Origin of the sequence: Cellulomonas sp. FA1 (genome assembly GCF_000986825.1) — a bacterium.
GTDB classification, from domain to species: Bacteria; Actinomycetota; Actinomycetes; order Actinomycetales; family Cellulomonadaceae; genus Cellulomonas; species Cellulomonas iranensis.
Map to the genome: position 1 here is coordinate 230,686 of NZ_LBMY01000001.1, position 227,884 is coordinate 458,569.

General features: G+C 75.3%; 212 protein-coding genes, 4 tRNA genes, 1 other RNA gene and 1 pseudogene (2 of these 218 running past the window's edge). 122 read left to right on the forward strand and 96 right to left on the reverse strand.

Annotation, left to right across the window (positions count from 1 at the left end; genetic code table 11):
• Nucleotides 1-365 carry the 3' portion of a YccF domain-containing protein gene (locus GY42_RS00940; RefSeq protein ID WP_046527891.1) on the forward strand. Its footprint begins 34 nt before the window's first position, so 365 of the gene's 399 nt are visible here — the last part of the coding sequence; the start codon falls outside the window, past its left edge; its stop codon occupies nt 363-365.
• Here GY42_RS00940 and ybaK read toward each other — a convergent pair.
• From ybaK to mgtE, 5 genes are all read right to left on the reverse strand, one after another.
• Nucleotides 362-862 (reverse strand): Cys-tRNA(Pro) deacylase, encoded by a 501-nt coding sequence (gene ybaK / locus GY42_RS00945; protein ID WP_046527892.1) that lies wholly within the window; start codon nt 860-862, stop codon nt 362-364. The genes GY42_RS00940 and ybaK overlap by 4 nt on opposite strands.
• 27 nt (nt 863-889) lie before the next feature.
• Nucleotides 890-1,510, reverse strand: coding sequence for a VIT1/CCC1 transporter family protein (locus GY42_RS00950; RefSeq protein WP_052748149.1), 621 nt, complete (start codon nt 1,508-1,510; stop codon nt 890-892).
• Between the two features lie 117 nt (nt 1,511-1,627).
• On the reverse strand, nt 1,628-4,216 hold the full coding sequence (locus tag GY42_RS00955; protein WP_046527893.1) for a DEAD/DEAH box helicase: 2,589 nt from the start codon (nt 4,214-4,216) through the stop codon (nt 1,628-1,630).
• Nucleotides 4,217-4,244: 28 nt separating this feature from the next.
• A complete protein-coding gene (locus GY42_RS00960) occupies nt 4,245-5,063 on the reverse strand; it encodes an aminoglycoside 3'-phosphotransferase (RefSeq protein ID WP_046527894.1) in 819 nt (272 codons plus the stop codon).
• Between the two features lie 20 nt (nt 5,064-5,083).
• Nucleotides 5,084-6,421, reverse strand: coding sequence for a magnesium transporter (mgtE, locus tag GY42_RS00965; RefSeq protein ID WP_046527895.1), 1,338 nt, complete (start codon nt 6,419-6,421; stop codon nt 5,084-5,086).
• A 171-nt stretch (nt 6,422-6,592) separates the two neighbouring features.
• Between mgtE and GY42_RS00970 the strand changes: the two genes are divergently transcribed.
• The 3 genes from GY42_RS00970 to GY42_RS00980 all read left to right on the forward strand — a co-directional run bounded on the left by GY42_RS00970 (nt 6,593) and on the right by GY42_RS00980 (nt 11,171).
• Nucleotides 6,593-8,299, forward strand: coding sequence for an AMP-binding protein (locus GY42_RS00970; RefSeq protein WP_046527896.1), 1,707 nt, complete (start codon nt 6,593-6,595; stop codon nt 8,297-8,299).
• 69 nt (nt 8,300-8,368) lie between these two features.
• Nucleotides 8,369-8,800, forward strand: coding sequence for a ribonuclease HI (gene rnhA, locus GY42_RS00975; RefSeq protein WP_046530382.1), 432 nt, complete (start codon nt 8,369-8,371; stop codon nt 8,798-8,800).
• A 73-nt stretch (nt 8,801-8,873) separates the two neighbouring features.
• Entirely contained in the window at nt 8,874-11,171 is a 2,298-nt protein-coding gene (locus tag GY42_RS00980; RefSeq protein WP_046527897.1) for a beta-L-arabinofuranosidase domain-containing protein, read from the forward strand.
• A gap of 253 nt (nt 11,172-11,424) precedes the next feature.
• Here GY42_RS00980 and GY42_RS00985 read toward each other — a convergent pair whose 3' ends face one another.
• Nucleotides 11,425-12,354, reverse strand: coding sequence for a hypothetical protein (locus GY42_RS00985; protein WP_046527898.1), 930 nt, complete (start codon nt 12,352-12,354; stop codon nt 11,425-11,427).
• 51 nt (nt 12,355-12,405) lie between these two features.
• Between GY42_RS00985 and GY42_RS00990 the strand changes: the two genes are divergently transcribed.
• From GY42_RS00990 to GY42_RS01005, 4 genes are all read left to right on the forward strand, one after another.
• The gene (locus GY42_RS00990; RefSeq protein WP_046527899.1) at nt 12,406-13,059 is read left to right on the forward strand and encodes a pyridoxine/pyridoxamine 5'-phosphate oxidase; all 654 of its coding nucleotides are present in this window, start codon (nt 12,406-12,408) and stop codon (nt 13,057-13,059) included.
• Nucleotides 13,060-13,354: 295 nt separating this feature from the next.
• Nucleotides 13,355-14,143: an amino acid ABC transporter substrate-binding protein gene (locus GY42_RS00995; protein WP_046530383.1), complete on the forward strand. Its 789-nt coding sequence runs from the start codon at nt 13,355-13,357 to the stop codon at nt 14,141-14,143.
• Between the two features lie 43 nt (nt 14,144-14,186).
• Entirely contained in the window at nt 14,187-14,855 is a 669-nt protein-coding gene (locus GY42_RS01000; protein ID WP_046527900.1) for an amino acid ABC transporter permease, read from the forward strand.
• The gene (locus GY42_RS01005; protein WP_082131301.1) at nt 14,852-15,661 is read left to right on the forward strand and encodes an amino acid ABC transporter ATP-binding protein; all 810 of its coding nucleotides are present in this window, start codon (nt 14,852-14,854) and stop codon (nt 15,659-15,661) included. Before GY42_RS01000 ends, GY42_RS01005 begins: the two co-directional genes overlap by 4 nt.
• A gap of 3 nt (nt 15,662-15,664) precedes the next feature.
• Here the strand turns inward: GY42_RS01005 and GY42_RS01010 are convergent, their stop codons facing one another.
• On the reverse strand, nt 15,665-16,732 hold the full coding sequence (locus tag GY42_RS01010; protein WP_046527901.1) for a heparan-alpha-glucosaminide N-acetyltransferase domain-containing protein: 1,068 nt from the start codon (nt 16,730-16,732) through the stop codon (nt 15,665-15,667).
• Between the two features lie 144 nt (nt 16,733-16,876).
• Between GY42_RS01010 and GY42_RS01015 the strand changes: the two genes are divergently transcribed.
• Together GY42_RS01015 and GY42_RS01020 are read left to right on the forward strand one after the other, a co-directional pair.
• Nucleotides 16,877-17,695 carry a methyltransferase domain-containing protein gene (locus tag GY42_RS01015; RefSeq protein ID WP_046527902.1) on the forward strand — a complete coding sequence of 273 codons (819 nt, stop codon included), beginning with the start codon at nt 16,877-16,879 and terminating at the stop codon, nt 17,693-17,695.
• A 14-nt stretch (nt 17,696-17,709) separates the two neighbouring features.
• On the forward strand, nt 17,710-18,498 hold the full coding sequence (locus GY42_RS01020) for a fumarylacetoacetate hydrolase family protein (protein ID WP_046527903.1): 789 nt from the start codon (nt 17,710-17,712) through the stop codon (nt 18,496-18,498).
• A gap of 28 nt (nt 18,499-18,526) precedes the next feature.
• Here the strand turns inward: GY42_RS01020 and GY42_RS01025 are convergent, their stop codons facing one another.
• Nucleotides 18,527-19,309 carry a GTP pyrophosphokinase gene (locus tag GY42_RS01025; protein ID WP_082131302.1) on the reverse strand — a complete coding sequence of 261 codons (783 nt, stop codon included), beginning with the start codon at nt 19,307-19,309 and terminating at the stop codon, nt 18,527-18,529.
• Between the two features lie 86 nt (nt 19,310-19,395).
• On the opposite strand from GY42_RS01025, the gene gltX reads away from it, so the two are divergent.
• Nucleotides 19,396-20,907 carry a glutamate--tRNA ligase gene (gene gltX / locus GY42_RS01030; RefSeq protein ID WP_152667192.1) on the forward strand — a complete coding sequence of 504 codons (1,512 nt, stop codon included), beginning with the start codon at nt 19,396-19,398 and terminating at the stop codon, nt 20,905-20,907.
• Nucleotides 20,904-21,659, forward strand: a complete 756-nt coding sequence (locus tag GY42_RS01035; RefSeq protein ID WP_046527904.1) for an HAD family hydrolase — start codon at nt 20,904-20,906, stop codon at nt 21,657-21,659. The genes gltX and GY42_RS01035 overlap by 4 nt, the downstream gene beginning before the upstream one ends.
• A 337-nt stretch (nt 21,660-21,996) precedes the next feature.
• On the opposite strand, the gene GY42_RS01040 is transcribed toward GY42_RS01035, so the two are convergent.
• The 5 genes from GY42_RS01040 to GY42_RS01060 all read right to left on the reverse strand — a co-directional run bounded on the left by GY42_RS01040 (nt 21,997) and on the right by GY42_RS01060 (nt 26,692).
• A complete protein-coding gene (locus GY42_RS01040; RefSeq protein ID WP_046527905.1) occupies nt 21,997-22,749 on the reverse strand; it encodes a class I SAM-dependent methyltransferase in 753 nt (250 codons plus the stop codon).
• Nucleotides 22,750-22,803: 54 nt separating this feature from the next.
• On the reverse strand, nt 22,804-23,583 hold the full coding sequence (hisN, locus tag GY42_RS01045; protein WP_046527906.1) for a histidinol-phosphatase: 780 nt from the start codon (nt 23,581-23,583) through the stop codon (nt 22,804-22,806).
• 118 nt (nt 23,584-23,701) lie between these two features.
• Complete coding sequence (gene rsgA / locus GY42_RS01050) at nt 23,702-24,775, reverse strand: ribosome small subunit-dependent GTPase A (RefSeq protein ID WP_046530387.1); 1,074 nt, start codon at nt 24,773-24,775, stop codon at nt 23,702-23,704.
• Complete coding sequence (aroA, locus tag GY42_RS01055) at nt 24,775-26,091, reverse strand: 3-phosphoshikimate 1-carboxyvinyltransferase (RefSeq protein ID WP_052748150.1); 1,317 nt, start codon at nt 26,089-26,091, stop codon at nt 24,775-24,777. The genes rsgA and aroA overlap by 1 nt, the downstream gene beginning before the upstream one ends.
• Before the next feature lie 49 nt (nt 26,092-26,140).
• The gene (locus tag GY42_RS01060) at nt 26,141-26,692 is read right to left on the reverse strand and encodes a DoxX family membrane protein (protein ID WP_046527908.1); all 552 of its coding nucleotides are present in this window, start codon (nt 26,690-26,692) and stop codon (nt 26,141-26,143) included.
• A 151-nt stretch (nt 26,693-26,843) separates the two neighbouring features.
• Between GY42_RS01060 and GY42_RS01065 the strand changes: the two genes are divergently transcribed.
• Both GY42_RS01065 and rsrA read left to right on the forward strand, forming a co-directional pair.
• Nucleotides 26,844-27,623, forward strand: a complete 780-nt coding sequence (locus GY42_RS01065; protein ID WP_046527909.1) for a sigma-70 family RNA polymerase sigma factor — start codon at nt 26,844-26,846, stop codon at nt 27,621-27,623.
• Nucleotides 27,620-27,949, forward strand: coding sequence for a mycothiol system anti-sigma-R factor (gene rsrA / locus GY42_RS01070; protein ID WP_082131303.1), 330 nt, complete (start codon nt 27,620-27,622; stop codon nt 27,947-27,949). The genes GY42_RS01065 and rsrA overlap by 4 nt, the downstream gene beginning before the upstream one ends.
• Before the next feature lie 103 nt (nt 27,950-28,052).
• On the opposite strand, the gene GY42_RS20170 is transcribed toward rsrA, so the two are convergent.
• On the reverse strand, nt 28,053-28,127 hold the full coding sequence (locus GY42_RS20170; RefSeq protein ID WP_099052597.1) for a 50S ribosomal protein bL37: 75 nt from the start codon (nt 28,125-28,127) through the stop codon (nt 28,053-28,055).
• Nucleotides 28,128-28,256: 129 nt separating this feature from the next.
• Here GY42_RS20170 and GY42_RS01075 point away from each other — a divergent pair, with 129 nt between their 5' ends.
• The 3 genes from GY42_RS01075 (at nt 28,257) to GY42_RS01085 (ending at nt 30,899) form a co-directional block, all read left to right on the forward strand.
• On the forward strand, nt 28,257-29,345 hold the full coding sequence (locus GY42_RS01075; protein ID WP_046527910.1) for a type IV pilus twitching motility protein PilT: 1,089 nt from the start codon (nt 28,257-28,259) through the stop codon (nt 29,343-29,345).
• 88 nt (nt 29,346-29,433) lie between these two features.
• Nucleotides 29,434-30,294 carry a DUF4097 family beta strand repeat-containing protein gene (locus GY42_RS01080; protein WP_046527911.1) on the forward strand — a complete coding sequence of 287 codons (861 nt, stop codon included), beginning with the start codon at nt 29,434-29,436 and terminating at the stop codon, nt 30,292-30,294.
• Nucleotides 30,294-30,899, forward strand: a complete 606-nt coding sequence (locus GY42_RS01085; protein WP_046527912.1) for a PadR family transcriptional regulator — start codon at nt 30,294-30,296, stop codon at nt 30,897-30,899. The genes GY42_RS01080 and GY42_RS01085 overlap by 1 nt, the downstream gene beginning before the upstream one ends.
• Before the next feature lie 19 nt (nt 30,900-30,918).
• On the opposite strand, the gene GY42_RS01090 is transcribed toward GY42_RS01085, so the two are convergent.
• From GY42_RS01090 to GY42_RS19270, 3 genes are all read right to left on the reverse strand, one after another.
• Nucleotides 30,919-31,371, reverse strand: a complete 453-nt coding sequence (locus GY42_RS01090; protein WP_046527913.1) for a hypothetical protein — start codon at nt 31,369-31,371, stop codon at nt 30,919-30,921.
• A 91-nt stretch (nt 31,372-31,462) separates the two neighbouring features.
• Nucleotides 31,463-32,056 (reverse strand): GDSL-type esterase/lipase family protein, encoded by a 594-nt coding sequence (locus tag GY42_RS01095; RefSeq protein WP_046527914.1) that lies wholly within the window; start codon nt 32,054-32,056, stop codon nt 31,463-31,465.
• A gap of 133 nt (nt 32,057-32,189) precedes the next feature.
• Nucleotides 32,190-32,360: a hypothetical protein gene (locus GY42_RS19270; protein WP_160309383.1), complete on the reverse strand. Its 171-nt coding sequence runs from the start codon at nt 32,358-32,360 to the stop codon at nt 32,190-32,192.
• 93 nt (nt 32,361-32,453) lie between these two features.
• On the opposite strand from GY42_RS19270, the gene GY42_RS01100 reads away from it, so the two are divergent.
• Entirely contained in the window at nt 32,454-33,443 is a 990-nt protein-coding gene (locus GY42_RS01100) for a GlxA family transcriptional regulator (RefSeq protein WP_046527915.1), read from the forward strand.
• A 158-nt stretch (nt 33,444-33,601) separates the two neighbouring features.
• On the opposite strand, the gene GY42_RS01105 is transcribed toward GY42_RS01100, so the two are convergent.
• Nucleotides 33,602-34,279 carry a fasciclin domain-containing protein gene (locus tag GY42_RS01105; protein ID WP_046527916.1) on the reverse strand — a complete coding sequence of 226 codons (678 nt, stop codon included), beginning with the start codon at nt 34,277-34,279 and terminating at the stop codon, nt 33,602-33,604.
• Between the two features lie 185 nt (nt 34,280-34,464).
• On the opposite strand from GY42_RS01105, the gene GY42_RS01110 reads away from it, so the two are divergent.
• On the forward strand, nt 34,465-36,306 hold the full coding sequence (locus GY42_RS01110; protein ID WP_046527917.1) for a cytochrome c biogenesis protein DipZ: 1,842 nt from the start codon (nt 34,465-34,467) through the stop codon (nt 36,304-36,306).
• Between the two features lie 84 nt (nt 36,307-36,390).
• Here GY42_RS01110 and GY42_RS01115 read toward each other — a convergent pair.
• The 3 genes and pseudogenes from GY42_RS01115 to GY42_RS01125 all read right to left on the reverse strand — a co-directional run bounded on the left by GY42_RS01115 (nt 36,391) and on the right by GY42_RS01125 (nt 42,252).
• Nucleotides 36,391-40,220: pseudogene (locus GY42_RS01115) on the reverse strand (multifunctional oxoglutarate decarboxylase/oxoglutarate dehydrogenase thiamine pyrophosphate-binding subunit/dihydrolipoyllysine-residue succinyltransferase subunit).
• Nucleotides 40,221-40,417: 197 nt separating this feature from the next.
• The gene (locus tag GY42_RS01120; protein ID WP_046527918.1) at nt 40,418-41,506 is read right to left on the reverse strand and encodes a HAMP domain-containing sensor histidine kinase; all 1,089 of its coding nucleotides are present in this window, start codon (nt 41,504-41,506) and stop codon (nt 40,418-40,420) included.
• Nucleotides 41,503-42,252: a response regulator transcription factor gene (locus GY42_RS01125; protein ID WP_046527919.1), complete on the reverse strand. Its 750-nt coding sequence runs from the start codon at nt 42,250-42,252 to the stop codon at nt 41,503-41,505. The genes GY42_RS01120 and GY42_RS01125 overlap by 4 nt, the downstream gene beginning before the upstream one ends.
• Nucleotides 42,253-42,549: 297 nt before the next feature.
• Here GY42_RS01125 and GY42_RS01130 point away from each other — a divergent pair, with 297 nt between their 5' ends.
• The 3 genes from GY42_RS01130 to GY42_RS01140 all read left to right on the forward strand — a co-directional run bounded on the left by GY42_RS01130 (nt 42,550) and on the right by GY42_RS01140 (nt 45,989).
• Complete coding sequence (locus GY42_RS01130; protein ID WP_201775248.1) at nt 42,550-43,869, forward strand: hemolysin family protein; 1,320 nt, start codon at nt 42,550-42,552, stop codon at nt 43,867-43,869.
• Nucleotides 43,869-44,912, forward strand: a complete 1,044-nt coding sequence (locus GY42_RS01135; protein ID WP_046527920.1) for a hemolysin family protein — start codon at nt 43,869-43,871, stop codon at nt 44,910-44,912. The genes GY42_RS01130 and GY42_RS01135 overlap by 1 nt, the downstream gene beginning before the upstream one ends.
• Before the next feature lie 276 nt (nt 44,913-45,188).
• A complete protein-coding gene (locus GY42_RS01140; protein WP_046527921.1) occupies nt 45,189-45,989 on the forward strand; it encodes a M15 family metallopeptidase in 801 nt (266 codons plus the stop codon).
• A gap of 210 nt (nt 45,990-46,199) precedes the next feature.
• Here the strand turns inward: GY42_RS01140 and GY42_RS01145 are convergent, their stop codons facing one another.
• On the reverse strand, nt 46,200-47,108 hold the full coding sequence (locus tag GY42_RS01145) for an aldose 1-epimerase family protein (RefSeq protein WP_046527922.1): 909 nt from the start codon (nt 47,106-47,108) through the stop codon (nt 46,200-46,202).
• Between the two features lie 265 nt (nt 47,109-47,373).
• Here GY42_RS01145 and GY42_RS01150 point away from each other — a divergent pair, with 265 nt between their 5' ends.
• From GY42_RS01150 to GY42_RS01180, 7 genes are all read left to right on the forward strand, one after another.
• Nucleotides 47,374-48,597, forward strand: coding sequence for a CpaF family protein (locus GY42_RS01150; RefSeq protein WP_046527923.1), 1,224 nt, complete (start codon nt 47,374-47,376; stop codon nt 48,595-48,597).
• A gap of 2 nt (nt 48,598-48,599) precedes the next feature.
• The gene (locus GY42_RS01155) at nt 48,600-49,460 is read left to right on the forward strand and encodes a type II secretion system F family protein (protein WP_046527924.1); all 861 of its coding nucleotides are present in this window, start codon (nt 48,600-48,602) and stop codon (nt 49,458-49,460) included.
• Nucleotides 49,457-50,386: a type II secretion system F family protein gene (locus tag GY42_RS01160; RefSeq protein ID WP_046527925.1), complete on the forward strand. Its 930-nt coding sequence runs from the start codon at nt 49,457-49,459 to the stop codon at nt 50,384-50,386. Before GY42_RS01155 ends, GY42_RS01160 begins: the two co-directional genes overlap by 4 nt.
• 63 nt (nt 50,387-50,449) lie before the next feature.
• Complete coding sequence (locus GY42_RS01165; protein WP_236686682.1) at nt 50,450-50,662, forward strand: hypothetical protein; 213 nt, start codon at nt 50,450-50,452, stop codon at nt 50,660-50,662.
• Nucleotides 50,663-50,694: 32 nt separating this feature from the next.
• Entirely contained in the window at nt 50,695-51,045 is a 351-nt protein-coding gene (locus GY42_RS01170; RefSeq protein ID WP_236686683.1) for a TadE/TadG family type IV pilus assembly protein, read from the forward strand.
• Complete coding sequence (locus tag GY42_RS01175; RefSeq protein ID WP_082131304.1) at nt 51,042-51,536, forward strand: pilus assembly protein TadE; 495 nt, start codon at nt 51,042-51,044, stop codon at nt 51,534-51,536. The genes GY42_RS01170 and GY42_RS01175 overlap by 4 nt, the downstream gene beginning before the upstream one ends.
• A gap of 59 nt (nt 51,537-51,595) precedes the next feature.
• Nucleotides 51,596-52,012, forward strand: a complete 417-nt coding sequence (locus GY42_RS01180) for a pilus assembly protein TadG-related protein (protein WP_046530393.1) — start codon at nt 51,596-51,598, stop codon at nt 52,010-52,012.
• A gap of 14 nt (nt 52,013-52,026) precedes the next feature.
• Here the strand turns inward: GY42_RS01180 and GY42_RS01185 are convergent, their stop codons facing one another.
• Nucleotides 52,027-52,614, reverse strand: coding sequence for a TetR/AcrR family transcriptional regulator (locus GY42_RS01185; protein ID WP_046527926.1), 588 nt, complete (start codon nt 52,612-52,614; stop codon nt 52,027-52,029).
• 173 nt (nt 52,615-52,787) lie between these two features.
• Here GY42_RS01185 and GY42_RS01190 point away from each other — a divergent pair, with 173 nt between their 5' ends.
• The 9 genes from GY42_RS01190 (at nt 52,788) to GY42_RS01235 (ending at nt 61,768) form a co-directional block, all read left to right on the forward strand.
• Nucleotides 52,788-53,585, forward strand: coding sequence for an SDR family NAD(P)-dependent oxidoreductase (locus tag GY42_RS01190; RefSeq protein WP_046527927.1), 798 nt, complete (start codon nt 52,788-52,790; stop codon nt 53,583-53,585).
• A 36-nt stretch (nt 53,586-53,621) separates the two neighbouring features.
• On the forward strand, nt 53,622-54,509 hold the full coding sequence (locus tag GY42_RS17985; protein ID WP_052748151.1) for a hypothetical protein: 888 nt from the start codon (nt 53,622-53,624) through the stop codon (nt 54,507-54,509).
• Nucleotides 54,506-56,119, forward strand: coding sequence for an FAD-binding oxidoreductase (locus GY42_RS01205; protein WP_046527928.1), 1,614 nt, complete (start codon nt 54,506-54,508; stop codon nt 56,117-56,119). Before GY42_RS17985 ends, GY42_RS01205 begins: the two co-directional genes overlap by 4 nt.
• A 13-nt stretch (nt 56,120-56,132) precedes the next feature.
• Nucleotides 56,133-57,317: an acyltransferase family protein gene (locus GY42_RS01210; RefSeq protein WP_052748152.1), complete on the forward strand. Its 1,185-nt coding sequence runs from the start codon at nt 56,133-56,135 to the stop codon at nt 57,315-57,317.
• Nucleotides 57,318-57,319: 2 nt separating this feature from the next.
• Entirely contained in the window at nt 57,320-58,459 is a 1,140-nt protein-coding gene (locus GY42_RS01215; protein WP_046527930.1) for a sedoheptulose 7-phosphate cyclase, read from the forward strand.
• 41 nt (nt 58,460-58,500) lie between these two features.
• A complete protein-coding gene (locus GY42_RS17990) occupies nt 58,501-59,193 on the forward strand; it encodes a cupin domain-containing protein (protein ID WP_160309384.1) in 693 nt (230 codons plus the stop codon).
• On the forward strand, nt 59,190-59,543 hold the full coding sequence (locus GY42_RS01225) for a hypothetical protein (protein ID WP_046527931.1): 354 nt from the start codon (nt 59,190-59,192) through the stop codon (nt 59,541-59,543). The genes GY42_RS17990 and GY42_RS01225 overlap by 4 nt, the downstream gene beginning before the upstream one ends.
• Nucleotides 59,533-60,774 carry an MFS transporter gene (locus GY42_RS01230; protein WP_046527932.1) on the forward strand — a complete coding sequence of 414 codons (1,242 nt, stop codon included), beginning with the start codon at nt 59,533-59,535 and terminating at the stop codon, nt 60,772-60,774. The genes GY42_RS01225 and GY42_RS01230 overlap by 11 nt, the downstream gene beginning before the upstream one ends.
• 103 nt (nt 60,775-60,877) lie before the next feature.
• Nucleotides 60,878-61,768 (forward strand): universal stress protein, encoded by an 891-nt coding sequence (locus GY42_RS01235; protein WP_046527933.1) that lies wholly within the window; start codon nt 60,878-60,880, stop codon nt 61,766-61,768.
• Nucleotides 61,769-61,781: 13 nt separating this feature from the next.
• On the opposite strand, the gene GY42_RS19275 is transcribed toward GY42_RS01235, so the two are convergent.
• Complete coding sequence (locus tag GY42_RS19275; RefSeq protein ID WP_160309385.1) at nt 61,782-61,949, reverse strand: hypothetical protein; 168 nt, start codon at nt 61,947-61,949, stop codon at nt 61,782-61,784.
• Nucleotides 61,950-62,030: 81 nt separating this feature from the next.
• On the opposite strand from GY42_RS19275, the gene prfB reads away from it, so the two are divergent.
• The 6 genes from prfB to GY42_RS01265 all read left to right on the forward strand — a co-directional run bounded on the left by prfB (nt 62,031) and on the right by GY42_RS01265 (nt 68,889).
• The gene (gene prfB / locus GY42_RS01240) at nt 62,031-63,146 is read left to right on the forward strand and encodes a peptide chain release factor 2 (protein WP_046527934.1); all 1,116 of its coding nucleotides are present in this window, start codon (nt 62,031-62,033) and stop codon (nt 63,144-63,146) included.
• A gap of 187 nt (nt 63,147-63,333) precedes the next feature.
• On the forward strand, nt 63,334-64,023 hold the full coding sequence (gene ftsE / locus GY42_RS01245; protein WP_046527935.1) for a cell division ATP-binding protein FtsE: 690 nt from the start codon (nt 63,334-63,336) through the stop codon (nt 64,021-64,023).
• Between the two features lie 12 nt (nt 64,024-64,035).
• Nucleotides 64,036-64,950, forward strand: coding sequence for a permease-like cell division protein FtsX (gene ftsX / locus GY42_RS01250; RefSeq protein WP_046527936.1), 915 nt, complete (start codon nt 64,036-64,038; stop codon nt 64,948-64,950).
• Between the two features lie 2 nt (nt 64,951-64,952).
• Nucleotides 64,953-66,359: a M23 family metallopeptidase gene (locus tag GY42_RS01255; protein WP_046527937.1), complete on the forward strand. Its 1,407-nt coding sequence runs from the start codon at nt 64,953-64,955 to the stop codon at nt 66,357-66,359.
• A 137-nt stretch (nt 66,360-66,496) separates the two neighbouring features.
• On the forward strand, nt 66,497-66,973 hold the full coding sequence (gene smpB / locus GY42_RS01260; protein ID WP_082131306.1) for an SsrA-binding protein SmpB: 477 nt from the start codon (nt 66,497-66,499) through the stop codon (nt 66,971-66,973).
• Entirely contained in the window at nt 66,970-68,889 is a 1,920-nt protein-coding gene (locus GY42_RS01265) for a DUF2207 domain-containing protein (protein WP_052748154.1), read from the forward strand. The genes smpB and GY42_RS01265 overlap by 4 nt, the downstream gene beginning before the upstream one ends.
• 44 nt (nt 68,890-68,933) lie before the next feature.
• Here the strand turns inward: GY42_RS01265 and GY42_RS01270 are convergent, their stop codons facing one another.
• Nucleotides 68,934-70,283 (reverse strand): NAD(P)/FAD-dependent oxidoreductase, encoded by a 1,350-nt coding sequence (locus GY42_RS01270; RefSeq protein ID WP_046527938.1) that lies wholly within the window; start codon nt 70,281-70,283, stop codon nt 68,934-68,936.
• Between the two features lie 204 nt (nt 70,284-70,487).
• Here GY42_RS01270 and GY42_RS01275 point away from each other — a divergent pair, with 204 nt between their 5' ends.
• Together GY42_RS01275 and GY42_RS01280 are read left to right on the forward strand one after the other, a co-directional pair.
• Entirely contained in the window at nt 70,488-70,721 is a 234-nt protein-coding gene (locus GY42_RS01275) for a DUF6480 family protein (RefSeq protein ID WP_046527939.1), read from the forward strand.
• Nucleotides 70,722-71,022: 301 nt separating this feature from the next.
• Nucleotides 71,023-71,805 (forward strand): YwiC-like family protein, encoded by a 783-nt coding sequence (locus GY42_RS01280; protein WP_046527940.1) that lies wholly within the window; start codon nt 71,023-71,025, stop codon nt 71,803-71,805.
• On the opposite strand, the gene GY42_RS01285 is transcribed toward GY42_RS01280, so the two are convergent.
• Together GY42_RS01285 and GY42_RS01290 are read right to left on the reverse strand one after the other, a co-directional pair.
• Nucleotides 71,777-72,547: a hypothetical protein gene (locus GY42_RS01285; protein ID WP_152667193.1), complete on the reverse strand. Its 771-nt coding sequence runs from the start codon at nt 72,545-72,547 to the stop codon at nt 71,777-71,779. The two genes, GY42_RS01280 and GY42_RS01285, sit on opposite strands and share 29 nt — an antisense overlap.
• Nucleotides 72,548-72,644: 97 nt before the next feature.
• A complete protein-coding gene (locus GY42_RS01290; protein WP_046527942.1) occupies nt 72,645-73,706 on the reverse strand; it encodes an ATP-dependent DNA ligase in 1,062 nt (353 codons plus the stop codon).
• Nucleotides 73,707-74,085: 379 nt separating this feature from the next.
• Between GY42_RS01290 and GY42_RS01295 the strand changes: the two genes are divergently transcribed.
• Nucleotides 74,086-74,436: a hypothetical protein gene (locus GY42_RS01295; RefSeq protein WP_160309386.1), complete on the forward strand. Its 351-nt coding sequence runs from the start codon at nt 74,086-74,088 to the stop codon at nt 74,434-74,436.
• A 100-nt stretch (nt 74,437-74,536) separates the two neighbouring features.
• Here the strand turns inward: GY42_RS01295 and GY42_RS01300 are convergent, their stop codons facing one another.
• On the reverse strand, nt 74,537-75,220 hold the full coding sequence (locus GY42_RS01300; RefSeq protein ID WP_046527944.1) for a hypothetical protein: 684 nt from the start codon (nt 75,218-75,220) through the stop codon (nt 74,537-74,539).
• 203 nt (nt 75,221-75,423) lie between these two features.
• On the opposite strand from GY42_RS01300, the gene ssrA reads away from it, so the two are divergent.
• From ssrA to GY42_RS01320, 4 genes are all read left to right on the forward strand, one after another.
• Nucleotides 75,424-75,790, forward strand: a transfer-messenger RNA (tmRNA) gene (gene ssrA, locus GY42_RS18525).
• A gap of 239 nt (nt 75,791-76,029) precedes the next feature.
• A protein-coding gene (locus GY42_RS18530) for an IS5 family transposase (RefSeq protein WP_152667195.1) occupies nt 76,030-76,928 on the forward strand; the annotation gives its coding sequence in 2 pieces (ribosomal slippage) (nt 76,030-76,383 and nt 76,386-76,928; 897 coding nt in all).
• 38 nt (nt 76,929-76,966) lie between these two features.
• Nucleotides 76,967-77,260, forward strand: coding sequence for a hypothetical protein (locus GY42_RS01315; protein ID WP_046527947.1), 294 nt, complete (start codon nt 76,967-76,969; stop codon nt 77,258-77,260).
• Between the two features lie 28 nt (nt 77,261-77,288).
• On the forward strand, nt 77,289-77,591 hold the full coding sequence (locus GY42_RS01320; RefSeq protein ID WP_046527948.1) for a transposase: 303 nt from the start codon (nt 77,289-77,291) through the stop codon (nt 77,589-77,591).
• Between the two features lie 97 nt (nt 77,592-77,688).
• Here the strand turns inward: GY42_RS01320 and GY42_RS01325 are convergent, their stop codons facing one another.
• From GY42_RS01325 to GY42_RS01335, 3 genes are all read right to left on the reverse strand, one after another.
• On the reverse strand, nt 77,689-80,064 hold the full coding sequence (locus tag GY42_RS01325; RefSeq protein WP_052748155.1) for an AAA family ATPase: 2,376 nt from the start codon (nt 80,062-80,064) through the stop codon (nt 77,689-77,691).
• Between the two features lie 624 nt (nt 80,065-80,688).
• Nucleotides 80,689-81,750: a hypothetical protein gene (locus GY42_RS01330; RefSeq protein WP_046527949.1), complete on the reverse strand. Its 1,062-nt coding sequence runs from the start codon at nt 81,748-81,750 to the stop codon at nt 80,689-80,691.
• A 188-nt stretch (nt 81,751-81,938) separates the two neighbouring features.
• Nucleotides 81,939-83,045 (reverse strand): hypothetical protein, encoded by a 1,107-nt coding sequence (locus GY42_RS01335; protein WP_046527950.1) that lies wholly within the window; start codon nt 83,043-83,045, stop codon nt 81,939-81,941.
• A gap of 915 nt (nt 83,046-83,960) precedes the next feature.
• Here GY42_RS01335 and GY42_RS01340 point away from each other — a divergent pair.
• From GY42_RS01340 to GY42_RS01350, 3 genes are all read left to right on the forward strand, one after another.
• Nucleotides 83,961-85,949, forward strand: coding sequence for a hypothetical protein (locus tag GY42_RS01340; protein WP_152667196.1), 1,989 nt, complete (start codon nt 83,961-83,963; stop codon nt 85,947-85,949).
• A complete protein-coding gene (locus GY42_RS01345; RefSeq protein WP_152667197.1) occupies nt 85,946-86,362 on the forward strand; it encodes a hypothetical protein in 417 nt (138 codons plus the stop codon). The genes GY42_RS01340 and GY42_RS01345 overlap by 4 nt, the downstream gene beginning before the upstream one ends.
• A gap of 134 nt (nt 86,363-86,496) precedes the next feature.
• Nucleotides 86,497-87,711 (forward strand): amidohydrolase family protein, encoded by a 1,215-nt coding sequence (locus GY42_RS01350; RefSeq protein ID WP_046527953.1) that lies wholly within the window; start codon nt 86,497-86,499, stop codon nt 87,709-87,711.
• A 25-nt stretch (nt 87,712-87,736) separates the two neighbouring features.
• Here GY42_RS01350 and GY42_RS17995 read toward each other — a convergent pair whose 3' ends face one another.
• From GY42_RS17995 to GY42_RS18535, 4 genes are all read right to left on the reverse strand, one after another.
• The gene (locus GY42_RS17995) at nt 87,737-88,702 is read right to left on the reverse strand and encodes a GGDEF domain-containing protein (RefSeq protein WP_052748156.1); all 966 of its coding nucleotides are present in this window, start codon (nt 88,700-88,702) and stop codon (nt 87,737-87,739) included.
• A gap of 193 nt (nt 88,703-88,895) precedes the next feature.
• The gene (locus tag GY42_RS01360) at nt 88,896-89,906 is read right to left on the reverse strand and encodes an NADP-dependent oxidoreductase (protein ID WP_046530401.1); all 1,011 of its coding nucleotides are present in this window, start codon (nt 89,904-89,906) and stop codon (nt 88,896-88,898) included.
• Between the two features lie 158 nt (nt 89,907-90,064).
• Nucleotides 90,065-90,790, reverse strand: coding sequence for a hypothetical protein (locus GY42_RS18000; RefSeq protein WP_052748157.1), 726 nt, complete (start codon nt 90,788-90,790; stop codon nt 90,065-90,067).
• Complete coding sequence (locus GY42_RS18535) at nt 90,787-90,954, reverse strand: CopG family transcriptional regulator (RefSeq protein ID WP_082131308.1); 168 nt, start codon at nt 90,952-90,954, stop codon at nt 90,787-90,789. The genes GY42_RS18000 and GY42_RS18535 overlap by 4 nt, the downstream gene beginning before the upstream one ends.
• A gap of 55 nt (nt 90,955-91,009) precedes the next feature.
• Here GY42_RS18535 and GY42_RS01370 point away from each other — a divergent pair, with 55 nt between their 5' ends.
• The 11 genes from GY42_RS01370 to GY42_RS01410 all read left to right on the forward strand — a co-directional run bounded on the left by GY42_RS01370 (nt 91,010) and on the right by GY42_RS01410 (nt 104,377).
• Entirely contained in the window at nt 91,010-92,380 is a 1,371-nt protein-coding gene (locus tag GY42_RS01370; RefSeq protein ID WP_046527954.1) for an MFS transporter, read from the forward strand.
• Between the two features lie 162 nt (nt 92,381-92,542).
• Nucleotides 92,543-93,637, forward strand: coding sequence for a response regulator (locus GY42_RS01375; RefSeq protein ID WP_046527955.1), 1,095 nt, complete (start codon nt 92,543-92,545; stop codon nt 93,635-93,637).
• The gene (locus tag GY42_RS01380) at nt 93,634-94,611 is read left to right on the forward strand and encodes an ATP-grasp domain-containing protein (RefSeq protein WP_046527956.1); all 978 of its coding nucleotides are present in this window, start codon (nt 93,634-93,636) and stop codon (nt 94,609-94,611) included. The genes GY42_RS01375 and GY42_RS01380 overlap by 4 nt, the downstream gene beginning before the upstream one ends.
• Nucleotides 94,608-95,336, forward strand: a complete 729-nt coding sequence (locus GY42_RS01385; RefSeq protein ID WP_046527957.1) for a PHP domain-containing protein — start codon at nt 94,608-94,610, stop codon at nt 95,334-95,336. The genes GY42_RS01380 and GY42_RS01385 overlap by 4 nt, the downstream gene beginning before the upstream one ends.
• Nucleotides 95,333-96,823 carry a glycosyltransferase gene (locus tag GY42_RS01390; RefSeq protein WP_046527958.1) on the forward strand — a complete coding sequence of 497 codons (1,491 nt, stop codon included), beginning with the start codon at nt 95,333-95,335 and terminating at the stop codon, nt 96,821-96,823. The genes GY42_RS01385 and GY42_RS01390 overlap by 4 nt, the downstream gene beginning before the upstream one ends.
• On the forward strand, nt 96,820-96,993 hold the full coding sequence (locus GY42_RS19280; RefSeq protein WP_156441926.1) for a hypothetical protein: 174 nt from the start codon (nt 96,820-96,822) through the stop codon (nt 96,991-96,993). Before GY42_RS01390 ends, GY42_RS19280 begins: the two co-directional genes overlap by 4 nt.
• Nucleotides 96,990-98,051: a PAS domain-containing protein gene (locus GY42_RS18890; protein WP_152667198.1), complete on the forward strand. Its 1,062-nt coding sequence runs from the start codon at nt 96,990-96,992 to the stop codon at nt 98,049-98,051. The genes GY42_RS19280 and GY42_RS18890 overlap by 4 nt, the downstream gene beginning before the upstream one ends.
• Nucleotides 98,048-98,836: a sensor histidine kinase gene (locus GY42_RS18895; protein WP_160309387.1), complete on the forward strand. Its 789-nt coding sequence runs from the start codon at nt 98,048-98,050 to the stop codon at nt 98,834-98,836. The genes GY42_RS18890 and GY42_RS18895 overlap by 4 nt, the downstream gene beginning before the upstream one ends.
• A gap of 68 nt (nt 98,837-98,904) precedes the next feature.
• Nucleotides 98,905-100,482 (forward strand): glycoside hydrolase family 43 protein, encoded by a 1,578-nt coding sequence (locus tag GY42_RS01400; protein WP_236686684.1) that lies wholly within the window; start codon nt 98,905-98,907, stop codon nt 100,480-100,482.
• 184 nt (nt 100,483-100,666) lie between these two features.
• The gene (locus tag GY42_RS01405; RefSeq protein WP_046530404.1) at nt 100,667-102,778 is read left to right on the forward strand and encodes a family 43 glycosylhydrolase; all 2,112 of its coding nucleotides are present in this window, start codon (nt 100,667-100,669) and stop codon (nt 102,776-102,778) included.
• Nucleotides 102,779-102,895: 117 nt separating this feature from the next.
• Nucleotides 102,896-104,377, forward strand: a complete 1,482-nt coding sequence (locus GY42_RS01410) for an endo-1,4-beta-xylanase (protein WP_046527959.1) — start codon at nt 102,896-102,898, stop codon at nt 104,375-104,377.
• A gap of 100 nt (nt 104,378-104,477) precedes the next feature.
• On the opposite strand, the gene GY42_RS01415 is transcribed toward GY42_RS01410, so the two are convergent.
• From GY42_RS01415 to GY42_RS01440, 6 genes are all read right to left on the reverse strand, one after another.
• Nucleotides 104,478-105,458, reverse strand: coding sequence for a DUF2891 family protein (locus GY42_RS01415; protein ID WP_046530405.1), 981 nt, complete (start codon nt 105,456-105,458; stop codon nt 104,478-104,480).
• 20 nt (nt 105,459-105,478) lie between these two features.
• Entirely contained in the window at nt 105,479-105,919 is a 441-nt protein-coding gene (locus GY42_RS01420) for a DoxX family protein (RefSeq protein WP_046527960.1), read from the reverse strand.
• A gap of 149 nt (nt 105,920-106,068) precedes the next feature.
• On the reverse strand, nt 106,069-107,991 hold the full coding sequence (locus GY42_RS01425) for a glycoside hydrolase family 127 protein (protein WP_082131310.1): 1,923 nt from the start codon (nt 107,989-107,991) through the stop codon (nt 106,069-106,071).
• A 64-nt stretch (nt 107,992-108,055) separates the two neighbouring features.
• Complete coding sequence (locus GY42_RS01430) at nt 108,056-108,874, reverse strand: carbohydrate ABC transporter permease (RefSeq protein WP_046527961.1); 819 nt, start codon at nt 108,872-108,874, stop codon at nt 108,056-108,058.
• A complete protein-coding gene (locus GY42_RS01435) occupies nt 108,871-109,812 on the reverse strand; it encodes a carbohydrate ABC transporter permease (protein ID WP_046527962.1) in 942 nt (313 codons plus the stop codon). Before GY42_RS01435 ends, GY42_RS01430 begins: the two co-directional genes overlap by 4 nt.
• A gap of 69 nt (nt 109,813-109,881) precedes the next feature.
• The gene (locus GY42_RS01440; RefSeq protein WP_046527963.1) at nt 109,882-111,177 is read right to left on the reverse strand and encodes a sugar ABC transporter substrate-binding protein; all 1,296 of its coding nucleotides are present in this window, start codon (nt 111,175-111,177) and stop codon (nt 109,882-109,884) included.
• Nucleotides 111,178-111,480: 303 nt separating this feature from the next.
• Between GY42_RS01440 and GY42_RS01445 the strand changes: the two genes are divergently transcribed.
• The 4 genes from GY42_RS01445 to GY42_RS01460 all read left to right on the forward strand — a co-directional run bounded on the left by GY42_RS01445 (nt 111,481) and on the right by GY42_RS01460 (nt 117,969).
• Nucleotides 111,481-112,500 (forward strand): LacI family DNA-binding transcriptional regulator, encoded by a 1,020-nt coding sequence (locus tag GY42_RS01445; RefSeq protein WP_046527964.1) that lies wholly within the window; start codon nt 111,481-111,483, stop codon nt 112,498-112,500.
• Between the two features lie 50 nt (nt 112,501-112,550).
• Nucleotides 112,551-113,675 (forward strand): 23S rRNA (uracil(747)-C(5))-methyltransferase RlmC, encoded by a 1,125-nt coding sequence (gene rlmC / locus GY42_RS01450; protein WP_046527965.1) that lies wholly within the window; start codon nt 112,551-112,553, stop codon nt 113,673-113,675.
• Nucleotides 113,676-113,833: 158 nt separating this feature from the next.
• The gene (locus GY42_RS01455) at nt 113,834-115,351 is read left to right on the forward strand and encodes a 3' terminal RNA ribose 2'-O-methyltransferase Hen1 (protein ID WP_046527966.1); all 1,518 of its coding nucleotides are present in this window, start codon (nt 113,834-113,836) and stop codon (nt 115,349-115,351) included.
• Nucleotides 115,348-117,969 (forward strand): polynucleotide kinase-phosphatase, encoded by a 2,622-nt coding sequence (locus tag GY42_RS01460; protein ID WP_046527967.1) that lies wholly within the window; start codon nt 115,348-115,350, stop codon nt 117,967-117,969. The genes GY42_RS01455 and GY42_RS01460 overlap by 4 nt, the downstream gene beginning before the upstream one ends.
• A 93-nt stretch (nt 117,970-118,062) precedes the next feature.
• On the opposite strand, the gene GY42_RS01465 is transcribed toward GY42_RS01460, so the two are convergent.
• Entirely contained in the window at nt 118,063-119,097 is a 1,035-nt protein-coding gene (locus tag GY42_RS01465) for an LLM class flavin-dependent oxidoreductase (protein WP_046527968.1), read from the reverse strand.
• A 118-nt stretch (nt 119,098-119,215) separates the two neighbouring features.
• Here GY42_RS01465 and GY42_RS18540 point away from each other — a divergent pair, with 118 nt between their 5' ends.
• Entirely contained in the window at nt 119,216-119,956 is a 741-nt protein-coding gene (locus GY42_RS18540) for an alpha/beta fold hydrolase (protein WP_052748159.1), read from the forward strand.
• Nucleotides 119,957-119,981: 25 nt separating this feature from the next.
• Here GY42_RS18540 and GY42_RS01475 read toward each other — a convergent pair whose 3' ends face one another.
• On the reverse strand, nt 119,982-121,412 hold the full coding sequence (locus GY42_RS01475; RefSeq protein ID WP_052748160.1) for an NYN domain-containing protein: 1,431 nt from the start codon (nt 121,410-121,412) through the stop codon (nt 119,982-119,984).
• 75 nt (nt 121,413-121,487) lie between these two features.
• On the opposite strand from GY42_RS01475, the gene GY42_RS01480 reads away from it, so the two are divergent.
• On the forward strand, nt 121,488-123,083 hold the full coding sequence (locus GY42_RS01480; RefSeq protein ID WP_046527970.1) for a PP2C family protein-serine/threonine phosphatase: 1,596 nt from the start codon (nt 121,488-121,490) through the stop codon (nt 123,081-123,083).
• Nucleotides 123,080-124,987 (forward strand): threonine/serine ThrE exporter family protein, encoded by a 1,908-nt coding sequence (locus GY42_RS01485; RefSeq protein WP_052748161.1) that lies wholly within the window; start codon nt 123,080-123,082, stop codon nt 124,985-124,987. Before GY42_RS01480 ends, GY42_RS01485 begins: the two co-directional genes overlap by 4 nt.
• A 6-nt stretch (nt 124,988-124,993) precedes the next feature.
• On the opposite strand, the gene GY42_RS01490 is transcribed toward GY42_RS01485, so the two are convergent.
• The 4 genes from GY42_RS01490 to GY42_RS01505 are packed head-to-tail and all read right to left on the reverse strand — an operon-like array spanning nt 124,994 to nt 128,873.
• Entirely contained in the window at nt 124,994-125,662 is a 669-nt protein-coding gene (locus tag GY42_RS01490) for a hypothetical protein (RefSeq protein ID WP_046527971.1), read from the reverse strand.
• 40 nt (nt 125,663-125,702) lie between these two features.
• Entirely contained in the window at nt 125,703-126,611 is a 909-nt protein-coding gene (locus GY42_RS01495; protein WP_082131311.1) for an ABC transporter permease, read from the reverse strand.
• A complete protein-coding gene (locus GY42_RS01500) occupies nt 126,598-127,566 on the reverse strand; it encodes an ABC transporter ATP-binding protein (protein ID WP_201775249.1) in 969 nt (322 codons plus the stop codon). The genes GY42_RS01495 and GY42_RS01500 overlap by 14 nt, the downstream gene beginning before the upstream one ends.
• Nucleotides 127,567-127,613: 47 nt before the next feature.
• Complete coding sequence (locus GY42_RS01505; RefSeq protein WP_046527972.1) at nt 127,614-128,873, reverse strand: LolA family protein; 1,260 nt, start codon at nt 128,871-128,873, stop codon at nt 127,614-127,616.
• Nucleotides 128,874-128,956: 83 nt separating this feature from the next.
• On the opposite strand from GY42_RS01505, the gene GY42_RS01510 reads away from it, so the two are divergent.
• The 4 genes from GY42_RS01510 (at nt 128,957) to GY42_RS01525 (ending at nt 132,657) form a co-directional block, all read left to right on the forward strand.
• Entirely contained in the window at nt 128,957-129,616 is a 660-nt protein-coding gene (locus GY42_RS01510) for a response regulator transcription factor (protein WP_046527973.1), read from the forward strand.
• The gene (locus GY42_RS01515) at nt 129,613-131,013 is read left to right on the forward strand and encodes an ATP-binding protein (RefSeq protein ID WP_046527974.1); all 1,401 of its coding nucleotides are present in this window, start codon (nt 129,613-129,615) and stop codon (nt 131,011-131,013) included. The genes GY42_RS01510 and GY42_RS01515 overlap by 4 nt, the downstream gene beginning before the upstream one ends.
• Nucleotides 131,014-131,080: 67 nt before the next feature.
• On the forward strand, nt 131,081-131,884 hold the full coding sequence (locus tag GY42_RS01520; RefSeq protein WP_143320409.1) for an alpha/beta fold hydrolase: 804 nt from the start codon (nt 131,081-131,083) through the stop codon (nt 131,882-131,884).
• Nucleotides 131,881-132,657 (forward strand): hypothetical protein, encoded by a 777-nt coding sequence (locus GY42_RS01525; protein WP_046527975.1) that lies wholly within the window; start codon nt 131,881-131,883, stop codon nt 132,655-132,657. Before GY42_RS01520 ends, GY42_RS01525 begins: the two co-directional genes overlap by 4 nt.
• Before the next feature lie 12 nt (nt 132,658-132,669).
• Here the strand turns inward: GY42_RS01525 and GY42_RS01530 are convergent, their stop codons facing one another.
• From GY42_RS01530 to GY42_RS01560, 7 genes are all read right to left on the reverse strand, one after another.
• Nucleotides 132,670-134,172 carry a DHA2 family efflux MFS transporter permease subunit gene (locus GY42_RS01530; RefSeq protein WP_046527976.1) on the reverse strand — a complete coding sequence of 501 codons (1,503 nt, stop codon included), beginning with the start codon at nt 134,170-134,172 and terminating at the stop codon, nt 132,670-132,672.
• Between the two features lie 295 nt (nt 134,173-134,467).
• Entirely contained in the window at nt 134,468-135,202 is a 735-nt protein-coding gene (mtnN, locus tag GY42_RS01535; RefSeq protein ID WP_046530412.1) for a 5'-methylthioadenosine/S-adenosylhomocysteine nucleosidase, read from the reverse strand.
• Complete coding sequence (locus tag GY42_RS01540) at nt 135,199-135,651, reverse strand: S-ribosylhomocysteine lyase (RefSeq protein ID WP_046527977.1); 453 nt, start codon at nt 135,649-135,651, stop codon at nt 135,199-135,201. The genes mtnN and GY42_RS01540 overlap by 4 nt, the downstream gene beginning before the upstream one ends.
• Nucleotides 135,652-135,728: 77 nt before the next feature.
• Nucleotides 135,729-136,619, reverse strand: a complete 891-nt coding sequence (locus GY42_RS01545; RefSeq protein ID WP_046527978.1) for an NAD(P)H-hydrate dehydratase — start codon at nt 136,617-136,619, stop codon at nt 135,729-135,731.
• On the reverse strand, nt 136,612-137,349 hold the full coding sequence (locus tag GY42_RS01550) for a histidine phosphatase family protein (protein ID WP_046527979.1): 738 nt from the start codon (nt 137,347-137,349) through the stop codon (nt 136,612-136,614). Before GY42_RS01550 ends, GY42_RS01545 begins: the two co-directional genes overlap by 8 nt.
• Nucleotides 137,346-137,588, reverse strand: a complete 243-nt coding sequence (locus GY42_RS01555) for a hypothetical protein (RefSeq protein WP_046527980.1) — start codon at nt 137,586-137,588, stop codon at nt 137,346-137,348. The genes GY42_RS01550 and GY42_RS01555 overlap by 4 nt, the downstream gene beginning before the upstream one ends.
• 122 nt (nt 137,589-137,710) lie before the next feature.
• Complete coding sequence (locus tag GY42_RS01560; protein WP_236686685.1) at nt 137,711-138,661, reverse strand: DNA-3-methyladenine glycosylase family protein; 951 nt, start codon at nt 138,659-138,661, stop codon at nt 137,711-137,713.
• A gap of 75 nt (nt 138,662-138,736) precedes the next feature.
• On the opposite strand from GY42_RS01560, the gene GY42_RS18005 reads away from it, so the two are divergent.
• Nucleotides 138,737-139,105 (forward strand): STAS domain-containing protein, encoded by a 369-nt coding sequence (locus GY42_RS18005; protein ID WP_201775250.1) that lies wholly within the window; start codon nt 138,737-138,739, stop codon nt 139,103-139,105.
• Between the two features lie 4 nt (nt 139,106-139,109).
• Here GY42_RS18005 and GY42_RS01570 read toward each other — a convergent pair whose 3' ends face one another.
• Complete coding sequence (locus tag GY42_RS01570) at nt 139,110-139,484, reverse strand: RNA-binding S4 domain-containing protein (protein WP_046527981.1); 375 nt, start codon at nt 139,482-139,484, stop codon at nt 139,110-139,112.
• A gap of 240 nt (nt 139,485-139,724) precedes the next feature.
• Between GY42_RS01570 and GY42_RS01575 the strand changes: the two genes are divergently transcribed.
• Entirely contained in the window at nt 139,725-140,921 is a 1,197-nt protein-coding gene (locus tag GY42_RS01575) for a cellulose binding domain-containing protein (RefSeq protein ID WP_046527982.1), read from the forward strand.
• Nucleotides 140,922-141,087: 166 nt separating this feature from the next.
• Here GY42_RS01575 and pgi read toward each other — a convergent pair whose 3' ends face one another.
• On the reverse strand, nt 141,088-142,770 hold the full coding sequence (pgi, locus tag GY42_RS01580; RefSeq protein ID WP_046527983.1) for a glucose-6-phosphate isomerase: 1,683 nt from the start codon (nt 142,768-142,770) through the stop codon (nt 141,088-141,090).
• A gap of 116 nt (nt 142,771-142,886) precedes the next feature.
• On the opposite strand from pgi, the gene GY42_RS01585 reads away from it, so the two are divergent.
• A complete protein-coding gene (locus GY42_RS01585; protein WP_046530415.1) occupies nt 142,887-143,231 on the forward strand; it encodes a hypothetical protein in 345 nt (114 codons plus the stop codon).
• On the opposite strand, the gene GY42_RS01590 is transcribed toward GY42_RS01585, so the two are convergent.
• Nucleotides 143,218-144,501: a pectate lyase gene (locus GY42_RS01590; RefSeq protein ID WP_046527984.1), complete on the reverse strand. Its 1,284-nt coding sequence runs from the start codon at nt 144,499-144,501 to the stop codon at nt 143,218-143,220. The genes GY42_RS01585 and GY42_RS01590 overlap by 14 nt on opposite strands.
• Nucleotides 144,502-144,681: 180 nt before the next feature.
• Here GY42_RS01590 and GY42_RS01595 point away from each other — a divergent pair, with 180 nt between their 5' ends.
• From GY42_RS01595 to nagB, 7 genes are all read left to right on the forward strand, one after another.
• Nucleotides 144,682-145,635: a PfkB family carbohydrate kinase gene (locus GY42_RS01595; RefSeq protein WP_046530416.1), complete on the forward strand. Its 954-nt coding sequence runs from the start codon at nt 144,682-144,684 to the stop codon at nt 145,633-145,635.
• A gap of 219 nt (nt 145,636-145,854) precedes the next feature.
• Nucleotides 145,855-147,033, forward strand: a complete 1,179-nt coding sequence (locus tag GY42_RS01600; protein WP_046527985.1) for an ROK family transcriptional regulator — start codon at nt 145,855-145,857, stop codon at nt 147,031-147,033.
• 133 nt (nt 147,034-147,166) lie between these two features.
• Nucleotides 147,167-148,453, forward strand: coding sequence for an extracellular solute-binding protein (locus GY42_RS01605; RefSeq protein ID WP_046527986.1), 1,287 nt, complete (start codon nt 147,167-147,169; stop codon nt 148,451-148,453).
• Nucleotides 148,454-148,549: 96 nt separating this feature from the next.
• The gene (locus GY42_RS01610; RefSeq protein WP_046527987.1) at nt 148,550-149,503 is read left to right on the forward strand and encodes a carbohydrate ABC transporter permease; all 954 of its coding nucleotides are present in this window, start codon (nt 148,550-148,552) and stop codon (nt 149,501-149,503) included.
• Between the two features lie 37 nt (nt 149,504-149,540).
• A complete protein-coding gene (locus GY42_RS01615; RefSeq protein ID WP_046527988.1) occupies nt 149,541-150,443 on the forward strand; it encodes a carbohydrate ABC transporter permease in 903 nt (300 codons plus the stop codon).
• Between the two features lie 3 nt (nt 150,444-150,446).
• Nucleotides 150,447-151,442, forward strand: coding sequence for an ROK family protein (locus GY42_RS01620; protein ID WP_082131315.1), 996 nt, complete (start codon nt 150,447-150,449; stop codon nt 151,440-151,442).
• A complete protein-coding gene (gene nagB / locus GY42_RS01625; protein ID WP_046527989.1) occupies nt 151,442-152,224 on the forward strand; it encodes a glucosamine-6-phosphate deaminase in 783 nt (260 codons plus the stop codon). The genes GY42_RS01620 and nagB overlap by 1 nt, the downstream gene beginning before the upstream one ends.
• A gap of 9 nt (nt 152,225-152,233) precedes the next feature.
• Here the strand turns inward: nagB and GY42_RS01630 are convergent, their stop codons facing one another.
• Both GY42_RS01630 and GY42_RS01635 read right to left on the reverse strand, forming a co-directional pair.
• Nucleotides 152,234-152,617, reverse strand: coding sequence for a GntR family transcriptional regulator (locus tag GY42_RS01630; protein ID WP_046527990.1), 384 nt, complete (start codon nt 152,615-152,617; stop codon nt 152,234-152,236).
• Nucleotides 152,614-152,979 carry a hypothetical protein gene (locus GY42_RS01635; RefSeq protein ID WP_046527991.1) on the reverse strand — a complete coding sequence of 122 codons (366 nt, stop codon included), beginning with the start codon at nt 152,977-152,979 and terminating at the stop codon, nt 152,614-152,616. The genes GY42_RS01630 and GY42_RS01635 overlap by 4 nt, the downstream gene beginning before the upstream one ends.
• A 682-nt stretch (nt 152,980-153,661) precedes the next feature.
• Here GY42_RS01635 and GY42_RS01645 point away from each other — a divergent pair.
• The 3 genes from GY42_RS01645 to GY42_RS19285 all read left to right on the forward strand — a co-directional run bounded on the left by GY42_RS01645 (nt 153,662) and on the right by GY42_RS19285 (nt 156,247).
• Nucleotides 153,662-154,033 (forward strand): DUF3039 domain-containing protein, encoded by a 372-nt coding sequence (locus GY42_RS01645; RefSeq protein ID WP_046527993.1) that lies wholly within the window; start codon nt 153,662-153,664, stop codon nt 154,031-154,033.
• Nucleotides 154,030-155,841 (forward strand): DEAD/DEAH box helicase, encoded by a 1,812-nt coding sequence (locus GY42_RS01650; RefSeq protein WP_046527994.1) that lies wholly within the window; start codon nt 154,030-154,032, stop codon nt 155,839-155,841. Before GY42_RS01645 ends, GY42_RS01650 begins: the two co-directional genes overlap by 4 nt.
• Nucleotides 155,842-156,091: 250 nt before the next feature.
• The gene (locus GY42_RS19285) at nt 156,092-156,247 is read left to right on the forward strand and encodes a hypothetical protein (protein WP_156442182.1); all 156 of its coding nucleotides are present in this window, start codon (nt 156,092-156,094) and stop codon (nt 156,245-156,247) included.
• 133 nt (nt 156,248-156,380) lie between these two features.
• Here the strand turns inward: GY42_RS19285 and GY42_RS01655 are convergent, their stop codons facing one another.
• Complete coding sequence (locus GY42_RS01655) at nt 156,381-157,781, reverse strand: nicotinate phosphoribosyltransferase (RefSeq protein WP_046527995.1); 1,401 nt, start codon at nt 157,779-157,781, stop codon at nt 156,381-156,383.
• 72 nt (nt 157,782-157,853) lie between these two features.
• On the opposite strand from GY42_RS01655, the gene clpS reads away from it, so the two are divergent.
• From clpS to GY42_RS01695, 8 genes are all read left to right on the forward strand, one after another.
• Nucleotides 157,854-158,147: an ATP-dependent Clp protease adapter ClpS gene (gene clpS / locus GY42_RS01660; RefSeq protein WP_046530418.1), complete on the forward strand. Its 294-nt coding sequence runs from the start codon at nt 157,854-157,856 to the stop codon at nt 158,145-158,147.
• Nucleotides 158,147-158,809, forward strand: a complete 663-nt coding sequence (locus tag GY42_RS01665; RefSeq protein ID WP_046530419.1) for a DUF2017 domain-containing protein — start codon at nt 158,147-158,149, stop codon at nt 158,807-158,809. The genes clpS and GY42_RS01665 overlap by 1 nt, the downstream gene beginning before the upstream one ends.
• A gap of 10 nt (nt 158,810-158,819) precedes the next feature.
• Nucleotides 158,820-159,632 carry a glutamate racemase gene (murI, locus tag GY42_RS01670; RefSeq protein ID WP_046527996.1) on the forward strand — a complete coding sequence of 271 codons (813 nt, stop codon included), beginning with the start codon at nt 158,820-158,822 and terminating at the stop codon, nt 159,630-159,632.
• The gene (locus GY42_RS01675; protein ID WP_046527997.1) at nt 159,629-160,417 is read left to right on the forward strand and encodes an MBL fold metallo-hydrolase; all 789 of its coding nucleotides are present in this window, start codon (nt 159,629-159,631) and stop codon (nt 160,415-160,417) included. The genes murI and GY42_RS01675 overlap by 4 nt, the downstream gene beginning before the upstream one ends.
• Nucleotides 160,418-160,427: 10 nt before the next feature.
• Nucleotides 160,428-161,501 (forward strand): hypothetical protein, encoded by a 1,074-nt coding sequence (locus GY42_RS01680; RefSeq protein WP_152667201.1) that lies wholly within the window; start codon nt 160,428-160,430, stop codon nt 161,499-161,501.
• Between the two features lie 136 nt (nt 161,502-161,637).
• Nucleotides 161,638-162,453, forward strand: a complete 816-nt coding sequence (gene rph / locus GY42_RS01685) for a ribonuclease PH (RefSeq protein WP_046530421.1) — start codon at nt 161,638-161,640, stop codon at nt 162,451-162,453.
• Nucleotides 162,450-163,091 carry an RdgB/HAM1 family non-canonical purine NTP pyrophosphatase gene (gene rdgB / locus GY42_RS01690; RefSeq protein WP_226236133.1) on the forward strand — a complete coding sequence of 214 codons (642 nt, stop codon included), beginning with the start codon at nt 162,450-162,452 and terminating at the stop codon, nt 163,089-163,091. Before rph ends, rdgB begins: the two co-directional genes overlap by 4 nt.
• Nucleotides 163,092-163,120: 29 nt before the next feature.
• The gene (locus GY42_RS01695) at nt 163,121-164,749 is read left to right on the forward strand and encodes an ABC-F family ATP-binding cassette domain-containing protein (protein WP_046530423.1); all 1,629 of its coding nucleotides are present in this window, start codon (nt 163,121-163,123) and stop codon (nt 164,747-164,749) included.
• A 54-nt stretch (nt 164,750-164,803) separates the two neighbouring features.
• Here GY42_RS01695 and GY42_RS01700 read toward each other — a convergent pair whose 3' ends face one another.
• Both GY42_RS01700 and GY42_RS01705 read right to left on the reverse strand, forming a co-directional pair.
• On the reverse strand, nt 164,804-165,448 hold the full coding sequence (locus GY42_RS01700; RefSeq protein WP_046527998.1) for a Pr6Pr family membrane protein: 645 nt from the start codon (nt 165,446-165,448) through the stop codon (nt 164,804-164,806).
• Nucleotides 165,445-165,999 (reverse strand): NUDIX hydrolase family protein, encoded by a 555-nt coding sequence (locus tag GY42_RS01705; protein WP_046527999.1) that lies wholly within the window; start codon nt 165,997-165,999, stop codon nt 165,445-165,447. Before GY42_RS01705 ends, GY42_RS01700 begins: the two co-directional genes overlap by 4 nt.
• Before the next feature lie 110 nt (nt 166,000-166,109).
• Between GY42_RS01705 and trxA the strand changes: the two genes are divergently transcribed.
• Nucleotides 166,110-166,478, forward strand: coding sequence for a thioredoxin (trxA, locus tag GY42_RS01710; RefSeq protein WP_046528000.1), 369 nt, complete (start codon nt 166,110-166,112; stop codon nt 166,476-166,478).
• Nucleotides 166,479-166,583: 105 nt separating this feature from the next.
• On the opposite strand, the gene GY42_RS01715 is transcribed toward trxA, so the two are convergent.
• From GY42_RS01715 to bcp, 3 genes are all read right to left on the reverse strand, one after another.
• Entirely contained in the window at nt 166,584-167,198 is a 615-nt protein-coding gene (locus tag GY42_RS01715; protein ID WP_046528001.1) for a hypothetical protein, read from the reverse strand.
• Between the two features lie 53 nt (nt 167,199-167,251).
• Nucleotides 167,252-167,337 (reverse strand) — tRNA-Leu (locus tag GY42_RS01720).
• 39 nt (nt 167,338-167,376) lie between these two features.
• The gene (gene bcp / locus GY42_RS01725; protein ID WP_046528002.1) at nt 167,377-167,850 is read right to left on the reverse strand and encodes a thioredoxin-dependent thiol peroxidase; all 474 of its coding nucleotides are present in this window, start codon (nt 167,848-167,850) and stop codon (nt 167,377-167,379) included.
• Between the two features lie 126 nt (nt 167,851-167,976).
• Here bcp and GY42_RS01730 point away from each other — a divergent pair, with 126 nt between their 5' ends.
• From GY42_RS01730 to GY42_RS01740, 3 genes are all read left to right on the forward strand, one after another.
• On the forward strand, nt 167,977-168,273 hold the full coding sequence (locus GY42_RS01730; RefSeq protein ID WP_046530424.1) for a GroES family chaperonin: 297 nt from the start codon (nt 167,977-167,979) through the stop codon (nt 168,271-168,273).
• Nucleotides 168,274-168,455: 182 nt separating this feature from the next.
• The gene (locus GY42_RS01735; protein WP_046528003.1) at nt 168,456-168,710 is read left to right on the forward strand and encodes a hypothetical protein; all 255 of its coding nucleotides are present in this window, start codon (nt 168,456-168,458) and stop codon (nt 168,708-168,710) included.
• A 78-nt stretch (nt 168,711-168,788) separates the two neighbouring features.
• Nucleotides 168,789-168,864 (forward strand) — tRNA-Lys (locus GY42_RS01740).
• 107 nt (nt 168,865-168,971) lie between these two features.
• On the opposite strand, the gene GY42_RS01745 is transcribed toward GY42_RS01740, so the two are convergent.
• Nucleotides 168,972-169,463 (reverse strand): DinB family protein, encoded by a 492-nt coding sequence (locus GY42_RS01745; RefSeq protein ID WP_046528004.1) that lies wholly within the window; start codon nt 169,461-169,463, stop codon nt 168,972-168,974.
• A 91-nt stretch (nt 169,464-169,554) separates the two neighbouring features.
• Between GY42_RS01745 and GY42_RS01750 the strand changes: the two genes are divergently transcribed.
• Complete coding sequence (locus GY42_RS01750; RefSeq protein WP_046530425.1) at nt 169,555-171,099, forward strand: dihydrolipoyl dehydrogenase family protein; 1,545 nt, start codon at nt 169,555-169,557, stop codon at nt 171,097-171,099.
• Nucleotides 171,100-171,195: 96 nt separating this feature from the next.
• On the opposite strand, the gene GY42_RS01755 is transcribed toward GY42_RS01750, so the two are convergent.
• The 3 genes from GY42_RS01755 to GY42_RS01765 form a co-directional block, all read right to left on the reverse strand.
• A complete protein-coding gene (locus GY42_RS01755; RefSeq protein ID WP_046528005.1) occupies nt 171,196-172,206 on the reverse strand; it encodes a glycine betaine ABC transporter substrate-binding protein in 1,011 nt (336 codons plus the stop codon).
• 86 nt (nt 172,207-172,292) lie between these two features.
• Nucleotides 172,293-173,090, reverse strand: a complete 798-nt coding sequence (locus GY42_RS01760; protein WP_046528006.1) for an ABC transporter permease — start codon at nt 173,088-173,090, stop codon at nt 172,293-172,295.
• Nucleotides 173,078-173,833, reverse strand: coding sequence for an ABC transporter permease (locus GY42_RS01765; RefSeq protein WP_046528007.1), 756 nt, complete (start codon nt 173,831-173,833; stop codon nt 173,078-173,080). The genes GY42_RS01760 and GY42_RS01765 overlap by 13 nt, the downstream gene beginning before the upstream one ends.
• 147 nt (nt 173,834-173,980) lie before the next feature.
• On the opposite strand from GY42_RS01765, the gene GY42_RS01770 reads away from it, so the two are divergent.
• The 3 genes from GY42_RS01770 to GY42_RS01780 all read left to right on the forward strand — a co-directional run bounded on the left by GY42_RS01770 (nt 173,981) and on the right by GY42_RS01780 (nt 176,239).
• A complete protein-coding gene (locus GY42_RS01770) occupies nt 173,981-174,994 on the forward strand; it encodes an ABC transporter ATP-binding protein (protein ID WP_046528008.1) in 1,014 nt (337 codons plus the stop codon).
• Between the two features lie 95 nt (nt 174,995-175,089).
• Nucleotides 175,090-176,013 (forward strand): ATP-grasp domain-containing protein, encoded by a 924-nt coding sequence (locus GY42_RS01775; protein WP_046528009.1) that lies wholly within the window; start codon nt 175,090-175,092, stop codon nt 176,011-176,013.
• Between the two features lie 150 nt (nt 176,014-176,163).
• Nucleotides 176,164-176,239 (forward strand) — tRNA-His (locus tag GY42_RS01780).
• Between the two features lie 61 nt (nt 176,240-176,300).
• Here the strand turns inward: GY42_RS01780 and orn are convergent.
• Genes orn through GY42_RS01795 form a run of 3 tightly spaced genes read right to left on the reverse strand, consistent with a single transcriptional unit; the run spans nt 176,301 to nt 177,586 of the window.
• Nucleotides 176,301-176,978 (reverse strand): oligoribonuclease, encoded by a 678-nt coding sequence (gene orn, locus GY42_RS01785; protein WP_255430542.1) that lies wholly within the window; start codon nt 176,976-176,978, stop codon nt 176,301-176,303.
• A gap of 47 nt (nt 176,979-177,025) precedes the next feature.
• Entirely contained in the window at nt 177,026-177,325 is a 300-nt protein-coding gene (locus GY42_RS01790; RefSeq protein WP_152667202.1) for a hypothetical protein, read from the reverse strand.
• Nucleotides 177,326-177,379: 54 nt separating this feature from the next.
• Entirely contained in the window at nt 177,380-177,586 is a 207-nt protein-coding gene (locus GY42_RS01795) for a hypothetical protein (RefSeq protein WP_046528012.1), read from the reverse strand.
• Nucleotides 177,587-177,774: 188 nt separating this feature from the next.
• Between GY42_RS01795 and GY42_RS01800 the strand changes: the two genes are divergently transcribed.
• Nucleotides 177,775-179,256, forward strand: a complete 1,482-nt coding sequence (locus tag GY42_RS01800) for a DUF2079 domain-containing protein (protein WP_052748166.1) — start codon at nt 177,775-177,777, stop codon at nt 179,254-179,256.
• 19 nt (nt 179,257-179,275) lie between these two features.
• Here the strand turns inward: GY42_RS01800 and GY42_RS01805 are convergent.
• Nucleotides 179,276-179,348: transfer RNA gene (locus tag GY42_RS01805), tRNA-Arg, on the reverse strand.
• Nucleotides 179,349-179,495: 147 nt separating this feature from the next.
• Here GY42_RS01805 and GY42_RS01810 point away from each other — a divergent pair.
• From GY42_RS01810 to GY42_RS01835, 6 genes are all read left to right on the forward strand, one after another.
• Nucleotides 179,496-181,217 (forward strand): dynamin family protein, encoded by a 1,722-nt coding sequence (locus tag GY42_RS01810; RefSeq protein ID WP_052748167.1) that lies wholly within the window; start codon nt 179,496-179,498, stop codon nt 181,215-181,217.
• A complete protein-coding gene (locus GY42_RS01815) occupies nt 181,214-182,803 on the forward strand; it encodes a GTPase (protein ID WP_046528013.1) in 1,590 nt (529 codons plus the stop codon). Before GY42_RS01810 ends, GY42_RS01815 begins: the two co-directional genes overlap by 4 nt.
• Nucleotides 182,804-182,991: 188 nt before the next feature.
• Nucleotides 182,992-183,585, forward strand: coding sequence for a single-stranded DNA-binding protein (locus tag GY42_RS18010; protein WP_052748168.1), 594 nt, complete (start codon nt 182,992-182,994; stop codon nt 183,583-183,585).
• 141 nt (nt 183,586-183,726) lie between these two features.
• Nucleotides 183,727-185,409 (forward strand): energy-dependent translational throttle protein EttA, encoded by a 1,683-nt coding sequence (gene ettA, locus GY42_RS01825; RefSeq protein ID WP_046528014.1) that lies wholly within the window; start codon nt 183,727-183,729, stop codon nt 185,407-185,409.
• A 143-nt stretch (nt 185,410-185,552) separates the two neighbouring features.
• Nucleotides 185,553-187,625, forward strand: coding sequence for a dynamin family protein (locus GY42_RS01830; RefSeq protein ID WP_082131321.1), 2,073 nt, complete (start codon nt 185,553-185,555; stop codon nt 187,623-187,625).
• Complete coding sequence (locus tag GY42_RS01835; protein WP_046528015.1) at nt 187,622-189,214, forward strand: GTPase family protein; 1,593 nt, start codon at nt 187,622-187,624, stop codon at nt 189,212-189,214. Before GY42_RS01830 ends, GY42_RS01835 begins: the two co-directional genes overlap by 4 nt.
• A gap of 21 nt (nt 189,215-189,235) precedes the next feature.
• Here GY42_RS01835 and GY42_RS01840 read toward each other — a convergent pair whose 3' ends face one another.
• The gene (locus GY42_RS01840; protein WP_046528016.1) at nt 189,236-190,357 is read right to left on the reverse strand and encodes a GNAT family N-acetyltransferase; all 1,122 of its coding nucleotides are present in this window, start codon (nt 190,355-190,357) and stop codon (nt 189,236-189,238) included.
• Nucleotides 190,358-190,482: 125 nt separating this feature from the next.
• On the opposite strand from GY42_RS01840, the gene GY42_RS01845 reads away from it, so the two are divergent.
• A complete protein-coding gene (locus GY42_RS01845) occupies nt 190,483-190,977 on the forward strand; it encodes an acyl-CoA thioesterase (protein WP_046528017.1) in 495 nt (164 codons plus the stop codon).
• Here GY42_RS01845 and GY42_RS01850 read toward each other — a convergent pair.
• The 5 genes from GY42_RS01850 to ptsP all read right to left on the reverse strand — a co-directional run bounded on the left by GY42_RS01850 (nt 190,958) and on the right by ptsP (nt 196,865).
• Complete coding sequence (locus tag GY42_RS01850) at nt 190,958-192,658, reverse strand: SDR family oxidoreductase (protein WP_046528018.1); 1,701 nt, start codon at nt 192,656-192,658, stop codon at nt 190,958-190,960. The two genes, GY42_RS01845 and GY42_RS01850, sit on opposite strands and share 20 nt — an antisense overlap.
• Nucleotides 192,659-192,722: 64 nt before the next feature.
• Entirely contained in the window at nt 192,723-193,715 is a 993-nt protein-coding gene (locus GY42_RS01855) for a DNA topoisomerase IB (RefSeq protein WP_046528019.1), read from the reverse strand.
• 79 nt (nt 193,716-193,794) lie between these two features.
• The gene (locus tag GY42_RS01860) at nt 193,795-194,694 is read right to left on the reverse strand and encodes an acyl-CoA thioesterase (protein WP_046528020.1); all 900 of its coding nucleotides are present in this window, start codon (nt 194,692-194,694) and stop codon (nt 193,795-193,797) included.
• Nucleotide 194,695: 1 nt separating this feature from the next.
• Entirely contained in the window at nt 194,696-195,079 is a 384-nt protein-coding gene (locus tag GY42_RS01865) for a globin (protein ID WP_046530430.1), read from the reverse strand.
• A gap of 100 nt (nt 195,080-195,179) precedes the next feature.
• Nucleotides 195,180-196,865 carry a phosphoenolpyruvate--protein phosphotransferase gene (gene ptsP, locus GY42_RS01870; RefSeq protein ID WP_046528021.1) on the reverse strand — a complete coding sequence of 562 codons (1,686 nt, stop codon included), beginning with the start codon at nt 196,863-196,865 and terminating at the stop codon, nt 195,180-195,182.
• Between the two features lie 305 nt (nt 196,866-197,170).
• Between ptsP and GY42_RS01875 the strand changes: the two genes are divergently transcribed.
• Both GY42_RS01875 and GY42_RS01880 read left to right on the forward strand, forming a co-directional pair.
• Nucleotides 197,171-197,401: a glucose PTS transporter subunit EIIB gene (locus GY42_RS01875; protein WP_046528022.1), complete on the forward strand. Its 231-nt coding sequence runs from the start codon at nt 197,171-197,173 to the stop codon at nt 197,399-197,401.
• Nucleotides 197,402-197,414: 13 nt separating this feature from the next.
• Nucleotides 197,415-197,882 (forward strand): PTS sugar transporter subunit IIA, encoded by a 468-nt coding sequence (locus GY42_RS01880; protein WP_046528023.1) that lies wholly within the window; start codon nt 197,415-197,417, stop codon nt 197,880-197,882.
• Between the two features lie 51 nt (nt 197,883-197,933).
• Here the strand turns inward: GY42_RS01880 and GY42_RS01885 are convergent, their stop codons facing one another.
• Together GY42_RS01885 and GY42_RS01890 are read right to left on the reverse strand one after the other, a co-directional pair.
• The gene (locus GY42_RS01885) at nt 197,934-199,112 is read right to left on the reverse strand and encodes a mechanosensitive ion channel family protein (RefSeq protein WP_236686688.1); all 1,179 of its coding nucleotides are present in this window, start codon (nt 199,110-199,112) and stop codon (nt 197,934-197,936) included.
• Entirely contained in the window at nt 199,109-201,289 is a 2,181-nt protein-coding gene (locus GY42_RS01890) for a prolyl oligopeptidase family serine peptidase (protein ID WP_046530432.1), read from the reverse strand. Before GY42_RS01890 ends, GY42_RS01885 begins: the two co-directional genes overlap by 4 nt.
• Before the next feature lie 247 nt (nt 201,290-201,536).
• On the opposite strand from GY42_RS01890, the gene malQ reads away from it, so the two are divergent.
• Entirely contained in the window at nt 201,537-203,663 is a 2,127-nt protein-coding gene (gene malQ / locus GY42_RS01895) for a 4-alpha-glucanotransferase (RefSeq protein WP_046528024.1), read from the forward strand.
• On the forward strand, nt 203,660-204,211 hold the full coding sequence (locus tag GY42_RS01900; protein ID WP_052748169.1) for a toxin: 552 nt from the start codon (nt 203,660-203,662) through the stop codon (nt 204,209-204,211). Before malQ ends, GY42_RS01900 begins: the two co-directional genes overlap by 4 nt.
• Nucleotides 204,212-204,263: 52 nt before the next feature.
• Here the strand turns inward: GY42_RS01900 and pepN are convergent, their stop codons facing one another.
• Complete coding sequence (pepN, locus tag GY42_RS01905) at nt 204,264-206,870, reverse strand: aminopeptidase N (protein ID WP_046528025.1); 2,607 nt, start codon at nt 206,868-206,870, stop codon at nt 204,264-204,266.
• A gap of 272 nt (nt 206,871-207,142) precedes the next feature.
• On the opposite strand from pepN, the gene GY42_RS01910 reads away from it, so the two are divergent.
• A complete protein-coding gene (locus GY42_RS01910) occupies nt 207,143-207,757 on the forward strand; it encodes a mycothiol-dependent nitroreductase Rv2466c family protein (protein WP_046528026.1) in 615 nt (204 codons plus the stop codon).
• Between the two features lie 35 nt (nt 207,758-207,792).
• Nucleotides 207,793-208,287 (forward strand): DUF6636 domain-containing protein, encoded by a 495-nt coding sequence (locus GY42_RS01915; protein ID WP_046528027.1) that lies wholly within the window; start codon nt 207,793-207,795, stop codon nt 208,285-208,287.
• A gap of 28 nt (nt 208,288-208,315) precedes the next feature.
• On the opposite strand, the gene GY42_RS01920 is transcribed toward GY42_RS01915, so the two are convergent.
• Both GY42_RS01920 and GY42_RS01925 read right to left on the reverse strand, forming a co-directional pair.
• The gene (locus GY42_RS01920; RefSeq protein ID WP_152667204.1) at nt 208,316-209,956 is read right to left on the reverse strand and encodes a diguanylate cyclase; all 1,641 of its coding nucleotides are present in this window, start codon (nt 209,954-209,956) and stop codon (nt 208,316-208,318) included.
• A gap of 162 nt (nt 209,957-210,118) precedes the next feature.
• A complete protein-coding gene (locus GY42_RS01925) occupies nt 210,119-212,113 on the reverse strand; it encodes a M13 family metallopeptidase (protein ID WP_046528029.1) in 1,995 nt (664 codons plus the stop codon).
• Nucleotides 212,114-212,173: 60 nt separating this feature from the next.
• Between GY42_RS01925 and GY42_RS01930 the strand changes: the two genes are divergently transcribed.
• Nucleotides 212,174-212,626 carry a ribose-5-phosphate isomerase gene (locus GY42_RS01930; protein WP_046528030.1) on the forward strand — a complete coding sequence of 151 codons (453 nt, stop codon included), beginning with the start codon at nt 212,174-212,176 and terminating at the stop codon, nt 212,624-212,626.
• Between the two features lie 108 nt (nt 212,627-212,734).
• Here the strand turns inward: GY42_RS01930 and GY42_RS01935 are convergent, their stop codons facing one another.
• A complete protein-coding gene (locus GY42_RS01935; RefSeq protein ID WP_046528031.1) occupies nt 212,735-213,979 on the reverse strand; it encodes a GNAT family N-acetyltransferase in 1,245 nt (414 codons plus the stop codon).
• A 79-nt stretch (nt 213,980-214,058) separates the two neighbouring features.
• Here GY42_RS01935 and GY42_RS01940 point away from each other — a divergent pair, with 79 nt between their 5' ends.
• Nucleotides 214,059-215,207, forward strand: a complete 1,149-nt coding sequence (locus tag GY42_RS01940; RefSeq protein ID WP_052748170.1) for a PP2C family protein-serine/threonine phosphatase — start codon at nt 214,059-214,061, stop codon at nt 215,205-215,207.
• On the forward strand, nt 215,204-215,587 hold the full coding sequence (locus GY42_RS01945) for an MGMT family protein (RefSeq protein WP_046528032.1): 384 nt from the start codon (nt 215,204-215,206) through the stop codon (nt 215,585-215,587). Before GY42_RS01940 ends, GY42_RS01945 begins: the two co-directional genes overlap by 4 nt.
• A 39-nt stretch (nt 215,588-215,626) precedes the next feature.
• On the opposite strand, the gene GY42_RS01950 is transcribed toward GY42_RS01945, so the two are convergent.
• From GY42_RS01950 to epsC, 11 genes are all read right to left on the reverse strand, one after another.
• A complete protein-coding gene (locus GY42_RS01950) occupies nt 215,627-216,112 on the reverse strand; it encodes a CoA-binding protein (protein ID WP_046528033.1) in 486 nt (161 codons plus the stop codon).
• Complete coding sequence (locus tag GY42_RS01955; RefSeq protein WP_046528034.1) at nt 216,109-217,452, reverse strand: O-acetylhomoserine aminocarboxypropyltransferase/cysteine synthase family protein; 1,344 nt, start codon at nt 217,450-217,452, stop codon at nt 216,109-216,111. The genes GY42_RS01950 and GY42_RS01955 overlap by 4 nt, the downstream gene beginning before the upstream one ends.
• A 61-nt stretch (nt 217,453-217,513) precedes the next feature.
• Complete coding sequence (gene acs, locus GY42_RS01960; protein ID WP_046528035.1) at nt 217,514-219,547, reverse strand: acetate--CoA ligase; 2,034 nt, start codon at nt 219,545-219,547, stop codon at nt 217,514-217,516.
• Nucleotides 219,544-220,446: an ABC transporter permease gene (locus tag GY42_RS01965; protein WP_082131322.1), complete on the reverse strand. Its 903-nt coding sequence runs from the start codon at nt 220,444-220,446 to the stop codon at nt 219,544-219,546. The genes acs and GY42_RS01965 overlap by 4 nt, the downstream gene beginning before the upstream one ends.
• A gap of 77 nt (nt 220,447-220,523) precedes the next feature.
• The gene (locus tag GY42_RS01970) at nt 220,524-221,564 is read right to left on the reverse strand and encodes an aliphatic sulfonate ABC transporter substrate-binding protein (protein WP_046528036.1); all 1,041 of its coding nucleotides are present in this window, start codon (nt 221,562-221,564) and stop codon (nt 220,524-220,526) included.
• A 69-nt stretch (nt 221,565-221,633) separates the two neighbouring features.
• A complete protein-coding gene (locus GY42_RS01975) occupies nt 221,634-222,482 on the reverse strand; it encodes an ABC transporter ATP-binding protein (RefSeq protein WP_046528037.1) in 849 nt (282 codons plus the stop codon).
• 311 nt (nt 222,483-222,793) lie between these two features.
• A complete protein-coding gene (locus tag GY42_RS01985) occupies nt 222,794-224,719 on the reverse strand; it encodes an acyltransferase family protein (protein WP_052748171.1) in 1,926 nt (641 codons plus the stop codon).
• A 66-nt stretch (nt 224,720-224,785) separates the two neighbouring features.
• The gene (locus GY42_RS01990; protein WP_046528039.1) at nt 224,786-225,871 is read right to left on the reverse strand and encodes an LLM class F420-dependent oxidoreductase; all 1,086 of its coding nucleotides are present in this window, start codon (nt 225,869-225,871) and stop codon (nt 224,786-224,788) included.
• A 77-nt stretch (nt 225,872-225,948) separates the two neighbouring features.
• On the reverse strand, nt 225,949-226,941 hold the full coding sequence (locus tag GY42_RS01995; protein ID WP_046528040.1) for a DUF1648 domain-containing protein: 993 nt from the start codon (nt 226,939-226,941) through the stop codon (nt 225,949-225,951).
• Nucleotides 226,938-227,291, reverse strand: coding sequence for a GntR family transcriptional regulator (locus GY42_RS02000; RefSeq protein WP_046528041.1), 354 nt, complete (start codon nt 227,289-227,291; stop codon nt 226,938-226,940). Before GY42_RS02000 ends, GY42_RS01995 begins: the two co-directional genes overlap by 4 nt.
• 95 nt (nt 227,292-227,386) lie before the next feature.
• Nucleotides 227,387-227,884: the 3' portion of a serine O-acetyltransferase EpsC gene (gene epsC, locus GY42_RS02005; protein ID WP_046528042.1), read on the reverse strand. It continues 87 nt past the right edge of the window; 498 of the gene's 585 nt are visible here — the last part of the coding sequence; the start codon falls outside the window, past its right edge; the stop codon is at nt 227,387-227,389.

A 227,884-nucleotide genomic window follows, 5' to 3' on the forward strand; every position in this document is an offset into this window, starting at 1 on the left:
TCGCCGGTGCGTGGCTCGCGCTCGGCTACGTCGCCGCGGGCATCGTGTGCTGCGTGCTGGTCGTGACCATCCCGTTCGGCATCGCGTCGTTCCGCATCGCGAGCTACGTGCTGTGGCCGTTCGGGCGCACGATCGTCGACAAGCCGACCGCGGGTGCGCTGTCGACCATCGGCAACGTGATCTGGTTCTTCGTCGCGGGCATCTGGCTCGCGATCGGGCACGTGGTCACGGCCGTGCCGCTGTTCGTGTCGATCATCGGCATCCCGATGGGGATCGCGAACCTCAAGCTGATCCCCGTGTCGCTCGTGCCGCTCGGCAAGCAGATCGTGCCGACGGACCGCGCGTTCGCGGCGTACGGGCGCTAGTCGCGCGCGACGTCCGCGACGACCGCGTCGGTGAGCCGCACGAGGTCGTCGGGCGCGAGCTCGACGTCCAGGCCGCGGCGACCGCCCGAGACGAGCACGGTGTCGAAGAGCCACACGGTCTCGTCGACGACCGTGCGCAGGCGGGTGCGCTGGCCGAGCGGCGAGATGCCGCCCACCACGTAGCCGGTCGCGCGCTCGGCCGCGTGCGGCTCGGCCATGGTGGCGCGCTTGCCGGCCACGGCGGTCGCGAGCGCCTTGAGGTCCAGCCGCCCCGTGACGGGCACGACCGCGACGGTCAGGGCGCCGTCGACGTCGGCGACGAGGGTCTTGAAGACCTGCTCGGGCGGCACCCCCAGCAGGTGCGCGGCCTCGAGGCCGTACCCGAGGTCGCTCGCGGGGTCGTGCTCGTAGGTGCGCGCGACGTGGGGCACGCCCGCCGCGGCGAGCGCGACGAGCGCGGGGGTCCCGGCGTGCGCGCGGGCGTCCTTCCTGGCCACGGCGTCAGGGTAGACCCCGCGGGACGGTCAGAGCGCGACGCCCACCAGCGCGCCGACGCCGTACGTCACCGCCATCGCGAGCGAGCCGCCCACGACGTTGCGCAGCACCGAGCGCGCGGGCGACGCGCCCGTGAACCGCGACGACGCCCACCCCGTGAGGACCAGCGCGAGCACGACCGCGCCGAACGTGACGGGCACGCGCGCGGCCACCGACCACGGCGCCAGCACCATGAGCAGGGGGATCAGCGCGCCGACCGTGAACGCGAGCATCGACGCGAGCGCCGCGTGCCACGGGTTGGTGAAGTCCTCGTCGACGCCGTTGACCGGGGTGCCCTGCGCGGCGGCGACGCGCTCGGCGTCGCGCTGCGAGCTCACCGACACGTACTCGCCCGACGCCATCGACAGCGCACCCGCGACGAGCGCGGCGCCGCCGGCCAGCGCGATGGTCGACGTGGACGCCGCGGCGCCCGCGACGCCGACGACCGTGGCGGCGACCGACACGATGCCGTCGTTCGCCCCCAGTACGCCTGCACGCAGCCAGTTCAGGCCAGCGTTCGAGGCGGCCGGCGCGGACGAGCCGCGCGAGCCGTGCAGCAGCCCGGTGAGGCCCGGGACCCGGGTGGGGACGCGCTCGGAGGTCGTGGTCATAGCTCCACGGTAGGTCGGTCGCGCGCGGTTGTCACCGCAGGAAAGGCTGGCCTGACCTGCGCAAACGTAGGTCAGCCAACCCTTCGTCGGGGTTCTCGCAGGTCACGGCGTCGGGCCTCAGAGCGGCCCGACCTCGAGCACGGTCAGCCGCACCTCGCCGGCCTCGTCGGACGCCGCGAGGTCGACCAGCGCGTCGATCCGCCAGTCGTGGTCGCCCGCCGGGTCGTCGAGCACCTGCCGCACGAACCACGTGCCCGCGGCCGGGCCGTGCGGGTCGTGCGAGCCCGGCGTCACCTGGAACAGCGCCGGCCCGCGCGCCGCGGGGCCCGTGCCGATCTCGTCGTGGTCGTCGAAGTACGGCTCGACCGCGTCGGCCCAGCGGTCGGCGTCCCACGTGTCGCCCTCGGCGTCCCGGTCGCCCAGCGCCGCGAGCGCGTCCCACGCCTCGCGCGCCGCGAGCTCGACGCGGCGGAACAGCGCGCCGCGCACGAGCGCGCGGAACACGCGCGGGTCGGTCGTGACGGGCGGCGGGGGTGCGTCGTCGGCGTCCTCGACGGCCGCGTCGTCCTCGAGCTCGGGGTTCGCCAGGCGCTCCCACTCGTCGAGCAGCGACGAGTCGGTGCGGCGCACGAGGTCGCCGAGCCACGCGATCAGCTCCTCGAGCTCCTCGGTGCGGCGGTCCTCGGGGACCGTGCGACGCAGCGCGCGGTACGCGTCGGCGAGGTAGCGCAGCAGCACGCCCTCGGTGCGGTCCAGCGAGTACAGCTGCACGTACTCGGCGAACGTCGCGGCGCGCTCGTGCATCTCGCGGACCACCGACTTGGGGGACAGGGCGAGGTCCGCGACCCACGGGTTGGTGCGCCGGTACGTCGTGAAGGCGGCCTCGAGCAGCTCGGCGAGCGGACGCGGGTACGTCACGTCCTCGAGCAGCGCCATGCGCTCGTCGTAGTCGAGGCCCTCGGCCTTCATGGCCGCGACGGCCTCGCCGCGGGCCTTGTTCTCCTGCGCCGCGAGCACCTGACGCGGGTCGTCGAGCGTCGCCTCGATGATGGACACGACGTCGTGCGCGTACCCGGGGTCCTCCGGGTCGAGCAGGTCGAGCGCGGCGTACGCGAACGGCGACAGCGCCTGGTCGAGCGCGAACGTCGGCGCGAGGTCGGCCACGAGCCGCACCGTGCGGCGGCGGCCGTGCGGCGCCGTCGGGTCGTCGACCCACGGGCGCTCGACGACGCCCGCCGCGCGCAACGACCGGTACACGTCGACCGCGCGGCGCACGTGGCGCGCCCGCGCGCCCTCGGGCTCGTGGTTGTCGGTCAGCAGGTGCGTCATGACGGCGACCGGGTCCCCGAGGCCGTCGCGCCCGCGCTGCAGCACGTGCAGCACCATGGCGTGCGACACCGCGAACGACGACGTCAGCGGCTCGGGCGGGGCGTCGCGCAGGCGCTCGAACGTCTTGTCGGTCCAGTTCACGTGCCCGGCCGGCGCCTGCTTGCGGACGATCTTCTTCTGCTTCCGCGGGTCGTCGCCCGCCTTGGCCAGCGCCTTGCGGTTCTCGATCACGTGCTCGGGCGCCTGCACGACGACCTCGCCGACCGTGTCGTACCCGGCGCGCCCGGCGCGTCCCGCGATCTGGTGGAACTCGCGCGCCGACAGGTGCCGCATGCGCACGCCGTCGTACTTGACGAGGCTCGTGAGCACGACCGTGCGGATCGGCACGTTGATGCCGACGCCGAGCGTGTCGGTGCCGCACACGACGGGCAGCAGGCCCTTCTGCGTGAGCCGCTCCACGACGCGCCGGTACTTGGGCAGCATGCCCGCGTGGTGCACGCCGACGCCGTGCCGCAGCAGCCGGGACAGGGTCCTGCCGAACCCGGGGCCGAACCGGAACCCGCCCAGCTCGGCGGCGATCGCGTCGCGCTTCTCGCGGCTCGCGAGCGGCGTCGAGAGCAGCGACTGCGCGCGCTCGACGGCCTCCTTCTGCGTGAAGTGCACGACGTACACGGGTGCGCGCTGCGTGCGCACGAGCTCGTCGAGCAGCTCGTGGAGCGGCTCGACCGAGTACGAGAACGTGAGCGGCACGGGCCGCTCGGCGTTCGCGACGACGGACACGTCGCGCCCGGTGCGGCGCGCGAGGTCGTCGACGAAGAACGACACGTCGCCGAGCGTCGCCGACATCAGCAGGAACTGCGTGCGCGTCAGCTCGAGCAGCGGCACCTGCCACGCCCAGCCGCGCTGCGGGTCGGCGTAGTAGTGGAACTCGTCCATGACGACCAGGCCGACGTCGGCGTCGGGGCCGTCGCGCAGCGCCTGGTTGGCGAGGATCTCGGCCGTGCAGCACACGATGGGCGCGCTCGCGTTGACCGCCGAGTCGCCGGTCATCATGCCGACGTTCGCGGACCCGAAGATCTCGACCAGCGCGAAGAACTTCTCGCTGACCAGCGCCTTGATCGGTGCGGTGTAGTACGAGCGCCGCCCCTGGGCCAGGGCCACGGCGTGCGCCGCGACGCCCGCGAGCGACTTGCCCGACCCCGTGGGCGTCGACAGGATCACGTGGCTGCCCGTGACCAGCTCGAGCAGCGCCTCCTCCTGGTGCGGGTACAGCGTCAGGCCCTGCTCGCGGGCCCACGTGGTGAACGCCTCGTAGAGCGCGTCGGGGTCCTGCGCGGCGTCCCCGGTGGGCAGGCGGTCGGCGAGCGTCTCGGGCATCCCGCGATCCTCGCACGGCCGGCAGACGTCAGGTCGCGTCCCACAGCAGCCGGTGGAACGCGACCCGGTCGGGGTCGGGCGCGAGCCCGTACGCGTCGTACACCGTGCCGGCGTACCCGGGGCCGTAGTTCCACTCGGTGCTCCACGCGGCGACCGCGAGGTCCGCCCAGCGGTCGCCGACGCCCAGGCGGCCGAGGTCCACGTGCGCGGCCCACCGGCCGTCGTCGCCGATCAGCGTGTTCGGTGCGCACGCGTCGCCGTGGCACACCACGAGCAGGTCGACGTCGGGGACGTCGCGCAGCCAGGCCCGCGCCTCGGCGACGGTGAGGTCGCGGTGCTCGGGCGACCACCCGGCCGGTGTGTCGCCCGCGTCGAGGTGCTCGAGGGCCCGGGCGACGCGCTCGGCGGTCGACCAGGAGAACGGGCAGTCGCCCACGGGCAGCGCGTCGTGCAGCGCGCGCAGGCCCTCGCCGATCGCCGCGGCCGCCACGGCGGGCCGGTCGGTCCACGGCGCCTCGACGGCGGACCGTCCCCGCAGCGCCGCGGTGACGAGCCACGCGCCCTCGTCGTCGGCGCCCTGCTCGAGCACCTCCGGCACGCTCGTCCACCGCGCCGCCCACGCGAGCCGCGCCGCCTCGGCAGCCAGGTCCAGCCCGGCGACGCCCGCGGGCGCCCACTTGACGTAGCGCTCGGCGCCGACGCGGAACGTCAGGCCGCCGAGCTGGTTCTCCCAGACCGGCTCGAGCCGGGCGCCGCCCGCGACCCGCTCGACGGCCGCGGGCACGGCGACGGGGCCGGTGGGTGCGCCGGCGAGGGCGCGCGGGGTCGTGTCGTCGGCAGGGGCCACGACGTCGATCGTGCCACCCGTCAGATGCCGAGCACGGCCTTCGCGATCGTGAAGTACACGACGAGCCCCGTGGTGTCGACGAACGTCGAGATGAACGGTGCCGACACGATCGCGGGGTCGATGCCGACGCGCTTGGCGAGCAGCGGCACGCTCGACCCGACGGTCGTCGCGAGCGTGCACACCGCGACCACGGTCAGCGCGAGCACGAGCCCGATCTGCGGTCCCGCGACGAGGATCGCGGGTCCCACGCCGACGGTCGCGAGCGTGACGCCCAGCAGCAGGCCGGTGAGCATCTCGCGGCCCACGACGCGCAGCGTGTCGGACGGGCGGACGTCGCCGACCGCGCTCGCGCGCACGACCGTCGTCGCGGCCTGCGAGCCGGCGTTGCCGCCCGTGCCGATGAGCAGCGGCACGAACAGCGCGAGCGCGACGACCTGCGACAGCTCGGCCTCGTAGAACGACTGCACGCCGACCGTGAGCGTGGCGGCCACGATGAGCAGCAGCAGCCACACCACGCGCGAGCGCACCAGCCCCAGCACCGACACCGACAGGTAGGGGCGGCGCAGCGGCTCGGACCCGCCGGTGCGCGCCGAGTCCTCGTCGTCCTCGGCCTCGAGCACGCGCATCGCGTCGTCGACCGTGAGGACGCCCACGAGGCGGTCCTCGGCGTCGACCACGGGCACGCCGACGAACCCGCCGTCGCGCACGACGTTGGCGGCGCGCTCGGCCGGGTCGGTCACGCGCACGGTCGTGGCGGGGGACGTCATGACGTCGTCGACGAGCGCGGAGGGGTCGCTGAGCACGAGGCGGCGCAGCGACACGACGCCCACGACGCGCCGACCGGCCGCGACGACGGGGACGACGTACACGGTCTCGGCGTCCTCGCCCGCGGCGCGGACGCGCGCGATGGTGTCGGCCACGGTCGTGCCGAGGGGGACCGAGACGACCTCGGGGGACATGCGACGGCCGGCGCTCTCCTCGGGGTGCCCGAGCAGCGCGGTCGTCGCGGCGCGCTCGGCGGCCGACAGCCCGGAGAGCAGGCGCCGGGCGACGCCCGCGGGCAGCTCGTCGAGCAGCGCGGCGCGGTCGTCGGGGTCGAGCGCGTCGAAGATCGCCGCGGCCTCGCCGGCGAGCGCGTCGACGAGCTCGACCTGCAGCGCCGGGTCGAGGTCCTCGAAGACCTCGACGGCGCGGTCCTTGCGCAGCAGCCGGAACGCCACGGCGCGCCGCGTGGGCCCCAGGCGGCCGAGCTCGTGGACGACGTCCGGCACGTCGAGCCGTTCGAGGTGCGCGCGCAGGTCGCGGAGCGCCGGCGTGTCGGTGTGCTCCGGCGTCATGGCGGTGCGGTCGTCGGTCATGCCGCGCTCCTCCCGTGCGTCCGGTGGGTGGGGTCGGCCCGCAGGCCCGGGCCCTCTCGGGCGGGGGCTCGCGTGGCGCGGGCCCCTGGCAGGGTACGGGGCATGCGCGGACGCCGCCCGGGCGGGACCTACGCACCAGTAACTTACGGTTGCGTAGGTTAAGATCGTGCCGTGACGCAGCACCGCTCCGCACCCGTCGACCTCCCCGCCGCGTGGCCCGTCGGCGTCCCGCGCGACGTCGAGATCCCCGACGAGCCGCTCACCGCGACGCTCGACCGCGCCGTGCGCGAGCACCCCGACCGTGTCGCGGTCGACTTCCTCGGCGCGACCACCACCTACCGCGAGCTCGGCGAGCGCGTCGAGCTCGGCGCGCGCGTGCTGCACGGCCTCGGCGTGCGCGCGGGCGACCGCGTCGCGCTCGTGCTGCCCAACTGCACGTCGCACCTCGTCGCGTTCTGGTCCGTGCTGCGCCTCGGCGCCGTCGTCGTCGAGCACAACCCCACCTACACCGCCGACGAGCTCGCGCACCAGCTCGCCGACTCCGGCGCGACCGTCGCGCTCGTCTGGGAGCAGGCCGTGCCGCGCGTCCTGGAGGCGCAGGACCGCACCGCGCTGCGGCGCGTCGTCGCGGTCGACCTGTCCGCCGACCTGCCGCGTGCCGCGCGCGCCGCGCTGCGCCTGCCGCTGCCCGCCGCGCGCCGCACGCGCGACGCCATGCGCGGTCCCGTGCCGGCGGGCGTCCCGCACTGGCACCGCCTGCTGCGCACCGTGCCCGCGTGGATCGCGGCCGAGGGCCACGACGAGCCGCGCCCCGAGGACGTCGCGCTGCTGCAGTACACCGGCGGCACCACCGGCACGCCCAAGGCCGCCGTGCTGACGCACCGCAACCTGCTCGCCAACACGATCCAGGGCCAGGCGTGGACGCAGGCCGAGAACGGCACCGAGGTCGTCTACGGCGTCCTGCCGTTCTTCCACGCCTTCGGTCTCACGCTCTGCCTCACGTACTCGGTGCGCATCGCGGCCACGCTCGTCGTGCTCCCGAACTTCGACCCCGCGCGCGTGCTGGCCGCGCAGCGCCGCCGGCCCGGCACGTTCCTGCCCGCGGTGCCGCCCATGCTCGACCGGCTCGCGGCCGCCGCCGAGGAGTCCGGCGCCGACCTCACGTCGTTCCGGTACGCGATCAGCGGCGCCATGGCGCTGCCGCGCGAGACCGCCGAGCGCTGGGAGCGCGTCACGGGCGGCCTCGTCGTCGAGGGCTACGGCATGACCGAGACCTCGCCCGTCGCGCTCGGCAGCCCCCTGACGCAGGACCGCCGCCCCGGTGCGCTCGGCCTGCCGTTCCCCTCGACGCGCATCCGCGTGGTCGACCAGGAGGACCCGACGCGCGAGGTCGCGCCCGGCGAGCAGGGCGAGCTGCTCATCTCCGGCCCGCAGGTGTTCGCCGGCTACTGGCAGCGCCCCGAGGAGACGGCCGAGCAGCTGCTGCCCGACGGCTGGCTGCGCACCGGTGACGTCGTGCGCGTCGACGACGACGGCATGGTCGTCCTCGTCGACCGCATGAAGGAGATGATCGTCACCGGCGGGTTCAAGGTGTACCCGTCGCAGGTCGAGGACCACCTGCGCGGCATGCCCGGCATCCTCGACGTCGCGGTCGTCGGCGAGCCCGCGGGCGACCTCGGCGAGCGCGTCGTCGCCGCGATCGTGCTCGACGGCGACGTGCCCGGCGTCGACCTCGCGGCCGTGCGCGCGTGGTGCGAGACGCGCCTGGCCCGGTACGCGCTGCCGCGCCGGCTCGTCGTGCTGCCCGACCTGCCGCGCTCGCAGGTCGGCAAGGTGCTGCGCCGCGTCGTGCGGGACAACCTCCACACCCACGCCTGACACGGGCGGGCCCGCCCGACGCCGTACCGTGTGCGCGTGAGCGTGAACGACGAGCAGCCCCTGGTGGAGATGTGGACCGACGGCGCCTGCAAGGGCAACCCCGGCGTCGGGGGCTGGGGCGCCTGGATGCGGTTCGGCGACCAGGAGAAGGAGCTCTTCGGCGGTGAGGCCGCCACGACCAACAACCGCATGGAGCTCACGGCCGTGATCGAGGGGCTGCGTGCGCTGCGCCGGCCCTGCCGGGTGACGCTGCACGTCGACTCGACGTACGTGATGAACGGCCTCACCAAGTGGCTGCCGGGCTGGAAGCGCAACGGCTGGCTCACGGGGGAGAAGAAGCCCGTCAAGAACAAGGAGCTGTGGCAGGCCCTCGACGAGGAGGTCGCGCGGCACCACGTCACGTGGGTCTGGGTGAAGGGGCACGCGGGCGACCCCGGCAACGAGCGTGCCGACGCGCTCGCGAACCAGGGCGTCGCGCAGGTGCGCGCGGGCGTCGTCTGACGGCTCCGGGGCGGCCTCGCGCGCGTCGCCACGCGCCTGGAAGTTGATCGTTACACGTGCCAGGCTGGGCGCCGTGAGCACCGCCGCCACCACCGCGCCCGTGACCCTGTTCCCGCTGCACGCCGTCCGCCTGGCCGACGGCCCGTTCGCCGCCGCGCAGCGCACCGACCTCGCGTACGTCCTGGGCCTCGACCCGGACCGGCTGCTCGCGCCGTTCCGTCGCGAGGCGGGACTGCCGCCGGTCGCCGAGCCGTACGGCAGCTGGGAGTCCATCGGGCTCGACGGGCACATCGGCGGGCACGCGCTGTCCGCGGCGTCGCTGCTGTGGGCCGCGACGGGTGACGCGCGCGCCGCGGACCTGGCCCGTGCGCTCGTCGACGGGTTCGCGGCCTGCCAGGACGCGCTCGGCACGGGGTACGTCGGGGGAGTGCCCGGCGGGGTCGCGCTGTGGGAGTCGGTCGCGTCGGGCGGCGCCGAGGCGGGCACGTTCGACCTCGGCGGCGCGTGGGTGCCCTGGTACAACGTGCACAAGACGTACGCGGGCCTGGTCGACGCCGCCCGGCACGCACCCGCTGACGTCGCGGTCCGCGCGCTCGCCGTCGCCGTGCGCCTCGCCGACTGGGGCGTCGCGCTGTCCGACCGCCTCGACGACGCCGCGTTCGCCCGCATGCTGCGCACCGAGTTCGGCGGCATGTGCGAGGCGTACGCCGACCTCGCCGAGCTCACGGGCGACGCGCGCTACGCGGCCCTCGCACGGCGGTTCGCCGACGAGGAGCTGCTCGCACCGCTGCGCGCGGGGCGCGACGCGCTCGACGGGCTGCACGCCAACACGCAGATCGCCAAGGTCGTCGGCTGGCCCGCGATCGGCGAGGCCGACGCCGCCGCCGCGTTCGTGCGGACCGTGCTCGACCGCCGGACGCTCGTGTTCGGCGGCAACTCGGTGTCCGAGCACTTCACGCCCGACGCGGCCGCGCACGTCACGCACCGCGAGGGCCCCGAGTCGTGCAACACCGCGAACCTGCTCGAGGTCGAGCGGCGGCTCTACGCGCTCACGGGCGACACGACCCTGCTCGACGCGGCCGAGCGCCAGCTCGTCAACCACGTGCTGTCCGCGCAGCACCCCGACGGCGGGTTCGTGTACTTCACGTCCGCGCGCCCGGGCCACTACCGCGTGTACTCGACGCGCGACGACTGCATGTGGTGCTGCGTCGGCACCGCGATGGAGACGTACGCGCGGCTCGGCGAGCTCGCGTACGCGCACGCGGGCGACGACCTGCTGGTCAACCTGCCCGTGCCCTCGACGCTCGACTGGGCCGAGCGCGGCGTGCGTGTGCGCCTCGCGTCGACCTACCCCACGCCCGCACCCGTCACGGACGTCGCGCTCACGGTCGACGTCGACGCCCCCACCGACCTCGCGGTGCACGTGCGCCGGCCCGCGTGGGCGCGCGACGACGTGGTGCTCACGCTCGACGGCGCGCCCGTCGGCGGCCCCGGCGAGCGCACCGGCTACGTCACGGTGCGCCGCACGTGGCACGGCGGCGAGACGCTCGCGTGGCGGCTGGTCGCCGGCGCGGCGGCCGAGCGGCTGCCGGGCGACGACGCGTGGGTCGCGCTGCGCTGGGGCCCGCACGCGCTCGCGGTCCGCGGCGACGGCGACGACCTCGTGGGTCTGCGCGCCGACGACGCGCGCATGGGGCACGTCGCCCACGGGCCGCTGCGCCCGCTGTCCGCGGCGCCGCTGCTCGTCGGCTCCGACGCCGACCTCGCGGCCGCGCTGCACCCCGCCGGCGACGGCACGTTCGTGCTCGACCGCGGCGCCGACGACCCGCTCGTGCTCGAGCCGTTCGCGACCCTGCACGACGCGCGCTACACGCTTTACCTGCCGGTCGTGCCGACCGCCGCCGACGTGCCCGCGCGCCGCGCCGCGCTCGCGGCCGCCGACGACGCGCAGCTCGGCCTCGCGGCCCGCACGGTCGACGCGGTCGCGTGCGGCGAGCAGCAGCCCGAGACCGACCACCGGTACGCCGGCACCGGCACGTGGACCGGCGCGACCGACGACGGACGGCACTGGCGCGCGACGCGCGAGCGGTTCTCCTACCGGCTGGCCGACCCCGAGGGCCGCGGCGCGGTGCTGCGCGTGACGTACCTCGCGCAGCCCGGCGTCGCGCGCGTGCTCGTCGACGGCGCCGAGGTCGGCACGCTCGAGGTCGCGGACTCCGCCGCGGGCACGCGCACGGCGGACCTCGTGCTCGGCCCGTTCGCCGGCGGGGACGCGGCCGCGCCGGGCGGTCGTGCGGTCGCGTTCGAGGCGGACGCATCGGGCCCGACGCCGCCGGTCGTCGCCGTCCACCTGCTGACCGGAGCGGCCTGACCCGTCGACCACCCGACCGGACGCCCCCGACTCGGCCCGTCCGCCCACCGGCCGTCGAAGGCCCTGAACGCGGGGTTCCGCCGGTTTCGCGGGCCCAGAAGCAGCAGAACCCCGCGTTCGACCGCCAGCGGTGCCGTCCACGACCCCACCCACGACCCACCCGTCGAACGCGGGGTCCGGCCGGTTTCGCGGGCTCTGGAACGGCAGGACCCCGCACCCGGCGGTGGTGGGTGGCGTCAGAGGAGGAGCGGCGTCAGGGGAGGTCGGTGGTCGGTGACGGGTGGGACGGCGTCGGTGCGACCGGTGAGGCGGCCGCCAGGAGCCGTGCACGCAGCGCGTTGCCACGTGCGGCGTAGTCGCGCTGCCGACGCACGTACTCGGCCTTGCCGTCGGGGGTCTCGATCGCGACGGGCTCGAGCCCGTACGTCGTCACGTCGTACGGGCTGGCCTGCATGTCGGTCGTGCGGACCTCGCGCGCGAGGTCGAAGCAGTCGAGCAGCAGGTCACCCGGCACGAGCGGCCCGAGCTTGAGGGCCCACTTGTAGAGGTCCATCGCGGCGTGCAGGCACCCGGGCTGCTCCATGGCGGTCTGGGTCTCGCGCGTCGGGGTCAGCGTGTTGCGGCCGACGGCCTCGGGCGTGAAGAACCGGAACGCGTCGAAGTGCGTGCACCGGATGCGGTGCGCCTCGACCACCGCGTCGGTGCCGGACTCGCCGAGGCGCAGCGGCAGCGCGTGCCGGTGCGCGCCCGCGTGCTCGCGGTAGACCATCGCCCACTCGTGCAGCCCGAAGCACCCGGTCGCGGCCGGCCGTGCCGCGGTGGCCGCCAGCAGCGTGGTGACGAACCGCACGGTGTCGCCGCGCGCCGCGGCGAACGCGTCGACGTCGAGCGCGACCGTGCCGTCGTCGGCCGTGCGGTACCAGCGCCACGCGGCGTGCGGCGCCGGGCCGTCCGCCCCCGGTGCGAGCGCGACACCCGCCCCGGGGTGCCAGCGCCGCAGCTGCCCCGGCGTGGCCGGGTAGTACTCGAACAGGAAGTCCTCGACCGCGTGCTTCTCGTGGCGCGAGCGGCGCGCGCGGTGCCCGGCCGTCGCGGCGTCCGCGCGCGCGGCGTGCGCGTCGGAGCGCGACGACCACGTGGCCGCGTCGAGCACGGCCGGCACGGGAGGGGCGGGGGAGGGCACGGCACCAGGGTAGGTCGCGAGCCGTTGCCGACCGTCGCCCGGCCCGGGACGATGGCGTGCGTGCGCGAGCTGCTGCGGTCCCTGCCCGCCCTGGCGGGCACGCCCCTGCCGTTCGACCCGGACGCGGCGCCCGACGACCCGCTCGACCTCTTCACGGACTGGTTCGCCGCCGCGGTCGACGCGGGCGCGCCCGAGCCGCACGCCGCGACCCTCGCGACCGCAGACGCCGCCGGCCGCCCGTCCGCGCGCGTGCTGATCCTCAAGGACGTCGGCCCCGACGGGTTCGCGTTCGCGACCGACGCACGCAGCGCCAAGGCCGCCGACCTCGCGGCCAACCCGCGGGCCGCGCTGGGGTTCTGGTGGCCCGCGGTCGTGCGGCAGGTGCGCGTCACGGGTGCCGCCCGGCACCTCGGCGCCGACGCGTCGGCGGCCGACTACCTCGCGCGGTCGCCCGCGTCGCGCGCCGCCGCGGCCGGCGTGCGCCCCGGCGGGCCGCTGGGCTCGCTCGACGAGCTGCGCGACGCCATGACCGCCGCCCGTGCGCGGGTCGACTCCGACCCGGGGTTCGTCCTGCCGTCGTGGCAGGCGTGGCTCGTGGTGCCCGAGGAGGTCGAGTTCTGGCAGGGCAGCGCCGACCGCGCGCACGTGCGGCTCGTCTACCGCCGCGACGACGCGGGCTGGACGCACCGCCTCGTCTGGCCGTGATCCGACTCCCGCGGCACCGCCCGGCGCCCGGTGGTGACCCCGGTCACGCGCCCCGCGGTGCTAGCCTCGGCCGCATGACGACGACCCCCGGTGAGCTGCTCACCGCCGCGTGTCGTCCCTGTCGTCGCTGTCGCTGAGGGCTCTCCTCACCGACCGGACCGCTCCGGTCCCGCGCGCCGTTCTCCCGGCCGCGCCGCGCTCGTTCGTCGAGCGCCGCACCCCGCCCCGGGGCACGCTGGTCCCGGGCCCCCGCCCCGGCGTCGACCACCGGCGCCGCCCCTCGAAAGGTCCCCTCATGTCCCGCACGCCCCGTCGCCTCCTCGCCGCCTCCGTCCTGCTCGCCGTGGGGGCGCTCGCGGCCTGCTCGTCCGGCGACGCCCCGGGCGGCGGCGCGTCCGCGTCCGCCGGCGGTGACGTGCTGCGCGTCGGCACCGAGGGCACCTACTCGCCGTTCACGTTCCACGACGCGGACGGCGAGCTCACGGGGTACGACGTCGAGGTCATCACGGCGGTCGCCGACGAGCTCGGCATGCCGGTCGAGTTCTCCGAGACCACGTGGGACTCGATCTTCGCGGGCCTCGAGGCGAAGCGCTACGACGTGGTCGCCAACCAGGTCACGGTGACCGACGAGCGCCAGGGCAAGTACGACCTGTCCGCGCCGTACACGGTGTCGACGGGCGTCGCCGTGGTGGCCGCCGACGACACGAGCATCACGTCCCTCGCGGACGTCAGCGGCAAGACCGCCGCGCAGTCGGCGACGTCGAACTGGTCGCAGGTCGCGCGTGACGCCGGCGCGCAGGTCGAGTCCGTCGAGGGCCTCACGCAGGCCATGGCGCTGCTGAAGCAGGGGCGCATCGACGTCACGTTCAACGACGACCTCGCGGTGCTCGACTACCTCAAGTCCTCGGGGGACACGTCGGTGAAGATCGCGTTCGAGACCGGCGACACCGTCGAGCAGGCGTTCGCGCTGCGCAAGGGCTCGGACCTCACCCCGAAGATCGACGAGGCGCTCGCGACGCTCCGTGCCGACGGCACGCTCGCCACGATCTCCGAGAAGTGGTTCGGCCAGGACGTCTCGCAGTGACGCCGCACCGGCCGGCGGACGAGCGGGAGGGGGAGCGGGCGCGGTGACCTCGGACACCTGGGACCTCGTGCTGTCGTCGATCGGGCCGCTGCTGTCGGGTGCGGTCCGCGGCACGATCCCGCTCACGCTGATCTCGTTCGCGCTCGGCCTCGTGCTGGCGCTGCTGGTCGCGCTCGCGCGGCTGTCGCGGCGGCGCGTCGTGTCGGGCCTGGCGCGCGCGTACGTGTCGGTGATCCGCGGCACGCCGCTGCTCGTGCAGCTGTTCCTCATCTTCTACGCGCTGCCGTCGCTGGGCATCGTCATCGACCCGTTCCCGTCGGCGGTCGTCGCGTTCTCGCTCAACGTCGGCGGGTACGCCGCCGAGATCATCCGCGCGGCGATCCTCTCGGTGCCGAAGGGCCAGTGGGAGGCGGCCGCGACCATCGGCCTGGACCACACGCTGACGCTGCGGCGCGTCGTGCTGCCGCAGGCCGTGCGCGTGGCCGTCCCGCCGCTGTCCAACACGTTCATCTCGCTGGTCAAGGACACGTCGCTGGCCTCGACGATCATGGTGACCGAGCTGCTGCGCAAGGCGCAGGAGATCGCGGCGCCGACGTACGAGTTCATGGCGCTGTACTCGCTGGCCGCGGTGATCTACTGGCTCATCTGCCTGGTGCTGTCGAGCGCGCAGGCCCGCCTCGAGCGCCGGCTCGACCGGTTCGTGGCCCGATGAGCGGCGCGAGGGAGGAGGACGCCGTGACGGACGGCACCGGTACGACGGGCGACGCCCGCCCCCTGGTCGAGGTGCGGGGGCTCACCAAGTCGTTCGGGGACCTGCACGTGCTGCGTGGCATCGACCTCACGGTGGCGCGCGGCAGCGTGACGGTGCTCATCGGCCCCTCGGGGTCCGGCAAGACGACGCTGCTGCGCTGCCTCAACTCGCTCGAGGTGCCCGAGGCCGGCACGGTCCGGGTCGACGACGTCGAGGTCGACATGGCCGCGCGTCCCTCGCCCGCGCTGCTGCGCCGCCTGCGCGCGACGTCCGGCATGGTGTTCCAGTCGCACCAGCTGTTCCCGCACCGCACCGCCCTGCAGAACGTCACCGAGGGCCCGGTCTACGCCCAGCGTCGACCGCGCGCGCAGGCCGAGGCGGAGGCGACCGCGCTGCTCGCGAAGGTGGGGCTCGCCGACAAGGCGGGCGCCTACCCGCACGAGCTGTCGGGCGGTCAGCAGCAGCGCGTGGGGATCGCCCGCGCGCTCGCGCTGCGTCCGCGCCTCCTGCTGTTCGACGAGCCGACGTCGGCCCTCGACCCCGAGACCGTCGGCGAGGTGCTGTCGGTCATGCGCGACCTCGCGGCGGAGGGCTGGACGATGGTCGTCGTCACGCACGAGATCCGGTTCGCGCGGCAGGTCGCCGATCACGTCATGTTCATGGACGGCGGGGTCGTCGTGGAGGAGGGGCGGCCCGGCGACGTGCTGGGCGACCCGCGCCAGGAGCGCACGCGCCGGTTCCTGCAGCGGATCCTCGACCCGCTCTGACCCTCAGGGCGTCGTGTCGGCCGCGGCCGGGGCGGTGTCCCGGCGCGGCGGCAGCGCGTCGGGTGCGACGTCGGCCGCGCGGGTCGACACGACGTGCAGCAGGCGCTCGAGCGGCCCGCGGCCCAGCGTCGCGTGCCACAGCCAGCACGCGCCGACGGTGACCAGCAGGAACGCGCACCACCCGGCCGTCGTCGGCTGCCACACCACGTCGTCGCCCAGCAGCGTGATCGCGACCAGCTGGCCCGTGTAGGCCGTGAGCGCGAGCGCCCCGGTCGCGCTCAGCGGCGCGAGCGCGCGCGGCCACCGCAGCCCGACCGCGAGGCACGCGGCGAGCGCGAGCAGCCCGACGCCGGTGTTGCCCGCGACCTCGAAGGACGTCGACGCGTGCGGCTCCGCCGTCGTGAGCTCGGTGACGCGACCCAGCGCGAGGCGCGCCGCCCACGCACCGCCGTGCCCGACGACGACGAGGCCCGTACCCCACGCCGCGAGCCACGCGTGCGTGCGCGCCGACCGCAGGTCGCTGCGCCCCACGGCGAGCCCGACCAGCACGTACGCGACCCACACGACGGCGGGGTAGTAGTGGCCGAGCAGCACCGTCAGCAGGTCGAGCGGACGCTCGTCGACGATCGTGACGTGCCGGACGAGCAGCAGCCGCAGCACCGGCCCGACGACCGCGACGGCGACCGCGGCCGCGACGAGCGCCCACCGTGGCCAGCGCAGCACCACGGCCCCGGCCACGAACAGCGCGCCGTAGACGACGAGGATCACGACGACCGGCGTCTCCAGCAGCACGAGGACCGTGCCGAGCACCACGAGCAGCGCCGCGCGCACCAGGACCCGCAGCCGCGCCTGCACCAGGCGCGTGCCGTCCACGGGCCGGTCGCCGCCGGACAGCAGCGCGAGCCCGACGCCCGCGAGCAGCACGAACAGCGCCGACGGGCGCCCGTCGGCGAGCTGCGACCAGCCGCCCGGCGGCGTCGTGCGCCACGCGTCGTCGGGGCCCACGTGCGCCGTGACCATGCCCAGCACCGCGAGCCCCCTGGCGGTGTCCACCCCGACGATGCGTCGCACCCGCGCAGCCTATGCGGACGGTGCCGGGGCGTCCGCGAGCGGCGCCGTCGACGGCGCCCACGACCGGGTGAGGCGTTCTCAGCATGTGAGTCGATCGGTCCCGCGTTGTGGTTACCGCCCGGAAGGCGCGCCTACAGTGCCCTGGTGACCACCCGCACTCCCGACGTCTACACGCACGGCCACCACGAGAGCGTGCTGCGCTCCCACCGCTGGCGCACGGCCGAGAACTCGGCCGGCTACCTGCTGCCCGCGCTCGCCCCGGGCCAGCGCGTGCTCGACGTGGGCTGCGGCCCGGGCACCGTCACGGTGGACCTCGCGTCGCGCGTCGCGCCCGGCGAGGTGATCGGCGTCGACCGCTCGGCGAAGGTCCTCGAGGCGGCCGTCGAGCACGCGCAGGAGGCGGGCGCCGACAACGTCACGTTCCAGGTGGGCGACGCGTACGCGCTCGACTTCCCGGACGACTCCTTCGACGTCGTGCACGCGCACCAGGTGCTCCAGCACCTCACCGACCCCGTCGCCGCGCTGCGCGAGATGCGCCGCGTCACGCGCCCGGGCGGCGTGGTCGCGGTGCGCGACGCCGACTACGCGGCCATGACCTGGTACCCCGAGCACCACGGGCTCGACGAGTGGCAGGCCCTCTACCACGAGGTCACCGAGGCGAACGGCGCCGAGGCCGACGCGGGCCGCCGCCTGCTGTCGTGGGTGCGCGACGCGGGCTTCGACCCCGCCGGCATCGCGCCCGGCGCGGGCATCTGGTGCTACGCGACGCCCGAGGACCGTGCCTGGTGGGCCGGGCTGTGGGCCGACCGCTGCGTCGCGTCGAACTTCGCGGTGCAGGCCATGGCGCACAAGCTCGCCGACGAGGTCGGCCTCGAGCTGCTCGCCGACGCGTGGCGCGAGTGGGGCCAGTCCCTCGACGGCTGGTTCGCGGTGCCGCACGGCGAGGTGCTCGCGCGCGTCTGACCTAGGGTGGGCCCGTGCGCATCGCCAGGTTCACCACCGGTTCCGACCCCCGCTACGCGCTCGTCGAGGGCGAGCCCGGCCGTGAGGAGCTCGTCGTCATCACGGGCGACCCGATCTACACGCCCGTGCAGCCCACGGGCGAGCGGGTCCGCCTCGACGACGACGGCGTGCGGCTGCTCGCCCCCGTGATCCCGCGGTCCAAGATCGTCGGCGTCGGGCGCAACTACGCCGACCACGCGGCCGAGCACGGCAACGACGTGCCGACGCAGCCGCTGCTGTTCCTCAAGCCCAACACGTCGGTGATCGGCCCCGACGACCCGATCGTCCTGCCCGACTGGACCGAGCACGTCGAGCACGAGGCCGAGCTCGCGGTCGTCATCGGCAAGGTCACCAAGGACGTCCCGCCGGAGCGCGCGCTGCAGCACGTCTTCGGCTACACGGTCGCCAACGACGTCACGGCACGCGACGTGCAGCGCTCCGACGCGCAGTGGACGCGCGGCAAGGGCTTCGACTCGTCGTGCCCGCTCGGCCCGTGGGTCGTGCCGGGGCTCGAGGTCGACGACCTCGCGGTGACCGCGCGCGTCAACGGCGAGACGCGCCAGGACGGCCGCACGTCGCAGATGGTGTTCGACGTCGCGTACCTCGTGTCCTACGCGTCCGAGGTGTTCACGCTGCTGCCGGGCGACGTCATCCTCACCGGCACGCCCGCGGGCGTCGGCCGCATCGACCACCGCGACGTCGTCGAGGTCGAGGTCGAGGAGATCGGCGTGCTGCGCAACCCGGTGCTGCGCCGCACGCCCTGACGGCGGCGACCCGACGGCCCCGCCGGGGTCAGGCCGGACGCGTGTCGGTCCCCGGCGGGGTGCCCGTCGCGCCTTCCGCGCCCAGGTCCCGGACCTCGGCGCGCAGCCGCCCCATGCGCGCGTCGAGCTCGGCGCCCGTCACCGCGGCGTCGAGCAGCTCGGTGCGCAGGTCCTCGGGCAGCGCGCCGTGGTATTTGTACGACAGCTTGTGCTCGACGCTCGCCCAGAAGTCCATCGCGATGGTGCGGATCTGCACCTCCACGGGCACGTGCTCGGTGCGGTCCGACAGGAACACCGGGATCCGCACGATGAGGTGCAGCGACCGGTAGCCGTTGGGCTTCGGCTCCGCGATGTAGTCCTTGCGCCGCACGACCTCGACGTCGGGCTGCGACGCGAGCATGTCCGCGACCCAGTACGCGTCGGACACGAAGCTGCACGTGATGCGGATGCCCGCGATGTCGAGGATGCGCTCGCGGATCGTCTCCGGGTCGGCCGCGCAGCCGTAGCGCGTCGTCTTCTCCAGGATCGAGTCGATCGACTTCAGGCGTGACGTCACGTGCTCGATCGGGTTGTGGTCGTGCGTCTGGCGGAACTCCGAGCGCAGGATCCGGATCTTGGTGAGCATCTCCTCGATGCCGAACTCGTAGCCCATGCGGAACCGGGCGAGCTCGCGCTGCGCGTCGCGCACCGTCGTGATGACCCCGGTGCCGAGCCCCGGCTCGAGGTGGGTCGCCACCTGGTCCCGCACGGTCTGGACCAGACCTCCCGGCGTCGCGTCGGTCTGCTGCGTGGAGGTCGTCCCCGGTGCCATGCCCAGCCCAACGTCCGTGCACGTCGTCGCGTTCCGCGCTCGGTAGGCTGACGTCGATCCCACCGCCGCCAGACCCGAGGTGTCCCGTGCCCGCCAGCACCCCCGTGCGCGTCCGTTTCTGCCCGTCCCCGACCGGCACGCCCCACGTCGGTCTCATCCGGACGGCGCTGTTCAACTGGGCGTACGCCCGCCACGTGGGCGGCACGTTCGTGTTCCGCATCGAGGACACCGACCCGGCGCGCGACTCGCAGGAGTCGTACGAGCAGCTGCTCGACGCGCTGCGCTGGCTCGGCATGGACTGGGACGAGGGCGTCGAGGTCGGCGGCCCGCACGAGCCGTACCGGCAGTCGCAGCGGTACGACCTGTACCGCGACGTCGTGCGCCGCCTGCTCGAGGGCGGGTACGCGTACGAGTCGTTCTCGACCCCCGAGGAGGTCGAGGCCCGGCACCGTGCCGCGGGCCGGGACCCCAAGCTCGGGTACGACGGCTTCGACCGCGACCTCACCGACGAGCAGAAGGCCGCGTACCGCGCCGAGGGCCGCGAGGCCGTCCTCCGGATGCGCATGCCCGACGAGGACGTGACGTTCACCGACCTCGTGCGCGGCGACGTCACGTTCAAGGCCGGCTCCGTGCCGGACTACGTGATCGTCCGCGGCAACGGGCACCCGCTGTACACGCTGGTCAACCCGGTCGACGACGCGCTCATGGGCATCACGCACGTGCTGCGCGGCGAGGACCTGCTGTCGTCGACCCCGCGGCAGGTCGTGCTGTACCGCGCGCTGCTCGAGCTGGGCGTCGCGACGGTGATGCCGCAGTTCGGCCACCTGCCGTACGTCATGGGCGAGGGCAACAAGAAGCTCTCGAAGCGCGACCCCGAGTCCAACCTCTTCCTGCACCGCGAGCGCGGCTTCACGCCCGAGGGCCTGCTCAACTACCTCGCGCTGCTCGGCTGGTCCATCGCCCCCGACCGCGACATCTTCTCGGTCGCCGAGATGGTCGAGAAGTTCGACGTCGCCGACGTCAACCCGAACCCGGCGCGGTTCGACCTCAAGAAGGCCGAGGCGATCAACGCCGCGCACGTGCGCCTGCTCGCGCCCGAGGACTTCCGCGACCGGCTCGTGCCGTACCTGCACGCCGCCGGCCTGGTGCCCGCCGACTCGTACGCGGACCTCGCGCCCGAGCACCGCGCGCTGCTCGACGCGGGCGCGCCGCTCGTGCAGGAGCGCATGACGCTGCTGGGCGAGGCCGTCGGCATGCTCGGCTTCCTGTTCGTGGCGGACGACGCGGTCGAGGTCGTCGAGGACGCGCGCGCGGCGCTGCGCCCCGAGGCCGCCGACGTGATCGACACCGCCGCGCGCGTGCTGGGCGACCTGCCCGCCGACGGGTTCACCACCGAGGCGACGCAGACCGCGCTGGCAGCGGCGCTCGTGGCACCCACCGAGGAGGGCGGGCTCGGCATCAAGGCACGGTTCGCCTACACGCCGCTGCGCGTCGCCCTGACGGGCCGTCGCGTGTCGCCGCCGCTGTTCGAGTCGATGGATATCCTCGGCAAGGACGCGACGCTCGCGCGCCTCGCACGCCTGCGCGCGGGCCTGTGACGCGGGAGGCGGCGGGGGCGTCGGGGATCGACGGGGTCCTGCTCGACGTCGACGACACGCTCGTCGCGACGCGGGACGCGTTCCGCGGCGCGCTCGCGGCCGTGCTCGACCGGTACGCGCCGGGGGCCGACCTCGACGCCGCTCTCGCGCTGTGGCGCGCCGACCCGGGTGGTCACTACCGCGCGTACACGCGCGGCGAGCAGACGTTCCGGCAGCAGCGCATGACTCGTGCGAACGAGCTGCACGCGGCCGTGGGCGGCCCGGTGCTCGACGACGCGGCCTACGACGCGTGGGACGCGGTGTTCGACGCCGCGTTCGCCGACGGCTGGGCCGCGCACGACGACGCCGTCCCCGCGCTCGACGCGCTGCTGGCCGCCGGGGTGCGCGTGGGCGCGCTGACCAACGCGCGCGTCGGCTACCAGACCGACAAGCTCACGCGCGCCGGGCTGGCGGACCGCGTCGAGGTGCTCGTGGGCGTCGACACGCTCGGCGTCGGCAAGCCAAACCCGCGCGTCTTCCTCGAGGGCTGCGCGCGGCTGGGTACTGACCCGGCCCGCACGGCGTACGTGGGCGACGAGCTCGACGTCGACGCCGCCGCCGCGCGCGCCGCGGGGCTCGTCGGGGTGTGGCTCGACCGGCCCGGACCGCGCCGCGTGCCGGTCACCGAGGCCGACGTCGCCGCCGCGGGCGTCCACGTGATCCACGACCTCGCCGAGCTGCCGACCGTCCTCGGGGTGACGTCGCACCCCTGACGTCGGCGCGACGGCCACTGCCCGACCACTGGTCACCTCGGCGCGTTCGGGGGGACCACTGGTCGATTCGTCGACACGTCCGACGGCCACTGGTCACGATGTGGCCACTGCTCGGGTGGTCGTGCGTCCGAGGTGACCAGTGGTCGGTCGGGTGGCTCACAGGGCGACCACTGGTCACGTCGGAGTGCTGCTCCGGGTGGTCGTGCGTCCGAGGTGACCAGTGGTCGGTCGGGGTGGCGCGGTCGGCGACCGCTCGTCGTCGCGGTGTTCGGGTCCAGGGCCGGGCGCGCCGGGCTCGACGCGTCGTTGCCCGCGTGGGGCTCGCCGGGCGTCGAGGTCAGCGGCGGCGGGTCGTGTAGACGCGGGTCACGTAGGGGACCGGGACGCGCGGGCGGCCGGCCAGGTCGGGGTGGGTCGTGACGAGCGTGCGCACGCGGTCGAGCAGGGCCGCGCGCTCGTCGGGCGGCAGCACGATCGCGTACGAGCGCGTGCCGGCGAGGCGCACGAGCTCGTCGGGCGTCAGCACGTGGTCCCAGCGCACGTCGGTGCGCAGGACGTCCGTGAACGCGTCGCCGGGCTCGGGGTGCGTGTCGCGCGCGAGCTGCGGGCCCGCGGCCTCGTGCAGCAGCGCGCCGTACGCGCCGACCCACGGCACGTCCTCGTCGCGGTCGTTCCACACGATCCCGAGGGTCCCGCCCGGGCGCAGCACGCGCGCGACCTCGGCGGCCGCGGCGGGCTCGTCGAACCAGTGCCACGCCTGCGCGACGGTCACGACGTCGACCGACGCGTCCGGCAGCGGGATCGCCTCGGCGCTGCCGTCGTGCAGCTCGACGCCGGGCAGCGCGGCCGCGAGCTGCTCGCGCATGCCCGCGGCGGGCTCGACGGCGACCACGCGCAGCCCGCGCCCGACGAGCGCCGCCGTGAGCTTGCCGGTGCCGGCCGCGAGGTCCAGCACGTCGCGTGCCCCCGGCGGCACGAGCAGGTCGACGGCCGCGGGCGGGTAGCCCGGGCGGACCGCCGCGTACTCGTCGGCTTGGTGCGTGAACGACGCCGCGTGCGCGGCGTGCCGGTCGTCCGTGCTGCCGGTCACGGCACCTCCTCGGGGTCGACGTGTCGGGGGTCCCGTCAGATCGGGCCCGACGGCTCAGGGCGTGAGCGCCGCCAGCGCGTCGTCGTGCAGCAGGCCGTTGGTCACCAGCGCGTCGCCGCCGTGCGGGCCGTCGACGCCGCGCAGCGACGTGAACCGCCCGCCCGCCTCGGTGACGACCGGCACGAGCGCGGCCATGTCGTACAGCTCGAGCTCGGGCTCCGCGGCGACGTCGACCGCGCCCTCGGCGACCAGCACGTACGACCAGAAGTCGCCGTACGCGCGCGTGCGCCACACGCGTCGCTGCAGGTCCATGAACTGCGGGAGGCGGCCGTGCTCCTCCCAGCCGGTGAGGCTCGAGTACGAGAACGACGCGTCCTCGAGCGACGCGACCTTCGACACGTGCAGGCGCGTGGCCGCCGCGAGCGACCGCCCCGTCCACGCGCCCGTGCCCTGCGCGGCCCACCAGCGCCGCCCCAGCGCCGGGGCGGACACCACGCCGACGACGACCTCGTCGCCGTCCATGAGGGCCAGCAGCGTCGCCCACACCGGCACGCCGCGCACGAAGTTCTTGGTCCCGTCGATCGGGTCGACCACCCACCGGCGCGGGCCGTGGCCCGTGTCGTGGCGCTCCTCGCCGTGCACCGCGTCGCGCGGGCGCGCGCGCGACAGCTGGGCGCGCACGAGGTCCTCGGCGGCGCGGTCGGCGTCCGAGACGGGCGTGAGGTCCGGCTTCGTCTCGACCTGCAGGTCCATGGCCTTGAACCGCGACATCGTCAGCGCGTCGACCTGGTCGGCGATCACGTGCGCGAGCCGCAGGTCGTCGTCGTACGCCATCGTCGCTCCCTCGTCGGTCCCCGGGCCGGTCACGGCGCGGCCGGTCCGCGCGTCAACCTACCCAAGCGCGACGTCCGCGTGGGGGAGGGTCCGCCCGTGCGGACGCGCGCCGCCGCCGTCAGGCGCGCGTGTCGTCCGCGTCCGCGGTGCCGAGGCGGCTCACGAGCAGGCGACGGAACGAGTCCAGCCGCGCGGCCCGCGCCGCACGCGTCGCGTCGTCGCCGGCGGCGGCCACCCACTCGTCGAGCGCGCAGTCCGGTGCGTCGGCCAGGTGCGTGCAGCCGCGCGGGCACTCGCGCGCGACCTCGTCGAGGTCCGCGAACGCGTGCAGCAGGTGCGCGGGGTCCACGTGCGCGAGCCCGAACGACCGCACGCCCGGCGTGTCGATCACCCAGGTCGGTGCGCCCGCGTCCGGGACCTCGAGCGCGACCGCCGACGTCGACGTGTGACGACCGCGGCCGGTCACGTCGTTGACCACGCCCGTCGCGCGCCGCGCGTCGGGGACGAGCGCGTTGACGAGCGTCGACTTGCCGACCCCCGAGTGCCCGACCAGCACCGAGATCTCGCCGCGCAGCGCGTCGCGCAGCTCGTCCAGGCCCTCGATCGTCGACGCGCCCGTGACCGGGTCGGTCACGCGCCGCGTCGCGACCACCTCCACGCCGATCGGCGCGTACAGCGCCGTGAGCTCGGCGGGGTCCGCGAGGTCGGCCTTGGTGAGCGCGAGCAGCACCTCCATGCCGGCGTCGTACGCCGCGGCGACGCAGCGGTCGATCATGCGCGTGCGCGGCTCCGGGTCGGCCAGCGCGGTGACGACGACGAGCCGGTCGGCGTTGGCGACGATCACGCGCTCGACGGGGTCGGTGTCGTCGGCCGTGCGCCGCAGCACCGTGCGCCGCTCGCCGATCCGCACGATGCGCGCGAGCGTGCCGTCCTCGCCGGTCGTGTCGCCGACGACGTCGACGCGGTCGCCCGGGACCACGCGCTCGCGGCCCAGCTCGCGGGCCTTCATCGCCAGCACGCGCGTCTCGTCCGGGCCGCCGGGGTCGACGAGCACGGTGTAGCGCCCGCGGTCGACCGCGACGACCATCGCGGTCAGCGCGTCGGCGTGCTCGGGGCGCTGCTTGGTGCGGGGGCGCGAGCCGCGGCCGGGACGGATCCGCACGTCCCGCTCGTCGTAGCGCCGCTGCGCCATCAGGCCGTCGGCCCCGTCGCACCGGCCGGCGTCGTGCCCGCGAGCATGCCCGCCCACAGGTCGACGAACCCGGGCAGCGTCTTGGCGGTCGTGGCGACGTCCTCGACCGCGACGCCCGGCACGCGCAGGCCCACGAGCGCACCCGCGGTCGCCATGCGGTGGTCGGCGTACGTGCGCCACGTGCCGCCGTGCAGCGGCCGCGGCGTGATCACCAGGCCGTCGGACGTCTGCTCGGCCTGGCCGCCCAGCCGCGTGATCTCGGCCGCGAGGGCCGCGAGCCGGTCGGTCTCGTGACCCCGCAGGTGCGCGATGCCGCGCAGCCGCGTGGGGGAGCCCGCGAGGGCCGCGAGCGCCGCGATCGTGGGTGCGAGCTCGCCGGCCGCGCGCAGGTCGAGGTCCACGCCGCGCACCTCGCCCGTGCCGGTGACGGTCAGCACGTCGCCGTCGAGCGTGGCGGTCGCGCCCATGCGCGTGAGGATCCCGGGCAGCAGGCCGCCGGGCTGCGTCGTGCGCGCGGGCCACCCCGGGACGCGCACCGAGCCCCCCGCGACCATCGCGGCGCACAGGAACGGCGCGGCGTTCGACAGGTCGGGCTCGACCTGCACGTCGCGCCCCGCGACCGTGCCGGGCTCGACGTGCCAGATCTCGGGGCGCGAGTCGTCGACGACGACGCCCGCGGCGCGCATCACGTCGACCGTCATCTCGATGTGCGGCAGGCTCGGCAGCGTCGGCCCGGTGTGGCGCAGCGTCAGGCCCTGGTCGAACCGCGCCGCGGCGAGTAGCAGGCCAGAGACGAATTGGCTCGAGCCCGACGCATCGACGTCGACGCTGCCGCCGCGGACCGCACCGCGGCCGTGCACCGTGAACGGCAGGTGGCCCGGCTCGCCGTCGTCGTCGACGCGCACGTCGAGCGCGCGCAGGCCCTGCAGCAGCGGACCCATGGGACGGACGAGCGCCTCGGCGTCGCCCGTGAACCGGACCGGGCCGTCGGCGAGCGCCGCGACGGGCGGCAGGAAGCGCATGACGGTGCCCGCGAGGCCGCAGTCGACGGTGACGGCCCCGCGCAGCTCACCGGGCGTCACGCGGACGGCGTCGTCATCGAGCTCGACGCCGACCCCGAGCGCCCGCAGCGCGTCCGCCATGAGCCGCGTGTCCCGCGACACGAGCAGCGAGCGCAGCGTGCTCGGGCCGTCGGCGAGCGCCGCGAGCACGAGGTAGCGGTTGCTCAGCGACTTCGAGCCCGGCACCGCGACGGTCGCGTCGATCGGCCCGTCGGCGACGGGGGCGGACCACGGGTCGGCGTGCAGGCTCGTCATGCCGTTCAGGCTAGCGGCGACCGGTGTCGCGGCCCTGCGGCGTCCACCCTCAGTCGGTCGTGTGCCGGGCGGCCTCGGCCGCGCGCGCCGCCTTCAGCGCCGCGCGGTCGGTGCGCGCGTGCTGCACGCGCCACGCGACGCCCGGGCGCCCCTCGAGGTCGATGCCCGCGAGCACCGCACCCCCTGTGAACGACAGCGCGCGCACGAGCCGCTCGGAGCGCTCGCGGCGCTCGTCCTTCGTCAGCGTGCCGGAGCGGCCCACCGGCAGGTTGACCGCGACGACCGGCAGCGTCAGCCCGGCGAGCGCCAGCGCGGCGGCGCGCGGTGCGCGCCCGACCGCGAGCATCGCACCGGCGACGACCATCGCGGCGCCGTGCGCCTGCGCGAGCGTCGCGAGCTCCTTGTCGGAGATCTCGCCCGCCAGCGCGCGGCCGAGGGGGCCGGGGGCGCGTCGCCGCGCGGACGCGGGCACGCGTCCGCGCAGGCCGTCGACGCCGTCGCGCACGACCTGCGCGTGCGCCGCGGGGTGCCGCAGCGCGTCCACCCCCTGGCTGACGAACCACGAGGCGAACAGGGGTCGGGCGATGCGGCGCAGCAGCACGGGCTCCTCCTCCGGGACTTCCACCGCGGACGCGCGGTGCCTCCCACGCTAGTGCCGGACCCGGGAGGCGGCGCGCCCACGCGCGTGCGCCGTGCGCACCGTGCGACACCGTACGGGAATGCGCACGCCGCGCGTCGCTGTTGGGGGTGGCATGAGCTGTGCAGTCGCCACCCCCGAGGCCCCCGCGGTCGCCGCCGTCCCGACGGGCGGGACCGTGCCGGTCGTCACACCGTGGGGTCTCACCGTCTCCTCAGGTGACGTCCAGGTCGGAGCACTAGGCTCGTGGGCGATGAGCGAGCACCCTGAGAGCCCTGCGGGCCTCGACGACGAGGGCACGACGCGTGCCCCGGTCGGCGAGGACGACGCCGCCCGCAGCGACCGGTTCGAGGCGGAGGCGCTGGTCCACCTGGACCAGCTCTACGGCGCGGCGCTGCGCATGACGCGCAACCCCGCGGACGCCGAGGACCTGGTCCAGGAGACCTTCACCAAGGCGTTCGCCGCGTTCCACCAGTACCGCCCGGGCACGAACCTCAAGGCGTGGCTGTACCGCATCCTCACCAACACGTACATCAACTCCTACCGCAAGAAGCAGCGCGAGCCGCAGCAGTCGCGGTCGGAGGAGGTGGAGGACTGGCAGCTCGCGCGCGCCGAGTCGCACACGTCGCGCGGGCTGCGCTCGGCCGAGGCCGAGGCGCTCGACCACCTGCCCGACTCCGACGTCAAGGACGCGCTGCAGCAGATCCCCGAGGACTTCCGCATCGCGGTGTACCTCGCGGACGTGGAGGGCTTCGCGTACAAGGAGATCGCCGAGATCATGGGGACGCCGATCGGGACGGTGATGTCCCGGCTGCACCGTGGCCGCGCGCAGCTGCGCGACCTGCTGTCGGACTACGCGCGCGGACGTGGGCTCACCGCGGGCGGTGCGCGATGAGCGCGGTCGGCGACGGCCCGGCGGACGGCGTCCGGCCGGGTGCGGACCTGCGCCGCGCGGCGCCCGGCTCGCCGTGCGGGTGCGACGAGGCCGTGGACCGGCTGTGGGAGTACGTCGACTCCGAGCTCGGCGTGCTCGACCGCGACCGCGTCGAGGCGCACCTGCACGAGTGCTCCGACTGCTTCGAGGAGGAGCAGGTCGAGCTCGTCATGAAGCAGCTCGTGAAGCGCTGCTGCCAGGAGGAGGCGCCCGCCGAGCTGCGCGTGCGCATCCGCGAGCAGATCACGGTGCTGCGGCTGCGTGCCGCGACCGGTCAGGACTCCTGACCACCGACCCGTGACCGTGGCGGCCCCGCGGCCGCCGGGCGGGACGCACGAGGGCCCCGGAGCCGATGCTCCGGGGCCCTCGTGACGTCACGGCGTCGAACGCTCAGGCGTTGGGACGCTTGCCGTGGTTGGCGGCGTTCCCCTTGCGGGAGCGACGCTTGCGGCCACGCTTGCTCATCGCTGCTTCTCCTCGGGTCGCGGCGCGCGCGTACGGGGGCACGCGCCGGGGATGTCGCACCATGGTCCCACACACCGCGCGCGCCGCGCGCCGCTCAAGTGCGGGAGCCGCGCTCCCGATATCCCCCGGGTGAGCCAGCAGCCCCAGTCCGTCGTCCCCTTCCTGCACGCCCTCGCCTCGACCGGGGGCTCCGACCTGCACTGCAAGGTCGGCTCGGCGCCGCGCGTGCGGGTGGACGGCCGGCTGCGCAAGCTGCAGGCCGCGGAGCTGCGCCCGGTCGACACCGAGCGCATGCTCGAGGAGGTGCTGCCGGACGACCTCGTGGAGGAGTTCCGGCGCACCAAGGAGGCGGACTTCGCGTACTCGCTGTCGGGCGTGGGGCGCTTCCGCGTCAACGCCTACCAGGCGCGCGGCACGTTCGGGCTGGTGTTCCGGCGGGTCGCGATCGGCGCGCAGGCGCTGGGCGAGCTGGGCCTGCCGGAGGTGGTGGGGGAGCTCGCGCTGGAGCCCCGGGGGCTGGTGCTCGTGACGGGGCCGACGGGTGCGGGCAAGACGACGACGCTCGCGGCGATGGTCGACCTCGTGAACTCGTACCGCGAGGTCAACATCGTCACGATCGAGGACCCGATCGAGGTGCTGCACTCCGACAAGAAGGCGATCGTGTCGCAGCGCGAGGTGCGGCAGGACACGGCCGACTTCACGGTCGCGCTGCGCGCCGCGATGCGGCAGGACCCGGACGTGATCCTCGTGGGGGAGATGCGCGACGTCGAGACCGTGCGCGCGGTGCTGTCCGCGGCCGAGACCGGGCACCTCGTGCTCTCGACGCTGCACACGATCGACGCGGCCGAGTCCGTGAACCGCATCGTCGACTTCTTCCCGCCGCACGAGCAGAAGCAGGTGCGGATCGCGCTCGCGCAGACGCTGCGCGGGATCGTGTCGCAGCGCCTCGTGCGGCGCGCCGACGGCGCGGGCCGCTGCGCGGTCATCGAGGTCATGGTGAACACGGGCCGCACGGCCGAGGCGATCGTCGAGCCGCAGGAGAACCCGCCGCTGACCGACCTCATCAAGGACGGCGACTTCTACAAGATGCAGACGTTCGACCAGCACCTGTTCGCGCTCGTGCGCGACGCGGTCGTGACGTACGAGGAGGCGCTGTCGGTGGCGTCGAACCCGCACGACCTGACGGTCGAGCTGCGCGCCGCCGGCGTCGTCGCCTGACGGCACGCGTGTCGCAGCAGGGGGTTGCCGGCGCCAAGAACGCGATATAGCGTGTTTCTTGCACACGACATATCGCGTTGGAGGAACCATGTCGACGGAGTCCTGGGTCGTCGCCGGCCCGCAGGTGATCGAGGTCGAGGACCTGCGCGCGCTGCGCGTGGGGCTGGTCGGCGGGCGCGTCGACGTGGTCGCGCACGACGACCCCGACGCGCGCGGTGCGCGCCTCGAGGTGCACCGCGTGGACGGCCGGCCGCTCGAGGTCACGCTGTCCGACGGCGAGCTGCGCATCGGGTACAGCTTCACGCTCGGCGGCTGGGAGGGCTTCGTCGAGAAGTTCCGCAACTTCCAGGACAAGGACCGCGCGGACGTGCACGTCGCCGTGCCGCGCGACGTGCTCGCCAAGGTCGGCACCGTGAGCGCCGACGGGCTGGTCGCGGGGCTGCGGCAGGACGCCTCGGTGTCGACCGTCTCGGGCTCGATCGTCGTCGACGACCTGCACGGGCGGCTCTCGACCCACAGCGTCTCGGGCGAGGTCGTGGCGCGCGGCCTCGACGGCGACCTGCGCTTCAACACGGTCTCGGGCGAGCTGTCCGCGTCGGGTCAGCTCACGCTCGTGCAGGGCAACTCGGTCTCGGGCGCCGTCTCGCTCGACGTCGGCAGCGGCACGTCCTCGCTCACCGTCACGACCGTCTCGGGCGACCTCACGGTGCGCATCCCGGCCGGCGCCGGGCTGCGGGCGCGCGCGCAGTCGGTCTCGGGCCGGCTCGTCGTGGACGGGCAGGAGCACAAGGGCTCGTCGCCCGGCCAGCGCACGGTCGAGGTCGACGCGGGCGACGGCGGGACGTTCCTGTCGGCCACGACCGTCACCGGTCACGTCACGGTGCTGCGCGCCGGGCCGGTCCAGGACGCGCCGGTGCAGGACGCACCGGTGCAGGACGAGGCCGTCTGATGGTGAAGGTCTTCGCGCACGGCCAGCTCCGCCTGTACCTGCTCGCCCTGCTCGAGGACGGGCCGCGGCACGGCTACGAGCTCATCACGGCCCTCACGGACCGGTTCGGCGGCACGTACCGCCCGAGCGCCGGCACGGTCTACCCGCGGCTCGCGCGGCTCGAGGAGGAGGGTCTCGTCGAGCGGTCCGACGAGGGGCGCAAGGCGACGTACACGCTGACGGCCGCGGGTCGCGCGGAGCTCGACGAACGTCGCGGCGAGCTCGCGCACCTCGAGGCGGAGATCGCCGAGACCGTGCGGGAGCACGCCACGCAGGTGCGTGACGACGTCCGTGCGGCCATGCGCGGGCTGCGCGCCGACCTCGCGTCGGCGGCCCAGCGCGCCCGGGACGCGGCGGTGCCGCAGCCTGGCGCGCCCGACCGTGAGCGCGCCGCGTCGCACGGACGGCGCGTCGAGGCGGAGGCGATGGTCCGCCGGTTCGGCGACGAGGTCCGTGCGGACCTGCGCCGCGCGGACGCCGCGGGCGGGGTGGACGCGCTCACCGTCGAGACGTTGCGCACCGTGCTCGACACGGCGCTGCGCACGATGCGCGCGACGCTGCGCTGAGGCCCGCCGGACCGCGCCGTCAGGGCGACGGCACCGACGGCACCGGCGGCGACGCGCGACGTCGCCGCCGGTGCGCCCGGCCGGCCCAGGCGCGGGCGGCGGCCGCGACCGCCGCGCCGACCGGGCAGTAGACCACCGCGAGCACCAGCGCGATCCCGAGCGCCAGGGTCACCGAGGAGCGTTCGACCAGCGCCGCCAGCAGCAGGGGTGTGAGCACGCCCAGGGCCGCGCCGCAGGCGGCGAACGCCAGCACGTGCGCGGTCTCGGAGGTGCGGTGGCGCACCAGGTGCGCGGTGAGCGTGCCCGCCGGCCAGCCGAGCGCGAACGTCGCGGCGATGTGCACCGCGTACGCCAGGGCGACGATGCGGACGCCCGTGCCCAGCCCGACGCGGTCCTCCGGTGCCGGGGTGTTCGCCGCGAACCACGCGAGCGCGAGCGCGGCGGGCACCAGCAGGATGACCGCGGTCCGCACGCACACGTCGAGGGTCGCACCCCACCCCGTGACGGGGTGAGGTGCGGACGGGTCGGGGTCGACCGGTGCGCGGGCGGGTTCGGGTGGTGCGTCAGGCCGCGTCATCCGGCAGGCCCAGCCACTGGTGCCAGCCGGTGTGCAGCACGAGCCACGCCATGAGGCCGTAGCCGGCCTGCCCGGGCAGGTGCCGCGGCGAGACCGCCATGTCGGCGAGCCACTGGTCGTGCGCGGCGAGGGGCGAGTACATGTCGACGTAGGGCACGCGGCGCCGTGCCGCGACGTCGCCCAGCGCGACCGACAGCTCGGCGAGCTTGTCGCCGTCGGCGGGGTCGCCCGGGGGCGGTCCGACCACGAACGCCGGCATGCGGCGCTGCTCGGCGACGTCGAGCACGTTGGCGAGGTTGAGCCGGCTGCGTGCGAGCGAGAGGCCCGCGGCCACGTCGGCACGGCCGAGCGCGACGACCAGGCGGTTGTCGGCCTCGGGCGCGAGCCGGCGCGAGACCTCGGCGTCCCAGCGGCCGCCCAGGTCGGTGCTGGTCTCGCCGGGCACGGCGAGCGTCATGACCGTCGGAGGGTCGGGCAGCGGCGTGCGGGCGGCGACGCGGCCCACCCAGCCCAGGCCCTTGGGGTCTCCTGCGCCGGCGACCAGCTCGTCGCCGACGACCGCGAGCCGCAGCTCACCCACGCCATCACTCCTGCCCGTGCCGCCGCGCCGGCCGGTCCGGCGCTGCCGACAGTCTCGCAGGCCGTCGGGGCCTCGGCGTGGTCATCGTCGCGGGGCGGCGGACGTGTCGTGCGGCACGCGGGCGACGCGGCGCTCAGCGAGCTCCGACGCGGGTGTGCGGCGCCGAGGCGCTCGCGTCGTCCCAGGCGTGGTGGGAGTGCGGCGGCTCGCGGTCGCCGAGGCCGTCGCGGCGCACGAGCACGACGAGCCACGCGATCCAGGCGACGAAGGCGACGAGGGCGAGCAGGAGGAGGACGAGGTTCATGGCAGAAACTCTGCGCCCAACGGGAAGCCGCCACGAGTGGCAGAAGTGCCGTCGCCCATTGAGATCCTGCCACGAGCGTGCGACCGTGGTGGCGTGCTCCGCTCCGTCGCCGTCCTCGCGCTCCCGAACGCCGCCGCCTTCGAGCTCGGCACCGCGTGCGAGGTCTTCGGCATCGACCGCTCCGACACCGGCGGGCCGGTGTTCGACTTCCGGGTCTGCGGCCCGCGCGCCGGCGCGACCCTGCCGACCAAGTCGGGGTTCTCGATCGTCGTCGAGCACGGCCTCGAGGCCACGCGTGACGTCGACCTCGTCGTCGTGCCCGCCTACGGCGTGCCGCCCGCCGACCTGCCCGACGACGTCCTCGACGCGCTGCGCGCCGCGCACGCGCGCGGGGCCTGGATCCTGAGCATCTGCAGCGGCGCGTTCGCCCTGGGGGAGGCCGGCCTGCTCGACGGCCGCCGCTGCACCACCCACTGGATGCACGCCGCCGCGCTCGCCGCGCGCTTCCCCGCGACGACCGTCGACCCCGACGTGCTGTACGTCGAGGACGGCCGCGTCATCACGGGCGCGGGCACGGCCGCCGGCATCGACGCGTGCCTGCACCTCGTGCGGCGCGAGCTCGGCGCCGCCGCCGCCGCGAGCGTCGCGCGGCGCATGGTCGTGCCGCCGCAGCGCGACGGCGGCCAGGCCCAGTACGTCGAGACCCCGCTGCCGCCGCAGGCCGACACCCTCGCGCCGCTGCTCGCGTGGATGGTCGAGCACCTCGACGAGGACCTGTCGGTACCCGCGCTCGCCGCCCGCGCCTTCACCTCCGAGCGTACGTTCGCGCGCCGGTTCCGCGCCGAGACCGGCGCGACGCCCGCCGCGTGGGTCGCCCGGCAGCGGGTGGCCCGCGCGCAGGAGCTCCTCGAGCGCACGGACGCCCCCGTCGACGAGGTCGCGCGGCGCAGCGGCTTCGGCACCGGGGCGCTGCTGCGCCACCACTTCGCGCGCACGCTGGGCACCACGCCGCTGAGCTACCGGCGCCAGTTCACCTGCGCCGCCGACGACCCCACGGACGACGCGGCGTCCCTCACCGCCTGAGCCGGCGCGTCCGACGTCGCGACGAGCGGCCCGGACGCGGCGACGCCCCCGTCCTCGGCGGAGGACGGGGGCGCCCGGCCCGCACGGCGCTCGGAGGTCGCCGGGGCCGCGGTGCGGTGCGGGCCCTGGCATCCGCCCCGCACCGGGTCAGGGGTGCGTCACATCGTCGGCATCAGCACGCCGTCGATGAGGTACACCGTGGCGTTCGCGGTCTGCACGCCGCCGCAGACGACGTTCGCGTCGTTGACCTTGAGCATGTCGCCCGAGCCGGTCACGTCGACCGTGCCGCCCTGGACGGTCGTGTGCTCACCGGCGATCTGGTCGGGCGAGAGCCGGCCCTCGACCACGTGGTAGGTGAGGATCGAGGACAGCGTCGCGGCGTCGGTCTTGAGCGACTCGATCGTGGCCGGGTCGATCTTCGCGAACGCCTCGTCGACCGGCGCGAACACCGTGAACTCGCCGCCGTTGAGCGTGTCGACCAGGTTCACGTCGGGGTTGAGCTGGCCCGAGACCGCGGCCGTGAGCGTGGTCAGCAGCGGGTTGTTCGACGCGGCCGTCGCGACCGGGTCGGTCGACATGCCCTCGATCGAGCCGGCGCCGTCCGGCACCGTCGCCGCGTAGTCGGCGCAGCCCGGGCCGACCAGACCGGACGCCATCATGTCGCCGCCCTCGGTCGCCATGTCGTCGGGCGTGGCCGACGGCGTCGGCGCCATCGAGGTCATCGCGTCGGGCGTCGTCTCCGCGCCCGTGTCGTCGCCCGAGCTGCAGGCGGTGAGTGCCAGGCCGGTCGTCAGCAGCAGCGCGGCGGACAGGCGCGTGCGGGTCGAGATCTGCATGGTCGTCTCCTCCAGGGTGCTGCGGAGGACCTCTCGTCCTCCGCCGTCGCCCGTGGTTCGGAGCCGTCCCCCGGGGCGGATGGGTCGGATCGACGACGAGTTCCCACCGGCCTGGCAAGCCCCGGCCCGGGGCGTCGCCGCCGAGCCGCACCCATCCGCGGGACCGCCCGCACCGAACCCCCGGCATGGACCTCGTGGTGGTGGCGCTCGTCGGACTCGTCGGCGGCCTGGTGACCGGGATCTCGCCCTGCATCCTCCCGGTGCTCCCGGTCGTGCTCCTCAGCGCGGGCGCGCAGGGCGCCCGCACGGGACCGAGCCGCGCGGCGCCCGTCCGGGCGACCACGGCCGCACCCGTGCGCGGCGCCGCCGCGGGCGTCGGCGTGCTCGAGCAGCCCGCGCTGCTCACGCGCGGCGGTGCACCCGCCGAGCCGCCCCGCGCCAACGGTGCGCGCCCCTACCTCGTCGTCGCCGGGCTCGTCACGGCCTTCTCGCTCGCGACGCTCACCGGCACGGTCGTGCTCAACGCGCTCGGCCTGCCGGGCGACACGCTGCGCTGGGCGGGCATCGCCGTCCTCGTCGTCATGGGCCTGGGGCTGCTCGTCCCGCGGCTCGAGCAGGTCATCGAGCGACCGTTCGCGCGGCTCGCGCCCCGGCGCGCGCCCGGCAAGGACCGCGGCGCGTTCGTGCTCGGGCTCGGCCTCGGCGCCGTGTACGTGCCGTGCGCCGGCCCCGTGCTCGCGGCCGTGACCGTCGCCGGCGCCACGGGCCGCGTCGACGCGTCGACCGTCGTCCTCACGCTCGGGTTCGCGATCGGCGCCGCGCTGCCCCTGCTCGTGCTCGCGCTCGCGGGCCGCCGCGCCACCGAGCGGCTCGCGTTCCTGCGCACGCACCAGCGCCGCGTGCGCGCCGTCGGCGGGGTGGTCATGCTCGCGCTCGCGACCGCCCTCACGTTCAACCTCACCGACGGGCTGCAGCGCGCGCTGCCCGGCTGGGCCGACAGCCTGCAGCAGCGCCTCGCGGCCGACGAGCGCGTCACGCAGCAGCTCGACCTCGGCGGCGTCGTCACGGCCGAGAACGAGGGCCTGTCCCGCTGCACGCAGGGCGCGACGACGCTCGAGGACTGCGGCCCCGCACCCGAGCTGCGCGGCATCGACACGTGGCTGCAGACGCCCGACGGCGCGGACCTCACGATCGCGGACCTGCGCGGCAAGGTCGTCCTGCTCGACTTCTGGGCCTACTCCTGCATCAACTGCCAGCGGTCGGTGCCGCACGTCGAGGCGTGGTGGCAGGCGTACCGCGACGCCGGGCTCGTCGTGGTCGGCGTCCACACGCCCGAGTACGCGTTCGAGCGCGAGACCGACAACGTGGTCGACGGCGCGCGGCGCCTCGGCATCACGTACCCGGTCGCGCAGGACAACTCCTACGCGACCTGGAGCGCGTACCGGAACCGGTACTGGCCCGCGTCGTACCTGGTCGACGCCGACGGCCAGGTGCGTCACGTGCACCAGGGCGAGGGGGGCTACGACGTGACGGAGGACCTCGTGCGCGAGCTCCTGCAGGACGCGGACCCGGGCGTCGCGCTGCCGCCGCGCACGCAGGTCGACGACCGCACGCCCGACGGCGCGCAGATCACGCCCGAGACGTTCCTGTCGGTCGGCAAGCGCAGCAACGTCGCCGGGGAGTACGTCGAGGGCGAGCACACCTACGCAGCGCCCGCCGACCAGCCGGCCGACACCGTCGCGCTCGACGGCACGTGGACCACCGACTACCAGGGTGCGACCGCGGGCGGGGACGCCGCGCTGCGGCTGCGGTTCTCGGCGAGCGAGGTCCGCACGGTCGTCGGCGGCGAGGGCACGGTCACCGCGGTCGTGCGCGACGCGTCCGGGACGGTCGTCGACGAGGTCGAGCACCAGGTGTCGGGGCCGCCGCGCTCGTACCGGCTGCTCGCCCGGCCCGACCTCACGACCGGGACCGTCGAGGTGCGCGCGACGCCCGGCGTGCAGGTGTTCTCGTTCACCTTCGGGTGAGCCGCGGGCCGCGCCCGCACGTGCGGACGCCCCGGCACCGGAGGGGGTGCCGGGGCGTCCGTGCGTGAGGTGGGACGGCGGGCGTCAGCGGCGGAAGGCCGCCTCGACGAGCTCCTTCTGCTCCACCGCGTGCTTCTTGGCCGAGCCCGCGGCCGGCGACGCCGACTCGGGCCGCGACACGACGCTCACCGGACGCTCGACGACCTGCGGCAGGTGCGTCGACACGAACGTCCACGGACCCTGGTTGCGTGGCTCGTCCTGCACCCAGACCAGCTCGGCGCCGTCGAACGGCGCGAGCGCGTCGCGCAGCGCGTCGGGCTCGAGCGGGTACAGCTGCTCGAGGCGCACGATCGCGGTCTGCTGGTCGCCCGACTGCACGCGGTGCGCCAGCAGGTCCCAGTAGACCTTGCCCGAGCACAGCAGCACACGGGTCACCTGGTCGGCCTTGGCCGACGCGAGGTCGTCGCCGATCACGGTGCGGAACGTGCCGGACGTGAAGTCCTCGACCGACGACGTCGCTGCCTTGAGCCGCAGCATCGACTTCGGCGTGAACACCACGAGCGGGCGGCGCGGGCGCTGGTACGCCTGACGGCGCAGCAGGTGGAAGTGCGACGCGGGCGTCGACGGCTGCGCGATCGTCATGTTGTCCTCGGCCGCGAGCTGCAGGAACCGCTCGATGCGCGCCGACGAGTGGTCGGGGCCCTGGCCCTCGTAGCCGTGGGGGAGCAGCAGCACGACCGACGAGCGCTGCGCCCACTTCTGCTCGGCCGACGAGATGAACTCGTCGATGACCGTCTGCGCGCCGTTGACGAAGTCGCCGAACTGCGCCTCCCACAGCACGAGCGCGTCGGGGCGCTCGACCGAGTAGCCGTACTCGAACCCGAGGGCGGCGTACTCCGAGAGCGACGAGTCGTACACCCAGAACTTCGCCTGGTCGGCCGACAGGTACAGCAGCGGCGTCCACTCGGCGCCCGTCTCGCGGTCGTGCAGCACGGCGTGCCGCTGCACGAAGGTCCCGCGGCGCGAGTCCTGCCCGGCCAGCCGCACGGGGGTGCCCTCGACGAGCAGCGAGCCGAACGCGAGGATCTCGCCGTAGCCCCAGTCGATGGCGCCCTCGCGGCTCATCTGCTCGCGCTTGGCGAGCAGCTGCGCCAGCTTCGGGTGCACCGTGAAGCCCTCGGGCGGGCTCACGTGCGCCTGGCCGATGCGCTGCAGCACCGACGCCGGCACGGCGGTCTGCCAGCCGACCATGACGCCCGCGTCCTCGTGCTGCGACTCGGGCCGCTCGAGGCCGGCGACGGTCTCGCTGTCCGCCGCGGGCGGCGTCCAGCCGTCCTCGCGGGTCTCGGTGAACACCCGCTCGAGCTGCGACTGGTAGTCGCGCAGCGCCTGCTCGGCCTCCTCGAGCGTGATGTCGCCGCGGGCCACGAGCGTCTCGGTGTACGCCTTGCGCACCGAGCGCTTGGCCTCGATGAGGTTGTACATCAGCGGCTGCGTCATCGACGGGTCGTCGCCCTCGTTGTGACCGCGGCGGCGGTAGCAGACGAGGTCGATGATGACGTCGCGGTCGAACTGCTCGCGGTACTCGAACGCGAGCTCGGCGACCCGGACGACGGCCTCGGGGTCGTCGCCGTTCACGTGGAAGATCGGGACCTGCAGGCCCTTGGCCACGTCGGTCGCGTACTGCGAGGACCGCGACGACGACGGGCCGGTGGTGAACCCGACCTGGTTGTTGACGATGACGTGGATCGTGCCGCCCGTGCGGTACCCGCGCAGCTGCGCGAGGTTGAGCGTCTCGAACACCACGCCCTGGCCCGCGAAGGCCGCGTCGCCGTGGATGAGGATCGGCAGCACCGAGAAGCCGTCGCCGCCGAGGTCGATGCGGTCCTGCTTGGCGCGCACGATGCCCTCGAGCACCGGGTCGACGGCCTCGAGGTGCGACGGGTTGGCCGCGAGGTACACCGCGGTCGTCGCGCCCGACTCGGCCGTGAACACGCCCTCGGTGCCGAGGTGGTACTTCACGTCGCCCGAGCCCTGCACCGACTTCGGGTCCTGGTTGCCCTCGAACTCGCTGAAGATCTGCCCGTACGACTTGCCGGCGATGTTCGCGAGCACGTTGAGCCGGCCGCGGTGCGCCATGCCGATGCCGACCTCGTCGAGCCCGCCGTTCGCGGCGCGCGACAGGATCGCGTCGAGCAGCGGGATGAGCGACTCGCCGCCCTCGAGCGAGAACCGCTTCTGCCCGACGTACTTGGTCTGCAGGAACGTCTCGAACGCCTCGGCGGCGTTGAGGCGGCGCAGGATGCGCAGCTGGTCCTCGCGCGGCGTGCGCGCGTACCCGGACTCCAGGCGCTCCTGCAGCCAGCGGCGCTGCCGCGGGTCCTGCAGGTGCATGTACTCGGCACCGACGGTGCGGCAGTACGAGTCGCGCAGCAGGCCGAGCACGTCGCGCAGCGTCGCGCGCGTCTTGCCGGTGAACCCGCCCGTGGGGAACGTGCGGTCCAGGTCCCACAGCGTCAGGCCGTGGTTCTGCACGTCCAGGTCGGGGTGCTTGCGCTGGCGGTACGCGAGCGGGTCGGTGTCCGCCATGAGGTGCCCGCGCGAGCGGTAGGCGTGGATGAGCTCGGCGATGCGGGCCGGCTTGATCGCCTCGGCGTCCGGGTCGTGGTTCGCGTCCCGCACCCAGCGCACGGGCTCGTACGGCACGCGCAGCGCCGCGAACACGCGGTCGTAGAACCCGTCCTCGCCCAGCAGCTTGCGCCCGAGGATCCGCAGGAAGTCGCCGGACTGCGCGCCCTGGATGATGCGGTGGTCGTACGTCGACGTGATCGTCAGGACCTTCGAGACGCCCATGCGGTTGAGCTGCTCGTCCGACGTGCCCGCGAACTCGGCGGGGTAGTCCATCGCGCCGACGCCGACGATCGTGCCCTGGCCCTGCATGAGGCGCGGCACCGAGTGCACGGTGCCGATCGTGCCGGGGTTGGTCAGCGAGATCGTCGTGCCGGCGAAGTCGTCGACCGTGAGCTTCGCGTTGCGCGCGCGCCGCACGACGTCCTCGTAGGCCGTCCAGAACTGCGCGAAGTCGAGCGTCTCGGCCTTCTTGATCGACGGCACGAGGAGCTGGCGCGTGCCGTCCGGCTTGGCCAGGTCGATCGCGAGGCCCAGGTTGACGTGCGCGGGCTGCAGCACGCCCGGCTTGCCGTCGACGAGCGTGTAGGCCGCGTTCATGGCGGGCATCTCGCCGACGGCCTCGACGAGCGCGAAGCCGATGAGGTGCGTGAACGAGACCTTGCCGCCGCGGCCGCGCGCGAGGTGGTTGTTGATGACGATGCGGTTGTCGACCATGAGCTTGGCCGGCACGGCGCGCACCGAGGTCGCGGTCGGGACCTCGAGCGACGCCTCCATGTTGGTGACCACGCGGGCCGCGGGGCCGCGCAGCTTCTGCACGTCGTCGACGGGCTGCACGCCGTCGCCGGCGGAGCGGCGGGTCGCGACCTCGGCGTAGGGCGCGGTCGCGGGCTGCGCGGTCGCGACGGGCGAGGGACCCGTGGGCACCTCGGGCCGGGCGGGCGCCGCGGGGCGCTCGCCGCCGCGGCCGGAGCGGGTGCGGCGGGAGCGGGTGCGGCGGTCGCCGGGTCGGACCCGCCCGTGGCGGCGTCCCCCGGCGGGGTGGCGGCCCCCTGACCCGGCGGCGTCGTCGCCGCGTCGGTCGTCCCGCCCGTCGTCGGGGCGGTGCTCGCGTCGCCGTTCGAGCCGGTGGACGACGTCTCGGGCTTGTAGCCCTCGAAGAAGTCCCACCAGGCCGGATCCACCGCGTTGCGGTCCTTCCGGTACTGCTCGTACAGCTCGTCGACGAGCCACTCGTTCGCGCCGAAGTCGGCACGGGGGGAGTCGGACTGCGCGTTCTGCGTCACGCTGGGATCGCCCACTTCCGGTGCGCGGTACCGGACCGCGCCGTCGCCAGTTCTGTTGATGACAACACTACGTGGTCACCTGGGTCCCAGGCCCCTTGCGGACCGTGCGTGGCGGTATCTGCGCAGCCTCTTCACCCCGACGCCGCGCGTGCGTCAACGCCGGGGAAATCCCGGGGCAAGCGGGCGTGCTGACCGGCTCAAGCGCGGGTCGCGGGCGTGGCCGGCAGACGGACGCGCATGGTGCACCCCGACGCGGAGTCGGCGACCTCGACCGAGCCGCCGTGCAGCTCGACCGCCCACCGCACGATCGCGAGCCCCAGGCCCGTCCCGCCCGTCGAGCCCTGGCCCGTGAGCGCCGGCGTGTTGCCCCGCACGAACCGTTCGAACACGTGCGCGCGCTGCTCGCGCGCGATGCCCGGGCCGTGGTCGACCACGTCGATCTGCACGTCCTCGCCGACGCGGCGCGCGACGACCTGCACCTCGTCGTCCTCGGGCGAGTGACGCGCCGCGTTCTGCAGCAGGTTCGCCACCACCTGGTGCAGCCGCTCGGGGTCCGCCGGGACGGTCAGGTCGGCCGGCTCGACGTCCACGCCGAACCGCAGCCGCTTGGCCGCGCCGACCAGCGACGCCTCGTCGGCGGCCTCGCCGAGCAGGTCCGCGAGCGGGACGTCCTGCGTGCGCAGCTCCATCGCGCCCGCCTCGACCCGCGACAGGTCGAGCAGCGACGACACCAGGCGCGAGAGCCGCTCGGTCTGCGCCAGCGCGGTCGCGAGGGTCGCCGGGTCGGGCTCGCTCACGCCGTCGACCATGTTCTCGAGCTGGGCCTGCAGCGCCGTCACGGGCGTGCGCAGCTCGTGCGACACGTTCGCGACGAGCTCGCGCCGGAACGTGTCGAGCTGCTGCAGGTCGTCCGCCATGGTGTTGAACGCCTCGGCGAGCTGCCCGACCTCGTCACGGCTGGTCGAGCGCACGCGTCGGCTGTAGTCGCCCGCCGCCATGGCGCGCGCGGCCACCGTCATCTCGCGCAGCGGCGAGGTCATGCCGCGCGCGAGCAGCTGCGTGAGGATCAGCGACAGCACGATCGCCAGCGGCAGCGTCCTGCTGGGCCCGAGCGAGCGCCCGTAGCCCCACCAGATGACGAACGCGGCGATCGTCACGGTCGACGCGACGAGCACGCCCAGCTTGATCTTGATGCTGCGCAACGGGTCCAGCGGGCGCACGTCGGGCAGGTGCCAGCGGTCGTCGCCGCGGACGTGCCGGGCGGGGGGCGACGACGGCGAGGTCACGACGCGTCGTCCGCCGGGGTGCCGTCGTCCGCGGGCTCGAACGCGTAGCCCACGCCGTGCACGGTGCGGATCAGGTCCGGCCCGAGCTTGCGGCGCAGCGCCTTGACGTGGGAGTCGACCGTGCGCGTGCCGCTCGCGTCGACCCAGTCCCACACGTCGGCGAGCAGCCGCTCGCGGGTCAGCACGGTGCGCGGCGACGACGCGAGCGTGAGCAGCAGGTCGAACTCCGTCGGGGTGAGGTGCACCTCGCTGGTGCCGCGCAGGACGCGGCGCTGCGCGCTGTCGATCGTCACGTCGCCGACGACGAGCGGCGGGTCGGGCTGCTGCACGGTCGCGAGCTCGGCGGCGCGCGCCGCGCGCTCGGTGCGCCGCAGCAGCACCTTCGTGCGCGCCACGAGCTCGCGCATCGAGAACGGCTTCGTCATGTAGTCGTCCGCGCCGACGCCGAGCCCCACGAGCATGTCGGTCTCGTCGTCGCGGGCCGTGAGCATGAGCACCGGCACGGGCCGCTCGGCCTGGATCTGCCGGCACACCTCGAGCCCGTCGATGCCGGGCAGCATGACGTCGAGCACGACGACGTCGGGCTGCAGCCGCGCGGCCGCCGCGACGCCGGCGTGGCCGTCGCCGACCGACTCGACCGTCCACCCCTCGGCGGCGAGGCGGTGCACGATCGCCTGCGCGATGGCGGGCTCGTCCTCCACGACGAGCACCGTGGTGGTGCCCGGGCGCGACACGGTGGTGACCATGGGGCCAGAGTGGCACACGGACCCGTGCGCGGGCCCGGCGAGCCACGCGGTCGTCCGGTCTGTCCGTAGGATGTCGCTCACCATGAGCAGCTCGAGTCGCTGCCGGCATCGCGTCCCCGTCGCGCCCAGCGCGCGCCCGGGCCGTCACGGGGGTCGGGCCCCCGTGCGACGCGAGCGAGCCGGCACCTCCTCCTCGTCCCCCCGCACCCGCTCCCGACGTGCCGCCGCGCGTCACCACCGGGCGGGTCCGCCACGCGCCGGCACGTCCCGCGCCGGCGCCGCGCACGTGGTCGCCGCGTGCTGACCGACTGGCTCCTCGTGGGCCTCGGCGTGCTCCTCACGGCCGGGACCGCGGTGTTCGTCGCCGCCGAGTTCTCGCTCGTGACGCTCGACCCCGGCCTCGTGGAGCAGCAGACCCCCGAGGACGACACGCGGGGGCGCTCGGTCCTGCGGGCGCTGCGGCACCTGTCGACGCAGCTGTCCGGCGCGCAGGTCGGCATCACGATCACGACCGTGCTGCTCGGGTACACGACGCAGCCGGCGGTCGTGCGGCTGCTGGGCGTGCCGCTGGAGGCCGCGGGCGTCGCCGGTGCCGCGGTCACCGCGATCGCCGCCGTCGTCGGCCTCGTCCTGGTCAACGGGTTCTCGATGCTGTTCGGCGAGCTGGTCCCCAAGAACTTCGCGATCTCGCGGCCGCTCGGCACCGCGCGGCTCGTGTCGCCCCTGCAGGCGGGCTTCACGTCCGCGCTGCGTCCCGTGATCGCCGCTACCAACGGGACCGCGAACACGATCCTGCGGCGCGTCGGCGTCGAGCCGCGCGAGGAGCTGTCCGGCGCGCGGTCCCCGGCCGAGCTCGCGTCGCTCGTGCGGCGCTCCGCCGAGCAGGGCACGCTCGACGCCGCGACCGCCACGCTGCTCACCAACTCGATCGACTTCTCGACGCTCACGGCGGTCGACGTCATGACCGACCGCACACGGCTCGTCGTCGTGCGCCGTGACGACTCCGCCGCCGACGTCATGGCGCTGTCGCGCCAGACCGGGCACTCGCGGTTCCCCGTGATCGGGGACTCGGTCGACGACGTCGTCGGGTTCGTGCACCTGCGCAAGGCGATGGCCGTGCCGCACGACCGACGCGCCGAGGTGCCGGCCGCGGCCCTCATGGTGGACGCGCCGCGCGTGCCCGAGACCGTGGGGCTCGGGCCGCTGCTGGTCGACCTGCGCGGGCAGGGCCTGCAGATGGCCGTCGTCGTCGACGAGTACGGCGGCACGTCCGGCGCCGTGACCCTCGAGGACGTCGTCGAGGAGCTCGTCGGCGAGGTCGCGGACGAGCACGACCGCACGCGCAGCAGCCTCGCCCGTCAGGGCGACGGGTCCTGGGTGCTGCCCGGCGTCCTGCGCCCCGACGAGCTGCACGAGGCGACCGGGCTGCGCGTGGCCGACGACGGCCCCTGGGAGACCGTGGGCGGGCTGCTCATGGCGCGCCTCGGCCGCATCCCGGTCGAGGGCGACGAGGTCGTGGAGGGCCACGTGCGGCTGGTCGTCGAGCGCATGGACGGCCGCCGCGTCGAGCGCGTGCGCGTCAGCGACCTCACCGACGACGCGACGCAGGAGGCGTGATGGACAGCACGCTCGCGCTCACCCTGGCCGTGGTCCTGCTCGCGGCCAACGCGTTCTTCGTCGGCGCCGAGTTCGCGCTGATGTCGGCGCGGCGCTCGTCGATGGAGCCGCTCGCCGAGAGCGGGGACCGCCGCGCGGCGACCGTGCTGTGGGCGATGGAGCACGTCTCGCTCATGCTCGCCGCGGCGCAGCTCGGCATCACCATCTGCTCGACCAGCCTGGGCCTGGTGGCCGAGCCCGCGATCGCGCACGCGATCGAGGGGCCGCTGCAGGCGCTCGGCGTGCCCGGGTCGTTCACCCACCCGATCGCGTTCGTCCTCGCGCTGCTCGTCGTGGTGTACCTGCACGTCGTGCTCGGCGAGATGGTGCCCAAGAACCTCGCGGTGTCCGGCCCCGACCGGGCCGTGCTGCTGTTCGGCCCGCCGCTGGTGTGGGTCGCGCGGGTCATGCGTCCGGTGATCGTCGCGCTCAACTGGCTGGCCAACCACGTGCTGCGGCTGTTCCGCGTGGAGCCGCGCGACGAGGTCGCGTCGGCGTTCACGGCGCAGGAGGTGCAGTCGATCGTCGAGCGCTCGCAGGCCGAGGGCCTGCTGGCCGACGAGCAGGGCCTGCTCGCCGGGGCGATCGAGTTCTCGGACCGCACGGCCGCGCAGGTCATGGTGCCGCTCGACGAGCTCGTGACCGTCGACGCGTCGGGCACGCCGGACGACATCGAGCACCTGGTGGCCCGCACGGGCTTCAGCCGGTTCCCGGTGGTCGACGACGCGGGGCTGCCCACCGGCTACCTGCACATCAAGGATGTCCTCTACGCCGACGGGCAGACGCGGACGGCGCCCGTGCCGGCGTGGCGCGTGCGGACGCTCGCGGTGGTGACGCCGGACGACGAGGTCGAGACGGCGCTCGCTGCCATGCAGCGCTCGGGGTCGCACCTCGCGCGCGTCGACGACGGCGGGCGCACGGCCGGTGTCGTGTTCCTCGAGGACATCCTCGAGGAGCTCGTGGGCGAGGTCCGCGACGCGATGCAGCGCGGCCAGCTGCACTGAGCAGCGCGGGCGGCGGCGGGCCGCGGGACGTCCGGCCCAGGCCCTGCCCGCCCCGAGGTTCTGACATGGCCCGTGAGAGATCGGTGAAGGCGCGGCGTGTCGGGCGGCGTGTCGCGAGGTGTGTCCGGATCGGGTCGGGCATGTGACCTGATCGGGTCTTGGAGCCGACGGCCGGGTGCCGTTATGGTTCCGTGACCGCATCGGGGGACCGATGGCAACCGGGGACGTCGGAACGGAGGTGTCGTGGGATCCCACCGAGCGGAACCTGCCGCACGTGTGCGCCGTTCTCGCGGCGTCCCCGCGACCCGCACCCCCGTCGACGCGCTTCCCGTCGAGGCCACCGCGGCCGCGCCGCGCCGCCGCTCCGCGACCGTGCTGGGCCGTGGCGGGGTGCTGACCGCGCTCGTCGCGGTGACCGTCGTGGTCCCCGTCTCGCAGGGCATGGCCGACGGCCAGGTCGTGGTGGGGACGGCCGCGAGCGCGTCCACCCGGGTCGACGGCCCGTCCACCGTGTCGGCGCTGACGGCGATGCCGCTGTCGGACCTGCCGCCCACCGCGCTGGTCTCCGCCGACGGCACGCCCCGCGTGCGCGAGCTCGTCGCGTCGCGCGGCGAGGAGCGCTCGGCGCTGCCCGGCTGCGACGGCTCGGTCCGCCCGTCGGGCGAGAACGGTCTGCTCGCGACCAAGGACCTGTGCACGCTGTGGGACGGTCGCACGCAGATGCGCGCCGACGCGGCGGTCGCGCTCGCGGAGCTCAACGAGGTGCACATCGCGAAGTTCGGCACGGACCTGTGCCTGAGCTCGGGCTACCGCACGCTCGCGCAGCAGAAGGCCGTCAAGGCCGAGAAGGGCGGCCTCGCGGCGACGCCCGGCAAGAGCAACCACGGCTGGGGGCTCGCCGTCGACCTGTGCGGGCTGCAGAACTCCTCGGTCAAGATGGCGTGGATGAACGAGATGGCCGGCACGTTCGGCTGGGAGAACCCGTCCTGGGCGCGCAAGGGCGGCTCGGGTCCGTTCGAGCCGTGGCACTGGGAGTACACCAAGGGCGTCAAGTCCGACGGCGAGTACTACGGCTGACGTCGTCCCGCCGGCACCCGCGAGGGTCGGCGTCGAGGCGTGCGCCGCGCTCGGTCTGACACGGCCGTCCTCCTGACGGAGCAGGCGTCGCGACGCGTCCGTCCCCGCGACGCGGACGGACGTCGGCCGTGCCTCGGCCTGTGCCGGGACGCCACGGGCGGGCCCGCCGCAGCGGACCCGCCCGTGCTCGTGCGCCGACGCGCGTCGTGCTCAGCGCAGCTGGAGGCCCCAGCGCACCTCGTGGGTCGTGCCCGGCTCGAGCTCGACGAGCAGGTCGCCGGTGCGGAACGCGTCGGCCACGCACGTCATGGGCTCGACCGCGACGCCGCGGCGCTCGATGCCGGGGATGCCGTCGCCCGTGCAGACCTGCCACGCGGGCAGGGTCGCGTCGGCCCACACGGCGACCGTGCGGCCGTCGGAGCCGGTGAGGGTCGCCCACGTGCGGCCCTCGGAGTCGGGCGTGACGTCGAGCCACGCGTCGTCGAGCGCGACGCCCGCGAGGGGCTTGCCCTCGCGCAGGTCGTAGTCGCCGGCGACCGCCTGCGTGCCGATCGGCAGGAGCCGGTCGTCGACCGTCACGCGGCGCGCCGCGTCGAGGCGCAGCGTGCTCGCGTCGACGCCGCCCGGACCGGGGGACAGCCACGGGTGGAAGCCGACCCCGTAGGGCGCCACGCCCTCGCCGAGGTGCGTCGTCGCGACCGTGACGGTCAGGCCGTCGTCGGCCAGGCGGTACGTCACGTCGAGGCGCAGCGGCCACGGGTAGCCGGGCGTGGGGACGAGGTCGTGGCGCAGCGTCACCGCGTCGTCCGCGGCCTCGACGACGTCGAACCGCGCGTACGCGACGAGGCCGTGCAGCGCGGTGAGGCGCTCGTGCTCGGTCAGCGGGACCTGGTACGTCACGTCGCGGAAGCGGTACGTCGCGTCGCGCAGCCGGTTGGGCCACGGCGCGAGCACCGCACCCGAGAAGGCCGGCGCGATCGTGCCGACGTCGAACGGCAGGAGCACGTCGCGCTCGCCGACCCGGTACTCGCGGACGCTCGCCGCGACGGACGTGACGACGGCGACCTGGTCACCGTGCCGCAGCACGTGCTGGTCACCCGTGGGAGGAGGAGTGTTCACGCTCACAACCTAGCGGCGCACGCGCGTCCGGCCACGGGACCGGCGGTGCGCGTCGCGCCCCGGCGCGCAGCGCGGCCCCGTCGGTCCGGCCGCACGACCGGACCCCCGGGTGGATCACCCGGACAGGTGATCCGGGTCACCCGAGGGGCCGTGCCTGTGGACGACCCGACCCGCCGCGCGGCGTGATGCCCTACCGTGACGCCCGAATCGGACGAACCAGACACCGGCGTGCGTCGGTGCAGGTGGCAGGGCAGGGGGCGGCGGCATGGACGGGGTGGCGATCCTCGAGAGCGAGGTGCGCGAGCTCATCCGACGCCGCGGCGTCGACCCCGTGCGCGACCGTGCGGGCGTCGTCGCGCTCGTCCACGCGGCCATGGCCGACTACGACGAGCGCTCGCTGCTCGGCGCGGTCCCCGCGCTCGGCGACGCCGCCGCCGCGCACAAGGCCGTCGTCGACGCCGTCGCCGGCCTCGGGCCCCTGCAGCGGTACCTCGACGACCCCGAGGTCGAGGAGATCTGGATCAACAGCCCGTCGCAGGTGTTCGTCGCGCGGCGCGGCGAGCCCGAGCTCACCACGACGATCCTCACCGACGCGCAGGTGCGCGACCTGGTCGAGCAGATGCTTAAGGTCTCCGGCCGGCGCCTCGACCTGTCGAGCCCGTTCGTCGACGCGTCGCTGCCGGGCGGGGAGCGCTTGCACGCCGTGATCCCCGACGTCACGCGGCGCCACTGGTCGGTGAACATCCGCAAGTACGTGGTGCGCGCCACCAGCCTCGACGACGTGGTCGGCCTCGGGTCGCTCACGCCGCAGGCCGCGGCGTTCCTGCACGCGGCCGTGCGGGTCGGGCTCAACGTCCTCGTCTCGGGCGCCACGCAGGCCGGCAAGACGACGATGCTCAACGCGCTCGCGGGCGCCGTCCCGCCGCGCGAGCGCGTCATCAGCTGCGAGGAGGTCTTCGAGCTGCGTCCCGCCGTGCGCGACTGGGTCGCGATGCAGACGCGGCAGCCGAACCTCGAGGGGACCGGCGAGATCACGCTGCGTCGCCTCGTCAAGGAGGCGCTGCGCATGCGCCCCGACCGTCTGCTCGTCGGCGAGGTGCGCGAGGCCGAGGCGCTCGACCTGCTCATCGCGCTCAACAGCGGCGTGCCGGCGATGTGCACGATCCACGCGAGCTCGGCGCGCGAGGCGCTCACCAAGCTGTGCACGCTGCCGCTGCTGGCCGGCGAGAACATCTCCGACCGGTTCGTCGTCCCCACGGTGGCGTCGTCCGTGGACCTCGTGGTCCACCTCGAGCTCGACGCCCGCGGCCGTCGACGCACGCGTGAGGTCGTCGCCGTCCCCGGGCGGGTCGAGGCCGGCGTCGTCGAGACGGCCGACCTCTTCACGACGCGCGACGGCGTCCTGGTCCGCGGCGACGGCTTCCCGCCGCACCCGGAGCGGTTCGCGCGAGCGGGCGTCGACGTCGCGTCCCTGCTGCGGAGGTCGTGAGCGTGGGCGTCGTGGTGGGCCTGCTGCTGGGTGTCGGGCTGGCGTGCGTGTGGTGGTCGTGGTGGCCGCGCGCGGGCGGCGGCGTGGGTCGCTCCGGCGGCTGGGCGGCGCGCGTGCAGGACGTGCTGACGCAGGCCGAGGTGACGGGCGTGTCGCCGGGCGGGCTGGTCGCGGCGAGCGCCGCCGTCGGGCTGGTGGTCGCGGCGGCGTCGTTCCTCGTGGTGCCGGTCCCGGCGGTCACCGGGTGTGTCGCGGCGTTCGCCGCGGGTGCGCCGTGGGCGCTCGTGCGGGGCCGTGCCCGCCGGCGCCTCGCCCGGGCGCGCGAGCTGTGGCCCGACGTCGTCGACCACCTCGCGTCGGGCGTGCGCGCGGGGCTCGCCCTGCCGGAGGCGGTGGCCCAGCTGGGCGACCGGGGCCCGGCCGAGCTGCGCGCCCCGTTCCGGGCGTTCGCCGAGGACTACCGCGCGACGGGTCGGTTCGCCGACAGCCTCGACGCCCTCAAGGACCGCCTGGCCGACCCGGTCGCCGACCGCATCGTCGAGGCGCTGCGGCTCACGCGCGACGTCGGCGGCACCGACCTGGGGCGCCTGCTGCGGACCCTGTCGTCCTTCCTGCGCGACGACCTGCGCACGCGCGGCGAGCTCGAGGCGAGGCAGGGCTGGACCGTGTACGCCGCGCGGCTCGCCGTCGCCGCGCCGTGGGTCGTGCTGGGCATGCTCGCGTCGCGCCCCGAGGCCATCTCGGCGTACGACTCGCCCGCCGGTGCCGTGCTGCTCGTCGCGGGTGCCGTCGTCACCGTCGTGGCCTACCGCCTCATGGTGCGCGTCGCGCGCCTGCCCGACGACCCGCGGGTCCTGCGGTGAGCCCGGCGCTCCTCGGCGGGCTCGTCGGGCTGCTCGGCGGCTGCGGCGCGGTCCTCGTCGTCGCGCGGCTGCGCGCGCGACGCATCACGCTCGACCAGCGGGTCGGCCCGTACCTGCGCACGCGCGGCACGTCGTCGCTGCTGCGCGCCGAGCCCGTGCGCGGACCGTGGGGGGTCGTCGAACGGATCGTCGCCCCGTTCCTGGCGGACGGGGTGCGCGTGGTCTCCCGGCTCGGTTCCTCCTCGGCCGAGCTGCGCCGCCGGCTCGCCCGTGCGGGCAGGTCCGACACGGTCGAGCAGCTCCGCGCGCAGCAGGTCGTCGCCGGGTCGCTCGGCCTCGCGGCCGGGCTCGCGCTCGCCGTCCTGCTCGCGGCCACGCGCGGCGGGGCGGTCGTGCCGCTCGTCGCCCTGGTCGTGGTCGCGGGCCTCGTCGGCGCGCTGACCCCGGACTGGTGGCTCGGCCGGCAGGTGGCCCGGCGCGAGGCGCGCCTGCTCGCCGAGATGCCCACGGTCACCGAGCTCCTCGCGCTGGCCGTCGGAGCGGGCGAAGGGGCGACCGGCGCGCTCGAGCGCGTCGTCCGGCAGACCCACGGCGAGCTGGCCGACGAGCTCGCGCGGACGCTCGCCGACGCGCGCGCCGGTGCGCCCCTCGCGAGCGCGCTGCAGGGTCTGGCCGACCGCACGGGCCTGCCCGCGCTCGCGCGCTTCGCGGAGGGGGTCGCCGTCGCGGTCGAGCGCGGCTCGCCGCTCGCGGACGTGCTGCGCGCGCAGGCGCAGGACGTCCGCGAGGAGGGGCGTCGGGCGCTCATGCAGACGGGCGGGCGCAAGGAGGTGCTCATGATGGTGCCGGTGGTGTTCCTGATCCTGCCGGTCACCGTCGTGTTCGCCGTCTTCCCCAGCGCGGTGGTCCTGCGGGTGGGGCTGTGAGCCCGCCCGCCGTGGACGAGGAGGCGTCGTTCGGCGTCCTCCCGACGACGACGGAGGTCGAGGATGAAGATCTGGCAGCGGACGTGGGACGCGCTCGTGCGGCGCACCGGACCGGCGGCGGGGGAGCGCGGCGACCGGGGCGACGTGCCCGGCTGGGTGCTCGTGACGCTCATGACCGCCGGGCTGGTCGCCGTGCTGTGGTTCGTCGCCGAGGACGCGCTGCGCGGCCTGTTCGTCGAGGCCGTGAACGGCGTCTCGCCGCGCTCCGGCGGCTGAGCGCCGCGCGGCGAGACGACGCCGGGGCCGCCGTGGTCGACTTCACGCTCGTCGGTGGTCTCGTGGTGGTGCTGTTCGTCGCGGTGGTGCAGCTCGCGCTGGTGCAGCACGTGCGCAACACGTGCGTCGACGCCGCGGCCGAGGGTGCCCGGTACGCGGCCCACGTCGGGCGCGCGCCCGCCGACGGCGCCGCTCGTGCGGGTGACCTGCTGCGCTCGTCGCTCGCCGCGTCGTACGCGCAGGACGTGACGGCGGACGAGGTCGTCGTCGACGGCCTGCGCCTGGTGCGCGTCACGGTGCGCGCCCCGCTGCCGGTGGTCGGGCTGCTCGGCCCGGGCGGCGTCATGGAGCTGCGCGGGCACGCTCCCGTGGAGGACACGTGAGCGCGGCGTCGCGCCGGTGGGTCGGCCGGCTGCGGCGGTGGGCCGCGCGACGGGTGCGCACCGGCGGTGACGACGGCAGCGCCCTCGTCGAGTTCCTCGGCGTCACGCTCGTGCTCCTCGTCCCGACCGTCTACCTCGTGCTCGTGCTCGGACGCGTCCAGGCCGCGACGTTCGCCGTCGAGGGTGCCGCGCGCGAGGCCGTGCGCGTCTACGTGGCGGCCGACGACGCGACGCAGGGCGCCGAGCGTGCCGTCACGGTCGTCGGCGTCGCGCTCCGCGACCAGGGCTTCGACGACGACGCCGCCGGTGCGCTCGCGCTCACGTGTTCGGCGTCCCCGTGCCTCACGCCCGGTGCCGAGGTCGCGGCGACCGTGGAGGTGCGCGTGCCGCTGCCGTTCGTGCCCGCGTTCGTCGGGGAGGCCCTGCCGCTCGAGGTCCCCGTGAGCGCGCAGCGCGTCGCACCGGTGGACGCCTACCGGGTGGCGCGGTGAGGACGCTCGCCCGGGCGGTCCGCGCACGCGCGTGGGGCGGGCCGGACGACGGTCAGGTGATGCTGCTGTCCCTGGGGTTCGCGGTGCTCGCGCTCGCGCTCGTCCTGGTCGTCGGTGCCGCGACGGGGGTGCACCTCGACCGCAAGCGGCTGCTCGCCACCGCCGACCTGGCCGCGCTCGCCGCGGCCGACCAGGTCAGCGAGCGGTACTTCGAGGCCGGCGGCGGGCGCGGGTCCGCCGGGGTGCCGCTCACCGACGCGTCCGTGCGGGCCGCGGTCGAGCAGTACCTGGCGGACCACCCCGACCCCGTCGCGCGGTGGGACGGCGTGCGGGTCCTCGAGGCCTCGACGCCCGACGGTCGCACCGCGCGGGTCCGCCTCGGTGCCGTCACGCGGCCGCCGCTCGTCACGTGGGTGACGGCGCCGTGGTCGGACGGGATCGCGCTCGAGGTCGAGTCCGTGGCGCGCGCGTCGTGACCCCCGCGGACCGCTCAGGCGACCTTCCGGTGCGCGTGCGCCGCCGCCTCGAGCGCGATCGTCGCGAGCTCCGCGATGTGCCGCAGGTCCTCGGCGGTCGCGCCGTCGCGCGCCTGCTGGCTCATGCCCTGCAGCGTCGCGCCCGTGAACCGGGCCATGGCCTCGGACACGTCGGGCCGCTGCGCCATCGCCAGGACGTTCTCACGGCGCATCGTCGCGAGCCGCTCCGCGACGTGGCGGTTCGCCTCGGTCACGGTCACGGCGGCGCTGATGACGAGGCACCCGCCGGGGTAGTCGCGCGACGGGTAGTGCTCGGCCGCCTCGAACAGCACGCGCCGCAGCATCGCCAGGCCGTCCCGCTCCTCACGGATCGCCGTGCCGAGGAACGCCCCGTGCGTCTCGTTGTAGCGACGCACGACCGAGAAGAACAGCTCCTCCTTGGAGCCGAACGCCTTGTAGAGGCTCGGCGGGTTGATCCCCATCGCCTCGGTCAGCGACGCGAGCGACGCGCCCTCGTAGCCGTGCTCCCAGAACACGGCGAGGGCCGCGTCGAGCGCCTCCTCGACGTCGAAGCGCCGCCCCTGACCTGCGCGACCAGACATCGTCGTCCTTCCCGCCTCGTGCTCCCGGTCCACGTCGACCCGGTCCGGGCGGGGCCGAGGTCGCCGACGACCCCCGCCGTCCTCGTCACGAGCGTAGTCGCGGGGGCGGACCTCCCGAACCGGCACGAGATCGACTCTTGTAGTGATCACTACACGTATGCCACTCTACCCGCATGAGCCACGAGAGCACAGCACAGGGCATCGAGCAGGAGGCCGCGAGGGTCGCCGTCGTGACCGGCGCGAGCCGCGGGATCGGCCGTGCGATCGCCACGCGCCTCGCGCGGGACGGGTTCGCGGTCGGCGTCCACTACGGGTCGAACCCCGAGGCCGCGGCCGAGACCGTCGCCGCGATCCGGCGCGACCACGGCACCGCCTACGCCTTCCGCGCCGACCTCGCGGCGGACGACGTCGCCACCGCCTTCTGGGACGCGCACGACAAGGCGGCCGCCGAGGCCGGGATCGACGCGCACCAGATCCACACGCTGGTGAACAACGCCGGCGTGACGCTGCGCGGCACCATCGAGGACTTCGACCCGGCCGACCTCGAGCTCCAGCAGCGCATCAACGTGACCGCGCCGTACCTCCTGGTGCGCGAGGCGCTCGGCCGCCTGCGCGACGGAGGGCGGATCGTCAACATCTCGTCCGGCGTCACGCGCATCGCGTTCCCCGAGATCATCGGCTACGCCATGACCAAGGGTGCGATCGAGGCCTTCACCCTCACGCTGGCCAAGCACCTCGGACCGCGGGGCATCACGGTGAACGCCGTCGCGCCCGGCGTCATCGACACCGACATCAACGCCAGCTGGTTGCGCGACAACCCCGAGGCGATCGCCCAGGTCGCCGCGAGCACCAGCCTCGGGCGCGTCGGACGCCCCGACGACGTCGCGGGCGCCGTCGCGTTCCTCGCGTCCGACGACGCGCGGTGGGTCACCGGGCAGGTCCTCGACGCCACCGGGGGCACCCAGCTCTGACCGACCAGCACGGCCACGACGCTGACAGGGGGGCAGATGTCGCACGCACCGACACGGGGGATCGACCACTTCGGGCTCACCGTCCCGAACCTCGACGACGCGGTCAGGGACCTCGGGGACGCGCTCGGCGCAGGGCTCTGCTACGTCGAGGGGCCCCTCGACGAGCCGTACCCGGGGTGGATGACGAAGAAGCTGGGCGCCCGGGGGTCGTTCACGCTGCGGGTCGCGGCTGTGAACGCGCTCGCCGTCAACCTCGAGCTCTTCGAGTACGCCGGGGACGGGCCGCGCCGTCCCGGTCCGCTGCCGGGTCAGGCGGGCGGCTTCGCGCTGCTGCGGCGCACACCCGACCCGACCGCCGCCGCACGCGAGCTCGCCCGCGTGGCGGCCGTGCGCCCGGCGCACACCTCGGGCGGGTTCGAGGTGCTGCTGCCGTCGGGGATCGCGCTCGCGCTGCAGCCCGGGAAGGACGAGCTGCTCGGCGCCCTGTTCGTGCATCGGGGCGACGTCGCGCCGTTCGTCCACGAGCTGCAGTCGGTGCTCGGGCTGCGGCGGACCGGCGGCGTCGACGCGTTCGGCGCCCGCGGCGTCGTGCTCGCGGGGGAGTGCGGTGCGGCCGTCGCGGTGCTCGACGCCCCCGGTGCGGGACCGCGTCCCGCCAACAGCGACGTCGGCGGGCACCACGTCGCCTTCCACGCCGACGACGTCGACGCGGCGCGCGCGGCGCTCCTCGAGGCGGGGGGGTTCGTGCCGCTCGGCGAGCCCGAGACGATCACGGACGGCCCGATCGCGGGCGACCGCTGGAACTACGTGCTGTCACCCACCGGGGTGCAGCTCGAGCTCATCAACCTCCCCGACGGCACCCTGCCGTACGAGGACGGTGCGGCGCACACCCGCACCCCGATCGCACGGAGGGTCCCCGCATGACCACCACCTCACGACGCGCGTTCCTCGGCGCGGGCACGGCGACGCTCGGGGCCGCGGCGCTCGCCGGGTTCGGGCTCCGGGGCGCCGACGCGCCGTCCGCGGACGCGCGTCCGCCCGCGCCCGGTCCGTACCGCGTCGTCACCCCGGGATCCGAGCAGTGGGAGGACCTGCGGCAGGGCACCAACCTGCGGTGGATCGGGTCGCCGCGACGGATCGCCTTCCCGCGGGACGCGAGCGAGGTCGCGGCCGAGATCCGGACGATCCAGCGGCTCGGGCTGCGGCCCGCCGTCCGCAGCGGCGGCCACGGGTACGAGAGCTTCGTCTCGAACGACGACGTCACCGCGATCATCGACCTCGCGGCGATGAACCAGGTGCGCTGGGACCCCCGGCGGCGTGCGTTCGAGGTCGGTGCCGGGGCCCAGCTCGGCGCCGTGTACCAGCTGCTCTACAAGCAGTGGGGCGTGTACGTCCCGGCCGGCAACTGCCCCACCGTGGCGGCCGGTGGACACATCGCGGGCGGCGGCTACGGCAGCATGAACCGCCGCGACGGCCTCGTCGTCGACCACCTCGCCGCGGTCGAGGCCGTGCACGTGCGCGCGAACGGCGCGGTGCGGACGTCCATCGGGACGCGCGACCCCCGCAGCCCCGACCACGAGCTGTGGTGGGCCTACACGGGCGGTGGCGGCGGCAACTTCGGCGTCGCGACGCGGTACTGGCTGCGGTCGCCGGCGGCCGCGGGCGACCGGCCCGAGGCCGCCCTGCCCACCCCGCCGCGGCACGTGATCCTCTCGACCGTCGCGTGGCGGTGGGACGACCTCGACGAGGCGACCTTCGGACGGCTGCTCGCGAACCACGGGCGCTGGCACGAGGAGCACAGCGCGGCCGGCACGCCCGAGGCCGGCCTGTTCTCGCAGCTCAAGACCTGGCACCGCGCCAACGGCACGATCACCCTGGATACGGTCGTCGACGCGGGCGTGCCCGACGCGGACGGCGTCCTCGACCGTCACGTAGGAGCGCTCTCACAGGGCATCCCGGTGCCGACCGTGCTGCAGCGTCGACGCGTGCCCTGGCTGCAGGGGACGCAGTGGACCGGCTTCACCGGACCCGACCCGACGCGCAGGTTCGACGGCAAGTCCGCGTACCTGCGTCGCACCTGGACCCCGACCGCGGTCGCGGCGGCCTACCGCGCCCTGACCGACCCGTCGTTCTCCCACCCCGGCGCGCTGCTCATGATCGCGTCCTACGGCGGGGCGGTGAACACCGTGGCCCCCGACGCGACCGCCGTCGCGCAGCGTGACTCGATCATCAAGTTCCAGGTGGTGTCCATCTGGGACGACCCCGAGGACGACGCCGCGAACCTGGCGTGGACCCGCTCGACCTACGCCGCCATGTTCGCGGACACCGGCGGCGTCCCCGTCCCGAACGCCGACACCGACGGCGCCTTCGTCAACTACGCCGACACCGACCTCGACGACCCGGCCCACAACACCTCGGGCCTCAGCTCGCTCGACCTCTACTACAAGCACAACCTCCCGCGCCTCGTCCGGGCGCGGGCGGCCTACGACCCGAAGGGACTCTTCAGCCATGCACAGAGCCTCCCGGTCAGCTGACCAGCCCGCAGGCGTGCCGCACGGTCGCCTCGACGCGCTCACCGGCCTGCGCTTCCTCGCCGCGCTGGTCGTCGTCGTCTTCCACCTGTCCCTCAACCGCTTCTTCCTCGACGCACCCGCGCTCGTCGACCCCCTGCAGGGCGTGCTGCGCAACGGTGGCTGGCTCGGCGTCACGTTCTTCTTCGTCCTGTCGGGCTTCGTCCTCACGTGGTCCGCGCGTCCGGGGGACACCCCCGGGCGGTTCCTGTGGCGCCGCGTCGCCAAGATCGTGCCCAACCACGTGGTGACGTTCGCCGTGGCCCTGGCCGTCGCCGGTCTCGGGGGTGCGCTCGTGTGGGAGGCGGGCGCCAACCTGCTCCTGCTGCACTCCTGGGTGCCGCGCGACACGGCCTTCTTCAGCATCAACCACCCGAGCTGGTCGCTGTCCGCCGAGATGGTCTTCTACGCGCTCTTCCCGGTCACCCTGCCGCTCGTCGCACGCGTGCCGCGGCGCCACCTGGTCACCGCCGGAGCGGCCCTGGTCGTGGTCGTCGTGCTCCTGCCGCTGGTGGCCCAGCAGCTGCCGGTCGGGGCGGTCTTCGGCCCCGCGCACGCCCAGTCGCCGTTGCTCGGGGCCTCCGTGCTGCAGGTGTGGTCGGTGTACGCGTTCCCGCTGGTCCGGTTCCTGGAGTTCGCGCTCGGGATGCTCGCGGCCCGCGCGGTGCGGGAGGGTGCGCTGCCCCGCGTGCCGGTGGTCGTGGCGCTCGGGCTCGTCGCCGCCGGCTACCTGCTCAGCCTGGTCGTGCCCGTGCTGTGGACGCTCGACGCCGTGTTCGTGCTGCCCGTGACGGCGCTGGTCGTCGCGGTCGCGCAGGCTCCGACGCCGCCCGCCGTGCTCACCACGCCCGTGGCGGTCCGGCTCGGCGAGATCTCGTTCGCGCTCTACATGGTGCACGACATCGTGCTCACCGCCACGCGCCGCTTCGTCCCCGCGGCAGGCCTGCCGCCGCTCGGGGCGGTCCTGCTGGTCGCGCTGGTCCTCGCCGTCAGCCTCGGCGCCGCCTGGGCCCTCTGGCGCTGGGTCGAGACGCCCGCCAACACGCGCCTGCGGGCGTTGCGGCTGCCGTCGCGAGCCGCACGGCGCCGACCCGCAGCCCCCGCAGCCCCCGCCGTCGTCCCGCTCACCGTCCCCGCCACCGCGTCGTCACAGGAGGTCTGATCATGACCATCGCCAGCGCCTGGACCGTGTCCGCCCACCAACCCGTGGAGTACCGCGTCGAGACCACCACCGACGTGCTCCACCCGGACAACCCCGCCCTGCTGGACGGTGAGCGCGGCGCGCGTCGGCTCATCGTCACCGACCGCACGGTCGACGAGCTCTACGGCGACCGCATCCGGGCCTACGCGCGGACGAACCTGCGCGATCACCAGGTCCTCGTCCTCCCGCACGGCGAGGCCAGCAAGCAGTGGTCCGCGGTCGAGACCGTCCTGGAGGCGGTCGACGCGTTCAAGCTCGACCGGCGCCGTGAGCCGATCATCGCGATCGGCGGCGGCGTGCTCACGGACATCGTCGGCTTCGCCAGCAGCATCTATCGCAGGAGCACCCCGTTCGTCCGGGTGCCGACCACGCTCATCGGGATCGTCGACGCGAGCGTCGGGGTCAAGACCGGCGTCAACTTCCGGACCGGGAAGAACAAGATCGGGACCTACTTCGCGGCCTCGCGCAGCGTCCTCGACACGACGTTCCTCGCGACCCTCGACGCCCGGCACGTGTCCAACGGGCTCGCGGAGATCCTCAAGATCGCGCTCATCAAGGACGAGCGCCTGTTCGACCTGCTCGAGGCCCACGGATCCACCGTGCTGCGGTCGCGCTTCCAGTCCGGCACCCCCGTCGAGCGGGAGGTCCTCGAGCGGGCGATCGGCGGCATGCTCGACGAGCTCCGCCCCAACCTCTGGGAGCACGTGCTCGAGCGCGTCGTCGACTACGGGCACACGTTCAGCCCCACGATCGAGATGCGCGCGCTGCCCGAGCTCCTGCACGGCGAGGCGGTCGCGCTCGACATGGCGCTCACCACGGGCATCGCGCTGCACCGTCGGCTCGTGACCCCGGAGCAGGCCGACCGCGTGTTCACGACGCTCACGGGTCTCGGGCTGCCGACCACGCACCCGGCGATGCGGCTCGACGACCTCGTCCGTGCGCTCGAGGACACGACGCGGCACCGCGACGGCCGGCAGCGCCTGCCGCTGCCCGTCGGCATCGGCGCAGCGACGTTCGTCGACGACGTGACGCGTGAGGACATCGCCGCGGGCCTGCAGGCCGTCGCGGTCCTCTCGACGGCCGGGCTCGAGGCGACGGCGTGAACGTCACCGGTCTCCCGGCGCCGCCGCCGCGGACCCCTGCCGTGCACGCCGTGATCCACGGCGTGCACGGCAGCCCCGGCCGCACCGGATGGAAGGCGTTCTACACGCGACGCCAGCTGCAGTCGCCCACCGAGGCCGTCGAGTGGGCCACGCTGCCGCCCGACGCGGTGAGCGGAGAGCACCGCCACACCCGGACCGAGGAGATCTACCTGGTCCTCGACGGCGAGGGCGAGTTCTTCTTCAACGGTCGTCCGCACGCGGTCCGTCGCGGGTCGCTCGCGCTCACGCCGCCGGGCAACACGCACGGCCTGCGCAACACGGGCGACCACGACCTCAGCTGGTGGGTCGTCGAGACGCTCGCCCCGGCCACGCAGGCCGCCCTCGCCGCCCCGGCACCGCCGGGGCCCGTCACCCCCCGGAGCCGCCCCGTGCCCGTGCACCTCACCGACCTGACCGTCACGCCCCACGTCGACACCACGACCGTCTTCGACGGCCCGCTGGTGGCCGTCGACCGCCACGTCCTGCTGGCGGGGGAGGAGCTGGTGACGGGGGCCGACAGCAGCGAGATCGCGGGGTTCGTGAACGCCGGCTCCGTGGTCCTCGACCTGCCCGGCGCGACCAGCAGCGTCACGGCACCCGTCGCGTTCCTCGTCCCGGCCGGGGCGCGCGGGCGGCTCACGGCCGCCGAGGACTGCGAGCTGTTCACGGTCGAGCTGCGCGTGGGGCCGGCATGATCGTCACGCGCGTCGACCCCGACGACACGTGGACGTGCCTCGTGCGGCGCGGCATGCTCCACAGCGAGACCGAGTCGGTCGAGCACCACCGGCTGGGTGCCGGCGAGCGGCTCTCCTTCGACGCCCCGCACGGCGTCGACGAGCTGGTCGTGGTCCTGTCCGGCGAGGTGGACGTCGACGGCGGCACCGCGGGCCCGGGGAGCGTCGTGCTCGTGCCGGAGGGTGCCGGAGGCGAGCTGACGGCCCGCGTGCCGACCGCGGTGCTGAGCGTGCGGGGGCTCGCGGCCCGCGTCACGGCGGCGCTGCCGCCCCGCGTGCCCGAGCTGCCGGAGGCCGAGCGTGCCGTCTGACCTGCGGGACGCGGCCGCGCGCGCGGCTCTGCCCGTCGCCGTGTTCTTCGCCGTGACCGTCGAGATGGCGCCGGTGGGAGCCGTCTCGACGATCGCGCGCGACCTGGGCGCGGGCGTCGAGCGCGTCGCGCTCGGGTCCACCGCGTACGCCGCGGCGACCGCCGTGGTCGCGGTCCCCGGCGCGCTGCTGCTGCGCGCCGCGCCCCTGCGGCGTGCGGTCGTCGTCGCGGGCGCGGTGTTCGCTGCGGCTGCCGTGCTCAGCGTCGCCGCTGCGGACCTGCCGGCGTTCCTCGTGACGCGTGCGCTCACCGGCGTCGCGCACGGGTGCTTCTTCCCGCTCGCGCTCGCGCTGGCGGCACGCTCGTCGGGGCGGCCCGAGCGGGCGGTGGCCCACGTGCTGCTGGGCAACGCGGGTGCCCTCGCGCTCGGCGTCCCGGTGGTCGAGGCGCTCTCGACGTGGTCGTGGCGCGTGCCGCTCCTGGTCGCGGCCGTGGCCGTCGCGCTCGCCGCGGCCGGTGCGCCGCCCGAGCGCGTGCGTGCCGCGGCCGCCGACGGCCGTGCCGGCGGCGCGCCGCCCGGTGCGGTGCTGGCGCTGGCCGCGGCGTTCGCGCTCGCGCTGGCGGGGCACTTCACCTTCTACACGTTCCTGACGCCGCTCGCGGAGAGCGCCAGCAGCTCCGCGACGGCGGTCCTGGGCGCGTACGGCGTCGCGGTCGTGGTGGCCGCGCTCGTCGCGGGTCCGCTGTCCGGACGGTCCCGGCTGCCGCGGGCGTGCGCCGTGGCCGCCGTGGAAGGTGTGCTGCTGGCGGCGCTCGCGGCGACCGGTGCGCCCGTGGCCGTCGTCGCGGCGGGCGTCGTCGCAGGGCTGTGCTTCGGTCTGCTGCCCGCCCTCGTGCAGTCGGAGATGCTCGCGATCGCGGGCGACCGCGCGACGCTCGCCTCGGCGGTCGCCGTCGTCGCGTTCAACGTCGGCATCGCCGCCGGTGCCGCCCTGGGCGGTGCGGCGTCGTCGCGCGGACCGGGCGCGCCACCGCTCCTGGGCGGTGCGCTGCTCGTGGCCGCGGCGGTCGCGATCGCCGCGTGCGCCGTCGTCCAGCGGCCGGCACGGCGGTCTCCCGGGTGCGCGTCTCCCGGGCACGCAGGCGGCGGCGTCCCCGCGGCGCCCGGCAGGTGGGGCGCACCGGCGCGGGACGGCGACGGGGCCCGGCGACTCGTGCGGCGCGGGGGCTAGCAGACCCGCGCCGTCGCGCCGCAGGCGGTGTCGGGGCCGCGCCTTGCCGCACCCGGCACCCCGCGCGACGATCGGAGCACGGCCGAGCCTCGGGGAGGGCGCGATGGGCACGCACGTGGTGGTCGGGTACGACGGGTCGCCGGAGGCGGTCTCGGCGGTGCGGTGGGCGGCGGTCGCGGCCCACCGGCTGGGCGCGGAGCTGCGGGTCGTGCACGTGTGGGGGCTGCAGGGGCAGCTCGACGTGCCGCCGCTGCGCACCGCCTCGGCGTACGTCCGGCAGGGTGCGCAGGAGGTCGCGGACGAGGGTGCGCAGGTCGCGCGCGAGCAGTCGCCCGGGCTCGCCGTCACCGCGGTCCTCGACGACGGCCCGCCCGCGCGCACGCTCGTCGGGCTCGCGCAGGACGCGCGGCTGCTCGTCGCCGGACGGCAGGGCGCGGGGCGGCTGTCGGGCGTGCTGCTCGGGTCGGTGTCGCTCGGCGTGCTGCAGCACGCGCCGTGCCCGGTCGTGGTGGTGCCCCGCACGCAGGTCGCGCCGCAGCCCACCGGGCACGTCGTCGTCGGCGTCGACGGGTCGGCGGCCTCGTTCGCCGCGGTCGACGCCGCCGTCACGGGCGCCGACGCGATCGCCAGCAGCACCGCGACCCGGCTCACCGTCGTCGCGTGCTGGCAGGAGCCCCCCACCAACCGCTCGCTCGTGTCCTGGCTCGCCGAGCAGCCCGGCACGTCGCCGGCCGACCTCGCGCGGCAGGCCGCCGAGCGGGCGCTCGACGCCGCGCTCGTGCGGCTCGCGGGCGCCGAGGGCGTCACCGTGGACGGCGTCGTCGCGGAGGGGCCGGCGGCCCGCGTGCTCGCGCAGCACGCCGAGCGCGCCGACCTGCTCGTCGTCGGCACGCGGGGACTCGGCGGCCTGGGCGGACTCGTGCTCGGCTCGGTCAGCCAGTGGCTCGTCGCGCGTGCGGCGTGCCCCGTCCTCGTCGCGCGCGGCGCCGCCTGAACCCCGCCGCGCCTCAGGCGGGCCCGGGTGGCGTGCCGCCGCGCACCACCGGCCGGGCGGGCACCACGGCCCGGCCGCCCGCGCCGACCACGGGCGGGGCACCGGGCAGGTCGCGCGCGTGCCGGTGGGCGCCGACGGACGCGCCGCGGACGAGCCCGACCGCGTCGTCGCGACCCGTCACGACCCGGTGTCGCCCCCGCGTCGCCCGGGCGCGTCGCCGCACGCCCGTTCGTGCGGCGCGGAGCGGGTAGCCTGGACCGCCGTGGCCACCACCGACTTCCCCTCCGAGCTCCGCGACCTGCGCACCACGCTGGACTCCATCGAGTCGGTGAGCGACCCCACGGCGCTGCGGTCGAAGATCGCCGAGCTCTCCGAGCAGGCGTCCGCCCCCGACCTGTGGGACGACCCCGAGGCCGCCCAGAAGGTCACGAGCGCGCTGTCCGCCGCGCAGTCCGAGCTCGAGCGCGTCACGCGCCTGCGCGGCCGCATCGACGACCTCGAGACGCTCGTCGAGATGGCCGCCGAGGAGGACGACGAGGACACCCTCGCCGAGGCCGAGGCCGAGCTCGTCGGCATCCGCAAGGACCTCGGCGAGCTCGAGGTCCGCACGCTGCTCGCGGGCGAGTACGACCAGCGCGAGGCCGTCGTCACGATCCGCGCCGGCGCCGGCGGCGTCGACGCCGCCGACTTCGCCGAGATGCTGCTGCGCATGTACCTGCGCTGGGCCGAGCGCCACGGCTACCCGACGACCGTGCTCGACACGTCGTACGCCGAGGAGGCCGGGCTCAAGTCCGCGACGTTCGAGGTCAAGGCGCCTTACGCGTTCGGGCACCTGTCGGTCGAGGCCGGCACGCACCGCCTCGTGCGGATCTCGCCGTTCGACAACCAGGGACGACGCCAGACGTCGTTCGCCGCCGTCGAGGTCATCCCGCTCATCGAGCAGACCGACTCGATCGAGATCCCCGAGTCCGAGATCAAGGTCGACGTGTTCCGCTCGTCCGGCCCCGGCGGGCAGTCCGTCAACACGACCGACTCCGCGGTCCGCATGACGCACATCCCCACCGGCATCGTCGTGTCGATGCAGAACGAGAAGTCGCAGATCCAGAACCGCGCCGCCGCGCTGCGCGTCCTGCAGTCGAGGCTCCTGCTCGTGCGCAAGGCCGAGGAGGACGCCAAGAAGAAGGAGCTCGCGGGCGACATCAAGGCGTCCTGGGGCGACCAGATGCGCTCGTACGTGCTGCAGCCGTACCAGATGGTCAAGGACCTGCGCACCGAGCACGAGGTCGGCAACCCGGCCGCGGTGTTCGACGGCGACATCGACGACTTCATCGAGGCCGGCGTGCGCTGGCGCCGCGCGCAGCAGGTCGCGGACGCCTGAGCCCCCGACCCGTCCCGGACGCGCGTCCGGGACGGAACGGGACGAGTCGGGCGTCGCGCGTGATTCACAGGCGACGGGGCGGCGTGTCCTGCGCCCGAGCGGGTGAACGCCTTCCTACCCTCGATGGGGCTCGCGGACCGCGGGCCGTCGGGGGCGTGCCCCCCGAGAGGACGAGGCGAGGTCGGTCGTGATCCGGTTCGAGAACGTGACGAAGGTCTACGCGCGCGGCGCACGGCCCGCGCTGGACCGGGTGACGCTCGACGTCGAGCGCGGCGAGTTCGTGTTCCTCGTGGGCGCGTCCGGGTCCGGCAAGTCGACGTTCCTGCGGCTCGTGCTGCGCGAGGAGCGTGCGTCGGCCGGCAAGGTGTTCGTCGCCGGCAAGGAGCTCGGGACGCTGTCCGGCTTCAAGGTCCCGCACCTGCGCCGGCAGATCGGCGCGGTCTTCCAGGACTTCCGCCTGCTGCCCAACAAGACCGTCTTCGAGAACGTCGCGTTCGCGCTGCAGGTCATCGGCAAGCCGCGTCACCACATCCTCACCACCGTGCCCGACGTGCTCGACATGGTCGGGCTCGCCGGCAAGGAGAAGCGTCGCCCGCACGAGCTGTCGGGCGGTGAGCAGCAGCGCGTCGCGATCGCGCGCGCGTTCGTCAACCGGCCGTCGATCCTGCTGGCCGACGAGCCCACCGGCAACCTCGACCCGACGACGTCCCTGGGGATCATGCGCCTGCTCGACCGCATCAACCGCACCGGCACCACGGTCGTCATGGCCACGCACGACGACGAGATCGTCGACCAGATGCGCAAGCGCGTGGTCGAGCTGTCGACCGGTGAGCTCGTGCGCGACCAGTCGCGCGGCGTCTACGGCTCGGACCGCTGAGGGGATCGGGAGATGCGCGCCCAGTTCATCCTGTCCGAGATCGGCATCGGCCTGCGCCGCAACCTGTCGATGACCGTGTCGGTCGTGCTCGTGACGTTCGTGTGCCTGACCTTCCTCGGTGCCGCCGCGCTGCTGCAGACGCAGATCGGCAAGATGAAGGACGACTTCTACGACAAGGTCGAGGTCTCGGTCTTCCTGTGCCCCGAGAACTCCGCGGCGCCCACGTGCGCGGCCGGTGAGGTGACGCAGGAGCAGCGCGACGACATCCTCGCGGCGCTCGACGCGCCCGACGTCGCGCGCTACGTCGAGCAGATCTTCACCGAGTCGAAGGAGGAGGCGTACGAGACGTTCAAGCGGCAGTGGGGCGACCAGTTCTGGGCGTCGGCCGCCACCGCCGACGACATGAACTCGTCGCTGCGCATCAAGCTGACGGACCCCGAGCAGTACCAGGTCGTCGCCGACGTCGTGTCCGGCCGCCCGGGCGTCGAGTCGGTGCAGGACCAGCGGCGCCTGTTCGACAACCTCTTCCTCGTGCTCGACCGCGCCACGTGGGCCGCCGGCGGGCTCGCCGCGATCATGCTGCTCGCGGCCGTGCTGCTCATCACCACCACGATCCGGCTGTCCGCTCTCAGCCGCCGCCGTGAGACCGGCATCATGCGGCTCGTCGGTGCGTCCACGCTGTTCATCCAGCTGCCGTTCATGCTCGAGGGCGCGATCGCCGCGACGCTCGGCGCGGGGCTCGCGATCGGCGGCCTGTGGCTCGGGGTCGAGTACCTCGTCACCGACTGGCTCGGCAAGTCCGTCACGTGGATCCCGTACGTCGGGACGTCGGACGTCCTGACGATCGCACCGCTCCTGGTGCTCGTCGCGTTCGTGCTCGCCGCGATCTCGTCCCTCGTCACCCTCAGCCGCTACACGAAGGTGTGAGCATGCGCCGACCCGACCGTCCCTCCCGCACCCGCCGCGCGCTGCACGCAGGCGTCGCGCTCGTCGCCGCGCTCGCGGTCGCCGTCCCGGCGCTCGTCGCCGGCTCGGCGCCGGCGCTCGCCGACGACCTGTCGAACAAGCGCGCCGACGTCGAGCGCCGCCAGGCCGAGGCCGACCAGCGTGCCGCGGCCCTCGAGGAGACGCTCGAGGAGCTCGGCGGCGAGCTCGCGGACGCGGTCGCCCGGCTCGCGGAGGTCGAGGCGCAGCTGCCCGCCGCGCAGAGCAGGCTCGACGAGGCCGTCGCCGCCGCGCAGGCCGCGCAGCGCGAGGCCGAGATCCTCGCCGCACGGCTGCAGGCGGCGCGCGACGAGGAGGCGTCGATCGGCGACCAGATCGTCGTCGACGGCGAGCGCGAGCAGGAGATCCGTGCGGCCATCGGCCAGATGGCGCGCAGCGCCTACCAGGGCGGGCGTGACGTCTCCAGCATGAGCGTGATGCTCGACGCGGAGAGCTCGCAGGACTTCGTCCGCAAGTACGGACTCGTGTCCACGGCGATGCGCACGCAGACGCAGGTGCTCGACGAGCTCACCGAGCTCGCGGCCCGGAACAAGAACGCGCAGGCGCGGCAGCAGGCGGTGCGCGAGAAGGTCGACGAGCTCAAGGCCGCGGCCGACCAGAAGCTCGCCGAGGCGCAGCAGGCGCAGGCCGAGGCGGCCAGCGCCAAGCAGGCGCTCGACCAGCTCGTGGCCGAGCAGCAGGAGCGCCAGGCGGCCATCGCGGGCCGCAAGGCCGAGGTCGAGGCGCAGGCCGCGGCCGCGGACGCCGAGCGGGGCAAGCTCGCGGGCGAGCTCGCGCAGATCGTCGAGCAGCAGCGCCAGCAGCGCGAGGCCGAGGAGGCGGCGCGCCGCGCGCAGGCCGGCCAGAACAACGGCGGCGGTGGTGGTGGCACCGGCACCGGTGGCGGCGGCACGAGCCCCCAGCCCGGCGGTGCGCGCCCCGGCGCGAAGTTCGGCAACCCCACCGCGCACAACCCGATCTACGTGACCTCCGAGTACGGCATGCGCATGCACCCCGTGCTGGGCTACATGCGCATGCACGCCGGCATCGACCTGCGCGACCGCTGCGGCGAGCCCGTCTACGCGGGCCGCGACGGGACCGTGCAGTGGGCCCGGTTCCGCAGCGGGTACGGCAACCAGGTGATGGTCGACCACGGCTGGGTCGACGGGTCGTCGCTCATGTCGAGCTACAACCACATGTCGTCGTTCGTCGTCGGCGCCGGGGCGCGCGTGAGCGCCGGCCAGCTGCTCGGCTACGCGGGCAACACCGGCACGTCGGCGGCCTGCCACCTGCACTTCGAGGTGTACGTCAACGGCTCGACGACCAACCCGCGGCCGTACCTGGGGCTGTGACCTGCGCGTCGTCCGCGGATTCCCGTGGGACGACGCGGGTGGGCGCCGGTAGTGTCGGACGTCGGCGGTCGTGAGGACCGCCGCGACGACCGCCCGAGCACCGGGCACGGGACAGCACAGGGACGGAGGGCCGCGCGGTGGCGAAGGCGAAGGTGGACGGCCGCACGATGGTCGCCGCCAACCGCAAGGCGCGGCACGACTACCTGATCCAGGACGTGTTCGAGGCCGGCCTGGTGCTCACGGGCACCGAGGTCAAGGCGCTGCGCGCCGGCCGCGCGTCGCTGGTGGACGGCTGGGGCGAGATCGAGTCGGGCGAGGCGTGGCTGCACGGCGTGCACATCCCCGAGTACTCGCAGGGCACGTGGACCAACCACGCGCCGCGGCGCAAGCGCAAGATGCTGCTGCACCGCGAGGAGATCGAGCGGCTCGAGGCGCGCACGCGCGAGAAGGGGCACACGATCGTGCCGCTCGCGCTGTACTTCCTCGACGGTCGCGCCAAGGTCGAGATCGCGCTGGCGATCGGCAAGAAGGACTGGGACAAGCGCCAGGCCCTGCGTGAGCGGCAGGACAACCTCGAGGCGCAGCGAGCGATGAGGGAGCGACGCGACCGGTGACCGACGTGCGTCCGGACGGATCCGACCCTGTTCTGGCGCGTGCGGTGCGGCGGCTCGCCGTGCTCGCCCTCGTGCTCGTCGTGGCGCTGGGGGTGATCCTGCTCGCACCGCCCGTCGCGCTCGCGGCGCCCGCGCCCGGCGAACTGTCCAGCGGGCGCGAGATCACGCGCTACGACGTGACGGCCGACGCGTCCGTCGACGGCAGCGTCGACGTGCGCATCGAGCTCGACTTCGACTACGGCGACGACCCGGGGCACGGGCCGTACCTCACGTTCCCGACGCGGGTGTCCTACGACGACGAGCAGGACCGCGTGTTCGAGTTCAGCGACGTGCGGGCGTCGAGCCCCACGGGCGCGCCGGCCGGCGTGGACCGCGAGGACGAGACGTCGGCGATGGTCCTGCGCATCGGGGACGAGGACGTCGACGACGTCACGGGCGTGCAGACGTACGTCGTGACCTTCACCGTCGACGGCTGGATCAACCCCGCGAACGCGCAGCACTCGGGCGACGAGCTGTACTGGAACGTCATCGGCCCCGGGTGGGAGATCCCGCTGTCGCAGCTGTCGGTCACCGTGTCGGGGCCCGCGCCCGTCGAGGGCGCCGCGTGCTTCGTGGGCCCGTACGGCTCGACGACGCCGTGCCGGTCGGCGACGACCGACGGGGGTACGGCGTCGTTCACGCAGGACGTCGTGACGGTCGGCGACCAGCTGACGACCGTCACCGGGTGGCCCGGCGGCACGTTCCCGGGCGTGCAGCCGATCCTGCGTCCCAAGCCCGACCCGACGCTGCCGCTCGCACCGGCCAACCCCGCCGGGGCGTTGGCGGGCGCGCTGCTGCTGGTCGGCAGCGGCCTGGTCGTGCGGCGCGTGCGCCGCACGGGCCGGGACCGCGCGTACCTCGGCCTGACGCCCGGGCTGCGCCCGGCCGACGGCCAGGAGGTCGCGACGGGGTACCGCGACCGCCGCATGCCCGTGAGCGTGCAGTTCCAGCCGCCGCAGGACGCGCGGCCGGGGGAGATCGGCACGCTCGTCGACGAGAAGGCCGACCCCGTCGACGTCACGGCGACCATCGTCGACCTCGCGGTGCGCGGCTGGCTGCGCATCGAGGAGGTGCCGCGGTCCAACCCGAAGAAGAAGCCCAAGGACTGGACGCTGGTGCGCCTGCGCGCCGGCACCGAGGGCCTGCTGCCGTTCGAGGCGTGGCTGCTGTCCGACCTGTTCGAGGAGGAGGACCGCGTCCAGCTGTCCGACCTGAGCACGACGTTCGCGTCGTCGCTCGCCAAGGTGCAGGACATGATGTACGAGCACGTCGCGAGCGTCGGCTGGTTCCGCGGCAACCCCAAGAAGGTGCGCAACGCGTGGCTCGCGTCGGCGTTCGGGATCATGGGGCTCGGCGTCGCGGTGGCGCTCGTCGCGATGGCGATCGAGACGGTCCCCGGGCTGGCGCTCGTGGGCATCGCGATCACGCTGGTCGGGGTGCTGGTGCTCGCGGTGTCCAACCGGGCGCCTGCGCGCACGGCCGACGGCACCGCGGTGCTGGCCCAGGCCCTCGGGTTCCGCCGGTACCTCGCGACGGCCGAGGCGAACCAGCTGCGGTTCGAGGAGGGCGAGGACGTCTTCAGCCGGTACCTGCCGTACGCGATCGTGTTCGGCCTCACCGACCGGTGGGCGCGCGTGTTCGCCGAGCTCGCCGCGCAGGGGCGCGTGCTCGAGCAGCCCGGCTGGTACGTCGGGTCGTACGCGCCGACCGCGCACGCGTTCTGGGCCACGGGGTTCGTGGGCGCGCTCGACCGCTTCGAGTCCGTCGCGACCTCGGCGATCACGGCGCCCACGCCGGGGTCGTCGGGCGGGTCCGGGTTCAGCGGCGGCGGGTTCTCCGGCGGTGGCGTCGGCGGCGGGGGCGGCGGGGGCTGGTGAGCCCGCGCCCGTGACGCGTGCCGCGGCCGGTGCGGCCGGTCGGGTCAGCCGGCCGCGTCGCGTGCGCCGAGCGCGGCGTCGCCCGTGCGGCGCAGCACGTTGCGCGCCACCACCTGCTGCCACGTCGACGCGCGCTCGGCGCGGCCCCGCCCGACGAACGACACCGCCCAGTGCAGCAGGGTCGTCAGCCGGTTCTTGAAGCCCACCAGGTACACGAGGTGCACGCCGAGCCACAGCGCCCACGCGGCCACGCCCGCGGTGCGCACGGGCCCCACCTGCGCGACCGCGAAGAACCGCGACACAGTCGCCATGCTGCCCTTGTCGCGGTAGACGAACCGCTGCCCCGTCGGCTCGCCGCGCACGCGTGCCGCGATCTGCCCGGCCGCGTGCTGACCGCTCTGGATCGCGACCTGCGCGACGCCCGGCAGGTCGTCGAGGCTCATGAGGTCCCCGACGACGAACACCTCGGGGTGGCCCGGCAGCGTGCAGTCCGGCGCGACGCGCACGCGCCCGGCCCGGTCGGTCTCGGCGCCCGACCGCTCGGCGAGCACGCGCCCGAGCGGCGCGCCCGCGACACCCGCCGCCCACACCTTGCACACCGTCGGGATCTCGCGGCGGCGGCCGTCGGCGTCCTCGACCGTCACCGACCGCGCGTCCAGGTCGACGACCTTCCACCCCGTCCACAGCTCGACGCCCAGCCGGTCGAGCTCGCGCGCCGCGGCCGACGCGAGCCGCTCCGGGTACCCGGGCAGCACGTGCTCCACCGGGTCGACGAGCAGCACGCGCGCGCGGGCCGGGTCGGCGCGGCGGAACTGCCCGGGCAGCACGCGGTGCGCGAGCTCGGCGACCTGCCCCGCCATCTCGACGCCCGTCGGGCCGGCGCCGACCACGACGAACGTCAGCAGCCGGTCCGCGACCTCGGGGTCGTCCGTGAGCTCGGCCAGCTCGAACGCCCCCAGCACGCGCGCGCGGACCTCCATCGCGTCGTCGAGGCTCTTGAGACCGGGCGCGTGCTCGGCGAACTCGTCGCGGCCGAAGTACGACTGCCCGGCGCCTGCCGCCACGACCAGCGAGTCGTAGCGCGTGCGGACCTCGCCCAGCGGTGAGCGGTGCACGACCTCGCGCGCGTCGAGGTCGACGTCCTCGACCACGCCCAGCAGGACGCGGGCGTTGCGCTGGCGCCGCAGCACGTCGCGCGTCGCGGGTGCGATCTCGCCCGACGACAGGATGCCCGTCGCCACCTGGTAGAGCAGGGGCTGGAACAGGTGGTGGTTGACACCGCTGATGACCGTGACCCGCACGCCGGGCACGTCCGCCAGCGCGCGCGTCGCGAACAGGCCGCCGAACCCGGACCCGACGACGACCACGTCGTGCGAGCGCTGCGTCGGTGCCATGGCGGCCTCCTGGTCGCGGTCGGGGGTCGTGCCTCGACGCTACGGGCGCCGCGCGCCGGGCGCGCGTCGGTGGGCGGCACGGGCGTCCCTGCGGACCCGGTGCGTCCGGCGCCCCTCGGCAGCAAGACGGGCGTGGGCGCCGTTCAGGTTGCCGGCGTGGCGTCCTCGGGTGAGCGTGGAGGGGACGCCGACGAGAGGACCCGCATGACGGCCAGCACCCCCGACCCGGACCCCGACACCACGCCCGGCCTCGAGCCCGGCGGGTCGGTGGCGCCCGGGGACACGCCGCCGGGGGAGTCGTCGACGTCGGGTGCGTCGGACCGGCAGCCACGCACCGGGTCGACCGGCGCGAACTGGGTCGCGTACGCGGTCATCGGCGTCGCGGTGGTGCTCGTGGGCCTGTTCTTCGTCGGGTACGTGGTGGGCCTCGCGGACTGACGCGACCGGCCACGGGTCGCGAGGCGCGGGCGTGACGCGTGCGTCGACGGCGGTGGCCGGTGCGACGTCGGTCGGGGCGCCCGGGCGGTCCGGCCTCGGAGCGGGTCCCCCGGCGCGGGGAGTGTGTGGCGTTGCGGCTGTCAGGTGGCCGCAACGCCGCACGGCATCGACGGTCGTCGGCGACAGCGGGGCTCGGTCACGCGCTCGGCAGGGCGCCAGGACGGCGAGCCGCCGGGCACGGCTCCGCGCGAGGGACCACCGTCCCGGGTACGCGACGTGGGCCCACCGTTAGCGTGACCCGATGACCGCACCGCCGACGTCCGTGACGGCGACCGTGCCGCGAACCCCGCGACGCCGCCGGCCGTCGCAGGGCTGGGTGCCGCGGCAGCACGGGGCGTGGGCGATGCTCGTGGTCCCGCCGGTGGTCGGCGCCACGATGGCCGGCTGGACGTGGCGGCACGCGCTGCTGATGGCGGCGTGGCTCGTCGGGTACCTCGCGTACCACGCCGCGGGGATCTGGCTCCGGTCGGGACGCCGCGCACGGTACGTGCGCCCGGTCCTCGTCTACGGGGGCGCCGGTGTCGTGCTGCTGGCCGCGCTCGTGGCGTCGGCTCCGCGGCTGCTGCTGTGGTCGCCGGCGTTCGCGGTGCTGCTCGGCGTGAGCCTCGTGGCGTCGCTGCGGCGGGCCGACCGGTCGTGGTGGAACGACACCGTCACGATCCTCGCGGCGGCCCTGCTGACGCCCGTGGCCGCCGGGCTCGGTGCGTCGGTGGTCGCACCGGGCCGGCTGTGGACCGCCACGGCGGTACTCGCCGCGTACTTCTTGGGCACCGTTCCGTACGTGAAGTGCCTCATCCGCGACCGCGACGACCCGCGCGTGCGCCGCGTGTCCGTCGCGTACCACGTCGTGGTCGCGGTGCTCGGGGCGCTCCTCGACCCCGTGCTGGGTGCGGTCGGCGTGCTGCTCGTGCTGCGTGCCGTCGTCGTGCCGTGGCGGTGGACGCGGCTGCGTCCCGGACCGATCGGCGCGGGCGAGGTCCTCGCGACCGTGGTCGTCACGGTGGCGGTGCTGCTGCGGGTGTGACGTCGCCGGCCCGGGGAGGGACACGGAAGCCGAGCAGCATCGTGACGATCCCGGCGAGCGCGGTGATCGACCCGGCCCGGACGGTCATCGGCCCCGGGCCTGGTCGCGTCCACGCGTCGACCAGCAGCGGGAGGAGGCCGCGCGTCGCGCCGTCGCGGGACTCGGCGGCCGCCACGGCGTCGACCGCGCCGCCGCCGATCAGCAGGGCGAGTCCCGCCAGGATGACCACGACGCCGATCGCCACGACGCGGTCGCCGCCGACGGACCGCGCCGCGACCCGGGCGAGCAGCGCGATGCCGCCCAGCAGCATCGCCGGGACGCCCACGGCCAGCGCCACGACGGGCCACACGAGGTGGACGCCCGTCGCGACGAGCAGCGCGTCGCCCCACGGCGACTCGAAGCCGACAGTCGCCGCGACGACCCCCAGCAGGCAGCCGTGGACCAGGCTGAGGCCCAACGACCACCACACGGACGTGACGGTCGTGTCGTAGCAGCGGGCCCACCGCGGGCCCGACGTCCGGCGCCACGTGCCGACGAGCATCACGACGACGGCCGACGCCGTGACCAGGGCCGAGACCAGCGAGCCGGTGTCGCCCGACGGTCCCAGGGTGCGTGCCGTGAGGGACACGACGAGAGCCGTGACGGGCGCCCACCAGGGCAGCGAGCGCCACGGGACACCGGCGGCGCGTGAGACGACCCGGGGGTCGAGGTCCGGGGAGCCCTGATCTCGTGCGCGTGCCACGGCCGACACCGTAGTGACGCGGCGGTGCCCCGGGTGTGCGGTTGGTGGGCCACCCGGACACGAGACGTGCGCTGCACGACGTGCGAGCCCTGGTGCGTCAGGTGCCGAGGATCTCCGCGAGGTCGAACCGCACGGGCTCGTCGAGCTGCGCGTACGTGCATGAGCGCGGGTCGCGGTCGGGGCGCCAGCGGCGGAACTGCGCGGTGTGCCGGAACCGGTCGCCCTCCATGTGGTCGTAGGCCACCTCGACCACGAGCTCGGGTCGCAGCGGCACGAACGACAGGTCCTTGGTCGCGTTCCAGCGGCTCACGGCGCCCGGCATGCGCTGCCCGGCGTGCGCCTGCTGGTCGGCCCAGCCGCCCCACGGGTGCTCGGCGAGGTCGACGTCGCGGTACGGCGCCAGGTCGTCGAGCAGCGTGCGGCGGCGCGCCATGGGGAACGACGCGCTCACGCCCACGTGCTGCAGGTGGCCGTCGTCCGCCCACAGGCCCAGCAGCAGCGACCCGACCACGTCACCCGACTTGTGCCACCGGAAGCCCGCGACCACGCACTCCGCCGTGCGCTCGTGCTTGATCTTGAACATCGCGCGCTTGTCCGGCTGGTACGTGCCGTCGAGCGGCTTGGCGACGACGCCGTCGAGGCCCGCGCCCTCGAACTGCTCGAACCAGCGTCGCGCCTCGGCGAGGTCACCGGTCGCGGGCGTCACGTGCACGGGCGGACGCGCGTCGGCCAGCGCCTCGACGAGCAGCGCGCGACGCTCGGCGAACGGACGGCCCGTGAGGTCCTCGTCGCCGAGCGCGAGCAGGTCGAACGCGACGAACGACACGGGTGTCTGCTCGGACAGCAGCTTGACGCGGCTCGCCGCGGGGTGGATGCGCTGCTGCAGCGCGTCGAAGTCGAGCCGGTCGCCCGTGACCAGGACGATCTCGCCGTCGACCACGCACCGCTCGGGCAGATGCGCACGCAGCGCCTCGACGAGCTCGGGGAAGTACCGCGTCATCGGCTTCTCGTTGCGGCTGCCCAGCTCGACGTCGTCGCCGTCGCGGAACACGATCGTGCGGAACCCGTCCCACTTGGGCTCGACGTGCCCCACGTCCGGGATCTCCTTGACGGACTTCGCGAGCATCGGCGCGACGGGCGGCATCACCGGCAGGTCCATCCGCCCATCGTGCGGCACGCCACCGACACGTGCACAGGTGGCGCGTAGGTCCGCCCCAGCCCGCGTCCGGGAGCGTGCTGTTGCCTGGGGGCAGCGGGCGCCGCAGGGGCGCCGACAGGAGGAACCATGGACGACCGCACGACCCCGCCGGGCACGCCGGCGAACCCGAACCCGAACCCCGACCCGATTGCCGCCGCCGGGGCTCCGACGGGCGCAGGTGGCTCCGGCGCGGACGCCGCGTCGTCCGGCCCCCGGGCAGGCGGGCCCGGGAGCTCCCGCCCCGGGTGGGCCCGCGCTGCCCGCGCCCGGCTACGTGCAGCCGGCGTACGTGCCGCCCGCAGGTGCCGGGGGGCCGGCGGTGCCCGGTGCCGCGCCGGCCGTGCCCGCTGCGCCCGCCCGCCCGCGGCGGACCGTGAGCGCGGTCGTCGCGGCCGTGCTCGCGGCGGCGGCGCTCCTGGTCGGCCTCGTGGTGGGCGGCGGAGGCGTCGCCCTCGCCACGTTCGGGCACGGCGTCGGGACCCACCGCGGCCCCGGCGCGTTCGCGGGCGTCCCCGACCACGACGGTGACCGCGACGGACGGCTGCCGGACGGCGGTGACCGGCCCGGCCGTGCGCTGCCCCGGGGCTCTGACGACGGATCGTCCGCGCCGCGCGACGCGCTGCCCGGTGGCGCGGGTGACGACGCGCAGCCCGGCGGGCAGGGCGACGGCGGGTCGTCCGAGGGCTCCTGAGCTCACCCGGGCGCACGCACCGGGGCCGCTTCCCGGCCCCGGTGCAGGGCCGTCGTCGGGCGCAGGTCGCGCGGCCCCGTGGGGCGGGAGCTCGAACCGGCTAGTACGACTCGCTGCGCTCGACGACACCCACCCCGTGCGCCTGGCCGTACCGGTGGAGCGTCTGCGAGAACGCGGGGTAGGCGTCCTCCGCGACGAGGCGGAAGGGCAGCACGAGCTTGGCGCCCTTCAGGGTCGCCGCGGGCGACCCCGTCGCGGCGAGCCGGGACCGGAGCAGCGCCGCGTCGCGGGCCTCGAGCTCGATCCGGCCGGTCAGCCCTTCGGCGTTCTGCGCGGCCGCGGCGACCTGCTGGCCCACCTGCGTGTTCCCCCGCGCGTGGCTGTCCGCCTGCTTCTTGGCACGGAGCACGACGATCACCCGGGACAGCTCCTCCCACGCCAGCTCGACGCCGTCGCGCGTGCGCAGCCCGGACGGCCCGGCGGTGACGAACGGCGGCCTCGTCGCCTCCCGGGCAGCGGTCGCCACGCGCCTGCCGCGGAGCACCACGAACAGCGCGAACAGCACGCCGACGCCGAGCAGGAACCACCCGGCACCGGCGCCGCCGGCGGGGCCGCGGAACGCCAGGACCGCCACCGCGAACGCGCCGACGCCGATCGCGGCGAGCAGGAGCAGCATGCCGAGGTTCCGGCTCCGGTACGTCGTCGCCTGCCGCGCGCTGGCGGCGAGCGCGACGCCGTCCGTCGGGGTGCCGGGGGGAGTGGTGAGGTCGTCTCCGGTCGCCATGGCCCGATGGTAGGGAGGCCCGCCACGACGCGACAGGGGTGCTCCACCACGCGGGACACGACCGCGCAGGTGGCCAGGGCGGTCCGGGCCGCCCACGCCCGCGGGAATCACGGAGACGCCCCGGTGGTTGTGACGTAGGCTTGACCTCGTCGGACGCGCCCCCGGGTGCGTGCGGCGACTGCTTGACAACTGAACACACCCATGGGGGTGATCGGTTTCGACGGTGATCGTCGAACCAGGTGAAGCGGGTCGAGGATGCACGGTTATCTCGTAAACGCTCCGTGCGACTCATAGGTGCCGATTCCAAGCGCACCGACTTCGCCCTCGCCGCCTGAGCGAGCCTCGAAGTCCGTCGGCCTAGACATGCTCTCGGTCTAGTTCCCGGCGTCATCTAGAGAGCCACTGCTGTCCGTCCTCGTCGGTGGGGCGGGCGGGACTCTTAGCCGACTGAGCCCGTCCACGTCTTGTCCGCGTGATCGTGGGGGCTGAGAATATCTACTGCGGACTGCACCCGGAGAAGCCCTGGTCCCACGTCATCGGACGCGGGTTCGATTCCCGCCACCTCCACTAGTCGGATTCGAGGAGTGTCTTCCGCCTCGATCCCACTGACGACGACACTGACGTGTCTCCCGAGGAGGGGTCGCCGCTCACCGCGGCGGCCCCTCCTCGTGGTTTGCGGGCGCTGCTAGCGTCGGTGCGTGCCGGTCGCTGGCGCGACAGGCGATGGAGGCCATCTCACCTGCGAGAGCTGGTCCTCACCTAGGGCGTGTCTCCTAAGTGTTCGTGTTCGTTGCTGGCAGGCTGTTCGGGTGTCGCGTGATGCTGTGTTGTCGGATGCCGAGTGGGAGCTGATCGCCCCGTTGATGCCGTCGATGGCTGCCGGTGGTGGTCGTCCGTTCGCTGATCACCGCAGGGTGGTCGAGGGGATCGACTGGCACTACCGGACGGGGTCGCCGTGGCGGGACCTGCCCGCGTCGTTCGGTCCGTGGCAGACGGTCTGGAAGCGCCACGCCCGGTTCTCCAGGGACGGGACGTGGGACAAGATCCACGCCGCGCTGCTCGCGCAGGCCGACGCCGAAGGTCGGATCGACTGGGCGGTGTCGGTGGACTCCACGATCAACCGGGCCCATCAGCACGCCGCGACCTTGACCCGCATCACGGGGAGGCTCGGTTGAATCACACGAATCTGCTGATCAAACCGCCTGATCACGGCATCGGCCGGTCCCGGGGCGGGTTGTCCACGAAGATCCACCAGCTCGTCGACGGCAACGGTCTGCCGATGGTCGTGCTCGTCGGTGCCGGGCAGAGCAACGACCCTCCGATGTTCCCGGTCCTGCTGGAGCACCTGCGCGTCCCGCGGCTCGGACCGGGCCGCCCCCGCACCCGCCCGGACCGGGTGCGGGCGGACAAGGCGTACTCCGCCCGCGCGCACCGCTCCCTGCTGCGCGCCCGTGGGATCGGCGCCGGCATCCCCGAACTATCGGACCAGGTCCGTCACCGCAAGAGGCGCCGAGCCGCAGGCGGACGCCCGCCGGTCTTCGACCCGGTCGACTACCGCGGCCGCAACGTCGTCGAACGGGCCTTCGCCCACCTCGAGCAATGGCGCGGCCTGGCCACCCGCTACGACAAATACGCCGTGACCTACCGCGGAGCCGCCGTCCTCCGAGCGATCAACCTGTGCCTCAGAAGGTTAGGAGACGCGCCCTAGGCGTCGAGGCCACGGAAGACCTGCCCGGTGCTCCGTGGGTGATCAGCGGTCGTGTCGACGGCATCGACTTCACGATGCGCGAACGGTCGGACACGTACACGATCACTGTGGATGCGTCCTCGAACGACGGTTCCGAAACCGTACTGGCGACGGGGAACATCACCGACCTCGGGTCTGCGCAGGCGCTCGACTACCGCCACACCTTGAGGTTCATCGTCGCGGTGGTCCGCACCGCGCGCCGACGGATGACGTGTCGGCACCGCCCCGGCCCGGGATTCAGGTTCTGCCCGTGGTGCGGGACGTCGATGATCGATCCCACTCTGCCTGACTAGGCATCGGCCCTGATGCGAGGAGAGTGCCATGTTCGCCCACAGCGCAGAACTCCGACAGCGGGCGATCGACCCCGTCCTCGAAGGCGGACGATCGATCGCGCAGATCGCCCTGGAACTCGACATGAGCGCCACGACCATCCGCAGGTGGGTACGGGTGGCGCAGTACGCCGAGACCGGGGCTGCGCGGCCTGCGCGAGTGCGCGGCCCGGAACCGCCGTACCGCCGGGAGCTCACGCAGCTGCGTCGGCGCAGCCTCGAGCGTGAAGTCGAGCAGCTCAAGGGAGCCGCGGGCGCAGGGAGGTCGCGCCTCCGGCCGCCCTCCGCACCGTGATGATTGCCGGAACCTCTCAATCGTGGCGGGCTTTAGTCTCACCGCTTCGCCGAGGTGGTGACATCGTCGACCTGCTCGCTTGCCTCTGAGTCGCTCCTCATCTCTCGCCGCTCGCTTCTCGCACGGCTCGGTAGGCCAGCTCGTCAATCGCTTTAAGTAGGGCGGGGAAGTCCGCGACGAGGGATCTCTGATCATTCAAGAGGTCGAAAGTCTGATTCCATCGACGCATCAGGGTCCGGACCTCCTCGGACTCTGGGGAGTGGTCGAGCTGGCTGTCGATCTCCTCGACCAGGGCCAAGACGTCCTCCTTGCGGGCCTGGTCGGAGTGGGTGCGGGTGAAGTCGCGCTTGGCGCGTTTGACGCGTGCCGAGATCTTGCGGGTCGACTCGGCCCGTTCGGACTGCCTCTGCCGGAAGGCGATCTCTCCGAGCAGCAGCGCGAAGTTCGACTGCGCGGTGCGCAGGTCCGCATCGGTGACGTGCTTGCTTGGGCGTCGACCGGTCAGTGCGTCGACGGTTGAGCGCGCGAACGCGACCTTGTCGAGATGGAAGTCGGGGTCGGCGATCTGCTCGCCAATTGCATCCTGGAGGTGCTTGAGGATTCCCTTGTTGGTGTCGCTGCTCTCGGTGTCACCGAAGACGGTCGCCAGTGTTAGATCCAACTGATCGGGAGAGATCTGCGGCACGAACTCGCTGCAATAGGAGTCCACAGCGGCCAGAGCCACGTTGTACGGCACGAGGTCCTCGATGCCGGCGATGCCGCGTGGGTTGTCCGAGACCAGGCCGGAGAGGTTGCCCTGCCCGAGCTGGATCACGAGTTCGCGGTTGATGAGCTTGTCTCCGTAGGCACCCCCTGCCGCCAGGTCCGCGATCGCTCGATTACCAGCGGGATCGTTGTCAACCAAGGCGACGACCGGCGGCTTCTCGACGTCGCGACCGCGCGCGAGGTACACGAGGTAGGGGATGTGGCGGGTGCCGCCAGCCGGGACGATCGTGATGTGGTTCAGGTCGAGACGGCTCCTGTCCGAGATGCCGAGGGACTTGAGCCAGCGGGAGGTCCCAGCGATCAGTACCTGATCCGATGGTCCCTCAACCACGAGGTTGCAGTTCCCGATGAACGTCGTCTCCGCGACGAAGCTCCCGAATGCGGAACGAAGCGGCTCATAGTGATTGGCCGCGGCGCTGTTGACTACCCGGGTGCCCTCGTCGTGCTCACCTTTCTCGAGTACGCGAATCCTGTCTGCCTCGTTCTTGTCGATCAGGAAGGGTGAGTGCGTGACGTACACGACCTGGACGGGTCGGCGCCCGGGGTCCTTCGGGTCGGCGAAGTCGTCGAAGACCCGCAGTAGGTCTTGCTGTCCGGAAGAGGACAGGAATCTGTCGGGCTCGTCCATCAGCAGCACCTCGGCGCGACCGTCGTCTCTTGGTCGGTGCGCAAGGTACTGCACGAAATAGCTGAGGAAGTACTTCATGCCGTCACTGCGCTCGTCAAACCCGTAGCTGCGGCCGGTTCGATCGCGTATCATGAAGACGAGGTCGAACTCATACAGTGAGACGATGAGCTCGAACTGTGAGTCCTGCGACCACCAATGACGGAAGTCGAGGGCCTTGGCCAGTTCCGTGTTGATTGTGTCGACGATGCTGTTCGCGTAGCCGTTCTTGGTTTTGACCGCGACCTGCAGTTCGCGGAAGAGCGAACGGTCTAGCCGCGCGACAGTCAACAGGAGATCGGCGGCGAGTTCGTACTGCTTCTTCTCGCTGTCCTCGGCCTTGGGGCCTGTCGACATCAGCTCGGCGATGCGGGCAGCGTTCTGGTTCACCGTCCGCTCGCTCTGGAACCAGTCTTGGTTGGCATTGAACTCGTCGAACAGAGAGCGGAAGAACCCGCGGCCGCCCCCTTGCGGCCGGAGTGTCCCCGTGGCGAGAAAGTCGATCGGCACGCTGTCCGGCAAAGGAACGTCCGCATCGATCCGGAACGGCTCGGGAACGCCAGCGGAAGTCAGGACGGTCGGCTTCTTCACATTCGCGGCTGCTGACCAGATCCCGTCATGCTGCACATAAACGCGTTGCTTCGGCGTCTCGTTCATTCTGAAGAACGCGAGGCGCTCGGCGCCGCGAACGTTCACGTGCTCACTCGCGTCCTCCACCGCCCTCGCGTCGTCGTCAGTGATCTCGTCGAACACGACGCCAAACTCCGGCAACTGCAGCACCTGGTCTACGCCGAAGAACCGGGAATATCGGCAGAAATCCGACCGGTCGTACCCCTTGCCGGTGAGCGCGGCTTCGACCGCGCGCAAGACTTGCGATTTTCCAGACTCGTTCGCTCCGACGACCGTGGTGATCCCCGGGCGGAGCCGGATCCTCACAAAGGGATATGCGCCGTGCCGCGTGTTGTCCCAGGGATCAGCCTCGTATCTTTCATCCGAGGCTCGAACGTAGTCGTAGTTCAACGAACGGTAGAAGCGTGCGTACACGGAGTGCAGTCTCACGAGCAGCGGCCCTCACGTCTCATCTGACAGGTGAGCGACGTTCTATCACGCGCCGGTGACACGCGGTACTCCTTCATGGCTCCCCGCGACGTCCGTTCAGGTGCGTCGGCTGCACCCAACAGTCGACTTGTACGACGCGACGTCGACCACGCTGGTGCACTCGTAGCCGTGCGACTGCGTCAGGACGGACGACAGACACGTCCGGCGGATACGTCGCAGTCGAGGGCGGTCCGGCGCCGTCCACGGCTCGAGGTCCGCTGCGAAGTGCTCTCGAGGTGGAAACCAAGAGGTCACCGCCCGCCGCCCGACCGTGCAGCTGCCGCCGGAATGGGGATCGCCGTCGACCTCGTCGCGATGGTGCGTCCGCTTCCGAGGCGAGAGCGAGGGGGCTCGTCGACCCGCCGAGAACGGTTCGGGCACCGCCGGCCGTTCCGCCAGTGTGCGTGGAGAACCACGACGCAGATGGCCATGATGCTGACCCGTCGGCGGGCGAACGTCGACGGTGCGGCGGCGCCGTCGGCTCGGTTCCCGCGCCAGACGCCTGGAACGACCCCACGTCGGCATCGTCGGTCACCAGTATCGACGACACGAGTGCATGAAGCTGTTGAGTCAACGAGGCGGCACCTGCGCATAAAGCCGCAGCGCTCGGCGCTGATGGTACGCAACGACATCTGGAAATCTTCCTGGGTGTTCCACCGCGACAATATTTCGCCAACTGGCTGGCTCGAAGCCGGTCATCCAGTCGTCTCCGCTCTGGGCCTGCACGAGGGGAGTGGTCCAGGTCGCCATGTCCTCCGGGCTGTAGAGGACGGCGCCGCTTGGCGGCATGGGGAACTTGTGGCTCACGTTCTTGACATTAGCGACTACGTTGCCTGTGTAATATGCGAACCCGGCTGCAATGTCGCGATCAACCTGTTCGGGCGTCTCGACGAACGGGGAGAAGGAGAGTCGGTCGGCGAAGGTGAAGCCGACCAGGTATGACGAGTCCTCTTCGGCTAATTGTCCGACCACGACGCGCAGGTCGCCGTTTGGCCGGCGTCCGTTGAGCCAGGCGTTTGCGACAGCGACGTTTCCGACGGGCTCCTCGGGGTGTAAGGGGTCACCGACCGCCGGCTGGCTCATGAGGGGGAAGCCGGTCCACTCGCCGCGGAGGTCTCGGTGCACGATCTGCGGCGAGATGTCGGCGAGGTACCGGAGCACAGCGAGCATCGTGCTCGTCAGCTCTCTGCCCTCGAGCATGACCTGATACGCGGGCTGTAGGCGCTGCGTGTTTGCGTGTAGTTCCGCATGCGTTGCGGCAGGGATCGATCGCCAGGATGCGTAGGTCCGGATGCCGTAAGTGCCGCCGACGAGGACGTCCTCGCTCGGCGAGACTTCGAACATCAGGTGCTGGTCAACGTTGCGGGCGTACTTTACCGCGTTCATGAGCTCCGCGCCGGGCGTGGCCGTTGGTTTGAACTGTGCCACCCACGTGGCCTTGTCGCCGAGTCGATTCGTCAGCAGGTCGTTCAGGTTCTGTACCCGGCCGAGCCAAGTGCGTGCGTGCACTCCGAGGCCGTCGCCACGGGCGGTCGCGGCGTAGTAAGCGGCGACGTCCTTCTGGATGTCCTTCATCACCTGGCGCAGCCGCGGCTCTTCAGTCAGCGTGATGGTCAAGGGCGAAGTGCTCATCTAGTGTCCTCGGGTCGTGGATGAAGTCCTCGATGTTTACAAACCTCGAAGATCCTTCGAGCCGGTTCTGCCCCAGCCTGGAGCCAGGATCGGGATGATCTGCCCTCTCTCCAGCGATGCTTGCTGTTCCCGCCGCTCAGCGCCTTGGGGCCCGCCCGTCGATCTCTGAGCCCAGAAGCGTGACGTGCCTAATCACCCCAGTCTTCGAGAGGTTCTGCGGCGGCTGTGGAGGAGGGGTCGATCCAGAGGTGCCAGAGTGGAAGCCGGTCCGACTGTAGGTCGGTCGGCACGAGTCGTGGAAGGGTGCCGGGGTCGACGTCGATCATGAGCCTGGTCGTCTCATCGTTGAGCGACGTCGTGCCGGAGTAGAACATCCGGGTGTACAACTCGCTCAGAGCTCCGATGATGTCGAAGCCCTGGTCGGCGTTGGTCTCGTCGGGAGCCATCGTGAACACCATCTCCCACACGCCGTCGCCACAGTCCTGCAGTTTCTCCTCGCAGGGCCATCGTGCGTGCTGGATGAGGAACCAGACCAGCGCGGTCTCGCTCTCGTCGACCATCTCCTCGTCGGCAGCGAACATGCGGACACCGGTAGTCAGCAGGGACAGCGTTGACGTTCCATTCTCCTGCGACTCGATATTCGGCTCGGTTGCATCACCTGTGTCCGGTGCTTCCTGCATCGTCAGGCGAAACTCAAGCGGGGGCCTCAGCCCGATCATGCGGTCATTGAGTAGTGAGGACATGTGATTGCGCTTGAAGGCAGTCTCGAGATCGAGTTCGAAGTGGTTACCCACCCGGGCGTAGTCGTCGATAGGCACCAACGTCCACACGCTCATCGCGACCCAGTGGACAGCGACGTATAGCGGACAGTCGCTCAGTTCGGCGTACCTTTTCAGGCGGGCAACCTCAGCAATGCGCAACTTGGATCGCCGCGGGCGGCTGTCGTCCTCGGCCTTGACCTCAACCAGGACGTTCTCGCCCGACACGAGCGTCAGCCGCCAGTCCGGAAGTTTAACATCGTCCTCGTAGAACAAGATCCCGGCGTCCTCCTGCTTGACCAGCTTGCACCCTCCGAGGTCGGCAGCGACGAGACCGAACAACTGGTCGCTTACCCACCCCCGGACACGCGAAGGCGATTCCAGAGAATCACGGAGACCCGCTTCGAACTGGGCGACCGTTGCCTCGACCCGCGCGGGGTCGGACACCCGCCGCTGCTCGCCGGGCGAGGGGAGGTCGACCGCAGCGTGGAAGTTGAGGGTCTCGATCTGTTCGGGTCGCCGGGACAGTCTCTTCACCGAGCCTATGATAACGAGTCGAGGGCTGATGCGGGATCGATTGGCACCGCGTCAGTGTCCCCATCGGTCCCACCGACCTGGCTGGTGGTCCGGCTCTAGGGCTCTGAAGCAGATCTCCAGCGCATCGACATCACCGGCTGCGTGGTGGACCCACAGCGTGCTGCTCCGCTCGCGACGGCTCGCGTCCCACGACGCACGGCTCAAGCCTCACGCCGCGTCGACTTTCCGGACAGGAGTATGAGCGGCTCGACGAAGGGTGGAGGTGAGCAGATTGGCTCTCCGGGCCGCCGCGACGAAGTGAGTCGTTGTACCGGATCGCGGCACCCATGCGAAACGGCGACGGCCACGCTGGCGCTTGGCCATCGGGGTCTCTCTGCTGAAAGAGGACCTCTCGTTGCCGCGATCCGCGGCGCTCCCTGCGCTCCAGTCGGCGGCGTCGTGCAGGAATACGGAAGACACCCTAGTCTGACAGTTCCTTCCACCGTGACGCTCTCGCTCACGTTCACGCGTGAACGAGCAGCGAGGACAGCACGTCCAGCGAGAGCCCGCCGGCAACGGCGGGCTCTCGCTGTGTGCCGGGGCGGCCGGGCCGAGGCCTGGCCGGTCTACGCGGCGAGGTCTCGCGTGGCGGCACGGACGACGTGAGGGACGTCGTCGACGGTCCGGGATCCGGTGGGTGCAGTCGTGGCCTCGCTCACGTCGGGGAGCCCGAGGACGACATGATCACCGCACTGCGGCCGTCCGGGGAACCGGGGCAGCCTCCCGTGCTGTCGACGTCGACGGGTACTCGATCGGGTGAAGGTGCTGGCGACCGCCCGTGGCGGCCACGCTGTGGTGGCTAGCGTGCAGAGCCCAGGGGGTGGCGGTCGGGCCCGGCCGCGCAGCCCCGTTCCGTCATCGTCGAGGGGGCTTGTCGTGGCGCGTGCACGAAGGAGAATCACTGCGGTACTGGGCGCGGGGGCGTTGCTCGTCCCTGTCGTCCTGATGGCGGGCGCGGCGCCGGCGGCTGCTGCGGCGGCGATGGTGACGGACTGCGACTTCTGGCCGCAGGAGACGTTCTACCGCAATCAGCCGGTGTGCGTGACCGGGGACCTGGATCACGTTCCGTCGGGGTACATCGTGCCGACCGCGGACATCTACGTCACTGCGAACACGACCTGGACCGCTGGTGACAAGGCGGTCGACGTGACCGGGTCGGTCAACCGGTTCCAGTCCTTCGGGACCTTCTACGACCAGTACGCGTGGCTGCCGGCCCTGGAGGCCGGGCGCTACGACATCCTGATCGACAACGACCTGAACGGGACGTGGGACCCGGCGCACGACATCCTGCTCGGCGCCGGGAACGACTACGCGTTCTCGGTGATCGGCACGGACCTGGCGGGGTACGACTTCGACTCCGCGTCGGTGAAGGCTCAGGCACAGGCGCAGGTCAGCGGGTGGTCCCAGCTGTCGAACTTCTCGAAGTACGTCGGCGGTGTGCAAGCAGGTGGAGCGGCGGTCGATGCAGGTAGGTTCGCCGCTGCCGCCGGGTGGAACGTCACGCTCACGTCTGCGGCCGGGGGCGGCGGATCCCTGGCCCTGAGCTTCCTCGGGCTGACCGTGCCGACGAGCTACAACGACGGCGTGCTCGCCATCGGCGGGCAGATGATCCGGTCCCTCGCCGGGACGCAGGCCGCCCATTACCAGAGCCTGGCGGACGATCCCGCCGACCCGGCGTACGGGCGTGCGGTCGGCCTGGACCTCGACACCGTCCAGAGCGACCTCTCGGACCGGCTTGCCGACCTCGGCTTGTCCAGCAGCTACCCGTTCACGCCGTTGAGCGACGACCCGACGCATCTGCGGCAGATGCGGATCGCGACGCTGCAGGCTGAGCAGGCCGCCACGGTGCAGGCCGTCATCGATGCGCACGAACGTCTCCTGGGCGCCCGGGACGCCGACGACGTGCGCTGGACGGTGAGCCATGTGGCTTCCCTGGATCAGTACACGAGCAGGCTGGTGACCCTTCAGCAGTACCTCGTCGCCCTGCTAGAGGCTGAGCGTGACGACCTGGCCTCCCGGCCCGGTGCCGACCACCCGATCGACGTGACCGCCCTGGCTGACCTGCAGGGCCGCTTGGCGACCACAGGTCTGACGGCTCAGGAGATCGCCGACTACGAGGCGATCGGGTTCACCCCCACAGAGGCTCAGGTCGTTGTGGACCGGGTCCTGGCTCTCGACCTGCCTGCCGCGGACCTGTCCGCGCTCGACACCTACGACGCGGTCCTGGATGCTTCGGCCGACCTGCTGACCACGTTCCGGGCCGCCGCCGACGAGGCCGCGACGCTGAAGGCAGACCTGGTCGCGCAGGTGCAGGCCGTCGCGATGCCGACGCTGACACTGACCGGCCCCGCCGGCACCGTGACCGCCGGTACCGCGGCCACGGTGACCGCGACCGCGGGGGGTGGCACCGGCGCCCTGACGGTGAGGTGGGACCTCGACCTGGACGGGGACTTCGACGACGCCGCCGGCGCCACGGCCGTCTTCACACCGACCCGCGCGGGCGACCAGCTCGTCGGGGCACGGGTGACGGACTCGCGTGGGTTGAGCACGACCGGCTACCTGCGCGTCGTCTCCGAGCAGGCCAGCGCACCCGCCGTGATCACGACCTCGAGCCCCGCGACCGGCCGGGTCACGATCACAGGCGGGACCGCCCAGACCTTCGCTGTGGCTGCCACCGACCCCGAGTCGGCGCCCGTGACCTACCAGTGGTACGTCGACGACACTCCCGTGGGCACCGGCGCCAGCTACACCCACACCACCACGACAGGGGAGCGCTCCATCCACGCGATCCAGGTCGTCGCCTCCGACGGCGACGACACCCACGCCCATCCCAGCGCCACCTGGGCCCTGAGCACGCTGCCGTGACCCGACCCCGACATCCCGCAACGACGTCCGGCCCGGCACGCCACTACGTGTGGTGGCCGCTGCTGCTGTGCGCGGCGTGGCTGACCGTCGTTGCGGTCGGTCCGCCGTGGCCCGCAGTCCTCATGGGGCCGCCGTGCGTGCTGATGCCGTACCTGGTCGCCGTGCGTGGCCCCTTCCCGCGTGCCCCGCTCGCGGCGGCGTCGCGCGCAGCCGCCGTGCTCGTGCCGATGCTCGTCGTCGCCGTGCAGCACCCGCAGTACGCGTTCGGCAAGGGGGTGGGCCTCTTCGCGCAGCAACCTGGCGTCATCACCGCGTCCGAGGTCGCCACCGAGGTGGCGCGGCTCGAGATCCCCGCCCTTCTCGTCGTCGAGGTCGCGCTGCTCGCCCTCGCGCACCGGCGCCGGCGGGCATGACGAGGGAACACGTGCCGATTGCATCCTGTGGGCCGCAGGTCCGCGACGCGCCGGGCGCGCGGGACGCGCGCGACCGCCGCGGGGTGGGCCGAGCCGCGCGCGGGGCACCCGCGCAGCGCTGGCACGATGGTGCGGTGGCACACGACGACGCGACGCTGATCATCCGGGACGTGCGGCCGTGGGGCGGTGACCCGTCCGACGTGGGCGTCGCGGGGGACCGCATCGTCTGGGTCCGGCCCACGCAGGACGGGACGACGACGGAGGCCGAGGTCGTCGACGGGCGTGGGCTGCTCGCGCTGCCCGGCCTGGTGAACACCCACGCGCACGCCGACAAGAGCTGGTGGGGTCTGCCCTGGCAGTCCTACGGCGGCGAGGGTGGGACGCAGGGGCGGATCGCGCACGAGCGCGCCCGCCGCGACGAGCTCGGCATCCCGAGCGCGCCCGTCGCCGAGCGGGTGCTGCGCGAGTACCTGCGCACCGGCACCACGCGCGTGCGGACGCACGTCGACGTCGACCTCGGGGTGGGGCTGCGCGGCATCGACGCGGTGCGCGAGGCGGCCGCCGCGCTGGACGGCGCGATCGAGCTGACCGTCGTGGCGTTCCCGCAGGACGGCGTGCTGCGCCGGCCGGGCGTGCTGGAGCTGCTGGACCGGGCCGCCGCCGCGGGCGCCGAGCACGTCGGCGGCCTCGACCCGGCGCTGATCGACCGGGACCCGGTGGGGCAGCTCGACGGGCTGTTCCGCATCGCCGCGGAGCACGGCTGCGGGCTGGACATCCACCTGCACGAGCCCGGCGACCTGGGCGCGTTCGAGATCGAGCTGATCCTCGACCGCGTGGAGCGGGACGGGATCGCGCCCGGCAAGGTCAACGTCGCGCACGGGTTCGCGGTCGTCGACGTCGACGCGGCGCGGCGTCGTGACCTGCTCGACCGGATGGGGGCGCTCGGCGTCACGATGACCACCGTCGCACCGGTGCGGATGCGGCAGCTCCCGCTGGCGGAGATGGACGCGACCGGGGTGCGGTTCGGGTTCGGCACCGACGGCATCCGGGACCTGTGGAGCCCCTACGGCGACGGCGACCTGCTCGGCATCGCGTGGCAGTACGCCCGCGCGGGCGGCGTGGTGCGGGACGAGGACCTGCGCCGGGTCGTCGAGATCGCGACTCGCGACGGCGCGCCGTTCGTGACCGACGAGGTGCACGACCTGGTGCCCGGTGCGCGCGCGGACGTCGTGCTGCTCGACGCGGAGAACCCGATGGACGCGCTGGTCCGGAGAGTGCCGCGCGCCGTCGTCGTCGCGGGCGGGCGCGTGGTCGACCTGGCCGCGCTCGCCGCGCGACCGTGGGAGTGACGAGCCGCACGAGCGAGCGTGCGCCTCACGCCGGGTGCTGCTCGCGCGGCGCGCCGGCCCGGGCGTGCTTCGTCGCGTAGAGCGCCGCGTCGGCGCGGCGCAGCAGGTCCGGCACCGAGTCGTCGGGGGTCGCGACGGCGATCCCCGCGCTCCACGGGGCGGGGGAGACGGCGCGCGTGCGCTCGACCCACGCGGTGGCGCGCGCCTCGTCGTACCCGGGGAGCGCGACGACGAACTCGTCGCCGCCCGTGCGCCCGATGACGGCCGCGGACCCCCGGAGCGCCGAGCGCCACGTCGCCACGAGCGAGGCGAGGACCTCGTCGCCCGCGTGGTGGCCGCGCGTGTCGTTGATCGTCTTGAAGTCGTCGACGTCCGCCGACACGAGCGCCAGGGGAGCGCCCGAGCGCCGGGCGTGCCGCAGCAGGACGCCCACGCGGGCGAACAGCGTGCGGCGCGTCAGCGCGCCGGTGAGGTCGTCGGTCGTGGCGTGGTGCCGCAACCAGTGCGTCACGTAGCCCAGCAGCGATGTCGACGCGACGGTCACGACCATCACGGACAGCCAGGACATCGGGTGGAACGGCGCTGCCGCGTTGGCCATGCCGACCGTGGTCACGGCGAGCGCGAAGCCGACCAGCGGCACGGCCTGCCGCGCGGGGAAGGCGAACGCGGCGAGCTGCGCCGCGGTGATGAGGCCGAGCGACACCGAGATCATGCCCTCGGCGGTGCGGCAGCACGCCACGAGCACGCCCAGCCCGACCATGCCGGTCGCAAGGAGCGCGGGCTGCGTCCACCGGCGGTCGGGCAGCACCAGCGTCAGCCCCGACAGCGCCGCGAGCAGCGCCGCGACCGTGACCCACGGCACCACCGACGCCTGCGGGTTCACCGACCAGCCGAGCGCGACGAGCACGATGACGGCCATGACGCCGAACATGACCGCGAGCAGGCCGCGGCCGCCGTGCAGCCGCGGCATCGACTCGTCGACCAGACCCATGCTCGGATTATGAGTCCGGCCCGCCGCGGTGTGAGCACGCCGGACGGGTGAGACCGCGCACCGGGCGGGTGCCTGCCGCGCTCGCGCGACCACGACCGCGCGCGGGAGGCCCGCACCCGGGCGGGTGCGGGCCTCCGTCGGTCGGGCCGTCGCGCGTCGTGCCGCGCGGTCCCGGTCCTCGACTCGTGCGGGCTCAGCCGTCGACGCGGACGAGCATCTTGCCGGTGTTGGCGCCGCGCATCATGTCGAGGAACGCGTCGACGGTGTGCTCGATGCCGTCGACGACCGTCTCGTCGTAGGCGATCTCGCCCGCGCCGAACCAGCCGGTCATGGCCTGCGTGAACTCGGGCGCGAGGTGCAGGTACCCGGCGAGCGTGAAGCCCTGGAGCGTGAGGCCGCGCGTGATGACGTTCGCGAGGTTGTCCGGCCCCGGGGTGCGGGTGGTCGTGTTGTAGCCGGAGATGGCGCCGCACAGCGCGGCGCGGCCGCCGTCGTTGAAGGCGTCGAGCGCGGCCTCGAGGTGGTCGCCGCCCACGTTGTCGAAGAACACGTCGATGCCGTCGGGCGCGGCGGCGGCGAGCTGGCCGCGCACGTCGCCGTCCTTGTAGTTGAACGCGACGTCGTAGCCGTAGCGCGACGTCAGCGCGTCGACCTTCTCGGCGCTGCCGGCGGACCCGATGACGCGGCCCGCGCCGAGGAGCTTGGCGATCTGCCCGACGCTCGACCCGACGGCACCGGCCGCGCCGGAGACGAACACCGTGTCGCCCTCGCGCAGGCCGGCGATCGCGGTGAGCCCGACGTAGGCGGTGAGGCCGGTCATGCCGAGCACGTGCAGGTGCACCGAGAGCGGCACGCCCGGGATCTCGGCGACGGCGCGGAACGTCGAGGCGGGGGCCTGCACGGCGTCGCTCCAGCCGTGCTGGTGCAGCACGGCGGTGCCGACGGGCAGCGACGGGTCGGCGGACTCGACGACCCGGCCGACGGCACCGCCCGTGACGGTCTCGCCGAGCGCGTACGGCGCGACGTAGCTGCGGGTGTCGTTCATGCGGCCGCGCATGTAGGGGTCGACCGAGACGAACGCGTTGCGGACGCGGACCTCGCCGCCCCGCAGCGGGTCGTGCGTGACCTGCACGGTGCGGAAGTCGTCGTGGGTCGGCCAGCCCTGCGGGCGGGCGGCGAGCTGGATCTGGGTGCTGACGAACATGCGGTGCTCCGATGCTGTGCCGGTGGCGCGGAGCGGGCGCGTCGCGGGCGGTGGCCCGGACGCGGCGGGGTGCGCGGGGGTCGGGTCGACGGCGCGCGCTCGCACCACCAGTTCTGAACTGACCGGTCCACTATATAGTGGACCGGTCGGTCCGCAAGCTAGCCCGCGTCCGGACGCGGCGCCGCACGGGCGCGCGTGAACCCGTAGAGGTCGCGCTGCCTCTCGTTGACGAACACCTCGCGCGTCGCGTCGTCCGGGTGCGGCAGCCGCAGCGACCGGCCGTACGCCTCGTCGACGAGCGCGGCGTCGACACCCGCGGCGCCGACGCGCGCCAGGAGCGCGTCGAGATCGGGGTGCTCGAACGCGAGCTCGGCACGCACGAGCGCGTCGCGGTGCGCTGCCGTGAGGCCGCCCCCGGACGCCTCGAGGTCGACCCACCCGCCCGAGGTCGACGCGATGCGGCGCCGGAGGCCCAGTGCGGCGAGGACGGCGACCGCGCCCGGCACGTCGGGCGTGTACCAGAGCGGCTCGACCGTCGGCGTGGCCGGACGGGCGGCGTCGCGCGCCTCGTGCTCGACGCCCGAGGTGAGCGTGATCGTCATGCCGTCGCCGGCCGTCGCGAGCGCCGTCGTCGTGTCGAGGCGATCGACGCGGGCCCCGGTGGGCGCGAGCGCCGCGGCGGCGGCGTCGAGGTCGCCGACGACGAACGCGAGGCGGGCACCGCACGCCTCCGTCGCGTCGTCGGGTGCGCGCAGCGCGACGCGCCCCGCGCCCAGCAGCGCCTCGGCGCGCGCGGCGTCCCTGCGCACCTCGGCGCCCAGAGCGCGCAGCAGCTCGCACCACGCGTCGACCCGGTGCGTGACCTGGACCGGCCGCGCGATCACGCCGCGGCCCCCGGGGTGGTGTCGGGCGAGTCCAGGTAGCGCTCGAGCGCGCGGCGCACGAGGTCGGACAGCGACGCGTCCTCGTCGATCGCACGGTGCTTGACCGCCCGCACGAGGTCGGGCGGCAGGTAGACGTTGAACTGGACCTTGGCCGCTGCCGTCATGCGGCCACGCTAGCAACGCGGCTGTCACCGAGAACTACCTTGCTAGCATCCTGTCATGGCGCCGACCCCCGCCGACCCCGTGCGCCCGCGGCGGGCCATCGCGGCGCTCACGGCGTCGCTGCTCACGATCGAGCTGCTCGCGGGCGTGCAGACCTACGTGACGCAGACCGTGCTCCCGCTGCTCGCCGCCGACCTCGGCGGTGCCCACCTCTACGGCCCGCTCGACGCCGCCGCGCAGGCGCCGACGTTCCTCATGCTCCCCGCGGGGGCGTGGCTCCTCGTACGGTTCCGCACCGACCGCCTGCTCCTGTGGTTCACGGCCCTCGCCGTCGTCGGGTCGGCGACCTGCGCGCTCGCCCCCTCGGCGGGCGTGCTCCTCGCCGGCACGGCCGTCCGCGCCGTCGCGGCCGGCGCGCTCGCGACCGTCAGCATGGGGGCGGTCGTGCGCGGCCTGCCCGCGCGTCACCGGCAGCTCGTCCTCGCCGGCCTGTCCGGCACGTGGGTCGTGTCCTCCCTGCTCGGCCCCCTCTACGCCGTGGCCGTGGCCCAGCACCTCGGGTGGCGCTGGGCCCTCGTGCTCCACCTGCCGCTGCTCGTCGCGGCCCGCGCGGTCGCCGCGCGCTGCGTGCCGTCCGAGCCGGCCGCGGGCGCCGGCGAGCGCGTGCCGTGGGGGTGGGCGGTCGTGCTCGCGGCGGGCTCGCTCACGCTCGCGCTGCCCGTCGGCCCGTGGTCCGCGCTCGCCGTCGCCGTGGGGGCTGCCCTCATGCTGCGCGCGGCCTCGGCGCTGCTCCCCGCCGGGGCGCTGCGCGCGCGTCGCGGGCGACCCGCGGCGTTGTCGGCCCTGCTCGCCGTCGCGTCCGCGTACTTCGGCGCGACCGCCGTGCTCTCGGTCGTCGGGCACGACGCGCTCGGCCTCGCGCCGCACGCGTACGGGCTCGTCGTCGCGGTGCCCGGCCTCGCGTGGGCGGTGTGCGGCCTGTGGACCGGCGCGCGCCCCGCGCTCGACGACGCCCGGTTCCGCCGCCGGGGCGCGCGCGCCGCGTGGGGTCTCGTCGCGGGGGCCGCGGTCGTGGCGGTCACCGGGGCGCTCGCGGACCGGCCCGCGCTCGTGCTCGCGGGCCTGCTCGTCGGGGCTGCGCTGCTCGGCGGCGGCATGGGCTCGCTCTACCCCGACCTGCTCGGTCGCTGCCTGGCCCGGCCCGACCCCGACGACGGCCTCTCCGACGCACGCGCCGCGACCGCCGTGGTCCTCGCCGAGGCGGTCGGGCTCGCGCTCGCCACGACCGCGGCGTTCACGTGGCTCGGGTCCGGCCTCGGCCTCGTCCACGAGCCGCGCACGCGCGTGGTCGTCCTCTACGCGGCGCTCGTCGCGGTCGCCCTGGTGGCCGCGCGACGTCTCGCGGCCGCCGCACGGAGCCGACCGTGACGGCTTTCACCCGCCCGGCGGGACGTCGCGCAGGGCGGTGCGTCCCGATGCGCCCGGTTCGTCCCGCTCGCCGCGCGACGACGCGCGAGACAAGGCACGACGGACGCCCCCGGAAGCCGTAGCGTGACCACGACGCTGCTGGTGGGGGCTAGGAGGTCGGCAGTGGCCGAGCAACGCACGAAGGTTCTCGTGGTCGAGGACGACGGTGACACCGCGGGGTTCTTCCGCACGGTGCTGGAACGCCGCGGCGGCATGGACGTCACCGTGTGCGGGGACGCCGTCTCGGCGCTCGCGGAGGTCGCGCGGCAGACGCCCGACGTGATCCTCACCGACATCCAGATGCCCGGCATGAGCGGGCTCGAGCTGCTCGGCGAGCTGCGCGCGCAGGCGCCCGGCGTGCCGGTCGCGGTGATGACGGCGTTCGCGTCGGTCGACTACGCGGTCGAGGCCCTGCGCCGCGACGCCGACGAGTTCCTCGTCAAGCCCGTGACCGCCGCGCAGCTGCTCGAGAAGGTCACCGGGCTCGCCGCGGAGGCGCGCCGCCGCCGCGACGCCGCGGGCGCGCGCGACGTCGTGCTCGCGATCGGCGCGCACCCCGACGACGTCGAGATCGGCGTGGGCGCGACGCTCGCGTCGCACCGCGCCGCAGGCGACGCCGTCGTCATCCTCACGCTGTCCGGCGGCGCGGTCGGCGGCGACGCCGACGTCCGACGCCACGAGGCGCTCGCCGCCGCGGGCGTCATCGGTGCGCGCCTGTACCTGCACGACTTCGAGGACACCCGCATGGACCCCGCGAACGGTCTCATCACCGTCATCGAGGACACCGTGCGCGAGGTGCAGCCCACCGTCGTGTACACGCACTCGTCGCACGACCGCCACCAGGACCACCGCGCCGTCCACGAGGCCACGATGGTCGCGACGCGCCGGGTCGCGGCCCTCGCGTGCTTCCAGAGCCCGTCGTCGACCATCGACTACCGGCCCAGCCGGTTCGTGCCCGTCGACGGGTACGTCGAGACCAAGCTGCAGATGCTCGCCGCGTTCGCGTCGCAGGCGCACCGCGACTACATGGCGCCCGACGCCGTGCGGGCCACCGCGCGCTACTGGTCGCGGTTCGGCACGGGCACGTACGCCGAGCCGCTCGAGACGGTGCGCGCCGCCGCGATGCTGTCGGGGCTCGCGGCCACCACGTCCACGGCGGGCATCGCCGCCGCCGCGACGCTGCCCGAGCAGACGGCAGCAGGGGAGGGGACCGCATGACCCGCACCACCCGCGTGCTCGTGACCGGGGCCGGCGGGCCCGCCGGCGTCGCCGTGATCCGGTCGCTGCTGCGCCGCGACGACGTCGAGGTCGTCGCCGCCGACATGGACCGGTGGGCCAGCAGCCTGTACCTCGTCGTCGCGGGCGGGCGCCGCCTCGTACCGGCCGGCAAGGCCGACGACTTCGTCGACGTCGTGCGGCAGATGTGCGCCGACGACCAGATCGACGTCCTCATCTCGACGGTCGACGTCGAGCTCCCCAAGCTCGCCGCGGTGCGCGACCTGCTCGCAGCCGCCGGGACCCTGCTGGCCGCGCCGTCGCTGCGCACGCTCGACCTGTGCCTCGACAAGCTCGCGCTCGCGCACGCGTGCGCCGGCGCGCTGCGCGTGCCGCGCACCGAGCTGCTCGGGACGCCGCAGGCGCTGTCGGGCTGGGACTACCCCGTCATCGTCAAGCCGCGCCGCGGCGCCGGGTCGCGCGGCGTGCGGACCGTCACCTCGGAGCGCGAGCTCGACACCGTGCACGACGAGGAGGACCTGCTCGTGCAGGAGCTCCTGCCCGGGCAGGAGTACTCGGTGGACGTGCTCGCCGACTCGACCGGGCACGTCGTCGCGGCGGTGCCGCGCGCGCGCCTGCGCGTCGACTCGGGCGTCGCGGTCGCGGGCGTCACGCTGCTCGACGACGAGCTCGTCGAGGCCGCCTCCGCGGTCGCGCGCGCGGTCGGGCTGACCTCCGTCGCGAACGTCCAGCTCAAGCGCGACGCCGACGGCGTGCCCGCGCTGCTCGAGGTCAACCCCCGGTTCCCCGGGGCGATGCCGCTCACGATCGCCGCCGGGGTCGACATGCCGTCGCTTCTGCTCGACGACGTGCTCGGACGCGCCGTGCCGCGGCACGTCGCGCACACCGAGATCGCGAACGTCCGCTACCTCGAGGACGTGTTCCTCGGCGTGGACGAGGTGCTGCCCGCCCCATGACGCAGCCCCGCCTCGACGGCGACCACCACGTGCACTCGACGTTCTCGGACGACGCCCGCAGCACACCGGCCGAGAACCTCGCCGCCGCGCGCCGGGCCGGGCTCCGCGAGATCCGCATGGTCGACCACGTCCGCGCGTCGTCGACGCACGTGCCCGCCATGCTCGCCGCGGTCGCCGCGCTCCCGGCCGTCGAGGGGCTGCGCGTGCTCACCGGCGTCGAGGCGAAGATCCTCGACGTCACCGGGACGATCGACGCGCCCCGTGACGTGCTCGCCGCGCTCGGGACGCCCTCGGGCGCCGACCGCGTGCTGCTCGCCGACCACCAGGTCCCCGGGACGGACGGGCCGTGGAGCCCGTCGACGACCCTGCGGCTGCTCGACGAGGGCCGCGTCACGCGCGCCGACGTCGTCGAGCTCGTGGTGACGGGCACGCTGCGCGCCGTCGAGCGCGCCGGGCGCGCGCAGCTCGCGCACCCGTTCTCGATCCTGCCGAAGGTCGGGATCGCCGAGGACGACGTCCCGGACGACCTGCTGGACGCGCTCGCGGGCGTGCTCGTCGCGACCGGCACGCCGGTCGAGGTCAACGAGAAGTGGCGCTGCCCGGGCCCGCGCGTCGTCGAGCGGTGGCGCGCCGCGGGCGTCGTGCTCGTCGCGTCGACCGACGCACACCACGCGGACGACGTCGGGGTCTACCGCTGGCTGCGCGACGCGCAGGGGACCGCGTGAGCTGGCCCGCGGTCGGGCACGACGCGCTCGTCACGCTGCTCGTCGTGCTCGTCGTCGTCGGGATCGTCCCGGCGCTCGGCGGCATCTACCAGTACCTGCTCGTGCCGGTGCACGGCCTGCGCAACCACCTGCGACGCGCGGCCCCGCACCTGCCGCGCGTCGCCGTCGTCGTGCCCGCCTGGAACGAGGGAGCCGTGCTCGCGGCGTCGCTCGAGCGCCTCATGCGCCTGGAGTACCCGGCGGACCGGCTGCGCGTGTACGTCGTCGACGACGCGAGCACCGACGACACGCCCGACGTCGTGCGCGCCAAGGCCGCCGAGCACCCGGGGCGCATCCACCTGCTGCGGCGCGAGCAGGGCGGCCAGGGCAAGGCGCACACGCTCAACCACGGCATCGAGCACCTGCTGCGCGACGACTGGATGCAGGCGCTCCTCATCATGGACGCCGACGTCATCTACCGGCCCGACTCGCTGCGCCGCATGACCCGCCACCTCGCGGACCCGCAGGTCGGCGCCGTGACCGCGTACATCCGCGAGGGCAGCGCGCGGCCCGGCGCCGTCGCGCGGTTCATCGGCTACGAGTACGTCACCGCGCAGGCGTGCGCGCGCCGCGCGCAGAACGTCATGGGCGCCGTCGCGTGCCTCGCGGGCGGTGCGCAGCTGCACACGCGCGCCAACCTCGAGGCGATCGGCGGCCGCATCGACACCTCGACGCTCGCCGAGGACACGTTCTCGACGTTCCTCACGCAGCTCGACGGCCGCACGGTGGTCTTCGACGGCCAGGCCGTCGTGCTCGCCGAGGAGCCCGACTCGGTGCGCGCGCTGTGGAAGCAGCGCGTGCGGTGGGCGCGCGGCAACGTGCAGATCACGGCGCGTTTCCGCCGCACGTGGTTCCGGCCCGCGCGCGGGCACCGGCTCGGGCGGCTCGACTTCGGGCTCGTCTGGTTCTCGGTGTTCGCGCTGCCGTTCACGCTCATCGCGGCGTCCACGGGGTTCATCGGCCTGTACTTCGTGTCGCCGGGCACCGCGCAGACCCTGTTCGGGCAGCTGTGGTGGTTCGGGCTCGGCACGTACCTGTTCATCACGATCACGACGCTGCTGGTCGACCTCGACACCGCGCGCCGCTCGTGGTTCGAGGGCCTGCTGTTCCCCGGCGTGGGTGCGCTCGTGCTGGTCGTCGCGTCGGCGACGCCCGGGTTCTGGCTCGACACCGTGCCCGCCTGGCTCGGGATCACGCTGACGCCCGCGGGCGTCGAGGCGTGGACCCTGCTGCTCTACTCGTGGCCGGTGCTGTCGATGGTGCTCGCGCGGCTGATCCGCGACGTCGAGGGCACGCGGCTGCTCGGCTGGGCGTCGCGACCCCTGCTGTACCTCGTGGGTTACGGACCGCTGCTGTGCGCGATCACACTGGACGCGTACGTGCGGGAGTGGCGCGGAGCGGCGCAGACGTGGGACAAGACCGAGAAGACGGGCAGGGTCACGGCATGAACGCACACCGGCACGCCGACGGACCGCAGGCGTGGGCGCGCCTGACCGACGACGCCCTGCGCCACGAGATCGAGGCCAACCGGCGCGCGGAGCGCTGGTTCACGGTGGCCGGCGCGTGCGCCGCGCTGCTGACCGTCCTGGTCGTCCTGGTCGTCGCGGCCGTCCGATGAGCCCGTCCCGCCGCGACGCCGTCGACGCGGCAGCCCTCGAGGACGCCGCGCCGCGCGAGGACGAGGAGGCCTCGACCGCGTCGCCGCAGCCGGAGCTGCGCTACCTCGGCCCGGTCGCGCGGTACCTCGGCTCGGGCGCGTCCGTGGTCGAGCGGCAGCTGCCGTTCGCGATCCTCATGACGCTCGCGCTGCTGGCGCTGCTCTCGCCGGGGCTCGAGGCGACCTCCGGCTCGGCGGTGGTCCTCGCGGCCGCCGTCACCGTCGCGTGCCTCGTGCTCGCGGCGTTCGTGCCGTGGGAGCGGCTGCCGGAGTGGGCGCCCGAGGCGCTGGCCCTCCTGCAGTTCGTCGCGGTCGCGACCCTGCGGCAGGGGTCCGGCGGCATGACGTCGCCGTTCGCGGGCATGGTGCTGCTCCCCGCGCTCGCGCTCGCCGCGCGTGGCGGCATGGTCGGCGTGGCGCTCGGAACCCTGGGCGCGGCCGCCACGGTGCTGCTCGGTCTCGCGCTGAGCCCCACCACCCACCCCTCGCAGCCCGTCGTCGTCCGCAGCCTGTTCGTCGCGGCCATCGCGCTCATCATCGGGCTCGTCGTGCAGGAGTCGACGGCGCGCCTGCGGCAGCGCAACAAGGTGCTCGCGCGCCTCCAGGCCGAGCAGGCGGACGCGCTGCGGCGCACCCGCGAGGCCGCGGTGCAGCTCGGCAAGTCCGTGTCGCTGCGCCGCGCGGCGCACCAGCAGCTCGTGTCGGTGATCGACTCGGCCACCGAGCAGGCGATCATCGCGACCGACGCCGACGGGCTGGTCGAGGTGTTCAACGCGGGCGCCGAGCGCCTGCTCGGGTTCGCGCAGGGCGAGGTCGTCGGGCGCCGGTACCTCACCGAGTTCCACCTGCTCGACGAGCTGCTCGAGCGCGACCCGCAGGACGGTGCGCCCCCGCGGCCTCCGACCATCCCGCGCTGCTGCGGTCGGTGCTGGCGCCGCGCGCGACGGCCGGCAAGGACGTGCGGGACTGGACGTACGTGCGTCGTGACGGCTCGCACGTCACCGTGCACCCCGCGGTGACGCGGCGCACCGACCACGACGGCACGGTCGTCGGCTACGTCGTCGTCGCGACCGACGTCACGGCGGACCGGGAGGCCGCGCGGCTCAAGGACCAGTTCGTCGGTCTCGTGAGCCACGAGCTGCGGACCCCGCTCACGGCCGTGCTCGGCTACGTCGAGCTGCTGCTCGACGAGCACGAGGAGCTCACCGAGGACCAGCGCGAGTACCTGCAGATCATCGACCGCAACGCGCGCCGCCAGCTGCGCCTCGTGAGCGACCTGCTGCTGACGGCCCAGATGGACGCGGGCACGTTCTCGATCTCGCCGCAGCCCGTGGACCTCGCGACGATCGCGGCGGCGTCGCTCGCGACCGCGGGGCCTGCGGCGGCGGCCGCCGGCATCACGCTCGAGAGCGACCTCGCGCCGACGCCCGCGCACGCCGATCCCTTGCGGCTCGGGCAGGCGGTCGACAACCTCGTGGCCAACGCGCTGAAGTTCACCGACCGCGGCGGCACGGTGCGTCTCGTGGTGCGCCCGCAGGCCGACGGCGGCGGGCGGCTCGCCGTGAGCGACACCGGGATCGGCATCCCGCCCGACGAGCTGACCCACCTCACGGAGCGCTTCTACCGCGCGAGCACGGCGACGCGGCGGGCGGTGCCCGGCGTGGGCCTGGGGCTCGCGATCACGCGTGCGGTCGTGGAGGCGCACGGCGGGCACGTCGGCGTGACGAGCGCGGTGGGTGAGGGCACGACGTTCACCGTGACGATCCCCGCGGCCCCCGTGAGCCCCGCGCCGACCGCCGGCTGAGCGCCCCGCGCCCGGGCGCGCCGCCGCCCCTGCGCCGAGGCGGGGCGAGTCCGGGGCAGAATCGCGGTGTGGCCGACGACGTCCTGACGACACCCCCGACCGCCGACCGAGCGCCCGCCGGGGACCGTCCCGGCGAGACGCCCCCTGACGAGGGGGTGTTCACCAACCCGGTGGTGTGGCAGGACTTCGCCGACGGCGACGTCATCCGCGTCGGCGACGTGTACTACTACTCGGCGTCGACCATGCACTACTCGCCCGGGGCGCCGATCCTGCGGTCGTACGACCTCGTGCACTGGGAGCACGCGGGCCACTCGGTGCCGCGTCTCGACTTCGACGACGAGCGCTACGGCCTGGTCGGCGGCCACCGGTACGTCAAGGGCATCTGGGCGTCGACCCTGGGCTACCGGTCCGGCGACGCGACGTTCTACTGGTACGGGTGCGTCGAGCAGGACCGCACGTACCTGTTCACGGCGCCCGCGGTCGAGGGGCCGTGGACGCGCCGCGCGCGCCTCGAGACGCCGTACTACGACGCGGGGCTGCTCGTCGACGACGACGACACGCTGTACGTCGCGTACGGCAACACCACGATCAGCGTCGCGCAGCTCAGCGCCGACGGGACGCGCGAGGTGCGTTCGCAGGTGGTGCTCGAGACGCCCGCGAGCATCGGCGTGCTCGAGGGCGCGCGGTTCTACAAGGTCGACGGGACGTACTACGTCTGGCTGACGCGCCCCGCGAACGGGCAGTACGTGCTGCGCTCGGCGTCGCCCTGGGGGCCCTACGAGCTGCGCGAGGTGCTGCTCGACCTGCCGGGGCCGGTCGAGGGCGGCGGCGTGCCGCACCAGGGCGGGCTCGTGCGCACGCCCGCGGGGGACTGGTGGTACATGGCGTTCACCGACGCCTACCCGGGCGGCCGCATGCCGACGCTCGCGCCCGTGACGTGGGAGGACGGCTGGCCGGTGCTCGGCACGGTCGACGGCCGGTGGGGCACGACGTACCCGCGTCCCGCGCTCGGGCCCGGTCCCTGGGTCGCGCCGCTCACGGGGGCGGACACGTTCCCCGGTCCGCGGCTCGCGCCGCGCTGGGAGTGGAACCACGACCCCGACGTCGAGCGGTTCACGGTGGGCGACGGCCTGCACCTCACGACCGCGACGGTCACCGACGACCTGTACGCGGCGCGCAACACGCTGACGCACCGGCTGCAGGGCCCGACCGCGACCGTCACGGTCGAGCTGGACCTGGCGGGCACGCTGCCCGGCGACCGCACGGGGCTCGCGATGCTGCGCCAGACGTCCGCCTGGGTGGGCGTGCGGCACGAGGCGGACGGCTCGCGCCGGGTCGTCATGACCGACGGCCTGACGATGGACGCGTCGTGGGACACCGTGAGCACCGGCACCGAGCGCGCGGCGGCGCCGCTGACGGGGACCCACGTGTGGCTGCGCGTAGAGGCCGACGTGCGGCCCGGCGGTGCGGGGGCGGCCTTCGCGTGGAGCGCCGACGGCCGGACGTTCGCGCCGCTGGGCCCGTCGTTCGCGCTGGACGCCGACTGGCGGTTCTTCATGGGGTACCGCGTCGGGATCTTCCACCACGCGACGGTCGCGCTCGGCGGGACCGCGACGGTGCGGCGGTTCGAGCTCGCGACGCCGTGAGGTCCGTCCGTGCCGTGGCCCCGCACGTGTGGTGAAACGCTTCGACACCGCGTGAGGTCTTGTCGGCGGCGGCGCGCCGTGGGCAGCATGACGCCATCCCGCCGTGCACGACACCGACGTCGTGCGACGTGGTGTGAACGATCACACGACGTCGTCGGCGGTGCGCCCGCCCGAGGAGCACGCCATGTCCCTCCCTCGCCCCGCCCGCCCCCGACGCGCGCTCGGCGCGCTGCTCGCGCTCGTCACGGCGGTGTCCGCCGGCGTCCTCGCGACCGTCGCGGCCACCCCGGCGTCGGCCGCCACCCCGGACACCGGCGCGACGTACGTGCTGGTCAACCGCGGCAGCGGCAAGGCCCTCGACGTGTACGGGTTCGCGACGAACGACGGTGCGCGCCTCACGCAGTGGACCCGCTCGGGCGGCACCAACCAGCAGTGGCGGTTCGTCGACGCGGGCGGCGGCTGGTACCGCGTCGTGTCGCAGCACTCGGGCAAGGTCCTCGACGTGACCGGTGCCTCCACGGCCGACGGCGCCCGCGTCGTGCAGTGGTCCGACAACGGGGGAGCGCACCAGCAGTGGCGTCTGCAGGACGTCGCGGGCGGCTACGTCACGCTCGTCAACCGGAGCTCGGGCAAGGCGCTCGAGGTGCAGAACGCCTCGACGGCCGACGACGCCGAGATCGTGCAGTACACGAGCTGGGGCGGGGCCAACCAGCAGTGGCAGCTCGTGCGGGCGGACGGCGGGACCGGCCCGACGCCGACTCCCACCCCGACGCCCACCCCGACGACGCCGCCGACCGGCGGGTCGTTCACCAACCCCGTGGTGTGGCAGGACTTCGCGGACGGCGACATCATCCGCGTCGGCGACGCGTACTACTACTCGGCGTCGACCATGCACTACTCGCCGGGCGCGCCGATCCTGCGCTCCTACGACCTCGTGAACTGGGAGTTCGCGGGCCACTCGGTGCCGCGCCTCGACTTCGACGACCAGCGCTACGACCTCGTCGGCGGCCACCGCTACGTCAAGGGCATCTGGGCGTCGACCCTCGGCTACCGGGCCAGCAACCAGACGTACTACTGGTACGGCTGCACCGAGTTCAACCGCACGTACGTCTACACCGCGTCCGCGGTGGACGGCACGTGGACCAAGAAGGCCCGCATGAACCAGTGCTACTACGACGCCGGGCTGCTGGTCGACACCGACGACACCATGTACGTCGCCTACGGCAACGGCACCATCAGCGTCGCGCAGCTCAACGCCGACGGCACGCAGCAGGTGCGCGCGCAGCAGGTGTACCAGACGCCCTCGAACATCGGGACGCTCGAGGGCGCGCGGTTCTACAAGAAGGACGGCTACTACTACATCTGGCTCACGCGGCCCGCCAACGGCCAGTACGTGCTGCGCTCGACCTCGCCGTGGGGCCCCTACGAGCAGCGGCAGGTGCTGCTCGACCTGCCCGGACCGATCACCGGCGGGGGCGTGCCGCACCAGGGCGGGATCGTGCAGACCCAGAACGGCGACTGGTGGTACATGGCGTTCACCGACGCCTACCCCGGCGGACGCATGCCGACCCTCGCGCCGATCACGTGGAGCAACGGCTGGCCGTCGGTCCAGACCGTCAACGGCCGCTGGGGCGCGACCTACCCCCGCCCGAACATCACCACGACCCGCACCGTCAAGCCCCTCACCGGCACCGACACGTTCGCCGGCAAGCGGCTCGGCCCGCAGTGGGAGTGGAACCACAACCCCGACACGTCGCGGTTCACGGTGTCCGACGGGCTCACGCTGCGCACGGCGACCGTCACGCGCGACCTGTACGCCGCGCGCAACACGCTGACGCACCGCGTCCAGGGCCCGTCGTCGACCGCGACCGTCGAGCTCGACGTCGCGGGCATGGCGAACGGCGACCGCACGGGCCTGGCGATGCTGCGGCAGTCCTCGGCGTGGATCGGCGTGGTCCGGGGCTCCGACGGGGCGCGGCGGGTCGTCATGACCGACGGCCTGACGATGGACTCGTCGTGGAACACCACGGGCACGGGCACCGAGCGGGCCTCGGCCGCGCTGCCGGGCACGCGGGTGTGGTTGCGGGTCACCGCCGACATCCGGCCCGGCTCGGGCCGCCAGGCGACGTTCTCGTGGAGCACCGACGGTCGCACGTTCACACCGCTGGGCCCCGCGTTCACGCTCAACGCCGACTGGCAGTTCTTCATGGGCTACCGGTTCGGCATCTTCAACCACGCGACGCAGGCACTCGGCGGCGCCGTCACCGTGCGGCGGTTCGACCTCACGACGCCCTGACCCCTCGACTCGGCCGGTGCCGGCGGCGTGCGCCGTCGGTCCGGTCCGGCGCGCCCGCACGCGGCGCGTCACCCCCGGCGCGCTCGCGCGTCGACCCACCCACCCAGAGGAGATCCGGTGAGCACGACACCACGCACCACGGGCCGGCGCAGGGCGGCGGCCCTGCTGACCGCCGGCGTCGCCGCGGCCCTCACGCTGACGCTGTCGGCGCCCGCGGTCGCGGCCGGCAGCACGCTGCACGCCGCGGCCTCCGAGAAGGGCCGCTACTTCGGGACCGCGATCGCGGCCGGTCGCATGAACGACGCCACGTACATGGGGATCGTCGACCGTGAGTTCGGCATGATCACGGCCGAGAACGAGATGAAGATGGACGCCACGGAGCCGAACCGGGGCCAGTTCAGCTACACCAACGGCGACCGGATCGTGAACGACGCGCTCGGCAAGGGCAAGAAGGTGCGCGGGCACACGCTCGCGTGGCACGCGCAGCAGCCCGGCTGGATGCAGGGCATGGAGGGCAGCGCGCTGCGCCAGGCGATGCTCAACCACGTCACGCAGGTCGCGACGCACTACCGCGGCAAGATCTACGCCTGGGACGTCGTGAACGAGGCCTTCGCCGACGACGGTCGCGGCTCGCGCCGCGACTCGAACCTGCAGCGCACCGGCAACGACTGGATCGAGGCCGCGTTCCGCGCCGCCCGCGCCGCCGACCCGGGCGCCAAGCTCTGCTACAACGACTACGGCACCGACTCGATCAACCCGAAGTCGACGGGCGTGTACAACATGGTCCGGGACTTCAAGGCGCGCGGCGTCCCGATCGACTGCGTCGGGTTCCAGTCGCACTTCGGCACGACGATCCCCGGCGACTACCGCGCCAACCTGCAGCGCTTCGCCGACCTGGGCGTGGACGTGCAGATCACCGAGCTCGACATCGAGCAGGGCTCCAACCAGGCGAACGCCTACCGTCAGGTCGTCGAGGCGTGCCTGGCCGTGAGCCGCTGCACGGGCATCACGGTGTGGGGCGTGCGGGACACCGACTCGTGGCGCACGGGCAAGAACCCGCTGCTGTTCGACGGCAACGGCAACAAGAAGGCCGCGTACACCTCGACGCTCAACGCGCTCAACGCGGGCAGCAGCAACGGCGGCGGCAACAACGGCGGCTCGACGTCGATCGACACCAGCGCCTGGTACGTGCTGGTCAACCGCAACAGCGGCAAGGCCCTCGACGTGTACAACCTGTCGACCGCGGACGGCGCGGACATCGTGCAGTGGTCGCGCAACGACGGCAACCAGCAGCAGTGGCAGTTCGTCGCGTCCGGCAACGGCGGGTACCGGCTGAAGTCGCGGCTGTCGAACAAGGTGCTCGACGTGTACAACTTCTCGACCGCGAACGGCGGCGAGGTCGTGCAGTGGCCCGACCTCAACGGCACCAACCAGCAGTGGAACGTGACGATCAGCGGCGGCTACGCGACGCTGCAGAACCGGAACTCGGGCAAGGTGCTCGAGGTGCAGGGCGCGTCGACCGCCGACGGCGCGAACGTCGTGCAGTACGACGGCTGGAACGGCGCCAACCAGCAGTGGCAGCTGGTGCGCGTCGGCTGACGTCGATCGACGGCCGCCCCCGCACCCGGCTCGACGGGTGCGGGGGCGGTCGCGCGTCGAGGCGCGCGGCGTCGGTCGCAGCGCGCCAGGCGGACCCGCGTCAGCGGCTCGTCGCGGCGTCCCACGCGAACGACGCGAGCCAGTGCGTCGCCACGAAGTCGTCGTTCGCGAGCGAGGTCAGGCCTGCGGCGAGCAGCCGGTCGCCCGCGTCGCGCAGCCCGGGGTCGTCGAGCGCGCGGGCGAGGCGGAACAGCGCCCCGGCGCGCGAGAGGTTGAGGCCGTCAAGGTGCACGGCGTGCCCGTCGGTCGGGTCGACCACGCGCGCGGGCGCGGTGAGGTCGCCCGGCCGCGGCAGGAACGCCGCGAACCACGGGGCGAGCTCGGCGGGCGGCAGCACGCGGGCCATGAGGTCCGCCTCGGCGAGGCCGGGGGACAGGAAGTCGTGCCCGCTGCGCTCCCACGGCGCGGGCCAGCCGCGGTCGGCGCCGTACAGGCGGTGCGCGTGCGTGCGCAGCGCGTCGGCGACGTCGTCGTGCCCGAGGTCGTCGGCCGCCGTGAGCAGCAGCGCGAGCCCGAACGCGGTGTTCGAGTGCACGCCGTGCCGCACCGGGTGCTCGGTGCGCGCGACCCACGGCACGACGAGGTCGAGCACCGTGCGGGCCAGCGGAGCGGTGGCCTGTGCCCACGCGGCCGCGTCGGCGTCGCCGGCCGCCGCGGACGCCGCGCACGACGCCGCGAGCCGCGCGGCCCACGCCCAGCCGTACGGCCGCTCGAACGCGGGGTGCGCGCGCAGGTACGTGACCTCGCCCGCGACGCGCTCCGGGGTGAGGTTCGCCGACAGCAGCGCGCGCAGCGCGTCGTCCTCGTGGCCCGCGGCGAGCACCTCGACGCCCAGCCAGTGCATGTGGAGGCACGAGTGCCAGTCGAACGACGTGTGGAACGCGGGGTACAGCTCGACGGGCGTGCGCACGTCGTCGGGCGACCCCGCGAGGTGCACGAGGTGGTACGGCCACGGGGTCGTGAGGTTCGCGCGGACGACGGCGGCGTAGCGGTCGGGCGGGGGCGGGGCGGGGTGCGTCACGCCCCCAGCCTCTCGCGGCGTCAGCGCCGCCGGTGCGCGCGCCACGCGCGCCACGCGCCGGTCGACCACAGCGCCCACACCACGAGCAGGCCCTGGAACGGCAGCCGCGCGAGCCGCTTGGCGTCGGTGTCGAGCCCGAAGCCGTCCTTGCCCTCGAGGTACTGCGCGACGTTGCCCGGGAAGATCGCGACGAAGAACGCCGCCGCGGCCGCGCCGACCCACGGCCGGTAGCGGCGCGGCGCCACGACCAGGGCCGTGCCGAGGGCGATCTCGACGACCCCCGACCCGACGACCACGGCGTCGGTGCCCACCGGCACCCACGCGGGCACCTGCGCCTGGAACTCCTCGCGCGCGAACGTCAGGTGGCTCGTGCCCGCGAACGCGAGGAAGCCGCCGAGCACCACGCGCCCGATCGTGCGGGCGACGCCGCCCGCCCTGCGGTCGCCGTCGTGGGTCGCCATGCGCGTCCTGCCTCGGGGTCGGGCTCGGTCCGACCGGGCGACCGGGCCGGTCCCAGGCTACGGCGCCCGTCGCGGCGCGGCAGGTCGTGCGCGCGCCGACGCCCGCGGTGCGCCCGGGTGGGGGCGGCGCCGCGGGCGTCGGGGACGCGTCAGACGGTCGGCAGCCAGACCCGCATCGTCGACGGCCCGCGCTCGGCCCACGCGTGGTACGGCACGAGCGGCACGAGCCGCGGCGCGTCCGGTGCGGGCGCGGGGTCGTCGCCGAACGGCCACGTCACGTCGGGCAGCGGGCGCGTCGCGACGGGGACGAGCACCGCGCCGTCGCGCTCGACGGGTGCGGCGTCGGTCGTGACGACGGCCGCGGCCACGTCCTGCCCGAGGTCGGTGGACTCGAGCGCGAGGACCAGCGGCCCGCGCTCGACCGCGACCTGCCCGCGCACCGCGTCGACGCGCGGGTCGGCGAACGTCCAGCGCGCGCGCACCGGCAGGTCGAGCACGACCTCCTGCCCGGCGGCCGGCCCGGGGACCGCGACGTACCCGGGCGCCGCCGCCTGCGACGTGCCGTCGGCGAGCGTGACGCTCGCGCCCTGCGCCCACGCCGGGACGCGCAGCGTGAGCGTCCAGCCGCCCGCGGGCGCCTCGACCGCGCGGACCGTCACACGACCGTCGTGCGGGTAGGCGGTCGTCACCTCGAGGGCCGCCGCGCGGCCCGCCGTGAGCTCGGTGCGCACCGTCGCCGGCGCGTACTGGTGCAGCTGCACGCCGTCGTCGTCGACCGTCGCGACGTACGTGCCGAGCGTCGCGACCGTGCGCGTGACGTTGGTCGGGCAGCACGACACCGCGAAGAACGGCGCGCGCAGGCTCGACGCCGCGCGGGGGCTCACCTCGTCCGGCGCGACCTCACGGCCGGGCACGCGCTGGTGCAGCGTGTTCGTGTAGTAGAACGCCCGGCCGTCCTGCGCGGGCGACGTCGCGACGACGTTGTAGAGCGTGCGCTCGACCGCGTCGGCGTGCCGCGCGTCGCCGTCCTGCAGCAGCAGGCGGTGGTTCGTCATGACCGACGCGATGCCCGCGCACGTCTCCGAGTACGACCGGTCCGGCGGCAGCTCGAAGTCGGCGCCGAACGACTCGCCCTCGTGGTGCGCGCCCATGCCGCCGGTCAGGTAGGTGCGCCGCGCGAGCGTCGTGAGCACCTGCCCGGTGACGGCCGCGAGCAGCTCGTCGTCGCCGTCCTCGACCGCGAGGTCCGCGGCGCCCGACGCGAGGTACAGGGCCCGCACGGCGTGCCCGTCGAGCACGGTGGCCTCGCGCACCGGCACGTCGTCCTGGAAGTACTGCGGGCCGAAGTCGATCTCGCCGAGCACGCCGTGCCCGCGCCGCTCGACGAACAGCCGCGCCTGGTCGAGGTACCGACGCTCACCGGTCACGCGGTACAGCTCGACCAGCGCGACCTCGATCTCGGGGTGGCCGCACACGCCCTGCTGCGGGCCGTCGGCGCCGAACTCGCGGCACACCAGGTCGGCCGCGCGGATCGCGACGCGCACGATCTCGTCGTCGCCGAACGTGCGGGCCCGGGCCACGCCCGCCTGCACCAGGTGCCCGATGCAGTACAGCTCGTGGCCCCACTCGAGGTCCGACCACCGCGGCTGCTGCCCGGGGCGGCCGAACATCGTCGAGACGTAGCCGTCGGGCTCCTGCGCCGCGGCCACGCGCGCCGCGATCGACCGCAGGCGCCGGTCGAGGTCGGCGTCGCCCGTGCGTCCGACCTCCCAGGCCATCGCCTCGAGCAGCTTGTACGTCTCGGAGTCGGAGAACTCCCGGCCCCGGCGGTCGCGCGGCAGCCGCCCCTCGACGGCGGCGTCGAAGTTGCCCGTCCAGCCGAGCCGCTCGAGCCAGCCCTCGACGTGCGTGATCATCGTGCGCGCGTTGAGCGCCTGCAGGTCGCCCCAGAAGCCGCCCGTGATCGTGACCTCGTCGAGGCCGAGCGGGCGCCAGCGGGCGCGGGACGGGACGGCCGGGCGGCCGTGCTGGTGGGGGCCGACGCGCAGGTCGACGGTCTCGGACGAGGGCATGACGAGCTCCGGGGGTGGTTCGGTCCGGCGGTGCCGGGGCGGGCGGTGGGGGACGGGGCGCGGGCTACTTGACCGCGCCGACCGTCAGGCCGTCCTTGAGCTGGCGGTAGGTGAGGCTGAAGACGACGAGGATCGGGACGGAGGTCAGCACGGCCAGGGCCATGAGGCCGGGCCAGTTGATGCCGAACGCCGAGACCTGCTGCGCGAGCAGCGCGCTGAGCGGGTAGCTGCCGGGCGTGAGGTAGAAGTTCACGGCGTAGAGGAACTCGCCCCACGCGAGCAGGAAGATCAGCGTCCCGACCGTGAACACGCCGTTGCGTGCGACGGGCAGCACGACCTGCCAGAACGTCCGCAGGATCCCGGCGCCGTCGATCGACGACGCCTCCTCGAGCTGCGGCGGGACGGCCCGGAAGAACGGGCGCAGCAGCAGCGTCGCGAACGGGATGAGCAGGGCCGCGTCGGCCAGGATCACCGCGGCCGTCGTGTCGAGCAGGCGCCAGCTGCTGAAGATCTGGAACAGCGGGATGACGGTCGCGGTCTGCGGCATCATCTGCAGCACGATCAGCATGCCGAGCCCGACGGTCGGCAACCAGCCGGTCGTGCGCGCCAGGCCGTAGGCGGCCGGCACGGCGATCGCCAGGACGAGCGCGGTCGCGCCGACGGCGATGGTCGCGGACTGCCCCATCGCGCGCCACAGCGTCGGTGTGATCGCCTCGCGGTAGGCGTCGAGCGTGGGGGAGAAGACGAACGTCGACGCGCGGTCGAACACGTCGCCCGAGCTCTTGACCGACGTGAGGAGGATCCACAGGATCGGCACGCCGTACATGAGCGTGAGGAGCAGCTTGGTGGCCACGGCGACCGGGCCGGCCTTCACCTGGTTCATCCGTGCGCCTCCTCCTTGCGGATGCTGCGGGCGTACAGGACGGCCAGCACGAGCACGCCGAGCACGGCGACGACGGACGTCGCGGCGCCCAGGCCGTAGTCGTAGCGGACGAACGCCTGCAGGTAGCCCAGGAACGGCAGCGTGTTGGTGGCGGTGCCGGGCCCGCCGTAGGTCATGACGTAGATGAAGTCGAAGCTGCGGAACCCGTAGACGAGCGTGAGGATCAGCAGCACGAGCGTGGTGGGCCGCACCGACGGGACCATGATGTGGCGCACCTGCTGCGACTTGGTCGCGCCGTCGAGCTGCGCGGCCTCGAAGACCTCGGGGTCGATCGTCAGCAGGGCCGCGCGGTACACGAGCGCGTTGAACGGGATGACGGCGAACGAGTTCACGAACGCCACGGCACCGAGCGCCCAGTACTGGTCGTAGAGGAACGGCACGGGCGTGTCCCGCAGCCCGGTGGCGAGCAGCACGGTGTTGACCAGGCCGGAGTCGGCGAGCAGGAACTTCCACACCGACCCGTTGACGACCGGGGGCAGCGCCCACACGAACACCATGAGGGCGAGCAGCGCGCCCGACCACCGGCCCGACGTGCGCAGCGCGATCGCGCCGCCCAGGCCGAGCCCCATGCCGAGCACGGTGACGACCACGACGAACACCGCGGTGCGCGACAGCGCCGCGGTCGTGTCGCCGGACTCGAACCCGGCGCGCAGGTTCTCCAGGCCCGTGAACGCCCAGTCGGCGTTGAGGGTCGCGGCGGTGACCTTCGAGACGGCCATCCGCAGCAGCGTGACGAGCGGGTAGATGCTCAGCAGGCCGAGGAACACGGCGGCCGGGAGCAGGAACAGCATCCGGGTCTGCCGCGGCGGGCGGCGCCGCGGCCCGGGGGCCGGGCGGGTCACGGCCCGCCCGGCCGCCGGCGCGAGCGAGGTGGTCATGGGGACCTCCAGGGGGTGTCGCGCCGGACGACCGGGCGCGGGCGGACGGGTGGTGGGTGGGGCTGCGGCTCAGTCGAGCAGCGGGCCGAGCGCGGCGATCGCGTCGTCGGCGGCCTGCTGCGGCGACTTCTGACCGCCGACCGCGGCGCTCCACGCCTGGCCGAGCGTGAGCTGGACGTCGGCCACGGACTGCGCCGGGATCACCGAGGCCGGGTAGTTCGCCCCGAACTTCGTGATGGTCTGCGCGAACGGCTCGAGCAGCGCGTTGCCGGTCACGGACTCGTCGGCCGCGGCGTCGGTGCGCGAGGGCAGCGAGCCGACGATCTCGGCCGGCAGCAGCTGGCCCTTCGCGTCGAGGTACGTCGCCGTGAGGTACTCCCACGCGAGGTCGGGGTTCTTGCTGAACGCGCCGATGCCCTCGCCCTCGCCACCGAGGTAGACCCCGCCGGTGCTGGACAGCGGCAGCGGGACGACGCCGTACTCGAACTGCGCGTCGGACTTCGCGGTGCCCATCTGCCAGTTGCCGTTCGCCGCGAACGCGGTCTTCCCGGCGGCGAACTGCTGGAACGGCACGGTCTGGTCCCACGTCACGGACTCCTGCGAGAGCCAGCCGTTCTCGACCCAGCCGCGCACGCGGGCCAGGCCCGCGGCGAGCGCGTCGGCCTGCGGGTCGTCGTAGCTGAAGCCCTCGGACGTGATCCAGGGGTAGGCCTGCCACTCGCCCTGCGACTGCGGCAGCGCCGACAGCGTGATGCCCGCGTAGCCGGCGTCCTTGGCCTTGGCCATCGCGGCCTCGAGCTCGTCCATCGTGGTGGGCGGCTCGACGCCGATCTCGGCGAGGATGTCGGCGTTGTACCAGAGGCCGAGCAGGTTGACGTAGCCCTGCACGGCGTAGGTGGTGCCGTCGACCTGGTGGATGACGGACGGCGAGACCTTGTCGGCGTCGGCGAAGCCGGCCCAGTAGTCGTCGAGGGGCGCGAGCGCGCCGCCGAGCGCGAGGGTCGAGGCCTCCGCGCCGTTGAACACGACGACGTCCGGGCCGGTCTTGGCGCCCGCGGCGGAGACGAGCTTGGAGTTGAGCTGGTCGTAGGGGACGAAGACGTTCTCGACGGTCGCGCCGTCGTGCTCGGCCTCGAACTTGTCGGCGAGCTCGTCCATGAGGCGGACCTGGTTCTCGTCCGAGAAGTAGTGCCACACCGTGACGGTGTCGCCTCCGGCCGATCCGCCGGTCGCGTCGCCGCCGCCGGCGGACGTGCCGCCCGTGCAGGCCGCGAGCAGCAGGCCGCTGGCCGCGGCGAGGGACGTGAGCGTCAGCCACCTGCGGCGGCGAGGGGTGGGCCGTGCGTCGTTGCCGTTGATGTCCATCAACCGGGCTCCCGTTCGTCAGGACGAGGTCGGTGGCGCGGGTGGGGTGCCCGGCCGGTGCGGGTGGGGTGCCCGCTCCGCTCCTCGTCGATGCGTGATGACCTGCCGGGCGCCCGACGCCGCGTCGCTGCGGCGGACCGGTGAGACCACCGTCGGCCGAAAGCGACCGAAACCCGTTTCGGGACGGTAACACTGGGAAGATGCGTCGGTCAACCGGGTGTGCAGGATGACGTTTTCGGGCATGATGAGGTCCGCAGCGCGTCGGTCCGGCCGGTCGCGGGCAGGGAGCGACGGAGGGTGACCATGACGACCACGGACGGCAGGCCGCGGCCCGTGACGCTGCGCGACGTCGCGCAGCTCGCCGGCGTCTCGGTGGCCACCGCCTCCAAGGCGCTCAACGGCAAGGCCGAGGTCCACCCCGACACGCGCCGCCGCGTGCAGGAGATCGCCGACCGGCTGTCCTTCACCCCGAACTCGCTCGCGCGCGCCATCACCGCGGGGCAGACCGGCACGGTCGGGCTGCTCACGCACGACCTCGAGGGCCGCTTCAGCCTGCCCATCCTCATGGGCGCCGAGGACGCGTTCGGCGCCGGCAGCACGTCCGTCTTCCTGTGCGACGCGCGCGGCGACGCGATCCGCGAGCAGCACCACCTGCGCGCGCTGCTCGGCCGCCGCGTCGACGGTCTCATCGTCGTGGGCTCGACCACCGACCCGCGGCCGTCCCTCGGCACCGACGTCCCGGTCCCCGCGGTGTACGCGTACGCGCCGTCGGTCGACCCGCGCGACGCGTCGGTCGTGCCCGACAACGTCACCGCCGGGCGGCTCGCGGCCGAGCACCTGCTGGCGCTCGGGCGTCGGCGCATCGCGCACGTCTCGGGCGACGCGACGTACGCGGCCGCGCAGGACCGCGCCACGGGGGTCGCGCAGGCGCTCGCCGCGGCGGGCGTCGAGCAGGTCGGGCCCGTGCGCTACGGGTCGTGGACCGAGGCGTGGGGGAGGGCCGGGGTCGCCGCCGCGCTCGAGGCGGACCCTCGGATCGACGCCGTGGTGTGCGGCAGCGACCAGATCGCGCGCGGCGTGCTCGACGCGCTGCGCGAGCGCGGCGTGGGCGTGCCCGGCGACGTCGCCGTCATCGGGTTCGACAACTGGCAGCCGATGATCGCCGGTTCCCGTCCCGCGCTGACCAGCGTCGACATGAACTTCGAGACCATGGGCCGGCGTGCCGCGACGCGGCTGTCGGCGCTCGTCGCCGGCCAGCAGGACGCCGGGGTCGAGACGATCGAGCCGCGCGTCGTGGTGCGCGCGTCGACGGCCGGGGACTGACGGCGAGCGCTCCCTGCGAGGTCGCGGGCGACGCCCCGTAGGCTGGTGACGTGCGCTGCGGGTACTTCGACGCGGGCGTGTGCCGCTCGTGCACGCTCCTCGCGCAGCCGTACCCCGAGCAGGTCGACGCGCAGCAGCGGCACGTGCGCACCGTGCTCGGGGACCCGGCGGGCGTGACGTGGCTCCCGACCGTCACGAGCGCCGAGGCGGGGTTCCGCAACAAGGCCAAGATGGTCGTCGCCGGCACGGTCGACGCCCCCACGCTCGGGATCCTCGACGCGCACGGCCACGGCGTCGACCTGCAGGGCTGCCCGCTGTACCCGCCCGCCGTGAGCGCGGCGCTGCCCCCGCTCGCCGCGTTCGTGACGCGTGCGGGCCTCGTGCCGTACGACGTCCCGACTCGCCGCGGCGAGCTCAAGCACGTGCTCGTCACCGGGTCGCCCGACGGCGAGCTCCTGGTGCGGTTCGTGCTGCGCAGCACCGAGGCGCTCGCGCGGATCCGCAAGCACCTGCCGTCGTTGCAGGCGACGCTGCCGTCGCTCGTCGTCGCGTCCGTCAACGTGCAGCCCGCGCACGCCGCGGTGCTCGAGGGCGACCGCGAGATCCTGCTCACCGAGCGCGGCACGCTGCGCATGCGGGTCAACGGGCTCGACCTGCATCTGCGGCCGCGGTCCTTCTTCCAGACCAACACCGACGTCGCGGCCGCGCTCTACCGGCAGGCCGTGGCGTGGGCCGACGAGGCCGAGGTCGCCTCGGCGTGGGACCTGTACTGCGGCGTCGGCGGGTTCGCGCTGCACCTCGCGCGGCCGGGCCGCACGGTCGTCGGGGTCGAGACGAGCGCCGAGGCCGTCGCGAGCGCCGAGCAGACCGCGCACGACGCGGGGCTGCCCGGCACCCGGTTCCTCGCGGGCGACGCGACCGCGTTCGCGCTCGCCGCGCACGACGTGCCCGACCTCGTCGTGGTCAACCCCCCGCGGCGCGGGCTCGGCGAGCCGCTCAGCCGCTGGCTCGAGGGCAGCGGCGTGCCGCGCGTCCTGTACTCGTCGTGCCACTCCGGCTCGCTCGCGCGCGACCTCGCGCACATGCCGTCGCTGCGGCTCGTGCGCGCGCAGGTCCTCGACATGTTCCCGCACACCGGGCACCACGAGGTCCTCACGCTGCTCGAGCGCCGCTGAGCGGGGCGCGTTGCTGAGCGGGGCGCGTTGCTGAGCGGGGCGCGTCGCTGAGCGGGGCGCGTCGCAGAGCTCGGCACGTCGCCGAGCCGGGTGTGCACGCGGGCGCGTCACCGCCAAAGCCCTGGGCCGGCCCGCCACCACCTGGCACGATCACGCGCGTGCTGCTCACGCTGACCGCCGACGCCCCCGACGCCGCCACCCCGGCGTCCGACCTGGGCCACCTGCTGCACAAGCACCCCGACCGCGTGCAGACGTTCGACACGGGCGTCGGCACGGCGCACGTGCTCTACCCGCGCGCCGACGCCGAGCGGTGCACCGTCGCGCTGCTCGTCGAGGTCGACCCCGTCGGCCTCGTGCGCGACCGCGCGGGCCGCGGCGACGGACCGCTCGCCGCCTACGTCAACGACGTGCCGTACGCGTCGGCGTCGGTGCTCGCGGTCGCGCTGCGCCGCGTGTTCGGCACCGCCATGACGGGGCGCTGCGACCGGCGCCCCGAGCTGGCGTCCCGCGCGCTGCCGCTCGAGGTCCACGTGCCCGCGGTCGCGGTGCGCGGCGACGTCGCGCTCGTCGCCGAGCTGTTCGCGCCGCTCGGCTGGGACGTCGCCGCGACGCCGCTGCCGCTCGACCCGCACGTGCCGGCCTGGGGCGACTCGCGCTACGTCGACCTGCGGCTGCGCGGCACGCTGCGGCTCGCGGACGCGCTGTCCCACCTGTACGTGCTGCTGCCCGCGCTCGACGGCGAGAAGCACTACTGGGTGGGCGAGGACGAGGTCGACAAGCTGCTGCGCGCGGGGGAGGCGTGGCTCGCCGACCACCCGCGCCGCGACGTCGTCGTGCACCGCTACCTGCGGCGCAGCCGCCCGCTCGCGGCGTCGGCGCTCGAGCGGCTCGCCGAGGTCGAGCACGTGCCGGCCGACGCGCTCGACGACGCGGTCCCGGCACGCCCGGAGGACGTCGACGACCCGTCCGCGGCGACGTCCGCGACCACCGGCACCCCCACCGGCACCCCCGCCGACACCGACGCCGACGCCGACGCAGTCGCCGACGACGGGCCGCGCACGCCGGCGCTCGCGCGCCTCCGCGTCGAGGCCGTGCACGCCGCGCTGCGCGCCGCCGGCGCACGCACGGTCGTCGACCTCGGCTGCGGCGAGGGCGTGCTGCTGCGCGAGCTGCTGGCCGACGCGTCGTTCGACCGGCTGCTGGGCGTCGACGTGTCGCACCGCGCGCTGCAGGTCGCCGCGCGCCGGCTGCGGCTCGACCGGCTGCCCGAGCGGCAGCGCGCCCGCGTCGACCTCGCGCAGTCCGCGCTCACCTACCTCGACGACCGGCTCGTCGGGTTCGACGCGGCCGTGCTCATGGAGGTCGTCGAGCACGTCGACCCGCCGCGCCTGCCCGCGCTGGAGCAGGCCGTGCTCGGGCACGCGCGCCCCGGCACGCTCGTGGTCACGACCCCGAACGTCGAGCACAACGCGCGCTACGGGCTGGACGCCGGCCACCTGCGCCACCACGACCACCGCTTCGAGTGGACGCGCGCGCAGTTCCGCGACTGGGCCTCGGCGGCCGCCGCGGCGCACGGCTACGACGTCACGTTCGGCGGCGTCGGCGACGAGGACCCCGACGTCGGTCCGCCCACGCAGCTCGCCGTCCTCACGCGCCGCCCGGAGGTGACCGCATGACCCGCCTGGAGATCCCCGCGACCTGCCTCGTCGTGCTGGTCGGCACGTCCGGGTCCGGCAAGTCGACGTTCGCGGCCCGGCACTTCGGGCCGTTCGAGACCGTCTCGTCCGACTGGTGCCGCGGCGTCGTGTCCGACGACCCGACGTCGCAGGCCGCGACGCCCGAGGCGTTCGCGCTGCTGCACCACCTCGTCGGCGTCCGGCTGCGCGCGGGGCTGCTCACGGTCGTCGACGCGACCAACGTGCAGCCCGACGCGCGCCGCCAGCTCGTGGCCGTCGCACGCGAGCACGACGTGCTGCCCGTCGCGATCGTGCTCGACGTGCCCGAGGACGTCGCCCAGGCCCGCAACGCGGCGCGCCCCGACCGCGGCTTCGGCGCGCACGTCGTCCGCCGCCAGGCGCAGCAGCTGCGACGTTCGGTGCGCGGGCTCGCGCGCGAGGGCTTCCGCACGGTGCACGTGCTCGACGGCGTCGCGGCCGTCGAGGCCGCCGAGGTCGTGCGCGTGCCGCTGCGCAACGACCTGCGGGGCGAGACCGGCCCGTTCGACGTGGTCGGCGACGTGCACGGCTGCCGCGCCGAGCTCGAGACGCTGCTCGACCGGCTCGGCTACGTGCTCGTACGCGACGCCGAGGGGCGCCCGGTCGACGCGACGCACCCCGAGGGGCGGCGCGCGGTGTTCGTCGGCGACCTCGTCGACCGCGGCCCGGACAGCCCGGGCGTGCTGCGGCTCGTCATGGGCATGGTCGACGCGGGGCACGCGCTGTGCGTGTCCGGCAACCACGAGGCCAAGCTCGTGCGCGCGCTCGCGGGGCGGCAGGTCAGCACGTCGCACGGGCTCGCCGAGACGCTCGCGCAGCTCGCCGCCGAGCCGCCGGAGTTCCGCGAGCGGGTCCGGGCGTTCTGCGACCGCCTCGTCGCGCACTACGTGCTCGACGAGGGGCGGCTCGTCGTCGCGCACGCGGGCCTCAAGGAGGCGTACCACGGGCGCGCGTCGGGACGCGTGCGCTCGTTCGCGCTGTTCGGGGACACGACCGGCGAGACCGACGAGTACGGCCTGCCCGTGCGCCTGCCGTGGGCGGAGGACTACCGCGGCAGCGCGACGGTCCTCTACGGCCACACGCCGACGCCCGCGCTCACGTGGGTCAACGACACGCTGTGCCTCGACACCGGGTGCGTGTTCGGCGGGCGGCTCTCGGCGCTGCGGTACCCCGAGCGGGAGGCCGTGCAGGTCACCGCCGAGCGCGTCTGGTGCGACCCGGTGCGGCCGTTCCCGCGCGCCGAGCCGGTCGACGGCGCGCCCGTGGCCGTGGGTCGGTCCGGTGCGCCCGGCGGCGGCCCGGACGGTGACGTCGTGCGCGGCGCACCGGACCGCCTGCGCCTCGACGACGTCGCCGGCCGGCGCGTGGTCGAGACGCGGCTCATGGGTCGCGTGTCGCTGCGTCCCGAGGACGCGGTCGGTGCGCTCGAGGTCATGAGCCGGTTCGCGCTCGACCCGCGCGTGCTGCTGCACCTGCCGCCCACCATGAGCCCGTGCGCGACCGCGCGCGAGGGCGACCTGCTCGAGCACCCGCGCGAGGCGTTCGCGCAGTACGCGCACGACGGCGTGGCCGACGTCGTGTGCGAGGAGAAGCACATGGGCTCGCGAGCCGTCGTGCTCGTGTGCCGGGACGCGACGGTCGCCGCGGCGCGCTTCGCGCTGCCCGCGGGCGCGACGGGCGCCGTGTGGATCCGCACGGGCCGCGCGTTCTGGCAGGACGCGGCGCGCACGCAGGCGCTCGTCGACGCGGTGGCGCCCGCCGTGGCGGCGGCGGGCGCGTGGGACGACCTGCTCGCCGACGGCGACGACGCGTGGCTGCTGCTCGACTGCGAGCTGCTGCCGTGGTCGGCCAAGGCGGGCGAGCTGCTGCGCACGCAGTACGCGGCCGTCGGCGCGGCGGCGCGCGCGGTGCTGCCCGCGGCGGTCGACGCGCTCGCGGCCGCCGGCGACCGGGGCCTCGACGTCGCCGAGCTGCTCGCGCGCACGCGCCGCCGCGCGGACGACGCCGAGCGGTTCACGGCCGCCTACTGCCGCTACGTGTGGGACGTCGACGGCCTCGACGGCGTGCGCCTCGCGCCGTTCCAGGTGCTCGCGGCGGGCAGCCGCACGTTCACCGACCGCGACCACCTGTGGCACCTGGGCGTCGCGGACCGGCTGGTCGCGGCCGACGCGTCGGGCGTCCTGCTGGGCACCCGCCGCCTGGTGGTCCGCACGGGCGACCCCGCGTCGGTCGCCGAGGGCACCGCGTGGTGGCAGGCGCTCACCGACGACGGCGGCGAGGGCATGGTCGTCAAGCCGCTCGCGAACCTCGTGCGCGGGCCGCGGGGCCTCGTGCAGCCGGGCGTCAAGGTCCGGGGCCGGGAGTACCTGCGGATCGTGTACGGCCCCGAGTACACGTCGCACCTGCCGCGCCTGCGGCAGCGGTCGCTCGGGCGCAAGCGGTCGCTCGCGCTGCGGGAGTACGCGCTGGGGGTCGAGGCGCTCGAGCGGTACGTCGCGGGGGCGCCGCTGTGGCGCGTGCACGAGGCGGTGTTCGGCGTGCTCGCACTCGAGTCGGCGCCGGTCGACCCGCGGCTGTGACGGCAGCCGTCGGGCCGGTGCTCACCGGCCCGACGGCGCCGGTCGGCCCGCTCGTCCGCCCACTCGTCCGTCCGGACGGGTGGGCGGGACGGCTCAGGCCAGGGCGTCCGCCAGCAGGCGCAGCGTCCGCTCACGTGCGGGCGACGCGTCGGCGGGCGTGCCGCGCGTCGCACCCGCGACGGGCGCGACCATGACCTCGTCGGCCCCGATGCGCCCCGCGAGCTCGCGCAGCTCCGCGGCCGCGGACGCCGGGTCACCGACGACCCACGACGCCGTGAGCGCCGCGACGCCCTCGTCGGCCGCGGCCGGCAGAGGAGCGCCCTCGGCGTCCTCGACGAGCTCCTGCGCCTCGAGCGGCAGACCGCTGCGCAGCCGCCACATCGTGCGCACCTGCGGCAGCACCAGGCGCCGCGCCTCGTCCGCGGTCGGGGCGACCGCGACGTTCGCGACCGCGATCGTGCGCGGCTCGGGCAGCGCGTCGGACGGCTGGAACGTGCTGCGGTACAGCGCGACCGCCTCGGCGGTGCCGCGCCCCGCGAAGTGGTGCGCGAACACGTACGGCAGCCCGAGCCGCCCCGCGAGCTGGGCCGAGTACGTCGACGAGCCGAGCAGCCACAGCTGCGGTGCCGACGTCGCGCGCGGCGTCGCCCGCAGCGGGTACGACGTCGACCCCACGCGCACGTCCACGCCCTCGGGGCGCACGAGCGCCGCGAGGGCCGCGACGTCGTCGTCGAACGTGTCGACGCCGTCGCCGCTCGCGCCGCGGCGCAGCAGGTGGCTCGTCACCGGGTCCGAGCCCGGCGCACGGCCGATCCCGACGTCGACGCGGCCCGGGAACGCGGCCTCCAGCAGCGCGACCTGCTCCGCGACCACGAGCGGCGAGTGGTTCGGCAGCATGACGCCGCCCGACCCGACCCGCACGCGCGACGTGGCGGCGGCGATCAGCGACATCAGCAGCGGCGCGTTGGTCGCGGCGACCGCCGGCATGTTGTGGTGCTCGGCCACCCAGTAGCGGCGCGCGCCGAGCTCGTCGGCCACCCGCGCGAGCGCGAGCGTCGCGGCCACGGCGTCCGCCGTGGTCTGGTCGGAGCGGACGGGGACGAGGTCGAGCACGGAGATCGCTGTCACGTCAGGGGCAACCCGCGCACCCCCGGGACCATTCCGGACGGGCGGTGTGCGCAGCCGCACAGCCGGGCCACAGCCCGCGCCCGCGCGGCTCCCGGTCGGGCGTCCTAGTGTCGGCGTCGTGGACGTCGCCCCGACCGTGCAGCGCCTCCCGGCCCCCGGCGGCCGGGTCGGCCCGCTGTGGGTCGTCACCAGGGGCGAGGGACGCCCGCTGGTGCTGCTGCACGGCAACGGCGAGGACCACCACGTGTTCGACCGCATGGTCGAGCCGCTCGGCGCGGGGCGCCTGCTCGTGGGCCTCGACTCGCGCTCGCACGGCCGCAGCCCGCGCGGCGCCGGTCCGCTGCGCATCGCGGCCATGGCCGACGACGTCGCGGCGGTCCTCGACCGGCTCGGACTCGCGCACGCCGACGTGCTGGGCTTCTCCGACGGCGGCAACGTCGCGCTCGAGCTGGCCGTGCGTCACCCCGACCGGGTGGACCGCCTCGTCGTCGTCGGCGCGAACCTCTTCCCCGAGGGGCTCACGATGCGCGCGCTCGTCGAGGTCCAGCTCGCGCACGCCGTGGTGGCGTCGGTCGCCCGGCTCGTGCCGCCCCTGCGCGGTCCCGCCGAGCGGCTCGCGCTCATGGTGGACGACCCGAGCATCGACCCGGCCGACCTCGCGCTCGTCACCGCGCCCACGCTCGTCGTGGTGGGCGAGCGGGACGTCGTGCGCCCCGAGCACACGCGCCTGATCGTCGACGCGCTGCCCGACGCCCGGCTCGCGGTCGTGCCGCGCGCGGGGCACCTGCTGCCCGTGTGCGCGCCCGACCGGCTGGCCGCCCTGGTCGTCGACTTCCTCGCGCAGGCGCCCGCGCGCTGACCGCGGGGGCGCCTGCGCGGCGCCGTCAGGCCGGCACGAGCCCGCCGCCCACCCAGCCGCGGATCGCCGCCGCGTCGCCGTTCGTCAGCTCCATGCGCGCACCGCGGCACAGGCCGATGACGTTGTCCGCCCACGCCGCCGCGACCTGCTCGGCCGACGGACCGTCGGCCAGCGACAGCCCCGTGTAGAGCACGCCCGAGATGACGAAGTTCACGGTCGAGCGCCCGACCTTGGTGCCCGACTGCTGGCACGCCTCGTGCACGCGGCGCGACGTCGCGACGCGCTCGAACGTGTGCGCCCGCACGTCCGCCGCGAGCGTCTCGAGCAGCACGCGGTACTGCGCCTGGCTCAGGCCGGGCGTGTCGGTGACCGAGATGACCTGGCGCTGCAGGTCGCTCGGGTCGGTGTCGGCGACGGCCCCCGGCAGGTCGGCCTCGCCGAAGCGCTCCGGGTCCCACACGTGGCCCGGCGGGCGCGTCGACACGTCGAGGTCGGGCAGCACGCGCGTGAGCCACGCCGTGAAGCCGCCCGCCCCGGCCCACTGCGACGTGCCCAGCCCCGGGTACGCGTCGAGCGCGACCTGCGCGGCCGCGCCCAGCGGCAGCGGCGCGTCGGCCTTGCGGACCGCACGCCGGACCGCGCGCCGCGCCCGGGCCTCGCCCTCGTCGACGACCCGCTCGGCGGCGCGGGCCTTCGAGGTCGTGCGGGCGGGCGCCGCCTCCGCGCGGTCGTTCGTGCCGGAGGCGCTCGTCTCCGTGGCGGCCGCCGGCTCGGTCGCGGCCGACGATCCCGCCGGGGCGCCCGCGGGGCGCGACGCCGAGCGCGAGCCCGCCGCCTTCGACGTGGCCGGCGCCGCGGCGGGTGCGACCGCCTCGGTCGCGGCCTCGGGCGCCACGACGGGCTCGGCGTCGAGCGGCGACGCGGTCTGCGTCACGAGGTCGGCCAGCGCGTCGGCGCCGATCACGGTGTCCGCGACCGCGCGGTACGCCGACGCCGCGGGCGAGGCCGTGATGATCGTCACGCGCCGGTCGTCGGCGCGGCAGCGCTGCGCGAGCGGCGTGAAGTCGGCGTCGGCGGACACGATGACGAACTCGTCGTACCGCGTGGGCGCCGCGAGCGCGTCGACCGCGTCGAGCACGAGGTTGATGTCGGCGCTCGACTTGCCCTGCTGCGTGAGCGACGGGCAGTCGACGACGCGGAAGCCCGCGCGCGTGAAGTTCGGGCGGAACCGCGAGTACACCGACGGGTTGAGGTAGCAGGCCCGGACCAGGAAGCGGCGCGTCAGGTCGCCGTCGACGTCCGACCCCTGGCCGAGCTCGGACAGCCAGTGGCCCGGGTCCGTCGCGAACGCCTCGGCCGCGCGCGGGTCGAGGCGCTGCAGGCCGATGTACACGTTGTCGAAGTCGAGGAACAGCGCCGAGCGCAGCCGGCGGGCGGGCTCGTGGGTGGTGGTCACGTCACCCATCCTGCCGTGCCGCGGGGATCACGCCCGCCCCGAGGTGCGCCGCGCGCCGCGGGTAGCCTCGGACGAATGAGGTCGCCCTGGTTCCTGCGCGCGACGGCGCGCGGCGCCATGGGGGCCGCCGTCCGGTCCGTCGACTGGGCGGCGACGCCGCTGGGCCCGCCCGCCGCGTGGCCGCTGCCGCTGCGCGCCGCGGTCGAGCTGTGCCTCGGCACCGAGTTCCCCGTGCTCGTCACGTGGGGCCCCGAGCTCACGATGATCTACAACGACGGCTACCGCGAGATGCTCGGCACCGACAAGCACCCGGGTGCGCTCGGCTCGCCCCTGGCCGCCGTGTGGGCCGAGGTCTGGGACGCGATCGAGCCCTCGGTGCGCGAGGTCGAGGCCGGGCGGCCCACGTGGGTCGTCGACCAGCGCCTCGTCATGCACCGCTCGGGGTTCGACGAGGAGACGTTCTTCACGTACTCCTACAGCCCGCTGCTCGACGTCGACGGGCAGGTGCGCGGGCTGCTCGACATCGCGACCGAGACCACTGCGCAGGTCGTCGAGCGGCGCCGCGTGGGGCAGCTGTCGCTGCTGCAGTCGCGCCTCCAGGCGGCCGGGCCCGACGTCGGGGCCGTGGTCGCGGCGGCCGCCGCGACTCTCGCCGACGGGCCGGACGTCACGCTCGTCGGCGCCGCGCTGGGCCCGCGCGGCGGGCTGCGGTGGGTGCACGGGCCGGCCGACGACGTCGACGCCGCGCTCGTCGAGCGCGCCGCGCGGACCGCCACCGTGCAGCAGGCCGGCCGGCTGCTCGTCGTGCCGCTCCCGCTCGTCGCGATCGACGACCGCGAGGGCCTGCTCGCCCTGCGCGCGGGCGCGCTGCGCCCCGTCGACGACCAGCTGCGCACGTTCGCGCGGCTCGTCGCCGACGCCGTCGCGGGGGCCCTCACCGGCGCGCTGCGGCACGAGCGCGAGGTCGGCATGCTGGAACGCGTGTCCGACGTCCTGCAGAGAGCGATGCTCGAACCACCCGTCGACCGCCCGGGCGTCGCGACCCGCTACGTGCCGGCCACGCGCGGCCTCGCGGTCGGCGGCGACTGGTACGACGTCGCGGACCTGCCGGGCGGGCGCACCGGGATCGTCGTGGGCGACCTCGTGGGGCACGGCCTGGAGTCCGCGTCGCGCATGGGTCAGCTCCGCAGCGCCGCGCGCGCCCTGCTGCTGCGGACCGACGCACCGGCGCCGGCGGTCGACGGCCTCGACGCGTTCGCGCGCACGCTGCCCGGCGCCGAGTACGCGACCGTGCACTGCGGCGTCCTCGACCCGGCGGCGGGCACCTACACGTACACCAGCGCGGGCCACCCGCCGGCCGCGGTGCTGCGCACCGACGGCACCGTCACGTGGCTGACCGGTGCGCGCGGCACGCCGCTGACGGTCGCTCGGGAGCCGCGCCCGCACGACGTGGTCGCGGTCGCCGCCGGCGACGTCGTCGTGCTGTGCACCGACGGCCTGCTCGAGCGCCGGGGGTCCGACCTGCGCTCGCGGCTCGCCGCGCTCGAGCGCCTGCTCGTCGGCCTGGTCGGCGCCGACCCCGACGCGATCGCCGACGGCGTCCTGGCCGGGATGACCCCCGAGGGCTCGCTCGACGACACGGCCGTCGTCGTGCACCGGGTCGAGGGATGAACGTGCCCGCCGTCCTCGTCGTGCCCGCGTCCGCCGCCGTGCCGGACGCGCCCGCGCCCGACGCCCCGGTGGTCGACCCCGGGCAGGGCGTCGTCGGTCCCGAACCCGGTGCGACGGACGCGCCGGCGCCGAGCCCGACCCCGACCGACGGCGCCACGCCCGCACCGACCCCGACCCCGACCCCGGGTGCGACGCCCGCACCGACGCCGACCGACGCGACGCCGGGGCCGACGCCCGAGCCGACCCCCTCCGACGAGGCCACGACCACGCCCGAGCCGACCTCGACGCCCGCGCCGTCGCCGACCGTCGCGACGCCCGACCCCACGCCGACGACGACGTCGACCGTGCAGGTGCCCGTGTGGCCCTCGCAGCCGGCCGTCGCCGAGTCGACCGTGCCGTGGGCGGTGGTGCTCGGCGCGCTGCTCGTGCTCGTCGGCGCCGCCGTGGGGCTGTGGTGGTGGTGGCGCCGCGTCGGGGCGCCGGCCGCCGCCGCGCGCGCGGGGGCCGCCCCGGTGGACGGCGCGCCGACCGCCGGGTCCTCGCCGACCGTCGCGACGCCGCCCGGCGACACCACGACGACCCTGGTGCTGCCGCCCGTGACGGACGCGCCGGCCACCGACGACGGCGTGCCCGACGCCGCCGCGACGGCCGACCCGCTCACCGCGCGCGGCGACGAGGCCGTGCGGTTCCTCGTGCGGCTCGGCGAGGCGATGGTCGACGCCGGCGCGCCGATCGTCCAGGTCAACACGACGCTGCAGCGCGTCGCCGCCGTCAACGGGCTGCCCGAGGCGTCGGTCGTCACGTTCCCGACCGCGGTGATGGTCTCGGTGCCCGGGCACGGCACGGTGCAGACCGCCGTGTCGACCGCGGGCAGCCGCGTGCTGCGCCTCGACCAGGTCGGCGACGTCCTCGACCTCGCGCACGCCGCCGAGCGCGGTGACGTCACCCCCCGGGCCGGGCTCGACGCGCTCGCGGGCGTCGTCCTGTCGCAACCGACCTCGACGGTCCCGCGGCGCGCCGCGGGCTACGTCGCGATGGCCGCGGGCCTCGCGCTCGTGCTCGGCGGCGGCGGCCTCGACGTGCTCGTCGCGGCCGTGCTCGGCGGCGGGGTCGCGCTGCTGACGACCGCGACCCGGCGCGTGCCCGCCCTCTACCAGGGCCTGCTCGTGGGCCTGTGCGCGTTCGCGGTCGCCCTGCCGGTGCTGCTGCTGGTGCGCACCGGCTGGTCGGTGGGGCTCCTCGCGCCGCTCGTCGCGCCGCTCGTGACGTTCCTGCCTGGTGCGCTGCTCACCACCGGTGTCATCGACCTCGCGACCCGGCAGATGATCGCCGGGTCCGCGCGGCTCGCCGCCGGTGTCATGCAGCTCGTGCTGCTCGCGCTCGGCATCACGGTCGCCGCGGGGCTCGTCGGCGTCCCCGCGGCCGAGGTCGGGTCGGCCAGCAGCCAGCCGCTCGGGTGGGCGGCGCCGTGGGTGGGCGTGCTCGTCTACGCGGTGGGCGTGGTCCTGCACAACGACGCGCACCGCGGCACGCTGCCGTGGATCACGCTCGTGCTGCTCGTCGCGTACGCCGGTCAGGTGCTCGGCGGCGTGCTGTTCGGCGCCGTCGTCTCGTCGTTCGTCGGCGCGCTCGCGATGACGCCCGTCGCGATGCTCGCGGCCACGCGCCGCGAGGGCCCGCCGTTCCTCGTGACGTTCCTGCCCGGGTTCTGGGTGCTCGTGCCCGGTGCGCTCGGCCTGGTCGGCGTGACGTCCGTGCTCGGGCACTCGACCGACCAGGCGGTCACGACGATCGTCACCACCGGCGTGTCGATGGTCGCGATCAGCCTCGGCGTGCTCGCGGGCCTCGCGCTCGGCGCGGGCCTGCAGCGCCGGCTCGCGCCCGACGCGCCCCGCATCGTCTGACCCGCGTCACTCGTCGCGGCGCACGACCGCCGCGGCGCGCGCCGCGAGCAGCCCGCCGACGCCCGTGCGACCCGCGCGCAGGCGCGTGAACGCGTCCGCGTCCGGGCCGCCGGGCACGCGCCGCGGCAGCGAGTCGACCGCGACCAGCCACTGCGGCCACCCCAGCAGGCGGCACACCGCCATGAGCCGCTCCGACTCGGCGTCGGACTCGCCGCGCTCGTCCGACAGCAGCGTCGTGAGCTCGTCACCCGCGTCCGGGCGCCCGGCGAGCGCCGCGAGCGTGCGCGCCCCGTGCGCGCCCTGCGGGCCGAACGCGTCCTCGTCGTCGGGGAACGCGAGGTGCGCGTCCGACAGGTACGTCACGACCTCGGCGCCGTCGTCGTGCGCCCACACCTGCAGCAGCAGGTCGCGCGCCACGACCACCGTGACGACCACGGCGTGCAGGTCGCCCGACACGAGCTCGCCGACGTCGGGCAGGTAGCGCCGCCGGGCCGCGACGTGACCGCGCGGGCGGTCGGCGACCGCGACGACCCAGCCGTCCTGCGCCGGCCCGACCCACCCGGAGAAGCGCTCGCGCACCAGCACGCGCAGCACGTCGTCACGCGTGGCCCGCACCAGCAGCAGGCCGTAGGTCAGGCCGTCGGGGCGGTAGGTCTCGTCGTCGTGCTCGCTCACACCGGTGAGTGTGGCACCGTCCGGCGCCGGTGCGCGCCGGTCAGGACGTGACGTCGGCCGTCGTGAACCGGGCCCACGCGAGCGCGCCGAACACCACGACCCAGCCCGCCTGCACCGCCAGGCCCTGCGCGAGGACGTCCGCCGACGGCACGACGCGCAGCATCTCGGCGAAGTCGAACCAGTGGTGCGTGAGCAGCGCGGGGTGGATCGCGGCGAGCTGCGGCAGCTGGTCGAGCACGCTCGACACCACCGCGACCACGACGGTCGCGGCCATCGCCCCGATCGGCACCTCGGTGAGCGTCGAGAAGAACAGCCCCACCGCGACCAGCCCCGTCATCGACAGGCCGACGTACGCGACGACGCCCGCGACGCGCAGCACGCCGTCCGCGAGCGGCACGGTGGATCCCGACAGCAGAGTGAGGTCACCCACCCCGAACAGCGCCGCGCCGACCACGAGCCCCACCACGGCGATCGCGAGGACCGCGGCCGCGGCGAACACGAGCGCGCCGAGCGCCTTGACCGCGAGCAGCCGGCCGCGCCCCACCGGGACCACGAGCAGGTACCGCAGCGTGCCGGCCGACGCCTCGCCCGCGATCGCGTCGCCCGACGCGATGCCGATGGTCAGCGGCAGCAGGAACGGCGTGCACAGGAACAGCGACGCGACGACGAGGAACAGCCCGTTGCCCGTCACGCGGGACACGAAGGGCGGTCCCTGCCCGGCGAGCGCGGTGTCCTGCGCGAGGTACAGCACGACCCCGAGCAGCAGCGGCACGAGCGCGAGGCCCACGAGCAGCACGAGGTTGCGGCGGCGGCCCAGCACGAGCGCGAGCTCGGCGCGCACGAGGCGCGCGAGCGCGCCGCGGTGGCGTGCGGGTACGTCGGCGCCCGGCGCGGGCACGGCGGCGGTCCCCGCGGGCGTGGCAGGTGCCGTGGTGTCAGCGGGCGACATCGAAGCCCTCCCCGGTGAGCTCGACGAACACGTCCTCGAGCGAGGGTCGACGCACGTCGAGACCCACGACCGGGACGTCGGCGCGCACGAGCGCGGCCGTGACGTCCTGCGGTGCCGGACCCGTGTCGTCGCGCACCGCCGCCCACACGGTCACGGTCCCGTCGGCGACCGCGCGGTCGGCGGTGACGTCGTCCAGCGCGAGCCGGCGCAGCTCGGCCACGGCGGCGTCCGCGCTGGCGGCCGGCGTGCGGACCGCGATCCGCGCGGCGCGCCGCGCGGTCAGCTCGGTGCGCGGGCCCTGCAGCAGCAGGTGCCCGCGGCCCATGATCCCGACGTGCGTGCACACCTGCTCGATCTCGGCCAGCAGGTGCGACGACACGAGCACGGTCGTGCCGGCGTCCGCGAGCTCGCGCACCAGGTGCCGCACCTCGCGCGTGCCCTGCGGGTCCAGCCCGTTGGTCGGCTCGTCGAGCACCAGCAGGTCGCGCGGCCGCAGCAGCGCCGCGGCCAGGCCGAGGCGCTGCTTCATGCCGAGCGAGTACTGCCGGTACCGCTTGTCCGCCGCCGCGGTCAGGCCGACGCGCTCGAGCGCGGCCTCGGCCCGCGTGCGCGCCGTCCTCGGGTCGGTCGACGCGTCGACCGCGTCGAGCCGCGCGAGGTTCGCGCGGCCCGACAGGTACGGCTGGAACGCGGGCCCCTCGACCAGCGCCCCCACGCGCGGCAGCACGTGCGCGGCACGCTGCGGCACCGGCTCGCCCAGCAGCTCGACCCGCCCCGACGTGGGCGCGACCAGCCCGAGCAGCATGCGGATCGTCGTCGTCTTGCCCGAGCCGTTGGGCCCGAGGAACCCGTACACGGCACCGCGCGGCACGGCCAGGTCGATGCCGTCGACCGCGACCTGGCCCGTGCGGAACCGCTTGGTCAGCGCGTGCGTGCGGATGGCGTCGTCGGTCACGGCACCAGCGTGCGGCACGGCCGGCGCCGCGGCGCGCAGCGTGGCCGTCACGCGCCGGCGACCGCGCGCAGCGTGTCCACCGGCACGGCGCCGGCGAGCACGCGGCCGTCGTCGAGCACCAGCACCGACAGCAGCGACGACTGCAGCGCACGCCCGCCCTCGACGGGCGTGGTCAGCTGGTCGTACAGCGTCGCGGTGTCGAGGTCGACCGGCGGGCCGTCGCCCTCGCCCATGAACTGGTCGAAGAGCTGGTTCGCACCCTCGCCGCCGCCGAACGACTTCTCGACGTCGGGCAGCGACGCGACCGCCGACGGGTCGCCCGCGAGCAGGGCCGCGACGTCGACGTCGCTCACCTCGACGACCGCGTCCCAGCCGGTGCCCGTGGCGGTCACGCCGTCGGGCAGCGGCGCGTCGGCCGGGTCGTCGGGCAGCGTCGACGGCACGTCGCCGTGCGCCGCGAGCGTCGCGTCGTCCGGCAGGGGCACCGTGACCTCGCGGACCTGCGCGCCCGGCGGCGGCGTGAACGTCAGCACCGAGTCCGCCGGCGCCGCGAACGTCACGTCCGTGAACCCGACCTCGAGCGCCGGGGTCTGCGCGTCGTCGCTGCTCCACACCTGCACGCGCAGCGGCGTCCACGTGCGCGCGTCGACCGCGACCACGACGCGCCCCACGAGCGTCGTCGTGCTGGTCGGCGTCACGACCACCTGGTAGGCGTCGCGGCCGGCCACCTTCGTGGCGGCGTCGACGCTCACCGTCGCGTCCTGCTGCGCCCGCTCGAGCGCCTGACGTCCCAGCTCGGCGGGCGTCGGCAGGTCCGCCGGCGGGGTCGGCGGGTCGTCGCGCAGCGCCTGCGCACGGGCCGCGTCCTGCGGCGAGAGCGCGTAGTGCACGACCTCGTCGTCCGACGACGAGTACGTCCACGCCTGCGTGCCGTCGGTGACCGCCGAGTACTCCGACGCGGTGCCCAGCAGCGACACGCGCGAGCGCGCCTCGCCGTCGGTCCACACGCGCAGCGTCGTCGACCCGCCCAGCAGGCTCACCGGGTCCGCGCCGCCCACCTGCACGAGCGACAGGTCCGGCAGGCCGAGGCGCGCGGTGTGCACGACCGTGCCCGACAGCGCCTGCGGCTCGGCCTCGAGCACGCGCGCCACGAGCTCGTCGGGCTGCACGGCCGGCAGCCCGGCCGCGTCGGCGGACGCCAGCAGCGGGGGAGCGGCGAACGCGGCGCCCACGGCGACGACGGCGACGGCGGGCACCGCCCACGCGGCGCGGACGCGGGACCGGGGGGTGACGGGGGTCGTGTCCATGGGACCCACCGTGCGCCCCGGGGCCTGAGCGGAACCTGAGCGGCGTGCCACCCGCGCCCGGACGCGGGTGGGATGCTGCCGGGGTGCGCGTGCTCGTGGTCGACGACGAGGTCGGGCTGGTGCGCGCCCTGCGCCGCGGCCTGACCGCCGAGGGGTTCGCGGTCGACGCCGCGCACGACGGCGAGACGGGCCTGCGGATGGCCGTCGACGGCGAGTACGATGTGCTCGTCGTCGACGTCATGCTGCCGCGGCGCAACGGCTACGACGTCGTCACCGCGCTGCGCGCGCAGGACGTCTGGACGCCCGTGCTCATGCTGTCCGCCAAGGACGGCGAGCACGACGTGGCCGACGGGCTCGACGTCGGCGCCGACGACTACCTCACCAAGCCGTTCTCGTTCGTCGTGCTCGTCGCGCGGCTGCGCGCGCTCGTGCGCCGGCCCGTCGCGCCCCGCCCCGCGGTGCTGCGCGTCGGCGCGCTCGAGCTCGACCCCGCGACGCGCGCCGTCACGCGCGACGGCGCACCCGTCGAGCTCACGGTCCGCGAGACCGCCCTGCTGGAGTACCTGCTGCGGCACGCCGACCGCGTCGTCGGCAAGCTCGAGCTGCTCGACCACGTGTTCGACACGCGCGGCGAGGACCCGAACGTCGTCGAGGTGTACGTCGGGTACCTGCGCCGCAAGCTCGGGCGCGACGCCGTCACGACCGTGCGCGGCGCCGGGTACCGCGTCGGCGGGGTCGCGTGAGCCGGGCGCGGGACGCGTGGTGGCGCCGCACGTCGCTGCGCGCGCGCCTCACGCTCGTCGCGACCGCGTCGGTCGCCGTGGTGCTCGTCGTCGGCGCGTTCGCGCTCTCGGGCGTCGTGGGCGTCGCCCGCACCGCCGCCGTCGACACCGCCGTGCGCGAGCGGTCCGCGACGCTCGCCGCCCTCGTCGCCGACGACCGCGTGCCCGACGCGCTGCCCGTGACCCAGCCGGGCGAGGTCGCCCAGCTCCTCGACGCGTCCGGCGCGGTGCTCGCGACGTCGACCACCGCGAGCCGCACGCTGCCGGTCGTCGACGCGGCCACGCTGACGGCGTGGCGCGAGCGCGCGGGCGGCCGCGTGCTCGTCGTCGGCACCGAGGCCAGCGCGTACGACCGGGTCGCGCGCGCGGCCGTGCGCGCCGTCACCTACCGCGGCGGACCCGCGACGCTCGTCACGACCGTCCCGCTCACCGACGTCGAGGGCGTGGTGCGCGCGCTGCGCGTCGCGCTGCTGCTGGTCGTGCCCGTGCTCACCGTCGGGTTCGCGCTCGTGCTGCGCGCGCTGCTCGGGCGCGTGCTCGCGCCCGTCGAGGACCTGCGAGCCGCGGCCGACCGGGTCGCGCTCGCGGGCGGGCCGGGGTCGCTGCCCGTGCCCGCCGCCGACGACGAGCTCGGCGCGCTGGCCCGCACGCTCAACGCGATGCTCGACCGCCTCGAGACCGCCGCGGCCCGTCAGCGCACGTTCGTCGCGGACGCGGCGCACGAGCTGCGCTCACCCGTCGCGGCGGCCCGCGCCGCGGTCGAGGTGGCGGCCGCCCACCCCGAGGCGTACCCGGTCGCGGACCTCGTCGCCGACCTCGCGCCCCAGGTCGCGCGCATGCAGGGCCTGGTCGACGACCTGCTGGTGCTCGCGCGCGTCGGCGCGACACCGGCCGCGCGCGGGCCCGTCGACCTCGCCGAGGTCGCGGCCGAGGCCGCCGCGTCCGTCGTGCCGACCGCCGACGCGCGCGGCGTCGAGGTCACCGTGACCGGTGCCGCGACCGCCCTGGGGGCCGCCGGGCCGACGACGCGCGCCGTGCGCAACCTCGTCGACAACGCCGCGCGGCACGCGCGCTCCGCCGTCGCCGTGCGGGTCGAGCGGCGCACGGGGGACGCCGGCGTCGACGACGCCGTCCGGGTCGTCGTCGACGACGACGGCCCGGGCGTGCCGCCGGGCGACCGTGAGCGCGTGTTCGAGCGGTTCGTGCGCCTCGACGCGGCGCGCGAGCGCGACGCCGGCGGCACGGGCCTCGGTCTCGCGATCGCCCGCGAGGTCGCGCGCGAGCAGGGCGGCGACGTCACGCTCGACGAGTCCCCGACCGGCGGCCTGCGCGCCGTGCTCACGCTGCCCGCCGGCTGACGCCGTGCGACGATCCTGCTGGTCCGCGCGCCGCGCGGGCGCAGCAGGACCACCGGGGAGGGTGCACGTGCCGCAGACGGTCCGGGCCTCGCAGGCGCCGAACGGGCTCAACGTGCGCATCGACCGCGTGCGGATCGGCGGCCTCGCGCTGCGCACGTGGACGACGTGGATCCAGGAGACCGACGACGTGCCCGTCGCCGACCGGCGCGACATCGTGCTCGTGCACGGCCTGGGCGTCAGCTCGGAGTACTTCGAGCGGCTCGCGGTGCACCTCGGCCGCGTCGGGGCCGTGCACCTGCTGGACCTGCCCGGGTTCGCCGGCGTCCCGCGGCCCGACCGCCACCTCGAGATCGACGACTTCGCGCGGCTCATCGCGCGGTGGGTCGAGCACGTCGGCCTCGAGCGGCCCACGTTCCTCGGGCACTCGATGGGCTCGCAGATCGTCACCGAGGTCCTCGCGAGCCACCCGGGGATCGCGTCGCACGCCGTGCTGATCGGTCCGCCGGTCAACGCGCAGGAGCGCTCCGTCCCGCGGCAGGCGCTGCGGCTGCTGCAGAGCTCGGTGCACGAGTCGCCGCGCACGCGCGGCATCGCCCTGCGCGGGTACGTCGAGTGCGGGCCGCACTGGTTCGCGCAGGTGTTGCCGCGCATGCTGCGCTACCCGATCGAGGACCGGCTCCCGGCGGTCGACGTGCCCGTGCTCGTCGTGCGCGGCGAGCACGACCACGTGGCGCCGCGCGCGTGGGCGCAGCTGCTCGCCGACGCCGCGCCCGACGGCCGCTGGGTCGAGATCGCCGGGGCGTCGCACGCCGTGATCTACGAGCACAGCCGCCAGGTCGGCGACCTCGTGCTGGAGCACGTGCGGCGATGAGCACGGCGCCGGGCGGGCCGAGGGCCCTGGGGCGACGCGTGGCGACCGCGCGGCACCGCGCTCGTCAGGGGGTCGCGTGGGCCCGGGACTACGCGTGGATCGTCGGCGCGCAGCTGCGGGCGCTGCGGCCGGTGCGGGCCGACGCGTGGGCCGCGGGGGACCGGGCGCCCGTGCTGCTGCTGCCGGGCATCTACGAGCGCTGGCCGGTCATGGCGGACCTCGCGCGTGCGCTGCTCGCGGCGGGTCACCCGGTGCACGTCGTGCCCGGCCTCGGGCTCAACGGCCGCCCGCTCGCGGCGTCGGCGCGCGTCGTCGCGGCGCGCGTCGAGGAGCTCGGGCTGCGCGGCGTCGTGCTGGTCGCGCACTCCAAGGGCGGGCTGATCGGCAAGCTCGTGATGGGCGACCCGGACTCCGGGCGGTGCGTCGCGGGGCTCGTCGCCGTGAACACGCCGTTCGCCGGGTCGGTCTACGCGCGGTGGTTCCCGGTGCGGTCGGTGCGCGCGCTGTCGCCGCGCGACCCGCACGTGCGGGCGATCGCGCGCGAGGTCGCCACGCACGCCCGGACCTGGTCGCTGTACGCCCGGTTCGACCCGCACGTGCCGGCGGGCGGCGAGCTGCCCGGCGCCGTCAACGTGCGGCTGCCGCTCGACGGCCACTTCCGCCCGCTGGGCGACCCCCGCCTGCACGCGGCCGTGGTCGACGCGGTCGCCCACCTGACCGGCACCGCACCCGGGCCGGACGCCGCCCGCGACGCCCGGCCCGCGGCGGGGTGATCGGTCGTCGGCTCAGTGGTGGGCCGGTGCGGCGGTGCCCGCCGGGGCCGGGCGCACGGCGAACGCCGCGGCGATCGCGGGGAGGGTCAGCAGCGCACCGCCGAGGAACGCCGCGTGCACGCCGCCGGCGGTCGCGGCGGCGGTGGACGCGCCGTCCGCCGCCAGCCCGGCGGCCGTGGCCGAGAGCACCGTGACGAACAGCGCGGTACCGGCCGCACCGGCGACCTGCTGGACGGTGCCGATCACGGCGCTGCCGTGCGAGTACCGCTCGGGCACGACCGACCCCAGCGCCGACGTGAACAGCGGAGTGAAGACCAGCGCGAGGCCCGCCGACATGGTGAGGTGCGCCACGACGACCATCCACGGCGCGCTGCCCTCGCCGAGCAGCAGCGCCATGCCCCACGTGGCCGTGCTCACCAGGATCGTGCCGGGCACGAGCAGCGGGCGCGGGCCGACCTTGTCGTAGGCGCGGCCCACGAGCGGCGCGAGCAGACCCATGAGCAGACCGCCCGGCAGCAGCATGAGGCCCGTGCGCAGCGTGTCGAGGCCCAGCACGTCCTGCGCGTAGATCGGGAGCATGATGATGACGCCGAACAGCGCCATCATCATGACGGCCATCATGGCCACGCCCACGGCGAACGTCCGCGAGCGGAACGTGCGCAGGTCGAGCAGCGCCGCGTCGGTGCGCTGCAGCCGGATCTGCCGCGCGACGAACAGCGTGAGGCCGGCCGCGCCCGCGAGCAGCGTGGCGGCCGTCGCGACGCGCGACCCGCCGTGCGCGGCCTCGCCGATGCTCGACAGCCCGAACACGAGCCCGCCGAACGCGACGGCGGACAGCAGCACCGACAGCACGTCGACGCGCGCCTGGCGCGGCTCGGTGACGTTCGGCAGGCGCAGCGCGCCCAGCACGAGCGCGACCGCGGCGATCGGCAGCACGAGCCCGAACATCCACCGCCACGACAGCACCGACAGGATCAGTCCCGAGATCGTGGGCCCGAGCGCGGGGGCGACCGAGATCACGATCGAGATGTTGCCCATGGTGCGGCCGCGCGACGCCGGCGGGGTCACGGTCATCACCGTGGTCATGAGCAGCGGCAGCATGACCGCGGTGCCCATGGCCTGCACGACGCGGCCCGCGAGCAGCACGGGGAAGCCGGGCGCGAGCGCGCAGATCAGCGTGCCGAGGCCGAACAGGCTCATGGCCGTGAGGAACGCGCCGCGGGTCGTGGTGCGCTGCAGGAAGAAGCCGGTGACGGGGATGACGACGGCCATGGTCAGCAGGAACGCGGTCGTGAGCCACTGCGCGGTGCTCGCGGTGACGTCGAGGTCGTGCATGAGGCGCGGCAGCGCGACGCCCATGATCGTCTCGTTGAGGATCACGACGAACGTCGAGACGAGGAGCAGCGCGACCGCGAGCCGGTCGCGCGCGGAGAGCGTGGTGGGGGCCTCGACGGCGTCGGAGGTCCGGGCGGACGGCTCGACGACGGTCGTCGGCTGGTCGGTGCGGTCGGTCACGTGGGTCGCCTGTCGCGTCGGGCCCCGGGGCGGGGCGTGCGGGTCCGAGGGGCCGTCGGGGCCGGGTGAGGGGTCGCGGGCGTCGTCACCGCGCGCCGCCAGTCTGTGACGCCAACCCGTGCCGGGTCGACGTCATTCCCTGCAGACCGGTGCCGCGCGGCGAACTCGTCGGGCCGCACGGCGGCGTCACGACGCGGACGCGCCCCGCGCAAGAGCGACGCGCGCACCGACGCCGGACGCGCCGACGGGTCCGGTGCGCGTCGGCGCCGGACCCGTCGTGCAGCGCGGGGTGCGCTCAGGCGTCGGCGAGGACGCCGTCGAGCAGCCCGAGGACGATCGTCGCGGACCGCTCCGCCGCGTCGTCGACGTGCGCCGAGAAGTCGACGCCCGCGATCGGGCCGCACAGGTCGGAGATGCCGCGCACCGACACGAACGGCACGCCCGCGAGGTGCGCGGTGTGCGCGAGCGCGGCCGACTCCATGTCGCACGCGAGCGCACCCGGGAACGCCTCGCGCATGCCGACGACGCGCTCGGCGTCGACGAACACGTCGCTCGACAGGATCGTGCCGGTCCGGACCGTGAGCCCGCCCGCGTCGACGCCCGCGACCGCGGCGAGCAGCGCCGGGTCGGCGTCGTACCGCGCGGGCATGCGCGGCACCTGCCCGAGCTCGTACCCGAACACGCGCGCGTCGGCCGCGCCGTACACGGTGTCGGCGCCGACGACGACGTCGCCGACGCGTACGTCGAGGCCCATGCCGCCGGCCGAGCCCGCGCTCAGCACCGCGCGGGCCCCCGATCCGTGCAGCGCGAGCGCGGCAGCGGTCGCGGCGTTGACGAGCCCGATGCCGCAGGTCACGAGCAGCACGCGCGGGCCGCCGAGGTCGAGCACGCGGCGCGCGGCGCCCGCGACGTCGACCTCGTCGCCGACGGCGGTCGCCCGGTCGAGGAACGGCGACGCCTCGACGCCCATGGCCGTGACGACGACCGCGTCGACCCGCACGCCGGGTGCGGCGGACAGGTCGGTGCTCACGCGGTGACCGTGGCCCACGCGTCGCGCTGCGCGAGGAACGCGCGCGCGGCGTCCTGCGCACCCGTCAGCGTGTGGTTCGCGCCCCAGCCGCACTGCACCTCGTTGGCCGCGGGGACCTCCGTCGCGTCGAGCACGTCCGTGAGCGTCGCGGCGACCAGCTCGGCGACCTCCTCGGTGCTCCAGCGACCCTCGAGCATGAGGTAGAAGCCCGTCTGGCAGCCCATGGGGGAGAAGTCGAGCACGCGGTCGGAGTGGTTCCGCGAGTGCTCGGCGAACAGGTGCTCGAGCGAGTGCACGGCCGGCATCTCGAGGTGCGCGACGTTGGGCTGCGTGAAGCGCACGTCGAACTTGGAGATGACGTCCCCGTGCGGCAGCTGCTTGAGGTCCGCGAGCCGGAGGTACGGCGCGGCGACGGTCCGGTGGTCGAGGTTGAACGACTCGACGTTCATGCGAGGTGTGTCCACGGCACCAGTCTGCGCCATCGGGGGCCGGTCGCGCCGGGGCGTCCGGGGCGACCGGGCCGGGGTCAGCGGGAGCGCAGCTCGACCAGCACGCGCGGCAGCTCGTCGAGCAGCTCGCGCGCGAGGTACCCGAGCGGCCCGACGGCGGCCGCGAGGCGGTCGCCCGCGAGCCCGTGCGCCTCGACGCCGAAGCACGCGGCCTGCACGGGGTCCGCGCCGCGCGCGAGCAGCCCGGCCACGGCGCCCGCGAGCACGTCGCCGCTGCCGGACGTGCCGAGGCCCGAGTGCCCGGTCGACGAGCGCCAGCGCCGGCCCCCGGGCTCGGCGACGACGCCCGCGCACACCACGACCGTGCCGTAGGCGTCGGCCAGCCGGGCGGCGACGGGCTCGTCGCCGTCGTCGTGCCCCTCGTCGGGCGCCGCGTCGGACGACCCGAGCAGGTAGGCGGCCTCGGTGGAGTTCGGCGTCAGCACGGCCCGCCCGCGCACGGCCTCGCGCACGTCCGACGCGTCGCGCAGCACGCCGAGCGCGAACGCGTCGAGCACGAGCGGCGTCGTCGCGGGGGCGTGGGCGAGCACGGTGCGCAGCAGCGCGAGCGTCCCGGCGGGCGCGTCCAGCCCGGGGCCGACCACGACGACGTCGGCGCGCGCGAGCTCGGCGTCCAGGACGCCGTCGCCGGGCCCGGCGACGGCGCCGTCGGGGCGCTCGGGCAGCCCGAGCACGCCGGCCTCGGGCACCGCGACCGCGAGCGGACCGGCGACCGACGCGGCGACGCCCAGGGACAGCCGCCCCGCGCCGACCCGCAGGGCCGCGAGCCCCGCGAGCAGGACGGCGCCCGGCGTGCCGCGCGCACCGCCGAGCACGAGCACGCCGCCGCGCGCGTCCTTGCCACCGGTCGGCTCCGGCAGCGGGTGCTCCCGCAGCAGCGCGGGGCTCAGGACGGCGGTGTCACCCATGCGTGTCCTCCGTGCCCTCGTGCTCGGTGATCGGCGCGTCGAGCTCGGCCAGGTGCGCGACGTCGTCGAACGCCGCGAGCCGCCACGCGCCGTCGACCCGGTCGAGACGCGTGACGGACGCGTTGTGCACGCTGCTGCCGCGCACGATCGTCATGAGCTCGTCCTCGGTGAGCTCCTCGAGCACGTAGCGCAGCAGCATCACGACCGCGTCGTGCACGACGACGAGCACGCGCCGGCCGGCGTCCCGCTCCTGCAGGTCGCGCAGCGCCGCGCGCAGCCGCAGCGCGACGTCGGCCCACGACTCGCCGCCGGGCGGGCGGTGGTACATCTTGCCGAGGTGCCGGCGGCGCTCGGCCTCGGCCGGGTGGTGCTCGAGCACGCCGCGCCACGTGAGGCGGTCGAGCACGCCCAGCTCGCGGTCACGCAGCCGCTCGTCGAGACGCACCGGCAGGTCGAGGCCGGCGGTCTCGAGCGCGATCCGCGCGGTCTGCTGCGTGCGCACGTACGGCGAGCACCACACGACCTCGGGCACCTCACCGGCCGGGAGGTCCGCGAGCCACGCGCCGAGCGCCTTCGCCTGCTCGCGGCCGCGCTCCGACAGCGGCGTGTCGGCGTCCCGCGTCGCGACGTCGACGACGAGGGCCTGCGTGCGCTCGGCGTGCGTGGCCGCGACGTTGCCGACGCTCTCGCCGTGACGCACGAGCACGAGGCTCGCGGGGGCGGGCGTCACCGGCGGTCGCGCTCCTCGAGCGCCGGCAGGATCGTCGTCGGGATCGCGAACGCGAGGCCGAACGCGAGGATCCCCGCGGTCGCGACGAGTGCGCCCGTGGTGCCGTCCTTGCTGCTGAAGCCGATGGTGAGCAGCGCGAACGCACCGACGAACAGCACGAGGCACAGCACGCCGCTCAGCGCGCGCGTGGGCGCCTCGGGGGCCGGGTCGGTGCTGCGGGCGCCGGTGTCGTTGCTCATCGGGGTCCTCCTCGAGTGGTGCGACGGTGAGCGGCCAGTATCCCGGCGCGGCGCGACGGGGGCACGCCCGCGCAGCCCTCGGCGTGCCGCGCGCCCCGCGACCCGCGCGCCGGCGCGGCCCGTCAGCGCATCGGCAGGGCACGCCGCCCCCGCGGCCCGTACGCGGGCATCGCGCCGCGGTACGCGACCTCCAGCAGCACGAGCACACGCTGACGGTGCCCGGCCCACGGCGCGAGCAGGTGCAGCATGCCGGCGTCGTCCGCGCGCCGGCCCGTCAGCGCCCACCCGACGAGGTGCGGGAGGTGGGCGTCCCCGACCTGCACGGCGTCCGGGTCGCCCAGCGCGCGCGACGTGACCTCCGCCGCGGTCCACGGGCCGATGCCGGGCACGGTCTGCAGGCGCCGCCCGAGCTCGGCGGGTGCGAGGTCGGGCGTCAGCCGGTGCGCCACGGCGGCGGCGTGCCGGACCGCGTCGGCGCGGTGCGCGTCGATGCCCGCCTGCCGCCACTCCCACACCGGCAGGGCTCGCCACGCCGCGGGCGGCGGCGCGACGCGCAGGCCCGCCGGCGCGGGCCCGGGGGCGGGGTCGCCGTGCCGCGCGACGAGACGGCGCCACGACGCCTTGGCGTCGCTGCCGACGACGCGCTGCTCGAGGACCGACGTCACGACCGTGGACCACACGTCGCCGCCGCGCGCGAGCCGCAGCGACGCGTGCGTGCGGTGGGCGCGCGCGACCGCGGGGTGCAGGTGCGCCGCGAACCCGGTCGGGTCGTCGAGCAGGCCGAGCAGACCGGGCACGTCGGCGAGCACGTCGGCCGCGCCGGGCCCCCACGCGTCGGCGCGCACGCCCCCCGGGACGCCGGTGAGGCGCAGCGTCGCGGGCCCGGACGCCCGGCGCGTCGCGTGCCAGACGGCGCCGTCGACGGTGGCCCACGTGGGGTCGCCCGGGCCGCGGCGCAGGCGGCCGACCGTGCGTCGCGGGTCGACGTGCCCCGGGCACGCGACGACCGTGCCGACGTCGCCGGTCGCGTGCGGGGCGCGCGGCGGCGCGGTCACGGGATGGGCGGCGGTCACACCTCCAGGATGCACCCGGGCGCCGACGCGCCCGTTCGGCGTGCCGCGCCCGGTGACGCGCGGCACACTCGGCGCGTGACGACGGGACCGGGCGTGCGCGACGGCGGGCTCGCCGTGCGCCGCGAGGGCGCGGTGCTGCGCGTCGTGCTCGACGGCGCGGTGGACCTGGCGGTGCGCGAGCGGGACACGCCGCCGCTGTGGGCGGCGCTCGCGGAGCCCGACGTCACGGGCGTCGAGGTCGACGCGGGCGCCGTGACGTTCCTCGACTCCAGCGGCCTGTCGGTGCTCGTGCGCCTCGCGCGGGACGCCGACGAGCGCGGCGTCCCGCTGCGGCTGACGGCGATGAGCCCGCGCGTCGCGGACCTGCTCGACGCGACCGGTGTGCGCGACTGGATCGCGGGCCTCGGGGCGGGTCCCGGCCCGACGGGCGACGCGGCGCGCTGACGCGTCAGCGGCCCCGCAGTCGCTCGATCGCCCGGCGGTCGCGCTTGGTGGGCCGGCCCGCGCCGCGGTCGCGCTGCGCCGCGACCGCGACCTGGGTGCGCGGCACGGGGGCGGGGGAGCGGTCGAGGTAGGAGGCCTGCGCGATCTCCGCGGACACGCGCTTGACCAGCAGCCGGTGCACGACGACGAGCCGTTCGCGGCCCGCGCCGCGGATCTGCACCTCGTCGCCCGGGACGACCTGCGTCGCGGGCTTGGCGCGCTCGCCGTTGACGCGCACGTGGCCCGCGCGGCACGCGGCCCCGGCGGCCGAGCGCGTCGGGAACAGCCGCACCGCCCACGCCCAGGCGTCGACGCGGACCCGGCCCTGCGGCTCGGCCACGGTGCACCTCCCGTCCGGCTCCCGACGCCGTGCGCGTCGTCGGGGCCAGCCTGCCACGCGGTGCGGCGCGCGGGTCGTCGGCGAGCGGGCGCGAGGCCGCGTGACCGCCCGACGGCGACGGGGTCGACGGTGAAACGCCTCGACGGTCCCGCGCGCGGCGGGTCCGCGCGACGCTCGGCCCCGTGGGCGTGCGCCGCCCGCCCGCGCCGCGCGCGGACCCGCGTCGAAGGAGCCGTGAGCATGGCCACCAGCCCTCCGTCCCGCCCCGTCCGTCGTCGGCTGCTCCGTGCGCTCGCGACCGTCGTCGGTCTCGCGCTGCTCGTGCCGGCCGGTGCCGCGACCGCGCCGGGTGCGCTCGCGGCTCCCGGGGCGGCCTCGGTCGCCCCGTCCGTCGCGGCCGACGCCGAGCCCGTCCGCGTCATGGCGCTCGGCGACTCCATCACGGGCTCGCCCGGCTGCTGGCGCGCGCTGCTCCACCGCGACCTGACCGCCGCCGGGCACCGCGTGGACATGGTCGGCACCCTGCCGCCGCAGGGCTGCGGGATCGCGCACGACGGCGACAACGAGGGGCACGGCGGGGCGCTCGTGACGAACGTCGCTGCGTCCGGCGAGGCGGCCGCGTGGTTCGCGGCCACGCGCCCGCAGGTCGTGCTCGTGCACTTCGCGACCAACGACGTGTGGAGCGCACGGACGCCGCAGCAGGTCCTTGACGCGTGGACGACGCTCGTGCGGCAGATGCGCGCGGTCGACCCGCACGTCGTGGTCGTGGTCGCGCAGATCATCCCCGTCGCGCCGCCGTCGTGCGCGCAGTGCCCGGCCCGCACCGAGGCGCTCAACGCCGAGGTCCCCGCGTGGGCCGCCGCGACGTCGACGCCGGGCTCGCCCGTGCTGGTCGCCGACCACTGGACCGGCTGGGACCCCGCGCGCGACACGTCGGACGGCGTGCACCCGAACGACGCCGGCACGGTGCGCATGGCCGCGACCTGGCTGCCCGTGGTCGAGCGGGCGCTCGCGCTCGTCGAGGGCACGGCGCCGACGCCCGGCCCGACGCCCACCGTCACCCCGACGCCCACCGCGACCCCGACCCCGACGCCGATCTCGACGTCGACGCCCACCTCGACACCCACGCCCACCCCGCCCGCGGGCGCGGCCTGCACGGCCGCCCTCACGGTCACGAGCCGGTGGCCGGGCGGCTTCGTCGCGACCGTGCGCGTGACGAGCAGCGGCACGTCGGCCACGTCCGGCTGGCAGGTCGCGGTGCCGCTGCCGGCCGACCGGGTCGCGCACGCCTGGAGCGCCACCGTGTCGGGCTCGTCGCCGGTCACGTTCGGCGCGGTCGCGTGGAACGGCGCGCTCGCGCCCGGTGCGGCGACCGAGCTCGGCTTCCAGGGCACGGGCGAGCCACCTGCCGGGGCGGTCACCTGCACGGCACGCTGACGCGGGCGCGGCGGGTCGCGGCCGTCGGCCAGGACCCGTCCGCGGCCCGCGCGCGCGTCCCGGACGCACGACGGCCCGCGGTCCGCACGACGACCCCGCTCGGGGTGCCGTGCCGACCGCGGGCCGCGGTGCGGGCGCCGTCGCCGTGCCGCGACGGCTGCGCGGGTCAGTCCCGCAGCTCGAGGTACCTCGCGATGAGCGACCGGGTCGACGGGTCCTGCGCGTCGAGCGCGGCCGCGTCGCCCTGCACCGCGGGGGCGATCTCGAGAGCGAGCTTCTTGCCCAGCTCGACGCCCCACTGGTCGAACGAGTCGATGCCCCACACGACGCCCTGCGCGAACGTGATGTGCTCGTACAGCGCGATGAGCTGCCCCACGACCGACGGCGTGAGCGCCGGCGCGAGGATCGACGTGGTGGGGCGGTTCCCCGAGAACACGCGCGCGGGCACGATCTCCTCGGCGGTGCCCTCGGCGCGCACCTCGTCGGCGGTCTTGCCGAACGCGAGCGCCTTGGTCTGCGCGAAGAAGTTCGCGAGGAACAGCGCGTGCACGTCGGTCTCGCCGTCGCGCAGCGGGTACGCGGGGTTGGCGACCGCGATGAAGTCGGCCGGGATGAGGCGCGTGCCCTGGTGGATGAGCTGGTAGAACGCGTGCTGGCCGTTGGTGCCGGGCTCGCCCCAGAAGACCTCGCCGGTCTGCGTCGTGACGGGCGTGCCGTCCCAGCGCACGGACTTGCCGTTGGACTCCATGGTGAGCTGCTGCAGGTACGCCGGGAACCGGTGCAGCTGCTGCGCGTACGGGAGCACGGCGTGCGTGTGCGCGCCGAGGAAGTTGACGTACCAGACGTTGAGCAGGCCCATGAGGAACGGCACGTTGCGCTCGAACGGGGTCGTGCGGGCGTGCTCGTCGACCGCGTGGAAGCCCGCGAGCAGCTCGCGGAACGCGTCGGGGCCGATCGCGATCGCGAGGGACGTGCCGATCGCGGAGTCGACCGAGTAGCGCCCGCCGACCCAGTCCCAGAACCCGAACGCGTTGGCCGGGTCGATGCCGAACTCGGCGACCTTGTCGAGCGCCGTCGAGACCGCGACGAAGTGCTGCGCGACCGCGCCGCGCCGCGCCTCGTCGGTGTCCTCGATGCGGCCCTCGCCGACGAGCCGCTCCCACAGCCAGGCGCGCGCCAGACGCGCGTTGGTGAGGGTCTCGAGCGTCGTGAACGTCTTGGACGCGACGATGAACAGCGTGGTCGTCGGGTCGAGGTCGGCCGTCTTCTGCGCGAGGTCGGTCGGGTCGATGTTGGAGACGAACCGCACCTCGAGGTCGTCGGCGACGTACGGCGCGAGCGCCTCGTAGACCATGACGGGCCCGAGGTCGGAGCCGCCGATGCCGATGTTGACGACCGTGCGCACGCGCTCGCCCGTGACGCCGGTCCACGCGCCCGAGCGGACCTTCTCGGCGAACGCGGACACCTCGGCCAGCACGCGCTGCACGTCCTCGTCGACCTGCTGCCCGTCGACGACCAGGGGAGGCTGCGCGCCCGCGGGGCGGCGCAGCGCGGTGTGCAGCACCGCGCGGTCCTCGGTGACGTTGATGCGCTCGCCCGCGAGCATCGCGGCGAACCGGTCGGTGAGCTGCACCTCGTCCGCGAGACGCGCCAGCAGCGCGATCGTCTCGTCGGTCACGAGGTTCTTCGACAGGTCGACCGTGAGGTCCGCGAGCGGCAGCGTGAGGCGCTGCGCGCGCTCGGGGTCCTGCGCGAACCACGTGCGCAGGTCGGGGCGCAGCGTGCTCTCGTGCTCCGAGAGCGCCTGCCAGGCGCTCGTGGTCGTCGGGTCGATGGGCGGCGTGGGCACGGGGTTCTCCAGGGTTCGACGAGCGGGGTGCGACTCGCGCACCCGCCCACCGTAGGGCCGGTGGGTGCGTTCTCGCACGGGACGTCCGGTCGTGCGCCGCGGCTACCGTGGGCGTCATGTCCCGCGTCCCCGTCGCGGCGGTCGCCGCCACCGGTCTCGTCGTCGCGTTCGCGCTCGCCCAGGGCACGGGCGTGCGCTGGCTCGGCGGGCTGGTGCTGCTGGTCACGGCCGCGTGGTGCCTGCGCGTGGCGGTGCCGCGCGTCGGGTGGTGGCGGCCCGTCGTCGTGCTCGTGGTGGGGCTCGCGCTGTTCGTCGCGTCGCACGTCGCGGCCGACGTCGCCGGGCCGTGGCCGGCCGTGCTCACGGCGGCGGCCGTGCTCGGTGCGACGGCCTGGGGGCTCGTCGACCGGGCACGGCCGCGCGCGCGTCGGACCGGTGCGGGGTCCGTCAGCGGTACGTGATGCCGGACGGGTTGTAGCCGCACGCGGCGCTGGGGCCGGTCGCGACCTTCGTCGGCTCGCCCGACGTGACCCCGCGGTACTCCTCGCAGATCGCGATCTTGCGGGACGGGTCGTTGACGACCGTCACGCCGGTGATCGTCGCGCGGTCCCCGAGGTTGGGGTTGATGCCGACGAGCGCCTTGCCCGGGGCGGTCACGAGCACGTTCTGCACCTGGACGGTGCGGGCGTGCTGGGTCGAGCAGTTGCCGCACGAGCGGTAGAGCTTGCCGAAGTCGCTGACCTGGAAGTTCTTGATCACGAACGTGCCGGGGCCGTTGTGCTGGAACACCTTGTCGGACGCGAGGCGCGCGCCGCCGCCGTCGACGGTCATGGTCTGGGACGCGGACGTGCCCTTGAACGTCGCGGCGTCCTCGCCGACGTCCTCCCACCAGACGTTCTGCAGCGTGCAGGTGCCGCGGCAGTGGATGCCGTCGCCGGCGCCGGTCCCGAGGATGACGTTCTTGAGGACGGCGCCGTCCGCGAGCTCGAACATGGGGGGCTGGCCCTCGTCCTGGCCGCCCGACGCGATGCCGTAGTAGCGGACCATGCCCATGTCGCGCGTGCCCTGGATCTTGATGGTCGCCGAGACCTTCTGCTGCCCCTGGGCGGTCGGCCACGCCGGGAACGCGCCGGGAGCGGTGGTCGGCTGCGGCGTCGGCTGCGTGGGCGCGCCGCTGCCGACCCGCACGAGCTGCCACTGCTGGTTGTACTGGTTGTTGTCGGTGAGCTGCGTGACGGTCGCGCCGTCGGCGGTGGACCGGTCGGTGACCGTGACGACCTTGGACGAGTGCCGGTTGACGAGCCGGACGTAGGCGCCGCTCGCGGAGTCGACGAGCTTGAACTGCTGGTTGGTCGCGCCGAGGTCGGTGTACTGCCGGAACCCCGCACCGTCGGCGGTGGACCACTCCCACAGGTCGAGCACCTTGCCCGAGTGCCGCGACTTCAGGCGGTACCAGCCCGACCCGGAGTCGACGAACTGCCACTGCTGCCACGCGCCGTCGTTGCGCGGCCACTGCTGGATGACGGCGCCGTCGGCAGTCGACGTGTCCCGCACGTCCATGACCTTGCCGGACTGCCGGTTGACCAGGACGTACCAGGCGGTGGTGTCGACGCTCGCGGCGGACGCCGCCGGCGCGGTCGTCAGGGCCAGCGTGCCGCCGAGCGCGAGCACGAGCGCGGCGGTGAGCACGGCGCGCAGCGGCGGCCGGGCGGTGCGGGGTCTGCGGTGCATGGGGTCCTCCCGGGACGTGGGCACGGGCGTGCGGGGAGCCAAGCACGGTCGTGCGGCCCGCGAGAAGGGCGCCGGGCACGGTGAAACGTTGAAGGTGTGAGCGTTCACACGGTCGTGGTCCGGACGCGCGCCGTGCCTGGTGCGCCGCGGCTGCGCGCGCGCGTCTGGGACGATGCCGCGATGAGCACGCGACTGGTCTGCTGCGGCCTGACGACGCTCGACGTCACGCAGGTGGTCGACCGGGTGCCGGGTGCCGACGAGAAGGTCGTCGCCGACGGCCTCGACGTGACGTTCGGCGGACCCGCGGCGAACGCGGCCGCCGTGGCGGTCGCTCTGGGCGTGCCGACGACGCTCGTGACGGTGCTGGGTGCCGGCCCGCTGGCGGACGTCGCCCGCGCGGGTCTGGCGGCCGCGGGCGTGGACGTCGTGGACCTCGCGCGTGGTGCCGAGGGCGTGCTGCCGGTCTCGACGGTGCTCGTGACGCGCGGCACGGGGGAGCGTGCGGTGGTGTCGGTCAACGGCGCACGGGCGCCGCACGTCGCGGCGGACGTGCGCGTGCTCGACGGCGCGACCGCGCTGCTGGTCGACGGCCACCACGCGGGCGCGGCGGTGCCCGTGGCGCGCGCGGCACGCGCCGCCGGGCTGCCCGTGCTGCTGGACGGCGGGTCGTGGAAGCCGACGACGCCGGACCTGCTCGCGGTCGTGGACCACGCGGTGCTCTCGGCCGACCTGCTGGTCCCGGGCCTCGCGGACCCGCGCGCGGCGACGGGCGCGGAGCAGGAGGACGCCGTGGCGGCGGTGCTCGCCGCCGTGGCCGCGCACGGCCCGCGGTTCGTCGCGCGCAGCGCCGGCGCGGGCGACGTGCGCGTGCGGCGCACGGTCGCCGGGGGTGGCGTGGTGCACGAGCGCGTGCGCCCCGCGAGGGTCGGCGCGGGCGACGTCGTGGACACGCTGGGGGCGGGTGATGTGCTGCACGGTGCGACGGCCGCGGCGCTCGCGCGGGGGAGCGGCTCGCTCGACGCGCTCGTCGAGGGGGTCCGGTGCGCGACCGTGTCGGTGCGGTACGCGGGTGCGCGCGGGTGGCTCGCCGCCGCCAACGAGGGCGTGGTCCCCGAGGTGCTCACCGGCGCCTGACCCGCGCGCGTGCCACGCCCGCCCTGCTCCTGTCAGCGTCGCTGTCCTGGCCCGGTCCTGGCTCTGCCCCGCGTTTGACCTGCAGCGACGTCGTGCGACGAGGCCCGTGTTACCGCCGCGTCGCCTGCCGGGCACACCCGTGTGAACACCCGATCACGATGTGATCACGGTCACTCACGACCCTTGACGGCGATTAATAAGGAAGGTCTACTAACAAACATGTCCACGACGACGAGGTCCGGGGCGGGCCGCCCGGGCGGCCCGGTCCAGCGCCAGCTGCGACCGACCGCCAAGGTGCTCCCGGAGCACGCGCGGGCCCACAACCGGGCGCTCGTGCTCGGGCACCTCTTCCACGAGGGCCCGTCGTCCCGCGCCGACATCGCGCGCAGCACGGGCCTCACGCGCGTGACCGTCTCCGACCTGGTCGCCGCGCTGCTCGCCGAGGACCTCGTCGCCGAGCTCGGCGTCCGCTCCGAGGCCCGCGTCGGCAAGCCCGCGACCCTCGTCGGGCTGCGCGCCGACGACCACCACGTCGTCACGCTCGACCTCACCGACGACGACACCGTGCACGGCGCCGTCATGACGCTCGTCGGGGAGGTCGTGCGCCGCGAGCGCGTCCCCACCGGCGGCGCGACCGGCGAGGTCGCGCTCGCGCTCGTCGAGGACGTCGCGCGTCGGCTCGTCGCCGCCGCCGCGCGGCCCGTCGTGGGCGTCGGCATCTCGTCGCCCGGCGTCATCGACGACGCGGGTCGCGTCGTCGAGGCGCCCAACCGCGGCTGGTACGACGTGCCGCTCGCGTCCCGGCTCTCCGCCGCGCTGGGCGTGCCCGTGCACGTCGCCAACGACGCCAACACGCGCGCGCTGGGGGAGTACACCTACGGCGGCGCCGACCCGAGCACCATGATCGTCACCGTCGGCCAGGGTGTCGGCGCCGGGCTCCTCGTGGACGGCGCGCTCGTGCGCGGCCGCGGCCACGCGGCCGGCGAGATCGGGCACGTCACCGTCGTCGACGACGACACGCCGGGCGAGGCGCCGCAGCCCTGCGCGTGCGGCCGCGCCGGCTGCCTCGAGACCGTGCTGAGCGCGCCGGCCCTGCGCCGTCGCACCGCCGGTCTCGCCCCCGAGGACGCCGACGCCGCGCTGGCGTCGGTCGGACGGACGCTGGGCCGCTGCCTCGCGCCCGTCGTCAGTGCGCTCAACCTCGCCGAGGTCCTGCTCTCCGGTCCGGACGAGCTGCTCGACGGACCCCTGCGGGAGGCGGCGACCACCATGCTCCGCGACCGGACGATGCCCGTGATCGGGCACGACCTGCGGTTGCGGATGGCCACGCTCGACGAGGACGCGGCGCTCGCGGGTGCCGCCGTGCTCGTCCTGTCCGGGCAGCTCGGGATCACGTGACGGTCCCGAGCCGCGCACCGGGGCCGGCCCGAGGTCACGTGACGACCTCGAGCCGACCGTCCAGCAGGTCGGCAGCACCACCCCCGGCGGTCGTCGTGGCGACGACCGCCTCGCTCAGGGAAGGGACCCCAACGTGAAGATCCTACGTTTCGGCGCCGCCGGTCTCGCGGCAGCGCTCCTGCTCACGGCGTGCTCCAGCGGCGACACGGCGGGCGGTGGCGGCACCGGCGGGTCGTCGGGCGGCTCCGACGGCGCCGAGATCCGCGTCTGGCTCGTCGGCACCGACACGCCCGACAAGGCCCGCGAGTACCTCACGACGACCTTCGAGGACGAGAACCCCGGCTCGACGCTCACGATCGAGGAGCAGTCGTGGACGGGCCTGGTCGACAAGCTCACGACCGCGCTGTCGTCGTCCGACTCGCCCGACGTGGTCGAGGTCGGCAACACGCAGGCCGCGACGTTCACGTCCGCCGGGTTCTTCGCGCCGCTCGACGACATCGAGGCCGACCTCGGCGGCGACGACCTGCTGCCCGGCTTCGTCAAGGCCGGCACGTGGGAGGACACGTTCTACGCGGCCCCGTACTACGCCGGCTCGCGCATCGTCTTCTACAGCCAGCAGCTCCTCGGCAGCACGGCGGTGCCCACGACGCTCGACGAGTACGTGAGCACGGCCGAGCAGGTCACGACGCCCGAGCGCTCGGGCGTGTGGTTCCCCGGGCAGGACTGGTACAACGCGTTGCCGTTCGTGTGGGAGAACGGCGGCTTCATCGCCGAGCCGCAGGACGACGGCACCTGGAAGGCCGGGTTCTCCTCCGAGGGCGGCATCGCGGGGCTCGAGCAGGTCCAGCAGCTCATGACGAAGGCGTCCAACGCCCCCAAGGACGGTGACGAGTCCGAGCTGCAGGTGCCGTTCTGCGCCGGGCAGACCACGTTCCTGTCCGCGCCGAACTGGCTGCGGGGCTCCATCGAGGCCGCGGCCGACGCCGAGATCCCGGGCTGCGCCGACACGTACGGCTCCGACCTGCACGCGTTCCCGCTGCCCGGCAAGGAGGCCGGCACCACCGCCAAGGTGTTCGCGGGCGGCTCCAACGTCGCGGTGGCCACCAAGTCGAAGAACGTCGACCTGGCCAAGAAGGCCCTGACGATCATGCTCTCCGACGAGTACCAGACGATCCTCGCCGAGAACTCGATGATCCCGGCGAAGAAGTCGCTCGCCTCGGCGCTGCCGGACGACGAGTTCACGCAGGCGTCCGCCGCGGCGGCCGCCAACGCCGAGCTCACCCCCGCGTCGCCGAAGTGGGGCGACGTCGAGGCGCAGCGCGTCATCCAGGACGCGCTCGTCCAGATCGCGCAGGGCGGCGACGTGCCGACCGTCGCGAAGCAGCTCGACGCGACCATCGAGTCGATCCTCAACGGCTGACCCCGCGTCCGCCGGGCCCGCGCCGCCGTGCGTGGGCCCGGCGGGCGGGTGCCCCGTGCGCCCGCCCGGCCCCCGCCCGTCCGTCGGAGGAAGTCGATGAGCACCACCACGCTCCAGGCCGCGCCGCCCGGCGCGCCGGCCCCGCGCGCCTCGCGCGCGATCACCCCCGCCCGGCTGCTGCCGTGGCTGTTCCTCGCGCCCAGCCTCGCGGTGCTCGCCGTCATCACCGGCTACCCGCTCGTCCGCATGCTGTGGCTGTCGGTCCACGAGTACGAGCGCGCGCAGCTGCTGGGCGTGCCCGCGCCGTTCGTCGGGCTCGACAACTACACGGCCACGCTCACCGACGGCCGGTTTTGGACCGTCACGGCCCGCAGCTTCGCGTTCATGGTCGTGTGCGTCGCCCTGACGATCACGCTCGGCACGCTCGTCGCGCTGCTGCTCATGAAGCTCGGCAGGGCGCTGCGCCTCGTGCTGTCGGTCGGGCTGCTGCTGGCGTGGGCGATGCCGCCGCTGGCCGCCATGCTCGTGTGGGGCTGGATGTTCGACACGCAGTACGGCGTCGTCAACCACCTGCTCACCCGGCTCACGTCCACCAGCTGGACGGGCCACCCCTGGCTCATCGACCCGCTGTCCTTCTTCGCGGTGGCCGCGCTCGTCGTCGTGTGGGGCGCGATCCCGTTCGTCGCGTTCACGCTCTACGCGGGCTTCACGCAGGTCCCCGGCGAGGTGATCGAGGCGGCGCAGCTCGACGGCGCGAGCGCACGGCAGCGGTTCTTCGGGATCCAGGTGCCGTACGTCCGGTCCATCTACGTCGTGCTGGTCGTCCTGTCGATGATCTGGGACCTCAAGGTCTTCACGCAGATCTTCGTGCTGCAGGGCATCGGCGGCATCAAGTCCGAGACCAGCACGCTCGGCGTCTACATCTACGAGATGGGCATGGCGCAGGGCCACTACGGCGCCGCGAGCGCGATCGCCGTGATCTTCACCGTCGTCATGCTCGTGATCTCGGCGTACTACGTGCGCGCGACGGTCAAGGAGGAGGAGCTGTGAGCCTCGCACCCGCCGGCCCGGCCCCGCGACGCCGCCCGTGGCCGCCGCCGCGCCCGCGGGCGCGCGGCCCGTCGCGACGCCCGCCCCGCGTCGCCGCTCGCGCCGCCGCCGGGCCGCGTCGGTCGGCTGGGGCGTGCTCGCCGTGCTCGTCGCGGCGGCGTTCGCGTTCCCCGTCTACTGGATGGTCAACACCTCGTTCCTGCCGACCAACCTCATCTCCGGCCCCGACCTGCACCTGTGGCCCGACGCGTTCACGCTGCGCAACTACGAGACCGCGATGTTCCGGCAGGTGCGCTCGCCGTTCGTGCCCGCCCTGGGCAACTCGTTGCAGGTGACGTTCCTCGTGCTCGTCGCGGCGATGCTGCTCGCGTTCGCGGCGTCGCTCGCCGTCACGCGGTTCCGGTTCCGCGGCCGGCGCGCGTTCGTGCTGTCGATCCTCGTGGTCCAGATGATCCCGGCCGAGGCGATGATGATCTCGGTCTTCCAGATGATCGACTCGGCCCAGCTGCTCAACACGGTCGTCGGCCTGGGCGTCGTCTACCTCGCGGGCGTGCTGCCCTTCACCATCTGGACGCTGCGCGGCTTCGTCAACGGCGTGCCCGTCGAGCTCGAGGAGGCCGCGATGATCGACGGCTGCTCGCGCCCCCGCGCGTTCTGGAAGGTCACGTTCCCGCTGCTCGCGCCCGGGCTCGTCTCGACCGGCGTGTTCGCGTTCCTGCAGGCGTGGAACGAGTTCATCATGGCGCTCATCATCATGACCCGCCCCGAGTCCATGACGCTGCCCGTGTGGCTGCGCACGTTCCAGCAGGCGACCAAGGCGACCGACTGGGGGGCGCTCATGGCCGGCTCGGTCCTCGTCGCGGTCCCGGTCGTCGTGTTCTTCCTGATCGTGCAGGGACGCATGACCGGCGGGCTCGTGTCCGGGGCGGTGAAGGGCTGAGCCATGGAGAGCACCACCCTGGGGGGGACCACGGGCGTGCCCGCCGCGCCGCCCGACCCGCGCGGACCCGGCTGGTCCGTCGGGGTCGACGTGGGCGGCACCAAGGTCCTCGCGGCGCTGCTCGACCCGGCGGGTCGCGTCGCGCGCACGCACCGCGCGGCCACGCGCCCCGGCCCGGACGGCCTCGTCGACGTCGTCACGACCGCCGTGCGCACCCTGACCCGCGCGCACGGCGTGCCCGTCGAGCGCCTGGCGGGCACCGGGGTCGGCGTGCCGGGCGTCGTCGACCCCGTCACGGGCACGGTCGAGCACGCCGTCAACGTGGGTGTCGCGCAGCCGTTCGCGCTCGCCGCCGCGGTCGCGTCGGTGCTGGGCCCCGCGGCGCGCGTGCGCGTCGAGAACGACCTCAACGCCGCCGTGCTGGGTGCCGCGCACACGGTCGAGCCGGGTGCGACGGCGCGCGACGTGGCCTTCCTCGCGCTGGGCACGGGCGTGGCCGCGGGTCTGCTGCTCGACGGGACGCTGCGTCGCGGGTCGCACCGGGCCGCGGGGGAGGTGGGGCACCTCACGCTCGTGCCGGGCGGGCTGCCGTGCAAGTGCGGTCAGGCGGGGTGCATCGAGCAGTACGCGTCGGGCAGCGCGCTCGACGCGGCCTGGCCGTCGCCGGACGCGCGGCCGGCTCCCGTCGCGCTGCTCGACGCCGCCGACGCGGGCGACGCGCGCGCTGTCGCGGTTCGCGACCGGTTCGTCGGCGCCGTCGCGGTCGCGGTCCGGGTCCTGGTGCTCACGTGCGACGTCGACCGCGTCGTGGTGGGCGGCGGCGTGAGCCAGCTCGGCACGCGGCTGCTGGACCCGTTGCGCGCCGAGCTCGCGCGCGAGGCGGCGGCGTCGCCGTTCCTGGCGTCGCTGGGGGTGACGGACCGCGTGCACCTGGCACCGCGGGACGTGCCGGTCGCGGCCGTGGGCGCCGCGTTGGTGGGACGAGGGGAGCACGTCTGATGGAGGTCGTCATCGCACCCGGTGCCGAGCTGGCCCGGTTGGCCGCGGACGCCGTCGAGCGGCTGCTGACGGCGCGGCCCGACGCCGTGCTGGGCCTGGCCACCGGCTCGAGCCCGCTCGCGGTGTACGACGAGCTCGCGCGCCGGCACGCCGAGCGCGGCCTGTCGTTCGCGCGGGCCCGCGCGTTCCTGCTCGACGAGTACGTCGGGCTGCCCGCCGACCACCCGGAGCGGTACCGCAACGTCATCGACGCCGAGCTGGTCGCGCGCGTCGACCTGCGGCCCGACGCGGTGCGGGGGCCCGACGGGCTGGCCGACGACCTGGCATCGGCGTGCGCGGCGTACGAGGCGGCGATCGTCGACGCGGGCGGCGTCGACCTGCAGGTCCTCGGCATCGGGACCGACGGCCACGTCGCGTTCAACGAGCCCGGGTCGTCGCTCGCGTCGCGCACGCGCATCAAGACGCTGACGCGGCAGACCCGTGAGGACAACGCGCGGTTCTTCGGCGACGACGTCGAGCGCGTGCCCACGCACTGCCTCACGCAGGGACTCGCGACGATCTCGTCCGCCCGGCACCTCGTGCTGCTCGCGCAGGGCCGCCACAAGGCCGAGGCCGTGCACCAGCTGGTCGAGGGGCCGGTGAGCGCGCTGTGGCCCGCGACCGTGCTGCAGCTGCACCCGCACGTGACCGTGCTGGTCGACGAGGCCGCGGCGAGCCGCCTGCAGCTCGCGCACTACTACCGCGAGACGTACGCGGCCAAGCCCGCCTGGCAGGCGCTGTGACGGGTCGGCTCAGACGGTCGGCGGCTCGTCGCCGGTCGTGAGGGCGCCGCGCACGAGGGCCACGGCCTCGTCGGTCGAGAGGCCCGCCGCGCGCGCCGCTCGCGCGTAGTCCGCCGCCGCGCGCCGTGCCTGCGCCTGCGCCGGGGCCGCGTCGGCCGCGACGACCGTGCCGCTGCGCCGCCGCGTCACGACGACGCCGGCCTGCTCGAGCTCGCGGAACGCGCGCGCGACCGTGCCGGGCGCGAGCCCGAGGTCGGTCGCGAGCGCGCGGATCGTGGGGAGCCGGTCGCCGGGCCGCAGCCGGCCGGTCGCGACGTGGCCGACGACCTGCGCGCGCACCTGCTCGTAGACGGGGACGCCCGACGTGAGGTCGACGTCCAGGCGCACGCTCACGCCGCGACCGCCGGGGCGGTCGCGCGGGCCGCGCGCGCCAGCCCGACGGCCGTGAGCGCGACGGTCGTCAGCGCGACGAGCGGTGCCGCGACGAGCGCGGCCCAGCCGAGCCCCGCGGTCAGCGGGTCGGTCACGGTGGTCCACACGTCGTCGACCGCGTACGCGCCGTGCGCGACGTTGCGCAGGGCCTGACCGGCGAACAGCAGCACACCGGCGAGCGTCGCGCCGACCACGAGCTGGACGCCCGCCAGGACGCGCCCGCCGGACGCGACCCGCAGCGCGTCGTCGTCGGCGGTGGACACGCCCTCGACCGCGGGGCGGCGCGCGACCAGGTGCAGCACGCCCGCGGCGCCGGCGGCCACGAGCAGCGCGCCCAGCGCGAGCGGGACCGCGTAGGGCGGGCCGGGGTAGGGCCCGCCTCCGCGGTCAGCTGTGCGTCGAGCGTGCGGCTGACCGAGCGGCCGTCGGCCGTGGCGGTCAGGCCCGTGCCGAGCAGGACGAGGAGCAGCGTGGCGGTCCACGTCGCGAGCGCGACGCGCAGCGCGCGCGGCGCGACGTCGCGCGCCGTGCGGGGCACGAGCGAGGCGCGCCGCCGGGCGCCGGTCGGCCGCGGCCAGGTGCGCTCGCCCACGGCTGCGGCGAGCAGGAACGCGGTCCCGGCGGCGGCCGGGACGCTGCCGAGCAGCACGCCGCCCGCGGCGCCCGCGGGGGCCGCTGCCGGCAGGGCCGCGGCGACGACCGCGAGCGCGCCCCAGGCGATCGCCGCGACGACGCCGGCGTGCCGGCGCGCGCGTGCGTGGGCGGCGGGCGAGGTCACGACGTCGGTGAGGTCGGTCGCGGGCTGCCGGCGTGGCGCGAGCGCGGCGACGAGGGCGGCGAGGAGCGCCACGAGGACGACGACGGGCAGCAGGGCGGTGAGGTGCACGGGGCTCCGATCAGTGAACCGATGTACCAGTACATTGACACAAAGTGGAGCGCGCCGTCCAGCGGTCCCCACGCACGGCCCGCGGCCGGGACGTCGGACCCCCGACGTACGATGGGCCCATGAGCGAGCCGACCACGCCGTCCGGACCCGACGACCCGTTCGGCACCCAGGGCGGCACGTCGGTCCTCGAGCGCACCGAGTCCCAGGAGCAGGTCGAGCCGGGGGACCACGAGCGCTTCGCGCACTACGTGCGCAAGGAGAAGATCATGGAGTCCGCGATGTCCGGCAAGCCGGTCGTCGCGCTGTGCGGCAAGGTGTGGGTCCCCGGCCGCGACCCCAACAAGTTCCCGGTCTGCCCGGTCTGCAAGGAGATCTACGAGGGGCTGCGCGAGCCGCAGGACGGTGACGACCAGGGCTCCGGCGGCGGCGGGGGCGGCCGCGGGTTCTTCGGCTTCGGACGGGGCAAGGGCTCCGGGTCGGGCGGCGCGTGAGCGCGGCACGCCGCCCCGTCGCCACCGGTCCCGCCAGCACCCCGCAGCACCCCTCGTCGTCGGCAGCGTCGCAGCTGCCGCCGGCGTTCCCGGCGCGTGCGCCGTGGGGTGCCGCCGGGAGCCTGCGCGCCTGGCAGGCGGAGGCCATCGACCTGTACCGCGAGCGCAACCCGCGGGACTTCCTCGCCGTCGCCACCCCCGGCGCCGGCAAGACGACGTTCGCGCTGCGCATCGCCACCGAGCTCCTGGAGTCGCGGACCGTGCGCCGCGTGACGGTCGTCGCACCGACCGAGCACCTCAAGAAGCAGTGGGCCGACGCCGCCGCGCGCGTCGGCATCCGGCTCGACCCGCGGTTCTCGAACGCGCAGGGGCGGCACGGCGCGGGGTACGACGGCGTCGCCGTCACGTACGCGCAGGTCGCGAGCAAGCCCGCCCTGCACGCCGCCCGCACGACCGCCGACCGCACGCTCGTCATCCTCGACGAGGTGCACCACGGCGGCGACGCGCTGTCGTGGGGCGACGCCGTCCGCGAGGCGTTCGAGGGCGCGACCCGCCGGCTCGCGCTGACCGGCACGCCGTTCCGCTCCGACACCGCCGCGATCCCGTTCGTGCAGTACGCGCCCGACGCGCAGGGTATCCGCCGCTCGGTGGCCGACTACACGTACGCGTACGGCGACGCGCTGCGCGACCACGTCGTGCGCCCCGTGATCTTCCTGTCCTACTCGGGCTCGATGCGCTGGCGCACCAAGGCGGGCGACGAGATCTCGGCACGCCTCGGCGAGCCGCTCACCAAGGACATGACGTCGCAGGCGTGGCGCACCGCGCTCGACCCCAACGGCGAGTGGATCCCCTCGGTGATCGCCGCGGCCGACCGGCGGCTCACCGAGGTGCGGCGCGCGGTGCCCGACGCGGGCGCCATGATCATCGCGACCGACCAGACCGACGCACGTGCCTACGCCGGGCACATCGCCCGGATCGCGGGGGAGTCGCCCACGATCGTCCTGTCGGACGACGACGGCGCGAGCGACCGCATCGAGGAGTTCGCCGCGAGCGACTCGCGCTGGCTCGTCGCGGTCCGCATGGTGTCCGAGGGCGTCGACGTGCCGCGCCTCGCGGTGGGCGTGTACGCCACGAGCACCGCGACGCCGTTGTTCTTCGCGCAGGCGGTCGGGCGGTTCGTGCGTGCGCGCAAGCGCGGCGAGACCGCGTCGGTGTTCCTGCCGAGCGTGCCGCAGCTGCTCGAGCTCGCCGCGAGCCTCGAGGTCGAGCGCGACCACGCGCTCGACAAGCCGACCACCGGCGACGAGGACCCCGAGGCCGACCTGCTCGCGCTCGCCGAGCGCGAGCAGAAGAGCGAGGACGCGGTCGGCAGCGACGGCGTCGTGGGCGCGTTCGAGGCGCTCGAGGCGCAGGCGTCGTTCGACCGCGTGCTGTTCGACGGCGGCGAGTTCGGGACGGGCGCGGAGGTCGGCTCGGACGAGGAGCTGGACTTCCTCGGCCTGCCGGGCCTGCTCGACGCCGACCAGGTCACGACGCTGCTCCGGCAGCGGCAGGCCGCGCAGCAGGGCGCGCGTCGCACGCGCGAGGCGCCCGCGCCGGAGGTCGTCGACCACCGCAAGCAGGCCGAGCTGCGCAAGGAGCTCGCGCAGCTCGTCGGCGCGTGGGCGCGTCGCAGCGGTCAGCCGCACGCGACCGTGCACGCCGAGCTGCGGCGGCGCTGCGGCGGCCCCGAGGTCGCGCTCGCGGCGCCCGACGAGCTGTCCGCCCGGATCGCGATGCTGCGCGGCTGGTTCGTGGGCAAGCGCTGAGCTCACCCGGACCTCGGTGCTGATCTCACGATGTGGACTATGAGAGCAGCATGAAACCGCAGGTCAGCGCACTGGACGCGTGCTCACATAGCAGCGGCTCTTGACGGCGCAAGTCGACCGTTCGACGTGCTGACCGCGTCCCGCGGTGTCACGCTCTTTCCGTGACAGACCCGGCCCGGGTCCCCCCGGTGCCGCACTCGGAGAGAGCCCGGCGGTCCGCCGCCGGAGCTCGTGTGAAAGAGGTGTCCACATGCCCGCATGGCTCATCCTCATCCTCGTCGGTGTCGTCCTCGTCGTCCTCGGCGTCGCGACCGGCATCGGTCAGTTCCTCATCTGGATCGGCGTCGCCGTGCTCGTCGTCAGCCTGATCCTGGGGCTCGTCGGCCGCGGTCGTTCGAGGGTCTAAGAGCCGCCGCGCACGGCCGGCACCCCCTCCGCCGGTCGTCCGCACACCGGGCCGGGACGCGACGCGTCCCGGCCCGGTCGCACGTCCGGGGTCGGTCGACCCGCCCTCCCGACCGGGCGGGGGACCCGGGCGCTCAGCCCAGCCGGAGCTCGACGGTCGGCACCGCCGCCTCGTCGGCCGACAGCCGGCGCGCACCGCGCGGCAGCTCGTCGCGCGACGCGTGGTGCCGCTCCGTCGCGGCCCGCACGCCCGCCGCGGCGGTCAGCCCCGGCTGCACCTCGCCCTCGACGACGAGCGGCACGTGAAGCGGGCGCAACGACGGGTCACTGCCCGCGGACTGCGCATCCGTCCACCCCGCCACGGCCTCGTCGGGGCCCACCACGAGGACCTCCTCGACCGCGCGGCCGTCCGGCCCGAGCCGCCGCGCCGCGGCCTTGCGCCCCCCGACGCTCACCTTCGAGCGCGACGCCTTCGCGACCGGCTCGAGCTCGCCGCTCGCGCCCTCGCGCGCGACGAGCTTGTAGACCATGCCGCACGTCGGCGCCCCCGACCCCGTGACGAGGCTGGTCCCCACGCCGTACGAGTCGACCGGTGCGGCCGCGAGCGACGCGATCGCGTACTCGTCGAGGTCGCTCGTCACGACGATCTGCGTGCCGTGCGCACCGGCGGCGTCGAGCTGTGCGCGCACCTCCTGCGCGAGCGAGCCCAGGTCGCCCGAGTCGAGGCGCACGGCGCCCAGACCCGTGCCCGCGGCGGCCAGCGCGCGCTCGACCCCGCGGTGCACGTCGTACGTGTCCACCAGCAGCGTCGTCCCGGGGCCCTGCGACCTGACCTGCGACGCGAACGCCGCCTCCTCGTCGTCGTGCAGCAGCGTGAACGCGTGCGCCGCGGTGCCGATCGTCCGCAGGCCGTACCGGCGGCCCGCCTCGAGGTTCGACGTCGCCGCGAAACCCGCCACCGCGGCGGCCCGTGCGGCCGCGACCGCCGCGTCCTCGTGCGCGCGCCGCGCGCCCATCTCGAGGCACGGGCGGTCCACGGCCGCGCTCGTCATGCGGGACGCCGCCGACGCGATCGCCGAGTCGTAGTTGAGCACCGAGAGCACGAGCGTCTCGAGCAGCACCGCCTCCGCGAACGTGCCCTCGACCACCCACACGGGCGACTGCGGGAAGAACACCTCGCCCTCGGCGTACCCGACGACCGAGCCGCCGAACCGGTACCCCGCCAGGAACTCGAGGGTCGCGTCGTCGACGACGCGCTCGTCGGCGAGCCAGTCGAGCTCGGGCGTCCCGAACCGGAACGACGCGAGCTGCTCCAGGACGCGTCCCGTCCCGGCGAGCACGCCGTACCGGCGCCCCGCGGGCAGCCGGCGCGTGAACACCTCGAACACGCAGCGCCGGTGCGCCGTGCCGTCGGCCAGCGCCGCCTGCAGCATCGTCAGCTCGTACCGGTCCGTGAGCAGCGCGGTGCTGCCCGACCCGACGGCCGCGACGGCCGGGGTGACGTGCGGGGGCGTGCCGGGGCGCGAGTCGTCCATGCCGCCAACGTAGACGTCCGCAGGTCGGAGCGACATCCGCCGCCGCGGTGCGCCGCACCTACAGTGGACGCCGTGCCTGCGACGACCGCCCCCGACACACGTGAGCAGGTGGACGAGGCGTCGTCCACCGCGGACGCGTGGGTGACGATCGTCTGGAACGACCCCGTGAACCTCATGTCGTACGTCACCTACGTGTTCCAGACGTACTTCCGCCACCCCCGCGAGAAGGCCGAGCGGCTCATGCGGCAGGTCCACGAGGAGGGGCGCGCGGTCGTCTCGACCGGCAACCGCGAGGCCATGGAGGTCGACGTGCAGGCCATGCACGGGTACGGGCTGTGGGCGACCCTGCAGCGCGGAGGGCAGTGATGCGGGCGTTCCGCCGCCAGAAGGGGCGCTACGTCGCGCGGCTCGACGCGGGCGAGCGGGCCGTCGTCGCGTCGGTCGTCGCCGACGTCGCCGAGCTGCTCGGCGCAGGCCGCTTCGAGGACGGCCCGCCGCCGGCGGCCAGGCCCGACGCGGGACCCGACGGGAGCCCGGGCGGCGCGCCCGACGTGGGGGCGTGGCAGGTGCGCACCGCGCCCCTGCCGCCGCCGCAGGACCCGGCCGTGCGGCGGCTCCTGCCCGACGCGTCACGCGACGACCCCGAGGTCGCCGGCGAGTTCCGCCGGCTCACCGAGGACGACCTGCGGGCCCGCAAGATCGCGCGGCTGCGCTGCCTGTGGACGTCGCTCGTGCACGGCGAGCCGGGCTGGCCCGAGCACGCGCTGGTCGTGCACCCGCGGTCCGCCGACGACGTCGCGGCCTGCCTCACCGACCTGCGGCTCGTGCTCGGCGAACGGCTCGACCTGCGCACCGACGAGGACTCCGAGGCGCTGTACGACGGGCTCGGCGACGGCGACGAGGACGACGTCCGCGCCTACCTGGCGTCCGTGTACGGCGCGCTGTCCTGGCTGCAGGAGTCGCTCCTCGCTGTGATGCTCGACGCACCCGACCCGTCCCCGGGTGGGCGCACCGGCGACGACGGCTAGGCTCGGCCGGGTGAACGACGCCCCCATCGGGATCTTCGACTCCGGCGTCGGGGGTCTCACGGTGGCCCGGTCGATCCTCGACCAGCTGCCGCACGAGTTGACGCTGTACATCGGCGACACCCTCAACGGTCCGTACGGCCCCAAGCCGCTCGCCGCGGTGCGCGCGCACGCGCTCGAGATCATGGACGACCTCGTCGACGCGGGCGTCAAGATGCTCGTCATCGCGTGCAACAGCGCGTCGGCGGCCGTGCTGCGCGACGCGCGCGAGCGGTACACGCAGCGACGCGGCCTGCCCGTCGTCGAGGTCGTGCTCCCCGCCGCGCGGCGCGCCGTCGCCGCGACGCGCAACGGTCGCATCGGCGTCATCGGCACGCGCGCGACCATCGACTCACGGGCCTACGACGACGCGTTCGCGGTCGCGGGCGTCGAGCTCACGTCACGTGCGTGCCCGCGCTTCGTCGAGCTGGTCGAGGCCGGCGTGACGTCGGGGCCCGACGCGCTCGCGACGGCGCGCGAGTACCTCGAGCCGGTCCGCGACGCGGGCGTCGACACGCTCGTGCTCGGCTGCACGCACTACCCCCTGCTCACGGGGGTGATCTCGTACGTCATGGGCGACCAGGTGACGCTCGTGTCGAGCGCCGAGGAGACGGCCAAGGACGTGTACCGCACGCTCGTCGCGCACGACCTCGAGCGGGACCCCGCCGCGGGTCCGGCGACGCACCGGTTCCTCGCGACCGGCGACCCCGAGGGCTTCGCGACGCTCGCGCGCCGGTTCCTCGGCCCCGAGGTCGAGTCGGTCGAGCCGCGCGAGGCGCTGCGGTGAGGCTCGTCGTGCTGGGCTGCGCGGGGTCGTTCCCCGGTCCGGACTCGGCCGCGTCGTCGTACCTCGTGCAGGCGCGGGACGCCGACGGGCGTACGTGGTCGGCCGTGCTCGACCTGGGCAGCGGCGCCCTGGGCCCGCTGCAGCGCTGGGGCGACCCGGCCGCGGTCGACGTCGTCGCGCTGTCGCACCTGCACGCCGACCACGTCGCCGACATGGCCGTGCTCGGCGTCTACCGGCGCTACCGGCCCGCGGGTGCGCTGCCGCCGCTGCCGGTGCTCGGCCCCGCGGGCACGCGCGAGCGCCTCGCGCACCTGTCCGGCCACGACCCCGCGACCGACACGCAGGAGCAGTTCGACGTGCGCGAGTGGCGCGCCGGCGAGCCCGTGCGGGTGGGTCCGCTGACGCTCGAGGCCGTGCCCGTCGAGCACCCCGTGCCCGCGTTCGGCATCCGCGTCACGGGGCCGTCGGAGGCGGACCCCGGGCGCCGCGTGACGCTCGCGTACAGCGGCGACACCGACGCGTGCGACGGGCTCGACGCGCTCGCGGTCGACGCCGACCTGCTGCTCGCCGAGGCGGCGTTCGTCGAGGGCCGCGACGACCACGTCCGCGGCGTCCACCTCACGGGCCGCCGCGCCGCCGAGGCCGCCGCGCGGGGCGGTGCCCGCCGGCTCGTGCTCACGCACGTCCCCGCGTGGAACGACCCGCGCGCGGCGCTCACCGAGGCGGCCACCGTCTACGCCGGCCCCACCTCCCTCGCGGCCCCGGGCGCCACGTACACGCTCTAGCCTCCGCCGAGTGCACCAGCACGCGGCCGAGTGCGCCGGCTCCTTCGGCAGCACTCGGTGGCGTGCTGGCGCATTCGGTGCAGGCTGTGGATGTGCGCAGCGGCGCGCAGCCCGCGGGTGGGACCGTGCCGCGGTGGAAGACTCGACGACATCGCCCGCTCCGGGCGGCGACCGGTCCGAGGACGAGCCCACGCTGGTGCGTACCGGTGTGCCGGGGGAGAGCCGCCGGGCGTGGAGCCGTGACGGGCCGTCACCGCCGTGGCGGGACCGCCGGCTTCAGCGCGTCAGGCGCGGTGCCTACACCGATGCGGTGGCATGGGCGACGTCGGACGAGGACCGGCGGCACCTCGTCCGCGCGCTTGCGGTGACCGGCGCGGCCCGGACTCCACCGGTCCTGTCCCACAGGTCCGCGGCCGTCGTCCACGGGCTGCCGCTCGTGGGACGACGTGACGACCGTGTCCACGTCGTCCGTGGTGCCGCCGACGGTGGACGGTCTCGCGGTGACGTCGTGCGGCACACCGTCGAGGACGTGCCCGAGCCCGTGACGGCGGGCGGGCTCCTCGTCACGGACGTCGCCAGGACGATCGTGGACCTGGCACGCGCAGACGGGATCGTCGCCGGAGTCGTGGCCGGCGACCACGCTCTCCGGCTGCGGGTGACGACGCGCGACGCGGTCGCCGCCGAGGTCGAACGGCTCCGGCCGGGTGCCCGCGGGCGGCGTCGTGCGCGTGACGTGCTGCGCCTCCTCGACGGCCGCAGCGAGTCGCCCGGCGAGTCGCTGAGCCGCGTCCGGATGGACGAGGCAGGGATCCCCCTGCCGATTCTGCAGCACGAGGTGCACGACCGTGCCGGGTTCGTGGGAAGGGTCGACTTCTGGTGGCCCGAGCACGGTGTCGTGGGGGAGTTCGACGGCCGCTCGAAGTACGGAGCGACCGGGACCGCCGTAGCGGACGCCGTGTGGCGGGAGAAGCTCAGGGAGGATCGGCTCCGCGCGTCAGGCGCCCGCGTCGTGCGCTGGACGTGGCGTGATGCGTGGGACCGCGATCCGATGCTCCAGCTCCTGCGTTCCGCCGGCGTCCGCTGACCCCGTCGACCGAGTGCGACGGCACGCCACCGAGTGCGGGTGACGCAGCAGGCGCGCTCGGCCGTGTGTCGGCGCACTCGGAACGAGTTCGGAGGGCGTGGGCGTGCACACGTAGGGTCGGGGCATGGTGAGCGCGATGGGTGCAGGCACGGGAACAGGCACGGGCGCAGGCGGGACGCGGGCCGACGGGCGACGGGTCGACGAGCTGCGGCCCGTGACGATCACGCGGCGGTTCCTCGACGCGGGCGAGGGCTCGGTCCTCGTGGAGTTCGGCGGCACCAAGGTGCTGTGCGTCGCGTCGTTCACCGAGGGCGTGCCGCGCTGGCGCAAGGGCTCGGGCGAGGGCTGGGTGACCGCCGAGTACGCGATGCTGCCGCGCGCGACCAACAGCCGCTCCGACCGCGAGTCCGTGCGAGGCAAGGTCGGCGGGCGCACGCACGAGATCTCGCGCCTGATCGGGCGCTCGCTGCGGGCCGTCATCGACGTCGCCGCGCTCGGCGAGAACACGGTCGTGCTCGACTGCGACGTGCTGCAGGCCGACGGCGGCACGCGCACGGCCGCGATCACCGGCGCGTACGTCGCGCTCGCCGACGCGGTCGCGTGGGCGACGTCGCAGCGACTCGTCAAGCCGGGGCGCCAGGTGCTGCGCGACTCGGTCGCGGCCGTCAGCGTCGGCGTCATCGACGGCGTGCCCATGCTCGACCTGCCCTACGAGGAGGACGTGCGCGCGCAGACCGACATGAACGTCGTCACCACCGGCTCGGGGACGTTCGTCGAGGTGCAGGGCACCGCGGAGCACGCGCCGTTCGACCGCGCCGAGCTCGACGCGCTGCTCGACCTCGCGCTCGCGGGCACCGCGCAGCTCGCCGCGCTGCAGGCCGCCGTGCTCGGCGCGCCGGCCGGCGACGGCAGCGCGACCCGGGTGCCGGTGCCCGGGACGGACGCCCCGTGACCGCGCCCGGCGTGCACGTGCCCGCCGGTGCGCGGCTCGTGCTCGCGACCCACAACGCGCACAAGGTCGGCGAGCTGCGCGCGATCCTCGCGCCCGCGCTGCCCGGCCTGGACCCGGCCGCGGTGGTCGGCGCGCGCGACGTGCACGCGCCCGAGCCCGTCGAGGACGGCGTGACGTTCGAGCAGAACGCCCTCATCAAGGCGCGCGCGCTCGCGGCGGCCACGGGGCTGCCCGCGGTCGCCGACGACTCGGGCCTCAGCGTCGACGTGCTGGGCGGCGCGCCCGGGATCTTCTCGGCGCGGTGGGCGGGGCGGCACGGCGACGACGCGGCGAACCTCGCGCTGCTGCTCGCGCAGCTCGCGGACATCGCACCCGAGCACCGAGCCGCGCGGTTCGTGTGCGCGGCGGCGCTCGTGACGCCCGACGGCGTCGAGCACGTCGAGGTCGGCACGCTCGAGGGCACGCTCGCGGCGGCGCCGCGCGGCGCTCACGGGTTCGGCTACGACCCCGTGCTGGTGCCGCTGGGCGACACGCGCACGTGCGCCGAGCTCACCCCCGACGAGAAGAACGCGATCAGCCACCGCGGGCAGGCGTTCCGCGCGCTCGTGCCGCACGTGGTGGCCGCGCTGGGCTCGTGAGCGCACCGGCCGCCCCGCAGGTCGGCGCCGTGCAGCTCGTCGCCGACGCCGTCACGTTCGGCTACCCCGGCCGGCCCGTGCTCGACGCGCTCGACCTCACGGTGTCCGCGGGGGACCGCATCGGGCTCGTCGGCGAGAACGGCGCGGGCAAGTCCACGCTGCTGGGCGTGCTCGCCGGGCGGCTCGTGCCGCAGTCGGGCGACGTGCGCCGCCACGGGACGCTCGCGGTGGTCGAGCAGGACCTCGCGGTCGCGCCCGGCGACACCGTCGGCACGCTGATCGACGCCACGGCCGCGGCGACGCGTGCGGCGGCCGCCGACCTGCAGACCGTCATCGACGCGTTCGACCACGACGGCGGCGACGTCGCGGCGCTGTCGGAGGCGATCGCGCGGTACGAGCACCTCGCGGCCTGGGACGTCGACCGGCGCGTCGACGAAGGGCTGTCGCGCCTGCACGCGCCCCGTGACCGCGACCGGCCGCTCGCGGAGCTCAGCGTCGGCGAGCGCTACCGCGTGCGGCTCGCGTGCCGGCTCGCCGAGCGCGCCGACCTGCTGCTGCTCGACGAGCCCACGAACCACCTCGACGCCGCGGGCGTCGATCACCTCACGGCGCAGCTGCGCACGTGGACGGGCGGCCTCGTCATCGTCACGCACGACCGCCGACTCCTCGACGACGTCATGACCGCGATCCTCGACATGGACCCGTCGATGGACGGCCGCCCCGTGCTGTACGGCGCCGCGCGGTACGCGGACTACCGGTTCGCCCGCGACCAAATGCTGCGCCGGTGGCGTGCCCGCTACCGCGGCGAGCGCAAGCGCGCGCTCCAGCTCGCGCAGCGCCTCGACGCGTCGTACGAGGGCCTGTCGGACGAGTGGCGGCCGCCGAAGGGGTCGCAGAAGCACCGCCGCGGCACGCGCGCGCGGCAGCACGTCAAGGCCGCCGACCGGCTGATCGAGCGGCTCGAGGCGCAGGCCGTCGAGGTGCCGGTGCCGCCGCCCGCGCTGAGCTTCCCCGACCTGCCGTCGGTCCCCGCCGACTACGCGGGCGGCCCGCTGCTGGAGGTGCGTGCGCCGCGCGTCGACGGCCGGCTCGACCTGCCCGGGCGGCGCGTCGACGTCATGCCCGCGGGTCGGCTGCTCGTCACCGGCGCGAACGGCGCCGGGAAGTCGACGCTGCTCGCCGCGCTCACGGGGCGCCTCGGGCTCGACCGCGGCACGCGCACGATCGCCCCGGGCGTCCGGCTGGGGGTCCTCGCGCAGGAGGGGCCGGGGGAGCGGCTCGCGACTCCCGACGGCGCACCGCCCACGGCCTTCGACGCGTACGCGCGGCACGCGCTCGACCTGCTCGACGCCGGTGCGCTCGACCCCGACGCGCTCGTGCCCGTCGCCGCGCTGGGCCTGCTCACCGAGGCGGACCTCGACCGCCCGCTGCGCGAGCTGTCCGTGGGGCAGCGCCGCCGGTTCGACCTCGCGTGCGCGCTGCTCGCGGCCCCGCACGTGCTGGTGCTCGACGAGCCGACCAACCACCTGTCGGTCGGGCTGGTCGACGAGCTCACGGTCGCGCTGCGGGCGACGTCGGCGGCCGTCGTCGTCGCGACGCACGACCGGCAGCTCCGCGCCGACCTCGCGGACTGGCCGCACCTCGACCTGGCGGGCTGACGCGGCGCACGGCCGCGCCGCCGCCGGCCCGGCGCCACCCGGTGCCCGGAGTCGTCAGCGCGGCGCGGGCGGCAGCCGGCGCTCGAGCGCCCACAGCGCGGGGCCCAGCAGCGCACCGCCGACCATCACGGCGAGCGCCGCGAGCAACGCCCGGCCCGTGCCGAGCACGGACGCGTCGAGGAACGGGTAGGGGTACCAGCCCGTGGCGGCCCCGTGCACGAACGTGTAGACCAGCCAGACGGCGGGCAGCACGAGCGCGGTCGCGCACGTCACGAGCCGCACGCGCGGCCGCGGCCCGGCGACGAGCCACGCGAGCACGGCCCCGACGGGTACGACGGTGTGCAGCAGCAGGTTCGCGGCCTGCCCGGCCGCGGTGATCGGCGCGTACCCGCTGAGCAGCGCGTGGTAGATCGCGAACGTCACGACGATGAACAGCACCGAGTCGAGGCGCAGCGCGCGGAACCACGGGCCGTCGTGCCGCGGGCGGACCGCGAGCAGCGCCGACACCCCGAGCACGAGCACGTTCGACCAGATCGTGAAGTAGCTGAACAGCCGCACGAGGTCGCCGTCCGGCGAGGTCAGCGCACGCCCCACCTCGAGCCCGACGCCGACGAGCGCGCACACCGCGACGAGCGCGTGCAGCACGCGTGCCGCACCCGTGCCGACGCCCCGCGCCCCCGCCGCGGCGCGGTCGGTCACGGCAGCCGGCCGACCCAGGCCATCGCCTGCCGCAGCAGCAGGCCCTGGCCGCCGTTCATCTCGACCTGCACGGCCTCGGTGCACGCCTCCTCGGGCGTGAGCCACGCGAGGTCGAGCGCGTCCTGCTGCGGGCGGCAGTCGCCCGCGACGGGTACGACGTACGCGAGCGACACCGCGTGCTGACGCGGGTCGTGGTACGGCGTCACGCCCGGGGTCGGGAAGTACTCGGCGACGGTGAACGGCTGGGGCGAGGCCGGGACGTGCGGGAGGGCGACCGGTCCCAGGTCCTTCTCGATGTGCCGCAGCAGCGCGTCACGCACCCGCTCGTGGTACATGACGCGACCCGAGACGAGCGCGCGCGACATCACGCCCTCGGGGGTCACGCGCAGCAGCAGACCGACCGCGACGACGTCGCCGGACTCGTCGACGCGCACGGGCACCGCGTCGACGTAGAGGATCGGGAGCTGCGCGCGGGCCGTCGCGATCTCGTCGCGGGACAGCCACCCGGCGGGGCGCTCGGGACCAGGGGGGAACTCGGCGGACGCGGTCACCGTGCAGTTGTACCCCGTCGTCGCCCGGTCGGCCGCATCGCCCCGCGGGAATACCGGCGGTCCGTGCCGCGCTGAACCGGGCGAACCCCGTCAGGATGGAGACAGACCCGATGGCCACCACCACGCTGACCGCGAACACGATCGCCGACACGATCAAGGACAACGAGATCGTCCTCGTCGACTTCTGGGCGTCCTGGTGCGGCCCGTGCCGCATGTTCGCGCCCGTGTTCGAGGCGTCGAGCGAGACGCACCCCGACATCGTGCACGCGAAGGTCGACACCGAGGCCGAGCAGCAGCTCGCCGCCGAGCTCCAGATCACGTCGATCCCGACGCTCATGGCGTTCCGCGACGGCGTCCTGGTGTTCAACCAGGCCGGTGCGCTGCCCGCGCCCGCGCTCGAGCAGGTCGTCGCCGCCGTCAAGGAGCTCGACATGGACGACGTGCGCAGCAAGATCGCGGAGCGCCAGGCCCAGGCCTGAGCCGCACGCCGCAGCGTCGACGGGGCGCCCACCGACCGGTGGGCGCCCCGTCGCGCGTCGGACGACCTCGCCCGCCTGCTGCACCGCCGGAGCTGACCGCCGGCCTCAGGGCGCGACGTCGCGCGGCGCGGACGAGCGGGCCGCGAGCCGTGCGAGCAGGCGCTCACCTCCCGCGCCGTACCGGTCCGCGAAGTCGCGGGCGACGTCGGCGTCCTGCAGCTGCGCGAAGGTGCGGTCGTCGAGCTCCGGGTCGGCGTCGTCGGCGGAGTGCAGCCACACCCACAGCTCGCGCCCCGCGGCGTCACGCAGCTCGCCCTCGTCCCGGAGTCGACGCAGCGCCGTCACGACCCGGTCCTCGTAGTCGTGCCCGAGCTGCGCGTACGCGTCGTCGTCGAGCTCGGCGCCGGTGCCGTCGAGGGCCGCGCGGGTGCCCGAGAGCTCCCACAGCGCGCTCGTCACGCGCCCGGGTGCGACGTCGTCGGGGTCCTCGGCGGTCAGCGGCCACTCCGAGGCCGACCACGCGTACGCCGCGCGGTCCTCGCTCGGACCGGGCAGCGCCGCGAGCCACGTCGTCCCGGCCCCGGCCACGAAGAACCCGGTGAGGTCCTCGACCATCCCGCACGCCACGAGCGCGAGGGACTCGTCGGCCCCCCGGAGGTGGGCGATCCCGACCCGGAGGGTCGTGAGGATCGCGGCGTCGAGACGGGACAGGTCGTGCACGCGTCGACGGTAGCCGGACGCGAGGGAGGGCCGAGCGCGCCGCGCTGGACAGGTGGTGCGGGAGACGGGAGTCGAACCCGCACGCCCTTCCGGGCACCAGGACCTAAACCTGGCGTGGCTGCCGTTTCACCACTCCCGCGTGCTGCGAGTCTGGCACGCGCCGACCCGCCGCGTGGCGTCAGGCCGCGTCGATGCCGAGGTCGCGCCGCAGCTTCGCGACGTGCCCGGTGGCGCGCACGTTGTACTGCGCGAGCGCGACCTTGCCGTCCGGGTCGACGACGACGGTCGACCGGATCACGCCGGTGTACGTGCGGCCGTAGTTCTTCTTCTCGCCCCACGCGCCCCACGCCTCGAGCGTCGTGTGCTCGGTGTCCGACAGCAGGGGGAACGTCAGCGACTCGTCCTGCGCGAACTGCGCGAGCTTCCCGACCGGGTCGGGTGAGACGCCGACGACCTCGTACCCGGCGCCCTGCAGCGACGCGAGCGAGTCCCGGAAGTCGCACGCCTGCGTCGTGCAGCCCGGCGTCGCCGCGGCGGGGTAGAAGTACACGACGACGGAGCGTCCGCGCAGGTCGGCGAGCGAGACGGTGCCGCCCGTCGCGCTGGGGAGGGTGAGGTCGGGCGCGGTGTCGCCGACGGCGAGACGAGGCACTGTCACTCCTGCGGGTCGGGGCTGGGGACGACGTGCGCCAGCCTACGGCGCGTGCGGGGTAGCGTCGGCGGCGTGACTGCGCGCGACACCTCCCGGCCCACGAGCGCGGGCGAGCTCCCGCTGCGGATGCTCAACGACCGGCTCCTGGTCGAGCTCGACGACGAGGCGGCCGAGCGGCGCACGGGCGCCGGCATCCTCATCCCGTCGACCGCGGCGATGGGCAAGCGCCTCGCGTGGGCGACAGTCGTCGCCGCCGGCCAGCACGTGCGGCAGGTCGAGATGGGGGACCGCGTGCTGTTCGACCCCGAGGACCGCGCCGAGGTGGAGCTCACGGGGCGCACGTACCTGCTGCTGCGCGAGAAGGACGTCCACGGGGTCGCCGACCCGCGGGCGGGCGGCGAGGGCACGGGGCTGTACCTGTGACGACGGGTCGCTGACGGACCGTCCGGCCGCCGCTCGCGGGCCCGTCCGCGTGGACGTGACCCGCGCGACGTGTGAAACGTTCGTGAGAACGCGCCCTGGGGGTCTTTCCTCACGTGTCGGACGTTCCGATACCGCACCATGGGAAGGGGGCATCCACGGCGGGGACAGGACGAGGTGGACGGATGGACGGACGTGACGGCGGTGCCTCGGGCACCGGGGCGACGGAGCTGCCCGACGGCGACGAGCCGGTCGTGGTGGCCGGCGTGGACGCCGCGAGGCACGCGCAGGAGCTGTTGGCCGAGCACGTGCCGCTCGCGCTCATCGCCGACCTGCTGACGCCGACGGGCGACACCTCGGCCGAGATCCTCGCGTCCGAGGGGCTGCCGGAGGACGCCTGGTGGGACGAGCGCGAGGGCGGCGGCGCGTCGCACGCGTGAGGGTCGTCACACGACGGCCCGTGGAGGCGGTTCCGGTTCGCTCGCACGGCCCCGGTCCTGCTAATCTCTACGAGCCGCGCGCCTCTAGCTCAATTGGCAGAGCAGCTGACTCTTAATCAGCGGGTTCAGGGTTCAAGTCCCTGGGGGCGTACCAGCACTCAGCCCCGTCGGACGTCGTCCGACGGGGCTGAGTCGTTCCTGCGGGTCGCGCGCCGCGGGTCGAGGCCCCGCGGGACCGACCGCCGCTGCGCGTGACGCTCGTCACTCGCCGACGGCGCCGTCGATCCGCTCGCGCAGCAGGTCCGCGTGCCCGTTGTGCCGCGCGTACTCCTGCACGACCTTCGCGACGTGCCAGCCCACGCTGCGGCTGCCGCTGGGCACCGGCGCGGCGAGGTCCGCGTTCTCGGCCAGCAGCCGGTCGGCGAGGACGCGGTGCTCGTGCCACTGCGCCATCGACTCACCGACCATGGTGGGCGTGAGGTCGTCCACGTCGCCGTCGGGCGACTCCTCCGTGCAGTACAGGAGCGGGGCGGGTGACCCGCTCAGCGCGCCGACGAGGTAGTGCCGCTCCATCTCGGTGAGGTGCCGGACCAGCCCCAGCAGGCTCAGCGCGGACGGTGCGGCGGAGCGCCGTACGAGCGCGTCGTCGTCGAGCCCGGCGCACTTCGCGGCCAGCGCGTCGCGGTGGAACGCGAGCCAGCCGAGCAGGAGGGCGTCGAGAGGGCCGTCGGTGGGTTCGGGTGCACGTGCCATGCGTCCAGCCTGGCAGCGGGCGTGCGTCGGCGCGCGTCCTGCGACGGCCCCGACCGGGCTCGCCGGGCGGCCCGGCCTCGCACGCGCCACGATGGGCTCGGTCGCGAGGGACGGAGGAACCGTGGACGACGCGCGTGAGTTCGACGTGGTGGTGCTGGGTGCGGGGGCGGTGGGCGAGAACGTCGCCGACCGTGCGTCGCGGACCGGGCTGGACGTGGCGGTGGTCGAGGGCGCCCTGGTGGGCGGCGAGTGCTCCTACTGGGCGTGCATGCCGTCGAAGGCGCTGCTGCGGCCCGGCGACGCGCTCGCGGCCGCCCGCGCCGTGCCGGGTGCCGACACCGCCGTGACCGGGCCCGTCGACGTGAGCGCCGTCCTCGCGCGGCGTGACGAGGTCGCCGCGCACTGGGACGACGCCGGCCAGGTCGCGTGGGTCGAGGGCGCCGGGCTCACGCTGCTGCGCGGGCACGCGCGGTTCGCCGGGCCGCGGCGGCTCGTCGTCACGACGTCCGACGGCGACGTCACCGTGACCGCCCGGCGCGCGGTCGTGGTGGCGACGGGCTCGGTCGCCGTGGTGCCCGCGGCGCTGCGCGACGTCCGGCCCTGGACGAGCCGCGAGGCCACGTCCGCGCACGTCGTGCCGCGGCGGCTCGCGGTGGTCGGCGGCGGTGTCGTGGCGACCGAGATGGCCACGGCGTTCGCCGACCTCGGCGCCGAGGTGACGGTGCTCGTGCGCGGCGACCGGCTGCTGCCGTCCGCCGAGCCGTTCGCGGGCGAGGCCGTGCTGCGCAGCCTCGTCGACCGCGGTGTGCGGGTGTCCCTCGGCGCGCAGGTGACGTCCGCCTCGCGCGACGACGACGGCGTGCACCTCGTGGTCGAGCGGGTGACCGGCGACGACGACCGCGTCGGCGCCGCCGCGCCCGAGACCCTCACGGTCGACGAGGTGCTGGCGGCCACGGGCCGACGCCCCGCGACGGAGGACCTGGGCCTGGAGGCTCTCGGGCTGCGCCCCGGTGACGCGCTTCCTGTCGACGACGCGCTCGCGGTGCGGGGCGTCGACGGCGGGTGGCTGTTCGCGGCCGGCGACGTCACGGGCCGCACCGCCACCACCCACCAGGGCAAGTACGACGCGCGGGTCGTCGGCGACGTCGTGGCGGCACGGTTCGACCCGCGGCCCACCACGGACGTCGACGACGCCGCGCTCGCCGGCGGTGAGCCGCTGTCCCGCGCGGCGGAGGCCGCTGCGGGGGACTGGAGCCGGTACCGCGCGACCGCCGACCACGCCGCCGTGCCGCAGGTGGTCTTCACCCGACCGCAGGTCGCCTGGGTGGGGCGCACCGAGGCGCAGGCGCGCGCCGCCGGGCTCGACGTCGCCGTCGTCGCCTACGAGCTCGGCGACCTCGCGGGCGCCACGGTGACGGCGGTCGACTACCGCGGGCGCGCGCAGCTCGTCGTCGACCGCGCGCGGGACGTCGTCGTCGGGGCCACGTTCGTGGGGCCGGACGTCGCGGACATGCTGCACGCCGCGACCGTCGCGGTGGTGGGGGAGGTGCCGCTGTCGCGGCTGTGGCACGCGGTGCCGTCCTACCCGACCCTCAGCGAGGTGTGGCTGCGCCTGCTGGAGACCGCAGGACGCTGAGGCGCGGGCACCGCCGGGTGAGTTCTCTGCCGGGCCGGGCACGCCGACGGCGCGGCACCGCGGTGAGCGGTGCCGCGCCGTCGGGCGTGCTCGGTGTCAGGCGTCCGACGCGAGCGACCCGTCCGACGAGGTCACGAGCCCGAGCGTCGCGTCGCCCTGCCGCACGGCCTGGCCGATGAGGGCGAAGTCGAACGACTTGAACTCGCCGATCTCGAGGCCGTAGGTGTCCTCGAGGCCGATCTGGCAGAACGGGCGCTCGGGGCACTCGGGCGGGCCCGCGAGGACGATGCCGCCGCACGCCGCCGCGAGGTCGGACAGGGTCGTGAGGTCGTGCTCCTGCGCGAACTCGGCCGTGACGGCGAACGCGTTCTGGTCCTGCGCGGCGGACGCCTCGCCGACGACGAGCCCGCTCTGCTCGGCGAGCGGCGTGAGCGCGGCGACCGTCTCGTCGACGTCGCTCGACGCGACCGACGGCGCGTCGGCGCCGTTGACCTGGCCGTTGAGGAACGTCGCGAGCGTCGCGGCGTACTCGGGCACGACCGCGAGCTCGCCGGACTGCAGCGCGGGCAGGTACGTCTCGCGCGCGCCGATGGTCTGCGCCTGCGCGTCGAACCCGGCGCTGCGCAGCACGGCCGCGTAGATCTCGGCGAGCGTGATGCTCTCGGAGAAGTTCGCGGCACCGACCGTGAGGCTCGTGCCCGTGCCCACGGACGTGTCGGTCGCGGCGAGCCCGTTGTCGGCGACGTACTCGGTCGCGACCTCGCTCGACGTGCGGCGGTCCACGTCGACGGCCTTGTTCAGGGCGATGAGCCCGTCGGTGTCCATCGACGCCGAGACCTTGTCGAGCAGCTCGAGGACCTGCGGGTGGTCGGCCGCGACCTGCGCGTTGACGGCCGGGATGACGTTGTCGGCGTTCTGCAGGCCCTTGTCGTCCTTCAGCACGACGAGGCTCTCGCCCGCGACGGGCTCGCAGGTGGCGAGGCCGGAGCTGCTGGTGGGCTGGCTGGCCGCCTGGCCGCCGCCCGATCCGGGCGTGCCGCACGCGCCGAGCGCGAGGGTCGCGACGGCGAGGACGCCGAGCGTGCGGGTGCGCTGGCTGATGCGCATGGGGTTCTCCTGTCGTGGCGGTGCGACCGCAGGGGATGGCCCGTGCGGTGGTCGGCCGGGTGCGGGGACCCGGTCCGGTGGGGTGGTCATGGCGCGGGTGCCGCACCGTTCGACGCGGCACCATTCGATCCGGTGGCCGGGGGCGCGGCAACCGGAGCGCGGCGCCGCCGGGGCGCGGAGGTGCGGGCGGCGGCGCGGGAGTCGGCCGCCGCGGCGCGGTCCAGCGCGCGCAGGCCGCGCGGCGCGACGCCGCGCTCGGCGAGCGCGAGCAGCCCCTCGACGGCGAGGCAGAGCCCGGCCACGAGGATGCCGCCCGCGAGCGCCTGCCCGTAGCGCTGCGTCGCGAAGCCGGTCACGACGATCGTGCCCAGGCTGGTGCCGCCGACGAGGGCCGCGAGCGGCACGGTGGCGAGCACCTGCACGGCTCCCGTGCGGATCCCAGCCGCGATCAGGGGCGTCGCGAGCGGCATCTCCACGCTCCACAGCACGCGCGCGCCCGACATGCCCAGGCCCCGCGCGGCGTCGCGCACGTCGTCGTCCACGCCGCCCACGCCAGTCACCGCGTTGGCGAGGATCGGCGGCACCGCGAACACGGCGCACGCGATCGCGGTGGCGACGTTGCCGAACCAGCCGCTCGCGGCGAGCAGCGTCAGCAGCGCGAGGGTGGGCAGCGCGCGCGTCGTGTTGGCCACGACGACGCCGACCGTCGCGCCACGCCGGCGGTGCCCGAGCCACAGGCCGGCGGGCAGCGCGACGAGCAGCGCGAGCCCGACCGCGGCGGCGGAGACGAGCAGGTGCGCGCTCGCCAGCTCGAGCACGCCGCGGCGCCCGGTCCAGTTGAGGGGGTCGTTGAGCCAGCGGAAGGCCTCGCTCAGGATGTCCACGCGGCCTCCTCCTGCGGTCCGGCGCCGTCGAGGCGGCCGGCGGCGTCGCTCGTCGGCCCGCCGCGGCGCCGGGCCGACGAGCGGCGCCACGGCGTGAGCAGGCGCCCGACGAGCGCGAGCAGCAGGTCCGCGACGAGCGCGAGGACGAGGCACAGCACCGTGGCCGTCATCACCTCGGCGTGGTAGTTGCTGCGGAACCCGCGGAACATCAGCTGACCGAGCCCGCCGTACCCGACGACGACGCCCACGGTCACCAGCGCGACGGTGCTCACGGTCGCGAGCCGCAGCCCGGTGACGATCGCCGGGACGGCTTGCGGCAGCTCGACGCCCAGCAGCAGGCGCCACCGTCCGTAGCCCATGCCGCGCGCGGCGTCCCGCACCGCGGGGTCGACGCCCTGGAGCCCGACCAGCACGTTGCGCACGAGCACGAGCAGGGCGTAGAGGACGAGCCCGATGAGCACCGTGGTGCGCCCGATGCCCGTGTACGGCGCGAGCACCGCGAACAGCGCGAGCGAGGGCACCGTGTACAGCACGCCCGTACCCGCGAGCACCGGGCCCGCGAGGCGGGGTCGCACGTGCGCGAGCGCCGCGAGGGGCAGCGCGACGAGCAGCGCGATGAGCACGGCCTGGAGCGTGAGGGTCGCGTGCTGCTGCGTGTAGCGCAGCACGTCGCCCCCGTTGCGCTCGAGGTAGTCCCACGAGAACCACGGGTTGGCGGCCGCGGCGACCGGTCCGGCGTGCATGGGTGGGAACCTAGCGAGCCCCACCCACACCCGCGCGCCGAGCGCACCGCGGGCGGGCACGGGCCGGCCCCGACGGCGGTCGCCGCCGGGCGTCCGCGGGCGGTGCCGCCGCGCGGCTGTCGGAGCGGCCCGCTAGCGTCACGTGCCGTGAGCACCGACGTGGCCATCCGGTTCGACGCCGTCCGCAAGGAGTACGCGGGCGCCGTGGCCGTCGACGACCTCTCGCTGTCCGTGCGGCGCGGCGAGCTGCTGGTGCTGGTCGGCCCGTCGGGCTGCGGCAAGTCGACGACGCTGCGCATGGCGAACCGCCTCGTCGAGCCGTCGGGGGGCCGCATCCTGCTGGGCGACGAGGACGTCACCGACGTCGACCCCGTCGCGCTGCGCCGCCGCATCGGCTACGTCATCCAGAACGTCGGGCTGTTCCCGCACCGCACCGTCGCGCAGAACGTCGCGACGGTGCCCGGGCTCCTGGGGTGGGACCGGCGGCGCACGCGCGAGCGCGTCGACGAGCTGCTCACGCTCGTGGGGCTCGATCCCGCGCGGTACGCGGCGCGCTGGCCGCACGAGCTGTCGGGCGGCGAGCGCCAGCGCGTCGGCGTCGCGCGTGCGCTCGCGACCGACCCGCCCGTGCTGCTCATGGACGAGCCGTTCGGCGCGGTCGACCCCGTGGGGCGTGCACGCCTCCAGCACGAGTTCATCCGGCTGCAGCGTGACCTCGGCACGACCGTGATGATGGTCACGCACGACATCGACGAGGCCGTCCGCATGGCGGACAGGGTCGTCGTGCTCAGCCGCGGCGCGCACGTCGAGCAGCTCGCGTCGCCGCTCGAGGTCGTCGCGCGGCCCGCGTCGCCCGCGGTGGCCGACCTCGTCGGCCGCGGCCGCACCGCGCGGCTCCTCGCCCTCGGGCGCCTCGAGCGGTCCGACCTCGACGACGTCGCCGACGCGCCCGTCGCCGCGGGCGCACCGGTCCGCCTCGGCAGCGAGCTCGGCGACCTCGTCTCCGCGCTCACCGAGACGACCGGGGCCGCGCCGGACGGCGCTCTGCCCGTCGTCGACGACGACGGTCGCACCGTCGGGCGTGCGAGCGCCGCGACCGTGGTGCGCGCGCTGCGCCGCCTGACGGCGCAGGACCCCGAGCCGGCGGACCGCACCGCCTGAGGCGCGCTCGGCGCTCGTGGCGGCCGGTGTGCACGTCGCCCGGCGGTCACACGACGGGAGCACGTGCGTCACACGCCGTGGGTAAGGTGCCTGACGTGAGCGAACCCACCGCACGTCTCGCCCTCGCCACCTGCGCCGAGCTGCCCGACCTCGACCCCGACGACCTGCCGCTGCGCGCCGCGCTCGCCGACCGCGGCGTCGCGACGGACGTCGTGGTGTGGGACGACCCGACCGTGGACTGGGCGGCGTACCCGCACGTGCTGATCCGCTCCACGTGGGACTACACCGACCGGCCGACGCAGTTCTCGGACTGGACGCGGCGCGTCGAGCGGACCTCGACGCTGCTCAACCCGGCCGACGTCGTGACGTGGAACATCGACAAGACCTACCTGCGCGACCTCGAGCAGCGGGGCATCCCGATCGTCCCGACGATCTGGCTCGACCCCGAGCGCAACCTCGACGCCCGGGCGATCCACACGCGGTTCCCGGCGTTCGGCGACTTCGTCATCAAGCCGACGGTCAGCGCGGGCTCGCGCGACACCGGCCGGTACGACGCGGGTGTCACGCCGTCGCGGTCGCTCGCGATCACGCACGCGAAGAACCTCCTCGCGGTCGGCCGGCGGGTCATGCTGCAGCGCTACCTCACGAAGGTCGACACGCAGGGCGAGACCGCGCTGGTCTACGTCGACGGCGAGTTCAGCCACTCCGTCCGCAAGGGCCCGCTGCTCGAGGGGCCGTACCGCGCGGGGGACCAGGAGGGCGTGCTGTTCCGCGAGGAGGTCATGGCCGCGCGCGAGGCCACGCCCGAGGAGCGCGAGGTCGGCGACCGGGTCGTCGCGGAGCTCGCGCGCGTGTTCCCGGACCGGGCGCCGCTGCTGTACACGCGCGTCGACCTCATCCCCGACGACGAGGACGCGCCCGTCGTCCTCGAGGTCGAGCTCGCCGAGCCGTCGTTGTTCTTCGAGCACTCGCCGGGTGCCGCGGAGCGGTTCGCTGAGGCGGTCGCGCGGCGGCTGTGACGCGCGCCGCACCGCCTCGCCGCCCCGCGCGCGGGATCGGATGACGGCGTGGGCGCTCGCACCCGCTACACTCGTCGTCGGCCCGCCGCGCGCGACGGGTCCGGTCCCGTTGTCCGGCTCGCTCGCGAGCCCGGTCCGGTGGGCACCGTGGTGGCTATAGCTCAGTAGGTAGAGCACCTGGTTGTGGTCCAGGGGGTCGCGGGTTCAAGTCCCGTTAGCCACCCCAGCACGAAGGGCGCCGGTCCGAGGACCGGCGCCCTTCGGCGTACCCGGGGTCGGGCGCGGGCTCAGGCGCCCGGCAGCACGCCCCGCTTGACGGACGTCGCGACGACCTCGGCCGCGACCTTGCGGGCCTGCGCCGAGTCGGGGCCGGGCTGCGCGGGCAGGAGCGCCGCGCGGTAGTAGCGCAGCTCGTCGATGCTCTCGAGGATGTCGGCCAGCGCGCGGTGGCCGCCCTTCTTCTCCGGCGCCGCGAAGTACACGCGGGGGTACCACCGGCGCGCGAGCTCCTTGATCGACGACACGTCGACGATCCGGTAGTGCAGGTGCCCGACGAGGTCGGGCATGTCGCGGTCGAGGAAGGCCTTGTCGGTGCCCACCGAGTTGCCGGCGAGCGGGGCCTTGCCCGGGTCGGGCACCCACGCGCGCACGTACTCGAGCACCTGCGCCTGCGCCTCCTCGAGCGTCACGCCGTGCTCGAGCTCGGGCAGCAGGCCCGACGTGGTGTGCATGGTCCGCACGAAGTCGCCCATCTGCTCGAGCGCGCCGGGCGGCGGCTTGACGATGACGTCGACGCCCTCGCCGAGCACGGTGAGCTCGGAGTCCGTGACCACGGCGGCCACCTCGACGAGCGCGTCGTGCACGAGGTCGAGGCCGGTCATCTCGCAGTCGACCCACACGATGCGGTCGGAGCTGGCGTGCCCTCCTCCCGTCGTGGTGGGGGAGGCGGGGGCGGGGCTCGTCACGTCGTCGTCGGTGCTGCTCACGTGAGCAAGCCTAGGACCCGCGGCGCTCAGGCGGCGTCGGACGGGTCGGGGCGGTGCGTCCCGGGGGTCGTGCGCGGTGCTGCGGCGGGCGGCGGGGCCGGCACGGTGCGCGCGAGCGCGGCGGCGGCGGTGACCACGGCGGCGGTGCCGAGTCCCGTCAGGCGGGCGGACGCGGCGGACGTGCCGGCCCAGAGCGTCGCGCAGGACGTGACCCCGCCGGCGAGGGCGCCGAGCACGAGGTGCCCGGCCCAGCGGAGCGCGCCGTCCGCGAGCCGTCGTGCCCAGGGAGATCGAGGGGCCGCGTCACGGCCGGCGTGCCGTCCCATCACGAACGACGCCCGCCCGCTGCGGGGAGGCGGCGGGCGGGCGTGGGCACGCGGTCATCGTGCCATCGGAGCGGTCGCGACGGGCGCGGTCCGGCGAGCCGGTGCGCCGACGGTGCGACGTGCGCGACGCGCGCCGTCGGCGGACCGGGCGGTGCGGCCGCGCAGGCCGGTGCGGCGCGTGCGGGCGTCGGCGAGAGCGGTGCGGCGCAGCCGCTCGTGGTGCTCGTCGAGCGCGGTGTCGTAGACGGTCAGGGGATGCATGGTGTGCTCCTGCGGGCATGCCGGGGCGCACCCCGGTCGGGGGTGTCCTCGTGGTGGATGGGTGCCCCTACTGCACCAGGCGCGGCCCCGCGGTGGCGAGGCATTTCCCGCACGGTCGGGGCGTCGTGGAAGGATGCGGCCGACCGGCGGCGGGCGTCCGCCCGCCCGGTGCGCGAGGGAGAGGTGACGTGCCGGCGCGACCCGACCCCGCACCGTCCGACCCCGCGCCGGTCGGCGCGCCACCGGTCGACACCGCGCCCGGCCCGCCGGCACCGCGGCGCCGTACGGCCGTCGCTCTCGCCCGCCGGGTGCGGACCCTCGCTCCGGCGTGGGGGCTGCCGACCGCCGTCGGCGCCTTCGTCGCCGCGCTGTGCACCGTGTACTCGCTCGCGCAGTGGGACGCGTTCGTCGTGAAGTCCTGGGACCTGGGGATCTTCACGCAGCTCGCGGCCCGCTACGCCCACCTCGAGGCGCCCGTCGTCCACGTCAAGGGACCCGACTACCACCTGCTGGGCGACCACTTCCACCCGCTGCTGGTGCTGCTGGGGCCCGTGTACGCCGCGTTCCCGTCGGCGCTCACCCTGCTGGTCGTGCAGAACGTCCTGCTCGGGGTCGCGGCCGCGGTCGTCACGCGCGCCGCGGTGCCGCTGCTCGGGCGGGTCGTCGGCGGGCTCGTCGGGCTCGCCTTCGGGCTGAGCTGGGGGCTGCAGTACGCGGTCGAGGCGCAGTTCCACGAGATCGCGTTCGCGGTGCCGCTGCTGGCCGTCGCGCTCGCCGCCGTGCTGCGCGAGCGGTGGCGCACGGCCGTCGTCGCCGGTGCGCTGCTCGTGCTGGTCAAGGAGGACCTGGGACTGACGACGGCCGTGCTGGGCCTGCTGGTCGCCTGGCGCGCGCGGCGCGCGGCGTACCTGTGGCTGTCGGCGTGGGGCGTCGGCGCGTTCGTGCTCGCGACGCGCGTCGTGCTGCCCGCGCTCAACCCCGCCGGCGAGTGGGCCTACGGGTCGCGGCTCGACGTGCTGGCGGCCCTGTCGGACCCGCTCGCGCTGTACGCGCCCGCCAAGGCGTACACGCTCTGGCTGCTGGTGGTCGTGACGGGCGGGATCGCGCTGCGGTCGCCGTTCGTGCTGGTCGCCGGCCCGACGCTCGCGTGGCGCTTCCTGTCCGCCGAGCCCGGCTACTGGGCGCCGACCTGGCACTACAGCGCCGTGCTCATGCCGATCGCGTACCTCGCGATGCTCGACGGGATCGACCGCGCCCGCCGCGGCCGGGTGGGGTGGCTGCGCCGGTACGCGCGGTACGCGCCGGCGGTCGGGCTCACGGCGACGCTCGTGCTGCTGCCGCAGTGGCCGCTGTGGCAGCTGACGAACCCCGGCCTGCACTTCGCGGCGCCGCGCGCCGACGCCGCCCGGGCGACGCTCGCGGCGGTGCCCGACGGGGTGGTCGTCGAGACCGACGTCGGCCTCATGTCGTACCTCGTCGACCGCACCGACGTGTACTACCTCGGCAACCGCAACCCCGTGCCCGACTACCTCGTCATCGACCGCGTCGGCGGCGGCACGCCCCAGGAGTGGGGCGACGTCCTGCAGGTCGCGCGGCTGCTGCACCCCGACGCGACGTTCGAGGTCGTGCACGTGCAGGACGGGTACGAGGTCGCCCGCGCGGTCGGGTGACGGCCCGCGGCGACCACGGCGCCCCCGGCAGGACTCGAACCTGCAACCGACGGATTAGAAGGCCGTTGCTCTATCCATTGAGCTACGGGGGCTGGTGCTCCCCAGCCTAGTGGTGGGGCTCGCGGCGGCCGTCGTGAGGTCGCGGCGCGCGCCTCGGCCCCCGCGGGTGTGACGAGTCCGTGGCGTGTCACCCGCGTGCCGCGTTTGGCCTGGTCAGATGTGGCACCGACAATGGTGCCGTGAGTGCGCAGCCCGGGACCGAGCCTGCGCGGGCGCCCGCGCCCGCGTCGGGCCGCGTCGCGCCCTCCTCGCCGGGCTGGGCCGCGTCCCCGGCGGCCGTCGAGATGCTCGCGCGCCCGCTCGCGCAGACGTCGCTGCTGGACGCGGTGCGCGACCTGCGCCGCGACGTCGACGCGACCGCGTTCCCGCTGGAGATCCCGGGCGTCGACGCCGCGCGCGGGTCCCGTGCACGGCTCGTCGACCAGCTCGACGAGCACCTCGTGCCGCGTCTGACGGAGCTGTCCGCCCCGGCGGTCGTGGTCGTCGCCGGGTCGACCGGCGCCGGCAAGTCGACGCTGGTCAACTCGCTGGTCGGCCAGGAGGTGACCGCGGCGGGCGTGCTGCGCCCCACGACGCGCCAGCCCGTGCTGGTGCACCACCCGCTGGACACGGACCTGCTGTCGCACCACCCGGTGCTCGCGGAGGTCGAGGCGGTCGCGGTCGACACCGTGCCGCGCGGCATCGCGATCCTCGACGCGCCCGACCTCGACTCGGTGCTCGACTCCAACCGCGACACCGCGCACCGGCTGCTCGAGGCGGCCGACCTGTGGCTCTTCGTCACGACCGCGGCGCGGTACGGCGACGCGCTGCCGTGGCAGGTCCTCGAGGCCGCCGTGGAGCGCTCGACGTCGGTCGCGATGGTCCTCAACCGGGTGCCGGCCGCGTCGCTGCCGACCGTGCGCGGCGACCTGCTGGACCGGCTGCGCGTGCACGGCCTGGCCGGCTCGCCGCTGTTCGTCATCCCCGACGTGGGTCCCCACGCCGGGCCCCTCGTGCCCAGCACGGTCGCACCCGTGCTGCGGTGGCTCACGATGCTGGCCGGCCCGGACCGTGCCCGCACGGTCGTCGCGCGCACGCTGCGCGGGGCCCTCGACGCGCTGCGCCCGTGGGTCGACGAGCTCGCCGAGGCCGTGCAGGACCAGGTGGACGCCGCCGCGCGCATCGCCGAGGTGCTCGACGCCGCGACCGCGGAGCCGTCGGACGCCGCGGCGGACACGGTCGGTGCGGGCGCCGTCGCCGACGGCGCGGTGCGCGCCCGGTGGGCCGAGCTGCGCGCCGCACGGGCCCCGTTCGCGCGGCTCGTCGGCCGCTCGGGCCGCGTGCGGGGCTCCGCGCGCGCCGGGCGGGCACGGTCCGCCGCCGCGGCCCCGATGCTGGCCGACCTCACCGAGTCGGCGACCGCGGTGCTGACGGCGATCGGGCAGCGCGGCGAGGAGACCCTGCGTCACGCGCTCACGGGCCCCGCGGCGCCCGCCGGGGCGGCGTCCGTCCTGGCGCGGTGGCCCGCGCACGACGGCACCCGCGCGGCGGCGGCCGAACGGGCCGCCCGCGCGTGGGTGGGCGAGGGGGCGCGCGCCGTGCGCAGCACGCTCGCGGCGGGCACGGGCGACGCGCGGCGTCGCGAGCAGGTCGCCCGGGCCGTCGGCGAGGACGGGCTGGCGGCGCTCGCGCTCGCGGCCGCGGCGGGCGTCGACGACGCCGCCGAGGTCGCCCGCACGCTCCTCGGCGAGGCCGGCGACACGCTCGTCGCGACGCTGCGCGAGGACCTCGTGCGGCGCGCCCGCGCGCAGGTCGACGTCGAGCGCGCGGCGGCGGACGCCGCGCTCGACGACCAGGACCTCGCCGCCGACGCGTCGTCGCGGCTGCGGCTGCGCCTCGCCGTCCTCAAGGGGCTGACGTGAGCGACGACCCGACCACGACCACGGTGCCGACCGTGCCCGGCGACGCGTCGCGGACCGCAGCGCGTCCCGTGCCGGCGGAGGACGCGCCGGCCCCGGGCGGCGCACCGGCCGGCGCCGTCCGGGGCGCCGTCACCGCGGAGCTCGAGGAGCGCGTCGTCGCGCTCGGCGGCGCGCTCGCGGCGGGTGGCGACCGGCTCGACCCCGAGGTCGTCGAGCGGGTCGAGGCGACCGTCGAGCGCGTCCGGGAGCGCCTCGCGCTGGGCGTCGACCACACGGTCGTCGCGCTCGCGGGCGGCACGGGCTCGGGCAAGTCGAGCCTCTTCAACGCGGTGAGCGGGCTGCGGTTCGCCGACGTGGGCGTGCGCCGACCGACGACGTCGCGCGTCACGGCCTGCGTGTGGGGCGGTGACGGCGACGACCTGCTCGACTGGATCGGCGTCGACGACGAGCACCGCATCGAGCGCGAGAGCCTGCTCGACGGCGACCGCGAGGCGTCGCTGCGCGGCCTGGTGCTGCTCGACCTGCCGGACCACGACTCGATCGCGCCCGAGCACCGCGACGTCGTCGACCGCGTGCTGCCGCAGGTCGACCTGCTCGTGTGGGTCGTCGACCCGCAGAAGTACGCCGACGACGCGCTGCACTCGGGCTACCTGCGGCGCATGACCGGCCGGGACGCGTCGATGCTGGTGGTGCTCAACCAGGTCGACACGGTGCCCGCGGACGTGCGTGGCGACCTCGTGGCCGACGTGCGGCGCCTGCTCGTCGAGGACGGTCTGCCCGACGTGCGCGTGCACGAGGTGTCGACCGTCACGGGCGAGGGCGTCGCGGAGCTGCGCGACGTGCTCGCCGCGGCGGTCGCGCAGCGGTCCGGCGCCGCCGTGCACGCGGACGCCGAGGTGGCTGACGCGGCGCGGCTCGTGCGCTCGCAGGTCGCGGCGCGGGACCCCGCGCCGGGTGCGCTCGCGCTCGGCGTGGTCGTGGACCGGCTGGCGTCGGCCGCCGGTCTGGCGGCCGTGGGCGCGGCCGTCGCCGCGGCGGTGCGCGGCGGTGCGACGCGTGCCCCCGGGCTGGGTGACGTGCACGCCGACGGTGTCGGCCTGGCGCGCGCGTCGTGGCTGTCCGGCATCACGCAGGGTCTGCCGTCGCGGTGGTCGGCGGACCTGCGCGAGCGGGTCGCGACGACGGCCGAGCTGCGGCTGGCGGTCACGGACGCGCTCGCGCACGTGCCGCTCGCGGTGCGGCGCTCGCGCGCGGCCGACGCGCTGCTCGGGGTCGCCGCCGTGGCGGCGCTCGGTGCGCTCGTCCTCGCGGGCCTGCTGGTCGCGGACGGTGCCGGCGCCGCGGTGCCGTGGGTGCCCACGGGCGTCCTGGTCGGCGCCGCGGTGGCCGCCGCCCTCGTGCTGCTGGTCGCGTCGTCGCTCGTGCGGCGACGTGCGGCGGTGCGGCGTGGCGCGCGGGTCGTGGCGGACGGACGCTCGGCGCTCGAGTCGGTCGCGCGGGTGCGGCTGCTGGCCCCCACGCAGGACGTCCTCGCGGAGCACCGCCAGGTGCGCGAGCTCGCGCAGCGCGCGGGCGCCGGCGACTGAGCGCACGGCCGGTCGCCCCCGCCGGGTGACGCCTCGACGACCCCGCGTCGTCACCCAGCCGACCACGGTCCCGTCACGTGCGACGGCGTCCGCGGCGCGGTCCCCGTGACGCGTGGCGCACCGCCGTGCGCGGCCACGATGGCCGCACACGCCCCGGATCCCCGGGGCCTCGCGGACAGGGGACAGGCATGGGAACGCACACGCAGGACGTGACGGTCGTCGGGTGGGTCGGGTCCGACCTGCGCAGCTACCACCTCGACGGGCTCGGCGGCGTGCCGTACGCGCAGTTCCGGCTCGCGTCGACCCGCCGGGTGGTCGACCGCGAGAACGGCGGCTTCCGCGACGGCCCGACGCTGTGGTTCACGGTGAAGGCCTGGCGCACGGCGGCCACGAACCTCGCGGCGTCGCTGCGTAAGGGCGACCCCGTGGTCGTCGTGGGGCGGCTGGCGCAGTCCGAGTGGGTCGCGCAGGACGGTGCGTCGCGCTCCGAGCTCGTGCTCGAGGCGCTGTCCGTGGGGCACGACCTCACGTTCGGCACGGCGCAGTTCCGGCGCTCCCTGGGCGGCGGCCGGCGGCGCGACGACGAGCCGGGCGCGGCCGACGTCACGGCCCTGGGCGAGCGGCCCGCCGTGCTGGCCGACGACCCGTGGGCCGCGGCGGCGGAGCCGACGGCCTCCGACGAGCCGGACGAGGCGGCGGACATGGCCGACGACCTCGTGGGGATCGACGACGCGGCGCCCGACGAGACGCGCGCCGTGCCGGCGCTGGCCGGACGCGCCTGATCGCCTAGGCTGGTGGATCGGCATCCGGCGCCGCCGGCCGGCGCCCGCGCACCCCGACGTCCGTGCACCTCGTGCACGCGGGTGCGCGCGCGTCCCGGCCCGCGGCGCCACCACGACTCACCAGGAGCGGACGAGCACCCAGTGGCTGAGTTCATCTACAGCATGTACAAGGCGCGCAAGGCGCACGGCGACAAGGTCATCCTCGACGACGTCTCCCTCAACTTCCTGCCCGGCGCCAAGATCGGCGTCGTCGGCCCGAACGGTGCGGGCAAGTCGACGATCCTCAAGATCATGGCGGGCCTCGACCAGCCGTCGAACGGCGAGGCCCGGCTGTCGCCCGGCTACACGGTCGGCATCCTGCAGCAGGAGCCGCCGCTGAACGAGGAGAAGACGGTCCTCGGCAACGTCGAGGAGGGCGTCGCCGAGATCAAGGGCAAGCTCGACCGCTACAACGAGATCTCGGCGCTGATGGCCGAGCCGGACGCGGACTTCGACGCGCTGCTCGCCGAGATGGGCCAGCTCCAGGAGGCCATCGACGCGGCCGACGCGTGGGACCTCGACGCCCAGCTCGAGCAGGCGATGGACGCGCTGCGCTGCCCGCCTGCCGACGCCGACGTGAGCGTGCTGTCCGGTGGTGAGCGCCGCCGCGTCGCGCTGTGCAAGCTCCTGCTCGAGAAGCCCGACCTGCTGCTGCTCGACGAGCCCACCAACCACCTCGACGCCGAGTCGGTGCTGTGGCTCGAGCAGCACCTGCAGCAGTACCCGGGCGCGATCCTCGCGGTCACGCACGACCGGTACTTCCTCGACCACGTCGCGGAGTGGATCTGCGAGGTCGACCGCGGCCGCCTCTACCCGTACGAGGGCAACTACTCGACGTACCTGGAGAAGAAGCAGGAGCGCCTGCAGGTCCAGGGCAAGAAGGACGCCAAGCTCGCCAAGCGCCTCAAGGAGGAGCTGGAGTGGGTGCGGTCGAACGCCAAGGGGCGCCAGACCAAGTCGAAGTCGCGTCTCGCGCGGTACGAGGAGATGGCGGCCGAGGCCGAGCGGACGCGGAAGCTGGACTTCGAGGAGATCCAGATCCCGCCGGGCCCGCGACTGGGCAACGTCGTCCTCGAGGCGACCGACCTGCAGAAGGGCTTCGACGGGCGTCAGCTCATCGACGGGCTGAGCTTCACGCTGCCGCGCAACGGCATCGTCGGCGTCATCGGCCCCAACGGCGTCGGCAAGACGACGCTGTTCAAGACGATCGTCGGCCTCGAGCCGCTCGACGCGGGCGACCTGAAGATCGGCGAGACCGTCAAGATCTCGTACGTCGACCAGTCGCGCGGCGGCATCGACCCCAAGAAGACGCTGTTCGAGGTCGTCTCGGACGGGCTCGACTTCCTCAAGGTCGGCAACGTCGAGATCCCGTCGCGCGCGTACGTCGCGTCGTTCGGCTTCAAGGGCCCGGACCAGCAGAAGCCCGCGGGCGTGCTGTCCGGCGGTGAGCGCAACCGCCTCAACCTCGCGCTCACCCTCAAGCAGGGCGGCAACCTCCTGCTGCTCGACGAGCCCACCAACGACCTCGACGTCGAGACGCTCGGCTCGCTCGAGAACGCGCTGCTCGAGTTCCCCGGCTGCGCCGTGGTCGTGTCGCACGACCGGTGGTTCCTCGACCGTGTGGCGACGCACATCCTCGCCTACGAGGGCACCGAGGAGAACCCGGCCAGCTGGTACTGGTTCGAGGGCAACTTCGCCTCCTACGAGGAGAACAAGGTGCAGCGCCTCGGCGCCGACGCGGCACGTCCGCACCGCGTGACGTACCGCAAGCTGCGCCGCGACTGACCGCGGGCCGGGCGGTCGCGGGGACGCCGCACGCGGCGCCGCCGTGACCGCTCGTCCACCGACCGCAGGGCCCGGACGGCACGTGCGTCCGGGCCCTGCGGCGTCACCGGGCCGCGCGTCGCGCCCTCGGGCAGACTGACGCCATGACGGAGCCCGAGGTCAGCGGCCCGGGGCGCGCCGCGCCCGCCGACGCGCCGCCGACCGGGGCGGCGGCGCTCGTCGCCGCGCTCGAGACGCTGCGCACCCGGCTCGGTGCGCTCGTCCTCGCGCTCGACGCACCGGGAGTCGACGCCGCGCGCGCCGAGCGCGCCGCGGTCCTCGCGCAGCTCGACGACTACCTCCTGCCGCGACTGCGGGCGCAGGACGCACCCCTGCTCGTCGTCGTGGGCGGCTCGACCGGCGCAGGCAAGTCCACGCTGGTGAACTCGCTCCTCGGGGAGCCGGTCTCCGCACCGGGCGTCCTGCGTCCCACGACGCGCGCGCCCGTCCTCGTGCACCACTCGCTCGACGCGCGGTGGTTCTCGACCGACCGCGTCCTGCCCGGGCTTGCCCGCGTGACCGCGCACACGGGCGCGGGAGCCGTCGACGACGCACGGGACGCCGGCGGGCGTGCCCTCCGGCTCGTGGCGTCGGCCGCCCTGCCCCGCGGCCTCGCGCTGCTCGACGCGCCGGACGTCGACTCGGTGGACGCCGAGAACCGTCGGCTCGCCGTGCAGCTGCTCGACGCGGCGGACCTCTGGCTGTTCGTCACCACCGGTGCGCGCTACGCCGACGCCGTGCCGTGGGACCTGCTGCACCGCGCGGCGCAGCGCCACGCGCAGGTCGCGCTCGTCGTCTCCCGCCTCGACCCCGGCACGGACGAGGTCGTCGACGACCTGCGTCGCCTCATGGACGAGCACGACCTCGCCGCGGCGCCCCTGTTCGCCGTCCCGGAGTCGGTCACCCCCGACGGTCTGCTGCCCGAGACCGCGGTCGCCCCGGTCGCGCGGTGGCTCACCGACCTGGGTGCGGACGCCGACGCGCGCGACCGCGTCGCGACCGCGACGCGCGACGGCGTCGTCGACGACCTCGTGCGACGCGCCGACGCGCTCGCCGACGAGGCCGACCGGCAGGCGGCGACCGACGCACGGCTGCGCGCCGCCGTCGCGGGCGCGTACGACGACGCGGCCGCGCAGGTGCGCGCCGCCACCTCCGACGGGGCGATGCTGCGCGGCGAGGTGCTCGACCGCTGGCAGGAGCTCGTCGGCACGGGTGACCTGCTGCGCTCCGTCGAGCACGGCGTGGGCCGCGCACGCGACGCCCTCGCGCGCGTGCTGCGCGGCCGCCCCGCCCCGGCGCCACGCGTCGAGCAGGCCATCGCGCACGGGCTCGGCGCCGTCGTCCTCGACGCCGCCGACGCGGCAGCGGTGCGCGCGCACGCCGCGTGGCGCGGGGACGCGGCGGGTGCCGCGCTGCTGCCGGACCTCGACCTGTCGCGCGCGTCCGCGACGCTGCGCGCGCAGGTCGACGCCGAGGTCCGCGGCTGGCAGGCCGACGTGCTCGACCTGGTCCGGGAGCAGGGCGCGCAACGGCGCGGCACGGCCCGCTACCTGTCGTTCGGCGTCAACGCGGCGGGCGTGAGCCTCATGGTGCTCGCGTTCGCGTCCACGGGCGGTCTGACGGGCGTCGAGGTCGGGATCGCCGGCGGTACGGCCGTGGTCGCGCAGAAGCTGCTCGAGGCCGTGTTCGGCGACGACGCGGTGCGACGGCTCACGGCGCTCGCGCGCGAGCGGCTGGACGTGCGCGTGGACGCGCTGCTGCGGGCCGAGGCCGAGCGGTACACCGCGCAGCTCGACGCGCTCGGCACGCGTGACGCGTCCGGTGCGACGGTGCGCACCGCCACGCGGGCGGTCGAGCGCGCCGCGCGCGACGAGCGAGCGGCACGGGCGCCCGGCGCGGGGGCGCCGGCGACCGGTGGCGGCACGTTGCGTGGGGCGGGGTCGGCCGTCGCCGTGCCGTCGCGCGGCGGTGCCCAGGTCGGGGGACGACGGACCGAGGCCGTGGCCGCGGACGTCGCACCGCGTGCGGGCTTCTGGCGCCGCCTGCTCGGTGGTCGCACGAGCGAGCGCGACGCGGCTCGCGGCGACGGCACCCGCGGGCGCGAGACGCGCGACGCCCCGACCCGCGACGCCGCCGACGGCGACGCGTCCGACGGCACGCCCCGGGGCGACGCGTGAGCCCGACCCTCGCGCAGCGCGCGGACGCGCTCGCCGCCGCCCTCGACGCCGCGGGCGACCGGCTGCCGTCGACCGTCACGGACGCACCGCGCGCGCTGCTGACGCGCGTGCGCGAGCGCGCGGGCCTGTCGGCCGAGCACACGGTCGTCGCGCTTGCGGGTGCGACGGGCTCGGGGAAGTCGAGCCTGCTCAACGCGCTCGCGGGCGCCGACCTCGCCGGCACGGGCGTGCGCCGACCGACGACGTCGCACCCGTCCGCCGTCGTGGTCGGGTCGCCGCCGGGCGGGGGCGACCCCGGCCCGCTGCTCGACTGGCTCGAGGTCGCGCGGCGGCACGCGGTCGCGGCGGGGCCGGGCCTGCCCGCGGGGCTCGTGCTGCTCGACCTGCCCGACCACGACTCGGTGGTCGTCGAGCACCGCGAGCGCGCGGACCGGCTGGTCGCGCGGGCGGACCTGCTGGTGTGGGTCGTCGACCCGCAGAAGTACGCCGACGCCGCGCTGCACGAGGGCTACCTGCGCGGGTTGGCGGGCCGCGACGACGTCGTGGTGCTGGTCCTCAACCAGGCCGACCGCCTGGGCCCGGCGGAGCGGGACGCGGTGCTCGCCGACCTGGCGCGCCTCGCGGCGGCGGACGGTCTGCCGCGGGCGCGCGTGCTCGCGGCCTCGGCGCGCACGGGTGACGGCGTGGACGCGTTGCGTGATCTCGTGCGGGTCGCGGCCGAGCGTCGGGAGTCGACGACCCGGCGGTTCGGCGCGGACCTGCGCGCCGCGGCCCGGGAGGTCGCCGACGCGTGCGGAACCACCGCGTCGCGGCGACCCCGCGCGGTCGTCGCGGACGGCCTGGTCGACGCGCTCGCGGCCGCCGCCGGGGTCCCCACCGTGGTCGACGCCGTGCGGCGCTCCGCGGTCCGCAGGGCAGGCGCCCACATCGGCTGGCCGCCCGTGCGGTGGCTCGCGCGGCTGCGTCCGGACCCGCTGCGGCGCCTGCACCTGGGACCGCGGCCTGCGGCCGAGGCGGAGGTGTCCCGCACGTCGCTGCCGCCCGCGGGCGCCGCGCAGCGGGCCGCCGCCGCGACGGCGGTGCGGGACCACGTCGACGCGGCGCTGGCGGGCGCGCCGGACGCGTGGGTGCTCGCGGCGCGCGCCCGCGTCGACGTGGCGGCGCTGCCGGACGCGCTCGACCACGCGGTGGCGCGCACGCCGCTGCTGCCGCCCGCACCGGCCCGCTGGTGGCGTGCCGTGGGCGCGCTGCAGGCGCTGCTGCTCGCCGCGGCGGTCGCGGGCGCGCTGTGGCTGGGCGGGCTCGCGCTGCTGGCCTACCTGCGGCTGCCGGAGCCGGTCACGCCCGTGTGGGGTCCGCTGCCTGCCCCGACCGCGCTGCTGCTGGGCGGTCTGGTCGGCGGGGTGCTGCTCGCGCTGCTCGGGTCGATCGGCGCGCGCCTCGGTGCCCGACGGCGCGCGGGGGCGGCCGCGCGGCGCCTGCGCGCGGCCGTCGCCGACGTCGCGGAGCGGCTCGTGCTTGCGCCGCTCGCGGCCGAGACCGACGCGCTCGCGGCGTGCCGCGGGGCCGCGCTCAGGGCCGCGGCCTGAGACCTCACGGCGCCCGGCACGTCACGTCGTGCGCCGCTGCCACCCCGCGCTGACCGCCTGCGGCGCGTACCCGAGCGCGACGTTGATCGCGAGCATGTGCGCGTTCTCCTGCGCGTTCCACGTGTGCAGGCGGCGCTCGCCGGGGCGCCAGGCGGTGTACGCGTCGAGGTTGACGGCCTTGACGAGCATGCCGAGCCGGCGACCGCGGTGCTCGCGCAGCACGAGCGTGTCCTCCTGGAACCCGAACGGCACGTCCGGCACGGGCACCTCGAGCACCGTGAACGCCGCGAGCGTCCCGGTCGGCACGTGCTCGGCGGCCGTGAGCAGCACGCGCTGGTGGCGCTGCGCGCGCGTCAGCAGGTGGTGGCGCACCCGCTCGGCGTCCCAGCGCTCCTCCTCGGTGTCGTACCCCGCGTTCGGCGCGTCCGTGCTCATGCGGGTCCACAGCACCGCCAGCGCCGGGAGCCACGCGTCGGGCACGGCGTCCCACCACGTGTGCGTGCGATAGTCGGGGCCGGCGGCGGCACGCGCGTCGGCGAGGAGCGCGGCGCGCGCGTCCTCATCGCCCGGCAGGGTCAGGACGGAGTGCCGGGCGACCTGCTCGAGCACGTAGCCGTGGCGCTGCGCGAACCGCACCGCGTGCGCGTCGGCCGGCACGCGGCCCTCGCCGGTCGGCGCCTCGAGCGCGCCCGGTCCGGGCGGCGGCTCGGGTGCGTGCGTCGTCCAGGCCAGCAGCGACGTGCGGTCGTGCGCCGCGGCGACCTCCTCGACGTGCCGCAGCAGCGCCGTGCCGATGCCCTGGCCCTCGTGCCCGGGCCGGACCGCGACGTCGACGTGCGCGACGTGCGTGTTGTCGGCGTGCGGCAGCACGATTACGCCCACGCCGAGGACGTCGTCGGCGGCGGGGCTCGCGGGCGCGTCGGGGGCCAGCGCGACGGCCACGAGCTTCGTCCCGTAGTCGTCCGACAGCAGGATCGGCACGCGCACCACGAGCGGCGCCCACAGGTCGGTCCAGCCGTGCAGCGCGTGCTGGCGCGCGTGGTCGATGTCGCACAGGGCCTGCACGGCCCACGCGTCGGGGTGGGCGGGGTCGCTCGGCGTGCGCGGGGCGTCCTCGACCCGCCACGTGGTGGTGCTGCTCATGGCGACCACCCTGGCGGGGGCCGGGTGTGCGCGGCCACCGATTTCCCGCGGCGTCGCGTCCCGCGCGAGGATGGCCGGGACGGGGCGCGCAGGGGCGTCGGTGCGGGCACGACGAGGGGACGGGCATGGCGAGGATCGAGGTGCCGGTGCAGCTGCGCTGGTCCGACATGGACGCGTACGCGCACGTCAACAACGTCGAGATGCTGCGCCTGCTGGAGGAGGCGCGCATCGAGGTGTTCTGGCGCCACCCCGACGCCCCCGACGGCACGCCGGCCGACGGCGGGCGGCCCACCGCGGTGCTCGACGCCGGGCCCGGTGCGCTCACGTCGACGCTCGTCGCGCGCCAGGAGATCCAGTACGTGCGGCCGCTGCCGTACCGGCGCGCGCCCGTCGTCATCGAGCTGTGGATCGGGCACCTGGGCGGCGCGAGCCTCGACGTCTGCTACGAGGTGCGGGACGCGCCGACGACGACGCCCGGCGCGACCGTGTTCGCGAAGGCCGTCACGACGATCGTGCTGGTGGACACCGCGACGGGTGCGCCGCGCCGGCTGACGGCGGACGAGCGTGCCGTCTGGGAGCCGTACCTCGAGGAGCCCGTGGTCATGCGCCGTCGCGCGTGACGCCCGGCTCCGCGCCCCCGCGGTCGCGGCGCGCGCGCTCGGCGCGCTCGGCGGCCCGCGCGACGTTGCGCTGCATGCCGCCGAACACCACGCCGTGGAACGGGTACACGGCCCACCAGTAGAGCTGGCCGGCCAGGCCGTGCGGGTGGAACAGCGCGCGCTGCGCGAAGACCACCGGCGGCCGGCGCCACTGCTCGGGGTCCCAGGCGCCCGCGCCGTCGTCGTCCGCGGCCGCGTCGTCGTCCGGCTCGACGCGCAGCTCGAGCCACGCGAGCCCGGGCAGCCGCATCTCGGCGCGCAGCCGCAGCAGCCGCCCCGGCCGGATCTCCTCGACGCGCCAGAAGTCGACCGCGTCGTCGACGAGCAGCCGCGCGGGGTCGCGGCGCCCGCGCCGCAGCCCGGGGCCGCCGACCACGCGGTCGAGCAGGCCGCGCACGCGCCACGCGAGCGACCACGAGTACCAGCCGCGCTCGCCGCCCACGGCCTCGACGACGCGCCACAGCGCCGCGGGGGAGGCGTCGACGCGCACGCGCCGCTCGTCGACGTACAGCGAGCCGCCGGCCCAGTCGGGGTCGGACGGCAGCGGGTCGCTCGGCGCCCCGGGCGCCGCGGCGGACGACCACCGGGTCGCGACGCTCGCACCGCGCACGCGCGCGAGCGCGAGGCGCACCGCGCGGTCGAAGCCGATCAGGCCCTCGGGCGGGTCGGGCACGTACGCGGCGACGTCGTGCTCATCGCACACGACCTCGTGCACGAGCGACTCCACGAGCGGCCGCGCGAGCCCGCCCGGCACGGGCGTGACCAGCGAGACCCACAGGCTCGACAGCCGCGGCGACAGCACGGGCACGGGCACGATGACGCGCGGCGGCAGGCCCGCGATGCGTGCGTACCGCTGCATCATGTCGCGGTACGTCAGCACCTCGGGCCCGCCGATGTCGAACGCGCGCGAGACGTCCGCCGGCATCGCCGCCGAGCCGACGAGGTAGCGCAGCACGTCGCGGATCGCGACGGGCTGGATGCGGTTGGAGACCCACTTCGGCACGGTCATCGCCGGCAGCCGCTCGGTGAGGTACCGCATCATCTCGAACGACGCGGAACCCGAGCCGAGGATCACCGCGGCGCGCAGCACGGTGGTCGGCACGCCCGACGCGAGCAGGATCTCGCCCACCTCGGTGCGCGACGCCAGGTGCGGCGACAGCTCCTCGCCCTCGGGGTGCAGCCCGCCCAGGTAGACGATGCGCCCGACGCCCGCCTCGCGGGCGGCCCGCCCGAACACGAGCGCGGTGTGCCGGTCGCGCTGCTCGAACGACCGGCCCGTGCCCAGCGAGTGGATGAGGTAGTACGCGACGTCGGCGCCGTCGAGCGCGGCGCGGATCTGCTCGGGGTCGGACGCGTCGGCGCGCACGGCCTCGACCTGGTCGTACCAGGGACGGCCGCGCAGCCGCTCGGGGTGACGCGCGAGCGCGCGCACGCGGTACCCCGCGGCGAGCAGCTCGGGCACGAGGCGACCGCCGACGTACCCGGTGACGCCCGTGACGGCGACGAGCGGCGCGTCGGGCCGCGGCCGGCCGTCGGGGCCCGTGCCGGGCACGAGCCCCGGCAGGGTCGTCGCGACGGGCGTCGGCGCGAGGTCGGCCTCGGGGGCGGTCCCGGGCGGGAGGTCGGGACGCTCGTCGCTCATCGCTGCAGTCTGCGGCCCGCACCGGTGCCCCGCACGCCGGGCGACCGCGACGCTCAGCGCGTGCTCAGGACGTCAGCAGCTCGAGCGTGCGCCGCTCGCCGACCGCCTGCGAGCGCGTGGGCGCGATCGTCACGCCGCGCTCCCACAGCTCGACGACGCGCGGGTCGACGTACGACGCACGCGCCACGGTCGGCGTGTTGCCGAGCTCCTCGGCGACGGCCTTGACGACCGACGTGACGACCCGGCGTCGGCCCCGCTCGCTGGCCGGCGGGGGACCGGCGTCCGCAAGGCCCCGCGCCGCGAGGACCGTCGCGTGCCACGTCCTGAAGTCCTTGGGCGTGGCCTCGCCGAGCCGGTCGCGCACGTAGCCGCCGACGTCCGCGCTCGTCACGTCGTGCCAGCCCGCGTCGTCGCGCCACGCGAGCAGCTCGGGGCTGTCGTCGCGGCGGCGCAGCAGCGTGCGGACGAGCTCCGCGACGGTCTCGTCGTCGACGACCGTGTCGCGCACCTGCCCCGACTTCGCGGGGAAGCGCAGGTGCACCGCGCCGGGGCGGCCGTCCTCGTCCGGCAGCACGTGGACGTGCTCGCGGCGCAGCGTCGCGAGCCCGAACGAGCCGTGCCGCCGCGTGTACCCCTCGGTCCCGACCCGCAGGTACGCGCGGTCGAGCAGACGGAACGCGAGCGCGAGCGCCTTGTCCCTCGGGAACCCGTCGAGCGCGAGGTCCGCCCGCACGCGGCGCCGCGCGGCGGGCAGCCGGCGGGCGACCTGCAGGACGTGCTCGTGCTTGAGCCGCGCCCGCCGCGCGTGCCACTGCTGGTGGTACAGGTACTGGCGGCGCTCCGCGTCGTCGAGGCCGGCGGCCTGGATGTGCCCCTGCGGGAGCGGGCAGATCCACACCTCGCGCCACGCCGGCGGGATCGCGAGCGTCGTGATCCGGTCGAGGTGCTCGGGGTCCGCGATGCGACGCCGGTCCAGGTCGAGGTACACGAAGCCCGAGCCGGACCGTCGCCGCGTCCACCCCGGCTGGTCGATGCGCACCCGTCGGAGCCGAACCATGCGGGCAGTGTCACCCGGCCCGCGCGGTCGCGCATGCCGGACCGGGTGACGTGCGCCGCACCGTTGGCGCGAGGTCGCGTCAGGCGTCGGCGGGGAGCCGGATCATGCCCTCCTGCGCCATCGACGCGACGAGCGTCCCGGCACGGTCGAACACGCGCGCCGCGCCCAGGCCGCGCCCGCCCTGCGCGCTCGGCGTCGACTGCACGAACAGCAGCCACTCGTCGACGCGCACGTCGCGGTGCCACCACATCGCGTGGTCGAGGCTCGCCATCGACTGGTTCGCCGAGACCCACGCGCGGCCCGCGCGCCGCAGCACGGGTTCGAGCATGACCTGGTCGCACGCGTACGCGAGCAGCGCGCGGTGCAGCAGCTGGTCGTCGGGCAGCGGCGCGCGCGCCCGCATCCACACCATCTGGCGGCCCAGCGGCGAGTCGGTGTCGGGGGCGAGGAACAGCGAGCGGCCCACGTGCCGCAGGTCGAACGCGGACTCCTGCGCCCAGAACCGCGCGGCGGGGTGGTCGATGCCCGCGAGCTCGTCGAGCGCCGAGCGCACCTGCGTCGGCTCGGGCACGTCGGCGGGCATCTCCTCGGCGTACTCGAGGCCGCTCTGGTGCTCCTGGAACGACGCGATCATCGACAGGATCGGGCGGCCCTCCTGCAGCGCGTGCACGCGGCGGGCCGTGAACGAGCGGCCGTCGCGCAGCCGCTCGACCGAGAACTCGATCGGGATCGTCGGGTCGCCCGCACGCAGGAAGTAGCCGTGCAGCGAGTGCGGCAGCCGGTCGGCCGGGACCGTGCGCCCCGCCGCGACCGTGGCCTGCGCGAGCACCTGCCCGCCGTAGACGCGCGCGCGGGGCCCGCTGAGGTTCGGGCCCTGGTAGAGGTCCGGGTACGTCGGGTCGGCGCTCAGGTCGAGCGCCTGCAGCACCGCGGCGGTCGCGCCGCCGTCGTCGGGGAAGTCGTCCGTGGGGCGGCCCATGTCAGTCCTCGAAGGTGTTGATCAGCGAGTGCGCGGCGCGCTCGAGGTAGTCCCAGAGCTGCGCCCGGTGCAGGGGAGCGAGGTCGAGCGAGTCGACGGCGGCCCGCATGTGCGTGAGCCACCGGTCGCGTGCGTCGGGGTTGACCTTGAACGGCTGGTGCCGCATGCGCAGGCGCGGGTGGCCGCGCTCCTCGGAGTACGTGGACGGACCGCCCCAGTACTGCTCGAGGAACATCGTCATGCGCCGCGCGGCGGGCCCGAGGTCCTCCTCGGGGTACATCGGCCGCAGCACCGGGTCGGCGGCGACGCCGCGGTAGAACTCGTCGACGAGCCGCACGAACGTGTCGTGACCACCGATCGCGGCGTAGAACGAGTCGTCTCTCACGCGCACCATCCTCACATGCGGCCCCTGCGCGCCCGCGGGCGCGCAGGTGTGCGTCGTGCCACGTCAGGGGCCCCGTCCGCGGCCGTCCGGGCCGCGGCGGTCAGAGCCCGAGCTCGTCGAGCACGGGCAGGTCCGCGCGCACGGCGGCGCGCGCGTCGGCAGCGCTCGGGGCGTCGGCGGCGCGCCGCGCGAGCACGCGGCACGTCGCGAGGTCGGTCGCGGCCAGCACCGCCGCGACGTCGGGCAGCGCGCGCGGCGTCATCGACAGCGACGTCACGCCGAGCCCCACCAGCACGACCGCGAGCGCGGGGTCGGCGGCGGCCTCGCCGCACACCCCCACGGGCCGGGCCTGCGCGGCGCCGCCCTGGCAGGTCGCCTCGACGAGGCGCAGCACGGCCGGCTGCCACGCGTCCGAGAGCGCCGCGACGTCCCCCAGCAGCCGGTCGGCGGCCATCGTGTACTGCGTCAGGTCGTTGGTGCCGATGCTCGCGAACCGGGCGTGCGCGAGCAGCGGACCGGCGAGCAGCGCGGCGCTCGGCACCTCGACCATGATCCCGGCGGTCGGCAGGCCGTGGCGTGCGCACGCCGCGACGAAGTGCTCGGTCTCGTCGACGGTCGCGACCATCGGGGCCATGACCCACGTCGTCGTGCCCGGGTGCGCGGCGGCCGCGCGGGCGATCGCCGTGAGCTGGTCCTCGAGGACGTCGGGGCGCGCCTGCGCGACGCGCAGGCCGCGCACGCCGAGCGCGGGGTTCGCCTCCGGCGCCGCGTGCAGGAACGGCAGCGGCTTGTCGGCCCCCGCGTCGAGCGTCCGGACGACGACCTTGCGGCCCTCGAACGCGGCGAGCACGCGGCCGTACGCGGCGGTCTGCTCGTCGACGTCGGGCGCCTGCGTGCGGTCGAGGAACGCGAACTCCGTGCGGAACAGGCCGACGCCCTGCGCGCCCGAGTCGGCGGCGGCCTGCGCCTCGGCCGGGTCGCCGACGTTCGCGAGCAGCTCGACGCGGTGCCCGTCGGCGGTGCGCCCGTCGCCGTCGAACGTGCGGGTCGCGCCCGCCAGCGCGCGCACGCGCGCCACGGCCTCGTCGGACGGGTCGGGCGTGGCCGTGCCCGCGGCCCCGTCCACGAGCAGGACGGTGCCCTCGGGCACGTCCAGCGCACCGGCCGCGGCGACCACGGCCGGGATGCCCCGCGCTCGCGCGAGGATCGCCGTGTGCGAGGTCGGCCCGCCGGCGGCCGTGACCACCGCGACGACCCGCGCCGGGTCGAGGGTCGCCGTCAGCGCGGGCGCCAGGTCGTGCGCGACGAGCACGTACGGCGAGGTCCGCACCGGGACGCCCGGGGCCTGCTGGCCCGTGAGCCGGGCGACGAGCCGGTCGCGCACGTCGAGCACGTCGCGCACGCGCTCGGCCATGTAGCCGCCCAGCGCCTCGAGCTGCGCGCAGACCGCGTCGGCCGCCTCCCACACGGCACGCTCGGGCACGAGGTGCTCGGTGCGCACGCGGTGCTGCGCGTCGGCCACGAGCGAGGGGTCGGCGGCCATCGCCGCGGTCGCGTAGAGCAGCGCAGCGACCTCGCCGTCGGCCGCGTCGGCCGCGGCGTCGAGCTCGTCGCGCACCGCCGCGGCCGCCCGTGCGACCTCCTCGGCGGCGCCGTCGGTGTCCGCCCCCGGCGGCAGACGACGCCCCGCGGGCGGTTCCGCGACCGCGTCGGGCAGGTGCACCACCGGGCCGACCGCACGCCCCGGGCTCACGCCGATACCCGTCACGACCTGCGTGCTGACCACCCGGACCTCCTCGGTGCGTGCCGGCGGCGCGGGGGTGGCGGGTGCGGGCCCGCCGTCGTCGCCGTGCCCTCGCAGTCTGGCCCGCCGACCGGCGCGGGTCCAACGGCGACACGCACCGGGCGCGCGCGGCGCCGGCTGCCCGGGCCGCCGTGCCGGACGCCGCGTGGACGCCACGGGCGGGTCGCGCGCCGACGGAGGTAGCCTGGGCCCACCGCACGCGACACGCAGGGGCCGAGGGCGCACGGGAGGCCGTTCTCCCGCGCCGCTCCTGCGCCACGCGGCGACGACGATCCCGGGGAGAGCCATTGAGCAAGGCAGAGCAGATCCTGGCCGCACTCGGCGGCGAGGCCAACGTGGTGGACCTCGAGCCCTGCATCACGCGGCTGCGTGTCGAGGTCGGTGACGCGCAGCTCGTCGACGAGTCCGCGCTCAAGGCGAGCGGCGCGTTCGGCGTCGTGCGCTCGGGCCGGATCGTCCAGGTCATCGTCGGCCCCGAGGCCGACAACCTGGCCGCCGAGCTCGACCACCTGCGCTGACCGGCGCCCGCGCGTGACGGCGCTCCGGCTCACGAGCCCCGTGCCCGGCGTGGTCCGACCGCTGGCCGCGGTGCCCGACGCCGTGTTCGCGCAGGAGATGGTCGGCCCCGGCGTCGCGGTCGAGCCCGACCGGACGGGCCGCCAGGACGTCCTCGCGCCGTGCGACGGCGTCGTGGGCGCGCTGCACCCGCACGCGTTCGCGCTCGAGCTCGACGACGGGCGCGGCGTGCTCGTGCACGTCGGCATCGACACCGTGAGCCTGCGGGGGTCGGGCTTCGACCTGCACGTCGAGCGCGGTCAGCGCGTGCGCGCGGGGCAGCGCGTGCTCACGTGGTCGCCGGTCGACGTCGCGGCGGCGGGCCTGGCGACCGTGTGCCCCGTGGTCGCGCTGCAGGGCGACGCGACGCACGTCACGGTGCTCGCCGCCGACGGCGAGCACGTCGTGGCCGGCGCCCCGCTCCTGGAGTGGGCCGCGGGCTGACCCGTCCGCCGACCTGCCGCGCCGCCGACCTGCAGCGCCGTCGACCGACGCTCAGGCGCGCGTCGGCCCCGGGGGCTCGGGCGGCTCGACGACCTCGTGGACCGGCGTGTCCCGGGGGTCGCGCGCCGGGGGAGCGGCCGCCGACGCGTCGGCGCCCGTCGCCGCCCCGTCCGGGGGGTCTGCGTCGTCCGCCGGCGTCGCGTCCACGGCCGCCGTCCCGCCCGCCAGCCGCTCCTGGTACGCCTCGAACGCCTCCCGCTGACCCGCGAGGGGGACGCCCGCGCGCTCCAGGACGCGGCGCACCTCGACACGCAGGTGCCGGGCCACCTCCCACTGCATCGCGGGCGCCGTGCGCACCGACAGCCGCAGCCCCACGGCGTCGGCGGCGAGCTTCTCGGCGCCGGTGACGCTCGGCGCACCCTGCAGGTACGCACCCACGACCGGGTCGGCGGCGACCGTCGCGGCCGCCTCCTCGAGCAGCGCGCGGGCCTCCTCGACGTCGACGAAGTAGTCGACGTCGACCTCGACGACCGCGGTCGCCCACCCCTGGGTCTTGTTGCCGACGCGCACCATCGAGCCGTTCGGCACGTACCAGAGCGTGCCGTCGCCGTCGCGGAGCTTGGTGACCCGGAGCCCGACCGCCTCGACCGTACCCGTCGCGGGCCCGACGTCGACGACGTCGCCCACGCCGTACTGGTCCTCGAGCAGCATGAACAGCCCGGACAGGAAGTCCTTCACGAGGCTCTGCGCGCCGAAGCCGACGGCCACGCCGACGATCCCGGCCGACGCGATGAACGGCGCGAGGTTGATGCCCAGCGCGTCGAGCACGAGGATCGCGGCGATCGAGCCGACGACGATCGACGCGGTCGAGCGCAGCACCGAGCCGATCGTGCGGGCGCGCTGCGCGCGTCGCGCGGTGGCGAGCGGGTTCGCCTTGAGCAGCACCGAGCCCACCTCGGAGCGGCCCAGCGGCCGCAGCACGCCGCGCTCGATCGCCGGCTCGCCCTCGGCCACGTGGCGCGTCACCGTCGAGATCGCGCGGCGCAGCGCGAGGAGCACGAGCGCGCTGATCACGAGGATCAGCACGATCCGCAGCGGGACGCCCACGAACCAGTCGCCCCACTGGGCGGCCCACTCCGGCACCGACAGGCCGTCGGGCGTGAAGGACGGCACGGTCGGGTCGTCGCTGGGGGTCGCGGTCGAGACGACCGCGCCCGCGCCCGCGATCACGCCGCACCCCCGCGCAGCGTCGCCAGGAGGCCCGTGCGGTCCGCCACGAACCGCAGCTGCTCGGCCGACAGCACGACCGTGCGCGACAGCGCCCGGGCGCCGTGCCCGACGCCGACCTCGCGCCGCAGCAGCACCGGCCGCTCGAGCGGGTCGGAGGACGTCGCGGCCTGCAGGGCCGCCGCGAGCTTGCGCGCGTGCAGCGGGTCGACCCGGGTGTCGCCCTCGAAGACCGTGAGCAGCACCGCGGGGTAGGCGGTGCCGTCGACCACGCGGTGGTACGGCGAGTAGCCCAGCAGCCAGCCCAGCTCGACCGGGTCGTCGGCGTCGCCGTACTCCTCGGTCCACGTCACGCCGAGCCCGAACCGCTGGTAGCGCACCATGTCGAGCAGCGGCGCCGAGCACACGGCCGCCGCCCACAGGTCGGGCCGCTGCGTGACGGCCGCGCCGACCAGCAGGCCGCCGTTCGACCCGCCCCAGCACGCGAGCGCGTCGGTCGTGGTCCACCCGCCGGCCACGAGGTGCTCGGCGACCGCGTGGAAGTCGTCGAAGACGTTCTGCTTGGCGCCGCGCATGCCGGCGCGGTGCCACTCCTCGCCCTCCTCGCCGCCGCCGCGCAGGTGCGCCACGACGTACACGCCGCCCGCCTCGACCCACGCGAGCGTGGTCGCCGAGTACGCCGGGTCGAGGCTGATCTGGAAGCCGCCGTAGCCGTAGAGGACCGTCGGGGCGGGCGCGAGCGGGCGCCCGTCGGCGTCGAGCCGGTCGGCGCGCGCCAGGACGAACGCCCGCACCGTGGTGCCGTCGGCGCTCGTGACCTCGACCTGCTGCGTGCGCACCGCGGGGACGTCGGGCACCTCGCCGGGGGGCTCGGCCCACACGTCGACGGCGCCCGTCCGCGCGTCGTAGCGGTGGACGCGGGGGACCGTCACGTGGTCGGTGTACGAGAACCACACCTCGGGGCCGCCCTCGGGCCGCGTGACGAGCCCCGGCACGGAGCCCAGCCCGGGCAGCGGGACCTCGCCCGTGCGGTCACCCGTCGCGGGGTCGTGCACCGTGACCTCGCTGACGGTGTGCCGGCGCCACGACGCGAGCAGCCCCGTCGGGCGTGCGGGGTCGCCGTCGTCGACGAACGCGACGCCCTCGAGCACCGCGACGTCGTCCTGCGGCAGCAGCGTGCGCCAGTGCGCGACCCCGGGCGTCGTCGGGTCCGTGACCGCGAGCCGGCCGCGCGGCGCGTCGAGGTCGGTGTGCACGTAGAGCCGGCCGTCGCGCGCGACCCACGCGCCGACCTCCGCGTCCAGCCCGACCGCGACCTCCACGAACGTCGGTGCCGCGTGCGCGCCGGGCGCCGTGAGGTCGGCGATCCACACGTCCGTGCGCGGCGCCGTGCCCGCCGACGCCGACACGACGAGCCAGCGGCCGTCGAGGCTGACCTGCACGCCGTAGTAGCTCGTCAGGTCGAGCCCGGCGCCGAACACCTCGACGTCCTGCTCGGGGGGCGTGCCCACGCGGTGCAGCCAGACCCGGCGGTGGTACTGCCGCTCGTCGGCCGGCACGAGGTCGGGCGCGACGCGGCGCACGTAGTAGAACGCGTCGCCGCCGGGCAGCCACGCGACGGGCGAGTAGCGCGCGCGGTCGACGGGCCCGTCGACCAGCTCGCCGCTCGCGACGTCCAGCACGTGCAGGACGCTCTCCTCGGTCCCGCCGTGCGACACCTGGTACGCCAGCAGGTGGCCCTCCTTCGACGGCTGCCACGCGTCGAGCGTCGTGGTGCCGCCCGCGTCGAGCGCGAGCGGGTCGACGAGCACGCGCTCGGTCGTCGTGCCCCCCGGGCCCGGCTCGGCGACCACGACGACCGCGTGCTCCTGGTCGCCCGCGCGTCGCGAGAAGAACCGGCGCTCGCCACGCCACGCCGGTGCGCCGACGAAGCCCGCACCGAGCAGCGTCCGCAGCCGCGCCGTGAGCGCGTCGGCCGCGAACGGCGTCCCCGTCGCGGCGTCCTCGGCGCGCGCGCGGTACGCCTCCCACAGGTCGTCCTGCGCGCGCGACCACGCCTGCGTGCGTGCGTCGTCGGCGTCCTCGAGCGTGCGGAACGGGTCCGCGACGCGGTGCCCGTGCAGGTCCTCGACGAGGTCGGTCCGGGGTGCCGCGGGGTACGCGGGAGGTGGGGTCGTCACGGCGCACCAGGGTACGGGGCCGGCCCGTGGTCCCGGCGTCGGCGACCCGACGTCGACGCCGGCGCGGGGTCCCACCAGCGCCGGCGTCGACCGGGGGACGTCCACGCCCTCCACGCCGACGTCCGGCCCTACGCTGCCGGGCCTCGACGGGCCGACGCACGGGCCCGGGAGCCCCACCTCGCGCGCGTCGGTGGGCCCGTGGGCCCCGTCACGCGCCGTGCCGCGTGCGCTCTGGCAGGATCGAGGCGTGCCGGACGCGACCATCCACGAGGACCTGCGGCGGCTCGCTGCCGCCTACGACGTCGTGCCCGGCTACCGCGGCCACGACGGCCTCGAGCACGAGGCCACCGACGAGACCGTCGTGCGGGTGCTCGCCGCGCTCGGCGTCGACGCGTCGAGCCCGCAGCGCGTCGCGCTCGCGCTCGCGCACGTCGAGAACACGCCGTGGCGGCGCACGCTGCCGCCGGTGGTCGTGACGCGCGCGGGCCGGACCGTGCGGGTCCCGGTGCACGTCACGCACGGCGACCCCGTCGACGTCTGGCTCGAGCTCGCCCCCGAGGTCGGCGGCGGCCGCCGCGAGGTCACGCAGGTCGACGTCGTCGTCGAGCCGCGCACCGTCGACGGCCGGCTCGTGGGCCGGGCCACGTTCGAGCTGCCGCCGGACCTGCCGCTCGGCTGGCACGAGATCCACGCCGAGGGGCCCAGCGCGCAGGCGCACAGCCCGGTCGTCGTCACGCCGGACCGGCTCGACCTCCCGCAGCGCCTGCGCGACGGCGGTGCCTGGGGCGTCATGGCGCAGCTCTACTCGGTGCGCTCGCGCGCGTCGTGGGGCGTCGGCGACCTCGCGGACCTCGCCGAGCTCGGGTGGCTCGCGGGCCGTCGCTGGGGCGCGGACTTCCTGCTCGTCAACCCGCTGCACGCGGCCGAGCCCGTCGAGCCGCTGACCCCCAGCCCCTACCTGCCGGCCACGCGCCGGTTCGTCAACCCGCTGTACGTCCGCGTCGAGGACGTGCGCGAGACCGCGTACCTCTCCGCGGCCGACCGCGCGCTCGTCGAGTGGGCGGCCGAGCCCGTGCTCGTGCTCGACACGGACCCCGGGCCGATCGACCGCGACACCGCGTGGGCGGCCAAGAGGTCCGCGCTCGAGGTGGTGTTCGCGCACCCGCGGTCGCCCGCGCGGCAGGCGGCGTTCGACGCGTTCGTCGAGGAGCAGGGCGAGGGGCTGCGCGAGTTCGCGCTGTGGTGCGCGCTCGTCGAGCGGCACGGTCCGCCCGCGGGCTGGCCGGCGGAGCTGCACGACCCGCTGTCCGACGCGGTCGCGGCCGCGGCGGTCGAGCTGCACGACCGCGTGGTGTTCCACTCGTGGCTGCAGTGGGTGGCCGACGAGCAGCTCGAGCACGCGCAGCGCGTCGCACGCGAGAACGGCATGGCGCTCGGGATCATGCACGACCTCGCGGTCGGCGTGCACCCCGAGGGCGCCGACGCGTGGGCGCTGCGCGACGTGCTCGCGACCGGGGCGTCGGTCGGCGCGCCGCCCGACATGTACAACCAGCAGGGGCAGGACTGGTCGCAGCCGCCGTGGCACCCCGAGGCGCTCGCGCGGGCGGCCTACCGGCCGTACCGCGACATGCTGCGCACCGTGCTGCGGCACGCGGGCGCCATCCGGATCGACCACGTCATCGGCCTGTTCCGGCTGTGGTGGGTGCCCGCGGGCAACGCCGCGACCGACGGCGCGTACGTGCGCTACGACCACGACGCGCTCGTCGGCATCCTCGCGCTCGAGGCGCACCGCGCCGGGGCCGTCGTCATCGGCGAGGACCTCGGCACCGTCGAGCCGTGGGTCGCGGACTACCTGTCCGAGCGCGGCGTGCTGGGCACCTCGGTGCTGTGGTTCGAGCAGGAGGCCGACGGGAGCCCGCGCGCGCCCGAGTCCTACCGGCGGCTGGCGCTCGCGACCGTCACGACGCACGACCTGCCGCCGACGGCCGGCTACCTCGCGGGTGAGCACGTCGCGCTGCGCGAGCGCCTGGGGCTGCTCACGCGCCCCGCGCGCGAGGTGCGCGCCGAGGCCGCGGCCGAGCGGGACCGCATGCTCGCGGCGCTGCGCGACCGTGGCCTCGTCGGGGACGACCCGTCCGAGCGCGAGGTCGTGGAGGCCCTGCACGCGTGGATCCGCGCGACGCCGGCGGTGCTGCTGGGCGTCTCGCTGGCCGACGCGGTGGGGGAGCGACGCGCGCAGAACCAGCCCGGCACCGACCAGGAGTACCCGAACTGGAAGGTGCCGCTCGCCGACGGCACCGGGCGCCTCGTGCTGCTCGACGACCTGTTCACGCACGCGCGCGCCGAGTCGCTCGCGCGCGTCATGCGGCGGTGACCGCACCGCTGCGGCGCGTGCGGGTCGTGGGGACGTCCGGGTCGGGCAAGACGACGTTCGCGCGCCGCCTCGCCGACGCGCTGGGCGTGCCGCACGTCGAGCTCGACGAGGTGTTCTGGGGGCCGGGCTGGGTCATGCGCGACGCCGACGAGGCGCGCGCCGACGTGCGTGCACGCACCGGGGGCGGCGCGTGGGTCGCCGACGGCAACTGGGCCACGAACCTCGGCGACGCGCTCGACGACGCGGACGCTGTCGTGTGGCTGGACTACCCGCGCCGCGTCGTCATGGCACGCGTCGTGCGGCGGTCGGTGTGGCGCGGCCTGACGCGCCGCGAGCTGTGGCACGGCAACCGCGAGTCGTTGCGCAACCTCGTGCGGCGCGACCCCGAGGACAACATCGTGCTGTGGGCGTGGACCTCGTACGCGCGGGTGCGGGAACGGTACGCCGCGCTCGCGGGCGGCCCGGGGCCGCGCGTCGTGCGGCTCACGAGCCCGCGCGCCGCGCGGCGCTGGCTCGCGCAGCAGCCCGGGCGGCAGCCGCGCCGCTGACGCACGACGACGGCCGGGCCCCGCGCGGGACCCGGCCGTGGTCGTGCCGCGCTCAGGCGCGGCGGCGGTCCGCCTCCTGCGCGGCGAGCGCGCGCCGCACGCCGTCGCGGGACTCCGCGAGCAGCCGCCGCAGCGCGGCGGGCGCGTCGGGGTGCGCCGCGAGCCAGGCGTCGGTCGCACCGAGCACGTCGGCCCGGGCGTCGTCCGCGAGCTCGGTCGGGTACAGCCCCAGCACGACGTTCTGCGCCATCTCGTTGGTCTTGTCGGACCACACGCCCTCGAGCGAGGCGAAGTAGCGCTCGACGAACGGCAGCAGCAGCGACGCGTCGTGCACGCGGCCGAACCCGCTGATGGTCGCCGCCTGCAGCGCGTTCGGCAGCTCGTCGCCCGTGACGACGGCGGCCCAGGCCGCCTCCTTCGCCTCCGGCGTGGGCACCGCCGCCCGCGCGGCGGCAGCGGCGCGCTGCCCCGTCGCGGTCGGGTCGGCGGCCTGCTGCGCGGCGACGTCCGCCTCACCGGCGCGGCCCCCGGCGACCAGCGCCGTGAGCAGCTCCCACCGCAGGTCCGTGTCGATCGACAGGCCGTCGAGCGTCACGCGTCCGTCGAGCAGGTCGGCGACCGCGTCGAGCTGCGCGGCCGTGCGCGCGCGGGCCGCGAACGCCTTGACGAGCTGCAGCTGCAGGTCGGACCCGGCGGGTGCGGCCTGCGCGAGCGCGTGCAGCCGGTCGGCCGCCGCGACGGCCGTCGCCTCGCGGTGCTCGGGTGCGACGTACAGGTCGAGCGTCGTCGCGAGCTGCCGCAGCAGCACGAGCACGACCGACGAGTCCGTCTCGTGCGCGACGTTGCCGAGCACGAGGTCGACGAAGTCGCGTGCCGGGGTCTCGCCGTCGCGCGTCGCGTCCCACGCCGCCGCCCACACGAGCGTGCGGGGCAGCGAGTCGGTGAACTTGTCGAGGTGCGCGACGGCGGTCGCGAGGGAGTGCGGGTCGAGCCGCACCTTCGCGTACGCGAGGTCGTCGTCGTTCACGAGCAGCAGCGCGGGCCGCGGCACGCCGATGAGCTCGGGGACCTCGGTCCGGGCGCCGTCGACGTCGAGCTCGACGCGCACGGTGCGCACGAGCCGCGCGTCGTCGCCCTCGCCCTGCAGCTCGTAGCCGCCGACCGCGAGACGGTGCGGGCGCTGCACGGGGTGCTCGTCGGGCACCTCCTGCAGGACCGCGAACGACGTGATCACGCCGTCGGCGTCCACCTCGACCGCGGGCCGCAGCAGCGTGACGCCGGCCTTCTCGAGCCACAGCGCCGACCACGCGGACAGGTCGCGGCCGCTCGTGGCCTCGAGCTCGGTGAGCAGGTCGCGCAGCTGGGTGTTGCCCCACGCGTGCTGCTGGAAGTACGCGCGCACACCGGCGAAGAACTGCTCCTGGCCGACCCACGACACGAGCTGCTTGAGCACCGAGGCGCCCTTGGCGTACGTGATGCCGTCGAAGTTCACCTCGACGTCCTCGAGGTCGCGCATGTCGGCGACGATCGGGTGCGTCGACGGCAGCTGGTCCTGGCGGTACGCCCACGACTTCTCGAGCGACGAGAACGTCGTCCACGAGCTCGTCCAGCGGGTCGCCTCGGCCGCGGCGAGCGTCGACGCGTACTCCGCGAACGACTCGTTGAGCCACAGGTCGTCCCACCAGCGCATGGTGACCAGGTCGCCGAACCACATGTGCGCGAGCTCGTGCAGGATCGTCACGGCGCGCCGCTCGATCGTGGCCTCGGGCACCTTGGAGCGGAACACGTAGGACTCGAGGAACGTCACCGCGCCGGCGTTCTCCATGGCGCCCGCGTTGAACTCGGGCACGAACAGCTGGTCGTACTTGGCGAACGGGTACGGGAACCCGAACTTCTCCTCGTAGAACGCGAAGCCCGCGCGCGTGACGTCGAGGATCTCGTCGGTGTCGAGGTGCTGCGCGAGCGACGCACGGCAGTACACGCCGAGCGGGATCGTGCGGCCGTCGCTGCTCGTGAGCTCGCCGTGCTCGCCGTGGTAAGGGCCGGCGACCACCGCGGTGATGTACGACGAGATGCGCGGCGTCGTCTCGAACCGCCACGTCGCGGTGCCGGCGTCGCGCCCGCCGTTGAGGTTGCGCCCGCCCGGGACGGGCTCGGGCTCGCCGACCTGCGGGTAGTTCGACACGACCGTCCAGTGCGCCGGCGCCGTGACCGTGAACGTGAACGTGGCCTTGAGGTCGGGCTGCTCGAACACCGCGAACACGCGGCGCGAGTCGGCGACCTCGAACTGGCTGTAGAGGTAGACCTCGTCGTCGACCGGGTCGACGAAGCGGTGCAGGCCCTCGCCCGTGTGCATGTAGGCGCAGTCCGCGACGACCGTCAGCTCGTTCTCCGCGGCGAGGTCGCTCAGGTGGATGCGCGAGTCCGCGACGACCTCCGCCGGGTCCAGCCGTCGCCCGTTGAGGACGACCTCGTGGACGGCCGGGGCGATGAGGTCGACGAACGTGCTCGCACCGGGCGTCGCGGCGAACCGCACGGTCGTGCGCGACGCGAACGTCGTGGGGCCCGTGGTGAGGTCGAGCTCGACGTCGTACGCGTGCGTGCGCACGAGCGCCGCACGCTCGGCGGCCTCGGCGCGGGTGAGGTTCTCTCCGGGCACGGACGATCTCCGATCGGTGGGCGGCGGTGGCCGCGGCGGGACGGTGACGGCGGACCGGGACGGTCGGCGGCGACGGGGGTCGGGCGGCCGGGCGCGGTTCGCAACCGATGTCGCTCGTGCGCGACCGCACGATCATGCCACGCAGGCGGGACGCGGCACCGGCCTGCGCGCACCCCCCGGGCCGCGTCGCGCCCGGGCACGACCTGGACGGTTGTGCACACGGGCGCGCGACGGGGCACACTCGGCAGGTTGGTCAGCGAGAGGAGAGCGCCGTGCCCGTCGTCGACTTCTGGTTCGACCCCGCCTGCCCGTGGGCGTGGATGACGTCCCGCTGGATGGACGAGGTGACGCGCGTGCGCGACGTCGACGTCCGCTGGCACGTGATGAGCCTGTCCGTCCTCAACGAGGGACGCGACCTGCCCGAGCGGTACCGCGAGCTCATGGACGCCTCGTGGGGCCCCGTGCGGGTCCTCGTCGCGGCGGCGCGCGACCACGGCGACGAGGTGCTCAAGCCGCTCTACGACGCGATGGGCACCCGCCGGCACCCCGGGGGTCGCAGCGACACCGACGCGATCGTCGCCGAGTCGCTCGCCGAGGTCGGGCTGCCCGCGGCGCTCGCGGACGTCGCCGCGACGCAGGAGGTCGACGACCTGCTGCGCGCGTCGCACCAGCGCGCGCTGGACCTCGTCGGCGACGAGGTCGGGACGCCCGTCGTGGCGATCGACGGCGTCGGGTTCTTCGGCCCCGTCATCACCCCCGCGCCGCGCGGCGAGGACGCCGGCCGGCTGTTCGACGGGCTCGCGCTCGTCACGAGCGTCCCGGGCTTCTACGAGCTCAAGCGCACCCGGACCCAGGGTCCGGTGTTCGACGCACCCGACCCGGCGTGAGCGGGCGCGGCCCGTTCGCGGGCCTGAGTCGCGGGATGAAGGCGTTTCTCCTGGTGGACGCCCTGCTCGTGGTGCTGCTCGTGGTCGTGCTCGCCGTGACCCTGCCCGGCCGTGGGGGCGGCGGCCGCGACGACGCGGGGGCGGCCGACGCGTCCGCGTCCGCGTCGCCGACGCCCGCCGCCGCCGCGGACCGGCCCGTGACGTTCGCGCTGCCCAGCGGCAACATCGAGTGCGAGATGAGCACGAGCGGCGTGGTCTGCACGATCGGGACCTTCACGTACGCACCGCCGCAGGTCACGGGGTGCGACGCGGGCGCCGGGCACGTGGTGCGGCTCGACGCGGACGGCTTCGCGTTCCAGTGCGAGGACGACGGCGTCCCGGACCTCGGCACGCCGGTCGAGCTCGCGTACGGCGCGACGCAGACCGTCGGCGGGTACACGTGCTCGTCGGGCACCGACGGCGTGACGTGCACCGACGCCGCGGGCGTCGGCTTCCGCCTCGCCCGGGCGCAGTGGGTGACGCTGCCCTGACGCGTGCCGCCGCGCCCTCACGTCCCGCTCAGGCGGGTCGCACCTGCGGGTCGCGGCCGGTGGTGGTGGCGCTCTCGACGCGGTCGCGCCCGCGCCGCTTCGCGGCGTAGAGCGCGCGGTCGGCGGCCTCCAGGACGTCCGCGGGTGTCGTGCCGTCCTGCGGGAAGCTCGCGACGCCCGCGGACAGCGTGACCCGCGGTGCGCCGACGGCGCCCGGTGCCGCGCCGGCGTGCACGCGCAGCTCGTGCGCCCGCCGCAGCGCCGCGGCGTGGTCGATGCCCGGCATGACGAGCACGAACTCCTCGCCGCCGACCCGGACCACGGTGTCGGTCGGTCGGGCGTGCGCGGCGAGGCCCGCGGCGACCGCACGCAGCACGGTGTCGCCGACGGCGTGCCCGTGCGCGTCGTTCACGTCCTTGAAGTGGTCGACGTCGAGCGCGACGAGCGACGCGTGGCCGTGCGACGCGCGCGCCGCGTCGAGCGCCGCGCCCACGGAGGGCTCGAGCGCGCGCCGGTTGTGCAGGCCCGTGAGCTCGTCGTGCTGCAGGTCGTCGCTGAGCTGGGCCCGCACCTGCTCGGCGCTGACGAGCTCGGCGTTGAGGCGCTGGTTCGCGATGGACAGGTCGGTCGTGCGCGTCAGCAGCTCGAGCGTCGACGCGCGCAGCTGCCGCACGCGACGCACCTCGTCGGTCACGTCCGACACCAGCAGGACCCAGCCGACGTGCCGTCCGTGCGGGTCGCGCAGCGCGCGCGCCCGGACGTCGATCCAGGCGTCCTGCGCGACGGGCACCTCGCGCAGCAGGACGTCCTCGAGGTCCTCGGGGTCCGGCAGGGTCAGGCCGAGGTCGGTCAGCGTGAGGTCGCCGCGGGCGCCCGGTGCGATGCGCGCGACGAGCGTGCGCCCCTCCGGGTTGAGGTCGACGAGGCGGCCCGTGTGGTCGGTCACGACGACGGCCTGCGCGAGGTGCTCGAAGACCTGCTCGCGCGCGACCGTGGCGACGCGCACCATCTCGTGCCGGAAGACGGCGACCGTGACGATCACGGCCGTCGGCCCGAAGCCGAGCCGTGCGAGCTGGCCGCCGTCCGAGTCGCTCAGCGCCCACACGAGCCCGGCGGTCGACGACACGACGGTCGGCGCGACGCCGAGCAGCACGACCCGCAGCTGGCGGCGGCGGAACGGGCCGGCGGACGGCAGCGCGAGCAGCCCGCCCGCGACCGCGAGCCCGGCCGTCAGGTAGCAGGCCGCCGTGCCCACCCAGTACGCGGGTCCGGGCGCGACGCCGTCGCCGGCGAGCTCGAAGTAGCGGTGGTGCCACGGGTCGGTCGCGAGCAGGACGAGCGCCGTGCCGGCCGGGATGAGGACGAGCGTGCGCACGGCGCGCGAGGGACGCCGGGTGGGGTCCACGACCGACGCGACGACGAACCACAGCGCGACCGCGACCACGAGCGTCGCGCCCTCGGCGAGGTGCCGCGCGAGGAAGACGCCGGGTGCGGCGGCGTCGGCGGCCGTCACGTACGCGCCACCCAGGCCCCACGCGGCGAGGCCGAGCAGCAGCGCCGCCAGCGGTCCGGCGCCGGGCGCCTCGGCGCGGCGGCGCACCGCCGCGACCGCGAGCACGACGCACGTCAGCGCGACGAGGACGTCGAGGGCCGCGAGCGCTGCACGCATGGCGCCGACCTCCCCGGCGGGGGCGGCTCGTGCGGTCGCCTCCCGGCGGCCCACGATGACAGGCGCGCCGTCGTGGACACGCGTCCAGCGCGGGATCTCAGCCGGGTGAAAAGGCCGGTGCCGTGCCGCGGTAGGCCCGCGGCACGGCACCGGCCCGGGCCGTCACCAGATGCGCACGCGCTCCTGCGGGTCCAGCCACAGCGCGTCGGTGGGCTGCACGTCGAACGCGACGTAGAACTCGTCGATGTTGCGCACGACGCCGTTGCAGCGGAACTCGTCGGGCGAGTGCGGGTCGGTCGCGAGCCGGCGGATCATCTCGGCGTCGCGGGCCTTGGTGCGCCACGAGTGCGCCCAGCCGACGAACAGCCGCTGCAGCGCCGTGAGGCCGTCGAGCACGGGCGCCTGGTCGATCGGGTGCCCGAGCGCGATCTCGTACGCACGGACCGCGATCGCGAGGCCGCCGAGGTCGCCGATGTTCTCGCCGATCGTGAGCTCGCCGTTGACGCGGTGGCTGCCGTCCAGCTGGCGCGGCGAGTACTGCGCGTACTGGTCGACGAGCGAGCGCGTGCGTCGCTCGAACTCGGCGCGGTCCTCGGCCGTCCACCAGTCGACGAGCCGGCCGTCGCCGTCGTACTTCGAGCCCTGGTCGTCGAACCCGTGGCCGATCTCGTGCCCGATGACCGCGCCGATGCCGCCGTAGTTCACGGCGTCGTCCGCGTCGGCGTCGAAGAACGGCGGCTGCAGGATCGCGGCCGGGAAGACGATCTCGTTCATGCCGGGGTTGTAGTACGCGTTGACGGTCTGCGGCGTCATGAACCACTCGTCGCGGTCGATGGGCCGGCCGATCTTGTGCAGCTCGCGGTCGAGCTCGAACGCGTTGGCGCGCCGCACGTTGCCCAGCAGGTCGTCGGCGCGGACGGTCAGCGCCGAGTAGTCGCGCCACCGGGCGGGGTAGCCGATCTTCGGCGTGAAGGCCTCGAGCTTGTCGAGCGCGCGACGGCGGGTCTCCTCGCCCATCCACTCCAGGGACGTGATCGACTCGCGGTACGCCTCGACGAGGTGGGCCACGAGCGCGTCCATGCGCTCCTTGTGCGACGGCGGGAAGTGCCGCTCGACGTACACCTTGCCGACGGCCTCGCCCAGCGCGCCCTGCACCAGGCCGACGCCGCGCTTCCAGCGGTCGCGGACCTCCTGCGCGCCCGAGAGCGTGCGGCCGTAGAAGTCGAAGTTCGCCTCGACGACCTCGTCCGTGAGGTACGGCGCGCGCGCGGAGACCACGTGGTACGTGGCCCACGCCTGCCAGTCCGCGAGCGGGACCTCCGCCCAGAGCTGCGCGAAGCCCTCGGCGAACGACGGCTCGCGCACGACGAGCCGGTCGAGCGCACCCGCGGGCGCGCCGAGCGCGACGGCCCACGCGCGCCAGTCGAAGCCGGGCGCGCGCTCGACCAGCTCGGCGAGCGTGAGCGCGTTGTAGGTGAGCTCGGCGTCGCGGTCCTTCACGACGTCCCAGTGGTGCGCCGCGAGCCGCGACTCGAGGGCGACCACGCGCGCCGCGAGGTCGTCGGGGTCGCCCGCGGCGACCACGCCCGAGACGGGCGCCGCGAGCCGCAGCATCCGCGCGACGTGGGGCAGGTACTGCTCGCGCACCTCGGCGTGCTGGTCCTCGCGGTAGTACGCCTCGTCGGGCAGGCCCAGGCCGCCCTGCACGAGGTGCACGACGTACGTGTCGGGGTCCTTGGCGTCGTTGTCGACGTACAGGTCGACCGCCGACAGCGCACCCGTGCGCTGCAGCGCGCCGAGCGCGGTCGTCAGCTCGGCCGGCGAGGTCGCGGCGTCGACCGCCGCGAGGTCGTCGCGCAGCGGCTCGACGCCCGCCGCGGCGACCGCGTCGGTGTCCATGAAGCTCGCGTACAGCGCGCCGATCTTCGCCTCGACGCCGTCCGCGTCACCGGTCGTCGCGGCCTGCGCGGCGTCCGTGATGATGTCGAGGACCTGCCGCTCGGCCTGGTCGTACAGCGCGCGGAACGGCCCGTCCGTCGAGCGGTCCGGCGGGATCTCGTACGACGCGCGCCACCGGCCGTTGACGTACGCGTCGAGGTCGTCCTGGGGTCGCACCGTGGGGTCGAGGTCGTCGAGGGGCACTCCGCTGCGCGTCATGGGCGACAGCCTAGGAGGTGGAGGTGACAGCGGCCCCGCCACCTGCGGCAGGATGGCCCCATGCGCATCCACGTCGCCGCCGACCATGCCGGGTACGAGCTCAAGGTCGCGCTCGTCGAGCACCTGCGCGCCGCCGACCACGAGGTCGTCGACCACGGTGCCTTCGAGTACGACGAGCAGGACGACTACCCGTCGTTCTGCTTCGCGGCCGGGGAGGCCGTCGTCGCCGACGCCGGTTCGCTCGGCGTCGTGATCGGCGGCTCGGGCAACGGCGAGCAGATCGCCGCGAACAAGGTCACGGGCGTGCGCGCGGCCCTCGCGTGGAACCTCGAGACCGCGCGCCTGGGGCGTCAGCACAACGACGCCAACGTCGTCGCGATCGGCGCGCGGCAGCACGCGGTCGACGAGGCGATCGCGCTCGTCGACGCGTTCGTCGCCGAGCCGTTCAGCGGCAACCCGCGCCACCAGCGCCGCATCGACCAGCTCGCGGCGTACGAGGCCGCGCGCGCCTGACCCGCCCTCCCGCAGGCCGACGGGCCGGTGCCGCACGTGCGGCACCGGCCCGTCGGTGCGTCCCGGGCGTCCCGTCGGTGCAGGAGCACCGACGGGACGGCCCCGGCGTCAGAACACCCAGGGGCACACGGGTGCGAGCGGCGAGGTGAACGCCGCCGTGACGCGAGCGAGCGCGTCGGGCGCGCCCGTCACGAGGCCCGCGGACGCGAGCGCCGTGGCCGACCGGCCGCCCAGGTACAGCGCGCCGAGCTCGCGCACGTCGAGCCGCACGTCGGCCTCGACGTCCGTCCGCGTGACCGTGGCTGCGCCGTCGGCGCCGACCGCCACGCGCCACCGGCCCGCGTTGGCGGGCACGAGCGCGTCGGTCACGTCGAGCACGACGTCGAGCGGCGCCGCGTAGCGCCGGCCCTGCAGCGCGGCCGGCAGGTCGAGCACGCGGACCCACACGTTGTCGCCCGTGCGCCGCTGGATCGGACGCGGGTCGACCAGCAGGTGCAGGAGCGCGTCGTCGACCGGCAGCATCGGCGTCTCGACCGTCGAGGTGAGGTCGAGGTCCAGCAGGAACGACCACAGCCGGTGCGTCGCGGCCGGGTCGAGCGCGAACGCCCAGCGGACCTTGACCTTGTACTCGGGGCCGCCCTCGCCCCAGCCCTCCTTGCGGCTGAACGCGGCCGCGGCGCGCACGTCGTCGCCGTCGCGGACGGTCACGAGCAGCAGCGGCTCGAAGCCCTGCCGCCACGCCGGCGGGTCGCCCACGAGGCGCGCGCGCAGCGCGGCGGTGGGCCGGGGCATCCACCCGGGGCGCCCGGCGCCCGCGCGGCGGTGCAGGTCCTCGGCGAGGTCCTCGTGCTCCTTGCCGAGCCGCTCGAGCCGGACGTCGAGCGTGTCCGCACCCGCGACCGGTCGCAGCGCGGCACCGCGCCGCAGCGTGAGGTTCACCGAGTCGGAGGCGCTGCCGTAGCCGAAGCGCCCGTAGATCGCGGCCTCCGCGGCGAACAGCGCCGACACGGGCTCGCCGCGCTCGAGCGACCGCTCGACGTGCGTGGTGATCATCGAGCGCAGCAGACCGCGGCGGCGCTGGTCGGGTCGCACGCCGACCCAGGTGAGGCCGCTGCACGCGACCGTGCCGCCCGGCACGGGCATCTCGAACGGGTACGAGCCGTGCACGGCCGCGAGCCGGCCGTCCGGGCCCTCGACGGCGACCATGCGGTCGTCCGGCACGGGGAACGGCAGGATCTCGGCGATCTCGGGGTCGACCCACCCGGCGAACGCCAGGTCGTCGACCGCCCGGAACTCGTCGCGCCGCTCGGGCGGGACGACGACGGTGCGGTAGCCCTGGGGGAGAGTGCTCATGCCTGCCATCCTGCGGGGTCGGCGCCGGGTCGTGCACGGGGATTCCTGCAGGTCGCACCCCCGCCCTACGCTCGTGCGCATGACGGCCTCACCGTTCGGCGCACGCGGCGGCTGGGCCTGGCGCGTGCTCGCGGGCTGGGCCGCCGGGCCGCAGGCGTTCGTGGGTGCCGCGCTCGTGCTGCTGGGCGTGCTGTACGGCGGTGCGGTCGCGTGGCGGCCCGGGTGGTTCCCGCCGTCCGGGTTCGTGCTGCTCATGCTCGTCGGCGCGTTCGTGCTGCGGTGGCGCGCGCTGCTCGCGCTCGTGGGGGTCGTGCTCGCGCTGACGGTCGTGCTCGTGCTGGCCGCCGTGCCGGGGATCGAGCCGGGCCCGGTGGTCGTGGTGCTGCTGGCCTGCGGCGCGGTCGTCACGTTCGGGTACGAGCGCGAGCAGCTGGGCCTGCAGGGCGCGCCGAGCGCGCTGATGCTCGTGGACCTGCGCGACCGGCTCGCCGCGGGTGGCCGGCTGCCCGCGCTGCCGCCGCGCTGGCAGGTGGGTGCCGACGTCCGCTCGGCGCACGGCGCGGCGTTCTCGGGCGACTTCGTCGTGGCGCGGCGTCGTGACGACCGACCGGCCGGCGACCCGTCGGCCCGCGACGCACCCGACCGCGGGTCCGCGGGCGCCGCGCCGGGCGACGGCGCGCTCGAGGTCGTGCTCGTCGACGTCTCGGGCAAGGGGCAGGCCGCCGGCGTGCGGGCGCTGCAGCTGCAGGGGGCGTTCGGCGGCCTGCTGGGCGCGCTGCCGCCCGAGCGGTTCCTGCCCGCGGCCAACGCCTACCTGCTCGCGCAGGCGTGGGACGAGGGCTTCGCGACGGCGGTGCACGTGTGGGTCGACCTCGCGACGGGCCGCTACCGCGTCGCGAGCGCGGGGCACCCGCCGCCCGCGCGGCTGCACGCCGGCTCGGGGCGCATCGACGTGCTCGACCTGCCGCCCGGCGTCGCGCTCGGTGTGCTCGCGGACGCGGAGCCGGGCGTCAGCACGGGTGTCCTGGCGGCCGGCGACGCGCTCGTGCTGTACACCGACGGCATCGTCGAGGCGCCCGGGCGTGACATCGAGCAGGGCGTCGACCGGCTGCTGGGCGTGGTCGAGGCGGCCGTCGCGGCGCGGCCGGGCAGCGCGCAGGAGGTGCTCGCGGGCGTGCGTGCGGCCGACGACGACGACCGCGCGGTCGTCGTGCTGCGACGCCGATGAGCGCGCGCGGGCCACGCGTCGGGCGCGAGCCGCGGGACGGGGGAGGTGCGCCCGACGAGCCGGACTACGTCGAGGAGGTGCACGCGCTGGTCGCGACCGTCCCGGCGGGGCGTGTCATGACGTACGGGCTGGTCGCGGAGGTGCTCGCCGACCGCGCGCTCGCGGCCGGCCGCCCCGTCCGCGGCGGTCCGCGGCAGGTCGGCCGGGCGATGGCGCACGGCGGCGACGTGCCGTGGTGGCGCGTCGTCAACGCGTCGGGGCAGCCGCCGCCGCACCACCTCGTGCGCGCGCTCGCGCACCTGCGTGCCGAGGGCACGCCGCTGACGCCCGACGGGCAGCGCGTGCGGGTGCGTCAGGCGGTGTGGTTCCCGGAGACGTGAGCCCGGGCCCCGCGCCCCGGCCGGGGCGCGGGGCGGCGCTCAGCCGAGCGCGCGGCGCGAGGAGATGACGCCCGTGTCGAACCCCGCGAGGTGCAGACCGCCGTGGAACCGCGCGTGCTCGATCTTCACGCAGCGGTCCATGACGACGTGCAGCCTGGCGGCCTCGCCGCGGTGCGCGACGTCCTCGTGCCACGAGCCGAGCTGCAGCCACAGCGTCCGGGCGCCGACCGCGACGGTCTCGTCGAGGACCGTCGGCAGGTCGTCGTGGCGGCGGAACACGTCGACCAGGTCGGGGACCACGGGCAGCGCGTCGAGCGACGGGTACACGGGCCGCCCGAGGATCTCGTCGGCGCGCGGGTTGACGAAGTACACGTCGTACGGCGAGCTCGACAGCAGGTACGTCGAGACGAAGTACGACGCGCGGGCCGGGTTCGCCGACGCCCCGACGATCGCGATCGAGCGCGTGCCGCGCAGGATCGACAGCCGCTCGGGCGCGCTCGGGCCCTGCCAGGTGCGGGCGGTCATCGTGCGTCCTCCGTCGTCGTGGCGGCACCCTCGCGCGTCGTGCCCGTGGCCGCCGTGAGCGCCTGGTCGAGGTCCCACAGGATGTCCTCGACGTCCTCGATGCCCACGCTGATGCGCACGAGGTCCTCCGGCACGCCCGCGGCCTCGAGCTGCTCGGCCGACAGCTGCTGGTGCGTCGTCGAGCCCGGGTGGATCACGAGCGTGCGGGCGTCGCCGACGTTGGCGAGGTGGCTCGCGAGCTGCACCGACTCGATGAACCGGCGGCCCACCTCGCGGCCGGGCACGTCGCCCGCGGGCGCCACCCGGAACGCGAAGACCGACCCGGGGCCGAGCGGCAGGTAGCGCTGCGCACGCTCGTGGTGCGGGTGCGACGGCAGCCCCGCCCACAGCACGTGCGCGATGCGCGGGTCCTCCTCGAGCCACTGCGCGACCGTGCGCGCGTTCGCGAGGTGCGCGTCGAGGCGCTGCGGGAGCGTCTCGACGCCCTGCAGCAGCTGGAAGGCCGACTGCGGCGACAGCGCCGGGCCGATGTCGCGCAGCTGCTCGGAGCGCAGCTTGGTGAGGAACCCGTACTCGCCGAAGTTCTCCCACCACCGCACGCCGCCGTAGGACGCGACCGGCTCGGTCATCGTGGGGAACCGGCCGTTGCCCCAGTCGAAGCGCCCCGACTCGACGACGACGCCGCCGAGCGTCGTGCCGTGCCCGCCCAGGAACTTGGTCGCCGAGTGGATCACGATGTCGGCGCCGTGCTCGATGGGCCGCACCAGGTACGGGGTCGACAGCGTCGCGTCGACGACCAGCGGGACGCCCGCCGCGTGCGCGACCTCCGCGAGCCCGGCGAGGTCGGCGACCTCGCCCGACGGGTTCGCGACGACCTCGGTGTACACGGCCTTGGTCTCGGGTCGGATCGCAGCGGCGTAGTCGGCCGGGTCGGTGCCGGGCACGAACGTCGTCTCGACGCCGAACCGGCGCAGCGTGACGTCGAGCTGCGTGACCGTCCCGCCGTACAGCTGCGCCGAGGCGACGAGGTGGTCGCCCGCGCCGGCGAGGGCCGCGAACACCAGGAACTCGGCCGCCATGCCGGACGCGGTCGCGACCGCGCCGATCCCGCCCTCGAGCGACGCGATGCGCTCCTCGAACGCCGCGACGGTCGGGTTGCCGATGCGCGAGTAGATGTTGCCGTACTTCTGCAGCGCGAACAGGTTCGCGGCGTCCGTGGTGTCGTCGAATACGAACGACGTCGTCTGGTAGATCGGCACGGCGCGCGCGCCCGTGGTGGCGTCGGGGATGCCGCCGGCGTGCAGCGCGCGGGTGCGGAAGCCGAAGCGGTGCTCGCTCACGGTGCTCCTGTCGGGTGGGGGACGGGGGTGCGGGGGACGCGCGGGGCGCGGGGGTGCGGGCTCACCGCGGCAGGCCCGCCGCGACGAGCGCACCGACCTGCTCGACCGCCCACGGGTTCTGCAGCGACGTCGTGTCGCCGAGCGTCGTGCCCTCGACGAGCTGCGCGAGCAGGCGCCGCATGATCTTGCCCGAGCGGGTCTTGGGGACCTCGGGCACGACCAGCACGTGGCGCGGGCGGGCGACGGGGCCGATCTCGTGCGCGACGTGCGCGCGCAGCTCGTCGCGCAGCGCGTGCGTCGCGGCGAGCCACGCGTCGACGTCGTCGACCGACCCGGGTGCGGCGCTCGGCACGACGAACGCCGCGATCGCCTGGCCCGTGACCGGGTCGCTGACGCCCGCGACGCCGGCCTCGCCGACGGCGGGGTGCGCGACGAGTGCCGACTCGACCTCGATGGTCGACAGGCGGTGCCCCGAGACGTTGATGACGTCGTCGATACGACCGAGCAGCCACACGTACCGGTCCTCGTCGTACGACGCGCCGTCGCCCGCGAGGAAGTACCCGCCGTGCTCGCCGTGCCCGGCGAACCGCCGCCAGTACGCGTCGAGGTAGCGCTGCGGGTCGCGCCACACGGTGCGCGCCATGCCGGGCCAGGGGCGCGTGACGACGAGGAACCCGCCCTGCCCGGGCGCGACCTCGGCACCGTCCTCGTCGACGACCTTCGCCGCGACGCCGGGCAGCGGGCGCGTGGCCGAGCCGGGCTTGAGCGTCGTGACGCCGGGGACCGGCGCAATCATCGCGGCACCCGTCTCCGACTGCCACCACGTGTCGACCACGGGGGCCTCGTCGCGGCCGAACGTGCGGCGGAACCACACCCACGCCTCGGGGTTGATCGCCTCGCCGACCGTGCCCAGCAGGCGGATGCTCGACAGGTCGTGCCCGCCGGGCAGGTCGTCGCCGAACCACGTCATGAACGTGCGGATGAGCGTCGGGGCCGTGTAGTACGTCGTGACGCCGTAGCGCTCGACGACCTCGAGGTGGCGCTCGCGGTGCGGCGTGTCGGGCGTGCCCTCGTAGATGACCTGGGTGACGCCGTTGGCGAGCGGCCCGTAGATCTCGTACGTGTGCGCCGTGACCCACGCGAGGTCGGCGGTGCACCAGTGCACGTCGTCGTCCTTGACGTCGAACACGGCCCAGTGGGACCACGCGGCGTGCGTGAGGTACCCGCCCGAGGTGTGGACCAGCCCCTTGGGCCTGCCCGTGGTGCCCGAGGTGTAGATGACGAACAGCGGGTGCTCGGCGTCGAACGACGCGGCCTCGTGGACGTCGGGCTGGCGCTCGACCACGTCGTGCCACCAGACGTCGCGCCCGGGCGTCCACGCGACGTCCTGGCCCGTGCGGCGCACGACGAGCACGTGCTCGACGTGGTCGAGCCCGGCGACGGCCTCGTCGGCGGCGGACTTGACCTCGACGGCGGCGCCGCGGCGGAACTGCCCGTCGCTCGTGACGAGCACCTTCGCCTCGGTGTCCTGCACCCGGAACCGCACGGCCTCGGCCGAGAACCCGCCGAACACGAGCGAGTGCACCGCGCCGATCCGCGCGATCGCGAGCGTCACGACGACGGTCTCGGCGATCACCGGCAGGTAGACCACGACGCGGTCGCCGGGGCCGACGCCGAGCTCGGTGAGCGCGTGCGCGGCCTGCGCGACCTCGCGCTGCAGCTGCGCGTAGGTGATCGACCGGCGGTCGCCGCGCTCGCCCTCGACGTGCAGCGCGACCTTGTCGCCGCGGCCCTCCTCGACGTGCCGGTCCACGCAGTTGACCGCGACGTTGAGGCGGCCGCCGACGAACCAGCGCGCCTCCGGGACCGTGAGCTCGTCCTCGGCCCCGCCGGGCACGGGCACGGGCGGGGCCCACGTGTGCGCGGTGTGCCACGGCTCGTCCCAGCGCAGGCGCCGCGCGGCCTCCTCCCAGAACGCGACCGGGTCGGCGTCGGCGCGGGCCCAGTCCTCGGGCCGCACGTTCGAGGTCGCCGCGAGGCCGGCGGGGGCGGGGTAGGTGCGCGTCTCGGTCTGCAGCGCGGTGAGCGTGGTCACGCGAACCTCCGCAGCAGCTGCTTCTCGGCGACGGCGAGCACCGAGTCGGTGAGCTTGCCGATGACCGCGAGCAGCACGATGGCGAGCAGGATCCGGTCGACCCGTCCGTTGTTCTGCGAGTCGGTGAGCAGGAAGCCCAGACCCATCGAGGACGCGATGAGCTCGGCCGCGACGAGGAAGAGCCACGCCTGCGCGAGCCCGAGCCGCAGCCCGGACATCACCGAGGGCAGCACGGCGGGCAGCTGCACCGAGCGGAAGAGCCCGGCCCCGCGCAGGCCGAACGCGCGCCCCGCCTCGACGAGGTGCGGGTCGACGTGGCGCAGTGCCGCCGCGACCGTCGTGTAGACCGGGAAGAACGCCCCGATCGCGATGAGCGTGACCTTCGAGTCCTCGCCGATCTTCATCCAGAGGATGAGCAGCGGGACCCACGCGAGCGACGGCACGGCGCGCAGCGCGGCGAGCGTCGGGGCGAGCAGCACGTCGCCCGCGCGCGACAGGCCCACGAGCGCGGCGACGACGAGCGCGACGAGCGCACCCACCGCGAACCCGATCACGACGCGCTGCACCGAGATGGCGACGTGCGTGCCGAGCTCGCCGCGCTGCTGCAGGTCGACCGCCGCCGCCCACACCGACGCCGGGCTCGGCAGCTGGTACGGCGCGACCAGCCCGGCGCTCGTCACGTACTGCCAGGCTGCGAGGAGCAGCGCGGGCAGCAGCGCCCCGCCGACCACACGGGTCGCGCGCCGCGGCCAGAACCCCGACGACGCGGCGCGCGCGGGCCCGCCGTCGTGGGGGTTGAGCGCGCGGTGCGGGCGGCCGGCCGCGTCGGCGACGGGTCCGGTGCCGGGGGAGCCGGGGACGGTCACGAGGACCGGGGCCGCGGTCGGTGCGTCGGGCATGGGGTCTCCTGGGGGACGAGGAGCGGTGCGGAGGGTGGCGCCCGCCCGGGCGTGCCGGGCGGGCGCCGGGGTGGTCGTCAGCCCGCGACGTTCGCGGGGTCGGCCTTCTCGGCGAACGTCGGCTCGAACAGCTCGTCGAGCGCGGTGTCGATGGTCTTCTGGTCGGCGACGTCGCCCGACTCGACGAAGATCGGGCCGACGACCTCGAGGACCTGGCGCTGCGCCTCGCCCGGCACGGGGTCGATCGCGAGGTTGGTGCGCTCGACGATCACCTTCTGCGCCACGGCCGGGTCGATGCCGGCGACCTCGGCGAGGATCTCGACGACCTTCTCGGGGTTCTCCTGCGCCCACGCGCGCGCCTTCTCGTACGCGTCGACGACGACCTGCGCGACGTCGGGGCTCGCGTCGAGGAAGTCCTGCGTCGCGTTGAGGAAGCCGTACGTGTTGAAGTCGATGTTGCGGTAGATCAGGCGCGTGCCCGACTCGGCCTCGCTCGCGGCCATGATCGGGTCGAGGCCCGACCACGCGGCGACCGACCCCTGCTCGAGCGCGGTGCGGCCGTCGGCGTGCTGCAGGTTCTGCACCTCGACCTGGTCGAGCGGCACGCCGGCCGCCTCGAGGGACTGCAGCAGGAAGAAGTACGGGTCGGTGCCCTTGGTCGCGGCCACGGACTTCCCGGCCAGGTCGGCCACCGACGTGATGTCGGAGTCGGCGGGCACGACGATCGCCGCCCACTCGGGCTGGGAGTAGATGTCGATCGTGCGGATCGGCGAGCCGTTGGAGCGCGCGAGCAGCGCGGCCGAGCCCGCGGTCGAGCCGACGTCGACGGCGCCCGCGCGCAGCGCCTCGTTCGCCTTGTTCGAGCCGGCCGACTGCACCCAGTTCACGGTGACGTCGTCGCCGAACGTCTCCTCGAGCCAGCCCTGGTCCTTGATGACCAGGCTCAGCGGGTTGTAGGTCGCGAAGTCGATGTCGAGCGTGTCGGTGCTCCAGGCGCTGCCCTCGGCGGGCGTGCCGGCGGCGGCGGGAGCGGTGCCCTCACCGGCGACGCAGCCGGTCAGCGCCAGGGCGGTCGCGAGGGCCAGCGCGGTGGCGGAGACGGCGGTGCGGATGCTCATCGTCGGTTCTCATCTCGGGGGGAGCGGGGCCGGGGCCGGCCGGGTGGGCGGTGCGGTGGGGGTGGTGGGTCAGATGGAGTGGTGCGCGTCGGGGTCGCCCGGCGCGACGTGGTGCGTCGCGACGCCGAGGCCCTCGAGAAGCTCGGCGCGCAGCTCGGCGAGCTGGTGGTCGGCGCGGTCGCGCGGGCGCGTGCCGGGCACGTCGATGACGCGCGCGACGCTCGGCGTGCCCTCGGGGCACCGCGCGAGGTTGCGCAGCAGCAGCACGCGGTCGGCGAGGTACAGGGCCTCCTCGACGTCGTGCGTGACGAGCAGCACGGTCGTGGGCTCGGCCGCGTGGACGTCGAGCAGCAGGTCCTGCATGCGCAGTCGGGTGAGGGCGTCCAGGGCGCCGAACGGCTCGTCGAGCAGCAGCACGCCGGGGTTGCGGGCCAGGGCCCGGGCGAGCGACGCACGCTGCGCCATGCCGCCCGACACCTGCCGCGGACGCAGCCCGGCGGACTCCTCGAGGCCGACGAGCCGCAGCAGCTCGGCCACGCGCTCGCGCCCGGCGTCCTTCGGCGTGCCGCGGGGGAGCCCGAGCGCGACGTTGCCCGTCAGGCTGCGCCAGGGCAGCAGGCGCGGCTCCTGGAACGCGACGGCCGTGCGGCGGTCGACGCCCGTGACGGGCGTGCCGTCGAGCAGGATGCGCCCCGCGTCGGGCGTGTCGAGTCCGCTGACCTGGCGCAGCAGCGTCGACTTGCCGCACCCCGAGGGGCCGACGAGCGCGACGATCTCACCGGCGTGCAGCTCGACGTCCAGGCCGTGCAGCACCGTGCGGGTGCCGGCGGGGGTGGCGAACGTGCGGCGCACCGTCTCGAGCGTGACGGCGTGCGCGCCGCGCCGTGCCGTGGGCTCGGCCGTGGGGGTGGGGGTCATGGGGGACGTCCGTGGGGTTCGGGCGTGGACGTCCGGCCGGGGTGCCGGGCGGCCACGGAGGGCGGGCACCGGCGGGGCGACCCGTGAGCGGGTCGGCGGGCTGAGGGGTCAGCGAGGGCCGGTGCGGGGCTGCATGACGCAGCACGGGCAACAGCGGCACATCGGCGACGCGACGACGAGGGGGTGGGCGAGGGTCATCGCGGGCCTCCTGGTCGTCGTCGTGCGGTCCCGGTGTCGTCTCATTTAGTGAGACTCGGTGACCACGTTTCAGACAGACTGTAGCGGCAGCCCTCGCACGGGGGCAACGCGTCTCATCCGCGCGGCTGGATCTCCTGCCACAGCCAGTCCGCGTACCCCTGGCGTCCGCCGTTCTCGCGCAGGTGGATCCCGTCGTCGTAGAACCACTCGGGGTGCGCGTCGCCCTGCGCCTTCCAGTCCAGCAGGTGCGCGTGCGGGTACTCCGCCACCACGCGCGCGAACAGCTCGTTGTCGTACTGCTCCCACGGGCGCGGGACCCGCACGTTCACGACGAAGACGCGGCGGTCCCGCGTGGCGTCCAGCAGCCGCCGCAGGTCGTCCTCGGCGACCGGTCCGTTCGTGCCCCCGTGCACGACGACCGTGTGCCCGAGCGTCCCCGCGGCCGCCGCGTCGAGGACGAGGTCCGTCATCGTCCCCATCTGGCGCGAGACGGCCGCGTCGGCGGGGACGCCGTGCGCCGCGAGCTCGGCCGCGGCGCCCAGCATCACCGAGTCGCCGTACGCGGAGACCGTGCCCACCTCCTCGGGCGGCGGCGCGGGCGCCGTCGGCTGGGCGGCAGGCGCCGCCGCGTCCGGCGCCGGCGTCGCGTCGGGTGCCGGCTGCTGCGCGGGGTCCGGGGGAGGCGTCACGTCCTGCGCCGGCACGGCGGCGCCGATCACCGACGCGGCACCCGTCGGTGCCGCCGGCGTCCGCGCGACGGCGACGCCGAGCGTGCCGACGAGCAGCACCGCGGCCGTCACCCCGCCGGCGGCGCCCACCAGCGCGCGCCGCCGCTGCGGACCCGGCGTCCGGGCGCGGCGCACCAGGCGCCCGAGCGCGCCGCGGCGCACCGGCTGCTCCACCCAGCGGTACGACGCCTCCGCCAGCACGAGCGTGACGGCCACCCGCAGCGCGTCCTCGAGCGGACCCGGGAGCGACAGGTCCTGCTCGGGCCGCAGCAGCGTGAGCACCGGCCAGTGCCACAGGTAGATCGCGTACGACCGCTCGCCCAGCCAGCGCAAGGGCTGACGGCCCAGCGCGCGCCCGAGCATCCCGGCGGGGTCGGCGGCCGCACCGACCAGCACGAGCGCGAGCGCCGCGAACGCGAGGAACCCGCCGCGGTAGAGCGTCGTCGAGTACTCGTCGACGAGCACCACGCAGGCCAGCACGCCGACCAGGGCGACGGCGCCCAGCACGTCGGCGACCCCGGCCTCGAAGCGCCGGACGGGGTCGCCGCGCTCGGTGCGCCACGTCACCCCCGACGTCCACGTCCGCCACGGCCGCCACACGGTCGCCGCGGCCACGCCCAGCAGGAGTCCCGCCGCGCGCGTGTCCGTGCCGACGTACACGCGGGTGGGGTCCTGCGGCACGGGCATGCCCCCGCGCAGCGCGAGCACGGCCATCCACAGGGCCGACACGAGTGCGAGCACGGCCGCGACGCGGCCGGCCCGCACGCGCCCCACCCGCAGCAGCAGCAGCGCGAACAGCGGCATCACGAGGTAGAACTGGCCCTCGACCGCGAGGGTCCACAGGTGCTGCAGCAGCGGCGGGCGCCCCGTCAGCTCGAAGTACGTGCGGTCGGCGGCGACCTGCCACCAGTTCGTCGTGTAGGTCAGCGCCGCGAGCAGGTCGCCCCGCAGCGTCGTGAGCGTGTCCCGCACCACGAGCCCGGCCCCCGCGACCGCCACGAGCAGCACCAGCGGCGCCGGCACGAGGCGCCGCACGCGGCGCACCAGGAAGCGCCCGGTGCGGAAGCCGCCGGTCGACTCGACCTCGTCGAGCACGAGCGTCCCCACGAGGAACCCCGACAGCACCAGGAACACGTCGACGCCGAGGAACCCGCCGCGCGCCCACGGCAGCCCCAGGTGGTACAGGAGCACCGCGACGACCGCGATCGCGCGGACCCCGTCGAGCCCGGGCAGGTGCGGCAGGCGCCGTGGCGTCCCGGTCGGCGTGGGCCGGGTCGGGGGTCGCTGCGCGACCTGCTCGACGACTGCCATGCGACCCCTGTCCGACGTTCCTGCGCTGCGACCGCGCGCCCGGGGGAGGGTGCGCCGCGCGCCAGGTTAGGCCGGTGCGGCGTCGCGACGTCCCCCTGCGTCGCCGTCGTGACCAGGATCACCCCACAGCGCCGCGATCCGCGGCAGGGCACGCGGGTCGGTCTGCGCCAGGACGGTCGTGACGGCCGTGGCGCGCCACGCCGGGAGCTGCGCGCGCACGTCGTCCTCGGTCCCGACGAGCGCGACGTCGGTGACCAGCTCGGTCGGCACGGCGGCCGCGGCGCGCTCGCGGTCGCCCGCGAGGTAGTGCGCCTGGATCTCGTCGCAGGCCTCGCGGTAGCCGAGCCGGTCGAGCACGTCGCGGTGGAAGTTCGCGCCCTTGGCGCCCATGCCCCCGGCGTACAACGCGATGAACGGTCGCACCGCGTCGGCGGCCTCCTCGACGCTCGGCGCGAGCACGACCGGGACGGTCGCGACGACCTCGAACTGCTCGGGCGGACGCAGCCGCGGCGAGCGCTTCGCGAACCCGTCGGCCAGCAGCTCGCGGTACGTCGCGTCCATGCGGGGCGAGTAGAACAGCGGCAGCCAGCCGTCGGCGATCTCGGCCGACATCGCGACGTTCTTCGGACCCTCGGCCGCGAGGTGGATCGGCAGGTCGGCGCGCAGCGGGTGCACGGTCGAGCGCAGCGCCTTGCCCAGGCCGGCGCCCTGGTCGGCGGGCAGGGGCAGGCGGTAGAACGCGCCGTCGTACGTCACGGGCGCCTCGCGCGCGAGCACCTGCCGCACGACGTCGACGTACTCGCGCGTGCGGGCCAGGGGCCGCGGGTACGGCTGCCCGTACCAGCCCTCGACGACCTGCGGGCCCGACGCGCCGAGCCCCAGCACGAACCGCCCGCCGGACAGGTGGTCGAGCGTGAGCGCGGCCATCGCCGCCGCGGTCGGGGTGCGGGCCGAGAGCTGCGCGATCGCGGTGCCGAGACGCACCCGGCGCGTCGACGCACCCCACCAGGCGAGCGGTGTGAGGGCGTCCGAGCCGTACGCCTCGGCGGTCCAGACGGAGTCGAGCCCGAGCTCGTCGGCCGCGCGCACCGCGTCCGCCGCGCCCGGGGGCGGCCCGGCCGACCAGTAACCCGTGTGGTACCCGAGGCGCATGCGCTGCTCCGTTCGTCGCCGTCGACGTCGCGCCGTCCGGCGCGCGCCCGACGTTACCGGCCGGTACGCGCCGAGCGTCACCCGGCGGTGGCGCTCCGTGCGCGGTCGGCGAGCGTGTTGAGCAGGCTCGCCGCGCGGGCGGCGTCGTCCACGGTCACGACGTTCACGCGACCGCCCGTGCGCTCGACCTCGATCGCCTCGCCGCGGCGCAGCACGACCCCGACGCGGCCGTCCTGCCCGACGCGGTAGCCCCACCCGCCGAACTCCCCGAGCGGGTCGACGGTGACCGCGCGTGCGGCGACCACCTCGTCGAGCGGGACGTGCAGCGTCGGCCAGCCGAGCGGCGAGCGCGCCACCAGGCCGCGGCCGTCGACGCTCACGCGCAGCACGAACATGGCCGCGGCGAGCGCGAGCAGCGCGGCGGGCACGAGCAGCATCGCGGGCGTGCGGAGCCCGATCGCGAGTCCGGCCGTGGTCAGCGCCGCGACGCCGCCCGCGACGAGCGCCGCGCGGCTCGTCACCGTGCTCGACCACGCGGCGCGCTCGGTCGCGCCGAGGTCCGCGCGCGGCGCCGTCGGGTCGACGGGCGCGGTCGTGGGCTGGTGCGGCGTGCGCGGCACGACGAGCGCCACGACCACGCCGACCGCGAGCGCGACGCCGAGCGCGAGCCCGATCGTCGGGCCGACGCCGGGCGCGGCCGCGGCGTCGGCGAGGTCCAGCTGGCCGTGCAGCGTGCCGAGCGTCGTCGCCGACAGGAACGCGGCCGTGCCGCACGCGAAGCCGGCGGAGACGCGTCGCGTCGACGTGTCCCGACCGAGCCAGAACGCGAGCGCCCACATGCCGACGGCGAGCAGCCCGCCGACCACCAGGGGGACCGCGAGCAGAGACGCGGGCGACCCGAACCCGTCGGGGACGTCCGCGCCCGACCAGTGGGTCGCGACCGGGTCGGGGAGCCGCGGCGCCCAGGCGCGGGCCACGAGGACGGTCGCCGCGAGCACGCCGAACGGCACGACCAGCGCGGTGACGGTGGTCGCGAGCCGGTGGGGCGGGCGGGGTCGGGGCGTGGTCATCGCAGGGCCTCCTTGACGAGGGTCGTGACGGTCTCGGGTGCGACGTGCAGGCGCCGCGCGGTCGCGACGAGGGCGTCGACCGCGGCGTGCAGCTCGGTGAGGTCGGCCGCGCGGTGGCCCGTGACGACGGCGCCGCGGCCGCGGCGCAGGTCGACCAGGCCCTCGTCGCGCAGGCCCTGGTAGGCGTGCAGCACGGTGTGCAGGTTGATCTCGAGCGACGCCGCGAGCTCGCGCGCGGCGGGCAGGCGCGTGCCGGGCGGCGCGTCGCCGCGCGCGACGGCGGCGCGGATCTGGCCCGCGAGCTGCGCGTACAGCGGCTCGTCGGAGGCGGTGTCGATGCGGAGGAGCACGCCCCCAGGGTAGCGCAATGTTTGATAACAACTAGAACAAGAGTGCGCTAGGGAACCCTGGCGCGGCACGGCGCAGCGGCGGTGCCGACGTCGGGTCAGATGTAGATCGCGGGGTCGTCGACCTCGGCGTCGAACGGCGCCGCGGCAGGCCGACGCCGCACCTTCGCGGGCACGCCCACCGCGACCGCACCCGCGGGCACGTCGGTGATGACGACCGCGTTCGCGCCGACCTGCGCGTCGTCGCCCACCCACACGGGGCCGAGGATCTTGGCGCCCGCGCCGACCACGACCCGGTCGCCGAGCGTGGGGTGGCGCTTGCCGCGCTTCATGGACTTGCCGCCCAGCGTCGAGCCGTGGAACAGCACGACGTCGTCGCCGACCTCGGCGGTCTCGCCGATCACGACGCCCATGCCGTGGTCGATGAACAGCCGCTCGCCCAGGCGTGCGCCGGGGTGGATCTCGACGCCCGTGAGCGCACGCGCGACCTGCGACACCAGCCGTGCGGGCAGCCGCAGCGGCGGCACCTGCCACATGCGGTGGGCCAGCCGGTACACCCAGATCGCGTGCACGCCCGGGTAGGCCAGCGCGACCTC

What these genes read in the sequence shown, in the direction of transcription:
- GY42_RS00995 (WP_046530383.1), top strand. Translation starts at nt 13,355, where the DNA reads ATGTCCCGCACGCCCCGTCGCCTCCTCGCCGCCTCCGTCCTGCTCGCC.
- GY42_RS01275 (WP_046527939.1), top strand. Translation starts at nt 70,488, where the DNA reads ATGACGGCCAGCACCCCCGACCCGGACCCCGACACCACGCCCGGCCTC.
- GY42_RS01485 (WP_052748161.1), top strand. Translation starts at nt 123,080, where the DNA reads ATGAACGTGCCCGCCGTCCTCGTCGTGCCCGCGTCCGCCGCCGTGCCG.
- GY42_RS01235 (WP_046527933.1), top strand. Translation starts at nt 60,878, where the DNA reads ATGGGCACGCACGTGGTGGTCGGGTACGACGGGTCGCCGGAGGCGGTC.
- GY42_RS01595 (WP_046530416.1), top strand. Translation starts at nt 144,682, where the DNA reads ATGAGCACGCGACTGGTCTGCTGCGGCCTGACGACGCTCGACGTCACG.
- GY42_RS01795 (WP_046528012.1), bottom strand. Translation starts at nt 177,586, where the DNA reads ATGCATCCCCTGACCGTCTACGACACCGCGCTCGACGAGCACCACGAG.
- GY42_RS01975 (WP_046528037.1), bottom strand. Translation starts at nt 222,482, where the DNA reads ATGACCCCCACCCCCACGGCCGAGCCCACGGCACGGCGCGGCGCGCAC.
- GY42_RS01445 (WP_046527964.1), top strand. Translation starts at nt 111,481, where the DNA reads ATGACGACCACGGACGGCAGGCCGCGGCCCGTGACGCTGCGCGACGTC.
- GY42_RS01525 (WP_046527975.1), top strand. Translation starts at nt 131,881, where the DNA reads ATGAGCACGGCGCCGGGCGGGCCGAGGGCCCTGGGGCGACGCGTGGCG.
- GY42_RS19280 (WP_156441926.1), top strand. Translation starts at nt 96,820, where the DNA reads ATGAACGCACACCGGCACGCCGACGGACCGCAGGCGTGGGCGCGCCTG.
- GY42_RS00955 (WP_046527893.1), bottom strand. Translation starts at nt 4,216, where the DNA reads ATGCCCGAGACGCTCGCCGACCGCCTGCCCACCGGGGACGCCGCGCAG.
- GY42_RS01495 (WP_082131311.1), bottom strand. Translation starts at nt 126,611, where the DNA reads ATGTCGCCCGCTGACACCACGGCACCTGCCACGCCCGCGGGGACCGCC.
- GY42_RS01985 (WP_052748171.1), bottom strand. Translation starts at nt 224,719, where the DNA reads ATGGCAGTCGTCGAGCAGGTCGCGCAGCGACCCCCGACCCGGCCCACG.
- GY42_RS17985 (WP_052748151.1), top strand. Translation starts at nt 53,622, where the DNA reads ATGTCGCACGCACCGACACGGGGGATCGACCACTTCGGGCTCACCGTC.
- GY42_RS01165 (WP_236686682.1), top strand. Translation starts at nt 50,450, where the DNA reads ATGAAGATCTGGCAGCGGACGTGGGACGCGCTCGTGCGGCGCACCGGA.
- GY42_RS01745 (WP_046528004.1), bottom strand. Translation starts at nt 169,463, where the DNA reads ATGGCACGTGCACCCGAACCCACCGACGGCCCTCTCGACGCCCTCCTG.
- GY42_RS01995 (WP_046528040.1), bottom strand. Translation starts at nt 226,941, where the DNA reads ATGACCACGCCCCGACCCCGCCCGCCCCACCGGCTCGCGACCACCGTC.
- GY42_RS01025 (WP_082131302.1), bottom strand. Translation starts at nt 19,309, where the DNA reads ATGGCACCGGGGACGACCTCCACGCAGCAGACCGACGCGACGCCGGGA.
- rsrA (WP_082131303.1), top strand. Translation starts at nt 27,620, where the DNA reads ATGAGCGCGGTCGGCGACGGCCCGGCGGACGGCGTCCGGCCGGGTGCG.
- GY42_RS01290 (WP_046527942.1), bottom strand. Translation starts at nt 73,706, where the DNA reads ATGGACCTGCCGGTGATGCCGCCCGTCGCGCCGATGCTCGCGAAGTCC.
- GY42_RS01950 (WP_046528033.1), bottom strand. Translation starts at nt 216,112, where the DNA reads ATGACCGCCCGCACCTGGCAGGGCCCGAGCGCGCCCGAGCGGCTGTCG.
- rnhA (WP_046530382.1), top strand. Translation starts at nt 8,369, where the DNA reads ATGTGGACCGACGGCGCCTGCAAGGGCAACCCCGGCGTCGGGGGCTGG.
- GY42_RS19270 (WP_160309383.1), bottom strand. Translation starts at nt 32,360, where the DNA reads ATGAACCTCGTCCTCCTCCTGCTCGCCCTCGTCGCCTTCGTCGCCTGG.
- GY42_RS01505 (WP_046527972.1), bottom strand. Translation starts at nt 128,873, where the DNA reads ATGGACACGACCCCCGTCACCCCCCGGTCCCGCGTCCGCGCCGCGTGG.
- GY42_RS01755 (WP_046528005.1), bottom strand. Translation starts at nt 172,206, where the DNA reads ATGCGCATCAGCCAGCGCACCCGCACGCTCGGCGTCCTCGCCGTCGCG.
- GY42_RS01205 (WP_046527928.1), top strand. Translation starts at nt 54,506, where the DNA reads ATGACCACCACCTCACGACGCGCGTTCCTCGGCGCGGGCACGGCGACG.
- GY42_RS01830 (WP_082131321.1), top strand. Translation starts at nt 185,553, where the DNA reads ATGACGGAGCCCGAGGTCAGCGGCCCGGGGCGCGCCGCGCCCGCCGAC.
- GY42_RS01005 (WP_082131301.1), top strand. Translation starts at nt 14,852, where the DNA reads ATGAGCGGCGCGAGGGAGGAGGACGCCGTGACGGACGGCACCGGTACG.
- GY42_RS01930 (WP_046528030.1), top strand. Translation starts at nt 212,174, where the DNA reads ATGCGCATCCACGTCGCCGCCGACCATGCCGGGTACGAGCTCAAGGTC.
- GY42_RS01610 (WP_046527987.1), top strand. Translation starts at nt 148,550, where the DNA reads ATGAGCACCACCACGCTCCAGGCCGCGCCGCCCGGCGCGCCGGCCCCG.
- GY42_RS01420 (WP_046527960.1), bottom strand. Translation starts at nt 105,919, where the DNA reads ATGGCGACCCACGACGGCGACCGCAGGGCGGGCGGCGTCGCCCGCACG.
- GY42_RS01460 (WP_046527967.1), top strand. Translation starts at nt 115,348, where the DNA reads ATGACCCGCCTGGAGATCCCCGCGACCTGCCTCGTCGTGCTGGTCGGC.
- GY42_RS01790 (WP_152667202.1), bottom strand. Translation starts at nt 177,325, where the DNA reads ATGGGACGGCACGCCGGCCGTGACGCGGCCCCTCGATCTCCCTGGGCA.
- GY42_RS01440 (WP_046527963.1), bottom strand. Translation starts at nt 111,177, where the DNA reads ATGGACATCAACGGCAACGACGCACGGCCCACCCCTCGCCGCCGCAGG.
- GY42_RS01300 (WP_046527944.1), bottom strand. Translation starts at nt 75,220, where the DNA reads ATGGCGACCGGAGACGACCTCACCACTCCCCCCGGCACCCCGACGGAC.
- GY42_RS01940 (WP_052748170.1), top strand. Translation starts at nt 214,059, where the DNA reads ATGACGGCCTCACCGTTCGGCGCACGCGGCGGCTGGGCCTGGCGCGTG.
- GY42_RS17995 (WP_052748156.1), bottom strand. Translation starts at nt 88,702, where the DNA reads ATGGGTCTGGTCGACGAGTCGATGCCGCGGCTGCACGGCGGCCGCGGC.
- GY42_RS01590 (WP_046527984.1), bottom strand. Translation starts at nt 144,501, where the DNA reads ATGCACCGCAGACCCCGCACCGCCCGGCCGCCGCTGCGCGCCGTGCTC.
- GY42_RS01255 (WP_046527937.1), top strand. Translation starts at nt 64,953, where the DNA reads ATGCGCCGACCCGACCGTCCCTCCCGCACCCGCCGCGCGCTGCACGCA.
- GY42_RS01180 (WP_046530393.1), top strand. Translation starts at nt 51,596, where the DNA reads ATGCTGCTGTCCCTGGGGTTCGCGGTGCTCGCGCTCGCGCTCGTCCTG.
- GY42_RS01135 (WP_046527920.1), top strand. Translation starts at nt 43,869, where the DNA reads ATGGACAGCACGCTCGCGCTCACCCTGGCCGTGGTCCTGCTCGCGGCC.
- GY42_RS01855 (WP_046528019.1), bottom strand. Translation starts at nt 193,715, where the DNA reads ATGGTTCGGCTCCGACGGGTGCGCATCGACCAGCCGGGGTGGACGCGG.
- aroA (WP_052748150.1), bottom strand. Translation starts at nt 26,091, where the DNA reads ATGACGAGCCTGCACGCCGACCCGTGGTCCGCCCCCGTCGCCGACGGG.
- GY42_RS01765 (WP_046528007.1), bottom strand. Translation starts at nt 173,833, where the DNA reads ATGCACGCCGGACCGGTCGCCGCGGCCGCCAACCCGTGGTTCTCGTGG.
- GY42_RS01920 (WP_152667204.1), bottom strand. Translation starts at nt 209,956, where the DNA reads ATGCGTGCAGCGCTCGCGGCCCTCGACGTCCTCGTCGCGCTGACGTGC.
- GY42_RS01185 (WP_046527926.1), bottom strand. Translation starts at nt 52,614, where the DNA reads ATGTCTGGTCGCGCAGGTCAGGGGCGGCGCTTCGACGTCGAGGAGGCG.
- GY42_RS01425 (WP_082131310.1), bottom strand. Translation starts at nt 107,991, where the DNA reads ATGCCCTCGTCCGAGACCGTCGACCTGCGCGTCGGCCCCCACCAGCAC.
- mgtE (WP_046527895.1), bottom strand. Translation starts at nt 6,421, where the DNA reads ATGACCGACGACCGCACCGCCATGACGCCGGAGCACACCGACACGCCG.
- GY42_RS01545 (WP_046527978.1), bottom strand. Translation starts at nt 136,619, where the DNA reads ATGGGTGACACCGCCGTCCTGAGCCCCGCGCTGCTGCGGGAGCACCCG.
- trxA (WP_046528000.1), top strand. Translation starts at nt 166,110, where the DNA reads ATGGCCACCACCACGCTGACCGCGAACACGATCGCCGACACGATCAAG.
- GY42_RS01750 (WP_046530425.1), top strand. Translation starts at nt 169,555, where the DNA reads ATGGGCTCGGTCGCGAGGGACGGAGGAACCGTGGACGACGCGCGTGAG.
- GY42_RS01735 (WP_046528003.1), top strand. Translation starts at nt 168,456, where the DNA reads ATGGACGGACGTGACGGCGGTGCCTCGGGCACCGGGGCGACGGAGCTG.
- GY42_RS01845 (WP_046528017.1), top strand. Translation starts at nt 190,483, where the DNA reads ATGGCGAGGATCGAGGTGCCGGTGCAGCTGCGCTGGTCCGACATGGAC.
- rsgA (WP_046530387.1), bottom strand. Translation starts at nt 24,775, where the DNA reads ATGGCGCAGCGGCGCTACGACGAGCGGGACGTGCGGATCCGTCCCGGC.
- GY42_RS01125 (WP_046527919.1), bottom strand. Translation starts at nt 42,252, where the DNA reads ATGGTCACCACCGTGTCGCGCCCGGGCACCACCACGGTGCTCGTCGTG.
- GY42_RS00990 (WP_046527899.1), top strand. Translation starts at nt 12,406, where the DNA reads ATGGCGTGCGTGCGCGAGCTGCTGCGGTCCCTGCCCGCCCTGGCGGGC.
- GY42_RS01065 (WP_046527909.1), top strand. Translation starts at nt 26,844, where the DNA reads ATGAGCTGTGCAGTCGCCACCCCCGAGGCCCCCGCGGTCGCCGCCGTC.
- GY42_RS01385 (WP_046527957.1), top strand. Translation starts at nt 94,608, where the DNA reads ATGACGCAGCCCCGCCTCGACGGCGACCACCACGTGCACTCGACGTTC.
- ftsX (WP_046527936.1), top strand. Translation starts at nt 64,036, where the DNA reads ATGCGCGCCCAGTTCATCCTGTCCGAGATCGGCATCGGCCTGCGCCGC.
- GY42_RS01575 (WP_046527982.1), top strand. Translation starts at nt 139,725, where the DNA reads ATGGCCACCAGCCCTCCGTCCCGCCCCGTCCGTCGTCGGCTGCTCCGT.
- GY42_RS01645 (WP_046527993.1), top strand. Translation starts at nt 153,662, where the DNA reads ATGAGCGAGCCGACCACGCCGTCCGGACCCGACGACCCGTTCGGCACC.
- GY42_RS01915 (WP_046528027.1), top strand. Translation starts at nt 207,793, where the DNA reads ATGAAGGCGTTTCTCCTGGTGGACGCCCTGCTCGTGGTGCTGCTCGTG.
- GY42_RS01370 (WP_046527954.1), top strand. Translation starts at nt 91,010, where the DNA reads ATGGCGCCGACCCCCGCCGACCCCGTGCGCCCGCGGCGGGCCATCGCG.
- rph (WP_046530421.1), top strand. Translation starts at nt 161,638, where the DNA reads ATGGGTGCAGGCACGGGAACAGGCACGGGCGCAGGCGGGACGCGGGCC.
- GY42_RS00950 (WP_052748149.1), bottom strand. Translation starts at nt 1,510, where the DNA reads ATGACCACGACCTCCGAGCGCGTCCCCACCCGGGTCCCGGGCCTCACC.
- hisN (WP_046527906.1), bottom strand. Translation starts at nt 23,583, where the DNA reads ATGGCGTACGACGACGACCTGCGGCTCGCGCACGTGATCGCCGACCAG.
- GY42_RS01380 (WP_046527956.1), top strand. Translation starts at nt 93,634, where the DNA reads ATGACCCGCACCACCCGCGTGCTCGTGACCGGGGCCGGCGGGCCCGCC.
- nagB (WP_046527989.1), top strand. Translation starts at nt 151,442, where the DNA reads ATGGAGGTCGTCATCGCACCCGGTGCCGAGCTGGCCCGGTTGGCCGCG.
- GY42_RS01225 (WP_046527931.1), top strand. Translation starts at nt 59,190, where the DNA reads ATGATCGTCACGCGCGTCGACCCCGACGACACGTGGACGTGCCTCGTG.
- GY42_RS01600 (WP_046527985.1), top strand. Translation starts at nt 145,855, where the DNA reads ATGTCCACGACGACGAGGTCCGGGGCGGGCCGCCCGGGCGGCCCGGTC.
- GY42_RS18010 (WP_052748168.1), top strand. Translation starts at nt 182,992, where the DNA reads ATGGGAACGCACACGCAGGACGTGACGGTCGTCGGGTGGGTCGGGTCC.
- GY42_RS01965 (WP_082131322.1), bottom strand. Translation starts at nt 220,446, where the DNA reads ATGCCCGACGCACCGACCGCGGCCCCGGTCCTCGTGACCGTCCCCGGC.
- GY42_RS01655 (WP_046527995.1), bottom strand. Translation starts at nt 157,781, where the DNA reads ATGGACGACTCGCGCCCCGGCACGCCCCCGCACGTCACCCCGGCCGTC.
- GY42_RS01110 (WP_046527917.1), top strand. Translation starts at nt 34,465, where the DNA reads ATGGACCTCGTGGTGGTGGCGCTCGTCGGACTCGTCGGCGGCCTGGTG.
- GY42_RS01435 (WP_046527962.1), bottom strand. Translation starts at nt 109,812, where the DNA reads ATGACCACCTCGCTCGCGCCGGCGGCCGGGCGGGCCGTGACCCGCCCG.
- GY42_RS01970 (WP_046528036.1), bottom strand. Translation starts at nt 221,564, where the DNA reads ATGAGCATCCGCACCGCCGTCTCCGCCACCGCGCTGGCCCTCGCGACC.
- GY42_RS19285 (WP_156442182.1), top strand. Translation starts at nt 156,092, where the DNA reads ATGCCCGCATGGCTCATCCTCATCCTCGTCGGTGTCGTCCTCGTCGTC.
- GY42_RS01730 (WP_046530424.1), top strand. Translation starts at nt 167,977, where the DNA reads ATGCTCAACGACCGGCTCCTGGTCGAGCTCGACGACGAGGCGGCCGAG.
- GY42_RS01190 (WP_046527927.1), top strand. Translation starts at nt 52,788, where the DNA reads ATGAGCCACGAGAGCACAGCACAGGGCATCGAGCAGGAGGCCGCGAGG.
- GY42_RS01430 (WP_046527961.1), bottom strand. Translation starts at nt 108,874, where the DNA reads ATGAACCAGGTGAAGGCCGGCCCGGTCGCCGTGGCCACCAAGCTGCTC.
- GY42_RS01270 (WP_046527938.1), bottom strand. Translation starts at nt 70,283, where the DNA reads ATGGCACCGACGCAGCGCTCGCACGACGTGGTCGTCGTCGGGTCCGGG.
- GY42_RS01105 (WP_046527916.1), bottom strand. Translation starts at nt 34,279, where the DNA reads ATGCAGATCTCGACCCGCACGCGCCTGTCCGCCGCGCTGCTGCTGACG.
- GY42_RS01280 (WP_046527940.1), top strand. Translation starts at nt 71,023, where the DNA reads ATGACCGCACCGCCGACGTCCGTGACGGCGACCGTGCCGCGAACCCCG.
- GY42_RS01330 (WP_046527949.1), bottom strand. Translation starts at nt 81,750, where the DNA reads ATGAGCACTTCGCCCTTGACCATCACGCTGACTGAAGAGCCGCGGCTG.
- GY42_RS01990 (WP_046528039.1), bottom strand. Translation starts at nt 225,871, where the DNA reads ATGCGCCTCGGGTACCACACGGGTTACTGGTCGGCCGGGCCGCCCCCG.
- GY42_RS01925 (WP_046528029.1), bottom strand. Translation starts at nt 212,113, where the DNA reads ATGACGCGCAGCGGAGTGCCCCTCGACGACCTCGACCCCACGGTGCGA.
- GY42_RS01935 (WP_046528031.1), bottom strand. Translation starts at nt 213,979, where the DNA reads ATGAGCACTCTCCCCCAGGGCTACCGCACCGTCGTCGTCCCGCCCGAG.
- GY42_RS01405 (WP_046530404.1), top strand. Translation starts at nt 100,667, where the DNA reads ATGTCCCTCCCTCGCCCCGCCCGCCCCCGACGCGCGCTCGGCGCGCTG.
- GY42_RS01540 (WP_046527977.1), bottom strand. Translation starts at nt 135,651, where the DNA reads ATGAACGTCGAGTCGTTCAACCTCGACCACCGGACCGTCGCCGCGCCG.
- GY42_RS01665 (WP_046530419.1), top strand. Translation starts at nt 158,147, where the DNA reads ATGCGGGCGTTCCGCCGCCAGAAGGGGCGCTACGTCGCGCGGCTCGAC.
- GY42_RS01945 (WP_046528032.1), top strand. Translation starts at nt 215,204, where the DNA reads ATGAGCGCGCGCGGGCCACGCGTCGGGCGCGAGCCGCGGGACGGGGGA.
- GY42_RS01215 (WP_046527930.1), top strand. Translation starts at nt 57,320, where the DNA reads ATGACCATCGCCAGCGCCTGGACCGTGTCCGCCCACCAACCCGTGGAG.
- GY42_RS01860 (WP_046528020.1), bottom strand. Translation starts at nt 194,694, where the DNA reads ATGGGCCGCCCCACGGACGACTTCCCCGACGACGGCGGCGCGACCGCC.
- GY42_RS18890 (WP_152667198.1), top strand. Translation starts at nt 96,990, where the DNA reads ATGAGCCCGTCCCGCCGCGACGCCGTCGACGCGGCAGCCCTCGAGGAC.
- GY42_RS01850 (WP_046528018.1), bottom strand. Translation starts at nt 192,658, where the DNA reads ATGAGCGACGAGCGTCCCGACCTCCCGCCCGGGACCGCCCCCGAGGCC.
- GY42_RS01620 (WP_082131315.1), top strand. Translation starts at nt 150,447, where the DNA reads ATGGAGAGCACCACCCTGGGGGGGACCACGGGCGTGCCCGCCGCGCCG.
- GY42_RS01085 (WP_046527912.1), top strand. Translation starts at nt 30,294, where the DNA reads ATGGTGAAGGTCTTCGCGCACGGCCAGCTCCGCCTGTACCTGCTCGCC.
- GY42_RS01360 (WP_046530401.1), bottom strand. Translation starts at nt 89,906, where the DNA reads ATGTTCGTCAGCACCCAGATCCAGCTCGCCGCCCGCCCGCAGGGCTGG.
- GY42_RS01555 (WP_046527980.1), bottom strand. Translation starts at nt 137,588, where the DNA reads ATGAGCAACGACACCGGCGCCCGCAGCACCGACCCGGCCCCCGAGGCG.
- GY42_RS01840 (WP_046528016.1), bottom strand. Translation starts at nt 190,357, where the DNA reads ATGAGCAGCACCACCACGTGGCGGGTCGAGGACGCCCCGCGCACGCCG.
- GY42_RS01150 (WP_046527923.1), top strand. Translation starts at nt 47,374, where the DNA reads ATGGACGGGGTGGCGATCCTCGAGAGCGAGGTGCGCGAGCTCATCCGA.
- GY42_RS01585 (WP_046530415.1), top strand. Translation starts at nt 142,887, where the DNA reads ATGTCCCGCGTCCCCGTCGCGGCGGTCGCCGCCACCGGTCTCGTCGTC.
- GY42_RS01080 (WP_046527911.1), top strand. Translation starts at nt 29,434, where the DNA reads ATGTCGACGGAGTCCTGGGTCGTCGCCGGCCCGCAGGTGATCGAGGTC.
- GY42_RS01320 (WP_046527948.1), top strand. Translation starts at nt 77,289, where the DNA reads ATGTTCGCCCACAGCGCAGAACTCCGACAGCGGGCGATCGACCCCGTC.
- GY42_RS01480 (WP_046527970.1), top strand. Translation starts at nt 121,488, where the DNA reads ATGAGGTCGCCCTGGTTCCTGCGCGCGACGGCGCGCGGCGCCATGGGG.
- GY42_RS18535 (WP_082131308.1), bottom strand. Translation starts at nt 90,954, where the DNA reads ATGACGGCAGCGGCCAAGGTCCAGTTCAACGTCTACCTGCCGCCCGAC.